Source organism: Nocardia sp. IFM 10818, assembly GCF_054655275.1.
In genome coordinates, this window is the sequence record NZ_BAAHJH010000001.1 from 5,553,903 (window position 1) to 5,781,065 (window position 227,163).

The 227,163-nt window shown below is 68.8% G+C and carries 222 protein-coding genes and 4 pseudogenes (2 of these 226 running past the window's edge); 92 read left to right on the top strand and 134 right to left on the bottom strand.

The window, feature by feature from the left end; all coding sequences use genetic code 11:
- The 11 genes from pyk to ACYQ5L_RS25875 form a co-directional block, all read right to left on the bottom strand.
- Positions 1-189 carry the 5' portion of a pyruvate kinase gene (gene pyk, locus ACYQ5L_RS25825; protein ID WP_459960871.1) on the bottom strand. 1,233 nt of this gene lie to the left of the window's left edge, so only the first 189 of its 1,422 coding nucleotides appear in the window; its start codon is at positions 187-189; the stop codon falls past the left edge of the window.
- An 89-nt stretch (positions 190-278) separates the two neighbouring features.
- Entirely contained in the window at positions 279-947 is a 669-nt protein-coding gene (locus ACYQ5L_RS25830; protein ID WP_459960872.1) for an amino acid ABC transporter permease, read from the bottom strand.
- Positions 948-967: 20 nt separating this feature from the next.
- The gene (locus tag ACYQ5L_RS25835; protein WP_459960873.1) at positions 968-1,723 is read right to left on the bottom strand and encodes an amino acid ABC transporter substrate-binding protein; all 756 of its coding nucleotides are present in this window, start codon (positions 1,721-1,723) and stop codon (positions 968-970) included.
- A 194-nt stretch (positions 1,724-1,917) separates the two neighbouring features.
- On the bottom strand, positions 1,918-2,361 hold the full coding sequence (locus tag ACYQ5L_RS25840; protein ID WP_459960874.1) for a TM2 domain-containing protein: 444 nt from the start codon (positions 2,359-2,361) through the stop codon (positions 1,918-1,920).
- A 94-nt stretch (positions 2,362-2,455) separates the two neighbouring features.
- Positions 2,456-3,598, bottom strand: coding sequence for a prolipoprotein diacylglyceryl transferase (gene lgt, locus ACYQ5L_RS25845; RefSeq protein ID WP_459960875.1), 1,143 nt, complete (start codon positions 3,596-3,598; stop codon positions 2,456-2,458).
- Positions 3,599-3,688: 90 nt separating this feature from the next.
- Entirely contained in the window at positions 3,689-5,056 is a 1,368-nt protein-coding gene (gene glpT, locus ACYQ5L_RS25850; protein WP_459960876.1) for a glycerol-3-phosphate transporter, read from the bottom strand.
- A 411-nt stretch (positions 5,057-5,467) separates the two neighbouring features.
- On the bottom strand, positions 5,468-6,268 hold the full coding sequence (gene trpA / locus ACYQ5L_RS25855) for a tryptophan synthase subunit alpha (RefSeq protein ID WP_459960877.1): 801 nt from the start codon (positions 6,266-6,268) through the stop codon (positions 5,468-5,470).
- Entirely contained in the window at positions 6,265-7,563 is a 1,299-nt protein-coding gene (gene trpB, locus ACYQ5L_RS25860; protein ID WP_459960878.1) for a tryptophan synthase subunit beta, read from the bottom strand. The genes trpA and trpB overlap by 4 nt, the downstream gene beginning before the upstream one ends.
- A gap of 8 nt (positions 7,564-7,571) precedes the next feature.
- Positions 7,572-8,390, bottom strand: a complete 819-nt coding sequence (trpC, locus tag ACYQ5L_RS25865) for an indole-3-glycerol phosphate synthase TrpC (protein WP_459960879.1) — start codon at positions 8,388-8,390, stop codon at positions 7,572-7,574.
- Positions 8,391-8,539: 149 nt separating this feature from the next.
- Positions 8,540-9,484 (bottom strand): TIGR02234 family membrane protein, encoded by a 945-nt coding sequence (locus ACYQ5L_RS25870; RefSeq protein ID WP_459960880.1) that lies wholly within the window; start codon positions 9,482-9,484, stop codon positions 8,540-8,542.
- 62 nt (positions 9,485-9,546) lie between these two features.
- Positions 9,547-11,091 (bottom strand): anthranilate synthase component I, encoded by a 1,545-nt coding sequence (locus tag ACYQ5L_RS25875; protein ID WP_459960881.1) that lies wholly within the window; start codon positions 11,089-11,091, stop codon positions 9,547-9,549.
- 268 nt (positions 11,092-11,359) lie between these two features.
- Here ACYQ5L_RS25875 and ACYQ5L_RS25880 point away from each other — a divergent pair, with 268 nt between their 5' ends.
- From ACYQ5L_RS25880 to ACYQ5L_RS25895, 4 genes are all read left to right on the top strand, one after another.
- Positions 11,360-11,572: a hypothetical protein gene (locus ACYQ5L_RS25880; RefSeq protein WP_459960882.1), complete on the top strand. Its 213-nt coding sequence runs from the start codon at positions 11,360-11,362 to the stop codon at positions 11,570-11,572.
- Between the two features lie 255 nt (positions 11,573-11,827).
- A complete protein-coding gene (locus ACYQ5L_RS25885) occupies positions 11,828-12,286 on the top strand; it encodes a peroxiredoxin (RefSeq protein WP_459960883.1) in 459 nt (152 codons plus the stop codon).
- 51 nt (positions 12,287-12,337) lie between these two features.
- On the top strand, positions 12,338-12,952 hold the full coding sequence (locus tag ACYQ5L_RS25890) for a permease (protein WP_459963540.1): 615 nt from the start codon (positions 12,338-12,340) through the stop codon (positions 12,950-12,952).
- 226 nt (positions 12,953-13,178) lie between these two features.
- The gene (locus ACYQ5L_RS25895) at positions 13,179-13,634 is read left to right on the top strand and encodes a MarR family winged helix-turn-helix transcriptional regulator (RefSeq protein WP_459963541.1); all 456 of its coding nucleotides are present in this window, start codon (positions 13,179-13,181) and stop codon (positions 13,632-13,634) included.
- Between the two features lie 27 nt (positions 13,635-13,661).
- Here the strand turns inward: ACYQ5L_RS25895 and hisI are convergent, their stop codons facing one another.
- Genes hisI through priA form a run of 4 tightly spaced genes read right to left on the bottom strand, consistent with a single transcriptional unit; the run spans position 13,662 to position 16,352 of the window.
- Complete coding sequence (gene hisI / locus ACYQ5L_RS25900; RefSeq protein ID WP_459960884.1) at positions 13,662-14,030, bottom strand: phosphoribosyl-AMP cyclohydrolase; 369 nt, start codon at positions 14,028-14,030, stop codon at positions 13,662-13,664.
- Positions 14,027-14,800 carry an imidazole glycerol phosphate synthase subunit HisF gene (hisF, locus tag ACYQ5L_RS25905; protein ID WP_459960885.1) on the bottom strand — a complete coding sequence of 258 codons (774 nt, stop codon included), beginning with the start codon at positions 14,798-14,800 and terminating at the stop codon, positions 14,027-14,029. The genes hisI and hisF overlap by 4 nt, the downstream gene beginning before the upstream one ends.
- Positions 14,797-15,615, bottom strand: a complete 819-nt coding sequence (locus ACYQ5L_RS25910; RefSeq protein ID WP_459960886.1) for an inositol monophosphatase family protein — start codon at positions 15,613-15,615, stop codon at positions 14,797-14,799. The genes hisF and ACYQ5L_RS25910 overlap by 4 nt, the downstream gene beginning before the upstream one ends.
- 5 nt (positions 15,616-15,620) lie before the next feature.
- Positions 15,621-16,352 (bottom strand): bifunctional 1-(5-phosphoribosyl)-5-((5-phosphoribosylamino)methylideneamino)imidazole-4-carboxamide isomerase/phosphoribosylanthranilate isomerase PriA, encoded by a 732-nt coding sequence (gene priA / locus ACYQ5L_RS25915; RefSeq protein ID WP_459960887.1) that lies wholly within the window; start codon positions 16,350-16,352, stop codon positions 15,621-15,623.
- A gap of 190 nt (positions 16,353-16,542) precedes the next feature.
- On the opposite strand from priA, the gene ACYQ5L_RS25920 reads away from it, so the two are divergent.
- From ACYQ5L_RS25920 to ACYQ5L_RS25930, 3 genes are all read left to right on the top strand, one after another.
- Entirely contained in the window at positions 16,543-16,914 is a 372-nt protein-coding gene (locus ACYQ5L_RS25920) for a hypothetical protein (protein ID WP_459960888.1), read from the top strand.
- 115 nt (positions 16,915-17,029) lie between these two features.
- Positions 17,030-17,809 carry a DsbA family protein gene (locus ACYQ5L_RS25925; RefSeq protein WP_459960889.1) on the top strand — a complete coding sequence of 260 codons (780 nt, stop codon included), beginning with the start codon at positions 17,030-17,032 and terminating at the stop codon, positions 17,807-17,809.
- A complete protein-coding gene (locus ACYQ5L_RS25930) occupies positions 17,809-18,711 on the top strand; it encodes a cytochrome c biogenesis CcdA family protein (protein ID WP_459960890.1) in 903 nt (300 codons plus the stop codon). Before ACYQ5L_RS25925 ends, ACYQ5L_RS25930 begins: the two co-directional genes overlap by 1 nt.
- Here the strand turns inward: ACYQ5L_RS25930 and ACYQ5L_RS25935 are convergent.
- Positions 18,631-19,080 (bottom strand): MarR family winged helix-turn-helix transcriptional regulator, encoded by a 450-nt coding sequence (locus tag ACYQ5L_RS25935; RefSeq protein WP_459960891.1) that lies wholly within the window; start codon positions 19,078-19,080, stop codon positions 18,631-18,633. The genes ACYQ5L_RS25930 and ACYQ5L_RS25935 overlap by 81 nt on opposite strands.
- 68 nt (positions 19,081-19,148) lie before the next feature.
- Between ACYQ5L_RS25935 and ACYQ5L_RS25940 the strand changes: the two genes are divergently transcribed.
- Positions 19,149-19,364: a hypothetical protein gene (locus ACYQ5L_RS25940; protein ID WP_459960892.1), complete on the top strand. Its 216-nt coding sequence runs from the start codon at positions 19,149-19,151 to the stop codon at positions 19,362-19,364.
- Positions 19,357-19,671, top strand: a complete 315-nt coding sequence (locus tag ACYQ5L_RS25945) for a hypothetical protein (RefSeq protein WP_379205150.1) — start codon at positions 19,357-19,359, stop codon at positions 19,669-19,671. The genes ACYQ5L_RS25940 and ACYQ5L_RS25945 overlap by 8 nt, the downstream gene beginning before the upstream one ends.
- Positions 19,672-19,688: 17 nt before the next feature.
- On the opposite strand, the gene hisH is transcribed toward ACYQ5L_RS25945, so the two are convergent.
- The 5 genes from hisH to ACYQ5L_RS25970 form a co-directional block, all read right to left on the bottom strand.
- Positions 19,689-20,330: an imidazole glycerol phosphate synthase subunit HisH gene (gene hisH / locus ACYQ5L_RS25950; protein ID WP_459960893.1), complete on the bottom strand. Its 642-nt coding sequence runs from the start codon at positions 20,328-20,330 to the stop codon at positions 19,689-19,691.
- Positions 20,327-20,959: an imidazoleglycerol-phosphate dehydratase HisB gene (gene hisB / locus ACYQ5L_RS25955; protein ID WP_459960894.1), complete on the bottom strand. Its 633-nt coding sequence runs from the start codon at positions 20,957-20,959 to the stop codon at positions 20,327-20,329. Before hisB ends, hisH begins: the two co-directional genes overlap by 4 nt.
- Positions 20,956-22,077, bottom strand: coding sequence for a histidinol-phosphate transaminase (locus ACYQ5L_RS25960; RefSeq protein ID WP_459960895.1), 1,122 nt, complete (start codon positions 22,075-22,077; stop codon positions 20,956-20,958). Before ACYQ5L_RS25960 ends, hisB begins: the two co-directional genes overlap by 4 nt.
- Positions 22,078-22,082: 5 nt before the next feature.
- Positions 22,083-23,420, bottom strand: a complete 1,338-nt coding sequence (hisD, locus tag ACYQ5L_RS25965) for a histidinol dehydrogenase (protein ID WP_459960896.1) — start codon at positions 23,418-23,420, stop codon at positions 22,083-22,085.
- Positions 23,421-23,559: 139 nt separating this feature from the next.
- Complete coding sequence (locus ACYQ5L_RS25970; protein WP_459960897.1) at positions 23,560-24,282, bottom strand: DsbA family protein; 723 nt, start codon at positions 24,280-24,282, stop codon at positions 23,560-23,562.
- 257 nt (positions 24,283-24,539) lie between these two features.
- On the opposite strand from ACYQ5L_RS25970, the gene ACYQ5L_RS25975 reads away from it, so the two are divergent.
- From ACYQ5L_RS25975 to ACYQ5L_RS26000, 6 genes and pseudogenes are all read left to right on the top strand, one after another.
- Positions 24,540-24,806, top strand: coding sequence for a hypothetical protein (locus ACYQ5L_RS25975; RefSeq protein WP_459960898.1), 267 nt, complete (start codon positions 24,540-24,542; stop codon positions 24,804-24,806).
- A 34-nt stretch (positions 24,807-24,840) separates the two neighbouring features.
- Positions 24,841-28,842 (top strand): MnhB domain-containing protein, encoded by a 4,002-nt coding sequence (locus ACYQ5L_RS25980; protein ID WP_459960899.1) that lies wholly within the window; start codon positions 24,841-24,843, stop codon positions 28,840-28,842.
- Between the two features lie 47 nt (positions 28,843-28,889).
- Complete coding sequence (locus ACYQ5L_RS25985; protein WP_459960900.1) at positions 28,890-29,432, top strand: hypothetical protein; 543 nt, start codon at positions 28,890-28,892, stop codon at positions 29,430-29,432.
- A 28-nt stretch (positions 29,433-29,460) separates the two neighbouring features.
- Entirely contained in the window at positions 29,461-29,730 is a 270-nt protein-coding gene (locus ACYQ5L_RS25990) for a hypothetical protein (protein WP_459960901.1), read from the top strand.
- Positions 29,720-30,277: a hypothetical protein gene (locus ACYQ5L_RS25995; RefSeq protein WP_459960902.1), complete on the top strand. Its 558-nt coding sequence runs from the start codon at positions 29,720-29,722 to the stop codon at positions 30,275-30,277. The genes ACYQ5L_RS25990 and ACYQ5L_RS25995 overlap by 11 nt, the downstream gene beginning before the upstream one ends.
- 279 nt (positions 30,278-30,556) lie before the next feature.
- Positions 30,557-31,750 (top strand): annotated as a pseudogene (locus ACYQ5L_RS26000) (ATP-binding protein); the annotation flags it as partial.
- A gap of 279 nt (positions 31,751-32,029) precedes the next feature.
- Here the strand turns inward: ACYQ5L_RS26000 and yidC are convergent.
- The 4 genes from yidC to ACYQ5L_RS26020 form a co-directional block, all read right to left on the bottom strand.
- Positions 32,030-32,803: a membrane protein insertase YidC gene (gene yidC, locus ACYQ5L_RS26005; RefSeq protein ID WP_459960903.1), complete on the bottom strand. Its 774-nt coding sequence runs from the start codon at positions 32,801-32,803 to the stop codon at positions 32,030-32,032.
- Between the two features lie 95 nt (positions 32,804-32,898).
- Positions 32,899-33,195: a DUF6412 domain-containing protein gene (locus ACYQ5L_RS26010; RefSeq protein ID WP_459960904.1), complete on the bottom strand. Its 297-nt coding sequence runs from the start codon at positions 33,193-33,195 to the stop codon at positions 32,899-32,901.
- Between the two features lie 73 nt (positions 33,196-33,268).
- The gene (locus ACYQ5L_RS26015) at positions 33,269-33,556 is read right to left on the bottom strand and encodes a putative quinol monooxygenase (RefSeq protein WP_459960905.1); all 288 of its coding nucleotides are present in this window, start codon (positions 33,554-33,556) and stop codon (positions 33,269-33,271) included.
- A gap of 49 nt (positions 33,557-33,605) precedes the next feature.
- Complete coding sequence (locus ACYQ5L_RS26020; RefSeq protein WP_459960906.1) at positions 33,606-34,637, bottom strand: aldo/keto reductase; 1,032 nt, start codon at positions 34,635-34,637, stop codon at positions 33,606-33,608.
- Between the two features lie 167 nt (positions 34,638-34,804).
- Here ACYQ5L_RS26020 and ACYQ5L_RS26025 point away from each other — a divergent pair, with 167 nt between their 5' ends.
- Positions 34,805-35,659, top strand: a complete 855-nt coding sequence (locus ACYQ5L_RS26025) for a helix-turn-helix transcriptional regulator (RefSeq protein ID WP_459960907.1) — start codon at positions 34,805-34,807, stop codon at positions 35,657-35,659.
- Here ACYQ5L_RS26025 and ACYQ5L_RS26030 read toward each other — a convergent pair.
- Positions 35,646-35,852: a DUF397 domain-containing protein gene (locus tag ACYQ5L_RS26030; RefSeq protein ID WP_459960908.1), complete on the bottom strand. Its 207-nt coding sequence runs from the start codon at positions 35,850-35,852 to the stop codon at positions 35,646-35,648. The two genes, ACYQ5L_RS26025 and ACYQ5L_RS26030, sit on opposite strands and share 14 nt — an antisense overlap.
- Positions 35,849-36,877, bottom strand: coding sequence for a helix-turn-helix domain-containing protein (locus ACYQ5L_RS26035; protein ID WP_459960909.1), 1,029 nt, complete (start codon positions 36,875-36,877; stop codon positions 35,849-35,851). The genes ACYQ5L_RS26030 and ACYQ5L_RS26035 overlap by 4 nt, the downstream gene beginning before the upstream one ends.
- 53 nt (positions 36,878-36,930) lie before the next feature.
- On the opposite strand from ACYQ5L_RS26035, the gene ACYQ5L_RS26040 reads away from it, so the two are divergent.
- On the top strand, positions 36,931-37,260 hold the full coding sequence (locus ACYQ5L_RS26040; RefSeq protein WP_459960910.1) for a hypothetical protein: 330 nt from the start codon (positions 36,931-36,933) through the stop codon (positions 37,258-37,260).
- Between the two features lie 136 nt (positions 37,261-37,396).
- Here ACYQ5L_RS26040 and ACYQ5L_RS26045 read toward each other — a convergent pair whose 3' ends face one another.
- The 6 genes from ACYQ5L_RS26045 to ACYQ5L_RS26070 form a co-directional block, all read right to left on the bottom strand.
- Complete coding sequence (locus ACYQ5L_RS26045) at positions 37,397-38,002, bottom strand: maleylpyruvate isomerase family mycothiol-dependent enzyme (RefSeq protein WP_459960911.1); 606 nt, start codon at positions 38,000-38,002, stop codon at positions 37,397-37,399.
- Positions 38,003-38,041: 39 nt separating this feature from the next.
- A complete protein-coding gene (locus ACYQ5L_RS26050) occupies positions 38,042-38,332 on the bottom strand; it encodes a DMT family protein (protein ID WP_459960912.1) in 291 nt (96 codons plus the stop codon).
- 136 nt (positions 38,333-38,468) lie between these two features.
- A complete protein-coding gene (locus tag ACYQ5L_RS26055; RefSeq protein WP_459960913.1) occupies positions 38,469-38,879 on the bottom strand; it encodes a PIN domain-containing protein in 411 nt (136 codons plus the stop codon).
- Positions 38,876-39,094 carry a type II toxin-antitoxin system VapB family antitoxin gene (locus ACYQ5L_RS26060; protein WP_459960914.1) on the bottom strand — a complete coding sequence of 73 codons (219 nt, stop codon included), beginning with the start codon at positions 39,092-39,094 and terminating at the stop codon, positions 38,876-38,878. The genes ACYQ5L_RS26055 and ACYQ5L_RS26060 overlap by 4 nt, the downstream gene beginning before the upstream one ends.
- 195 nt (positions 39,095-39,289) lie before the next feature.
- Positions 39,290-40,876, bottom strand: a complete 1,587-nt coding sequence (locus tag ACYQ5L_RS26065) for a serine/threonine-protein kinase (RefSeq protein WP_459960915.1) — start codon at positions 40,874-40,876, stop codon at positions 39,290-39,292.
- Positions 40,877-41,072: 196 nt separating this feature from the next.
- Complete coding sequence (locus ACYQ5L_RS26070; RefSeq protein ID WP_459960916.1) at positions 41,073-41,939, bottom strand: arylamine N-acetyltransferase family protein; 867 nt, start codon at positions 41,937-41,939, stop codon at positions 41,073-41,075.
- A 142-nt stretch (positions 41,940-42,081) separates the two neighbouring features.
- Between ACYQ5L_RS26070 and ACYQ5L_RS26075 the strand changes: the two genes are divergently transcribed.
- From ACYQ5L_RS26075 to ACYQ5L_RS26085, 3 genes are all read left to right on the top strand, one after another.
- Positions 42,082-42,387, top strand: coding sequence for a type II toxin-antitoxin system Phd/YefM family antitoxin (locus ACYQ5L_RS26075; RefSeq protein WP_459960917.1), 306 nt, complete (start codon positions 42,082-42,084; stop codon positions 42,385-42,387).
- Positions 42,384-42,806, top strand: coding sequence for a type II toxin-antitoxin system VapC family toxin (locus ACYQ5L_RS26080; RefSeq protein ID WP_459960918.1), 423 nt, complete (start codon positions 42,384-42,386; stop codon positions 42,804-42,806). Before ACYQ5L_RS26075 ends, ACYQ5L_RS26080 begins: the two co-directional genes overlap by 4 nt.
- A 75-nt stretch (positions 42,807-42,881) precedes the next feature.
- Positions 42,882-45,371: an ABC transporter permease gene (locus ACYQ5L_RS26085; protein ID WP_459960919.1), complete on the top strand. Its 2,490-nt coding sequence runs from the start codon at positions 42,882-42,884 to the stop codon at positions 45,369-45,371.
- 8 nt (positions 45,372-45,379) lie between these two features.
- On the opposite strand, the gene ACYQ5L_RS26090 is transcribed toward ACYQ5L_RS26085, so the two are convergent.
- Positions 45,380-46,459 carry an alpha/beta hydrolase family protein gene (locus ACYQ5L_RS26090; RefSeq protein ID WP_459963542.1) on the bottom strand — a complete coding sequence of 360 codons (1,080 nt, stop codon included), beginning with the start codon at positions 46,457-46,459 and terminating at the stop codon, positions 45,380-45,382.
- Positions 46,460-46,796: 337 nt separating this feature from the next.
- On the opposite strand from ACYQ5L_RS26090, the gene ACYQ5L_RS26095 reads away from it, so the two are divergent.
- The 3 genes from ACYQ5L_RS26095 (at position 46,797) to ACYQ5L_RS26105 (ending at position 48,864) form a co-directional block, all read left to right on the top strand.
- A complete protein-coding gene (locus tag ACYQ5L_RS26095) occupies positions 46,797-47,975 on the top strand; it encodes a winged helix DNA-binding domain-containing protein (RefSeq protein ID WP_459960920.1) in 1,179 nt (392 codons plus the stop codon).
- Between the two features lie 128 nt (positions 47,976-48,103).
- A complete protein-coding gene (locus ACYQ5L_RS26100; RefSeq protein WP_459960921.1) occupies positions 48,104-48,589 on the top strand; it encodes a tellurite resistance TerB family protein in 486 nt (161 codons plus the stop codon).
- Between the two features lie 95 nt (positions 48,590-48,684).
- Entirely contained in the window at positions 48,685-48,864 is a 180-nt protein-coding gene (locus tag ACYQ5L_RS26105) for a hypothetical protein (protein ID WP_379204910.1), read from the top strand.
- Positions 48,865-48,894: 30 nt separating this feature from the next.
- Here ACYQ5L_RS26105 and nadC read toward each other — a convergent pair whose 3' ends face one another.
- Positions 48,895-49,755, bottom strand: a complete 861-nt coding sequence (nadC, locus tag ACYQ5L_RS26110) for a carboxylating nicotinate-nucleotide diphosphorylase (RefSeq protein ID WP_459960922.1) — start codon at positions 49,753-49,755, stop codon at positions 48,895-48,897.
- Positions 49,755-51,344, bottom strand: a complete 1,590-nt coding sequence (locus ACYQ5L_RS26115) for an L-aspartate oxidase (RefSeq protein ID WP_459960923.1) — start codon at positions 51,342-51,344, stop codon at positions 49,755-49,757. The genes nadC and ACYQ5L_RS26115 overlap by 1 nt, the downstream gene beginning before the upstream one ends.
- A gap of 185 nt (positions 51,345-51,529) precedes the next feature.
- On the opposite strand from ACYQ5L_RS26115, the gene ACYQ5L_RS26120 reads away from it, so the two are divergent.
- Positions 51,530-51,748 carry a cold-shock protein gene (locus ACYQ5L_RS26120; protein ID WP_459960924.1) on the top strand — a complete coding sequence of 73 codons (219 nt, stop codon included), beginning with the start codon at positions 51,530-51,532 and terminating at the stop codon, positions 51,746-51,748.
- A 56-nt stretch (positions 51,749-51,804) separates the two neighbouring features.
- On the opposite strand, the gene nadA is transcribed toward ACYQ5L_RS26120, so the two are convergent.
- Positions 51,805-52,842, bottom strand: a complete 1,038-nt coding sequence (nadA, locus tag ACYQ5L_RS26125; RefSeq protein WP_067545801.1) for a quinolinate synthase NadA — start codon at positions 52,840-52,842, stop codon at positions 51,805-51,807.
- 77 nt (positions 52,843-52,919) lie between these two features.
- Here nadA and ACYQ5L_RS26130 point away from each other — a divergent pair, with 77 nt between their 5' ends.
- Positions 52,920-53,669 carry an NUDIX hydrolase gene (locus ACYQ5L_RS26130; protein WP_459960925.1) on the top strand — a complete coding sequence of 250 codons (750 nt, stop codon included), beginning with the start codon at positions 52,920-52,922 and terminating at the stop codon, positions 53,667-53,669.
- Between the two features lie 12 nt (positions 53,670-53,681).
- Here ACYQ5L_RS26130 and ACYQ5L_RS26135 read toward each other — a convergent pair whose 3' ends face one another.
- The 6 genes from ACYQ5L_RS26135 to bioB form a co-directional block, all read right to left on the bottom strand.
- Positions 53,682-54,221 carry a DUF1353 domain-containing protein gene (locus ACYQ5L_RS26135; RefSeq protein WP_459960926.1) on the bottom strand — a complete coding sequence of 180 codons (540 nt, stop codon included), beginning with the start codon at positions 54,219-54,221 and terminating at the stop codon, positions 53,682-53,684.
- Between the two features lie 124 nt (positions 54,222-54,345).
- Positions 54,346-54,528, bottom strand: coding sequence for a hypothetical protein (locus ACYQ5L_RS26140; RefSeq protein ID WP_459960927.1), 183 nt, complete (start codon positions 54,526-54,528; stop codon positions 54,346-54,348).
- 100 nt (positions 54,529-54,628) lie between these two features.
- Positions 54,629-55,345 carry a DUF2567 domain-containing protein gene (locus ACYQ5L_RS26145; protein WP_459960928.1) on the bottom strand — a complete coding sequence of 239 codons (717 nt, stop codon included), beginning with the start codon at positions 55,343-55,345 and terminating at the stop codon, positions 54,629-54,631.
- On the bottom strand, positions 55,345-55,617 hold the full coding sequence (gene bsaP / locus ACYQ5L_RS26150; RefSeq protein WP_459960929.1) for a biotin synthase auxiliary protein BsaP: 273 nt from the start codon (positions 55,615-55,617) through the stop codon (positions 55,345-55,347). Before bsaP ends, ACYQ5L_RS26145 begins: the two co-directional genes overlap by 1 nt.
- Positions 55,605-56,816, bottom strand: coding sequence for an RNA-guided endonuclease InsQ/TnpB family protein (locus ACYQ5L_RS26155; protein ID WP_459960930.1), 1,212 nt, complete (start codon positions 56,814-56,816; stop codon positions 55,605-55,607). Before ACYQ5L_RS26155 ends, bsaP begins: the two co-directional genes overlap by 13 nt.
- A gap of 104 nt (positions 56,817-56,920) precedes the next feature.
- Positions 56,921-57,958: a biotin synthase BioB gene (gene bioB / locus ACYQ5L_RS26160; RefSeq protein ID WP_379204892.1), complete on the bottom strand. Its 1,038-nt coding sequence runs from the start codon at positions 57,956-57,958 to the stop codon at positions 56,921-56,923.
- A 108-nt stretch (positions 57,959-58,066) separates the two neighbouring features.
- Here bioB and ACYQ5L_RS26165 point away from each other — a divergent pair, with 108 nt between their 5' ends.
- The 4 genes from ACYQ5L_RS26165 (at position 58,067) to ACYQ5L_RS26180 (ending at position 61,688) form a co-directional block, all read left to right on the top strand.
- Positions 58,067-58,651: a TetR/AcrR family transcriptional regulator C-terminal domain-containing protein gene (locus ACYQ5L_RS26165; RefSeq protein WP_459960931.1), complete on the top strand. Its 585-nt coding sequence runs from the start codon at positions 58,067-58,069 to the stop codon at positions 58,649-58,651.
- A gap of 195 nt (positions 58,652-58,846) precedes the next feature.
- On the top strand, positions 58,847-59,878 hold the full coding sequence (locus ACYQ5L_RS26170) for a FecCD family ABC transporter permease (RefSeq protein WP_459960932.1): 1,032 nt from the start codon (positions 58,847-58,849) through the stop codon (positions 59,876-59,878).
- Complete coding sequence (locus tag ACYQ5L_RS26175; protein ID WP_459960933.1) at positions 59,875-60,666, top strand: ABC transporter ATP-binding protein; 792 nt, start codon at positions 59,875-59,877, stop codon at positions 60,664-60,666. The genes ACYQ5L_RS26170 and ACYQ5L_RS26175 overlap by 4 nt, the downstream gene beginning before the upstream one ends.
- Before the next feature lie 2 nt (positions 60,667-60,668).
- Positions 60,669-61,688, top strand: coding sequence for an ABC transporter substrate-binding protein (locus tag ACYQ5L_RS26180; RefSeq protein WP_459960934.1), 1,020 nt, complete (start codon positions 60,669-60,671; stop codon positions 61,686-61,688).
- On the opposite strand, the gene ACYQ5L_RS26185 is transcribed toward ACYQ5L_RS26180, so the two are convergent.
- From ACYQ5L_RS26185 to ACYQ5L_RS26220, 8 genes are all read right to left on the bottom strand, one after another.
- A complete protein-coding gene (locus tag ACYQ5L_RS26185) occupies positions 61,689-62,837 on the bottom strand; it encodes an alpha/beta fold hydrolase (protein ID WP_459960935.1) in 1,149 nt (382 codons plus the stop codon).
- A 48-nt stretch (positions 62,838-62,885) separates the two neighbouring features.
- A complete protein-coding gene (locus ACYQ5L_RS26190) occupies positions 62,886-63,365 on the bottom strand; it encodes an SRPBCC domain-containing protein (RefSeq protein ID WP_459960936.1) in 480 nt (159 codons plus the stop codon).
- A 62-nt stretch (positions 63,366-63,427) separates the two neighbouring features.
- Positions 63,428-64,672 (bottom strand): sensor histidine kinase, encoded by a 1,245-nt coding sequence (locus tag ACYQ5L_RS26195; RefSeq protein WP_459960937.1) that lies wholly within the window; start codon positions 64,670-64,672, stop codon positions 63,428-63,430.
- Entirely contained in the window at positions 64,669-65,358 is a 690-nt protein-coding gene (locus tag ACYQ5L_RS26200; RefSeq protein ID WP_459960938.1) for a response regulator transcription factor, read from the bottom strand. The genes ACYQ5L_RS26195 and ACYQ5L_RS26200 overlap by 4 nt, the downstream gene beginning before the upstream one ends.
- Positions 65,355-66,608: a DUF1501 domain-containing protein gene (locus ACYQ5L_RS26205; protein ID WP_459960939.1), complete on the bottom strand. Its 1,254-nt coding sequence runs from the start codon at positions 66,606-66,608 to the stop codon at positions 65,355-65,357. Before ACYQ5L_RS26205 ends, ACYQ5L_RS26200 begins: the two co-directional genes overlap by 4 nt.
- 55 nt (positions 66,609-66,663) lie before the next feature.
- Complete coding sequence (locus tag ACYQ5L_RS26210; protein WP_459960940.1) at positions 66,664-67,881, bottom strand: DUF1800 domain-containing protein; 1,218 nt, start codon at positions 67,879-67,881, stop codon at positions 66,664-66,666.
- A gap of 442 nt (positions 67,882-68,323) precedes the next feature.
- Positions 68,324-69,013: a dethiobiotin synthase gene (gene bioD / locus ACYQ5L_RS26215; RefSeq protein ID WP_459960941.1), complete on the bottom strand. Its 690-nt coding sequence runs from the start codon at positions 69,011-69,013 to the stop codon at positions 68,324-68,326.
- Entirely contained in the window at positions 69,010-70,164 is a 1,155-nt protein-coding gene (locus ACYQ5L_RS26220; protein ID WP_459960942.1) for an 8-amino-7-oxononanoate synthase, read from the bottom strand. Before ACYQ5L_RS26220 ends, bioD begins: the two co-directional genes overlap by 4 nt.
- A gap of 74 nt (positions 70,165-70,238) precedes the next feature.
- Here ACYQ5L_RS26220 and ACYQ5L_RS26225 point away from each other — a divergent pair, with 74 nt between their 5' ends.
- On the top strand, positions 70,239-70,550 hold the full coding sequence (locus ACYQ5L_RS26225) for a hypothetical protein (RefSeq protein WP_459960943.1): 312 nt from the start codon (positions 70,239-70,241) through the stop codon (positions 70,548-70,550).
- Positions 70,551-70,561: 11 nt separating this feature from the next.
- Here the strand turns inward: ACYQ5L_RS26225 and ACYQ5L_RS26230 are convergent, their stop codons facing one another.
- The gene (locus ACYQ5L_RS26230; RefSeq protein WP_459960944.1) at positions 70,562-71,830 is read right to left on the bottom strand and encodes an adenosylmethionine--8-amino-7-oxononanoate transaminase; all 1,269 of its coding nucleotides are present in this window, start codon (positions 71,828-71,830) and stop codon (positions 70,562-70,564) included.
- 213 nt (positions 71,831-72,043) lie between these two features.
- Here ACYQ5L_RS26230 and ACYQ5L_RS26235 point away from each other — a divergent pair, with 213 nt between their 5' ends.
- The 3 genes from ACYQ5L_RS26235 to treY are packed head-to-tail and all read left to right on the top strand — an operon-like array spanning position 72,044 to position 77,694.
- On the top strand, positions 72,044-73,147 hold the full coding sequence (locus ACYQ5L_RS26235; protein ID WP_459960945.1) for a bifunctional helix-turn-helix transcriptional regulator/GNAT family N-acetyltransferase: 1,104 nt from the start codon (positions 72,044-72,046) through the stop codon (positions 73,145-73,147).
- A 9-nt stretch (positions 73,148-73,156) separates the two neighbouring features.
- On the top strand, positions 73,157-75,274 hold the full coding sequence (gene glgX / locus ACYQ5L_RS26240) for a glycogen debranching protein GlgX (RefSeq protein WP_459960946.1): 2,118 nt from the start codon (positions 73,157-73,159) through the stop codon (positions 75,272-75,274).
- Between the two features lie 11 nt (positions 75,275-75,285).
- Positions 75,286-77,694 carry a malto-oligosyltrehalose synthase gene (gene treY, locus ACYQ5L_RS26245; protein ID WP_459960947.1) on the top strand — a complete coding sequence of 803 codons (2,409 nt, stop codon included), beginning with the start codon at positions 75,286-75,288 and terminating at the stop codon, positions 77,692-77,694.
- Positions 77,695-77,710: 16 nt separating this feature from the next.
- Here the strand turns inward: treY and ACYQ5L_RS26250 are convergent, their stop codons facing one another.
- A complete protein-coding gene (locus ACYQ5L_RS26250; RefSeq protein WP_459960948.1) occupies positions 77,711-78,094 on the bottom strand; it encodes a peptidoglycan-binding domain-containing protein in 384 nt (127 codons plus the stop codon).
- Between the two features lie 59 nt (positions 78,095-78,153).
- Positions 78,154-79,374 carry a DUF2235 domain-containing protein gene (locus ACYQ5L_RS26255; RefSeq protein WP_459960949.1) on the bottom strand — a complete coding sequence of 407 codons (1,221 nt, stop codon included), beginning with the start codon at positions 79,372-79,374 and terminating at the stop codon, positions 78,154-78,156.
- A gap of 183 nt (positions 79,375-79,557) precedes the next feature.
- On the opposite strand from ACYQ5L_RS26255, the gene ACYQ5L_RS26260 reads away from it, so the two are divergent.
- Complete coding sequence (locus ACYQ5L_RS26260) at positions 79,558-80,235, top strand: response regulator transcription factor (protein WP_459960950.1); 678 nt, start codon at positions 79,558-79,560, stop codon at positions 80,233-80,235.
- 91 nt (positions 80,236-80,326) lie between these two features.
- Here ACYQ5L_RS26260 and ilvA read toward each other — a convergent pair whose 3' ends face one another.
- Positions 80,327-81,652, bottom strand: coding sequence for a threonine ammonia-lyase IlvA (gene ilvA, locus ACYQ5L_RS26265; RefSeq protein WP_459963543.1), 1,326 nt, complete (start codon positions 81,650-81,652; stop codon positions 80,327-80,329).
- A 308-nt stretch (positions 81,653-81,960) separates the two neighbouring features.
- Here ilvA and ACYQ5L_RS26270 point away from each other — a divergent pair, with 308 nt between their 5' ends.
- On the top strand, positions 81,961-82,323 hold the full coding sequence (locus ACYQ5L_RS26270; protein WP_459960951.1) for a hypothetical protein: 363 nt from the start codon (positions 81,961-81,963) through the stop codon (positions 82,321-82,323).
- A 119-nt stretch (positions 82,324-82,442) separates the two neighbouring features.
- Here the strand turns inward: ACYQ5L_RS26270 and ACYQ5L_RS26275 are convergent, their stop codons facing one another.
- The gene (locus ACYQ5L_RS26275) at positions 82,443-82,880 is read right to left on the bottom strand and encodes a nitroreductase family deazaflavin-dependent oxidoreductase (protein ID WP_459960952.1); all 438 of its coding nucleotides are present in this window, start codon (positions 82,878-82,880) and stop codon (positions 82,443-82,445) included.
- Positions 82,881-82,966: 86 nt separating this feature from the next.
- On the opposite strand from ACYQ5L_RS26275, the gene ACYQ5L_RS26280 reads away from it, so the two are divergent.
- From ACYQ5L_RS26280 to ACYQ5L_RS26290, 3 genes are all read left to right on the top strand, one after another.
- Entirely contained in the window at positions 82,967-83,200 is a 234-nt protein-coding gene (locus ACYQ5L_RS26280) for a hypothetical protein (RefSeq protein WP_459960953.1), read from the top strand.
- A gap of 121 nt (positions 83,201-83,321) precedes the next feature.
- Positions 83,322-83,906, top strand: coding sequence for an MspA family porin (locus ACYQ5L_RS26285; protein WP_459960954.1), 585 nt, complete (start codon positions 83,322-83,324; stop codon positions 83,904-83,906).
- 317 nt (positions 83,907-84,223) lie between these two features.
- A complete protein-coding gene (locus tag ACYQ5L_RS26290) occupies positions 84,224-84,661 on the top strand; it encodes a hypothetical protein (protein WP_459960955.1) in 438 nt (145 codons plus the stop codon).
- A gap of 77 nt (positions 84,662-84,738) precedes the next feature.
- On the opposite strand, the gene dnaE is transcribed toward ACYQ5L_RS26290, so the two are convergent.
- Entirely contained in the window at positions 84,739-88,290 is a 3,552-nt protein-coding gene (dnaE, locus tag ACYQ5L_RS26295) for a DNA polymerase III subunit alpha (RefSeq protein WP_459960956.1), read from the bottom strand.
- Between the two features lie 203 nt (positions 88,291-88,493).
- Between dnaE and ACYQ5L_RS26300 the strand changes: the two genes are divergently transcribed.
- The gene (locus tag ACYQ5L_RS26300; RefSeq protein ID WP_459960957.1) at positions 88,494-89,684 is read left to right on the top strand and encodes a sensor histidine kinase; all 1,191 of its coding nucleotides are present in this window, start codon (positions 88,494-88,496) and stop codon (positions 89,682-89,684) included.
- Between the two features lie 13 nt (positions 89,685-89,697).
- Here the strand turns inward: ACYQ5L_RS26300 and ACYQ5L_RS26305 are convergent, their stop codons facing one another.
- Positions 89,698-91,098, bottom strand: coding sequence for an MFS transporter (locus ACYQ5L_RS26305; RefSeq protein ID WP_459960958.1), 1,401 nt, complete (start codon positions 91,096-91,098; stop codon positions 89,698-89,700).
- Positions 91,099-91,185: 87 nt separating this feature from the next.
- Between ACYQ5L_RS26305 and ACYQ5L_RS26310 the strand changes: the two genes are divergently transcribed.
- The 12 genes from ACYQ5L_RS26310 (at position 91,186) to ACYQ5L_RS26365 (ending at position 103,412) form a co-directional block, all read left to right on the top strand.
- Positions 91,186-91,980: a helix-turn-helix domain-containing protein gene (locus tag ACYQ5L_RS26310; RefSeq protein WP_459960959.1), complete on the top strand. Its 795-nt coding sequence runs from the start codon at positions 91,186-91,188 to the stop codon at positions 91,978-91,980.
- 458 nt (positions 91,981-92,438) lie between these two features.
- Entirely contained in the window at positions 92,439-93,305 is an 867-nt protein-coding gene (locus ACYQ5L_RS26315; RefSeq protein ID WP_459960960.1) for a MinD/ParA family ATP-binding protein, read from the top strand.
- A gap of 70 nt (positions 93,306-93,375) precedes the next feature.
- Positions 93,376-94,167: a LytR/AlgR family response regulator transcription factor gene (locus ACYQ5L_RS26320; RefSeq protein WP_459960961.1), complete on the top strand. Its 792-nt coding sequence runs from the start codon at positions 93,376-93,378 to the stop codon at positions 94,165-94,167.
- A gap of 59 nt (positions 94,168-94,226) precedes the next feature.
- Positions 94,227-94,526 (top strand): hypothetical protein, encoded by a 300-nt coding sequence (locus tag ACYQ5L_RS26325; RefSeq protein WP_459963544.1) that lies wholly within the window; start codon positions 94,227-94,229, stop codon positions 94,524-94,526.
- 16 nt (positions 94,527-94,542) lie between these two features.
- Positions 94,543-96,132: a sodium/solute symporter gene (locus ACYQ5L_RS26330; protein ID WP_459963545.1), complete on the top strand. Its 1,590-nt coding sequence runs from the start codon at positions 94,543-94,545 to the stop codon at positions 96,130-96,132.
- A gap of 82 nt (positions 96,133-96,214) precedes the next feature.
- Complete coding sequence (locus ACYQ5L_RS26335) at positions 96,215-96,568, top strand: DUF485 domain-containing protein (protein ID WP_459960962.1); 354 nt, start codon at positions 96,215-96,217, stop codon at positions 96,566-96,568.
- A complete protein-coding gene (locus ACYQ5L_RS26340) occupies positions 96,565-98,196 on the top strand; it encodes a solute symporter family protein (RefSeq protein ID WP_459960963.1) in 1,632 nt (543 codons plus the stop codon). The genes ACYQ5L_RS26335 and ACYQ5L_RS26340 overlap by 4 nt, the downstream gene beginning before the upstream one ends.
- Positions 98,197-98,242: 46 nt before the next feature.
- A complete protein-coding gene (acs, locus tag ACYQ5L_RS26345; RefSeq protein WP_459960964.1) occupies positions 98,243-100,210 on the top strand; it encodes an acetate--CoA ligase in 1,968 nt (655 codons plus the stop codon).
- A 173-nt stretch (positions 100,211-100,383) separates the two neighbouring features.
- Entirely contained in the window at positions 100,384-101,547 is a 1,164-nt protein-coding gene (locus tag ACYQ5L_RS26350) for a serine hydrolase domain-containing protein (RefSeq protein WP_459960965.1), read from the top strand.
- 12 nt (positions 101,548-101,559) lie between these two features.
- The gene (locus tag ACYQ5L_RS26355; RefSeq protein ID WP_459960966.1) at positions 101,560-102,045 is read left to right on the top strand and encodes a carboxymuconolactone decarboxylase family protein; all 486 of its coding nucleotides are present in this window, start codon (positions 101,560-101,562) and stop codon (positions 102,043-102,045) included.
- On the top strand, positions 102,042-102,407 hold the full coding sequence (locus tag ACYQ5L_RS26360; RefSeq protein WP_459960967.1) for a DoxX family protein: 366 nt from the start codon (positions 102,042-102,044) through the stop codon (positions 102,405-102,407). The genes ACYQ5L_RS26355 and ACYQ5L_RS26360 overlap by 4 nt, the downstream gene beginning before the upstream one ends.
- 108 nt (positions 102,408-102,515) lie before the next feature.
- Positions 102,516-103,412 carry a sigma-70 family RNA polymerase sigma factor gene (locus ACYQ5L_RS26365; RefSeq protein WP_379202454.1) on the top strand — a complete coding sequence of 299 codons (897 nt, stop codon included), beginning with the start codon at positions 102,516-102,518 and terminating at the stop codon, positions 103,410-103,412.
- A gap of 34 nt (positions 103,413-103,446) precedes the next feature.
- Here the strand turns inward: ACYQ5L_RS26365 and ACYQ5L_RS26370 are convergent, their stop codons facing one another.
- A complete protein-coding gene (locus ACYQ5L_RS26370) occupies positions 103,447-104,010 on the bottom strand; it encodes a TetR/AcrR family transcriptional regulator (RefSeq protein ID WP_459960968.1) in 564 nt (187 codons plus the stop codon).
- A gap of 110 nt (positions 104,011-104,120) precedes the next feature.
- Here ACYQ5L_RS26370 and ACYQ5L_RS26375 point away from each other — a divergent pair, with 110 nt between their 5' ends.
- Positions 104,121-105,563, top strand: coding sequence for an FAD-dependent monooxygenase (locus ACYQ5L_RS26375; protein WP_459960969.1), 1,443 nt, complete (start codon positions 104,121-104,123; stop codon positions 105,561-105,563).
- Positions 105,564-105,584: 21 nt separating this feature from the next.
- Here the strand turns inward: ACYQ5L_RS26375 and ACYQ5L_RS26380 are convergent, their stop codons facing one another.
- The 4 genes from ACYQ5L_RS26380 to ACYQ5L_RS26395 form a co-directional block, all read right to left on the bottom strand.
- Positions 105,585-105,818 carry a hypothetical protein gene (locus ACYQ5L_RS26380; RefSeq protein ID WP_459960970.1) on the bottom strand — a complete coding sequence of 78 codons (234 nt, stop codon included), beginning with the start codon at positions 105,816-105,818 and terminating at the stop codon, positions 105,585-105,587.
- 61 nt (positions 105,819-105,879) lie between these two features.
- Entirely contained in the window at positions 105,880-106,170 is a 291-nt protein-coding gene (locus ACYQ5L_RS26385) for a hypothetical protein (RefSeq protein ID WP_459960971.1), read from the bottom strand.
- A 38-nt stretch (positions 106,171-106,208) separates the two neighbouring features.
- Positions 106,209-106,418: a hypothetical protein gene (locus tag ACYQ5L_RS26390; protein ID WP_459960972.1), complete on the bottom strand. Its 210-nt coding sequence runs from the start codon at positions 106,416-106,418 to the stop codon at positions 106,209-106,211.
- A gap of 78 nt (positions 106,419-106,496) precedes the next feature.
- Positions 106,497-107,747: a serine hydrolase domain-containing protein gene (locus tag ACYQ5L_RS26395; protein WP_459960973.1), complete on the bottom strand. Its 1,251-nt coding sequence runs from the start codon at positions 107,745-107,747 to the stop codon at positions 106,497-106,499.
- Positions 107,748-107,956: 209 nt separating this feature from the next.
- Between ACYQ5L_RS26395 and ACYQ5L_RS26400 the strand changes: the two genes are divergently transcribed.
- Entirely contained in the window at positions 107,957-109,339 is a 1,383-nt protein-coding gene (locus ACYQ5L_RS26400; protein WP_459960974.1) for an alpha/beta hydrolase family protein, read from the top strand.
- A gap of 39 nt (positions 109,340-109,378) precedes the next feature.
- Positions 109,379-109,990, top strand: a complete 612-nt coding sequence (locus ACYQ5L_RS26405) for a class I SAM-dependent methyltransferase (protein ID WP_459960975.1) — start codon at positions 109,379-109,381, stop codon at positions 109,988-109,990.
- 52 nt (positions 109,991-110,042) lie between these two features.
- On the opposite strand, the gene ACYQ5L_RS26410 is transcribed toward ACYQ5L_RS26405, so the two are convergent.
- The 3 genes from ACYQ5L_RS26410 to ACYQ5L_RS26420 all read right to left on the bottom strand — a co-directional run bounded on the left by ACYQ5L_RS26410 (position 110,043) and on the right by ACYQ5L_RS26420 (position 112,956).
- Positions 110,043-110,441 (bottom strand): VOC family protein, encoded by a 399-nt coding sequence (locus ACYQ5L_RS26410; RefSeq protein ID WP_459963546.1) that lies wholly within the window; start codon positions 110,439-110,441, stop codon positions 110,043-110,045.
- Between the two features lie 149 nt (positions 110,442-110,590).
- On the bottom strand, positions 110,591-111,271 hold the full coding sequence (locus ACYQ5L_RS26415) for a response regulator (RefSeq protein ID WP_459960976.1): 681 nt from the start codon (positions 111,269-111,271) through the stop codon (positions 110,591-110,593).
- Positions 111,253-112,956, bottom strand: a complete 1,704-nt coding sequence (locus ACYQ5L_RS26420; RefSeq protein WP_459960977.1) for an ATP-binding protein — start codon at positions 112,954-112,956, stop codon at positions 111,253-111,255. Before ACYQ5L_RS26420 ends, ACYQ5L_RS26415 begins: the two co-directional genes overlap by 19 nt.
- 159 nt (positions 112,957-113,115) lie before the next feature.
- On the opposite strand from ACYQ5L_RS26420, the gene ACYQ5L_RS26425 reads away from it, so the two are divergent.
- The 3 genes from ACYQ5L_RS26425 to ACYQ5L_RS26435 are packed head-to-tail and all read left to right on the top strand — an operon-like array spanning position 113,116 to position 115,858.
- Positions 113,116-113,922 carry an ABC transporter ATP-binding protein gene (locus tag ACYQ5L_RS26425; RefSeq protein ID WP_459960978.1) on the top strand — a complete coding sequence of 269 codons (807 nt, stop codon included), beginning with the start codon at positions 113,116-113,118 and terminating at the stop codon, positions 113,920-113,922.
- Positions 113,912-114,799 (top strand): ABC transporter permease, encoded by an 888-nt coding sequence (locus ACYQ5L_RS26430; protein WP_459960979.1) that lies wholly within the window; start codon positions 113,912-113,914, stop codon positions 114,797-114,799. Before ACYQ5L_RS26425 ends, ACYQ5L_RS26430 begins: the two co-directional genes overlap by 11 nt.
- A 6-nt stretch (positions 114,800-114,805) precedes the next feature.
- Positions 114,806-115,858 carry an ABC transporter substrate-binding protein gene (locus ACYQ5L_RS26435; protein WP_459960980.1) on the top strand — a complete coding sequence of 351 codons (1,053 nt, stop codon included), beginning with the start codon at positions 114,806-114,808 and terminating at the stop codon, positions 115,856-115,858.
- 64 nt (positions 115,859-115,922) lie between these two features.
- Here ACYQ5L_RS26435 and rarD read toward each other — a convergent pair whose 3' ends face one another.
- Entirely contained in the window at positions 115,923-116,831 is a 909-nt protein-coding gene (gene rarD / locus ACYQ5L_RS26440; RefSeq protein WP_459963547.1) for an EamA family transporter RarD, read from the bottom strand.
- A gap of 166 nt (positions 116,832-116,997) precedes the next feature.
- Here rarD and ACYQ5L_RS26445 point away from each other — a divergent pair, with 166 nt between their 5' ends.
- Positions 116,998-119,538 carry a cation-translocating P-type ATPase gene (locus ACYQ5L_RS26445; RefSeq protein WP_459960981.1) on the top strand — a complete coding sequence of 847 codons (2,541 nt, stop codon included), beginning with the start codon at positions 116,998-117,000 and terminating at the stop codon, positions 119,536-119,538.
- A gap of 144 nt (positions 119,539-119,682) precedes the next feature.
- Positions 119,683-120,519, top strand: a complete 837-nt coding sequence (locus tag ACYQ5L_RS26450) for a PhzF family phenazine biosynthesis protein (protein ID WP_459960982.1) — start codon at positions 119,683-119,685, stop codon at positions 120,517-120,519.
- Between the two features lie 12 nt (positions 120,520-120,531).
- Here ACYQ5L_RS26450 and ACYQ5L_RS26455 read toward each other — a convergent pair whose 3' ends face one another.
- Positions 120,532-121,446 carry an ADP-ribosylglycohydrolase family protein gene (locus ACYQ5L_RS26455; RefSeq protein ID WP_459960983.1) on the bottom strand — a complete coding sequence of 305 codons (915 nt, stop codon included), beginning with the start codon at positions 121,444-121,446 and terminating at the stop codon, positions 120,532-120,534.
- Positions 121,447-121,679: 233 nt separating this feature from the next.
- Here ACYQ5L_RS26455 and ACYQ5L_RS26460 point away from each other — a divergent pair, with 233 nt between their 5' ends.
- Positions 121,680-122,483: an acyl-[acyl-carrier-protein] thioesterase gene (locus ACYQ5L_RS26460; RefSeq protein ID WP_459960984.1), complete on the top strand. Its 804-nt coding sequence runs from the start codon at positions 121,680-121,682 to the stop codon at positions 122,481-122,483.
- A gap of 18 nt (positions 122,484-122,501) precedes the next feature.
- Here ACYQ5L_RS26460 and bla read toward each other — a convergent pair whose 3' ends face one another.
- Positions 122,502-123,386, bottom strand: coding sequence for a class A beta-lactamase (gene bla / locus ACYQ5L_RS26465; protein ID WP_459963548.1), 885 nt, complete (start codon positions 123,384-123,386; stop codon positions 122,502-122,504).
- A gap of 385 nt (positions 123,387-123,771) precedes the next feature.
- On the opposite strand from bla, the pseudogene ACYQ5L_RS26470 reads away from it, so the two are divergent.
- From ACYQ5L_RS26470 to ACYQ5L_RS26485, 4 genes and pseudogenes are all read left to right on the top strand, one after another.
- A pseudogene (locus ACYQ5L_RS26470) lies at positions 123,772-124,149 on the top strand (LysR family transcriptional regulator); the annotation flags it as partial.
- A gap of 363 nt (positions 124,150-124,512) precedes the next feature.
- Positions 124,513-125,013, top strand: a pseudogene (locus ACYQ5L_RS26475) (LysR substrate-binding domain-containing protein); the annotation flags it as partial.
- Between the two features lie 5 nt (positions 125,014-125,018).
- Complete coding sequence (locus tag ACYQ5L_RS26480; protein ID WP_459963549.1) at positions 125,019-125,954, top strand: serine hydrolase; 936 nt, start codon at positions 125,019-125,021, stop codon at positions 125,952-125,954.
- Between the two features lie 54 nt (positions 125,955-126,008).
- A complete protein-coding gene (locus ACYQ5L_RS26485; RefSeq protein WP_459960985.1) occupies positions 126,009-126,578 on the top strand; it encodes an NADPH-dependent FMN reductase in 570 nt (189 codons plus the stop codon).
- Positions 126,579-126,580: 2 nt separating this feature from the next.
- Here the strand turns inward: ACYQ5L_RS26485 and ACYQ5L_RS26490 are convergent, their stop codons facing one another.
- The 3 genes from ACYQ5L_RS26490 to lspA are packed head-to-tail and all read right to left on the bottom strand — an operon-like array spanning position 126,581 to position 128,858.
- Positions 126,581-127,255 (bottom strand): hypothetical protein, encoded by a 675-nt coding sequence (locus ACYQ5L_RS26490; protein ID WP_459960986.1) that lies wholly within the window; start codon positions 127,253-127,255, stop codon positions 126,581-126,583.
- Positions 127,256-127,257: 2 nt separating this feature from the next.
- Complete coding sequence (locus ACYQ5L_RS26495) at positions 127,258-128,184, bottom strand: RluA family pseudouridine synthase (protein ID WP_379202414.1); 927 nt, start codon at positions 128,182-128,184, stop codon at positions 127,258-127,260.
- Positions 128,181-128,858, bottom strand: a complete 678-nt coding sequence (gene lspA / locus ACYQ5L_RS26500) for a signal peptidase II (protein ID WP_459960987.1) — start codon at positions 128,856-128,858, stop codon at positions 128,181-128,183. The genes ACYQ5L_RS26495 and lspA overlap by 4 nt, the downstream gene beginning before the upstream one ends.
- A 114-nt stretch (positions 128,859-128,972) precedes the next feature.
- On the opposite strand from lspA, the gene ACYQ5L_RS26505 reads away from it, so the two are divergent.
- The 3 genes from ACYQ5L_RS26505 (at position 128,973) to ACYQ5L_RS26515 (ending at position 131,375) form a co-directional block, all read left to right on the top strand.
- The gene (locus tag ACYQ5L_RS26505) at positions 128,973-129,971 is read left to right on the top strand and encodes a hypothetical protein (protein ID WP_459960988.1); all 999 of its coding nucleotides are present in this window, start codon (positions 128,973-128,975) and stop codon (positions 129,969-129,971) included.
- Complete coding sequence (locus ACYQ5L_RS26510; RefSeq protein ID WP_459960989.1) at positions 129,959-130,753, top strand: hypothetical protein; 795 nt, start codon at positions 129,959-129,961, stop codon at positions 130,751-130,753. The genes ACYQ5L_RS26505 and ACYQ5L_RS26510 overlap by 13 nt, the downstream gene beginning before the upstream one ends.
- A gap of 157 nt (positions 130,754-130,910) precedes the next feature.
- Complete coding sequence (locus ACYQ5L_RS26515; RefSeq protein ID WP_459960990.1) at positions 130,911-131,375, top strand: VOC family protein; 465 nt, start codon at positions 130,911-130,913, stop codon at positions 131,373-131,375.
- Positions 131,376-131,436: 61 nt separating this feature from the next.
- Here the strand turns inward: ACYQ5L_RS26515 and ACYQ5L_RS26520 are convergent, their stop codons facing one another.
- The 5 genes from ACYQ5L_RS26520 to ACYQ5L_RS26540 form a co-directional block, all read right to left on the bottom strand.
- Positions 131,437-134,724 (bottom strand): arabinosyltransferase domain-containing protein, encoded by a 3,288-nt coding sequence (locus ACYQ5L_RS26520; protein ID WP_459963550.1) that lies wholly within the window; start codon positions 134,722-134,724, stop codon positions 131,437-131,439.
- Between the two features lie 271 nt (positions 134,725-134,995).
- Positions 134,996-138,277, bottom strand: coding sequence for a WXG100-like domain-containing protein (locus tag ACYQ5L_RS26525; protein ID WP_459960991.1), 3,282 nt, complete (start codon positions 138,275-138,277; stop codon positions 134,996-134,998).
- Between the two features lie 6 nt (positions 138,278-138,283).
- The gene (locus tag ACYQ5L_RS26530; protein WP_459960992.1) at positions 138,284-138,601 is read right to left on the bottom strand and encodes a WXG100 family type VII secretion target; all 318 of its coding nucleotides are present in this window, start codon (positions 138,599-138,601) and stop codon (positions 138,284-138,286) included.
- A gap of 203 nt (positions 138,602-138,804) precedes the next feature.
- A complete protein-coding gene (locus tag ACYQ5L_RS26535; protein ID WP_459960993.1) occupies positions 138,805-139,302 on the bottom strand; it encodes a WKL family lipoprotein in 498 nt (165 codons plus the stop codon).
- 201 nt (positions 139,303-139,503) lie between these two features.
- Positions 139,504-140,826 carry a DNA polymerase IV gene (locus tag ACYQ5L_RS26540; RefSeq protein WP_459963551.1) on the bottom strand — a complete coding sequence of 441 codons (1,323 nt, stop codon included), beginning with the start codon at positions 140,824-140,826 and terminating at the stop codon, positions 139,504-139,506.
- A gap of 257 nt (positions 140,827-141,083) precedes the next feature.
- Here ACYQ5L_RS26540 and ACYQ5L_RS26545 point away from each other — a divergent pair, with 257 nt between their 5' ends.
- Complete coding sequence (locus ACYQ5L_RS26545; protein WP_459960994.1) at positions 141,084-141,959, top strand: UTP--glucose-1-phosphate uridylyltransferase; 876 nt, start codon at positions 141,084-141,086, stop codon at positions 141,957-141,959.
- A 13-nt stretch (positions 141,960-141,972) separates the two neighbouring features.
- Here the strand turns inward: ACYQ5L_RS26545 and ACYQ5L_RS26550 are convergent, their stop codons facing one another.
- From ACYQ5L_RS26550 to ACYQ5L_RS26560, 3 genes are all read right to left on the bottom strand, one after another.
- Complete coding sequence (locus tag ACYQ5L_RS26550; RefSeq protein ID WP_459960995.1) at positions 141,973-142,920, bottom strand: SMP-30/gluconolactonase/LRE family protein; 948 nt, start codon at positions 142,918-142,920, stop codon at positions 141,973-141,975.
- 139 nt (positions 142,921-143,059) lie between these two features.
- Positions 143,060-144,043 (bottom strand): hypothetical protein, encoded by a 984-nt coding sequence (locus ACYQ5L_RS26555; protein WP_459960996.1) that lies wholly within the window; start codon positions 144,041-144,043, stop codon positions 143,060-143,062.
- A 167-nt stretch (positions 144,044-144,210) separates the two neighbouring features.
- The gene (locus ACYQ5L_RS26560) at positions 144,211-144,678 is read right to left on the bottom strand and encodes a MarR family winged helix-turn-helix transcriptional regulator (RefSeq protein ID WP_459960997.1); all 468 of its coding nucleotides are present in this window, start codon (positions 144,676-144,678) and stop codon (positions 144,211-144,213) included.
- A 56-nt stretch (positions 144,679-144,734) separates the two neighbouring features.
- Here ACYQ5L_RS26560 and ACYQ5L_RS26565 point away from each other — a divergent pair, with 56 nt between their 5' ends.
- The gene (locus tag ACYQ5L_RS26565) at positions 144,735-145,784 is read left to right on the top strand and encodes a hypothetical protein (RefSeq protein ID WP_459960998.1); all 1,050 of its coding nucleotides are present in this window, start codon (positions 144,735-144,737) and stop codon (positions 145,782-145,784) included.
- Positions 145,785-145,788: 4 nt separating this feature from the next.
- Here ACYQ5L_RS26565 and ACYQ5L_RS26570 read toward each other — a convergent pair whose 3' ends face one another.
- Positions 145,789-146,331: a TetR/AcrR family transcriptional regulator gene (locus ACYQ5L_RS26570; protein WP_459960999.1), complete on the bottom strand. Its 543-nt coding sequence runs from the start codon at positions 146,329-146,331 to the stop codon at positions 145,789-145,791.
- A 103-nt stretch (positions 146,332-146,434) separates the two neighbouring features.
- On the opposite strand from ACYQ5L_RS26570, the gene ACYQ5L_RS26575 reads away from it, so the two are divergent.
- Positions 146,435-146,848, top strand: coding sequence for an organic hydroperoxide resistance protein (locus ACYQ5L_RS26575; RefSeq protein WP_459961000.1), 414 nt, complete (start codon positions 146,435-146,437; stop codon positions 146,846-146,848).
- 6 nt (positions 146,849-146,854) lie between these two features.
- Here the strand turns inward: ACYQ5L_RS26575 and ACYQ5L_RS26580 are convergent, their stop codons facing one another.
- The 23 genes from ACYQ5L_RS26580 to ACYQ5L_RS26690 form a co-directional block, all read right to left on the bottom strand.
- Positions 146,855-147,340: an NlpC/P60 family protein gene (locus ACYQ5L_RS26580; protein WP_459961001.1), complete on the bottom strand. Its 486-nt coding sequence runs from the start codon at positions 147,338-147,340 to the stop codon at positions 146,855-146,857.
- Positions 147,341-147,547: 207 nt separating this feature from the next.
- Positions 147,548-148,822, bottom strand: coding sequence for an MFS transporter (locus tag ACYQ5L_RS26585; RefSeq protein ID WP_459963552.1), 1,275 nt, complete (start codon positions 148,820-148,822; stop codon positions 147,548-147,550).
- Positions 148,823-149,159: 337 nt separating this feature from the next.
- A complete protein-coding gene (gene ileS / locus ACYQ5L_RS26590; RefSeq protein ID WP_459961002.1) occupies positions 149,160-152,342 on the bottom strand; it encodes an isoleucine--tRNA ligase in 3,183 nt (1,060 codons plus the stop codon).
- 316 nt (positions 152,343-152,658) lie between these two features.
- A complete protein-coding gene (locus ACYQ5L_RS26595) occupies positions 152,659-152,862 on the bottom strand; it encodes a hypothetical protein (RefSeq protein WP_379202378.1) in 204 nt (67 codons plus the stop codon).
- A gap of 106 nt (positions 152,863-152,968) precedes the next feature.
- Complete coding sequence (wag31, locus tag ACYQ5L_RS26600) at positions 152,969-153,793, bottom strand: DivIVA-like cell division protein Wag31 (RefSeq protein ID WP_379202376.1); 825 nt, start codon at positions 153,791-153,793, stop codon at positions 152,969-152,971.
- An 83-nt stretch (positions 153,794-153,876) separates the two neighbouring features.
- The gene (locus ACYQ5L_RS26605) at positions 153,877-154,167 is read right to left on the bottom strand and encodes a YggT family protein (protein WP_067547402.1); all 291 of its coding nucleotides are present in this window, start codon (positions 154,165-154,167) and stop codon (positions 153,877-153,879) included.
- A 307-nt stretch (positions 154,168-154,474) separates the two neighbouring features.
- On the bottom strand, positions 154,475-155,254 hold the full coding sequence (locus ACYQ5L_RS26610) for a cell division protein SepF (protein WP_459961003.1): 780 nt from the start codon (positions 155,252-155,254) through the stop codon (positions 154,475-154,477).
- Positions 155,255-155,358: 104 nt separating this feature from the next.
- The gene (locus ACYQ5L_RS26615; protein WP_459961004.1) at positions 155,359-156,165 is read right to left on the bottom strand and encodes a YggS family pyridoxal phosphate-dependent enzyme; all 807 of its coding nucleotides are present in this window, start codon (positions 156,163-156,165) and stop codon (positions 155,359-155,361) included.
- Positions 156,162-156,902 (bottom strand): peptidoglycan editing factor PgeF, encoded by a 741-nt coding sequence (pgeF, locus tag ACYQ5L_RS26620; RefSeq protein WP_459961005.1) that lies wholly within the window; start codon positions 156,900-156,902, stop codon positions 156,162-156,164. The genes ACYQ5L_RS26615 and pgeF overlap by 4 nt, the downstream gene beginning before the upstream one ends.
- Positions 156,903-157,545: 643 nt before the next feature.
- Entirely contained in the window at positions 157,546-158,805 is a 1,260-nt protein-coding gene (ftsZ, locus tag ACYQ5L_RS26625) for a cell division protein FtsZ (RefSeq protein ID WP_459961006.1), read from the bottom strand.
- A 319-nt stretch (positions 158,806-159,124) separates the two neighbouring features.
- Entirely contained in the window at positions 159,125-159,949 is an 825-nt protein-coding gene (locus tag ACYQ5L_RS26630; RefSeq protein WP_459961007.1) for a cell division protein FtsQ/DivIB, read from the bottom strand.
- Positions 159,950-159,955: 6 nt separating this feature from the next.
- Positions 159,956-161,401: a UDP-N-acetylmuramate--L-alanine ligase gene (murC, locus tag ACYQ5L_RS26635; RefSeq protein WP_459963553.1), complete on the bottom strand. Its 1,446-nt coding sequence runs from the start codon at positions 161,399-161,401 to the stop codon at positions 159,956-159,958.
- 195 nt (positions 161,402-161,596) lie between these two features.
- Positions 161,597-163,138, bottom strand: coding sequence for a putative lipid II flippase FtsW (gene ftsW / locus ACYQ5L_RS26640; protein WP_459961008.1), 1,542 nt, complete (start codon positions 163,136-163,138; stop codon positions 161,597-161,599).
- Positions 163,135-164,577: a UDP-N-acetylmuramoyl-L-alanine--D-glutamate ligase gene (gene murD, locus ACYQ5L_RS26645; RefSeq protein WP_459963554.1), complete on the bottom strand. Its 1,443-nt coding sequence runs from the start codon at positions 164,575-164,577 to the stop codon at positions 163,135-163,137. Before murD ends, ftsW begins: the two co-directional genes overlap by 4 nt.
- Before the next feature lie 52 nt (positions 164,578-164,629).
- A complete protein-coding gene (gene mraY / locus ACYQ5L_RS26650) occupies positions 164,630-165,706 on the bottom strand; it encodes a phospho-N-acetylmuramoyl-pentapeptide-transferase (protein ID WP_379203763.1) in 1,077 nt (358 codons plus the stop codon).
- Positions 165,703-167,175 carry a UDP-N-acetylmuramoyl-tripeptide--D-alanyl-D-alanine ligase gene (locus ACYQ5L_RS26655; protein WP_459961009.1) on the bottom strand — a complete coding sequence of 491 codons (1,473 nt, stop codon included), beginning with the start codon at positions 167,173-167,175 and terminating at the stop codon, positions 165,703-165,705. The genes mraY and ACYQ5L_RS26655 overlap by 4 nt, the downstream gene beginning before the upstream one ends.
- Positions 167,172-168,878, bottom strand: coding sequence for a UDP-N-acetylmuramoyl-L-alanyl-D-glutamate--2,6-diaminopimelate ligase (locus ACYQ5L_RS26660; RefSeq protein ID WP_459961010.1), 1,707 nt, complete (start codon positions 168,876-168,878; stop codon positions 167,172-167,174). Before ACYQ5L_RS26660 ends, ACYQ5L_RS26655 begins: the two co-directional genes overlap by 4 nt.
- 138 nt (positions 168,879-169,016) lie before the next feature.
- A complete protein-coding gene (locus tag ACYQ5L_RS26665) occupies positions 169,017-170,816 on the bottom strand; it encodes a peptidoglycan D,D-transpeptidase FtsI family protein (RefSeq protein WP_459961011.1) in 1,800 nt (599 codons plus the stop codon).
- Positions 170,817-170,959: 143 nt separating this feature from the next.
- Positions 170,960-171,712 carry a cell division protein FtsL gene (gene ftsL, locus ACYQ5L_RS26670; RefSeq protein WP_459961012.1) on the bottom strand — a complete coding sequence of 251 codons (753 nt, stop codon included), beginning with the start codon at positions 171,710-171,712 and terminating at the stop codon, positions 170,960-170,962.
- A gap of 46 nt (positions 171,713-171,758) precedes the next feature.
- Positions 171,759-172,742 (bottom strand): 16S rRNA (cytosine(1402)-N(4))-methyltransferase RsmH, encoded by a 984-nt coding sequence (gene rsmH, locus ACYQ5L_RS26675; RefSeq protein WP_459961013.1) that lies wholly within the window; start codon positions 172,740-172,742, stop codon positions 171,759-171,761.
- Positions 172,743-172,936: 194 nt separating this feature from the next.
- The gene (gene mraZ, locus ACYQ5L_RS26680) at positions 172,937-173,368 is read right to left on the bottom strand and encodes a division/cell wall cluster transcriptional repressor MraZ (RefSeq protein WP_067547369.1); all 432 of its coding nucleotides are present in this window, start codon (positions 173,366-173,368) and stop codon (positions 172,937-172,939) included.
- Positions 173,369-173,817: 449 nt separating this feature from the next.
- Complete coding sequence (locus ACYQ5L_RS26685; protein ID WP_459961014.1) at positions 173,818-174,240, bottom strand: DUF3040 domain-containing protein; 423 nt, start codon at positions 174,238-174,240, stop codon at positions 173,818-173,820.
- A 125-nt stretch (positions 174,241-174,365) separates the two neighbouring features.
- On the bottom strand, positions 174,366-174,806 hold the full coding sequence (locus ACYQ5L_RS26690; protein WP_379203749.1) for an SAV_6107 family HEPN domain-containing protein: 441 nt from the start codon (positions 174,804-174,806) through the stop codon (positions 174,366-174,368).
- A 185-nt stretch (positions 174,807-174,991) separates the two neighbouring features.
- Here ACYQ5L_RS26690 and ACYQ5L_RS26695 point away from each other — a divergent pair, with 185 nt between their 5' ends.
- The 6 genes from ACYQ5L_RS26695 to ACYQ5L_RS26720 are packed head-to-tail and all read left to right on the top strand — an operon-like array spanning position 174,992 to position 180,557.
- Complete coding sequence (locus ACYQ5L_RS26695) at positions 174,992-175,603, top strand: GNAT family N-acetyltransferase (protein WP_379203774.1); 612 nt, start codon at positions 174,992-174,994, stop codon at positions 175,601-175,603.
- 20 nt (positions 175,604-175,623) lie between these two features.
- Complete coding sequence (locus ACYQ5L_RS26700; RefSeq protein ID WP_459961015.1) at positions 175,624-177,192, top strand: phytoene desaturase family protein; 1,569 nt, start codon at positions 175,624-175,626, stop codon at positions 177,190-177,192.
- The gene (locus tag ACYQ5L_RS26705) at positions 177,189-177,662 is read left to right on the top strand and encodes a hypothetical protein (protein ID WP_459961016.1); all 474 of its coding nucleotides are present in this window, start codon (positions 177,189-177,191) and stop codon (positions 177,660-177,662) included. Before ACYQ5L_RS26700 ends, ACYQ5L_RS26705 begins: the two co-directional genes overlap by 4 nt.
- Positions 177,663-177,696: 34 nt before the next feature.
- On the top strand, positions 177,697-178,500 hold the full coding sequence (locus ACYQ5L_RS26710; protein WP_459963555.1) for a carotenoid biosynthesis protein: 804 nt from the start codon (positions 177,697-177,699) through the stop codon (positions 178,498-178,500).
- Between the two features lie 3 nt (positions 178,501-178,503).
- Positions 178,504-179,268, top strand: a complete 765-nt coding sequence (locus tag ACYQ5L_RS26715; RefSeq protein ID WP_459961017.1) for an LppM family (lipo)protein — start codon at positions 178,504-178,506, stop codon at positions 179,266-179,268.
- The gene (locus tag ACYQ5L_RS26720; RefSeq protein ID WP_459961018.1) at positions 179,265-180,557 is read left to right on the top strand and encodes a glycosyltransferase family 2 protein; all 1,293 of its coding nucleotides are present in this window, start codon (positions 179,265-179,267) and stop codon (positions 180,555-180,557) included. The genes ACYQ5L_RS26715 and ACYQ5L_RS26720 overlap by 4 nt, the downstream gene beginning before the upstream one ends.
- A gap of 18 nt (positions 180,558-180,575) precedes the next feature.
- Here the strand turns inward: ACYQ5L_RS26720 and ACYQ5L_RS26725 are convergent, their stop codons facing one another.
- Positions 180,576-181,325, bottom strand: a complete 750-nt coding sequence (locus ACYQ5L_RS26725; RefSeq protein ID WP_459961019.1) for a hypothetical protein — start codon at positions 181,323-181,325, stop codon at positions 180,576-180,578.
- Positions 181,326-181,431: 106 nt separating this feature from the next.
- Positions 181,432-182,430, bottom strand: a complete 999-nt coding sequence (locus tag ACYQ5L_RS26730; protein ID WP_459961020.1) for a methylenetetrahydrofolate reductase — start codon at positions 182,428-182,430, stop codon at positions 181,432-181,434.
- 225 nt (positions 182,431-182,655) lie between these two features.
- Between ACYQ5L_RS26730 and ACYQ5L_RS26735 the strand changes: the two genes are divergently transcribed.
- The 4 genes from ACYQ5L_RS26735 (at position 182,656) to ACYQ5L_RS26750 (ending at position 188,006) form a co-directional block, all read left to right on the top strand.
- Positions 182,656-183,765, top strand: a complete 1,110-nt coding sequence (locus tag ACYQ5L_RS26735) for a polyprenyl synthetase family protein (RefSeq protein ID WP_459963556.1) — start codon at positions 182,656-182,658, stop codon at positions 183,763-183,765.
- Positions 183,766-183,802: 37 nt separating this feature from the next.
- Positions 183,803-185,377: a phytoene desaturase family protein gene (gene crtI, locus ACYQ5L_RS26740; protein ID WP_459961021.1), complete on the top strand. Its 1,575-nt coding sequence runs from the start codon at positions 183,803-183,805 to the stop codon at positions 185,375-185,377.
- Positions 185,378-185,532: 155 nt separating this feature from the next.
- Positions 185,533-187,053, top strand: coding sequence for an alpha-(1->6)-mannopyranosyltransferase A (locus ACYQ5L_RS26745; RefSeq protein WP_459963557.1), 1,521 nt, complete (start codon positions 185,533-185,535; stop codon positions 187,051-187,053).
- Positions 187,050-188,006: a phytoene/squalene synthase family protein gene (locus tag ACYQ5L_RS26750; RefSeq protein ID WP_459961022.1), complete on the top strand. Its 957-nt coding sequence runs from the start codon at positions 187,050-187,052 to the stop codon at positions 188,004-188,006. Before ACYQ5L_RS26745 ends, ACYQ5L_RS26750 begins: the two co-directional genes overlap by 4 nt.
- Positions 188,007-188,814: 808 nt before the next feature.
- Here ACYQ5L_RS26750 and ACYQ5L_RS26755 read toward each other — a convergent pair.
- Positions 188,815-189,183 (bottom strand): Rv2175c family DNA-binding protein, encoded by a 369-nt coding sequence (locus ACYQ5L_RS26755; protein ID WP_459961023.1) that lies wholly within the window; start codon positions 189,181-189,183, stop codon positions 188,815-188,817.
- 108 nt (positions 189,184-189,291) lie between these two features.
- On the opposite strand from ACYQ5L_RS26755, the pseudogene pknB reads away from it, so the two are divergent.
- Positions 189,292-191,283 (top strand): annotated as a pseudogene (gene pknB, locus ACYQ5L_RS26760) (Stk1 family PASTA domain-containing Ser/Thr kinase); the annotation flags it as partial.
- 253 nt (positions 191,284-191,536) lie between these two features.
- On the opposite strand, the gene ACYQ5L_RS26765 reads toward pknB, so the two are convergent.
- Positions 191,537-192,925 (bottom strand): class II 3-deoxy-7-phosphoheptulonate synthase, encoded by a 1,389-nt coding sequence (locus tag ACYQ5L_RS26765; protein ID WP_459961024.1) that lies wholly within the window; start codon positions 192,923-192,925, stop codon positions 191,537-191,539.
- Between the two features lie 251 nt (positions 192,926-193,176).
- Between ACYQ5L_RS26765 and ACYQ5L_RS26770 the strand changes: the two genes are divergently transcribed.
- Together ACYQ5L_RS26770 and ACYQ5L_RS26775 are read left to right on the top strand one after the other, a co-directional pair.
- Positions 193,177-193,674: a polyadenylate-specific 3'-exoribonuclease AS gene (locus ACYQ5L_RS26770; RefSeq protein WP_459963558.1), complete on the top strand. Its 498-nt coding sequence runs from the start codon at positions 193,177-193,179 to the stop codon at positions 193,672-193,674.
- Between the two features lie 9 nt (positions 193,675-193,683).
- On the top strand, positions 193,684-194,052 hold the full coding sequence (locus ACYQ5L_RS26775) for a DUF5655 domain-containing protein (protein WP_459961025.1): 369 nt from the start codon (positions 193,684-193,686) through the stop codon (positions 194,050-194,052).
- On the opposite strand, the gene ACYQ5L_RS26780 is transcribed toward ACYQ5L_RS26775, so the two are convergent.
- The 7 genes from ACYQ5L_RS26780 to ACYQ5L_RS26810 form a co-directional block, all read right to left on the bottom strand.
- A complete protein-coding gene (locus ACYQ5L_RS26780; protein WP_459961026.1) occupies positions 194,049-194,774 on the bottom strand; it encodes a lysophospholipid acyltransferase family protein in 726 nt (241 codons plus the stop codon). The genes ACYQ5L_RS26775 and ACYQ5L_RS26780 overlap by 4 nt on opposite strands.
- Before the next feature lie 115 nt (positions 194,775-194,889).
- Positions 194,890-195,894: an ROK family glucokinase gene (locus ACYQ5L_RS26785; RefSeq protein ID WP_459961027.1), complete on the bottom strand. Its 1,005-nt coding sequence runs from the start codon at positions 195,892-195,894 to the stop codon at positions 194,890-194,892.
- Entirely contained in the window at positions 195,891-196,877 is a 987-nt protein-coding gene (locus tag ACYQ5L_RS26790) for a hypothetical protein (protein ID WP_459961028.1), read from the bottom strand. Before ACYQ5L_RS26790 ends, ACYQ5L_RS26785 begins: the two co-directional genes overlap by 4 nt.
- Complete coding sequence (locus ACYQ5L_RS26795) at positions 196,874-198,514, bottom strand: ArsA family ATPase (protein WP_459961029.1); 1,641 nt, start codon at positions 198,512-198,514, stop codon at positions 196,874-196,876. Before ACYQ5L_RS26795 ends, ACYQ5L_RS26790 begins: the two co-directional genes overlap by 4 nt.
- 41 nt (positions 198,515-198,555) lie before the next feature.
- Positions 198,556-198,993, bottom strand: a complete 438-nt coding sequence (locus ACYQ5L_RS26800; RefSeq protein ID WP_459961030.1) for an SRPBCC family protein — start codon at positions 198,991-198,993, stop codon at positions 198,556-198,558.
- A 58-nt stretch (positions 198,994-199,051) separates the two neighbouring features.
- Complete coding sequence (locus tag ACYQ5L_RS26805; protein WP_459961031.1) at positions 199,052-199,438, bottom strand: polyketide cyclase / dehydrase and lipid transport; 387 nt, start codon at positions 199,436-199,438, stop codon at positions 199,052-199,054.
- 15 nt (positions 199,439-199,453) lie between these two features.
- On the bottom strand, positions 199,454-200,611 hold the full coding sequence (locus ACYQ5L_RS26810; RefSeq protein ID WP_459961032.1) for a glycosyltransferase family 4 protein: 1,158 nt from the start codon (positions 200,609-200,611) through the stop codon (positions 199,454-199,456).
- A 254-nt stretch (positions 200,612-200,865) separates the two neighbouring features.
- Here ACYQ5L_RS26810 and ACYQ5L_RS26815 point away from each other — a divergent pair, with 254 nt between their 5' ends.
- On the top strand, positions 200,866-201,096 hold the full coding sequence (locus ACYQ5L_RS26815; protein WP_459961033.1) for an SRPBCC family protein: 231 nt from the start codon (positions 200,866-200,868) through the stop codon (positions 201,094-201,096).
- On the opposite strand, the gene ACYQ5L_RS26820 is transcribed toward ACYQ5L_RS26815, so the two are convergent.
- The 3 genes from ACYQ5L_RS26820 to ACYQ5L_RS26830 all read right to left on the bottom strand — a co-directional run bounded on the left by ACYQ5L_RS26820 (position 201,033) and on the right by ACYQ5L_RS26830 (position 204,132).
- Positions 201,033-202,043 (bottom strand): hypothetical protein, encoded by a 1,011-nt coding sequence (locus ACYQ5L_RS26820; RefSeq protein WP_459961034.1) that lies wholly within the window; start codon positions 202,041-202,043, stop codon positions 201,033-201,035. The genes ACYQ5L_RS26815 and ACYQ5L_RS26820 overlap by 64 nt on opposite strands.
- Before the next feature lie 258 nt (positions 202,044-202,301).
- Positions 202,302-203,363: an NlpC/P60 family protein gene (locus ACYQ5L_RS26825; RefSeq protein WP_459961035.1), complete on the bottom strand. Its 1,062-nt coding sequence runs from the start codon at positions 203,361-203,363 to the stop codon at positions 202,302-202,304.
- A 145-nt stretch (positions 203,364-203,508) separates the two neighbouring features.
- Positions 203,509-204,132, bottom strand: a complete 624-nt coding sequence (locus tag ACYQ5L_RS26830; RefSeq protein WP_459961036.1) for a C40 family peptidase — start codon at positions 204,130-204,132, stop codon at positions 203,509-203,511.
- Positions 204,133-204,776: 644 nt separating this feature from the next.
- Here ACYQ5L_RS26830 and ACYQ5L_RS26835 point away from each other — a divergent pair.
- A complete protein-coding gene (locus tag ACYQ5L_RS26835; RefSeq protein WP_459961037.1) occupies positions 204,777-206,510 on the top strand; it encodes a DEDD exonuclease domain-containing protein in 1,734 nt (577 codons plus the stop codon).
- Between the two features lie 29 nt (positions 206,511-206,539).
- On the opposite strand, the gene ACYQ5L_RS26840 is transcribed toward ACYQ5L_RS26835, so the two are convergent.
- The 6 genes from ACYQ5L_RS26840 to ctaE form a co-directional block, all read right to left on the bottom strand.
- The gene (locus tag ACYQ5L_RS26840) at positions 206,540-206,800 is read right to left on the bottom strand and encodes a helix-turn-helix domain-containing protein (RefSeq protein WP_459961038.1); all 261 of its coding nucleotides are present in this window, start codon (positions 206,798-206,800) and stop codon (positions 206,540-206,542) included.
- Between the two features lie 300 nt (positions 206,801-207,100).
- Positions 207,101-207,700: a Uma2 family endonuclease gene (locus tag ACYQ5L_RS26845; RefSeq protein WP_459961039.1), complete on the bottom strand. Its 600-nt coding sequence runs from the start codon at positions 207,698-207,700 to the stop codon at positions 207,101-207,103.
- A gap of 126 nt (positions 207,701-207,826) precedes the next feature.
- Positions 207,827-209,446 carry a cytochrome bc1 complex cytochrome b subunit gene (gene qcrB / locus ACYQ5L_RS26850; protein ID WP_459961040.1) on the bottom strand — a complete coding sequence of 540 codons (1,620 nt, stop codon included), beginning with the start codon at positions 209,444-209,446 and terminating at the stop codon, positions 207,827-207,829.
- On the bottom strand, positions 209,443-210,597 hold the full coding sequence (gene qcrA, locus ACYQ5L_RS26855) for a cytochrome bc1 complex Rieske iron-sulfur subunit (RefSeq protein WP_379203691.1): 1,155 nt from the start codon (positions 210,595-210,597) through the stop codon (positions 209,443-209,445). Before qcrA ends, qcrB begins: the two co-directional genes overlap by 4 nt.
- A complete protein-coding gene (gene qcrC / locus ACYQ5L_RS26860) occupies positions 210,594-211,454 on the bottom strand; it encodes a cytochrome bc1 complex diheme cytochrome c subunit (RefSeq protein ID WP_459961041.1) in 861 nt (286 codons plus the stop codon). The genes qcrA and qcrC overlap by 4 nt, the downstream gene beginning before the upstream one ends.
- Positions 211,455-211,534: 80 nt before the next feature.
- Complete coding sequence (ctaE, locus tag ACYQ5L_RS26865) at positions 211,535-212,146, bottom strand: aa3-type cytochrome oxidase subunit III (RefSeq protein ID WP_459961042.1); 612 nt, start codon at positions 212,144-212,146, stop codon at positions 211,535-211,537.
- A gap of 168 nt (positions 212,147-212,314) precedes the next feature.
- Here ctaE and ACYQ5L_RS26870 point away from each other — a divergent pair, with 168 nt between their 5' ends.
- The 3 genes from ACYQ5L_RS26870 (at position 212,315) to ACYQ5L_RS26880 (ending at position 214,320) form a co-directional block, all read left to right on the top strand.
- Entirely contained in the window at positions 212,315-212,722 is a 408-nt protein-coding gene (locus tag ACYQ5L_RS26870; RefSeq protein WP_459961043.1) for a hypothetical protein, read from the top strand.
- 136 nt (positions 212,723-212,858) lie between these two features.
- Positions 212,859-213,914 carry an anthranilate phosphoribosyltransferase gene (trpD, locus tag ACYQ5L_RS26875; RefSeq protein ID WP_459961044.1) on the top strand — a complete coding sequence of 352 codons (1,056 nt, stop codon included), beginning with the start codon at positions 212,859-212,861 and terminating at the stop codon, positions 213,912-213,914.
- 121 nt (positions 213,915-214,035) lie between these two features.
- The gene (locus ACYQ5L_RS26880; protein WP_459961045.1) at positions 214,036-214,320 is read left to right on the top strand and encodes a hypothetical protein; all 285 of its coding nucleotides are present in this window, start codon (positions 214,036-214,038) and stop codon (positions 214,318-214,320) included.
- A gap of 15 nt (positions 214,321-214,335) precedes the next feature.
- Here ACYQ5L_RS26880 and ACYQ5L_RS26885 read toward each other — a convergent pair whose 3' ends face one another.
- A complete protein-coding gene (locus ACYQ5L_RS26885; RefSeq protein WP_379203680.1) occupies positions 214,336-214,611 on the bottom strand; it encodes an Lrp/AsnC family transcriptional regulator in 276 nt (91 codons plus the stop codon).
- A 210-nt stretch (positions 214,612-214,821) separates the two neighbouring features.
- Here ACYQ5L_RS26885 and ACYQ5L_RS26890 point away from each other — a divergent pair, with 210 nt between their 5' ends.
- Complete coding sequence (locus ACYQ5L_RS26890; protein ID WP_459961046.1) at positions 214,822-215,490, top strand: YdcF family protein; 669 nt, start codon at positions 214,822-214,824, stop codon at positions 215,488-215,490.
- A 106-nt stretch (positions 215,491-215,596) separates the two neighbouring features.
- Here the strand turns inward: ACYQ5L_RS26890 and ACYQ5L_RS26895 are convergent, their stop codons facing one another.
- From ACYQ5L_RS26895 to ACYQ5L_RS26905, 3 genes are read right to left on the bottom strand one after another with little or no spacing between them, the layout of a single operon-like run.
- A complete protein-coding gene (locus ACYQ5L_RS26895; RefSeq protein ID WP_459961047.1) occupies positions 215,597-216,055 on the bottom strand; it encodes a MaoC family dehydratase in 459 nt (152 codons plus the stop codon).
- A 13-nt stretch (positions 216,056-216,068) separates the two neighbouring features.
- Positions 216,069-216,818 (bottom strand): 3-oxoacyl-ACP reductase FabG, encoded by a 750-nt coding sequence (gene fabG, locus ACYQ5L_RS26900; protein ID WP_459961048.1) that lies wholly within the window; start codon positions 216,816-216,818, stop codon positions 216,069-216,071.
- 13 nt (positions 216,819-216,831) lie between these two features.
- Positions 216,832-217,983 (bottom strand): acyl-CoA dehydrogenase family protein, encoded by a 1,152-nt coding sequence (locus tag ACYQ5L_RS26905; protein ID WP_459961049.1) that lies wholly within the window; start codon positions 217,981-217,983, stop codon positions 216,832-216,834.
- Positions 217,984-218,072: 89 nt separating this feature from the next.
- On the opposite strand from ACYQ5L_RS26905, the gene ACYQ5L_RS26910 reads away from it, so the two are divergent.
- On the top strand, positions 218,073-218,711 hold the full coding sequence (locus ACYQ5L_RS26910) for a TetR/AcrR family transcriptional regulator (protein ID WP_459961050.1): 639 nt from the start codon (positions 218,073-218,075) through the stop codon (positions 218,709-218,711).
- Between the two features lie 7 nt (positions 218,712-218,718).
- On the opposite strand, the gene ACYQ5L_RS26915 is transcribed toward ACYQ5L_RS26910, so the two are convergent.
- The 5 genes from ACYQ5L_RS26915 to cysD form a co-directional block, all read right to left on the bottom strand.
- A complete protein-coding gene (locus tag ACYQ5L_RS26915) occupies positions 218,719-219,855 on the bottom strand; it encodes a sulfotransferase family protein (protein WP_459961051.1) in 1,137 nt (378 codons plus the stop codon).
- A gap of 82 nt (positions 219,856-219,937) precedes the next feature.
- Positions 219,938-220,888: an SDR family oxidoreductase gene (locus ACYQ5L_RS26920; protein WP_459961052.1), complete on the bottom strand. Its 951-nt coding sequence runs from the start codon at positions 220,886-220,888 to the stop codon at positions 219,938-219,940.
- Positions 220,885-222,087, bottom strand: a complete 1,203-nt coding sequence (locus tag ACYQ5L_RS26925) for a hypothetical protein (protein WP_459961053.1) — start codon at positions 222,085-222,087, stop codon at positions 220,885-220,887. The genes ACYQ5L_RS26920 and ACYQ5L_RS26925 overlap by 4 nt, the downstream gene beginning before the upstream one ends.
- Positions 222,087-223,973: an adenylyl-sulfate kinase gene (gene cysC, locus ACYQ5L_RS26930; RefSeq protein ID WP_459961054.1), complete on the bottom strand. Its 1,887-nt coding sequence runs from the start codon at positions 223,971-223,973 to the stop codon at positions 222,087-222,089. Before cysC ends, ACYQ5L_RS26925 begins: the two co-directional genes overlap by 1 nt.
- Positions 223,973-224,878, bottom strand: coding sequence for a sulfate adenylyltransferase subunit CysD (cysD, locus tag ACYQ5L_RS26935; protein WP_459961055.1), 906 nt, complete (start codon positions 224,876-224,878; stop codon positions 223,973-223,975). Before cysD ends, cysC begins: the two co-directional genes overlap by 1 nt.
- A 319-nt stretch (positions 224,879-225,197) precedes the next feature.
- On the opposite strand from cysD, the gene ACYQ5L_RS26940 reads away from it, so the two are divergent.
- Together ACYQ5L_RS26940 and ACYQ5L_RS26945 are read left to right on the top strand one after the other, a co-directional pair.
- Complete coding sequence (locus tag ACYQ5L_RS26940) at positions 225,198-226,004, top strand: helix-turn-helix domain-containing protein (protein WP_459961056.1); 807 nt, start codon at positions 225,198-225,200, stop codon at positions 226,002-226,004.
- Positions 226,005-226,430: 426 nt separating this feature from the next.
- Positions 226,431-226,970 carry an NUDIX domain-containing protein gene (locus ACYQ5L_RS26945; RefSeq protein ID WP_459961057.1) on the top strand — a complete coding sequence of 180 codons (540 nt, stop codon included), beginning with the start codon at positions 226,431-226,433 and terminating at the stop codon, positions 226,968-226,970.
- 126 nt (positions 226,971-227,096) lie between these two features.
- Here ACYQ5L_RS26945 and ACYQ5L_RS26950 read toward each other — a convergent pair whose 3' ends face one another.
- On the bottom strand, positions 227,097-227,163 hold the 3' portion of the coding sequence (locus tag ACYQ5L_RS26950; protein WP_459961058.1) for an NADAR family protein. It continues 488 nt past the right edge of the window; only the last 67 of its 555 coding nucleotides appear in the window; its start codon lies off the right edge, out of view — the gene reads right to left on this strand; the stop codon is at positions 227,097-227,099.

Sequence of the window (227,163 nt, forward strand, 5' to 3'; positions counted from 1 at the left end):
GCCGACGGCGCGGCCAGAATTGTCACTGGCCTGACGCACCTTCTTGTAGTTCTCGGCGTGGTCGGAGTGCTCGCCATGGCTGAAATTCAGCCGCGCCACATCCATACCGCTCTCGACGAGTTCACGAATACGGTCCTCGGAGGACACTGCCGGCCCGAGGGTGCACACAATCTTCGTTCGTCGCATCACATGCTCAACCCTAGACCTGCCGGATTCGTCCCGCTGACCGGGCACGGTCTGTTCGCAAGATATATGTTTCGCCGTCAGCTAATCCCTGGTCAACGCGCTACGTGCCGAGCGAGCCTGGTCTCCAATCGGGTCTGGCCGAAGCTCAAGATCAGGCAAATTACCCAGTAGTAGATAGCCGCGACACCGTAGAGGGTGAAGAACTCGAAGGTCGGCGCGGCCGCGTTCTGGGCGGTACGCAACAACTCGGTCACCAGGATGGTGGAGGCCAGCGAGGTGTCCTTCACCAACGAGATCAGGGTGTTGGACAACGGCGGCACGGCGATGCGGGAAGCCTGCGGCAGGATGATCATTCGCATGGTCTGCGAGTAGGTCATGCCGACCGCGTAGGAGGCCTCCCACTGGCCGTGCGCCACCGAAAGGATCGAGGCGCGAACGACTTCCGCGGCATACCCGCCCACATTGAGGCTGAAGGCGATGATGGCGGCCGGGAAGGGATCGAAGGAGATCCCCAGCTGCGGCAGGCCGTAGAAGATGATGAACAGCTGCACCAGCAGCGGCGTACCGCGAATGATCGAGATGTAGAAGCGGGCCGCCGCGGACAGCGGCCACACCTTCGACATGCGGGCCAGCGCCACGAACAGCGCTATGGCCAGGCCGATCACGAAGCTGATCGCGGTCAGCGGCAGCGTCTTGGTGACGGTGGCCTCCAACATGGGCCACAGGTTCTGCCGGATGAGAGCCCAGGTAGAGGCATCCATTGTCAGATGTCGCGCCCGGCTTACTTGCTGACGTCGGTGCCGAAGTACTTCTCGGAGATCTTCGCCAGGGTGCCGTCGGCGCGCAGTTCGGCCAGGGCGGTGTCGACCTGGTTGATCAGGTCCTGATCGTCCTTGCGGGCGGCGAAGGCCTGCTGACTGGTCTCACCGGTCTTGCCGGCGACCTTGACCGAGGAGTCGTTCTTGGTCTTGGTGTACTCCGCGAAGGCCAGGCTGTCATTGACGGTGGCCTCGACGCGGCCCTGCTTCAGCAGGGTGATGGCCTCCACGAAACCGGGCACGCCCTCGACATTGCAGCCCGCGGAACCGGCGACCTTGGACCAGTTGCTGGTGGTCGACTGCGCGCAGGTCTTGCCGCTCAGGTCGGCGAGATCGTTGATGCCGTTGGTGTCGGTCTTGGTGATGATGACGCCCTCGGAGACCGTGTACGGCTGCGACAGCGAGTACTTGCCCTGGCGTTCGGGATTCACCGTCACCTGGTTGGCGACCAGATCGAAGCGCTTGGCCTCCAGGCCCGCGAAGATGGCGTCCCAGGGGGTCTGCACGAACTCGACCTTCTTGCCGAGCTTCTCGCCGATCGCCTTGATGACGTCGACGTCGTAGCCGGTGAGCGAGCCGTTCTGCTCGTAGGAGAACGGGGAGTAGGTGCCCTCGGTGCCGACCTTCAGCACATTGGGGTCGTCATTGTCACTGCTGCAGGCGGTGAGCCCCGCAGCGGCCACGACAGCGAGCACGGCGGCGAACAGCTTACGACGCACGGGCGGATACCTCTCCTCGAGCGCGGACGCACCCGCGCGACACACAAACAACCGACAAAGGGTACGCCGGAAACCGACCGGACCGCACAACAACGATCCTGTTGCCTGCAAACCTTGTGTGGATCCGACGGTGATGATAGCGGCGGGCGGGCACCGCCCTGCCCAGTGGTGCCCGCCGGAATCGGTGTGTCGAATCAGTCCTTGAGCGGACGCCCCTGCGGATCCGGCACCTTGCCGGTGAGGATGAGAATGCCGTCGATGAGGGCCCAGATGCCGAAGCCGCCACAGGTGATCAGCTGCAGCACGCCGATGGTGGTGTAGCCCAGGTAGAAACGGCCGATGCCCAGCGTGCCGATGAGCAGCTGCAGCAGACCGGCGGTCAGCTTGGACTTGTCCGAGTACGGGACGCCGTAGGGGTCCCGGCCCCACGGGGCCTCCGGATCCGCGCCGTAGGGCATGGGCTGGCCGTAGGGCGCCGGCTGCGGCTGACCGTAGCCCGGCTGCGCGCCGTAGGGCTGCTGGCCGAAGCCGGGCTGCGGCTGGCCGTACCCCGGCTGGGGCTGACCGTATTGCGGGCCCGTCCCCGGGGCGCCGTATTGCGGCCCGGGCTCGGGCTGCTTACCGAATGGATCGGTCACTCGAATCCTCCTGAACTCGCGGGCCCCCGGCCGAGGCAGCCGGGGCATCCCCCATCACTGTCGAACCCGCCGTGCAGGTTTCACCACCCGTGGGTCAGGAGTCATTCTTGCCGAGGTCGGCCGATTTCGTCGCCTCAGCTTTCGAGGTCTCCGTCTCCCCCGGTGCGGAACCTTCGGATTCTGAGGAGTTATCGCCGTCCGTCGCGGAATCGTTGCCATCGGGCGAGGATTCGGCCGGGGATTCGGACTCTTCGGTCGCCTTCTCCTCGGCCACTTTCTCCTCGGCGGACTTCTCCACGGTCAGCGCCGCACCCGCCGCCCCGTAGGCGCGCAGCGCGGCGAGCTGCCACGGCCAGGGCCGTTCCACGCCCGCGCGAATCTGCTCGGCCGTCTCCCGCCCCCTGGTCGCGAGCAGGAAATACGCCACGGCACAGGCGAAGACGATGGCGGAGGTGAAGGAGTTGATGCGGATGCCCGCGATATGGGTGGCCTCGTCATCGCGCAGCAGCTCGACCCAGAACCGGCCGAAGCAGTAGATCGCGACATACAGCGCGAACAGCCGCCCGTGCCCGATGCGGAACTTGCGGTCGATGTAGAGCAGCGCCGCCACCCCGAGCAGATTCCAGATCATCTCGTACAGGAAGGTCGGCTGCACGACCTTGATGACCACGCCGGAGGAGACGCCATTCATCATGTCCGGCTTGATGCCGTCGAACCGCTCGTAGATCTCCAGGCCCCACGGCATGGTCGTCTCGCGGCCGTAGAGCTCCTGATTGAAGTAGTTGCCGAGCCGGCCGATGGCCTGCGCCGCCAGAATGCCCGGCGCGATGGCGTCGCCGAAGGCGGGCAGCGGCACCTTGTAGATGCGGCAGCCGATCCAGGCGCCCACCGCGCCGAGCGCCACCGCGCCCCAAATGCCAAGGCCGCCTTGCCAGATCTTCCACCAGTCACCCGGATTGCCGCCCGGGCCGAAGTACTTGTCCCAGTCGGTGGCCACGTGATAGAGCCGCCCGCCGATCAATCCGAACGGCACCGCGAACATGGCCACATCGAGGACCATTCCGGCCTGGCCGCCGCGTTCCTTCCAGCGCTTCTCACCCAGCCAGATGGCGAAGACGATGCCGAGAATGATGCACACCGCGTAGGCGCGCAGCGGGAACGGGCCGATATCCCATACGCCGCGGGGCGGACTGGGAATGTATGCCAGCACATTCACGGTCGGGACACTCTCGGCCATGGCTCGTATGGTCACGCGCCCCACCGTAGCGGAAATACGGCGCCGCCCCGGGCGCGACCTCGCCCGGGGCAGCAGCTGTTCAGCGCGTCGTCACTTCGCGTCGACGAGTTCCAGTTCCTGCTTGTGCTTCTTCTCGCTGATCATGGTGAGAATCAGCAGCAGCACCGCGGCGACGCCGCCGCCGATGAGAATGGTGAACCCGCCGTTCCAGCCGAAGTGGTCGACGGTGAAGCCGACCACGGCGCTGGCCGCGACCGAACCGCCGAGGTAGCCGAACAGGCCGGTGAATCCGGCCGCGGAACCGGCGGCCTTCTTCGACACGAGCTCCAGCGCGTGCAGGCCGATGAGCATGACCGGGCCGTAGATGAGGAAGCCGATGACGATCATGCAGGCCATGCTGACGCCGGGCTTGTCGGCGGGAGCCATCCAGAAGATGGCGGTCGCGACGGTCACCAGGCCCATGAAGAAGACGCCGGTGGCGCCGCGGTTGCCGCGGAAGACCTTGTCCGACATCCAGCCCGCGAGCAGCGTGCCCGGAATGCCGGCGTACTCGTAGAGGAAGTACGCCCACGAGGACTTGTCCAGGGTGAAGTGCTTGACCTCTTTGAGGTAGGTCGGCGACCAGTCCAGCACGCCGTAGCGCAGCAGGTACACGAAGACATTGGCGAAGGCGATGTACCAGAGCAGCTTGTTCGGCAGGATGTACTTGTTGAAGATCTCCTTGGCCGTGAGCTCCTGCTCGTCCTTGGCGGAGTAGTCCGGCGGGTAGTCGTTCTTGTACTCCTCGATGGGCGGCAGGCCCACCGACTGCGGGGTGTCGCGCATCAGGATGTAGGCGATGACGGCGACCACGACGGCCAGGAAGGCCGGCATGTAGAACGCCGAGCGCCAGTCGTGGAACCAGGCCATGCCGAGCAGGAACAGCAGCGGCGGCAGGCCGCCGCCGACATTGTGCGCGGTGTTCCAGACCGAGACGATGCGGCCGCGTTCCTTCTGCGACCACCAGTGCACCATGGTGCGGCCCGACGGCGGCCAGCCCATGCCCTGGAACCAGCCGCAGATGAACAGCAGCACGAACATGACCAGCACGCTGGAGGTGGACCAGTCCACGAAGCCCATGAAGATCATGACCGAGGCGGACAGGATCAGGCCCAGCGGCAGGAAGACGCGCGGATTGGAGCGGTCGGAGATCAGGCCGCTGACGAACTTGGAGACGCCGTAGGCGAGGGAGATGGCCGAAAGCACCAGGCCCATCTGGCCTTTGGAATAGTCGTAGCCGTGCTCGCCGTCGGTCAGGTACGGGATGGCGAGAGCGAAGTTCTTGCGGACCAGATAGTAGGCGGCGTAGCCGAAGAAGATGCCGATGAAGATCTGCCATCGGAGCCGCTTGTACAGGGGGTCGATCTCGTTCTCGGGCAGCCGCGCCTTATGGGCAGCGGGCGCGAGGATGCTCAGCATTGAGGCCTCCGGGCAGATGATTGGTTGCCCTGCGGATCGGTCACGAGGGCCGAAACTGAACGTTAGCTGAGCGCTGATTTCTAGAGCAAATCAGGTCACGCACGGAGGCTTTTCAAGCGAATTGAGCGGCGTGAATCACTTACTCTCGTGAGCTAGCCGCCGCGTAGCTATTGCATTGGTAATGCCGAGAACGCCGAGCGAGGCGAGAATGAGGATCGGAATTTTGATCGGCTCGTCCCAGAGCGAGGGCGCGACGGCCCTGCCGAAGACGAAGATCGCGACGACCAGCAACCACCCCGAGATACGCATTCCCGGGGATACGGACCGGACGCGCACCGAGTTCGACGCGCATGCCGGCTCGACCTCCACCCGCCTTGGACTCGGGCTCTCAAATGTGTTGCGGGGGAAGTCCTATGGAGAGACGGCTGCGGAGCGCACGCCCCGCGCCAATTCCTCGGTCAGCGCCGCGACCGCGCCCAGGCCCTCGGCGGCGGCGGTCACCAGAGCCGAGCCGACAATGACACCGTCTGCGTAGGAAGCGATTTCGGCCGCCTGCGCGCCATTGCGCACACCCAGCCCGACGCCGATCGGGATATCGGAGTGGGCGCGAATGCGGGCGCACAGCGCGGGCGCCATGGACGACACCGCGTCACGCGCGCCGGTCACGCCCATGGTGGAGGACGCGTAGACGAAGCCGCGGCTGGCCTCGAGGGTCTTCACCAGGCGCTCCTCGGTGGAGGACGGCGCGACCAGGAAGATGCGGTCCAGATTGTGCGTGGACGAGGCCACGAACCAGTCGTCGGCCTCCTCCGGGATCAGGTTCGGGGTGATGAGCCCGAGCCCGCCCGCGGCCGCCAGATCGCGGGAGAAGGTGTCGACGCCGTACTTCAGCACCGGATTCCAGTAGGTCATGACGACGGCCTTGCCGCCGGCCTGGGAGATGGCCTCCACAACCTTGAACACATCGCGCACCCGGACGCCGCCGGCAAGCGCCTGTTCGGCGGCATGCTGGATGGTGGGGCCGTCCATCACCGGATCGGAGTAGGCCACGCCGACTTCGATGACGTCGCAACCGGATTCGACCATGGTGCGGCAGACGTCGATGGAGCCCTGCAGATCCGGGTAGCCGGCCGGCAGGTAGCCGATGAGCGCGGCACGGTTCTCCTCGCGGCAGGCCGCGAAGGTATTGGCGAGACGCGACTGCTGGCTCACTGGCGGTCCTCCGGTTCTTTGTCGAACAGCCCGAACCAGCGGGCGGCGGTGTCCATGTCCTTGTCGCCGCGACCGGACAGGTTCACCAGAATGATTGCGCCCTCGCCCAATTCCTTGCCGAGCTTGATGGCGCCCGCCACCGCGTGCGCGGACTCGATGGCCGGGATGATGCCCTCGGTGCGGCTCAGCAGCATGAGCGCGTCCATCGCCTCGGTGTCGGTGATGGGGTAGTACTCGGCGCGGCCAGTGTCCTTCAGGTAGGCGTGCTCCGGGCCGACGCCCGGATAGTCCAGACCCGCGGAGATGGAATGGGATTCGATGGTCTGGCCGTCCTCGTCCTGCAGCAGGTACGAGTACGCGCCCTGAAAGGCGCCCGGGGTGCCGCCGGTGAAAGTGGCGGCGTGACGGCCGGTTTCGACGCCGTCGCCCGCGGCCTCGTAGCCGATCAGGCGCACGCCCGGATCGTCGATGAAGGCGTGGAAGATGCCGATGGCATTGGAACCGCCACCCACGCAGGCGGTTACGGCGGCGGGCAGCTGCCCGGTCAGCGCCTGCACCTGCTTGCGCGCCTCCAGGCCCACGATGCGCTGGAAGTCGCGCACCATGAGCGGGAACGGATGCGGGCCCGCGGCGGTGCCGAAGCAGTAGTAGGTGCGATCGGCATTGGTGACCCAATCGCGCAGCGCCTCGTTGATGGCGTCCTTGAGCGTCTGCGAACCCGTTGTCACACTGACGACCTCGGCGCCGAGCAGCCGCATGCGGGCCACGTTCAGCGCCTGCCGGGCGGTGTCGACGGCACCCATGTAGATGATGCATTCCAGGCCGAGCAGCGCGCACGCGGTGGCCGTGGCGACGCCGTGCTGGCCCGCGCCGGTCTCCGCGATGACGCGGGTCTTGCCCATGCGCTTGGCCAGCAGGGCCTGGCCGAGCACATTGTTGATTTTGTGAGAACCGGTGTGGTTCAGGTCTTCCCGCTTGAGCAGGATGCGCGCGCCGCCGGCGTGCTTCGCAAGATTCGCGCATTCGAACACCGGCGACGGGCGGCCGGTGTAGTCGCGCTGCAACCGGTCCAGCTCGTTGAGGAAGTTCGGGTCCAGCCGGCACTTCTCGTATTCGGCGGTGACCTCTTCGATCACGGCCATGAGCGCCTCGGGGACGTGCCGTCCGCCGTAGACGCCGAAGTGACCACCCAGGTCGGGCTCGTGCGCGCTCTTGTGCGCGACGCCGTCGCTGGCCTTCGGCAGGCCGAGGACGTCCTTAATGGGCCCAGTTTTCAGGTTCTCGGTCTGAGTCATCGCTTCTTTCACCGGCCCCGGCGGACCGGCTTCGGGCAGGACGGATGGGTTCCGGCGGTCACCAGCTCGGCCACCGCGGCGCGCGGGTCGCCGCTGGTCACCAGGCCCTCGCCGACGAGCACGGCGTCCGCGCCCGCACCGGCGTAGGCCAGCAGATCAGCGGTGCCGCGAATGCCGGATTCGGCCACGCGGATCACTTCGCTGGGCAGACCGGGGGCGATCCGGGAGAACACATCCCGATCCACCTCGAGGGTCTTGAGATTGCGGGCGTTCACGCCGATCACGGTGGCGCCGGCCTCGAGGGCGCGGTCGGCCTCCTCCTCGGTGTGCACCTCGACCAGGGCGGTCATGCCGAGCGATTCGGTGCGGTCGATGAGCGCGGACAGCTGGTCCTGCTCCAGGGCCGCCACGATCAGCAGGATGACATCCGCGCCGTGGGCGCGGGCCTCGTGGATCTGGTACGGGCCGACAATGAAGTCCTTGCGCAGGATCGGGATGTCCACGACCTTGCGGACCGCGTCCAGGTCGGCCAGCGAACCCTTGAAGCGGCGCTCCTCGGTCAGCACGCTGATGATGCGTGCGCCGCCGTCCTCGTACGCGCGGGCCAGTACGGCCGGGTCCGGGATGTCGGCCAGGGAGCCCTTCGACGGGCTGGCGCGCTTCACCTCGGCGATGACGCCGATACCGTCCGAGTGCAACGCGGCCTTGGCGTCACGCGGGGATGGCGCCGCTGCGGCAGCCTTCTTCACGGCCTGGAAATCCAGGAGGGCTTCCCGAGCGGCCACATCCGCGCGGACCCCGTCGAGAATCGAGTCGAGTACCGTCATCTGGCTCGAATCCTTTCTGGGGAGACGGACTTGCTGCCTGAGAATCCCCCCAGGCGCTGTCTCACCGATGCTGATAAAGAGTAAATGGCTATGTTCCCGCTCTTGACGGCGGGGTTGAAAGATGCACCCACTGCGGTCTCACCCCCTGTTCAGCGGGTTGTGCGGCCCGCTTCCCCGCTATCTGGATCATCGTGCGCGGCAGGGGTATTGGTTTCATCGTCGGTGGGATCCGCACCGGCATCGAGGGCATCCCAGAGCACACGGCCGGACAGGGGCTCTCGTGGCGCGTCCTGTGACCCGGCTTCCGCGGCCCGTTTCACCGCGTGATGTTCGGCAACCTGTTCGGCCGCCTCGGACTTCCGGAAGACCGGATTGTCGTACTTTCCGGACATCTGGGCGGTCTCCGCGGGCATGCGCGTCAGCAACACGCCGGCGGTGAAGGCGGCTACCGCACCGAGCAACGTCAGCACGGCGGGGAGTGTCGAGGTGTCAACCTCCCCGGCATGCTCCCAGGTGCGCAATTCGGCCAGCCGCGCGGCTCGTTCACCCGCCTTCCCGGCCCCCTGCACAAGGGCGTACGCAGGCACAGCGGCGACAGCGGCCAGCACCGCCACCACCACGCCGAGCATCCGTCGTAGCCAGCCACGAGCGGCGAAGACGGCCGCAATGGTGGCGAGCAGCGCGAGCGCCAGCGGCGTCAGCGCCCCGAACCACGTGCCGCCGTCCAGATCGACGGTGCGCGGCGACCCGAGCTCACTGGCGACCTCGAGACTCACCCACGTCATGCGCGACGACGCCCACAACAACCCGGCCGCGATCGCCAGCAGCACCACCGCGCCGATCGGCCTACCCCGCGCCTTCGCCGCCTCCGACGCGGCTGGGCGCGCGGCAGCGGCTTCCGCCCGGTCGGCCTCCGCCGCGCCGGCTGCTGCCGCGGTATCGGCACTCGCGGGATCGGCTGCCGCGTCGGGCCGGCCGGGTCCCGGATCAGCACTCGGCTCGAGACCCGAATCCGGTTGTGCGGTAGCCGCCTCGCCGGAATGGTCGGGCCCGGCGGACGTCTCCGTTGCCCGCGCGGCCCGTGGCGGCTTCACGCCCCCATCCGAATCACTGTCGGCGGCAGACTTTTCCGAGACCGGCTCGATATCCGGGTCGCTCATTGGCCATTGCCGCCCGGGCGGTAGGCGCGCACCGTTTCGGCGGCGGCGATCGCTTTGAGTACCGCCATGGCCTTGTTGCGCGATTCGACGTCCTCGTAGTCGGGATCGGAGTCGGCGACCACTCCCGCGCCCGCTTGCACGTAGGCGGTGCCGTCCTTGAGCAGGGCGGTGCGGATGCAGATGGCGGTGTCGGCGTCGCCGGCGAAATCGAGGTAGCCGACCACGCCGCCGTAGATGCCGCGGCGGGTGGGCTCGAGTTCCTCGATGAGTTCCATGGCGCGGACCTTGGGGGCGCCGGAGAGGGTGCCCGCCGGGAAGCAGGCGTTCACCGCGTCGAGGGCGACCTTGCCGGGGGCCAGGCGGCCGGAGACGGTGGAGACCAGGTGCATGACGTGGGAGTAGCGCTCGATGTGGCGGTACTCGGTGACGCGCACCGTGCCGGGTTCGCAGACGCGGCCCAGATCATTGCGGCCGAGGTCGACGAGCATGAGGTGCTCGGCGTTCTCCTTCTCGTCGGCGAGGAGGCCCTTCTCGAGCAGCAGGTCGTCCTCCTCGGTGGCGCCGCGCCAGCGGGTGCCCGCGATGGGGTGCGTGGTGGCCACGCCGTCCTTCACCGTGACCAGTGATTCCGGGCTGGAGCCGACGATCGAGAACGCGGTGCCGCCCTCGCCGTCCGGAATGTGCATGAGGTACATGTACGGGCTCGGGTTGGAGGCGCGCAGCATGCGGTAGAGGTCGATCGGGGTGCCGCCGTACTCCATTTCGAAGCGCTGCGAGAGCACCACCTGGAAGGCCTCGCCCGCCTCGATCTCCTTGACCAGGCGGCGCACGCCCGCGCCGAATTCATCGGAGGTGCGCTGGCGGCGGAAGTCGGGTTCGGGGCGGTCGAAGACCGAGACGGTGGATTCGGCGGGGGCGGCGAGGGCCTCGGTCATACGGTCGAGGCGGGCCACGGCGTCGTCGTAGGCCTCGTCGACGCGCTCGTCGGTGCCGTTCCAGTTCACCGCATTGGCGATGAGGGTGATGGCGCCCTCGTGGTGGTCGAAGGCGGCCAGGTCGGTGGCCAGCAGCAGGACCATCTCCGGCAGCTGCAGGTCGTCGGCGGCGAGGGCGGGCAGGCGCTCCATGCGGCGCACCGCGTCATAGCCGAGGTAGCCGACCATGCCGCCGGTCAGCGGGGGCAGGCCGGGCAGCCGCTCGGTCCGCAGCAGCTGCAGGGTTTCCCGCAGCGCGCCCAGCGGATCGCCGCCGGAGGGGGCGTCGGCCGGGGTCTGGCCGAGCCAGGCCGCTTCGCCGTCGACCACGCTCAGCGCGGTCGGGCTGCCGGCGCCGATGAACGACCAGCGCGACCACGACCGCCCGTTCTCCGCGGACTCCAGCAGGAAGGTTCCCGCCCGGTCCGCGCCGAGTTTGCGGTAGGCCGACAGCGGAGTCTCCGAGTCCGCCAACACCTTTCGAATCACCGGGACAACCCGGTGGTCGGCCGCGAGTTCCCGGAACTGGTCACGGGAGGTGGTGGTGTCGTTCGAGGCGCCGTGCATTCACCCATCATTCCAGGCCCGGCAACCGGGATCTAAATCGCTCCTGGCCCCAGCCGCGGACCGACCGGCCGCGAATACCCGATGCGGTCATCACTACACTCGCGGCAATCTGCTCCGGCAGAAAAGGAGAGGTCGCACGCGGTTCCCCCCATACGAGAGGAGTTCAACACAGATGTACCCCTCGCAACCGGTCGCACCGGAGGGCCCACGGCACGCAGCTCCGCAGGTCGGCCAGGGCTTGCCCGGTCAGCCGCCGCGGATGATGAACATGAACCAGCAGCAGAGCGGCAAGCACAGTGCTATCGCCTCGTTCGTCACCTATGTGAAGGCCCTCGAGGCGCTCGACCCGCGCAACTTCCCGGACGAGTACGCCGAGCACACCGACCGCATCAAGGAACTCAAGCCGTTCCTGCGCGCGCACGGCATCCTCGACGTCATGGAGATCAAGAATCCGGAGGTCGCCGCCCTCATCGGAGTCTGAGGGCGGGTTTTCCCCCGAGGGGTTCGGGGGCGCTGCCCCCGGACCCCCGAATGAATTGGGTTTGGGGGCTAAGCCCCCAAACCCCCTTAGGCTCCGCCGGATGGGCCCCCGACCCGTCGGCTCCGCCCCGCCCCATCGGCTCCGCTCGCCCGCCTGGGTCCGCTCGCCCGTCCGGGTTCGCTTACCCGCCTAGCTCCCTCACCGCCTGGCTCCGCCCGCACGGCCCGTCGGCTCGCATACCGTAGGGTGCGTTTCATGAAGGTAGGCCAGCTCGCTCCCAACTTCGAGCTTTCCGATCAGTCCGGCACCACGCGCTCGCTGGAGTCTCTCCTGGCCGGTGGGCCTGTGGTGCTGTTCTTCTATCCGGCGGCGAATACGCCGGTGTGTACTGCCGAGGCGTGTCATTTTCGGGATCTGGCAGGTGAATTCAAGGCGGCCGGGGCGAGCTGTGTGGGGATCAGCACCGATTCGGTCGAGGTGCAGGCCGGGTTCGCGGAGAAGCAGGGGCTGGGGTATCCGGTGTTGGCGGATGTGGGTGGGAAGGTCGCTGCCGAGTTCGGGGTGAAGCGCGGGCTGCTGGCGGCGATTGCGCCGGTCAAGCGGACGACCTTCGTCATCGACCCGGATCGGACCATTGCGAAGGTGATCAACAGCGAGTTGCGGGCCGCTGTGCATGCCGATGAGGCGCTGGAGTTCTTGCGCTCGCGCGGGTAGTCCGGAGTGGCGTTGCCCGGCGCGCTGGAGGTGCGGGCATACGCTGAGGCTATGACTACGCCTGGCTCGGAGACTGTGCCCAGCGGGGATGCGCCGGGGCGCTCGCGTTCGTCGTTCGTCACGTGGCGGAATCGGATCATCGCGCTGGTGGTGCTGGCGGTGGTGGTGTGGGTGGCGTATCTGATCCTCGCGGCGTTCATTCCGCGATGGTGGGCGCAGCGGATTGCCGAGATGGTGAGCGGGAGTTTCTCCAAGGGCATTTGGTACGGGTTGATCATCGGCATTGTTTGTACGGCGGTGCCACTTTTCTTGTTGTTGATCGCGGGGCTCAGTTGGCGAAAACGGGGCGGTCCGTTTATTGCGGGAGCGGCGGCGGTGCTCGCCATCATTACGGCCGTTCCGAATTTGATGACACTGGCCATCGTGGCGGGCAACTCCAATGCCGCACACGCCGGTGAGCGCATTCTCGATGTCGACGCGCCCGCCTTCCGCGGCGCCACCCTGGTGGGCGTCATCGTGGCCGCGGCGGTGTTCATGTTGGTGGCATTTCTCTTGGTACGCAGGCGGATTCGCCGACATCGTGCCGACAAGCAGCGGGCGCAGCAGGAAAAGCAGCGCGTGTCGCCGGAAACCCCCGCCGAGCCGCCCGGCACCCGGGAGCACTGATACGCGCACGCGACACGCGTGATCGATGTCACGTCATTCCAGAACGCCGTGACGGACGAGCGAAATCGTGGCAAACTTTGACGTGCAAGTGACTTTTCGTTGATGCTCCGCTAGCTGCCGGTCTGGCCGGCACAACTCGTCACTTGGCTGCTACGAGAGGGCTGGCACGGTGACCAAGTGGTTGAATCCCATCGAACAGCGAGCTTGGCGTACCGTCATAGCGCTGATGACCCGCTTGCCCGCTGCCCTGGACACCCAGCTGCAACGCGAGTCCGGGATTACCCATTTCGAATACTTCGTCATGACTCTGCTGTCCGAAGAACCGGGTCATCGGTTGCAACTGAGTGAGCTTGCGCAAAAGGCAAATGCATCGCTATCGCGCCTGTCGCACGTCGTTTCCAAGCTGGAACGCCTCGGCTGGGCCGAGCGCGTATCCATTTCCGGTCGCCGCGGCGCTCAGGCCGTCCTCACCGACGCCGGATTCCGCAAGGTCACCGAGGCCTCCCCCGGCTATTTGGAATGCGTGCACGGCTTGGTATTCGACGGCCTGGACAAGGAGCAAACCAAACAATTGCTCGAGCTCGGCGAAATCCTGGTGGCGCAGTTGGAAAAAGGCATGGGCCGTGGCCTGGGCCGCTCCGGGCGGCCCGTCACCCACCTCGAGGTCGACAACGGCGGCTGACCGCGCCGCCGCGAAAGGCCTTGCCGCTCAGTCCTCTTCGCCGAGCAGCCGATCACCCCGCGCCAGCAGCACATCGGTGTCGAAGCAGGTGTGCGTCCCCGTATGGCAGGCCGCCCCTTCCTGATCCACGATGAGCAGCACGGTGTCACCGTCACAGTCCAGGCGCACCTCGTGCACGTACTGCGTGTGCCCGGAGGTCTCCCCCTTCACCCAGTACTGCTGCCGCGACCGCGAATAGTAGGTGCCCTTGCGGGTTTCCAGCGTGCGGGCCAGCGCCTCGTCGTCCATCCACGCCATCATGAGCACATCACCGGTCGCCCGTTCCTGCGCGATGGCGGCGAACAGTCCGTCGGAGTTGCGCTTGAGGCGGGCGGCAATGGCGGGATCGAGACTCACCGGACCACGATACCTTCGTCGCGCATGGCGTCCTTGACCTGCGGGATGGTGAGGTCGCCGAAGTGGAAGACGCTGGCGGCGAGGACGGCGTCGGCGCCCGCCTGCACGGCCGGGGCGAAATCGCCGACCTTGCCCGCGCCGCCGGAGGCGATGACGGGGACGGAGACGGCGGCCCGGACGGCGCGGATCATGGGCAGGTCGAAGCCGGCCTTGGTGCCGTCGGCGTCCATGGAGTTGAGCAGGATCTCGCCGACGCCCAGTTCCGCGCCGCGCACGGCCCATTCGACGGCGTCGATGCCGGTGCCGCGCTTGCCGCCGTGCGTGGTGACCTCCCAGCCCGAGGGGGTGGGGGCGGAGCCTTCCGGAACGGTGCGGGCGTCCACCGACAGCACGATGCACTGCGAGCCGAAGCGCTCCGACATGGCGCGCAGGATCTCCGGATCGGCGATGGCGGCGGTATTGACCGAGACCTTGTCCGCGCCCGCGCGCAGCAGGCGGTCCACATCCTCGACGGTGCGGACGCCGCCGCCGACGGTCAGCGGGATGAAGATCTGCTCGGCGGTCCGGGTGACCACGTCGATCATGGTGCCGCGGTCGCCGGTGGAGGCGGTGACGTCGAGGAAGGTGAGCTCGTCGGCGCCCTGGGCGTCGTAGGCGGCGGCCAGTTCCACGGGATCGCCCGCATCGCGCAGGTTCTCGAAGTTGACACCCTTGACCACGCGGCCAGCGTCGACGTCCAGACAGGGGATCACGCGCACTGCCAATGTCATTGCTCTACCTCTCCTCGGACGTGATCGGCGGTCTCGCTGATCAGGTCCAGTAGTTCCTCGTGCACGCCGGGGGCGGCGGCCAGCACCGAACCGGATTCGATGGTCCAGTCCCGGCCCAGCAGATCGGTGACGACGCCGCCGGCGGCGCGCACCAGGGCCACGCCCGCGGCATTGTCCCAGGGGTGGTGGCCGAACACCACCGCGCCGCCCAGGACACCGGATGCGGTGAACGCCAGGTCGATTCCGGTGGAGCCGTGCATGCGAACCCGGCCGGACAGGCGGCTGAGCGCACCCAGCAGGTTGAAGCGGAAGATGCCCGGAATGCGGCCGGCGCCATCGATATTGAACGAGCCGAAGCCGATCATGGAGTCCGACAGCTTGCCGCGCTCCAGCGGGCGCATCTGCTGCCCGTTCAGATACAGCGGGCCGTCGGCGACGGCGGCGTAGCGCTGGTTCAGTCCCGGCAGCCAGGTCAGGCCGAGCACCGGCACGCCGTCCCGGACCAGCGCCAGCAGCATTCCCGAAAGCAGATGTCCCGCAGAGTAATTGAAGGTTCCGTCGATGGGATCCAGCACCCAGGCGGTGCCGGTGGCGAGCTGGGGCCCGCCGAACTCCTCACCGTGCACCGGGAATCCGGTGCGCTCGTGCAGCCGCGCCGACAGGGTGCGCTCGAGTTCCAGGTCCAGTTCGGTGGCGAAGTCGTTGCGCCCCTTCTGAACCGCGCTCGGCGCACCGATGCCCTCCACGAATCGTGGCGCGGCGTCGTCGAGCAGACCGCTGGCGATACCGAGCAGCTCGGCGAGTTCGGCGGCCATCGGCGCTATCGCACCGCTGCGAGAGCTTCGGGCAGGGTGAACCGGCCCGCGTACAGGGCCTTCCCGACGATCGCGCCCTCCACGCCCTCCGGGACCAGCGTCGCGATGGCGCGCAGATCGTCGAGGGTGGAGACGCCGCCGGAGGCGATCACCGGCGCGTCGGTGGCATTGGCGACCTCGGTCAGCAGATCCAGATTGGGCCCGCTCAGCGTGCCGTCCTTGGTGACGTCGGTGACCACGTAGCGCGAGCACCCGTCCCGCTCCAGCCGTTCCAGGGTCTCCCACAGATCACCGCCGTCGGTGACCCAGCCCCGCCCCCGCAGCCGCCACTCCCCGTCGATGAGCTTCACATCCATGCCCACGGCAATCCGATCCCCGTATTCGCCGATCGCGCGGCGGCACCACTCCGGATCCTCGATGGCCGCGGTCCCGAGATTCACCCGCGCACACCCCGTGGCCAGCGCCGCCTTCAACGACTCGTCATCGCGAATCCCGCCGGACAACTCCACCTTCACATCGAGTTCCCCGATGACCTGCGCCAGCAGATCGCGATTGGACCCCTTCCCGAACGCGGCATCGAGATCCACCAGATGCACCCACTCGGCCCCATCGTTCTGCCAAGCCAGCGCCGCATCCCGCGGCGACCCGTAGCTGGTCTCACTGCCGGCCTCTCCCTGAACGAGGCGAACAGCCTCACCATTGGCGACATCGACGGCAGGTAGCAGCACAAGACTCACGCAAGCATCGTAGTGGTTGCCGACCGATGCCCAGTCAGCGGCCTGGGCGAATCCCGCGGCTCGCCATGCCGCGGTTCAGCGGGCGGGATGGGAGTGGAGGTCCCGTACACTCGGCGGCGTGAATTTCCGATCCGGGTCGCGCCGACGGCCGTCCTCGCAGCGCCGCGGGGTGCTGTTCGGGGGCGCTGTGGTGGCGATCATCGGGTTGGTTGTGGGGCTGGTCGCGGTGTGCACGCTGGCGGATCGGGTGGGGATTTCGGCCGGTGCGCGGGGGCCGGAGGTGGTGGCGGCGGATGCCGCGCCCGTTGTCGCGGTGTCCGGTGGCGCTGAGCACGTTGCTTTTCTTGGGCAGGCGCCGGCTTGCCGGAAGATGCCCGAGCAGCCGGCGGCGCCGGTGCAGGCGGCAGCGCCGCATCGGGAGGATATTCGGCTGCCGCTGGCGATTCCCGATGCGCCGGTGTCGGTGATCGGCGAATGCCGGGAGTCCGGGGCGTTCGTGCCGATCGACGCGAGTGGGCCGCCGGTTTCGCCGTTGGATCTGACTACGGTCTTGCGGATTTAGACGACCCACGCGGTACCGCCTTGCCCGGTGGCGGGTGGATCGCGTTCGGCATGTCGTTTATTCGCAGGTCGCGCGTCCGCGGAGTGGGCGCGTGTAGTCAGGAGCACTCATTTTCATGTCTGATCGTTCGAAGCGTCGTACCCGGAAGCCGTCTGCCGCACCGGTTCCCACCGGGTTGCCCCTCCGCAAGATCGGGGGCGGGCTGGCGGTTTTCGCGGCCGTCGTGCTGCTCGTGCTGGCCATTTCGCAGATGGCGGGCAAGAAGGACGAGGACGGCGCGCAGGCCGGCAAGGAGACCTCACAGTCCGGGGATAGCGCGATGTTCCAGCAACTGGCCGCGCTGGCGCGCCGGGATGCCAAGGATCCGATGGCGCGGGGTGCGGTGAACGCGCCGGTGGTGATGATCGAGTTCTCGGATTTCCAGTGCCCGTACTGCAAGCAGTTCGCGCAGCACACCGAGCCGCAGTTGGTGCAGAAGTATCTCGACAGCGGGCAGCTGCGGATCGAGTGGCGGAATGCGGCGTTCTTCGGGGCGGAATCGGAGCTGGCGGCGCGGGCCGCGTGGGCGGCCGGGCAGCAGGGGAAGTTCTGGGAGATGCACGATCTGCTGTTCGCCAATTCGCCCGCCAAGAAGAACACCGGGGCCTACACCGATGACAGCGTGACCGAGTGGGCGGGGCAGGCGGGCGTGGCCGATCTGGCCAAGTTCCGGGCGGATCTGAATTCCGATGCGGCCAAGGCGGCGCTGAGCGCCGATGTCAACGAGGCGATCGGCATCGGGGTCAATTCCACGCCGGCGTTCCTGATCAATGGGCGGCCGGTGCTGGGGGCGCGGCCGGTCGAGCAGATGATGGCTGTTATCGAGGCGGGGTTGCAGGACAAGGCGGGCCAGTAATGACCTCCGGAATCGGATATGTGGCAGCGTTTCTCGGCGGTGTGCTCGCACTGCTCAGCCCGTGCAGCGCACTGTTGCTGCCGAGCTTCTTCGCCTATTCCTTCGGCTCCACCGGGAAGCTGATCTCCCGCACCGGAGCGTTCTATCTCGGCCTGTGCACCACCCTGGTCCCGCTCGGCGCGGCCGGATCGCTGCTCGGCGGCGTGCTGACCCGGCATCGGGAACTGGTGATCGCCATCGGCGGCTGGACCATCATCGCGCTCGGCGTGCTCCAGATCCTCGGCCGCGGTTTCGCTTTCGGCTTCGCGCAGCGCGGCATGGCCAAGCACAGCGGGTCCGAGAAATCCGGGGCCGTCTACCTGCTGGGCATGGTGTACGGCCTGTCCGGCTTCTGCGTCGGCCCGATCCTGGGCTCGATTCTCACCGTGGCGGCGCTGAGTTCCTCACCCGTGCACGGCGGTTCGCTGCTCGCGGTCTATGCCCTGGGCATGGCCATGCCGCTGTTCGTCATGGCGATCCTGTGGGACCGTTTCGATCTGGGCCGCCGCCGCTGGCTGCGCGGCCGCTCCTTCACGGTCGGCCGCCTGCACCTGCACACCACCTCGCTGATCTCCGGCGTGTTCTTCATTGCCGTCGGCGCCCTGTTCCTGCTCTCCGACGGCGGCAATGCCATTGCCGGAACCGTCAGCGCCGAAACCGGATTCGATATGGAAACCCAGGTCATGCGCCTGGGCGACGCCATCTCCGATACGACGGTGCTGCTCCTGCTCGGCGTGGCGGCCCTGCTGGTCGTGGCCTGGCGGCTGCTCCGCTCCGACCGCTCAGCGACTGTGCCGCTCCAAGATTCGGTTGAGCATGAGGATGAAGTTGGCGCGCTCAGCGGCGGAAAAGCCGACCAGTAGCTCATCCTGCGCGACGGCCAGCCGGTCGTCGAGCTCCCGCAGGTGATCGGCGCCGGAACGCGTGAGGCTCACGATATTCCGGCGTCGATCACCCGGATCGGGACTGCGCGTCACGAACCCGCGATCGGTCAGATCGTTGACCGCCGCGACCATATCGCTGCGGTCGATACCGGTGCGCCGCCCCAGCTCCGCCTGGCTGTCCGGCCCGAACTCATCGAGCGTCGCGAGCAGCGCATAGTGATACCGCCGCGACCCGGTCTCCGCCAGGGCCCGCTCGGTCGCCCGATTGGCGAGCAGGGCGACCTGATTGACCAGCCGCGTCGGCAGGGCCCGCAGCCGGCCGGATGCTCCCTCGTGCACGATGTCCACGACAAGCACTCTAAACCGACTCTCCGGACCAATTGAGAGGCAGTGGCTATGGCCGTACGATCGTACGCATGGCCACGAAGGTGACCGTACTGCTGCCGGATGAGATCGCAGTGCGGCTGAAGAAGGTTGCCGGAGAAGGTAAGCAGAGCGAATACATTGCCCGGGCGGTGCGGCAGCGAATGCTCGAGGACGATCTGCGCAAACTCGCCGCCTTCGAGGCGGAGCGGGGCGGGGCCGATATGACCTTCGCCGCGGAGGGGGCGCTGTTCCGGTCCGATGACTGATCCCGGTGCGCAAGGCGAGATCTGGCGGATTCGCACCGTGGCCGGAATGCAGTTCTCGGTGGTCATCGTGGACTCCGACGCAGTGGCCCGGTTACGGCCGTCGATCCTGTGCGCCCGGGTGCGCGAGGCGCGGGAGGTGCCGCCCTCGCTGGAACTGCTCACCGTGCGGCTGCCGGGCGACTATGTCATCGCGGTGCACGACATAGCCGCCCTGCCGAAGGATTACTTCATTACCCGGCAGGCCCGGCTGACCGAGGCCTCGCTCGAGGAGTTGAAGGTCGCGCTGCGGGCGCGGTTCGACCTCTGAATCCCGCTCGAATCCGATCAGATCGATTCGACCCAGTTGCGCAGCAGCTGCGCGCCGGCGTCGCCGGACTTCTCCGGGTGGAACTGGGTGGCCGACAGCGGGCCGTTCTCGACCGCCGCCAGGAAAGGCACGCCGTGTTCGGCCCAGGTCAGCTTGGGCAGGGCGATATGGCTGGCGGTCTCGTCGTTCCAGGCCCAGTGCTGGGCGGCATAGGAATGGACGAAGTAGAAGCGGGTGTCGGCGTCCATACCGGCGAACAGCACGCTGTCCTCCGGAGCCTTGACCGTATTCCAGCCCATGTGCGGCAGCACCGGCGCGTCCAGACGCTCGACGACGCCGGGCCACTCGGCGCAGCCCTCGGTTTCGACGCCGAATTCGACGCCGCGCTCGAAGAGGATCTGCATGCCCACACAGATGCCGAGGACGGGACGGCCGCCGGCGAGACGCTTGCCGATAATGCGATCGCCCCGCACGCCGAGCAGACCCGACATGCAGGCGGCGAACGCGCCCACGCCCGGCACCACGAGACCGTCCGCGTTCAAAGCGATTTCGGGGTCGGCGGTGACCGTCACCTCGGCGCCGGTACGCGCCAAGGCCCGTTCTGCCGAGTGCAGGTTGCCGGAGCCGTAGTCGAGAAGTGCGATCTTCTTGATGCTCATAGGGTTCCCTTGGTGGAGGGGATGCCGGTCACGCGCGGGTCGTATTCCACGGCGGCGCGCAAAGCCCGTGCGACAGCTTTGAATTCGGCTTCGGTGATGTGGTGCTGGTCGCGGCCGTAGAGGACCCGCACGTGCAGCGCGATACGGGCATTGAGCGCGATGGACTCGAACACGTGCCGGTTGATCACGGTCGAGTACGACGCGCCCCCGCCCACGCTGGGAATCACGGTGTGCAGCATGTGTTCCGGTTCACCGGTGTGCACGCAGTACGGCCGCCCCGAGACATCGACAATGGCCTGGGCGAGGGTTTCGTCCATGGGGATGAAGGAATCGCCGAAGCGGCGAATGCCCTTCTTGTCGCCGAGCGCCTGAGCGAGGGCCTGACCGAGGACGATGGCGGTGTCCTCGACCGTGTGGTGCGCCTCGATCTCGATATCGCCCTTGGCCGCGACGGTCAGATCGAAGCTGCCGTGCTGGCCGAACGCGGTGAGCATATGGTCGTAGAACGGGACGCCGGTGGAGATATCGGTCTTACCGGTGCCGTCCAGGTTGAGTTCCACCACGATGCTGGATTCGCGAGTGGTGCGTTCGACGCGGGCGATTCGGTCCATATTCGCTTCCGTTGTCATGAGGCGGCCAGTTCGGTCGCGACCAGTTTCGCGCTGACACGCAGGAATTCGTCGTTCTCGGCGGCCAGGCCGATGGTGGCGCGCAGATATCCCGGGATGCCGACGTCGCGAATGAGCACGCCGTCGTCGAGGTAGCGCTTCCAGCTGGCGGGCGCGTCGGCGAAGCGGCCGAAGAGCACGAAGTTGGCGTCGGAGGGGATGACCTCGTAGCCCATCTCCCGCAGCGCCGCCATGACGCGATCACGCTGCGCCGCCAATTCGGCCACGCTGCCGAGGGTTTCGTCGGCGTGCCGCAGGGCCGCCCGCGCGGCGGCCTGGGTGACCACCGACAGGTGGTACGGCAGCCGCACCAGCAGCAGGGCGTCGATGACGGCGGGCGCGGCCGCCAGATAACCGAGCCGCCCGCCGGCGAAGGCGAACGCCTTGCTCATGGTGCGGGTGACCACCAGCTTGGCCGGGTACCGGTCGATCAAAGCCAGAGCGCTGGGGGCACTGGAGAATTCGCCGTACGCCTCGTCCACCACCACGATGCCGGGAGCGGCCTCGAGGATCCGGACCAGGTCCTCCTGCGGAATGCTGTGGCCCGTCGGGTTATTGGGGCTGGTCACGAACACCACATCGGGGCGGCGTTCGCCGATGGCCGCGACGGCGTAATCGATATCGAGGGAGAAGTCGCCATTGCGCTTGGCCTCGATCCATTCGGTGTCGATGCCCTCGGAGATGATCGGGTGCATCGAGTACGACGGCACGAAACCCAGTGCGCTGCGGCCGGGTCCGCCGAAGGCCTGCAGCAGCTGTTGCAGGATCTCATTGGAGCCGTTGGCCGCCCATACATTCGACACCTGCACCGCGACGCCGGTCTGGCGGGTCAGGTAGGCGGCCAGATCGGTGCGCAGCCCCACCGCATCGCGGTCCGGGTACCGGTGCAGATCGGCGGCCGCCGCGCGCACGGATTCGGCCACGTCGTCGACCAGCGCCTTACTCGGCGGGTGCGGGTTCTCATTGGTATTGAGCTGCACCGGCACCGTCAGCTGCGGTGCGCCGTACGGGCTCTTGCCGCGCAGATTGTCCCGCAGCGGCAGATCGTCGAGGGAGATCTCGGATCCGGGAGCAGTCACAGCTTTCACCGCAGCTCTCCGAATCGCACCTGCACGGCCTGGCCGTGCGCGGGCAGGTCCTCGGCATTGGCCAGCGCCACCACGTGCCCGGCCACATCCTTCAGCGCGTCCTCGGAGTACTCGACGACGTGGATGCCGCGCAGGAAGGTCTGCACGCTCAAACCCGAAGAGTGCCGGGCGCATCCGGCGGTGGGCAGCACGTGATTGGAGCCGGCGCAGTAATCGCCGAGGCTCACCGGCGACCAGGCGCCCACGAAAACCGCTCCGGCACTGCGCACCCGGGCGGCGACGGCGGCCGCGTCCGCGGTCTGGATCTCCAGGTGCTCGGCGGCGTAGGCGTTCACCACGCGCAGGCCCTGCGCGATATCGTCCACGAGCACGGTGCCGGACTGCTTGCCGGACAAGGCTTCCGCGACCCGGTCGTGATGCTTGACCACGGCCATCTGCGCGGTCAGCGCGGCATCGACCGCGTCGGCCAGCGCCACGCTGTCGGTGACGAGCACGCTCGCGGCCAGCACGTCGTGCTCGGCTTGCGAAATGAGGTCGGCGGCAACGTGTCCCGGATCGGCGGTGGCATCGGCCAGAATCGCGATCTCGGTGGGCCCGGCCTCGGCGTCGATGCCGACCAGACCGCGGCACAGCCGCTTGGCTGCGGTCACATAGATATTGCCCGGCCCGGTGATCATGTCGACCGGTTCCAGTCGCGCGCCGTCGGTGTCGATGCCGCCGTAGGACAGCAGCGCGACCGCCTGCGCACCGCCGACCGCCCACACCTCCTCGACGCCCAGCAGCCGCGCGGCCGCCAGGATGGTCGGGTGCGGCAGTCCGCCGAACTGCGCCTGCGGCGGCGAGGCCACCACCAGCGAATCCACGCCGGCGGCCTGGGCCGGAACCACATTCATGACCACGCTGGACGGGTAGACGGCATTGCCGCCCGGCACGTACAGCCCGACCCGCTCGACCGGAACCCACCGCTCGGTGACGGTGCCGCCGGGCACCACCTGGGTGGTCTTGTCGGTGCGCCGCTGATCGTCGTGCACCGTGCGGGTGCGCTCGATGGCGACCTCGAGGGCGGTCCGCACCTGCGGATCGAGTTCGGCGAGGGCCTTCTCCAGTTCCGCCGCGGGCACCCGCACCGATACCGGCCGCACACCGTCGAACTTCTCGCTGAATTCGATGGCCGCCGCGACGCCCCGATCGCGGATGGCCTCCACGACCGGCCGCACATGATGCAGCACCGAGTCCACGTCGACGCCCCCGCGCGGCAGTGCCGCGCGCAGTTCGGCAGTCGTGGGCGTCCGTCCGCGCAGATCCACGCGGGCGAGCTCGATGCGGCTGGTCATAGCGCTGTGCAGTCCTTGTCTGTGCTGAATCGAAGCGGTCGCGCGCGCAGTCGAAACTGCTTGCGACCAGCTATCAGACTATCGGGTCGGCGCCAGCGCTTATCGCTCGGCGCGGGCTAGCGCCGCCGCCGGGCGCGGGCTAGCGCTCTTGCCGGGCGCGGTCGAGGGCCGCGCGCAGACCGTCGGGGGTGAGGTTTTCGACGTTCTGCCCGTCCACCCGCACCACCGGGACATGGGTCAGACCGGCGGCAATCGCGTCGCGACCGTGGGCTTCGACGAATCCGGCATACCGGTCCGAGGTGATGCAGGCCGCCACGTCCGGGCCGCTCGCGCCCGCCTCGGCCGCGAGCGCGGTCAGCCGGTCGTCGGTGAGACCGGGCCCGCCCTCGGCGGGTTGTGCCGCGAATACCCGCTGTTCGAAGCCGGGCCAGGCGTCCTTGTTCGCGACGGCCACGCAGACGCCGGCATTGGCGGCCCGGGAGGAGTAGCGGTCGGTGGAGGCGCGGTCGAGCACGGCTACGGTGTCGTAGTCGACGGCGGCCTCACCGGAGCGCACCAGGTCGGTGAGCATGGGGCCGGTGGTGGCGGTGAACTCGCGGCACACCGGGCATTGGAAGTCGGTGATGACCGTGACGGTCGTCGGCGCATCGCCGAAACGGAGCCTGCCGTCACCGGTGAAGACCGCGGGCGGGGCCACCGCGGCCGCGGCCTGCTCCTTGTCGCGATGCTCGGCGAGGAAGCTTGCCGCGATCACCACGATGAGGGCGATCAGCAGCACGGCGGCGGCCACCGTGAAGGGAGTGAAGTATCGGCGCGGGTGCGCCGCTCGCGCGACCGTGCGCCCGCTGCGGTTCTTGCTCACGGCGATCACGCTTCCTTTCGGTGAACTTATTTGATAGCTAGCAAATTGCTGGACCATTGATCAGGAAACTCAGAGAGATAATCCGTCAAGGCGTCCCGCCATAAAAATGCCGTAACTCTTATCCGCAGCGGACATCTCATTCGAGGGCTTTGACCTGGACATACTAACCGTTTGTAGCCCCGGTCACATTGACCGCCTCCGGCCCGTCTTCGGACCATCGGCTGATGACCTGTATCGGCAAACTCACGGCATTAGCTGTGTTAGTCGTATCCGCCTTTGCGGGCGCGGTACTCGAAACGCCGGTCGAGGCTGCGGCCGAACCGGCCACCGGGTGCGTCACCGACGATTCGGTGCCCAATCAGATGACCCTCACCTGCCCGCCGGGCGCGGGCGCCGGACAGCACGCCTTCATCCGGTGCCGCGATCTCGGCGGACTGCCGCACACCCGGATCGGCCCCACCCTGGGCACCGAGGGTGGCGTATCGCGAGCGAATTGTGCGGCCGGGGAAACCGGCCCGGCCTGAGTGCTGTTTCCTCCCGATCGAAAGGTTCCGTCCCATGTCCGCATCCCTCGTACGCACCCGGACGACCAAACGCGCCGCCCGGCAGCAGAAGGAGTGCAAGCGCAACCGCCGCGGTCTCTACGCGGCCGCGGCCTTCGCCTCCCTGGCCACCGTCATGGTGTCGACCGGTGAGGCCACGGCCCAGGCGCCCGCGCCGCTGGTTCCGCCCATCTCCCCCGGCGATCTGGCCCGGCCCGCCATCGGCGCGCCCGGGCAGCCGCAGGTCGGCATTCCGGATCTCGGCGTGCCGATTCCGGATCTGGGCGCTCCCCTGCCCGAACTCGGCACGGCCATCGGCAATGCCGTCCCGGATCTCGGCACGGTGCTCGGTCCGGACCTGGGATCCGCCGCGCAGGGGGTGCTCGATCAGGCCATGGGTGCGCTGAACGATGCGACCGCCGGAACCCCGGTGGCGCCGTTGATTCCCAAGGCCCCGCAGATTCCGGGTTCGGCCCCGTCGGGTCCGGCGACCACCCCCGCGGTCGGCACGGTCCCGGCCGGTGCGCCCCAGCTGTCCGGACTGCTCGGTCCGGTCGCCGCGCCCATTACCGAGATCGCGGCCGCCGCGGCCGAGGTGGCCGGTTCCGGACTGGATCTGCGGCAGCTGGCCGGTTGGGCCGACACCACCTTCCCGTCCGGTCCGCTGCGGCAGCCGGTGCAGGATCTGCTGAACTTCGTCACCCGCGCCATCGAGGCCGCCGGCGCCCGCCGCGATCCCGACAGCGCCCGGGACCCGATCACCGAACTCATCGATCGCGGCCGCGGACTGTTCAACTTCCCGGTCGACGCCGCGGGCGCGGGCGCGCTGCGGGAGGCGCTCGAGCCGTTGCTGGGCAATACGATCGGCGCGGGTGATCCGCTCCAGCAGCTCGCCGAGACCGTGCGCCGGCTGACCGCGAATCCGGCCGCCGGGCTGGAGGCGCTCGGCGCGGCCGTACTCGGTTTCGCCGCACCGGCTTTCAGCGGCATCGCCCCGCTGCTCGGCTTCCTGAGCCCGGTGCTCGGCTTCGTAGCCGATCCCGCGGCCGCGTTCGCACCGCTGCTGCGGGATCTGCGCGGCCTGCTGGACACCAGCGGTGTCCGGCGCAATGCGGCGCTGCCGGCGCTGGCGCTGCCGATCGTGGGGCTGTTCGCCATCGCGCCGCTGCTGTTCGCCGGCGCCCTGGCCATCGGCGCGATCGGCATAGGCGCGGTCGTCGTCCTCGGTGCGATCCTGCTCGCACCGCTGGTGATCGGCGCCCTGGTGGTGGGCGGCATCGTGCTCGCGGTGCTGGCCCTGCCGGTGCTGGCGGTGCTGGCGCTCATCGCGATTCCGGTGCTGATCATTGCCGCGCCGGTGGCGTTCATCGCCTTCCAGGTGCTGGCCCCGATCATCCTGGTCGCCGGTCTGGCCGCCTTCGCGACCATTGTGGTCGGCGGTATCGCGCTGGCCGGAGCGTTCCTGGCCATCGGCGGCGTGGGCTTGGCGGCCGCGTTCGTGGGCCTGCTCGCGGCGGGCCTGGTGACGAGCATCTTCGTGCCGTTCCTGGGCCTGTTCATCGCGCCGTTCGTGTTCTCGGTGCTGGCACTGGGTGGTTTGATCGTCGGTTCCATCGGCTTGGCGGCCATCGTATTCGGCACCCTCGCAACGGCTTTCGTGGCCGCCGCGGTGCTGGGCGGCGCACTGGCGGTGGCCTCGCTGTTCACCCCGTTCGGCCTGATCACGCTGCCCGCGCTGGCGGTGCTGGCGGTGGCCGCGCTCATTCTGTTCGCGGCGGCGGCCCTCATTGCGGGCACCGCGATCGGCGCGCTGTTCGTCACCGGTCTGGCCGCGCTGTCGGTGGTCGGCTCGGCGGCCGTGATCGCGCTGCTGGCACTGTCTCTGGTGGCGACGGCAGTGCACCTGGCCACCGCCGTGGTGCTCTGGTTCGGCGCGGCCGCGGCCACGCTCATCCTGGCCGCGGGCGGCGCCATCGCTTCCGGCGTCGCGGTCATCGCCGGCCTGATCGCCACCGCCGCACTGGTTTTCGCGCTGCCGGTGGTGGGTCCGCTGCTGGCCCCGCTGTTCCTGCTGGTGCTGGTCGGCATTCCGGCGGCGCTGGGCCTGCTGTTCCTGTTCGGCGCCGCGGGCGCCTCGGGTCTGCTGGTGGCGCTGTGCACCACGCTGATCCTGGTGGCGGCGGTGACCTGGGCGTCCGGCACGGTGATCGCGGGCGGACTGCTGATGTTGCTGATGCCGTACACGATTCCGTTCGTGCTGCCCGCGCTCATCGCCTTCGCGGCCATCGTGTCGGCGGCGGCGATGGGCCTGGTCGCGCTGAACTTCGTCTTCACCCTGGGCGGGTTCATCGCGCTGACCGGTCTCATGATCGCGTGGGCGCTGGCGGCGGTGGCGGTCACGGCGGTGGGCGGCCTGGCCATCAATGTGCTGTCCTTCGCCATGCTGACGCTGGCGCTGGGCGCGCTGATCGTCATCAATCCGCCGATCGCCTTGCTGGCCCTGCCGTTCCTGCTGGGCGCGCAACTGCTGACGGTGCTGGCCGGTATCGGCGGCACGGCGATCGTGACCGGCCTGCTCATGGGCCTGGTCGGCGTGCTGACCGTGGCCGGCGGCATTCCGCTGGCGCTGACCGCGCTGCTGATCATCACCTCGTTCGTCTACGCGGCCAGCTTGTTCCCGCCGTTCCTGCTGGTCGCCATTCCGGTGGCGATCGCCGCCACGGTGGTGGCCGGTGCGGTCATCAGCGCGGTGCTGGCGGCCGGATTGGCCATTCTCGGTGCGGAATTCGTGGCGGGCGCGGTCCTCGCGCTGGGCGTGGCCCTGGCCGCGGTGATCGCCATGCTGCCGGTCGGCGTCGCCGCGCTGGTGGCGGCCGCGGTGCTCACGCTGCCGTTCCTCATCGTGGGCCCGTTCGCGCCGATCCTGTCCACCGCGTTGTCCCCGGTGATCGCCCTCGCCGTGGGCGCGGTCTGGCTGCCGTTCCTGGTGGCCGGGCTGACCGTGGCGGGCGCGGCGCTGGGCATCAGCGCGCTGGGCCTGTTCGGCGTGCCGCTGCTGGCGCTCATCCTGGCCGGTGGATTGTGGTTCGCCGTCAAGGGATTCGCGCTGGCCGCCTGGCTGGTGTCCATGGCCGTCGACTTCTCCGCACCCGTCATCCTGGGCGTGCTGGCGGTGCTGGCCCTGGCGCCGATCGCGGCCGCGCTGGCGGCGCTGGTCGCGGCGGCCCTGCCGATCCTGGCCCTGGCGGCGCTCGGCGCGGTCGCGGCCGCAGCGGCTCCGGTGGTGGCCCTCGGCCTCGCGGCGGTCGCGGTGATCGGCATTCCGCTGCTGGCGGTCGGCGTGCCGCTGGCGCTGGTCGGCCTGATCACCCTCGCCCTGCTGCCGCTGCTGCTGCTCGCGATTCCGGTGGGCGCCTTCGCCATTGCGCTGGCGCTGCCGGTCCTGGCGGTCATCGCCGCCGGTGCCGGTGCGGCAGGATTGGGCGTCGCTGCGCTCGCCGCGCTCGCGGTGGTGGCCATTCCGGCACTGGCCGTGCTGGCGGCGATCGCCGTTCCGGCGCTGGCGCTGCTGGCCGCGGTGGCGATTCCGGCCCTCGCGATCGCGGCGGTCGCCGCTCCTGTGCTGGCCGGTGCGCTGGCCCTGGGGCTGCCGCTGCTGGCGGGTGGGCTGGCTCTCGGTGCACCGCTGGCCCTGGCGGCACTGGTGGCACTCGTGCTGCTGCCGCTGCTGTTGCTGCTGGATCCGGCGTTCCGGTCGTATGTCATCTCCGCTGTTCGCGCGGCCCTCGATGCGCAGGGCAGTGGCGGTGCGGCGGAGACCGGTAGCCAGTTCCTCGACAGCATTACCGATACCGCGAGCTTGGACCAGGTCATCGCGGGATTGCAGGCGCTGCTGGCGCCCGCGGCCCGTCCGGCCGCCGCTCCCGTCGCCCACGCCGAGATTCCCCTGGTCGGCGCGGATGCGGCGGACGGCTTGCAGGACAACGCCACCCGGCGCCTGGTCTCGGTCGGTGTGTGAGCGTCATCGAAATCCCTTCCCATCCATCGGAAATGAAGGAGTTCGTCATGAACGTCGAAACCAATGAGAACACCGCGGGATTCGATCCGGCCGATCCGGCGCTGCACCTGGAATACCTGTACGGCCCGCAGTGGCGGGCGGTGGTGCGGATCGTGGAGCGCGCCGCCCAGCTCACCGCCGAGGAGCGGGAACGGCTCAATGCCGAGGCGGGCAAGCAGATGCAGGCCGGAATGGCCGCCCTCACCGGGGGCGGCGCCGGCGGCCTGGCCGGGCTGCTGTCCGGCCTCGGGCAGCCGTCGGAGGATCCGCAGCCATTGCAGATCGCGAGCGAGACGGCCAAGGAGTTCGGCCGCTCCCGCAATGTGCAGATCGCGGGACTCGTTGCCGGCCAGTCCGTCTCGTCCGGCCCGGCCGCGGCCACCGGCGGCGATATCGCCGGGCTGCTGCAATCGCTGGGCTCCATCGGCACGCTCTCCGTGGTCAGCCAGGCCGTCACCGCGGCCGTGCTGGGCGACCTGGTCGGCCGCGGCCGGTTCACCCGGGACGTGTACGACGCGCTGCTGCGGCCGTGGACCGACACCATCTCCTGATCCGTCCCCGACGTTCGAGGAGTACGCCATGCTGGAGTTCCGATCCACCGGTACGAGTACCGTCGATCCGCTCGGCGGGCTGATCGACACTCGTTCCGCGCCAGTCGCTTACGGATACTACGAAGAGAATGTGGGCGAGGCGCCGCCGCTGCCCCGCCACCGCCGCCGCGGACCGGTGGGCTGGTGGAACCGGCACCGGCGGATCCGGCTCGGCCTGGGAATGGCCCTGGTGGCGAATCTGGGCTTTCTGCCCGCCGTGCAGAACGCCGTGCTCTCGGGGCTCGCGCATGTCGCCTGAATGGGCGCGCCGGGCGGCGATCGTCATCGTGGCGGCCACGATGACGATCGCCGCGCTGGCCGGCTGCTCGCGTGAGCCGGCCGCCGCCGGCGCGGCCCCGGATCCCGATACCGCCGACTGCACCGTCGGCAGCCGCAGCGTCGGCCGCCTGCAGAACACCTTCCGATCGCTGTCCGAGCAGCTCAATGGGATCGGACCGGCCTCCGAACGCGGTGACGTGGCCGAGGTCGGCCGCCGGGTGCGGGAGGCGGCGCGCCTGTCGGCCGCCATCGACGCCGAGTTCGACGCGGCGACCGATACCATGGATTCGCCCTTGTCGCGGCGGGCTTTCACAGCCGTCGCCGACGCCGGCTCCGCATTGCACGACGCCCTGACCCGGCTCGGTCAGGCCATCGACGGTGCCAGTCCCGCACCGGACACCGTCGACTCGGTACAGCAAGCACTGCACTCGCTCGATACGTCGGTGGAGGGTATGCGGTTGTCCTGTTCCTCGGTGCTCGCCGAATCCACGATCGCTCCGCAGCCCGGCCCGGGCGTGCGGCGGTAGGGGGCGCCCTTGATCGATCCGGGCGCGACTCGGCCTCCCCGCCAACCGGATTCGACCGGCGGGGCGGATCCGGGCGGCTGCGACGGCCGCGCCGCGTTCGCCGTGCGGCTCTCGGCGCTGTTCGCCGCCGCCGGCTCGCCGACGGTGAAATCGGTGATCCGCGCCGCCAACACCCGGATTCGCCCCGGCTGCACCCCGATCACCGCGCAGCGCATCAGCGATTGGCGCAATGGCCACCGCATCCCCGCCACCTTCGAATCGGTGCTGCCCGTGCTGGAAGTGCTGATCCAGCAGACCCGCGCCCGCCCGCCCGATCGGCGGCTCGATACGGCCCTGCTGGATCTGCCGCGCTGGCATGCGGAGTGGCAGAGCTCCCGCGCGGCGCAGGAGCCGCGGGCCGATACCGGCCGGGCGCCCTATCGCGGGCTGTCGGCCTACCGCCCGGAGGACGCCGATCTGTTCTTCGGGCGCGGTGCGGCGCTGGCGCGGCTACGGGATCTGGTCGAGGCAGCCGAATCCGGGCCCGGGCCGGCGCTGGTGCTGCTGCTCGGCGGGCGCGGCGTCGGCAAGTCCTCGCTGCTGGCGGCCGGATTGCAGGCCGATCCGGGACCGCGGACGGCCGTGGCGGTGGTGCCCGGCGACGATCTCGACGCGGCCCTGGACGCCGCCGGGCCCGGGCCCCGGCTGCTGCTGGTGGATCGCGGCGAGTTCCTCTTCGCCCGCTGCGCGGCCGAGGTCGCGGAGGGGTTCCTGGCTCGGCTGGTGGAGCTGTCGACGCCGGGGGCCGAACCGCGCACGACGGTCGTCTTGGCTTGTGACAGCGCCTATCTCACCGATCTGGCGAATCATCCGGCGCTGGAACCGCTGCGGAATCCGTCGCTGCTGCTGGAGCCGATGTCGGAAGCGGAGATGCGGGAGGCGATCACCCGGGCCGCGGCCGTGACGGGGCTCAAGATCGAGGACAGCCTGATCGAGGTGCTGCTGCGGGATCTGGCCGAGTTCGATCCGCACAATCCCATCCGCCTGCCCATGCTGTCCTATGTTCTCGCCACGACCTGGGAGAACCGGCGCGGGAACACCTTGTCGCTGGAGGCGTATCGCGAGTCCGGCGGTGTGGCCGGGGCGGTCGGCAAGGGCTGCGAGACGCTCTGGTCGGCAATGAGCGACCGCGATCGGGTGGCGGCGCGGAATGTACTGGTGAATCTGGTCTTTCTGGGACCGACCGCCGCCCAGCGCAATCGATTGTCACCCGAAACGCTGATTCTCGAGGCCGAGGATCCGGAGGCGACGGCGGCGGTCATCGCATGGCTGACCAAGGTGCGCATCGTGGTGCGGCACCGCGACGATATCGAGCTGGTGCACGACGGGCTGCTCACCGCCTGGCCCCGGATGACCGAATGGCTGGCCGAGGAACGGGAATTCGCGGCGGTGCGCCCCCGCATCGAGGCCGACGCCCGGGAGTGGGCGCGCCAGGGCCGGCCGCCGCGCCTGCTCTACCGCCGCACCCGGCTCGAGGATGCGATCGACTGGCTGCACCGCACCGGCACCTCGAACCGGCTGGCGCGAGAATTCCTGTCCGAGTCCATGATTCGGCAGCGCCGCCGCACTCTGCGCACACGGCTGTTCCAGGCCGCGATCGCGGCGCTCATCGCGGTCGTCGTACTGCTGGCCATCGCGGTGCTGACCGGATGGGTCCATGTGGCCCACGAGCGCGGTGGTACCGGGACGAGCGAGTTCATCGCCGCGGCGGAATCAGGGCACGGGCTCGGCTTCGCGCGCGTCCAGATGGCGGTAGACCAGATGCTGCTGCACGTAGGTCCAGGCGTTCTGGGTGACGAAGTAGAGCAGGATCGCCACCGGGAGCACCGCGCCGGCGACCAGGACACCGGCCGGGAAGACCCACAGCGATAGCTTGTTCATCAGGTTCACCTGGGGGTTCGGCGCGACGGCCGTCTCCTGCTGGCGGGCGATGGAGAAGCGCGCGGTGAAGTGGGTCGCGATGGCCGCGATGACCATGAGCGGAATGGCCACGGCGGCAACGGAACCGAAGGCGTCACCGGCGGTGCCCAGGGTTTCGGCCAGCGGCGCGCCGAACAGTTTCGCCTGTAGGAAGGACTGCACCTGGTCCGGGGAGAACACGTAGTTGGCGGTGTCGGCGTTCTGGAACGAGCGCAGGACATGGAACAGGCCGATGAAGACGAGCGATTGGGCGACTATCGGCAGACAGCCGAGCAGCACATTGACGCCGTGCTCCTTCTGCAGCTTCGCGATCTCGGCGGCTTGGCGCTCCCGATCGCCCTTGTACTTGCGCTGAATCTCCTGAACGTGCGGCTGCATCTTAACCAGACCGCGCTGAAAACGCACCTGGGCGAGGAACGGCCGCAACAGGAGTGCGCGCAGGGTCATGACCAGGAAGATGATGGCCAGCACCCAGGCCAGGCCACTGGCAGCGCCGAATATCGACGCGAACGCCGTATGCCACAGCCAGAGCACGCCGGACACGGGGTAATAAATGAAATCGAGCATGGAAACGGGACCTCACTGCGAGGCACCCGCGACAGCGCGCGGGTGAAGCGAATCGGGGCGGACGTCTGCCCGACCGTGCCGTTATCCGGGCAGGGTCAGGCCGGAACGGCCCCGGGAGCTCGTGGGCGCGGACGCCCCGCAGTGTCGGGATTGCTTTGCCGCAGGAACGCGCCGCGCAGCCGGCGACCCGCCGATTCGGGCGGCCCGGAATTCGCCGTGACCAGTACCAACGGCCCGCGGGTCGCGAGCAGGGCGGCGGTCAGCGCGACAATGGCGGCCGCACCGAGCACGATCAGCGAATTGGGCTCGGCGGCCGCCATGAAGAGCACGGTCCATGCGGACACGACGAGCGCGAACACCAGCAGCGCCGTCGATTCAATCCGCGAGATCACGGATTCGAGAGTACAGAATCGCGGGCCGCCCGCGCCCACCCCATCGACCAGGGTGGGCATGGCGCCCGCGTTCTCACTCCGCGACGAGCCGCCGGATGGTCATGGGCTCGGCGAGGATGCCGGCCAGCACGCCGACCACGTGATGGAAATGCGGGGTGAGGAGGTGCTCGTCGAGCGCGGCCGCGCCGGTCCACTCCTCGACCAGCACCATGTGCGACGGATCATTGGGGTTGGTGAAGGGCTGGTAGACGCGACAGCCCGGCTCGGCCAGCGAGGGCTCGATCATGGCCTCGAGTGCGGTGCGCAGCCTGTCCTCCTGACCGGCGTGGGCCCGGAATTCGGCGACGACGTGCAACGACATGGGTGAATCTCCTTGGAGCGGAACAGAACCGACGCTTTTCACGGAACCGTCACGGGCGGGCGGGGCCGGTGCCCGCGCCGGTGGCCATGATGGCGGCGGCGATCGATTCCAGGTCGGCGGGGGTCAGGGTCAGGTCGGCGGCGGAGGCCCAGCCGTCGATCTGTGCCGGGGTGCGGGCGCCGACAATGGCGCCGGTGATTCCGGGCCACGAGTTCACCCACGCCAGCGCCACTTCGGCGACCGTGACGCCGTGCCGGGCCGCGATCGGGCGCAGGGCGTCGACCAGTGCCAGGTTGGCGGGCAGACCGGTGGTGAAATCCGGGCTGGCCGCACGCCAATCGTCGGCGGCGAGCACGCGGTCGGCGGTGAAGGCGCCGGTGAGCAGGCCCGACTGCAGCGGCGAGTAGGCGATGACGCCGGTGCTGTGCGCGTGCGCCCAGGCGATCTCGGGGGCGGCGGAGCGGTTGATGGCGGAGAAGGGCGGCTGGATGGCGTCGACATGGGCGACGGCTTCGGCCCGATCCAGTTCGGCGGCACTGTGATTGGACAGCCCGATGGCGCGGACCTTGCCTTCCTTCTTCAGGTCGGCCATGACCTGCCAGTACTCCTCCAGCGGGGTCGGGGTGGCGACGCCTTCGCCCGCACCGCCGTAGACGAAGACCGCGCCGGTGTCGGGCCAGTGCACCTGGTACAGGTCGATCTGGTCGACGCGCAGGCGGCGCAGCGAGTCCTCCAGTTCGCGGCGGACCGCATCGGGACGCATGATGCGGCGCGGCGGACCGGAACGGTCGTCGCCCTCTTCCCAGATCAAGCCGGTCTTGGTGAACAGGTACGGCCGTTCCGATTCGGGGATGTCGGCGAGGGCCCGGCCGACCAGGGTCTCCGCATGGCCGAGGCCGTAGGCGGGGGCGGTGTCGAGCCAGTTGATGCCGCGGCCGATGGCGTGCCGGATGGCCGCGATGGAGTCGGCGTCCTCGGTGGCTCCCCACGAGTACTCCCAGCCGGAGCCGGCGATCACCCAGGTGCCGAAGCCGAGCGGGGTGATGTCCATGCCGGTGTCGCCGAAGGGACGAGTAGTCATTCGAAATCTCCCGTGTACGGAAATCGTGCGCGGCCCGAACCGCGCCGCCGGATCGGTTCCGGCTGTGACCACTACTTTCGTTATCCGCAAGCGGGGTAAACAGTGCCGCGCGAGCCTGGGCACGGCATGACCAGGCTCCGGTTTCCGCGCCCCTGGATACTGGTCGCATGACCTTGGACCGTCGTGCCGAACTCGGCGAATTCCTGCGCTCCCGCCGCGCCCGGCTGCGTCCCGAGGAGGTCGGCCTGGTGGATCACACCGCGCGCCGCCGGGTGCCCGGACTGCGCCGCGAGGAACTGGCGCTGCTGGCCGGGGTCAGCGTGGATCACTATGTGCGCCTGGAACAGGGACGCACCCTGCACTTCTCGGAGTCGGTCCTGGATGCGGTGGCGCGGGCGCTGCGGCTGAATCAGGTGGAACGCGATCACCTGTATCGGCTGGCGCGGCCCTGGGACGGTGAGGAGCCGCCCGCGAAGCAGCAGGTGCGGCCGGGCTTGCGGCGGCTACTGGACTCGGCCGCCGACGTTCCCGCCTACATTGTCGGCCGCGGCACCAACGTGCTGGCGTGGAATCGCTTGGCGGCCGCCCTCATCACCGATTTCGGCGCGCTGCCGCCGCGGGAGCGCAATCTGGCGCGGCTGGTCTTCCTCGACGAGGGCATGCGCGAGCTGTACGAGGATTGGCCCGCCAAGGCCTCCGATGTGGTGGCCTATCTGCGGCTCGATGCGACCCGCAATCCCGGCGATCCGGATATCGCCGCCCTCATCGAGGATCTGTCCGAGTCCGCGGAATTCCGCGCGCTGTGGGAGCGGCACGAACTCAAGGACAAGACCCACGGCCGCTATGTGTACCTGCATCCGGTAGTCGGCCGGCTCGATCTCGGCTTCGAAACCCTGCGGCTCCCCGACGATCCCGATCAAGGACTGGTCGCCCACACGGTGGAACCTGACTCCCCCAGCGCCGCCGCATTGCACCTGCTGGCCACGCTGGCCGCCGATACCACGGCAACTACAGGCGCTTGAACTCGTCGGCTTGTATCCCGGCGGTGAAGGAGTCCCACTCACCGGGCGTGAACACCAACGCCGGGCCATCGGGATTCTTCGAATCGCGAACCCCGACGTGACCGCGTGCGAGCCATGCGATTTCGACACAGTCGTTCTGAGCGCCGCTGTGCGACGACTTGAACCAGCATGCGCCGGTTAGGTCGATGGTCACGATTCGTATCTCCTTGCTATCTTCCTGATTCGATCTCTGGATTCCGATTCCGCCAATGAGGCGCTTCGGAGGATGTCATGCAGTGCGCGTACACGTTTCACGTCGTCTTGATCCTCGAACACCATCGAGCCTATTGCGGCTTCTGTGTAGACGACCGAAGGCTCGGTATCCGGGAAGTCGAGGATGTTGTGGGGCGGTATTACTGTCCCGGTCGGGAGTCCAGCCGTAAACGGAAGAATGCGAACAATCACGTTGTCGCGGGTGCTCAGGTCGGCTATGTGCCGCAGCTGAGTACGCATGATCGGAGGTGAACCGACGAGCGTATACAGAGCATTCTCGTGTAGCAGGAACTCGGCGTGGACAGGCATGTACGGGCGGGTGAGTATTTTCGCCCGCTGCATTCGGAGTTTCACGCGCGTTTCGATGTCATCCGCAGCACCGCCCGACGGGTGGAGGCGCTCCAATGTTCTGGAATAGTCGGGAGTTTGGAGCAGTCCATGGATCACGATCGGCTGATAGAACCAGAATTCGGATGCGAATGATTCCAGCTCGAGGTAGGTGCCGAATCCCGGAGCTATCAGGTGTCGATAGTCCTGGTACCAGATGGCCGTGCTATTAGCTTGGCCGACGAGCGATTTCAGGTACTGGATTCGGTCGTCGGGCAGGAGGTAATACCGGCACAGGTAGTCCACCTCCATGTCTCGGACCTTCTCGTACTGCCCTAACTCGATGCGGCTCAGCGTAGCTCGGCTGATGCGGGTTGCCGTCGCCACCTGATCAAGTGTCAAGCCGCGCCCCTGGCGAGCATCGCGGAGCGCACGGCCCAGTTGTCGGCGCGGAAGAGTCGTACCTGTCAGATCTGCCTTTCTCGGCATCGTGTGCCCCCTGTTTCTCAACCGGCGCACCTGTTGTTTCTCACCCAGAGAACCAGCGTAGGTGGCGCTCAAGAATCGTGCTGGGCGTTCGAGCCTCTTCGGTGAACCTCTCCGCTCGAGACTCCAGAGCCCTGTGACACAGGCCACCATATCGCGTGGACGAGTCAGTCGACATGGAACACCAACCAGAACGGAGGCACACGATGAAGTTTCGACCGACCGCGATCGGCTACGTCCGATCGGACGTCAGTGGTGTGAGGCAAGCGTGGGACGAAGCCGAGGTTCGTGGCACGGCAGCGTTGCGGGGCTTCGACTTCGCGAAGATGATCGTCATCGACGGGCGGACCGGAAAGCCGCTGCTCGCAGGGCTGAAGGCCACGATCACGCGCATCAATGCCGCAGCCGTATTCGTGCCGAGCGCAACACATTTCGAGGGCGGCACCGTACCCGGGGATCTCCGGCAGGTGGTGGACGTGTTCACCGTGAGCCCTGAAAACGTCTATTCGCGAACTGGTTCCGATGGACATCGCTGACGCGCTCGCGCTGATCGGCGAAGAACAGCCTGCCGGGTGGGTTCAGTACCACGACGGGTCATGGGCTCCCGTCTGGCGGAACGGGCAACTGGGTCCGTCGTTCACCATCTCCGAGCTGACCCAGCTGCCCACGAATTCAGCGTTTGCAGCGTTCCCGGACGAGTGCGACGCCGTCACCTTCGAGATCGTCCACGGCGACGCCGCGGCCGACCATGGCGAGGGCTAAGGCTTCTCCGGGCCCGCGCACGGCGGGACCGGTCCCCTTGGCCCAGTCGACATCCGTGGCCTCCCAGCGCAGACCCTTCATATAGCGGCCGGGCGCGGCGAACGGGTCGGGATTGCCGAGCACGTGGACCAGGCGTTCGCCGGGCACTTTGCGTTCCAGACCCAGCGGCCGCCGAATGTCCTGCTGGTGCACGAACGCATCCGATAGCGCCAGGCCCGGGGACAACTTGGAGAACCAGCCGAACCGACCGTCCAGGCGCTTCACCAGTTCCTCGGTAGGAACTTGACGGAATCGCTCGACAAGTGCGTCATTGATGCGGTTCACGGAGAACCGGTTGCGCAGGCCGAGCAGACCGTAGCTGGTCAGTGAGACGGTGTCGGTCTGCAAGTGGCACACCACATCCCGGACCGTCCAGCCCGTGCACAGCGATGGCGTCTCCCATTGTTCCGGGGACAGCGAACGAAGCAGTTCGACCAGCTCCCCGCGCTCGTCTCCGAGCATCTGGCGTACGTTCATAACGAAAGGCTAACCACCACAAGTGCATTGCGATAGAGGTCACACTTCGGCCTGCACCCGGGACAAGCGGACCGTGGCGGCGCACCTCACGATCACGGTCAGCCCCACCACGACCAGCCTGAAACCTCCTGTGCGCAGCCGTTCCTCGAGCACCGTCAGCCCGATGAAGGCAGCGGCGAGGGGTTCGGCAATGGCGACGGCGGGCAGTGAGGCCGCGAGCCCGTACAGCGCGCCGCCCGCGGCGCCGAACAGCAGGGCCCGGCGGGCCGGATCTCCGGTCGCACCCCCGGCCGCCACCGCCGCGCCGACCAGCCCGAGCAGAGCTGCCAAGGGGACTATCCAATCCGTGAGGGGCGCAGTGGAATTCCCCTCGGTTGGATTGCCGATGATCAGGAAGCACGCCAGCGCCGCGACCAACACCGCCCCCAAAGCGAGCGCGGCGGCCGGGGTAGAGCAGGCAGGGTCTTCAGGCGATGTCGTGAATGTTGTGCTGCCGCAACTCGGGTGCGTGGCGTGCCACGGTCGCGAAGTCGTTGTCGTCGTGCAGCACGGTCAATCCGTGGTGCGCGGCAGTCGCGGCGATGATGAGATCGATCGCTGAGGCGCTGCGGTGTTCGCCCGCGCGCGACACCCGATACTGCGTCGCCGCAACCCATCGATCGGCATGCTTGGGAACTGTGACGTCTGGGTACAGGTCGGAGAACATCTCAGTGATTTCGTCGTATTCGGTGCGATCTCGAGCGCTGTACAGGAACTCCGCACGCTGCGGAAAACATGAGCCGATGGCTTCGGCATCGATTGCGTCGAACCACGTATGCTGCAACTTCTCATTCGACAGCAATCGGACCAGGGCCGAGGTGTCGAGCAGGTAGATCACCGGGCCTTTTCCTCCTCGTGCCGACGAGCAGCTTCGTCGATCGCTCCCCAATGCCGCGCTCGCTCGAAGTGCTGGGCGATACGAGCGGCACGCTCCTGCTTCTCCGCGTAGAACCGCAGAGCCAGGTTCACCGCGTCCTTCTTGGTTTTCGCTTTCGATAGAGCCATCACGCGCTGTAGAGCATCGTCGTCGAGGTCGATCTGCGTGACTGTCATGACAAGCCTCCGCCTTATGTTGGTGATGTACAAATAACTGTACATCACCAACATAGATCTATCCGACATGTTCCCCGGCGACTGCGACTGCGGCTACGACGCAGCGAGACCGTCGACGGCCCGGAAATGCCACTGCGCCGCACCGGATTCCGGTGCGGCGCAGTGTTGTTGCCCGATAGTCGCGGGAGGCGACTGCTATTTGGTGTCGCTGTCGATCAGGATGCCGCTGCCGGTGTCGACCACGCGCAGTTCCACCGACTTGTTCTTGCTGCCGTAGGTCACGCTGGCCACCGCCATGTCCACCGAACCGTCGGAGTTCTGGCTGTCGTTGCCGCGCGCACCGCTGATCTCGGAGTACCGGGTGACCCGGTTCGAGGTCCAGTAGCTGGTGAAGGCCTGCTGGTTTCCGTACACCTGCTGGGCGGCGGGCGTCAGTTGCGACCAGGCCTCGGAGAAGTTCAGGTAGACGAGTCCGTCATAGAACTTCTGAATCACATCGGCGGCTTCCATAACGCCGATCTGGCCGGCGCTCTTGGTTTGCCCCAGTGCTGCGGAGCCCGCCTTGGTGGTCGAGGAGGTGGATTCGCGGGTGGCCGAGACGCTGCCCGAATCCGTGCCCGTATTGTCCGAGCCGCCGGAGCTCAGCACGCCGAAGACGACCGCTCCCGCCACGACGATGGCCGCGACCAGCGCCGCCACCAGGATCTTCTTCTTCGACTTGGGCTCTTCGTGATACGGCCCGGGCGTGGCCTGGGTCGGCGGCCCGGCCGAGATCGGCGGCTGCGGCGGCGGGGTCGCCAGCAGCGCGGCCTGGCTCATGGCGCCGGTGGGCAGGTCCACATTCGCGGCGCGCCGGTCCATTTGCCGGGTGACCGGGCGCGGCGCCTGCCGCGGCGGGCGCGGGGTGACCGGTTCGGCGGGCCGCTCCTGCACTCCGCCACGCCGGGAGGCCAGCACGCGGGTGGCGGCGGCATCCGGCCCGACCTCGGCGAATTCCGCCATGATGTCGCGCACCTCGAGCATGCTCGGCCGGTCCTCCGGCTCGAAGCTGAGCAGGCTCAGCAGCAGCTCGCCGAGCGGTCCGGCATTGCGCGGCTCACCGATCTGACCATTGGCCGCGGCGTACAGCAGCGCCAGCGGATTCGGGTTGGTGCCGTAGGGCGGTTCGCCTTCGAGCGCGTGGAACAGCGTCGCGCCGAGGGAGAAGACGTCCGCGGCCGGTGACGGCTCCGCGCCGCGGGCCACCTCGGGGGCGAGGTAGGCGGCGGTGCCGGAGATCAATCCGGTGGCGGTGAGGGTCACATCGCCCTTGGCCTTGGAGATGCCGAAGTCGGTGATCTTCACGGCGCCGTTGTCGCCGAGCAGGATATTGCCCGGCTTCACATCGCGGTGCACGATGCCGGCGCGGTGCGCGGCGATGAGCGCCGACGCGACCTGCTCACCGATGCGCGCGACCTGCGGCAGCGGCAGCGTGCCCTGCGAGGACAGCACCACGGCGAGGCTCTGCGACGGCAGATACTCCATGACCAGGCACGGGTCGCCCTCGTGCTCGGTGATGTCGAAGACGACGATGGCATTGGGATGCTGGAAGCGCGCGGCATTGCGCGCTTCGCGCGCGGCGCGCTGCCGCACGATGTCCTTGTCGGCAGGCGACAGGCTCGGCTGGGTGATGATCTGCTTGATCGCCACGGAGCGTTCCAGCCGTTCGTCGACGGCCCGCCAGACGACACCTGTGCCGCCGCTACCAATCCGTTCGACCAGGCGGTAATGCCCTGCGATCACTTGGCCGGTTTCGATGGCACTACTCCGAAGTTCTCCGAGACGACTGTGACGAGGCGGTTGCCCGCTTGTTTCCCCGCACGAGTGTAGCGGGCGTTGCGCGCCGCGCCGACGTCAGCGTGAGATATGAGCGAGATCTCGGTGAGATCTTCGCCGCATTCACGTGACGTCGGCGTGACAGTATTCAGATATCCGCAGGTCAGCGCGTCGAGGCCCACTCGGCCCGAGTGAGGATCGCCGCATCGGCGGCGTCGAGTTCGATGTCGAACACTTCCTCGAGGACCTTCGGCAGTTCGGCCGGTTCCAGCTCCCGGGTCTCGACGGCGCCGTCCGGGCGCACGGTGGTCCAGGTAGCGCCGTCGATGGTGTGGTGCGCGTCCGGGTGGAAACGCTGCACGAACGGGCGCGCGGTGAACGGCGACCGCGGTGAGGTGGAGACGAAGTGGTTGCCCACCGCGAAATCGATCCGGTACTGCGGGTTCATGGTGAAGGTGTGCCGGGAGATCCAGCCCTCCGGACCGAACTGGTGCAGGGTCCACAGTTCGCTGTCCAGCGCACCGGTGCCGCGTTCCAGGCGGTAACGCCATGCGCCGAGGGCGAATTCGCCGCGATCGGGGGTGAGTTCGACGGGTCCGAGCGGACCCGAGCCGAAGCCGACGTCGGCCAGCCAGTCGCGGTCGTCGTCGGCCGGGCTGACGCGCAGCAGGGCGTGGGTGGCGGGGCGCAGGGCGGTGGCGCCCATGGTGACGCGACCGGACAGGGCGGTGAACTCGAAGCCGAGCCGTTCGAGGGCGGCGGCGAACAGGCCGACGTTCTCGTAGCAGTAGCCGCCGCGGCGGCGCCGGATCATCTTGTCCTGCAAGGTCTCGAGGTCAAGGGGGATGCCGCGGCCGAAGATGATCTCCAGGTTCTCGAACGGCATGCTGGTGGTGTGCGCGTGGACGAGACCGCGCAGGGTTTCCAGGGTCGGCGTGCGCTCGCCGGTGTAGCCGATGCGCGCCAGGTACGCGTCCAGATCCAGTTCCGCGCCGTTCCACGTGTAGGTCGGATCCACCGGCGTGTTCATCGCTGCCTCCCTGTCCTGCGGGCTCGGCGTCGAGCCCCGACTCCCTCGAGCAACCGTAATACTCCTCGACGTGTTCCCGGCCCGCATATTTGGCGTAGCGCATCCGTAGCGGACCTGTAGTCACAGCCGATAGGATTGCGGGATGGGCATACCCGCCGAACTGCCTGAGATCCCGCAGCGTGAACTTCGCAACGAGGCCAGTCGAATCCTGCGCGAAGTGCGGGCCGGGCGGTCCTACACGGTCACGGTCGACGGCACCGCAGTCGCCGATCTGGTGCCGCACCGCCACGCTCGACGGCGTACGGCGGTGCCTCGTGACGAGGTAATCGCCGCATTCACGGGGCTTTCGGGCGGTGCCGAAGACAATGACTTCGTCGACGACTCGTTGTACGACCCGTACGACCGCGCCTATCGCCGTGGCGAGTTCGCGCCGGGCAGCGACTCGTGACCGCCGTCCATGAGCGCGGCCTGGTCGATACCAATGTGTTGATTCTCATCGATGCCGTCGATCCGGATGAGCTGCCTGCCGAGATCCTCACCAGTTCGATAACGATGGCCGAACTCGCCGCGGGACCGCACTTCACGACCGATCCTGCGGAGCGGGCCCGGCGCATCGAACGCATCCAAAACGCAGAGGCGCTTTTCGAGCCGGTCCCGTTCGATGCTCGCGCAGCACGACGGTACGGCCATATCGTCGCAGCAGTTCTCGCCGCTGGACGAAATCCGAAGCCGCGCAGGATCGATCTCATGATCGCGGCGATAGCCTCTGTGCACGGGCTGCCGCTCTTTACCGTCAACCCCGCCGACTTCGCCGGTATCGAGCAGGTGGTGACACTCTGCCCGGTCACTCGTCCCAACGCACGCTGATTGCGCGGTCACCAGCGGCCGCCCGATCGCACCGGGTCGTGGACAGGGCTGTCTGGGTCGGATTACGGTCGATCCATGATCGCGCTGCTGGATCGGCTGCGGCTGTTGAGTATTCGGGAATTCACGACGCACTGGGGGCGGACCGCGGCGTCGGTGTTCGTGATGGCGGTGTCGGCGGCATTCCTGGTGGCGGTGGTCGGGATCTCCGGATCGCTGACCGGGTCGGTCGAGCGGCTCGCCTCCGGGCTCGCGGGCGCGGCGGCGCTGGAGGTCTCCGGGGTCACCGATGCCGGGTTCCCGCAGGAGGTGCGGGCCGATGTGGCGCGGGTGCCGGGCGTCACGGCGGCGGTGCCGATGCTGCGAGCGACGGTGGGCCAGGACGCGAATCGGCTGCTGGTGCTGGGGGTGGACGCGTCCAGTGCGGCGCTGGACAGCGATCTGCGGGGCGCGGTGCAGGGCGAACAGCTGGCGGCGCTGCTGAGCACGCCCAATGGCGTGCTCGCCGGTCCGGCGGCGGGTTACGCGAAAGACGAGTCGCTGCAAGTGGGTTCGAGCCGGGTCACCGTCGCGGCCGTGCTCGCGGGTGAGGAGTTGGCGCGGCTCAATGGCGGCCACTATCTCGTGGCTCCGCTGCCCTTGGCGCAGAAGATCACCGGGCGGCTCGGGCAGCTCGACTCCGTGCTGGTCATGACCGCTCCGAATACCGATGCGGCGCAGGTGAGTTCGGCCGTCACCGCGGCCGTGGCCGGGCGGGCGCTGGTGGGCGCGCCGACCATGCGGGCGGCGCAGACCGGCAATGGCATTGTCATGCTGCGGTTCATGGCCGCGCAGGGTGCGGCCATCGCCTTCGTGGTGGCGGCCTTCCTCATCTACAACACCATGAGCATGGCCCTGGCCGGGCGGCGGCCGGTGATCTCCATGCTGCGCGCCATCGGCGGGCGCAGGCAGACGATCGTGCGCGATGTGCTGGCCGAGGCGGCGGTGCTCGGCGTGGTCGGCGGGCTGCTGGGCGCACCGCTGGGCGTGCTGGCCGGGAGGTATGCGATCAGCCTGCTGCCCGGGGCGTTCACGCAGGTGCTCGAGGCGCGCATGGAATACCTGTTGCCCTGGTACGCGATTCCGGCGGCGGTGGCGGCTGCCGTGCTGACCAGTCTCGCGGCCTCGGCGGTGGCGGCCCGGCAGGTGTATCGGGTGGCTCCGGTGGAGGCGCTGGCTCCGGTCGGGGGCTCGCAGGCCGATGCGCTGCCGCGCCGGTTGCTGATCATCGCGGGCGTGCTCGGGGTGCTGCTCGCGGGGCTGGCGGTGCTGGTCACGCGGGCGAATCTCGGGCTGTTCGCCTCGGCCGCACTGGGTGTCGCGTTCGCCGCGGAGATCGCGCTGGCCTTCGCGCTGACCGGTCCGATCGTGCGGTCGGCCGGATCGCTGGCGCGGCGGCTGGGGCCCGCGGGCGTGCTCGCCGGGGTGAATATCGATCGGGCGCCGCGCCGGGTGTGGGCGACGCTGATCACCGTGACCATCGCGGTCGCCATGACGGCGACCATTACCGGGGCCAATGCCGACGCGGTGCGTTCGGCGCGTGACACTTTCGCCTCCATCGGCGACAACGACGTCTGGGTGAGCGTCACTCCCGAGGACGCGGTGCCGACGCCGCTGCTCCCGGAGGGCTTGGCGGACAAGGTCGCAGCCGTGCCCGGCGTGGGCCGGGTGGTCCAGGGACAGCTGGCGTTCGCCTCGTTCGGCGGCACGAAAGCCCTTGTCTACGGGGTCGAACCGGACAGCAACTATGCGATGTCGCACGGGCTCGATACGCAGACACAGCGGCGGCTGCTGGCGGGCGAGGGTGTGGTGCTGTCTCGCGATCTGGCGCGCACACTGGGAGTTTCGGCCGGGGACGAGCTCGCGGTGCAGACGCCCAGCGGCGAGCAGCGCACCCGGGTGCTGGATACGGTGTCCTACTTCTCCGCGCTCACCGGCACCGCGTCGATCAGCCTGACGCTCATGCGGGATTGGTTCGACCGGCCCGGTGCCACCACCTTGCAGGTCGATGCCGCACCGGGCACCGAACCGAGCGAATTGCTCGCGGCCGTACGGGAAGTCGTGCCGCCGGAGATCCACGTGTACTCCGGGCCGGCCGCGCTCGACGGCGTCGGCAAGGCCATGCAGCAGGGCCTGGTGCTGTCCCGCATCATGCTGGTGATCGTGGCCCTCATCGCCGCCATGGCGCTGCTCAACACGCTGATGCTGGCGCTGCTGGAACGCCGTCGCGAGCTGGGCATTCTGCGCGCGGTCGGCTCGAGCCGCCGATTCGCGCTGCGCATGGTCCTGGCCGAGGCCGCCGCCATCGGCGTGGTCGGAGCAGGGCTCGGCGTCGCGTTCGGGCTCACCAATCAGTTCCTGTATTCACTGCTCGCCACCGACCTGATGGGCATCGACGTCACCTTCCGCCCGGGGCCGCTGCTGGCCGTATTCAGCGCCGGCGCATTGGCTTTGAGCTTGCTGGGCGCGATTCCACCGGCGTTGCGGGCGGCGCGATTGAATATCGTGGACGCGGTCAGCGCGGAATAGATTCGGAATCAGCCCGCGCACACGGCATTCGGCGGGGCCGGAGGCGCGGTGTCGACGCCGCGCGCCAGATCGATCAGATAGTCGTGGTCACCGCCGGTCACCGGTTCCGTGCCGAGCAGCAATCGTTCGACGACACAACCGGATTCGAAGAACGCCGGGCTCGGCCCATGAAACCCCGGCACCACGCGGCCGTCCGGATCACGGCCGGAGACAACGGTGTACACCGACACCGGACTACCGGAGAGTGCGAGTGCGGTCCGCATCTCCAGAGTCGTCGGATACGGCACCACCGCGTCATCCGTGCCGTGCACGAGCAGCGTGCGCCGCACGTTGATGCGCCCCGCCAGCAGCGCCGGTGAGCGGTCGGCATACGCCTGCGGGCACAGTACCGGCGAGCACCCGCCCGCATCCCGCTCGATCTGCGCTCGCATGTTCCCGTTCAGCAGTGCGGCTTTCAACCACGCGGTGAAACTGTCCGCATGCCCGAAGGTGTCGACCCAATAGTCATAGGTCCCCGGCGGCGCATAAGCCGCCGCTAGCCCGCTGGTGATACCGCCCTGACTCCACCCCCACAGCACGGTCCGCCCGATCCCCGGATTCTCCCCGCGATACCAGTGCGTGGCCGCCACCGTATCCCGCCACCCGGCCCACACATTCCACTCTCCGGTGCGCCAGCCACTCACGGCGGACCGCTGATCCATCGACAACACCGGCGTCCCCGTACGCCGCGCGAGCGCCATGAGGTGATCGCCGAAATCCTCGGACCCCCTGCCGTGCCCGTGCACCGCGACAATCAGATCCCGCACCGGCCCGCCCGGCTCGTACACCCGTCCCGTGGCCTCCTCACCGTCCACGATCAGCGTCACCGGCCGCACACCCACCCCGGAACCATCCGGCTCGGCCGACACCGCGGGCATCGCCACCACCATCGCGGCAACCGAGGTCAGCACCGCTCCGAAGATCGCCGAGAACCGCGACCGCACCCGCATGGCGTGATCATCGCACGCCCGCCACACCGAGCCCGGCCACCGCGCCGCAGCCGCCGGGCGCTCGATCGATCTCCTGCGTATCGACGCGCCCTCACCCATCCAGCCCACACGCCCCTCGTCATTCCGGCGCACACGCCCTCGTCATTCCGGCGCGCTTTTGGCCGGAATCTCACCCGTCGTGGGAGATCCCGCCCAAAAGCATGCCGGGATGACGAATAGGGGGTTCCGTCCCGCGGCGGGGAGTTCCTTGCCATGTGACGGGAGTTCCCGCCATGCGACAGGAGTTCCCGCCATGCGACAGGAGTTCCCGCCATGCGGCAGGAGTTCCCGCCATGCGACGGGCGTTCCTGTCGTACGTGGCAGGAGTTCCAGTCGTGCGCGGTGGCCGGGTCGGCGTAGCGCGGCCGTTGTCGGCGCCGGCGGCTACGATTCGCGCATGCGTTCGATGGATGCCGCGGAGCGGCGGGCTCGGCTGGCGGTTCGGCACAGGCTGGCGCCCGGCACGCGTACGGATGATGTCGATGAGATCGTGCGGTCCATGGTGGTGCTGCATGCCACCGATCCGGCGACGGTCTATCTGTCGGTCGCGGCGCGCTCACGGTCCATCGAGCCGGGGCATGTGGAGAAGGCGCTGTACGAGGATCGGACGTTGCTGCGCCTGCTGGCCATGCGGCGCACCATGTTCGTCGCGCCGATCGAGTTGCTGCCCGCGTTGCAGGCGTCGTGCGCGGACGCGCTGGCGCACAAGCAGCGCAAGACCTACAGCCGTTACCTCGAACAAGCCGGAGCGGTGGACGGCGATATCGCCGCCTGGTGGGCCGAGGTCGAGGCGGAAACCCATCGGGCCCTGCTCACCCGGGGTAGCGCCACCGGCGCCCAGTTGAGCAAGGATGTTCCCCGCCTGCGCACCCAGGTCGACACCGCCCCGGGCAAGCCGTATTCGAAGCCGACCAATATCACCACCTGGGTCCTGGTGACACTGGGCGCGGAAGGCCGCATTGTCCGCGGCCGCCCGAACGGCAGCTGGTCCAGCAGTCAGTACACCTGGGCGCCCATCGAATCCTGGCTCCCCGCGGGCATTCCGGAGATGTCCGCCGAGGAGGCCCGGGCCGAGTTGGTGCGAAAGTGGTTGTACGCCTTCGGTCCCGCGCCCGTGAGCGATATCAAGTGGTGGACCGGGTGGACTCTCGGTGAGGTCCGGAAGGCCCTCGCTCATGTGAAGACGGCCGAGGTGGATCTGGACGGCGGCACCGGGCTGGTGCTCGCCGACGATCTCGATCCGGAGCTCGCGCCCGAACCGTGGGCGGCACTGCTGCCGGCGCTGGATCCGACGCCCATGGGCTGGCAGGCCCGCGACTGGTATCTCGGCGCGCACGCGCCGGCGCTGTTCGATCGCAATGGCAATGTCGGCCCGACCATTTGGTGGGACGGCCGGATCGTCGGCGGCTGGGCGCAGCGGTCCGACGGCGAAATCGTCTGGCGCCTCCTGGAAGACGTCGGGGCGGACGCCAAAGCCCTGATCGAGTCGGAGGCCGCTCGTATGACCGCGTGGTACGGCGAGGTGCGGCCGATCCCCCGCTTTCGCACTCCGCTGGAGCGCGAACTCACCGCCTGAGAGTCCGTTTCGCGGTTACTCGAAAGTAGGTCCGCGGACCGATTGTCGGCGAATAAATTCGCAGGTACCTACCGGGCGGCAGACTGTTAGGGTGCGGTTGGTATATCAGCGCGTATTCGGAGTGTGTCATGGCCTTCCTGCACCGTCTCGTCTCCAATGCCCACTCGATCAGCCGGTTGCTGGAGAGCGCGCCGAAGTGGCGTGAGCAGTTGCTCACCAAGCGGAACGAGTTGCGGGGCGGGTCTTTCCGGGACGCGACCATGGGGATTTGCGCGCTCGTCGCGGCGGCGGACGGCAGTATCGATCCGGAGGAGCGGATGCGGGTGGCGCAGTTGATCGGCGCGGACCCGGTATTGCAGCACTTTCCGACCGATGAATTGCGAAATCTGTTCGAGGACAATTGCAATCGGATCACCATGGATCCGGCCTTCGGGCGCGCCTATGTGATGCAGCAGATCGCCAAGGCCACCGGGAAGGCCACCGAGGCGCGCGCGGTCGTGCAGATCGGCATCATGATCGGCAATGCCGACGGCAGCTTCGACGCCCATGAGGTGGCGGCGGTGCAGGAAGCCTGTCAGGTGCTGCATCTGGATCCGCGGGAATTCGGTTTGTAAAGACCGCTTACCGGCTGGTTGCTCCGTTTTCGGGACAGATCCCGCGGCAGGTCCCAAGATGTTTGGGAATCCCACTAGCCGCGAGGTGTATCAGCATGGCGTTTCGTGCGTTATTCCTGAATGTGGTCCTCGACAATGTCGCCCCCGAGCGAGGCTGGCGGTACTGCGGCTTCTGCGGCGGGGGCGGAAAACTGTTCGGCGATGACGGTTCGTACAGCTGGTGCCCGGATTGCGGCGGTTGCGGGACGATCAACGAACCCAGCTACCGCCGCTGAGGCGGAATCACATATCGACGCCCGGATCCGTCACATATCCAGGCCGAGATCCAGGACGCGCACCGAGTGGGTGAGCGCGCCGACGGCGAGGTAATCGACGCCCGTGCGGGCGTAATCGGCCGCGTCCGCCAGCGTGAGGCCGCCGGAGGATTCCAGTTTCGTCCGCGGTGAGCGGGTGTTGCGGCGCTGCACGGCGGCCTGGGTGGCCCACAGCGGGAAGTTGTCCAGCAGCACCAGTTCCACGTCCTCGGCGAGGACGGCGTCGAGCTGGTCGAGGCTGTCGACCTCCACCTCGCACTCGATGTCCGGATTCAGGTCGCGGACCGCGCGCAGGGCATTGACCACGGAACCGGCGGCGACGACGTGGTTGTCCTTGATGAGCGCGGCATCGCCGAGGCCCATGCGGTGGTTGACGCCGCCGCCGACCCGGACGGCGTACTTCTGCAAACCTCGCAAACCGGGCAAAGTCTTGCGGCTGTCACGGATTCGGCAATTCGTGCCCTCCACCGCGTCGACCCAGGCCGAGGTCGCGGTGGCGATACCGGACAAATGGCACACGAGGTTGAGCATGGTGCGCTCGGCGGTGAGCAGGCCGCGGGTCGGGGCCACCAGGCGCAGCACCGTGTCACCCGGCTGCACACGGGTGCCGTCGGCCACCCGCTCGGTGATCTCGTAGTTGCCCGCGCCGAGCACCTCGTCGAGCACCAGCAGGCCGGCATCGAGGCCGGCGATGGTGCCCGGCTGCCGGGACGCCATGGCCGCCTTGGCCACCGCATCGGCGGGAACCGTTGCGAGCGTGGTGATATCGGGCCCGTACCGCAGATCCTCGTCGAGGGCCGTGCGAATGAGCGCGAGCACCTCGTCGCGATCGAGTCCGGCATCGAGGGCCATTACTGCACTCCTTCTTCGATAACTCGCTGCGGTCGGCCGTCGGCGCCGAGCCGCACCGCAATGGACCGCCGCAGCTCGTCCCTGGCTTCCGGATAGTCGGAACGGGTATGGCAGCCACGGCTTTCGGTGCGCGCGGACGCCGCCAGCAGCAGCGCCCGGGCGGTCAGCGTGAGCGCCGCGTCCTCCAGATCGCGAATGACGGCGGCCGGATTCGCGTGCACCACCTCGCCGTTCGCGCTGTTGTCGGCGATCAGCCCCATGAGCCGCAGCACCGCACCGCGCAGGCCGTCGCCATCGCGGACCACGGCCGCATGCTGGGTCATCAGCTCCTGCAACAGCTTCCGATCCGCGCGCGGGTGGGCCTGCACGGTGACATCACCGACCCGCTCGGCCGCGCCGAGTCGCTCGGCCGCCGCGGTACCGGCGCGACCACCCACCACCAGACCTTCGAGGAGGCTGTTGGAGGCGAGCCGGTTGGCCCCGTGCAGCCCGGTGCGCGCCACCTCGCCGGCGGCGTACAGGCCGGGAACCGTGGTGCGGCCGTGGGTGTCGGTCACCACGCCACCGCACTGATAGTGAGCGGCGGGAGCGACGGGGATGAGATCGGCGCGCGGCTCGATCCCCGCGGCCCGGCACGACGCCGTGATCGTCGGGAAGCGCTGCTCGAATCCGTCCAGTGCGCGGGCATCCAGATACACGTGATCGGCGCCGAGGTCGCGCATGCGCGCCGCAATGGCCTTCGAGACGATATCGCGCGGAGCCAGATCCCCCCGCGGATGCACCCCGGCCATCACCGACTCCCCCAGGGAATCAACGAGAATCGCGCCTTCCCCGCGCACCGCCTCACTGATCAGCGGCCGCCGCCCCACCCCGCCCGGCGTGAACAGCACGGTGGGATGGAACTGCAGGAACTCCAGGTCCGACACCACCGCCCCGGCCCGCAGGGCCAGCGCGATCCCATCGGTCGTCGCCCCCGCCGGATTGGTGCTGCACGCATACAGCTGCCCCAGCCCGCCGGTCGCGAGCAGGACGGCGGGCGCATGCACGACGCCGAACCCCTTGTCCGACACCGCGACCACGCCCCGCACTCCTTCGGGCCCGGTCACCACATCCGCGACGGCGGCCCCGAACATGACCGGCAGCCCGGCCGCGTTCAACGCCCGCTGCACCTCCGCCCCGGTGGCATCCCCGCCGGCGTGGATGATCCGCCGCGTGCTGTGCCCGCCCTCGCGGGTCCGCGACACCTCACCGTCCCGGCCGTGGTCGAACACCGCCCCGAGCGCGGTCAGCGCCGCGACGGCCTCCACCCCGCCCTCGACGATCGACCGCACCGCCGCGACATCGCACAGCCCCGCCCCGGCGACCACGGTGTCCTCGACATGCGATTCCACCGAATCCCCGTGCGGCGCAACGACGGCGATCCCGCCCTGCGCATACTGCGTGGACGTGTCGGTCGGCCCGCCCTTACTGAGCACGAGCACCCGCAAGCCGCGCAGCGCGGCGGTCCGGGCGGCCGTCAGCCCCGCGACCCCGCCGCCCACCACGACCAGATCGGCCTCGGCTTCCCACTCCATCGAGTTGGACATCATCGCTCATTCCTCCGCCGTGAGGCGGAATCCCGTACCGCGCACCACCGCGCGACGCACCGTGCCGCCGGACGCAGCGCATCGCTCCCGTCGGGTGCGAGGGCCGCGGAGTCGTCGTCCCGCGGACCAACCGTGTGACCGGGATCCAGCGCGCCGCGGGAACGGCCGTGGGATGCCATGATCGAGGTATGGCCGACGGGATCGTGAAGTTCTTTCATGCCGACAAGGGCTGGGGTGCGATCAGTTCCGCGCAACTGCCGCCCGGATGCGATGCCTGGGTGCACTTCAGCGCGATCGACGACACTGGCTTCCGGGCGCTGGAAGCCGGTGAGCGGGTCAGCTTCGAGTACGAGGCCGCCCAGCAGGACAGCTTCCGGTATCGAGCGACCGTCGTCCGCAGGCGCTGAGGCTCCCGCCCGGTTCCCGGCGGGCTCGTCTGCCGCCGGGGGTCGGGGCGACATGGCTATTCCCCGCCGCCCGGATTGCCGATCTCGATCATGCGCTGGACCGAATTGCGAGCCAGGGCGGCGGTTTCGAGGTCGACGTGCACTTCGTCGCGGTTCTCCACCAGGCAGCGCAGCAGCGCGGCCGGGGTGATCATCTTCATGTACTTGCAGGAGGCGCGGTCGTTGACGGCTTGGAAGTCGATGCCGGGGGCGGCCTTGCGCAGCTGGTGCAACATGCCGACCTCGGTGGCCACCAGGACCTGGGAGGACTTCGCCGCCTTGGCGGCGTCGATCATGCCGCCGGTGGACAGGATGTGGACGCGATCGGCGGGGAATTCGCCGGCGCCCGCGAGGTAGAGGGCCGAGGTGGCGCAACCGCATTCGGGGTGCACGAACAACTCGGCGTCCGGGTGGGTGCGGGCCTGCTCGTTGAGCTCGTCGCCGTTGATGCCGGCGTGCACGTGGCATTCGCCCATCCAGATGTGCATGTTCTCGCGGCCGGTGACGCGCTTGACGTGCGCGCCGAGGAACTGATCGGGCAGGAACAGCACCTCGCGGTCGGGATCGATGGAGGCGACCACATCGACGGCATTGGAGGAGGTGCAGCAGATATCGGTCAGCGCCTTCACCGCGGCGGTGGTGTTCACATACGAGACCACCAGCGCGCCCGGGTGCTCGTCCTTCCAGGCGCGTAGCTCGTCGGCGGTGATGGAGTCGGCCAGCGAGCAGCCCGCCCGCTGATCCGGGATGAGCACCGTCTTCTCGGGGCTGAGGATCTTGGCGGTCTCGGCCATGAAGTGCACGCCGCAGAACACGATGGTGTCCTCGGGCGCCTCGGCGGCGATCCGGGACAGGGCGAGGGAGTCACCCACGTGGTCGGCGACGTCCTGGATCTCGGGCAGCTGGTAGTTGTGCGCCAGGATGGTGGCATTGCGCTCGCGCGCCAGTCGCTTGATCTCCTGCGCCCACTCGGGAGTGGCTTCGATGCCCGTGAATCCCGACGGCCCGTCCGCGATGCGCTCCGCGAGCGTCATCGTCGCACCTAGTGCAGCCATGGCATGGCTCCTTCTCTCATGCGCTCGGCCACTTCGCCGATTCGCATACAACCGGTTTTCGACTTAGAATCGAAAACGTGGCCCATCGTAGCACCATCCACGAAACGCTCACCGCGGTGTTCCAGGTTCGCCGCTTCCCCGAGAGCATCACCGCAGGTGAGAGCGTTTCCGTACCCGCAGGCACCCGCTGCCCGGCCGGTTTTCGAACCGAACTGGCGGTTCTGCTGTGGGAGCGCGCGCTGGATCCGGCCAAGGGCACCTGGTCGCTCCCGGGCGGTCGCCTGCGCGACGACGAGGACCTCGACACCTCGGCCGCGCGGCAGCTCGCCGAGAAGGTGGATGTGCGCGAACTCAATCACCTGGAACAGATTTCGGTCTTCAGCAATCCGGACCGGGTGCCCGGCGATCGCCGGATCGCCTCGGCCTACCTGGGTTTGGTGCCGTTGACCGCCGACCCGCAGCTGCCGCCGGACACGCGCTGGCATCCGGTGTCGGCGCTGCCGGACATGTCCTTCGACCACGCGATCCTGGCCCAGCACGCCCGCACCCGCCTGGCGGCGAAACTGTCCTACACCAATATCGCCTTCGCCCTCGCGCCGAAGCATTTCACCATGTCCACCCTGCGTGAAATCTACTGCGCGGCATTGGGCTACGACGTGGACACCACGAACCTGCAACGAGTCCTGTCCCGCCGCAAGGTGATCACCCCGACCGGCGACACGGCCTCCCCCGGCCGCGCGGGCGGCCGCCCCGCCGCCGTCTACCGCTTCACCGACTCCGGCATCCGCGTCACCGACGAATTCGCCGCCCTGCGCCCGCCGACCTGAGCCGCGAAACCCTCAGTCCGCCTTCAGTTCCGGTCCCGGTGCGGGGGCCTGGGTGCGCCGCGCCAGACGCGAGCAGGCCCAGAAGGCCAGCTCCACCATCCAGAATACGAACAGCGCGATGTGGATCACCGCTATCGGAATCGCGAGGAACGACAACGACAGCACGGCGATCAGCACCAGCAGCGCGAACTCCCCCGGTGCGATCCCCTCCAGCCGGGAGGCGAAACGCACCGCCGCCCACATCATCCAGCGCCGGGGCACCGAAACTCCGGCTTCCCGCAGCGCCCGCCGGAACAACCCGTCCGCATCGGCCTTCGACACCACCGCGGAGCGGATGAGGTAGTCGTGCAGGATCGCGGCTCGGGTGTAGACGCCGTAGCGCGGGATCAGCCATACCAGGGCGCGCGGCACCGACGCGAAATCGGTCTCGAACCCGAAAGGGACCGCGAACTCCTGCACCTCGGCCCGGTAGACCAGGGGTTCCCGCAGCAACCAGTATTTGCCATCGATTTCCTCGACCACCGGCCCTCCGCCGACGAAGCCCATGATCATTGCCCCTTCCGCACGCGGCCGCCCGCCGCACGCTTTCAGGCTACGACCCGAATGTGCAGCTCACAGCACATCTTGGGCCACCGTCGGGCGAATAGACCGTCACGGAGCGATCACCGGCGCGGCGTCACCACTCGCGATTGCGGTGTTTGCGGCCGCGGATGTAGCGGCGACCACTCGGAATCGGTTGCGCGGCATTGGATCGGCGCACCTCGTGGCGGCGCCGCCAGGCCGCGAGATCGGCCCGCTCGGTGGCGGCGGGCGCATCATCCGCAGGCGCCGAGCTATCAGCGTGACGGACGGCAGCCATGGCCGATCCCCCCTTCCGGATTCCGGTGAACAAGTCGCGGCAACGGTAGCCGGACCGTGCTCGCGGGGCCACCGAATTTCGGCGGCCCGGAGGGTCGACGTCAGCGGGAAGGGTCGGATTCCCGGACCTGGTCCGGCTTCTCGAACGGCACCACCGGATCACGCGGGCCGAATGGCTGCGGGCTCCCCGGATACGGGCCGTAGCTGATGGCGGAGCCGTACTGTCCGGGGGCGGCGATCATCGGCTCCGGGCGCTGACCGCCGAAGGGCAGGAACTGGCCGCTGCCCAGATCGTCGGAGGTGCTCAGCGAGGCCAGTACCAGCACCACGAACGCGGCGAGCAGCGGCTGCACGATGAGCGCCGGCCAGCCTTCGACCGTGGGCGCGAATTCGACGATGGTGTGCACCGCCGGATGCGCGGGCCGGCTGTGCAGCTGCTCGGCGACCGCCTCCCCGACGATGCGCATCAGCCACGCCCCGATCAGCGCACCCGCGAACACGCCCCCCAGCAGCACCGGCCCGCGCATGCTGCGCCAGCGCCAGGCCGCCGCGGTGCCGAGCACCGCGATCACCGCGCCGATGAGGATGAACAGGGCGACCGCGTCGAAGCGGTGCATGCTCTCCCCCGTCAGCGCCGCCCCGCGATCGGGTTCGACCACCAGCAGCTGTTCGGCCGGTGCGAGGAAGGCCCACACCACGCCGCCCGCCATGCTGGCCGCGCAGCCGGCGGCGAACACCGCCGCGGCCGCGCGGCCTTCCCGACGCAATACCCCGGCGCGGGAACCGGACTGCTCCCCCGCGGTGAATGCCGTTGCCACTAGCGGTGTTCCAGGCTCTTGGAGTCGAGCTCCCCGTGCCGGGAGCACTTGGCCCACCAGCCGTCGGGGCTGACCTGGACGATCATCCGCCGCCCGCAGTGCGCACAGAACCGCGGCGGCTCCAAACCCAGTGCGGCCGCGGCCGGCACCGGATCGTCCAGACCCGGAACCACCCGCTTGCCCGTGAAGGGGTTGTAGCGCTCCTCTATGTCCACGACCACCTCTTTGACTTCCTCCTGGCCCTGCAGGGCCAGGTTTCCTACGCGGAGCATGGTTCCTCCGTTCGGTGGGTTCCTGCTTCATCCCCGATTGCTCCGGCAATCCGAAGTCTCACATTAGGTCCACAGGCGTTTTGTCTCTCCGCCAGCCCGGCGGCGAGGAGATTCATGGCCGCGTTGATGTCTCGGTCATGGATCGCACCGCATTCGCACACCCACTGCCGAACATGCAACGGTTTCCGGTCACCGACCAAACCACACGCCGAACAGGTGCGCGTCGACGGGAACCAGCGGTCGATCCTTACAACCTCACGGCCCGACTGGGCCGCTTTCTCCGCCAACAACCGGGTCAAAGTCGCCCACCCGGCGTCGTGGACGGACTTCGCCAACCTGGTACGTGCCAAACCCGATACCGCGAGATCCTCAACGGCCACCACTTGGTTGTCGTGGATGAGCCGCCGAGCGAGTTTGTGGTGATGGTCGAGCCTGGTTTCCCGCACCTTCCGGTTCAGTCGTGCGACCCGTACCCGCGCCTTGTCTCGGTTATGTGAACCCTTTTCCTTCCGAGACAACGCCTTTTGTGCTCGCGCGAGACGACGTTCAGCGCGCCGCAAGTGACGTGGATTGGCGACTTTCTCCGAGCTGCCGTCCGAGTGCGCGATCACCGCAAGATCGTTGAGTCCCAAGTCCACACCGATCGCTGTCTCAGCAGGAGGCAGCGGCGCTTCGTCACGTTCAACCACGAACGAGACGTAGTAACGACCGTCGGCTTCCCTGATCAGGGTGACCGAGGAAGGAGCCGAGGGCAACTCCCTCGACCAGACGAGCTCCACATCCCCGATCTTCGCCAAGCGCACACCGCGTTCAGTAACGGTAAAACCGTTGCGGGTGAAGCGGATCGACTGCCGACTGTCCTTGCGGGACCGGAAACGAGGTGCGCCGACAGCACGGCCCTTCCGTTTCCCCACAACCGAGTCGTAGAAATTGCGGTAGGCGCGGCGCGCGTCCTGACACGCCTGCACCAAGACAACAGCCGACACCTCGGCCAGCCACGACCGCTCCGGCGTGGACTTCGCTTGGGTGACGACGAGTTTCTGAACATCGGTATCGCTGATGCGTTGACCATTGGCGCGGGCATCCTCCCGAGCACGGATCGCATCGTTGTACACCACGCGAGCGCACCCGAACGCCTTTGCGAGCATGCCCTTTTGCCCACCCGTCGGGTAGGCGCGGTAGCGGTATCGGACGAGCACACAGGCACAATAGCCGTGACCTATGACACTCGACGACGAACTCGAACCCGGCAGGATTCCGCTCACCGGCACGGATGGGACCCCTTCTCCACAACCCGCTGCTGTCAGAGGGTTTCGTTCAGCGCCTTGATCGGCATCTTCAGCTCACCCAGCAGATCCAGATCCGCCTCGGCCGGGCGGCCCAGGGTGGTCAGGTAGTTGCCGACGATGACGGCGTTGATACCACCCAGGATGCCCTGTTTGGCGCCGAGATCGCCGAGGGTGATCTCGCGGCCGCCGGCGAACCGCAGAATGGTGCGCGGCAGCGCGAGGCGGAAGGCGGCCACGGCGCGCAGGGCGTCCGCGGCGGGCAGCACCTCGAGGTCGCCGAAGGGGGTGCCCGGACGCGGGTTGAGGAAGTTCAGCGGCACCTCGTCGGGTTCCAGGGTGGCCAGCTGCGCGGCGAATTCGGCGCGCTGCTCCAGCGATTCGCCCATGCCGAGGATGCCGCCGCAGCACACCTCCATACCGGCCTCGCGCACCATGCGCAGGGTGTCCCAGCGCTCCTCCCAGGTGTGGGTGGTGACCACGTTCGGGAAGTGCGACTTGGCGGTCTCGAGATTGTGGTTGTAGCGGTGCACGCCCATGGCGGCCAGCTGGTCGACCTGCTCCTGGGTGAGCATGCCCAGCGAGCACGCCACCTGGATGTCGACCTCGTTGCGAATGGCCTCGACGCCCGCGGCGACCTGCGCCATGAGCCGCGCGTCCGGACCGCGCACGGCGGCCACGATGCAGAATTCGGTCGCGCCGGTCTTGGCGGTCTGCTTGGCCGCCTCGACCAGGCTCGGAATATCCAGCCAGGCCGCGCGTACCGGCGACTGGAAAAGGCCCGACTGCGAGCAGAAGTGGCAGTCCTCCGGGCAGCCGCCGGTCTTGAGGGAGATGATCCCCTCGACCTCGACCTCCGGTCCGCACCACTTCATGCGCACGTCGTGGGCCAGCCCGAGCAGTTCCTCGAGCCGGTCGTCACCCAGCCGCAGCACCTCGAGGGTCTGCTCCTGGGACAGGCCGACGCCCCGCTCGAGCACCTGCTCGCGGGCGATCGCCAGAATGTCTTCGCTTGCCGCACTGTCGGCTTCGGTCCTGACGGCTGCCTGGGTCATGTGCACGAATCCCTTCGTCCGGCCGGATGCGGCCGAGCAACTTGAACGGTGTTCAGGGTAGGCTAGCAGTCCGGAAAGTGAGCCGAAACACGAAGGGCCAGGTTTTCAGTGCAACTGCACCGCACGGACGTCGTCGACGGAGCCATCGCCATCCTGGATCAGTACGGCCTGGCCGATCTGACCATGCGCCGCCTGGCGAGCTCGCTCCACGTCCAGCCCGGTGCGCTGTACTGGCACTTCCCCAATAAACAAGCCCTGCTCGGCGCGGTCGCCGACCGCATCCTCGCCCCCATGGACGAGCCGGTGGAAGCCACCGAATGGTCCACCCAGCTGACCGAACTCGCCCACCGCTTGCGTACCTGCCTGCTCGCCTACCGCGACGGCGCCGAACTCGTCTCGGCCACCTACGCCTCGCGGCTCACCACCAGCAAGGGCCGGGAACGCATGGCGGGCACGGCGATTCGCGCGGGCATGACCCGCGAGGAAGCCGAACTGGCGGCCTACACGCTGCTCTACTACGTGCTCGGCCAGACCGTCGACGAGCAGTCGCGCATCCAGATGGATTCGGCCGGCGCGCTGACCGAGGAGAATTCACCGCTGCACGACACCGTCGACGCGACCGCCCGCTTCGATTTCGGGCTGCAGTTGTTCGTCAGCGGCGTGCGGCATCTGCTGGGAACACGCATCCGCTGATCGCCCCGGCGGCGAACCTGGACCAGACCGCACGGTAGAGTTCGGCGCGTTATCCCTGGCGGGTGCGGGAATCCGGTGTGAATCCGGAACGGTCGCGCCACTGTGATCGAGCGGTCCAGCACCGCCCGAGAGTCAGACCTCCCCCGCCGTGCAGTTGCTCTGGAGAGGCCGCGATTTGCCCGAAGAGGTTCGCTGATGAGCCGTGCCCGCACGTCGATCGTGCTGCCCGCGCTCGGATTGCTCTTGTTCTGCGCGATGGTGATCGCGACCGGATTCGGCGCCGAGAACATTCCCGTCCGGGACGTCGTGGAAGTCCTCACCCACCGGATCACCGGAACGCGCTCCGACATGGGCCTCGACACCATCGTGTGGCAGTTGCGAGTGCCACGGACCGTGCTCGCCGCAATCGTCGGAGCCGGTCTGGCCGTCGCGGGCGCTGCCATGCAGACGCTGGTGCGAAACCCGTTGGCCGATCCCTATCTCTTGGGAGTCTCGTCGGGCGCCAGCACCGGAGCGGCGGCCGTCATCACCTCGGGCGTGTTCGCGGGCGCGGGCCTGTGGGCGCTGTCGGCGGGTGCACTGACCGGAGCCCTGGTCGCCGCCGCGGCGGTGTTCGTGATCGCCCTCGCCCAAGGCGGCCTCACGCCACTGCGTCTGGTCTTGACAGGAACAGTGCTGGCATCGGCCTTCGCGGCATTGAGCAGCTACCTGATCTTCCGCAGCAGCGATCCGGCCGCCGCGCAATCGGTGCTCTTCTGGCTGCTGGGCAGCCTGTCCGGCGCTGACTGGACCCGAATCCTGTTGCCCGCCAGCGTGGTCGCGGTGGCGCTGGCCACGCTGATGCTGGGCGCGAATTGGCTGGACGCGCTCAATATGGGCGCGGATACCGCTGCCTCGGTGGGCATTCCGGTACGAGAACTGCGGATCGCACTGTTCGTGCTGCTGGCCGTCCTGGTCGGGGTGCTCGTCGCGGTATCGGGCTGTATCGGATTCGTCGGACTGGTGGTGCCACACGCCGCGCGCCTGATGGTCGGCCCGCGCCACCGTGCCCTGCTCCCGGCCGCGGCGCTGTGCGGGGCACTGTTCCTGGTGGTCGCCGATGCCGCCACACGAGTGCTCGTGCGTCCGACCGAGATTCCGGTCGGCGTGCTCACAGGGTTGATCGGCGCGCCCGCTTTCCTCCTGCTGATGGGCCGCCGCCGCTACCGTTTCGGAGCGACGGCATGAGCGGCGAGCCCGGTGCGGGTGCGCTCGAGGTGCAAGGGCTGGCGTGCGCCGCGGGGCGGCGGACCGTGGTCGAGGGCGTGAATTTCGTTGTGCGGCCGGGTGAGACCGTGGGGATTGTCGGGCCGAATGGCAGTGGGAAGACGACGCTGTTGCGGACGCTGGCCGGGCTGGTTCGGCCGGTGTCCGGGGAGGTGCTGATCGATGGGCTTGCGCTGCATCGGTTTTCGGGGCGGGAGCGGGCGCGGCGGGTGGCGTTGGTGGCGCAGGACGAGCAGCCGGGGGCGGATCTGCTGGCGGGGGAAGTGGTGGCGTTGGGGCGGACGCCGTATTTGCCGCCGTGGGGCGGGGGTGGGACGGAGGAGCGGCGGGTTGTCGAAGATGCCTTGCGCAGTGTGGATTTGGCGGGGTTCGCGGGGCGGCAGGTGAATCGGTTGTCGGGTGGGGAACGGCAGCGGGTGTTGCTGGCGCGGGCGCTGGTGCAGCGGACGCCGCTGTTGCTGTTGGACGAGCCGACCAATCATCTCGATATCACTCATCAGCTGGAGTTGCTGGCGCTGGCGCGAGGGCTGGGGCGGACCGTGGTCATGAGTCTGCACGATCTGGCGTTGGCGGATCGGTATTGCGATCGGGTGCTCGTCGTCCACGCGGGACGGACGCAGCCGCTCGAACCGCCCGAGATCGCTTTGCGGCCAGAGGTTCTCGACACCGTGTTCGGGGTGCACGCCATTCGCGTGCCGCATCCCGAGACCGGGCTCTCTCATTTGCTCATCACCGCTCGAAAGGCATGATCATGCGAAATCTGACCAGAGTTCTCACCGCCGCCGCAGTGGCGGCCGGCGTGGCGGGGTGTGGCGCGTCCGAGGAGCCGAAGGGCAATCTGACCCTCGCCAATTGTGGCGTCGACACGCAATTCCCGGCGCCCGCCCAGCGACTGTTCGTCAATGACGGCAACCTGATCTCCATGGTGCTGGCGTTGCGAGCGCAGGATCAGATCGCGGCGGTGTCGAGCATCCAGCGCGATGCCGACACCCTGCGCAGGCATTACGGCGATGCCGTGGACAGACTTAATTCCGTTGCACCCGAATACCCGTCGCGCGAGACGGTACTGGCGCAGCGGCCGGATGTGATGGTCGCGGGCTGGAACTACGGCTATTCGGAGGCCACCAACCTCACCCCGGACTCGCTGCGCGCCGCCGGTGTCGCCCCCTACATCCTGACCGAGAGCTGCCGCCAGACCGATGGCCAGCGCGGCATCGTCGACGCGTGGACGGCCCTGGACACCGACCTCACCAATCTGGGTGAGATCACCGGCCATCAGGACCGCGCCGCCGAACTCACCGGCGATATCGACCGCCGACTCGCCGCCCTGCGGGCCGCACCGCAGCCGGAGCGCCGCCCCACGGTGTTCCTGTTCGACAGCGCCTCCGACACCATCTTCACCAGTGGCAAATTCGGTGCGCCGCAGGCGATTCTGGATGCTGCGGGCGCACGCAACGCGCTCGAGGACGTCGAGGACACCTGGACCGCGGTGTCCTGGGAGCGTCTCGCGGCCGCCGATCCGGATGCCATTGTCTTCGTCGACTACCCGCCGCAGACCTTCCAGCAGAAGGTGGATCTGCTGCGCGGCAAGCCGGGCATCCAGAATCTGCGGGCCGTCACCGAGGGCCGGTTCCTCAATCTTCCCTATGCGCTGTGGACCAGCGGTCCGCTGAACATCGATGCGGCCGAGCAGGTTCGGGCGCAGCTGGAGCGGTGGAATCTGGTTCCGGCCTCGGGGATCCGCCCAGCCGCCGACGACACCGTGCGCTGATCAGCGGCCGGTGATGGTGTTCAGCGCGGATTCGCGCTGCACCAGGCGGATGAACGGCACCACCTGCTGTTCGATGGCGGTGTTGTATTCCTCGGGGCGCTGAATCGGGTTGGCGTGGCCGGTGCTTCGCGTGGTGACCACCAGCAGGGTGCCGTTCACGCCGCCGACTCGTTCGATGAGCGCCCGGTGCGAGTAGTCGACGTCCACGATCGGGTCGCGGGCCGAATTGTGCGGCCGGATGAAGACGATGGCGGGCCGGGGTTTGCCGTGGGCGGGGGCGGCGAGGGCGTCCAGGTCGCCCGCCGCGCCGCCGGCCACGATCGCCTTGAACTGCGCCGCGATCAAACCGTTGCTGGCGACATCGGTGCTGAGTATCTTGTCGCGCAGGACTTCCTGGAGCACTTCCTCGAGCCGTTCGCGGCGTATCCCCCAGTGCCCGCCGAGGAAGCGTTCGTGCCGGGCATAGATTTCCACGGCCAGCCGCAGCAGCCGGCTCTCGCGGGCGCCGGGCACCCAGCCCGCCCAGCGCAGCATCTCCTCGCCTTGGTCGCGGCTTTCCGCGCGGACGGCGTGCAGGTCGACCGGCGTGCAATCCAGGATGACCGCCAGCACCTTGCGCGGACTGCCCAGGTGCAGGTGCTTGGCGATCTCCAGGGCGATGACCCCGCCCATACTGTGGCCCGACAGCACGACATTGGGCACCTTCGCCGCCTCGGTGACCTTGACGATGAGGTCGGCGATCACCTTGGTGTCGATACCGTTGTTGTCGTAGCGCACCGCCCATACCGATCCCAGCCGGCTCAGCGCCGGGAGCGCGCGGGCCGTGTCGGTGGCGTCCAGGACGCCGAGTCCCACCAGATCGAAGACCACGGTATCGACCGCCCGCAGCTCCGCGGGCGCCCGGATCGGCACCACCGCCGGTTCGGTGCGCGCCAGCCGCGCGCGCTCGGGAGCCACGTCCCATTCCCAGTACTGCCCGAACAGCCCCAGCGCGATGAGCGGAATCAGCCCGGCGCGCAGCAGCATCCGCCGCGTGCGCCCCCACCGTCGCCACTGGTGGCCGAGCCGCGTCTCGCGCAGGCGCGAGCGCCGCCGCTCATCGTCGTACTCGGCGGGCATGGACGGATACGGGTAATCCGGCAACGCCATACCAAACCAGCGTAGGCACGAAGCGTCGCCGTTTCAGCCGCGCCGGGCTCAGCTCTGCGGGGTCTCCGGCGCCGAGCGCTCCGCCAGCTCGGCGAGTTTCGCCAGCGACATGCGGAAACCGACTTCATTCTCCGTGGCGGACAATCCGGGCGGCAGATTGTCGTGCCGGGCCATGACGCGGGTGCCGCCCGGCTCGTCGATCAGGGTGTAGGTAATGGTCATCTCGCCCTGTAGCCGCGGGTCGTCGGTTTCGAACTCGACGACCTGGACGACTTCGGTATCGGGTACCAAGCGGGTGAAGGTGCCGTGGAAGGTGTCGGTGCGCGCGGCGGTCTGCCCGGTCCCGGTGGGAACGTCGTAGGTCAGCGATATCCGGAATCGCCCGCCCACATACGGATTGAATTCATGAATCCGGCTGGTCATGCCGTCCGGAACCAGCCAGGTCCGCACCGACCGCGCATCCAGCAGCGCCCGAAAGACATTCGGTCGCAGTGCACTCACGAACCGCTCGACATGCGTGGAGGTCACATGCGTCACCATACGCCGGACCGAACCGCCGCCCGGGCAGGTTCGGAGTACTCGTGCGCTGGTCAGGCGCCCGGCACCGGCGGCAGGGTGAAGGTGGCGAGGGTCCCGCCGCCGGTGGCGGATCCGATTGTCACGGAACCGGAATGCACCTGCGCCACCCAGCGCACGATGGACAGTCCGATGCCGTGCCGCCCGTCCGCGCCGGTCACGCCGCGCTGGAACGGATCCGGCAGCGCGGGGTCCACGCCCGGACCGTGGTCGCGCACGGTCACCCGGCCCGCGCGCACGCCCACCTCGATCGGCAGCGCGCCGTGCACCAGCGCATTGTCGATGAGGTTGCGGACGGCCAGGGCCAGCAGATCCGGATCGGCGAGGACCTGCGTCGGTTCGGTCTCCACCCGGATGCCGTCGTTGCCGCATTCGGCGACCACGCCCTCGACCAGCTGATCCAGCCGCAGCCGCTGCGGATCGAGTTCGCCGAGCCCGGTTTCGGTGCGGGTGCGGGCGAGCAGTCCGGTGACGAACCGGCCCATCCGGTCGGTGAGCGCGCGGGCATCGGTGACCGCGCGCCGGGTGTCGTCCGGATCGCGCAGCGCGGCATCGAGATACAGGCGCAGGGTGGCCAGCGGGGTGCGCAGTTCGTGCGCGGCGTCGGAGAGGAAGCGTTCCTGTTCGTCGAGCATGCGGACCGCCGGGCGCATGCTCGCCCCGGACAGCAGATGCCCGGCGCCGGCGGCCAGCGCGATGAGCGCGAGCCCGCCGAATTCGAGGGCCAGCACCAGGCGGCGGTGATCGCGTTCCTCTGGTCCCGGATCGGTGGCGGCGAAAACCACCGCGCCGACGGTGTATTCGTCGTACCAGACCGGGGTGGCCGCCACCCGGGTCCGGTTCCCGGATCGGTCGGTGCGGGTGCTCAGCACCGTCTCCTCCGCGTCGGCCGCCTCCTCCGCCGCGCCGAGCAAATCGTCGGGCAGCGCCGGGCGCTGATGCGCGAACCGCTCCTGCCACGGCCCATCGGGTGTGCGCGCCACCACCGCGACGGCGATCTCGCCCTGGGACAGGTCGTCGTAGCGCACCGACTCGAGATCGACGCTGTCGTCCTCGTTCCAATACACCACGCGCGCCAGCCCGGTGACGACCCGATCGACGCTGTCGTCGAGGGCGCGGTTACGGGAGCGCTCGTCGATGCCGGCCGCCACGACGCCCAGCACGATCAGGCAGATGGCGGTGATCGCGGTGAACAATGCCGTCAGCAGCAGCCGGGTGCGCCGCAGCCGGCCCGGCGTGGTCGGCCGCCCGGCGCTCATGACGCGATCGTGAAACCGGCGCCGCGCACGGTTTCGATGAGCGGCGGTTCCCCGAGTTTGCGCCGCAGCTGGGCGATCACCACATCGACCACATTGGAGGCGGGTTCGGCCATTTCGTCCCAGCAGCATTCGATGAGCTCGGCCCGGCTGACCACGGTGCCCGCGCGTACGGCCAGCAGTTCCAGGACGCCGAACTCCTTGGGCGTCAAGGTGAGCAGCACGCCCGCGCGATGCACCCGGCGGCGCGGGCGGTCCACCACGAGGTCGCCGACCACGGTGCGGGTCGGGGCGGGCAGTTCCCGGCGCCGGCACAGCGCGCCCACCCGGGCGGCGAGCTCGTCCATGGCGAAGGGTTTGACGACATAGTCGTCCGCGCCGTGCGCGAAGCCGTCGAGGCGATCGGCCAGGGCGTCGCGGGAGGTGAGGATGAGCACCGGTGTGCGCTGCCCGGACTCGCGCTGGGCGCGCACCAGGTCCAGGCCGTCGCCATCGGGCAGGCCGCGGTCGATGACCAGGCAGTCGTAGGAGTTGACCGCGATCTTCAGGTCGGCGTCGGCGTAGTCGCGGGCCAGATCGGTGGCGAACCCGGCGGCGCGCAGCCCCGCGGCGACCTCGTCGCCGAGCTCTCGATCGTCTTCGCACACCAGTACCCGCACCTGCGCCATTACAGCACTGCCCGGATTCACGCGGCCACCACGCCCGGCAGGGGCCGCGGCGCACCCGGCAGGACGTCACCGGCGGGCACCCCGAACCAGCTCTCGGCGATGGTGGCGTAGAACTCGGTCATGTTGACGGTGGCGCGCAGATTGTCCTCGGCGTCGAGGGTCCGCAGGGAGGGCTGCTCACCGAAGACGCCCGCATTCGCAGGGCCGAGCAGCAAGGCGGTTCCGGCCGCCCCGTGGTCGAGACCGTCCGAACCGTTGTCCGGGACGCGGCGGCCGAATTCGCTGTAGGCGGCGATGAGCACCCGATCGGCGATACCGCGCGCGGCGAGATCCGCGCGCAACGCCGCCAGCGAGGCGTCCAGATCGCTCATGAGTTCCGCGTATCGCGCCGGATGGTCGGTGTGCGTGTCGAAGTCCGCGCCCATGGGCACGTGCACGATGCGCAGGCCGTGGTTGTCATCGGCGAGTAGCCTTGCGGCCAAACGCAATTGGATTCCCAGATCACTGTCCGGATAACCGTCGGCAGCCGGAGACAGTGTGGCGGCCACATCCGAGAACCGCAGCGCCGCAGCGCTTCCAGCACGCGCGGCGGCGAACAGCGGTGCATCGGCACGATCGGGGTGAGCCATGGCCCGCTGCGCCGCCAGCCAGGCGGCGCGCACGTTCTCATCCTCGAAAACCGGGAACAGCCCGTCGTTTCCGGCATCCACCGAGAGCGTGGTGACGCGTTCACACGCCAGCGCCTGCGTCGCCCCGATACCGAGCGCCACGCCGACCGCGGGCGCGCTCGGGTCGCCGAGGTGATCGCACAAGCGGCCCAGGAATCCGGTCCCCGGCCGCACGGTGCCCTCCGGGTCGCCGGTCTGCCAGCGGTGCAGCATTTCGAAGTGCGAGAGATCGGGTTTCGCGATCCCGACACCGGGCACCACCGCGACTCCGGAGGCCGCGAGCTTGGACAGCTCCGGGTGCAGGCCGAGCGTGGCATCGAGGGGGTGGACCCGTTCGGCGGATATCGCCGTCGCGCGCCGCAGGTCACGGTAGCGGGAATCGTTGTAGGGCACGGTCATCGACAGCCCGTCGCTCCCGCCGGCCATCTCGATCACCAGCAGGCGGCGGTGTTCGAGCGCCGCCGCGCGCACGGGTGGCGGCGGAGTCCACGCCGAGGGCGCCTCCCGCCCGAGCAGCCCGTGCGCGGCGAGCCCGCCCGCCACACCGGCCATTCCGACGCCGAGACCCGCGCGCAGCACGGTCCGGCGATCCACGGCGATCATGCGAATTCCTTTCCATGACAAGGCGGTCGGCAGGGCGGGATCCGGGGGCAGGGCATCACGCGAGCACGAATTCCGGTGCCGTGAGCACGAGGGCGAGCAATGCGGTCGCGGCCTGCTCCGGCTCGCGCCGCAGCTCGAAGACCAGGTCCCGGGCCGCCACCGCGGTCGCGGGCGTCGGATCGTAGATTCCGGCCCGCGCGAAGGCGACGGCCACCGGGTCCGAGGCTCCGGCGATCTCCTCGACGGCGGGTGCGTTCACCGCCAGCGCGGCCCGCGCGACCGCCGCGCCCGGAACCAGCCAGCGGACCGACGGCCAGCCCGCCACATTCGGCGGATAGAACGGCGACTGCCCGAGCGCGGTCATGGTGTCGAAAGCCGCTGCTGGATCGTCGATTCCGCACATGGCGAAGGCGGCGGTCACCCATTCCACCGGATAGCGCGGCCGAGCCCGGACCGCCGACAGGAAGGACGCATCGCGCAGAATCGCCTCCACCAGAGGCCGAATCCCCAACCGCGCCTGCACGAATACCGTGGCCAGCTCCCCTACCCGCTGATCCGACGGCGACTGCCCGACCAGGAACTCGTACAGTTTCCCCGCCACGAACCGAGCGCACTCGGGCCGATCACACAGTGCGTCGACCACATCGTGCACGTCGATGACCGACCGGCCCAGTAGTGGCACCGCCCTCGAATTCCCGCCGTCCGGATCGAATATCACCTGACCATCGGAGTCCACATCCCACCCGGACATCGCCGTTGCCGCGCCCCGCACGTCCTCCTGCGAGTAGTTCCCCCGCCCCAGCGTGAACAACTCCAGGAGTTCCCGAGCATGGTTCTCGTTCGGCCCCGACGCCACCGACCCGGCCCCGTCCAGCCACTGCAACATGGCCCCGTCCACCGTGATCGCCTGCGCCAGCTCCCGGAAGTTCCCCAGCGCATGCCGCCGCAACAGCACATGCTGCCGCCACATCAGCTCCCACGTCTCGACCTTGTCGTGACTGGAAGTGAAGTGCCCGTGCCAGAACCACACCAGCTTCTCGTGCACCCCCGCCGCCGGATCGGCCATCGACCGCAGCCAGCGAAACACCGGCCCGTCCTCCCCCGTGTCGGCCTCCTCGTCGAACACCGGATCCGAGGGCAGCAACGGCGGCGCCGACAACACTTCCGCGATCGCCGCCTCCGCCCCGCGCCCGGCCAGCTTCTCGGTCTGCCCCGGAAACGGCCCGAAAGTAGTGCGTCGCAAGATATGCGCCACGGCCGCCAGCTCATCCACGCTCTCACCGTGGCAGACGGCTCATTAGGAAATCATGAGCCCGTTCGCGGCCGCGACTCCTGAGCGCCGCCGCGCCTAGAGCACTGCCGCACCCTAGAGGCACCGCCGCGCCCTAGAGGCACCGCCGCGCCCTAGAGGCACCGCCGCGCGCCCTCCGAGCACCGCCGGGCTCCTGAACGCCGCCGCGGCTCCTGAGCACAGCACAGGTTCCCGGCGCCGCAGATGCTCCGCACGGTAGCGGCTGCCGATCCCCCGGGGCCCGACGGCCCCGGTCATTCCGGGATGACGGGAGCGGGAGGACAAGAGGCGGAGGCAGTCGGCGAGGCGGACAGTCGGCGGACAGTCGGCGGGCGGACGGCGGGCGGACGGACGGTGGGCGGACGGCGGGCGGACGGACGGACGGCGGGCACACATCGGGTGGGTGAGCTGCCGGGTTACGCGCTCAGTTGCCGGGATTCAAGTGCCGGGCGGTCCAGGCGGGGTCGAACCAGTTGGGGGCCACGGTGGTGAACAGTGGTGTGGGCCAGGTGCCCGCGCCTTCGGGCAGGGTGCCGACGATGTCGAAGCCGGTGACGGCGGGGAGGTCGGTGCGGTTGCATTCGGCGGCGAGGTCCGGATGGGTGGGCCAGGAGCCGATGATCAGGCCCGCGCAGTGCACGCCTGCGGATTGGAGGGCGCGGGTGGTCAATTCGGTGTGGTTGAGGGTACCGAGACCGGCGGCGGAAACGACTACGACCGGGGCGTCGAGCTTTTGGGCGAGGTCGAGCAGGGTGAACTCGCCCATGCGGACGAGCAGGCCGCCCGCGCCCTCCACCAGGGTGAGGTCGGCGTCACCGCACGCTTCGATGGCGGCCGCCGTTTCGGAGAGCGTCAGCAGGGGTTCGCCGCAACGGCGAGCGGCGGTGTCGGGGGCGAGCGGGTCCGGATAGCGGGCCAGCTCGACGGTGCGGGTGACGCCGGACAGGCGGGTGATCACCTCGAGGTCCCCGGGTTCGCCCGGGGTCACGCCGGTTTGGGCCGGTTTGCAGACGGCGACCTCGGCGCCCGCCGCGCGGGCGGTGGCGGCCAGGGCGGCGGTGACGATGGTCTTGCCGACATCGGTGGATGTGCCGGTGATCAGGAGAATGCTCACGCTGGGACTGCCCTCCGGTTGCGTGCGTCGGCGAGGACCTTACCGAGAATCGTTGCGATGGTGGCCAGTTCCGCCTCGGTCAGATTGGCGCGGGCGGTCAGGCGCAGGCGGGAGGTGCCCTCGGGGACCGACGGGGGCCGGAAGCAGCCGACGCTGAGTCCTTCGGCGCGGCAGGCCCGGGCGGCGTCGTAGGCGACCTGGGCGTCACCCAGCACGACCGGGACGACGGCCGAATCCGGTTGGGGCACACCGGCGATACGGGCCAGTTCGGCGGCGTGGTCGAGCACGCGGGTGGCCAGGTCAGGGTCGCGGCGCAGAACCGCGAGCGCCGCGCGCGCCGCGCCGACGGCGGCGGGGGCCAATCCGGTGTCGAAGATGAAAGTGCGCGCGGAGTCGATCAGATGGGCGCGCACGCGTTCACTGGCGAGCACTGCGCCGCCCTGCGCGGCGAAGGACTTGGACAGCGTCGCGGTAACGACCAGATCGGGTTCGCCGGCGAGACCGGCTTCGTGGACCAGGCCACGACCGCCGGCACCGCGCACACCGAGCCCGTGCGCTTCGTCGACGAGCAGGACCGCGCCGTTCGCCCGAGTCACACGGTGCAGCTCCGCCAGCGGAGCGAGATCGCCGTCAGCGCTGAACACCGAATCCGTCAGCACCAGAGCGCGTTCCTCGCGGCGCTCGGCCAGCAACCGGTCGACCGCGGCCGTATCGCAGTGCGGGGCGATCTCCACGCGGGCGCGCGAGAGCCGGCAGGCGTCCACCAGGGAGGCGTGGCTGCCCGCGTCCGAGACCACCAGCGCGCCGCGCCCGGCCAGTGCGGTGACCGCGCCCAGGTTCGCGGCATAGCCGGTGGAGAAGACCAATCCGGCTTCCGCACCCACGAATTCGGCCAATTCGGACTCAAGCTGTTCGTGCTCGGTGGTGGTGCCGGTGACGAGGCGGGATCCGGTGGCCCCGGCGCCCCAGCGGCGCACGGCCGCAATGGCCCCTTCGATCACCTCCGGGTGGTGCACCAGCCCGAGGTAATCGTTGGAGGCCAGGTCGATTGCCGCCGATTCCGGTGCGCGGGCGCGCAGCTCGCGGCGCAATCCGGCGTCGACGCGTGCGGCGGCGCGTTCGTCCAACCAGTTCAAAGGATCGGCACTCACAGCTCGGAAGCATACTTGAACGGCGTTCAGGACGGGAGCCCGGACTATGCTGGAAGGCATAAGGAGGCTGCGCGATGCCACGATGGGCAATAGTGGTCGAGCAGACGACCGGCTTCGGTGACAGCAAGAGTTGGTCACCGAAGGTTCTCACCGAGGTTGTGGGCACCCGCGAACAAGCCCTCGCGAAAGTGCCCGATCTCGTCAAGAAATTCATTCCCGATCATCCGAAGATGATCAGCCGCCGCACCCTCCTGCGCGACGGCGACACCTTCATGCTGATCGCCCGGGGTTGGTCCGATGACTACCACTGCGTATTCCGGGTATGGGAAGTGCTGTCGGACAGCGAGAATCCCGACCGAGTCAAGGAGAAACGCGTCAACCGCTGAGCGCGAGCGGGTCACACGGCAGCAGCCGCGAGCATGGCCGTGGTGATCCGACCGATGTCTTCGGTGGAGCTGATGAACGGCGGCATGCTGTAGATCAGGTTGCGAAAGGGCCGCAACCACGCACCGGACTCGACCGCGGCATGAGTCGCCTTGCGCATGTCCACCGGATGATCGAGTTCGAGCACGCCGATCGCGCCGCACACCCGCGCCTCCACGACGCCGGGCAGTTCCCGTGCGGGCGCGAGGCCTGCGAGCAGTTCGGATTCGATGCGGCGCACCTCGCCCCGCCAATCCCGCGACAGCAGTAGCTCGATGGACGCCACCGCGACCGCGCAGGCGAGGGGGTTGCCCATGAAGGTCGGGCCGTGCATGAGACCGCCGTGCCCGCGGCTGATGGTCTCGGCGATCTCGGTGGTGCACAGGGCGGCGGCCAGGGTCAGGTAGCCGCCGGTGAGGGATTTGCCGACGCACATGACGTCGGGCCGCACACCGGCCTGCTCGGCGGCGAAAAGCGTTCCGGTGCGGCCGAATCCGGTGGCGATCTCGTCGAAGACCAGCAGCACGTCGTGCTCGTCGCAGAGCCGGCGCAGGTCGGCGAGATAGCCGGGGTGATGGAAACGCATACCGCCCGCGCCCTGCACCACGGGTTCCACGATGACCGCGGCCAATTCGTGCGCGTGCGCGGCGATCACCCGCTCCAGCTCGGAGACGTACTGCGGCTCATAGTCTTTCGGCGGCATGGGCGCGAAGACCTGCGGGGCGAGCACATCGGTCCACAGCGAGTGCATGCCGCCGTCGGGATCGCACACGCTCATCGGGGTGAAGGTGTCGCCGTGATAGCCGCCGCGCCAGGTGAGCAGCCGCTGTTTCCGGGGGCGGCCCAGCGCGCGCTGATATTGCAGGCACATCTTCACCGCGACCTCCACCGACACCGAACCGGAGTCGCAGAGGAAGACCTTCTCCAGGCCCTCGGGGGTGAGCTGCACCAGCAGCTGCGACAGCCGCGCGGCCGGTTCGTGGGTGAGCCCGCCGAACATCACGTGACTCATGCGCCGCGACTGCTCGAGGAGTGCGGCGTCCAGCACCGGATGCCGGTACCCGTGGATGGCGGCCCACCACGAACTCATGCCGTCGACGAGCTCGCGGCCGTCGCCGAGGGTGAGCCGCGTTCCGGAGGCGGAGGCGACCACCAGCGGTTCGGTCGTCGCGGGAAATCCGCCATAGGGATGCCACACGTGCGCGGCGTCGATGGCGGTGATCTCGTCGGTACTCAGTGCCACGGGCAGTCCTTCGTCGGCAACCAACCTTGAACGCCGTTCAAGTTACCACCAACCGGGTCCGTTGCGTCCAGACCGAGGTATTCTTTGACAAAGTCAAACGATTGGAGCGTCATGCAGAACTCCAACTCTCCGGTGCCTCTCAGGGGCTTCGCCCCCGAACCCCCCACGGCGGCCCGCGCGGCCGGCGCCCCCGAACCTCCCACAACCGCCCATGTGGCCGACGCCCCCGCCACCGCCCACGCGGGCGAAGCACCAACCACCGCCCATGCGGGCGAGGCGGCAACCACAGCCCACGCGGGCGAGGCGGCAACCACAGCCCACGCGGGCAAGGACCCAATCACAGCCCGGGCGGGCGGGGCGCCGGCGACCGCCCGTGCGGTCGACACCTACGAGATCGCCGCCGTTCGCGACTTCAACCGGCGGTACACGCGAGTCATCGGCGTGCTGCGGGAGGGGCTCGTCGATACACCGTTCTCGCTCACCGAGGCGCGAATCCTGTTCGAGCTGGCCAGTTCCGGGCCGTGGGAAGTGGTGACGCTGCGGCAGACGCTCGGGCTGGATCCGGGATATCTCAGCCGGATCCTGGCGCGGTTCGAGAACGACGGGCTGATCGAGCGGCGGCGGGCCGAGCGGGATCGCCGGGTGCAGGAGGTGCAGCTCAGTGAACGCGGGTGGGATGTGTTCGCCGAGCTGGACGAACGGTCCAGCCGGGATGCGGCGAACCTGCTGGAGGCGCATGCGCCGACCGACCGGGATCGGCTCATCGGGGCGATGCGGACCATCGAGCGCATCCTGGAACCGGAGACCGACGCTGCGGACGTCACGCTGCGCGAACCGCTGCCGGGGGATCACGGGTGGGTGATCCAGCGCAATGCGGCGCTGTACGCGGCGGAGTACGGGTGGGACGGCGAGTACGAGGCGCTGGTCGCGCGCATCGTCGCCGACTTCCTGAATTCCCGTGACCCGCAACGGGAACGGATGTGGGTCGCCGAACTCGACGGCGAACCGGTCGGCGCGGTGTACTGCATGAAGGAGTCCGACACCACCGCCCGGCTGCGGCTGCTGCTGGTGGAGCCGTCGGCGCGCGGGCACGGCGTGGGCAGCGCGCTGGTGGACGAATGCCTGCGTTTCGCCGCCGCGGCCGGTTACGCCGAGATCGTGCTGTGGACCAATGACGTGCTCACCGCCGCCCGCCGCATCTACGAGCGCGCCGGATTCGAACTGGTCGAGGCGAATCCGCACCACAGCTTCGGCGCCGATCTGGTGGGCCAGACCTGGCGCAGGGGGCTCGAACCGGAGGCCCGGCCGGACCGATAGTGTCTGGGCATGGCTCCCGCGACTCCCAGCACGGCACCGCTCGGCGTGTGGCCGGGGACCGCGTACCCGCTGGGCGCCACCTACGACGGGGCGGGCACCAACTTCTCGCTGTTCTCCGAGGCGGCCAAGCGGGTGGAGCTGTGCCTGATCGGGGAGGACAACCGGGAGACGCGGATAACCCTGGACGAGGTGGACGGTTTCGTCTGGCACGCCTATCTGCCGGGGATCGCGCCGGGTCAGCGGTACGGGTTCCGCGTGCACGGGCCCTACGATCCGGCTCGGGGGCTGCGCTGCGATCCCAGCAAACTGCTGCTCGATCCCTACGGCAAGGCCTTCGGCGGCGATTTCGGGGCCGATGCCGCACCGTACAACCACGGGCAGAACACCCTCGGCCACACCATGACCGGGGTGGTGATCAACCCGTATTTCGACTGGGCCGACGACCGCTCGCCCAAGCGGCCGTATCACGAGACGGTCATCTACGAGGCGCACGTGAAGGGCATGACCCGCACCCATCCCGAGGTGCCGCCGGAGCTGCGCGGGACCTTCGCGGGCATGGCGCATCCGGCGATCATCGAGCACCTGAAGAGCCTGGGCGTCACCGCCGTCGAGCTCATGCCGGTGCACCAGTTCCTGCACGATCGCGTGCTGCTCGATCGCGGGCTGCGAAACTATTGGGGCTACAACAGTTTCGGCTACTTCGCCCCGCATCGGGAGTATGCCGCCAACGGCTCGCCCGGCGCGGCGGTCACCGAGTTCAAGGCCATGGTGCGCGCGCTGCACGCCGCCGATATCGAGGTCATTCTCGATGTGGTCTACAACCACACCGCCGAGGGCAACGAGTTCGGACCCACCATCAGCTTCCGCGGTATCGACAATGCCGCGTATTACCGTCTGGTGGACGACGATCCGCAGCACTACATGGATTACACCGGCACCGGCAACAGCCTCAATGTGCGCCACCCGCACACCTTGCAGCTGATCATGGATTCGCTGCGCTACTGGATCCTCGACATGCACGTGGACGGCTTCCGCTTCGATCTGGCCGCCACCCTCGCGCGGGAGCTGCACGATGTGGACCGGTTGGCCACCTTCTTCGATCTGGTGCACCAGGATCCGGTGGTGAGCCAGGTGAAACTCATCGCAGAACCCTGGGATGTCGGCGAGGGCGGCTATCAGGTCGGCAATTTCCCGGCACACTGGACGGAGTGGAACGGGAAATACCGTGACACCGTGCGTGATTACTGGCGCGGGCAGCCGGCCACGCTGGGCGAGTTCGCCTCCCGGCTCACCGGCTCCTCGGACCTGTACGAGGCCACCGGCCGCCGCCCCGGCGCCAGTATCAACTTCGTCACCGCGCACGACGGGTTCACCCTCGCGGATCTGGTGTCCTACAACGAGAAACACAATGCCGCCAATGGCGAGGGCAATCGTGACGGCGAGACCTACAACCGCTCCTGGAACTGCGGCGCGGAGGGGCCCACCGACGATCCGGAGATCCTCGCCCTGCGCGCCCGGCAGGTCCGCAATCTGCTCGCCACGCTGCTGGTGTCGCAGGGCACGCCCATGCTGCTGCACGGTGACGAGCTGGGCCGCACCCAGCGGGGCAACAACAATGCCTACTGTCAGGACTCAGCACTGTCGTGGATGGACTGGTCGCTCATGGAAACCAATGCCGAGCTGCTCGAATTCACCCGGCGCGCAGTCGCTTTGCGCACCGCGCACCCGGTGTTCCGGCGCCGCCGGTTCTTCGACGGCCGGCCCGCGCCCGATCACGACCATCCCGATGACATCGCCTGGTTCACCCCGGCCGGCGCCGAGATGACCGATGCCGACTGGGAGACCGGATTCGGCCGCTCGCTCACCGTCTTCCTCAATGGCGACGGCATTCGCGAGCCCGGGCCGCGCGGTGAGCACATTACCGACGACTCGTTCCTGCTGTGCTTCAACGCCCACGACGCCGCCCTCGGCTTCACCCTGCCCGATGCCGATCACGGGGCCGGGTGGACGGTGGCGCTGGACTGCTCCACCCCCACAGGCGAACCATCAGCAAACACAACGCACCCGGCGGCGTCCACCGTCGAAGTCCCCGCACGCTGCCTGCTCGTCCTCCGCCGTACGGCATGATTCATAGCGCCATGACCAGCACGCCCGAACACCACACCGACCCCATCGCCCGGCAGACCCCGGTGCGCAGCACCTACCGGCTGCAACTGCGCCCGGACGGCCTGACCTTCGCCGATGCCCGCGCCATCGCCGAATACCTGCAGCAGCTGGGCATCTCGCACCTGTACCTGTCGCCGGTGATGACCGCCGTGCGCGGCTCCACGCACGGGTACGACGTCACCGATCCCACCTCGGTCGCGGCCGGGCTGGGCGGGCCCGCCGGATTCAAGGCGCTCGCCGACGAGGTACGCGGCCGCGGCATGGGACTGATCGTGGATCTGGTGCCCAACCATGTGGGCGTGGCCGATCCGCGGCAGAATCCGTGGTGGTGGGATGTGCTGACGCACGGCAAGGATTCCAAGTACGCGCACTACTTCGATATCGACTGGAGCCCGGCCAATGGCGCGGGCGGGCGCATCGCGCTGCCGGTGCTGGCCAATGAGAACGATCCGGCGGCGCTGACGGTCGACCGCAGCGGGCTCGAACCCATGCTGGCGCTGCACGATATGCGCTTCCCCATCGCGCCCGGCACCGATGGCGAGAATGCGCTGCGCATTCACGACAAGCAGCACTACCGGCTGGTCAACTGGAAATCCGGGCTGTGCGGATACCGGCGCTACTTCACCGTGGGCTCCCTCGCGGCCATCCGGCAGGAGGATCCGGCGGTCTTCGAGGCCACCCATCGGGAGCTGGCCGCCTGGTGCGAACACGATCTCATCGACGGCGTGCGGGTGGACCATCCCGACGGGCTGGCCCGGCCCGCGGCCTATCTGAAGCAGTTGCGCAAGCTCATCGGACCGCATCGGCTGCTGCTGGTGGAGAAGGTGCTCTCGCACAGCGAACCGCTCGACGCCACCCTGCCCATCGACGGCACCACCGGGTACGACGCCCTCGCCGATATCGGGGCCGTGCTCATCGATCCCGACGGCGCCAAGCAGATGACCGAGCTGTCCCGCCAGTTCGCCGGGCACGGCAGCGACCGGTCCTGGTTCGCGGAGAACGAGCACCGCATCAAGCGCGCCGTCGCCGAGACCATGCTGGTGCCGGAGGTGCGCCGGCTGGTCGCGGCCATCAAACGCGATGCGCGCACCGAGGCCTGCGACACCATGGCGCTCACCAATGCCACCATCGAGGTGCTGTCGTTCATGCCGGTGTACCGCACCGATTACGCGCCGCTGGCCGGGACGGTGTCCGCCGTGGTGGCCGAGGTGGCGCGGCGCAATGGCGAGCTCATGCCACCGCTGCAGGTGCTGACGACGGCGCTGGCGGTGAACGGCGAGGCCGCCGTCCGCTTTCACCAGGTGGGCGGGGCGATCACCGCCAAGGCGGTCGAGGACACCATGTTCTACCGCGCCGCGCGGCTGGTGTCGCTGCAGGAGATGGGCGCGAATCCGGCCCGATTCGGTTGCACCCCGGTGGAATTCCATCTCGCCAATGCCGAGCGCGCCACCCGCTGGCCCGCCACCATGACCACGCTGTCCACCCACGACACCAAGCGCGGCGAGGATGTGCGCGCCCGCATCGGCCTGCTCTCGCAGGTGGCCGATATCTGGGCGCGGGCGGTCTCGGCGTGGAACGACATCGCGCCCGGGCCCGACGGCGCGACCACGATCTTCCTGTTGCAGAACATGTTCGGCATCTGGCCCGCCGATGGCCGGCCCGCCGCGGCCGTGCCCGGATTCCGGGATCGGGTGCATCAGTTCGCGGAGAAGGCGGTTCGCGAGGCCGGCACCCAGTCCTCCTGGGAGGAACCGGATGTCGAGTTCGAATCCGCGGTGCACCGCTGGATCGACACCGTCATCGATGGACCGGTCGGCGCCGAACTCGGGGAACTGGTCGCCGATTACGCGCCGTTCGCCTGGTCGGAGGCGCTGGCGCAGAAGCTGCTGCAACTGTGCGGCCCCGGCATCCCCGATGTCTACCAGGGCGCCGAGCTGTGGGAGGACTCCCTCGTCGACCCCGACAACCGCCGCCCCGTCGACTTCACCCACCGCTCCCTGCTGCTGCAATCGCTCACCGGCACACCGGATCTGGATCCCTCCGGCGCGGTCAAGATGTGGATCGTGGCCTACGCCCTGTGGTTGCGCCGGGAACGCCCGGAATGCTTCGTCGGCGGCACCTACACTCCCCTCTTCGCCAACGGTGATCAAGCCGGCCACTTCCTCTCCTACGCGCGCGGCCGCACAGGCGAGATGCCCGAGGTGATCGTGGCCGTCACCCGCCACACCATCCGCCTCGACGAGGCCGGCGGCTGGGGCGACACGGTCCTCGACCTCCCGCAAGGACATTGGACCGACCGCCTCACCGGACACACCTTCTCCGGCCGCTCCCGCCTGGAAAAACTCTTCGCCCGCCTCCCGGTCGCCCTACTTGTGCGCTAACCACGACTCCTGCTGATCATCCCGGCACTCCGGGTGTGACGAGGAGTGTTGCGGGACGGAGGCGTTCGGGGACAGGACGCTCACAAGGGCCGGTCCGGACGCAGGCGACGTGTTCGCCGGTGTTGTCGTATACCGGCCATTTCATGGCGGCGGCGGTCCTGGGTCCGTAGACGCCGTCCTGTTTCTCGCCGACCACGTCCTGGACATAGCGGACGTCGGTCTTGGTTGCCGGGCCGTAAATGCCGGTGCCATCGGCGGTCTCGTGGCCGTAGCACAGCCGAAGCGCCTCGTGCAGGGCGGTGACACCGGCCAGCGGCGCGGCGGGGGCGCTGCCGCGCGACTGGGATTCGACGACGGACGGGATGCAGCGGCGGTTCCCGTCCTCGGTGCTGGGCAGCACCCTATGCCTGCCCGCCTCGACTGGAACCGTAGTCGTGAAGTGGCAGCGTTCGCTCCGCGCTAGGCGGCGGATTCACCACCGGTGCTGTTGTCCGTCGCCATCAAGGTGGCGAGCCCGCCGCCGCGTCCCGGGCCCGGCTGCTGGGCCGGGTCCGGGGCGATCGGCGGGTAATCGGTGTACTCGATGTACCGGGACGGGATGTCGCCGCCCATTTCCTCCAGCCGCCGGCGCAGATTGGCCGGACGGTAGTTGCCGACCGAGGAGGCCAGATAGCTGTTCTGGTCACCGGGCTCGAGCAGGCGCCGCCAGGAATCCCAGTAGAACCGCCCCCGGCGCGGACTCCGAATCATGCGGAACGTGTTGAGGATCCGGTACGCGGGGCCGAGCGAATTGTGCCGCTCGCAGTGCTCCGCCGCGGACTCCGGGCAGTGCGCCAGCAGCTGCGCCAGGCGGGGATGGTCGAAGGCCAGGCCCTCCTTCTCCGCCTCGTCGATCATCCAGCGCAGGGTGATGTCGGACAGCGCGCATTCCGGATAGCCGCCGCCGATATCGCTGTGCACGCCCTCGAACCAGACCTGCTTGACGCGATCGCTGCGCCGGTACTTCTCCCCCAGCTCGACCGGGACCTCCCACAGGCAGGGCTCGAAGGCGCGCCGCCGCTCGTCGAGGGCCAGCGCCTGCCGTGCGCAGTACACGGTGCGCGAGAGCCGCACATCGTGGAAGCGGTGCCGCCACGAGGTGATGCCCGGAATGCCCATGGCGCCGACGGTGTCGAAGACGCCCAGGAAGTTGATCTTCACCGGGTCCGGGTAGCAGTACTCGGCCCGGAAATCGATCCATTCCTGCGGATCCGGCGCGTCCGGATCCTTGCGGGTCTGATAGATCTTCAGCGCGTCGGGATACTTGCCCTTGATCATGCCTTCGTAGTTGAGGATGCCGAGGCGGTTGATCATCCCGGCCAGGCTGCGGGCGGTGTACGCGCCGCGGCTGAATCCGAAGATGAAGATCTCGTCGCCCGGCTCCCAGTTGGAGGCCAGCTGCCAGTACGCCGAGGAGAGGTTCGCTTCGAGGCCGAGACCGAATGCTCCGCCGAGCAGCCGATCGGAGACGAAACCGCGGGCGCCGGGCCCGGAGATGTAGAAGACGCGCTGCCCGATCTGGGTGCCGTCGGGGCCCTTACCCGACAGCCGGACCGTCTGCGCGATCTTGATGATGTTCGACACCGTGCTGCTCGACTCGGCCTTCCACGTGCCGTCGCAACACACCACCAGCCTTTTCATGAACAAAGCCTCCCGCCCAGACTGTTCGGTTTCACGCGTAGTGGACTACTCGATTGATCGCATGAAGTGCGTGAATCCGTTAACCCAGATCTTGGTGGAGCTCACTTGCAGAGTTGTTAACGCTCGCTTATCACCGCGCGATCGCTCATGAATCGTTCACGATCGATATGGCACCGTGTGCCCATGCCCGACGAAGGAACGAGCCCCCGCAAGGTGTGGGTGCTGGTGTGCGAGGACGACGACGATCTGGGGGAACGCGTTGCGAGCGGATTGCGTGATGCCGGATTCATCGTCGATCTGACGCGCAATCTCGACGAGGCGGGCCGGCGGATCGGCGCACAGCTCTACGACTGCCTGGTGGTCGATCGCGGGCTGCCCGACGGCGACGGGCTGGATCTGGTTCGGCGGCAACGGAAATCGGGGCGCACCACCCCGGCGCTCATCATGACCGCGCGCGACAGTCCGGCCGACCGCCGCGACGGCTTCGCCAGCGGTGCGAACGACTGGCTGCCCAAACCGTTCTCCCTCGCCGAGCTGTCGGCCCGGGTGCGAGCGCTGTGCGTGCGGCGTCCCATCCCGCCCTCGCCCGTGCTCACCATCGGCGATCTGGTGGTGGATCGGCTGCGGCGGCGGGTGCAGCGGGCCGGGGTGCTGCTGACGGTCACCTCGCGGGAGTTCTGCGCGCTGGAATTGCTCGCGGCGCGCGCGGGCCGCCCGGTCACCCATTACGAACTCGCCGAATACTGCACCGAACCGCCGGCCGAGATCGGCATCGACGATGTGGTGCACCGGCTGGATCGCAAGCTGGGGGCGCCGCAGCTCATCCACGCCACCGAGACCGGGTATCTGCTGCGCGCCTGAGCGGCTCGGACCCGCGATCCCACGTGGGGGTGGATCGCGTTCGGCCGTCCCGGGCAGGGTTCCTTCCCCGCCCTGCCCGGGAACGCGTCGATCAGGTCAGATAGCGGTAGGCCGGGGAACCCGGATCCAGGCGCTCGCCCTGGATCGGCGATTCGTCCATGCGCTTGAGCAGGGCCTCCAGGCCGTCCGGCGAACCCAGTTCGATGCCGACCAGCGCCGCACCGGTCTCCCGGTTGTTGCGCTTGACGTATTCGAACAGCGTGATGTCGTCATCGGGACCGAGGACCTCGTCCAGGAAGCGGCGCAGCGCGCCCGGCTCCTGCGGGAAGTCCACCAGGAAGTAGTGCTTGAGCCCCTGATGCACCAGCGACCGCTCGATGACCTCGCCGTAGCGGGAGACATCGTTGTTGCCGCCGGAGAGCAGGCACACCACCGTGGTGCCCGGTTCGATATCGAGCTCGCGCAGGGCCGCGACCGAGAGCGCGCCCGCCGGCTCGGCGACGATGCCCTCGTTCTGGTACAGCTCCAGCATGGTGGTGCAGATCGCGCCCTCGTCCACGTGCATCATGCGGAAAGAGCCTGCGCCACGGTCGGATTCGGTCGTGGTCAGTAAAGGCAGCGAGGCGTGCGAGCGCACCCGGCCGCCGAAGCGCGAGACCGCGGTGAACGGCACCGCGCCGATGCGGCGCACGGCCGCGCCGTCCACGAACGGATCGATCTCGGGCAGCGTCACCGGACCGCCCGCCACCAGCGCGGCGGTCATGGACGCGGCCCCCGAGGGCTCCACGCCGAGAATGGCCGTCTCCGGCGCCCGCTCCCGCAGATAGGTGCCGATACCGGCGAGGCAGCCACCGCCGCCCACCGGCACCACCACCAGATCCGGTGCGTGGCCGAGCTGTTCGAGGACTTCCGCGGCAATGGTGCCCTGCCCGGCCGCGGTGCGCGGATCGTCGAACGGATGCACGATGGTCGCCCCGGTGCGCTCCGCATCGGCGAGGGCGGCCGCCGCGGCGGCGTCATAGGTGTCGCCGATGGCGATCAACTCCACGAATTCCCCGCCGTGCACGCGGATTCGATCGCGCTTCTGCTTGGGCGTGGTGGTCGGAACGTAGATGCGCCCCTTGATCCCCATCGCCTTGCACGCGAACGCCACACCCTGCGCATGATTTCCGGCGCTGGCCGCGACCACGCCCGCGGCGCGCTCCGCGGCGGTCAGCTGAACGATGAGGTTGTACGCGCCGCGCAACTTGTACGAGCGGACAGCGGTGAGATCCTCCCGTTTCAGGAAGACCTCGGCCCCGGTAGCCGCCGACAGCCGCGCATTCCTGACCAGCGGCGTCGGCTCGATAATGTCGGAAATTCGCTTGGCGGCGGCATCGATCTCGTCCGCGGTCAATTCAGGCAGCGGACCGGACACTTTCTCTGCTACGGCAAGCGGATCAGACACCCGCAACATGCTAGCCGGGACCGGCCGACGACCTGCGGGCGGAGCCGCCAAACGGGGCGATTCGCCCGGATCCGTGCGCGCGTGGGCCGTGGCGTGTTTCACAGCAGGCCGCCGAACTGGTCATTTGACTGTCAAGCACCCGGGGAGGCCGCACCTCCGCTTTGCCCGGTCAGCAAATGCGCAGCTAGCTTCGGTGGCGGTGTCGTCGCCCGCTACCCCTCATAGCGGGTGGCGGCGCCGCTTCTCGTCTACGCAATCCAGAAAGCCGACAACGCCTGATGAATCTCCGTAAGCCCATTGCCATTTCGCTCATCGCCGCGGCCCTCACCGCCGGTGTCGCCGCCGGCACCGCCGCCGCCGAGCCGCTCACCCTGGAGCCGGTCGCCACCAACCCGGACGCACAGAACCATGATCCGGTCGCCAATGGCGCGGCCGCGGGCGCGGGCATCGGCGCCGGCATCGGCGCGGGCAGCGCGGCGCTGTCCGCGGTGCCGCTGGCCATCCTGGTCCCGGGCCTCGGCTCCGCCGTCGGCGCGGCCAATGTCGGCCTGGCCGCCCTCATCTACGGCGGCATCGGCGGCGGCCTGGGCGCGGCCACCGGCGCGATCGCCCCGGATGTCGTGCCGCAGGTCCTGCCCTGAGGCGAGCCCGCATCGAGCGATGACCCCGAACAAAGAAAATGCCCCGGCCGCTGAGGTGGCCGGGGCATTTTCCATCGGCGCCGGATCCCGGGTGCGCGGGATGAGCGGCCGATCGCCGATCAGTCTCGGGGCGTGAGGACGAAGACGGGGATCACGCGGGTGGTCTTCTTGGTGTAGTTGTCGTAGTCCGGCCAGACCTCGGCCGCGCGCTTCCACCACAGATCCCGCTCGTCACCGGTGACCTCGCGGGCGTCGTAGTCCTTCACGACCGCGCCGTCACGGAGCTCGACGTGCGGGTCGGCCTTCAGGTTCCAGTACCAGACGGGATGCTTCGGGGCGCCGCCGAGCGAGGCGACGACGGCGTACTCGCCGTTGTGCTCCACGCGCATGAGCGCGGTCTTGCGCAGCTTCCCGGACTTCGCGCCGCGCGAGGTCATCAGGATGATCGGCTTGCCCTGCATGGTGTTGTGGGTGGCTCCATTGGATGCCTCGTAGCCCTCGGCCTGCTCGCGGGCCCAATCCAGCGTGCTGGGTTCGTACTCTCCGATTAGTGGCATGAATCGGCCAACAGCATGGGGTGTTGTTATGTTCCCGACAGAAAGTTCGGTGGACCGAACTTTCGGGGGTCGGGTAGCCTGACGTCATGGCAGTGGTTCACCCAACCCAGGCGCAGCGGGCGCGCGCGGCGACCGTGGATATCGCCGGCACCGCGTGGCCGGTGTACAAGCTCGAGGCCCTCGCCGCCGGGCTGGTGACCGCACTGCTGCTCGCGCTCATCACCGGATCCGTGCAGACCGCCGTCCTGGCGGCGGCGACCGTGGCGGCCCTGCGCTGGATCGCGGGCGCACTGCCGTCGGCGACCCGCCCGCGCCTCTGACTGTTCCGGTTCCGCGAATTTTCCTCGAATAGCGGCCCGTCAGCCCGTGTGTCATGCGGGTTGGTCATGCATGTTCTCTATTACCTTTATCGATATGCGGTTGTTCAGGCGGTTCAGACCGTTGTCACTAACCCTCCTATCGATCGGCGCCACGTCGATTTGCCTCCCGCAAGGCCACGCGGACGTCATCACGCTGCCGGCGCACGAGCAGACCTACCAATCGACATTCGGAAGCTTCACCGTCGGGCATGCCCCGGAGTACATCAACCGCATCCCGCCCCTGAACCAAATGGGCACCACCCGCGAGGCCCTCGTCACCACCGCCGCCTACGGCCGCATCAACGGCATGGCCGGCGGGACATTGAAGGTCGGCTATCACGTCGGCTGCGCGGTCACCATCGGCGCGGGCACCCTGGGCGCCACCCCCGACATCCCCGTCGGCTTCACCCCCAGTGGTCCGGACGCCCACTTCAACCCCAACCCGGTCGCCACCCTCAACCTCAATGCCGGTGAGGTGAAAGAGGTTTCACTGGCAGAGAAGGAAGTCCCCCCGGGCATCACGGCGACCACCATCATCCGCGACTTCCACATAGTGGTGAACCAGTGCACCGGCCCGGTCACCATCCGCCAATACGTCTATCTGTACGCCAAGTCCGCGGAGGTCGACGACAGCGGCGCCGTATTCGGCGACCCAACGTGGTTGTAGTCCTCCGTTCATAGAGGCCCCCTCCAAGGCGCCGAGGGGGCCTCGCCCAATTTCCGGCAAGCCGAAATACACAAATCTATTTGGACGAGATCCCAAAACACAGTGGGGGCTTTCCCAACGAAATCCAGCAACACTGAAGTCTCTCTACAAGTCCGATGACTTGCCTTGGCGCATAATGGATTTCACGCAAATCACTTCTTCGTTTCGGGTGCCCCGGGCGCTGTCCGGTCGTATGGTGAATGGGCAGCTGCACTCGTAATGTCCTCGAAAGTTCCGCGCTCCGTGCGTAATTCATGCGCGGCGAAAGGTGGTTTGCGATGGCACCGTTACCGAACGGCGTTTACGGAATCGGCCGCCCGGTCAATCAACTCTGCACACTGCTCGGCTCGGAGCCGGGCGCTCCCGCACTACTGCTCCCACCGACCGGCAATCCGGGCGAACAGGACTGGGAGCTGGAAGTACTCGCCAATGGCAATGTCACTCTCCGCAATGTCAAGGCCCAGCTCTATCTTGGCGTGGACGGCGATCTCATTCCCGGTCTGGCGGTCACCGGGACGCTCAAGGCCTGCGAATGGGCGCTCTATCAGAGCGCCGTCTCGTTCGCATTCCACATTGTGGTCCCGGGCGGGCCGATCGGCGGCGTCGAACTCGCCCTCGATCTCAACCTGTTGCAGATCACCCCGCCCCGCATAGGATTACGCGCCCTCGATGTGAACGACCAGTGGCAGGCCTGGCGCTTCTTCCTGCGCGAATGAGGTGAGATCGGCGCTCTGAATTCCTGTGCGTCGGCCGGGCCGCCGGCCGACGCACGGGGGTGCCGGACACTCGACGGCTAGCCCGCCAGGCAGCCCGGGCCGAGCAGGGCCTTGAGGTCGCCCATGAGGGCCGAGGACGGCGAAACCCGGAGGTTGTCGGCGACTTTCAGCACGGTGGTGCGTTCGCGGGAGCCGACGTGGCGGATGTGCACATTGGCGGTGCCGGGGTGGCTGCTCAGGACGCGCTTGAGAGCGCCGATCTTGTCGGGGGTGCACAGGCGGGTCGGGATGACCACCGACAGCGGCTTGTCCACGCCGATGGAGGAAAGATCCGGCACCACAAGGTCGTTGGCGATGAGCGAGACGCGGTCGTCGCGGGCGGAGACGCGCGCCTTCACCAGGACGATGGCGTCCTCGGTGACGTCCATGCCGTAGACCGAGTAGGACTGCGGGAAGAACAGGACCTCGATGCCGCCGGAGAGGTCCTCCAACTGCGCCGACGCCCAGGGCAGGCCGTTCTTGTTCACGCGGCGGGTGACATTGGCGAAGATGCCGCCAATGGTGACCTGCGCGCCGTCCTTCACCTCGCCTTCGAGAATGGCCGGGATCTGGGTGTCGGACTGCGCCGCCAGCACATGCTCGACGCCATTGAGCGGATGCCCGGACACGTAGAGGCCCAGCATCTCCCGCTCCAGGGCGAGCTTGTGCTTGGTCTCCCATTCCTCGTCGGGGACCTTCACATTGAAGACGCTGGCAATCGAATCGTCACCGTCGTCGAGGCCGCCGAAGAGGTCGAACTGGCCGATGGCCTCGGCCTTCTTGGTGGACATGACCGCGTCGATGGCATCGGAGTGCACCAGCATCAGGCCCTTGCGCGGATGCCCGAGCGAGTCGAAAGCCCCTGCCTTGATGAGGGATTCGGTGACCTTCTTGGTGCAGGCCACGGCATCGATCTTGTTCAGATAGTCGGAGAAGTCGGTGAACTTCGACTTCTCCTTGCGCGCCGCGATAATCGACGACACCACATTGGCGCCGACATTGCGGACCGCGCCCATGCCGAAGCGAATGTCATTGCCCACGGAGGCGAATTCGATCTCGGACTCGTTGACGTCGGGCGGCAGCACCTGGATGCCCAGGCGGCGGCAGTCGGCCAGATAGACGGCGGCCTTGTCCTTGTCGTCACCGACGGAGGTGAGCAGACCGGCCATGTACTCGGCCGGATAGTTGGCCTTGAGGTAGGCGGTCCAGAACGACACCAGACCGTAGCCGGCGGCGTGCGATTTGTTGAACGCGTAACCGGCGAACGGGAGAATCGTGTCCCACAGCGCCTTGATGGCGGGCTTGGAGAAACCGTTCTCCAGCATGCCCTTCTCGAAGCCCTCGAATTCGGCCTCGAGCACCTCGGCCTTCTTCTTACCCATGGCGCGGCGCAGAATATCCGCTCGGCCGAGGGAGTAGCCGGCGACCTTCTGCGCGATCTGCATGATCTGCTCCTGATACACGATCAGGCCGTAGGTATCGCGCAGGATGTCCTTCAGGGGCTCCTCGAGCTCCGGGTGGATGGGTTTGACCTCTTGCCGCCCGTTCTTGCGGTCGGCGTAGTCGTTGTGCGCGTTCATGCCCATGGGACCGGGGCGGTACAGCGCGAGCACGGCCACGATGTCCTCGAAGCCGGTGGGGATCATGCGGCGCAGCAGATCGCGCATGGCGCCGCCGTCGAGCTGGAACACGCCGAGAGTGTCACCGCGGGCGAGCAATTCGTAGGTGGCGGGATCTTCCAGCGGCAGGGTGTCGAGGTCGAGTTCGATACCGCGGTTGTTCTTGATATTGACCAGCGCGTCACCGATGACGGTGAGGTTGCGCAGGCCCAGGAAGTCCATCTTCAGCAGGCCGATGGCCTCACAGGACGGGTAGTCCCAGCCGGTGATGATGGCCCCGTCCTGGGGCCGCTTCCACACCGGGATGGCGTCGGTGAGCGGCTCGCTCGACATGATGACCGCGCAGGCGTGCACGCCGGCATTGCGGATCAGGCCCTCGAGGCCGCGGGCGGTCTCGTAGATCTTGTTGACATCCGGGTTGGTATTGATGAGCTCCCGGACCTCGGCGGCCTCCTTGTACCGCTCGTGCTCGGGATCCATGATGCCCGAGAGCGGAATGTCCTTGGCCATGATCGGCGGCGGCAGCGCCTTCGAAATCTGGTCGGCGATGGCGAAACCGGGCTGGCCGAACTGGACGCGGGCCGAGTCCTTCAGCGCCGCCTTGGTTTTAATGGTGCCGAAGGTGATCACCTGGGCGACCCGGTCGCTGCCCCACTTCTCGGTGGCGTAGCGGACCATCTCACCGCGGCGGCGATCGTCGAAGTCGATATCGATATCGGGCATGGAGACGCGTTCCGGATTGAGGAAGCGCTCGAACAGCAGCCCGTGCGGGATGGGGTCGATATTGGTGATGCCCATGGCGTAGGCGACCAGCGAACCGGCCGCCGAACCACGGCCCGGGCCGACATTGATGCCGACCGAGCGGGCGTAGGTGATGAGGTCGGCGACGATGAGGAAGTAGGCCGGGAAGCCCATCTCGTTGATGACGCCGATTTCGTAGTCGGCCCGGGTGAGGTATTCCTCCGGAACCCCGGTGGGGAACCGGCGATCCAGGCCCTTCAAGACCTCGTGGCGCAACCAGCTGGCCTGGGTCTCGCCCTCGGGGACCGGGAAGATGGGCATGCGGTCGCGGTGGTTCCAGACCTCGTCGTAGGACTGCACGCGCTCGCCGATGAGGACGGTGTTGTCGCAGGCGCCGGGGACTTCGGCGTCCCAGATGGCGCGCATCTCCTCGGCGGACTTGAGGTAGTAGCCGGAGCCGTCGAACTTGAAGCGGGTCGGATCGGAGAGGGTCTTGCCGGTCTGCACGCACAGCAGCGCCTCGTGGTTGGCGGCGTCGTGCTCGTGGACGTAGTGGCAGTCATTGGTAGCCAGGGGCGGAATGCCCAGTTTCTTGCCGACCTCGAGCAGGCCCTCGCGCACCCGGCGTTCGATGGACAGGCCGTGGTCCATGATCTCGAGGAAGAAGTTCTCCGGGCCGAAGATCTCCTGCCACTTGGCGGCGGCCTCCAGCGCCTCGCGTTCCTGGCCCAGGCGCAGGCGGGTCTGCACCTCGCCGGAGGGGCAGCCGGTGGTGGCGATGATTCCGGCGGCGTGCTCGGCGATGATCTCGGCGTCCATGCGCGCCCACTTGCCGAGCTGGCCTTCGATGGAGGCGAGCGAGGACAGCTTGAACAGGTTCCGCAGACCCTGCGCGTTCTCGGCGACCATGGTCATGTGGGTGTAGGCGCCGGAACCGGAGACGTCGTCGCTCTTCTGCGAGGGATCGCCCCACTGCACGCGCTTGGTGTTGAACCGCGAGTCCGGCGCGATGTAGGCCTCGATGCCGATGATCGGCTTGATGCCCTGCTTCTTGGCGGAGTTGTAGAACTCCGACGCGCCGTACATATTGCCGTGGTCGGTCATGCCCACCGCGGTCATCCCCAGGCGATTCGCCTCTTTGAACAGGGGCGTGATCTTCGCCGCGCCGTCGAGCATGGAGTACTCGGTGTGGTTGTGGAGATGAACGAATGATCCCGACGAGGCTGACACGCAGACATACTAAGCGCCCTCACCGACTGCTTCGGACGGGCGCGCGGAGGAGATCGGGAACGACGAGGTGGCCGGTCTGCGACAACGGCGTGCCGCCCCCGCGTGTCGTGGCGAATGTCACTGCGGCAACGGGCAGGTGATAATCCGGGGATGATCTGGTTGCCGCGCGGCGCCGCCGCCCGCACCGCCCGGACGGCGGCGCCGTGACCGCGACCGCCGCCGCCATTCTCGTCACCGGGGTGCTCATCGCGGGCGCGCTGCTGGCCTGGCCGCGCACCCGCCGCACCGTGACCACGCCCGCCGAACGGGCCGTGCACACCGCCTTGCAGACGGCCTCGCAGGCGGCGCGGCCGCTGCGGCGCGGGCTCACCGCGGACTCGGCGCAGGAGGCGGCGCCGCATCTGCGCGCGCTCACCGGGACGCTCGCCGTGGGCATCACCAATCCGGAGGGCGACATGCTGGCTTGGGACGGACCGCATCCCGAGCTGACGGCGCTGCTCGCCGACACCGCGCGGCGGGCCATGGCCAGCGGGCGGCCGGTGCTGGTGTCCGGGCCGGGCAGCGATGGATACACGCTGCTCGCGCAGCCGCTGGCCACCGAGTACAGCGGCATGATCGGGGCACTGGGCGTGGTCACCGCGGATCAGCCGGGGCCGGGCATGCTCGGGGCCGTGGCGGAGGTGGCGCGATATGCCTGCGGGCAAATCGAATTGGCGGAGCTGGACGCCTCGCGGGCGCGGCTGGATCGCGCGGAGGTGCTGGCGTTGCGGGCGCAGATCAGCCCGCATTTCATCTACAACGCGTTGAACACCATCGCGTCGTTCGTGCGGACCGATCCGGCGCGGGCGCGGGAGCTGATCCTCGATTTCGCCGACTTCACCCGGTATTCCTTCCGCGCCGCGGGGGAATTCACCGTGCTCGCGGACGAATTGAAGAACATCGACCGGTATCTGGCGCTGGAACGCGCGCGCTTCGGGGACTCGCTGCAGGTGCGGTTGCGGATCGCGCCCGAGGTGCTCGGGGTGGTGCTGCCGTTCCTGGCGCTGCAACCGCTGGTGGAGAACGCGGTGCGGCACGGGCTGGCCGCCAAGCCGAAGGGCGGGACGCTGACCATCGTGGCGGCCGACGAGGGCACCGACTGCGTCATCACGGTCGAGGACGACGGTGTCGGCATGGATCCCGAACTGCTGCGCTCCGGAGCGCTGGATTCCATTCAAACCGGCACCGGCCCGGCCACTTCCGGGGAATCGGCGCATGTGGGGCTGGCCAATGTGGACGACCGGTTGCGCGCGGCGTTCGGCGACGACTACGGGCTGGTGGTCGACACTGCGCCCGGCGCGGGCACCAAGGTGAGCATGCGAATCCCCAAGTTCCGCGCCGGAATTCACGCCTGATATCGCGAGGGCCTCACTGCCGCTGCCGTTTTCCCGGGGAGCGAGGGCCGGCGAGGGCCGCGCAGACCGCCGTCACCACGAGCAGGCCGGTGACCGCGACGGTGACCCGGAGCAGGCCGTCGGCGGAGGACGGCGCGGCGAAGTAGACGCTGCCCAGTCCGGCGACGGTCGTCGCCGCGGTGAGCATCGGGCCGGTGGAGTCGAGTGCCGACAGCGCCGAAGCGTGCTGCGGCTGCACCAGTGTCGTGAGGTGCGCGATCAGCGGGCTGTAGCCGGCGGCGTGCCCGGCGCCCGCGATCAGCAGCAGCGGGGCGGCGAGCACAGGGTTCCAGTGGCCGTGAACGAGTATGAGCACCAGCGTGATCGAGCCCGCGGCGAACAGGATCGGCCCTACCGTCGGCAACGCACGCTGCACGCGCTGCGGGTACCGATTCCAGCTCAGGCTGAGCGCGCCGAACCCAACGGCGAACGGCGCGAACGCCGATCCCGCCTGCAGCGGCGAGAACCCCAGGGCCGATTGCAGGTGCAGCGTCAGGGTCAGCAGAAACCCGCTGTAGCAGCCCATGATCAGGCAACAGGCGAGGAGTCCCGGCTTCACGCCCGGCGGCCGCAGTACCGCCGGATCCAGCACCGGATGCGGCGAATTCGTTTCGTAGCGAACGAATACCGCCAGCAGGAAACCACCGGCCGCGAGCGAGATCCATGCCCAGACGGGCCAGCCGAATTCCCGGCCGAAGATGAGCGGGAGGGTGAACGCGGTCATGGCCACCGTCAGCAATGCCACACCCGCCGGATCGAGGCGAACCCGCCCGTCCACCCGCGCGGCCGGCAGCATGCGCGCGCCCACGACCAGCGCGAGCACGCCGATCGGAAGATTCAGCAGAAAGGCCGGCCGCCAACCGAGTCCGAACAGATCGGCGCCGACCACCAGCCCTCCGGCCACCTGCCCCAATACGACCCCCAGCGCCAGCACCATGCTGTAGATCCCGATCACGCGCCGTCGCGCCGCCCCGTCCCAGTACAGCTGAATGAGCGAAAAGACCTGCGGCATGAGCAAAGCCGCGCCCACGGCCTGGGCGATCCGCGCGAGCACCAGCACGGTCGCGTTCGGCGCCACCCCGCACAGCAGTGAGGCGGCGGTGAACCATCCCAGGCCGATCAGGAACACTCGCCGCTGCCCGACGATGTCCCCGAGCCGCGCACAGGTCACCAGCAGCACTCCGGTGGTCAGCAGATATCCGGACACGATCAGCTGAATGGCCGCACCGCTCGCGCCCAGCTCTTCCCGAATGGTCTGCGCCGCCACCGATACGATCGCGCCGTCCATGGTCGCCATCAACTGCCCGATGAGCAGCACGGTGAGAATCCACCCCCGGCGCGTAGCCGAGTCCGTCGACGAAGCGAGTGCGATCATGCCCCCGAGCATCGACCGCCCGCCCCCGCCCGGTCTTGAACAAATATGCGCATCGAACCTGTCGGTCCCCACCCTTAAACTCACCTGGTGCTCCACGCGCGAACGGTGATCACCACCCCCCACTTCGTGATCCGCGCTGTCGACTGCACCGACGACCACACTCGCTGGTCGGCCGCCGAGGCCCCGCCCGGCCCGCAAATCGTCCTGGTCCGCCGCGGCCACTTCCGCCTCGATTCCCGAGGCCGCCACTTCACCGCCGACCCCACCGCCGGTTACCTGCACCGCCCCGGTGAAGAACTCCGCTTCGCCCACCCCGCCGGCGGCGACGCCTGCACCTCCATCACCTTCACCGACCACGCCCTCACCGAAGGCATGGAGTCCGCCCCCTCCCCCTCGATCCGCGTGGACCCCCGCCTGGAGCTGGCTCACCGAATCCTCCTCCGCACCACCCGAGACCCCGACTTCGCCACCACCGAAGCCGTAATCCACCTGCTGACCCTGGCCCTCCGCGCACAACCCACCGCCGCCCCCGCCCCCGGCCGAGCCGATCTAGCGGACCGGGCCCGCCGAGCAATCCTCACCGGCGCCCCCGCCGGCGCCACCCTCCTCACCCTGGCCCGCCACCTGAACACCTCCCCCGCCCACCTGAGCCGAACCTTCCATCACCACATCGGCCTCCCGATCTCCCGTTACCGCAACCGAATCCGAATAAGCGAAGCCCTGTCCCGCCTCGACCGAGGCGAATCCAACCTGGCCGCCCTGGCCGCCGACCTCGGCTTCAGCGACCAGTCCCACCTCACCCGAGTCCTGCGCCGCGAACTCGGCCACCCGCCCACCCGAATCCGCGCCCGCTTGAGTGATACGCCACCGACCGGGAACTGATGGCGGGACCTACTCGCGAAATGCCGCCACCGGTTCCCGGTCGACGCCGTTTCCGATTACTGGTGCGATGCGCGTCGGGCGGGTGGTTGTGGCGAAAGTGATTGGTGTGGCGGAAATCTACGGTGGCGAGAGGCGCTGGGGAGGGTGAGCGGATGACAAGATCGATCCATGTGGGGGGCGGGTTCGGTGTAGTATTTGGCGCAATTGAAAGACATTGCAGTGCATGTTTTTTGAGGTCTTGATCGAGACGCGGCTGTAGGGGGTACGCGGGCTGGAACTGAAGAACTCATCGAAGATGTCGTGGCGCAGGGGAATCTCGTCTACGCGGTGAGGGTGTGGACGGGGCGCGGGTCGATCGATGCTGAACTGCTTTGTATTGCGGAGTGCGCAGGTTGGGTCGGTCGGGAGGCGCTGCGGAATCTGTTGGACCGAATGCCGCTCACACAAAGGGATCTCGAGTGTTCGACAATTACCCCGATCACCCCGCCGAGCTTTCCGCCACTCCCACGGATCTATCACTGCTACTACGCCAGCCTCCGCCCGGCGCGCCCACCGATGTCGTGCGCCTGCACGACACCGACGGATTCCTGCTGTGGGCGGAGGTGCCGCCCATCCTGGTGATGGGCAGTTCCGGCGGGGCGGGCACCACCACCACGGCCCTGGGCGTGGCCGCCGCCGTCGCATCCGATTACGAGGAGCGGTCGCCGATCGTCGTCGATGCCAGCGCCACCGGCGGCGACCTGGCGCGGCGGGGGTGCGACAAGATCGACCCGGCGGGCACCGTGCAGACCTGGCTCAATATGGGGCCGCGGGGGCTGGCGCCCTCGGTATTGGACAGCTGCGGTGAGAACAGTTCCAGCTTCGGCGTGCTGCCGCGCGGCCCGGAGGCGCTGCCGCGGCGCGAGAGCTACTCCTCGGTGCATCGCGACCTCTCCGCCGCGGGCTGCCTGCCCATCTACGACGGCGGCTCCCCCGTCACCAATCGCATGGTCACCCCCCTCCTCTCGGACCCCCGCATCGCACTGGTGATCACGCTCGCCGCCCGCCCGGACGCGGTGAACCGGCTCAAGCCCGCGCTCATCTGGCTCGACGACAATTTCGGCGAACACCACTTGGCGGACGCCCTCATCGTGGTCACCCGCCAGCATCCGACCGACGGCCCCGGCGTCGCCCAGCACGCGCGCACCTACCTGGGCAAGTATGTGCGGGCCGTGACCGAGATTCCCTACGACACCCATTTGGCCGAAGGCGGCCCCATCACCTGGACCCAGCTGTCGCCGCCCACCCGCCTCGCCTACCGCAAGATCATCAACCTGCTGCGCTGAACCGTTCGGGTCCCGCCGCGCGCGAGGGCCGAGGTCGACCGTCTGGTTTGCACCGTACGATGGATCAGTTGTGACTCAGACCACCGACAGGGAGCCGGGCGTGCTGCGCGTGTTGGCCGTGGATGACGAGAAGCCGGCCTTGGATGAGCTGGTCTATTTGCTGCGGGCGCAGAGTGAGGTCGGGCAGATATACGCGGCGGGGGATGCCACGGCGGCCCTGCGGGAGTTGCGGGCGCACCCGGTGGATGCCGTGTTCTTGGATATCAATATGCCGGGACTGGACGGGATGGAGCTGGCGGGGATCCTCTCGGAGTTCGCGAATCCGCCCGCGGTCGTATTCGTGACGGCGCATGACGACAAAGCGGTGGCCGCATTCGATCTCGGCGCCGTGGACTATCTGCTGAAGCCGCTGCGGGAAGCACGATTGGCGGAAGCGGTGCGGCGCATTGCCGTCGGCCGGAATGCGCCCCCGCCCGGGGCGGTCCGGACCGATCCGCACGAGGTCATTCCGGTGGAACTCGGCGGGGTGACCACACTGGTGGATCGCGCCGAAGTCAGCTGGGTCGAGGCCGACGGGGATTACGCGCGACTGCACACCGGATCCGGATCGCATTTGGTGCGGATTCCCTTGTCGGAACTGGAGAACCGGTGGCGGGAGGCCGGTTTCGTGCGCGTGCACCGCTCCTATCTGGTCGCCCTGCGGCAGGTGACCGGATTGCGCACGGTGGGCACCGGGACGGTGGTGTGCCTACGCGCCGAAGGGGATTCGCCGGCGGTGGAGCTGCCGGTGGCGCGCCGGCAGGTGCGCGAACTCAAACAGCGGCTGGTCCCCAACCCGCCGCGGAACCGGACGCAGCGGTGAGCGCGGAGCGGCCCCGCCCCCGGGAGCGGGTCGTCCTCGCGGAACGGCGCGGCGCGCGCATGGTGCGCACCCGGGTGGAGGTGGCCGAACAGACCGAGGTCGGAGCCGTGCTGATCGGCGGCCTGATCCGCGCCCAGTTCGGGCTGGCGGTGCGGCTCGCGGTGGTGACGGTCATCGTGCTGGGAGCGCTGCCCCTGCTGTTCTCGACCGGCCTGGGGTCCGCCGAGGTGGCGGGCGTGCGGGTGCCGTGGGTGCTGCTGGGGGTCGCGGCCTATCCCCTGCTGTTCGGTATCGGCCGGATCTATGTCCGCCTTTCTGATCGCAATGAACATGATTTCGGCGAATTGACCGGTGACTGAGGTGGATTCGCCGACCATGCCGGGAATCACCTTGGCGGCGCTGCTGCTGGCGGCGATCGCCAGCGTGGGCATCGCCGTCTACGGCGTGCGGCTGGCCCGGACCACCTCGGATTTCCTGGTGGCCTCGCGCAGTGTGGGCGCGGGCTGGAATGCCGCGGCCATATCGGGGGAATACCTTTCGGCGGCTTCGTTTCTCGGTGTCGCCGGGCTGATCGCCAAGTACGGCGCGGATGCGCTCTGGTATCCGGTGGGCTTCACCGCGGGATATCTCGGACTGCTGTTGTTCGTGGCCGCGCCATTGCGCCGCTCGGGCGCCTACACCGTTCCCGACTTCGCCGAATTCCGGCTCGGCTCACTGCGTTTGCGGCGATTGTCGGCGCTCACCGTGGTGCTCATCTGCGCGGTGTATTTGATTCCGCAGTTCCAGGGCGCGGGCCTGACGCTGCGGATTCTGCTCGGCGTTCCGGGCTGGGTGGGCGCGGTCGCGGTGGCCGCCATTGTGATCGGCACCGTCGCCAGCGGCGGCATGCGCTCGATCACCTTCGTGCAGGCCTTCCAGTACTGGCTGAAATTGACCGCCGTCGCACTACCCGCACTGGTGTTGGCCGCGCATTTCCTGCGCGGTGACCGCGTCTTCGATACCACCGAACTCTCCGCGGCGGGCGCCGATTGGCTGACCCCGGGCGGCGGACTGGGCGGGCCGCATCCGATGTTCCAGGTGTATTCGCTGATTGCCGCGACCTTCCTGGGGACCATGGGGTTACCGCATGTGCTGGTGCGGTTCTACACGAATCCCGATGGGCGCGCGGCCCGTTCGACCGCGGTCACGGTGATCGGCCTGGTCGGCCTGTTCTACCTGTTCCCCACCCTGCTGGGCGTGTTCGCGCGACTCTACGTCCCGGGCCTGGTGAGCGCGGACAAGTCCGATGCCGCGGTCCTGCTGCTGCCGGGCTCGGTCCTCGACGGTCTGCCGGGCGAGCTGCTGGGCGCGCTGGTCGCCGCCGGCGCCATCGCGGCCTTCCTGTCGACCTCCTCCGGCCTGCTGGTCAGCATTGCCGGCGTTGTCAGTACCGATATCCTGCGCGGCCGCATCCGTGATTTCCGGGTGGCCGCGCTGGTGTCCGGCGCTGTGCCGCTGGGACTCTCGTTCGCGGTGGCCTCCCTGGACCTGTCCCGCACGGTCGGCCTGGCCTTCGCCGTCGCCGCCTCGACCCTGTGCCCGCTGCTGGTGCTGGGCATCTGGTGGCGGGGTCTCACGGCGCGGGGCGCGGCGGCCGGCTTGCTGGCGGGCGGGCTCACCGCGGGCACCGCCACCGTGGTCTCGGTCTCCGGCGGCGTCCCCGCGCATCTGGCGGGCGGCTGGCTCGCGGCGGTGCTCGGCTATCCGGCGGCGGTCAGCGTGCCGCTGGCCTTCCTGACGATGATCGTGGTCAGCAAGCTGAGCCCGGGCCAGTCCGCGCGCGAGGTCGGCCGCATCTTCGTGCGCATGCACGCCCCCGAGGGCCTGGGCCTGGGCGCGGACCGTGAACCCGGCTCACGCCAGGCCGGACCGCTCATCGCGCCGAAGCGACCGTTCACCGCACAGCCGGGCACCTTCGCCGAGTGACCCGCGCCACATCATGTTTCCGTCACACGGTCCTCGCTAACGTCCGGGGTACGTAAGCCACGTCACACGCTAGGACCCCTCGATGAGCAGCACCGATCTCGGCAAGAACCCGCCGAGTCCGCCCACGGCAGCGGAATTCACCGCCGTACAGGCCAGCCCGGAGTTCCAGGAACTGCGACACCGGTTGCGCCGCTTCGTCTTCCCCATGACCGCCCTGTTCCTGGCCTGGTATCTGGTGTACGTGCTGCTGGGCGCCTACGCGCACGACTTCATGGCGACCAAGGTGGTCGGGAACATCAATGCCGGGCTGCTGCTGGGCCTGGCCCAGTTCGTCTCGACCTTCGTCATCACCGGCCTGTACGTGCGATTCGCCAATCGTGAACTCGACCCGCGCGCCGCCGCCATTCGCGAGCACATGGAGGGCAAGCACGCATGAGCACCGGCTATCTCGCCGCCGCGGCCGTCGGCAATCCGGCCGCCAATATCGGCATCTTCGCGCTGTTCGTGGCCGTGACCATGGTCATCGTCATCCGCGCCAGCCGCAGCAATGCCACCGCCGCCGACTTCTTCACCGGTGGCCGCGGCTTCTCCGGACCGCAGAACGGCGTCGCCATCGCGGGCGACTATCTGTCCGCGGCAAGCTTTCTCGGCATTGCCGGCGCCATCGCGGTGTACGGCTACGACGGGTTCCTGTACTCCATCGGATTCCTCGTCGCCTGGCTGGTAGCGCTGCTGCTGGTGGCCGAAATGCTCCGCAACACCGGCAAATTCACCATGGCCGATGTGCTGAGCTTCCGGCTCAAGCAGGGGCCGGTGCGCGCGGCCGCCGCGCTCACCACGCTCACCGTGTGCCTGTTCTATCTGCTGGCGCAGATGGCGGGCGCGGGCGGTCTGGTCGCCTTGCTGCTGAATGTCAGCGACAAGACCGGGCAGGCGGTCGTGATCGCCGTGGTCGGCGTCCTCATGATTCTGTACGTGCTGGTCGGCGGCATGAAGGGCACCACCTGGGTGCAGATCATCAAGGCCGTGCTGCTGATCGCCGGCGCGGGCATCATGACCGTCATGGTGCTGGCCAAGTACGGCTTCAACCTGTCCGACATCCTGGGTTCGGCACAGCAATTCGTGTCGGAGTCGACGAACAAGACTGTCGCACAGCGTGATGTGCTGGCCCCGGGCGCACAGTACGGCGGCAGCTCCATGTCGAAGCTGAACTTCCTGTCGCTGGGCCTGGCCCTGGTGCTCGGAACCGCCGGCCTGCCGCACGTGCTCATGCGCTTCTACACCGTGCCGACCGCCAAGGAAGCCCGCCGCTCGGTGGTGTGGGCCATCGGCCTGATCGGCGCCTTCTACCTGTTCACCCTGGTGCTCGGCTACGGCGCCGCCGCCATCGTCGGCCCGGACCGCATTCTGGCCGCGGCGGGCGGGCAGAACTCCGCGGCCCCGCTGCTGGCCTTCGAACTCGGCGGCGTGGTGCTGCTGGGCGTCATCTCCGCGGTCGCGTTCGCGACCATCCTCGCGGTGGTGGCGGGCCTGACCATCACGGCCTCGACCTCCTTCGCGCACGACATCTACGCCGGAGTCGTCAAGCGCGGCAAGGCCGGTGAGAACGAGCAGGTGCGGGTGTCCCGCATCACCGCCATCGTGATCGGCATTCTCGCCATCGGCTTGGGCATCCTGGCCAATGGCCAGAACATCGCCTTCCTGGTGGCGCTGGCCTTTGCGGTCGCGGCGGCGGCGAATCTGCCGACCATCCTGTACTCGCTGTTCTGGAAGCGCTTCAACACCACCGGCGCGCTGTGGAGCATGTACGGCGGCCTGATCTCGACCATTGTCCTGATCGTCTTCTCCCCCGCCGTGTCCGGTTCCAAGACGGCCATGCTGTCCAGCATGGACTTCGACTGGTTCCCGCTGTCCAACCCGGGCATCGTGTCCATCCCGCTGGCCTTCGTGCTCGGCATTGTCGGCACCTTCCTCGGCAAGAACGACGAGGACCCGGCCAAGGCCGCCGAGATGGAGGTTCGCTCCCTCACCGGTGTCGGCGCCGAAAAGGCTGTCGCGCACTGATTCCGCGCCCCGGAACGCCCCCCGATTCGATTAGGAGATTTTCGCAGTGACCACCACGACCCGGCCCGACGAGACCACGACCGCGGAGCGCGTGCCCGTGGCCTACCCGCCGAGCGAGCAGTTCGTGGCGCAAGCGAATGCCGGATCGCCGCTGTACGACGCGGCGGCTTCGGATCGGGAGGCGTTCTGGGCCGAACAGGCCCGGCGGCTGCACTGGCATCGGCCCTTCACCGAGGTGCTGGACTGGTCCGGCGCTCCCGTGGCCCGCTGGTTCGGCGACGGCACGCTCAATGTGGCCTACAACTGCGTGGACCGCCACGTCCTCGACGGGCACGGCGATCAGGTGGCCATCCACTGGGAGGGTGAACCGGGCGATTCGCGGACCATCACCTACGGCGATCTGCTGGCCGAGGTGTCAAGGGCCGCAAATCAGTTCACATCGCTGGGGTTGACGGCGGGCGATCGCGTCGCCATCTACATGCCGATGATTCCCGAGGCGATCGTCTCCATGCTGGCGTGCGCACGCCTCGGGCTCGTGCACTCGGTCGTCTTCGCCGGTTTCTCGGCGAGCGCGCTGCGCCAGCGGGTGGACGACGCCGAGGCGCGGCTGGTCATCACCACCGATGGCCAGTGGCGGCGCGGCAAGCCCGCGCCCTTGAAGGAGGCCGTCGACGAAGCCCTTGCCGCCGAGGGTGATTCGACCGTCGAGCACGTGCTCGTGGTGCGCCGCACCGGCATCGACACCCCCATGACCGAGGGCCGCGACCTGTGGTGGCACGACACCGTCGCCAATGCCTCCGATCAGCATGAGGCGCAGGCGTTCGACGCCGAGCATCCGCTGTTCATCCTCTACACCTCCGGCACGACCGGGAAGCCGAAGGGCATCCTGCACAGCTCGGGTGGCTATCTGACCCAGGCGTCGTACACCCACCACTACGTCTTCGACCACAAGCCGGGGCAGGACGTGTACTGGTGCACCGCTGATATCGGCTGGGTGACCGGGCACTCCTACATCGTGTACGGCCCGCTCTCGAATCGCGCGACGCAGGTCGTCTACGAGGGCACCCCGAATTTCCCCGATGAGCACCGGCACTGGCAGATCATCGAAAAGTACGGCGTCAGCATCTATTACACCGCCCCGACGCTGGTGCGCACATTCATGAAGTGGGGTCGCGAGATCCCGGACTCCCACGATCTGTCGTCGCTGCGCCTGCTGGGCTCGGTGGGCGAGCCGATCAACCCGGAGGCCTGGCGCTGGTACCGGGATGTGGTGGGCGGCAACAAGACCCCCATCGTGGACACCTGGTGGCAGACCGAGACCGGCGCCATCATGATCTCCCCGCTGCCCGGCGTCACCGCGACCAAGCCCGGCGCGGCCATGACCCCGCTGCCCGGCATCTCCGCCCGCATCGTCGACGAGGACGGCAATGACCTGGGCGACCGCAATGCCGACGGACTGCTCGTCCTCGACCAGCCGTGGCCGTCCATGGCCCGCGGCATCTGGGGTGATCCCGACCGCTTCCGCGAAACCTATTGGGCGCGATTCGCCGCCACCGGCTGGTATTTCGCCGGTGATGGCGCGCGCCTCGACGCCGAGGGCGATCTCTGGGTCATGGGCCGCGTGGACGATGTCATGAATGTGTCGGGCCACCGCATTTCCACCGCCGAGGTGGAGTCGGCGCTGGTCGGTCACTCCGGGGTCGCCGAGGCCGCCGTGGTCGGCGCCTCCGACGACACCACCGGTCAGGGCATTGTCGCCTTCGTCATCCTGACCGCAGAGGCAGAGAACACCGGCGAAGCGCTGATCGCCGACCTGAAGGCCGAGGTCTCCCGCGAGATCAGTCCCATCGCCCGGCCCCGCGAGATCCATATCGTCCCCGAGCTCCCCAAGACCCGCTCCGGCAAGATCATGCGCCGCCTGCTGCGCGACGTCGCCGAGGGCCGCGAACTCGGCGACACCTCGACCCTGGTCGACCCCAACGTCTTCGAGGCCATCCGCGCCGACAAGAAGTAGTACCCGCACCCGCAGTAAGTAGGACCACGCCGCAGGCAAAGACCACGACGCCGAAGGCGAGGCGGACCCGGCCGCAATGAGGGGGCCGGGTCCGAATACTCCCGCGGTCACCTTTTCGCTCCGCCCTCCGTCAATGAATCAGAACACCGATTCAGACGGAAGGAGCGAGCACAATGAGCAAGATCGAAGTACACGGCACCGTCGCGGACGGATTCGAGTCCGTCCGTGCGGAATTCGCGGCCGTGGTGGCCGAGGAGGACGGCGAGTCCGGCGCCCAGCTGGCCGCGTTCGTGCGCGGACGGCAAGTCGTCGATCTCTGGGCCGGACCGGAGATCACCGGTGACACGCTGACGGGCCTGCACTCGTCGACCAAGGGCGCGTCCGCTCTGGTGGTGGCGCTGCTGATCCAGGAGGGCGTCCTCGATATCGACCGCCCCGTCGCCGACTTCTGGCCGGCGTTCGCCGCGGCGGGCAAGGCCGGCATCACCGTGCGGGACGTGCTGGTGCACCGGTCGGGACTCATCGGCGCCGACGGCGGATTCAGCCGCGCCGAGTTCGCCGACGACCGGGTCATCGCGGCACGGGTGGCGGGCCAGCGGCCCTATTTCGCGCCCCGCACCGTGCACGGCTACGGCGGCTTCGTCACCTACGCCATTGTCGGCGAGGTGATCCACCGGATCACCGGCTCGACCATCCAGGAGATCTTCGAGGAGCGCATTCGCGCGCCGTACAACCTGGACGTGTACCTGGGCCTGCCGGAGGAGCTGGATCACCGCTACCTGGAGATCCTGCCGTGGCGGGCGACGCCGGAGATGGAGGCGGCGTTCGCGGCGAATTCGCCCAACCCGCACAGCATTCCGGGCATCTCCTACAACCTCAACTACCGCGGGTTCACCCCCGCCGATGTGATGGCCGTGCCGAACAATCCGGCGGTGCGCCGGCTCGGCCAGGCCTCGGGCGGCGGTGTCGGCAGCGCCAATGGCCTGGCCACCATGTACGCCGCGGCCATCTCCGGCATCGACGGCGGCGAGCCGCTGTTGAAGCTGGACACCATTGTCGAGGTGGCCATGATCCATTCCGGCGGAAAGGATCTGGTGCGCGGCGAGGACGCGCCCTATTGCGTGGGCTTCGAGGCGAAGGGCCTGATGTACCCGTTCCTGGGGGTGCACGCCTTCGGCCACACCGGTTCCGCCGGGTCGGACGGCTTCGCCGATCCGCACAGCGGCCTCACCTACGGCTACACCCGCCGCCGGGCCGCCTTCGCCTTCCATGCCCCGGAGAACAAGCGGCTGGCCGCCGTGCTGCATCGCGCGGCCACCGAAATCAACGCTCACTGAGGAGAATTCATCATGACCCTGCGCATGACCAACCCGTTCTATCTGCTGCCCGAAGCGGGCACGGCGATTCCGAGGGCCCTCGAGCAGGCCGTCTTCAGCGCCGACATTCCCAAGTCGACCCTGGCCATAGCCGCCATGCGGGCCAGCCAGATCAATGGCGGCACCGCCTGCCTGTGGGCCGAGGTGCAGCTGGCGAAGAAGGAGGGCATCACCGACGACCAGATCGCCACCGTGGCCGCCTGGCGCAACGCCCCGTACTTCACCGACGCCGAACGCGCCGCGCTGGCCTTCGCCGAGGCCATCACCGGCATGGCGCACAGCGGCGGCGCCATGGTCTCCGACGAGCTGTGGGACGAGCTCTCGCGTCATTACGACGAGAAGCAGCGGGCGGCGCTGACGCTCTGGCTCGCCGGCGGCACCATGTTCAATATCGTCAACAATGTGGTCCGCGAGCCCGCCGGGCAGATCTGGGACAACAGCGAAGCGGGCGACTCGTGAGCGCCCGGTCGCGGGCGCTCACGGCGGCCCGGTGGATTCCGGGCACGGTGCTGCTGGCCGAGACCGCGGTGGGGTCGTACTGGGATTTCTCGCGGATCTCCTATGTGCGGGATGTGTTCGACCGCCTGGGATATCCGATGTACTTCGCCACCATCCTGGGTGCGGCCAAGGCGGCGGCCATCGCCGCGCTGGTCACGCCGGGACATCCCCGCACCAAGGAATGGGCCTACGCCGGACTGGTTTTCGTCTACGGCGGCGCGGCCGTCTCGCATATCGCGGTGGGCGACAAGCCCGACAAGTGGGCCACGCCACTGGTTTTCGTAGCCAGCGCGCTGGCCGCCCGGCAGCTGCAGAAACCCTGACCGCCGGATGCGAGCAGTGATCGCGGGGGTGGCGATGAGGACCGCCCCCGCGGTCTGCCGCATCCGGCACCATTCATGATCGACAGAAGACATCCGAGAGGGAAACACGTGAACGAGCTCGAGTTCCTGGCCGACCGGTTCGAGGACCACCGCGATCATCTGAGCGCCGTGGCGTACCGGATGCTCGGCTCGCTCACCGAGGCCGAGGACGCGGTGCAGGAGGCGTGGCTGCGGCTGGCCGGGACCGACGCGGATGCCATCGACAATCTGGGCGGCTGGCTCACCACCGTCGTCAGCCGGGTCTGCCTGGATGTGCTGCGCTCGCGCCGCTCTCATCCGGAGGAATCACTGGAGGCGCAGCAGCTGCCCGATCCGGTCATCACCCGCGACAGCGAGGCGAATCCGGAACAGCAAGCGCTGCTGGCCGATTCGGTCGGCATGGCGCTGCTGGTGGTGCTCGAATCGCTGAGCCCGGCGCAGCGCCTGGCCTTCGTGCTGCACGATATGTTCGCCCTGCCCTTCGATCAGATCGCCCCGATCGTCGATCGCACGCCGCAGACCGCGAAGAAGCTGGCCAGCCAGGCGCGCCGCCGCGTCCAGGGCGAGGTGCCGGTGCCCGATACCGACCGGGCCCGGCAGCGCCGGGTCGTAGACGCCTTCCTGGCCGCGGCGCGCGACGGCGATTTCCATGCCCTGGTCTCGATTCTCGATCCGGAAGTGGTGCTGCGCGCCGACGCCGGCGCCGCCCTGCCGGGTGGTCTGCAGGTGCTGCGCGGCGCGGCCACGGTGGCCGGGCAGGCCGAGACCTTCCAGCGCATGGCGCTGCTCTGCACCACCCACCCGGTGCTGGTCAACGGCCTCTCCGGTCTGGTCAACACCGCCGCGGACGGCGCGGTGGTCTCGATCATGAGCTTCACCGTCGCCGGCGACCGGATCGCCGCCATCGACCTGCTCGCCGACTCGGACCGCCTCGCCCGCCTCGATCTCGCCGCGATCCTGGACTGACGGCGAGAACGCCTGCGCCCCACGGCCGGACCGGCTAGCGGCCTCCGGTGAGATAGCGCTGGACCGTGGGGCCCAGCCAATCGATGAGTTCCCCGGTGGTCATGGCGACCACCGGCGGGACGCGCAAGACGAAGCGGCACAGCGCCACTCCGAGCAGCTGGGTGCCGACCAGGCCCGCCCGCGTCGCCGCCTCCGCCGGATCGATGCCGCGCGCCTGGATCATCGGCACCACCTGGCCCGCGAAGATGGCGCGCATCTTCTCCGCCGCACCCTCATTGGTGACCGCCGCGCGCAGCAGCGCGGCGAGGGTCTCATCGGATTCCCAGCGCTGGATCGCGAAGCTCACCAGGGCGTGTCCGAGCCCGTCCTCGGGAACATCGGCGAAATCCGGTAGCGCCAGGTCGAATTCGGCGGCCAGGGCGAAGAGCTTGTCCTTGGAGCCGTAGTAGCGCATGACCATGGCCGGGTCGATGCCGGCGTCGGCGGCAATGGCCCGGATGGTGGCGCGGTCGTAGCCGTCGCGGGCGAAGCGTTCGCGGGCGGCGGTCAGGATCGCGGCGCGGGTCGCATCGGACCTTCTGGTTCGTTCCGCAGTCATGTCAACGAGTGTAGGCCAACATGTGTTGACCAAACAGGACGGGGCGCTTACAGTTGTCAACAAGCGTTGGCCAACACAAGTTGACCTGATCGAAAAGCTTGGAGCACATTATGATTCCGGAAAAGACCGATGTCCTGGTTATCGGTGGCGGACCTACCGGACTCCTGCTCGCCGGGGATCTCGCCCGCGCCGGAGTGGCCGTCACCCTCGTGGAGAAGCACGCCCACGGCTCCGACCTCACCCGCGCCTTCGGCGTGCACGCCCGCACCCTGGAACAGCTGGACGCGCGCGGCATCGCCGAGGAGGTGCTCGCGGGCGGCGCCACCATCGACAAGCTGCGGCTGTTCGACCACGCCGAGGTCGATCTGGGCAAGCTCCTCGACAGCCGCTTCCCCTACCTGCTCATCACCCCGCAGACCCATGTGGAGGACGTACTCCGCAAGCGCGCACTGGAATTGGGCGCCAATCTGGTGACCGCGGCCGAGTTGATCACCTTCACCGACACCGGCGACGGCGTGGACGCGCAAGTGCGGCACGCGGATTCGGTGCACACCGTGCGGGCGCAGTACCTGGTCGGCGCGGACGGCTACCACAGCCGCGTGCGCGAGACTCTGGGCCTGGAGTTCCCCGGCAAGTCGGTGCTGAAGTCCATCATGCTGGCCGATGTGCGGCTGAGCGAACCGCCCACCGATGTCCTCGCGGTCAATGGCGTCGGCGACGCCTTCGCCTTCGTGGCCCCCTTCGGCGACGGCTGGTTCCGCATCTTCGCCTGGAACCGCCGCAACCAGCTGCCCGATACCGAGCCGGTCACCCTCGAGGAGCTGCGCGAGGTCGTACAACGCGCCCTCGGCACCGATTTCGGCATGCACGACCCGCGCTGGCTCTCGCGCTTCCACAGCGACGAACGCCAGGTCGAGCACTACCGGGTGGGCCGAGTCTTCCTGGCCGGCGATGCGGCGCACGTACACTCCCCCGCCGGCGGCCAGGGCATGAACACCGGCCTGCAGGACGCCGCCAACCTCGGCTGGAAACTCGCCGCCGCCGTACAGGGCTGGGCCCCCGACGGCCTGCTCGACACCTACCACGCCGAACGCCACCCGGTGGGCCAGGAGGTGCTGCGCAGCAGCGGCGCCATCATCCGCGGCGCCATGCTGGAATCCAAGATCGGCCAGCTGGTGCGCAATACCCTCGCCGGCGGCGCACTCTCGCTGCCGCCGATCGCCCACAAGATCGCCGGATCCATCTCGGGCATCGGCTTCACCTACCCGCACCCGCACGGCGCGAACCACCTGGTCGGCACCCGCGCCACCGACATCCCCCTCACCGGCGACACCGGCCGCCTCTACGAGGCCCTGCGCGCAGGCGCCTTCGTCCTGGTGACCCCCACCCCGGTGGCGGTGAACGGCCAGGGCGAGCGCGTCCGGGTCGCCCTCGCCGCCGACCCGGACCAGCGCCCCATGCTGATCCGGCCGGACGGCTACATCGCCTGGGTCGGCGCTCGCGGCCAGGCCGATCTCGATGCGGCCCTGGCGGATTGGGTCCACTCGGCCTAGGCCGCGCGGGGAGCCCATCGCTCACACCGCTGCCGGGGGCAGGCCGCCGCGGATCTGGCGAATCAGTTCCGCGGCGGCCCCGGACGTGTGCAGCCAGGCGCGGAAGTCCATCAGATCCGGGTGGGCGGCGCACAGGGCGGAGATGTCGTCGGTGGAGATGAGGTTCACCGGGACATCCGCTCGGACAGCGAGATTCACCAGCAACTGGCCGTCGGGGGTGACCATGGGGCGGTTGAAGGCGGCGAAGTTCTCCATGAAGAACACCGGGCCGCCGTTTCCCCCCTCGATCCGCGGTAGCGGCCCAAGCACCGCACCATCAATCGTTCAGATCGAAATACGCTTTGAGCGCCGCCCGCAGGTGGATCATCGATGCCTCGTCGAGAACGCCGTGTCGCTGCGTAAACCAGGAACACGGGAACGCGGCGATGTCGTACACCGCACCTACCGCTGCCCGGCCGGGGATGGGCACCGACAACAGGTTTCGTGCCGACGGCACGGTCTCGGTGTCGCGCACCCGCGCGATCGCTACCGCGTGGTCGGCGTGAATCGAATCGGTGCCGGTGATGACGACGCCGAGATATTCACGAGTGAGGTTGGCCGCCTTCACGGTGACCGTCCAGATTTCACCTTGTGCGGGCAATCCGCTCACTCGGCTGCCCACATGTCGGCGGCGGCGACAGCGGCATCGGTGGTGAACTGCTCGTCGTCGGTGGTGCGTGACGCGGCAGCGGCGGCAATTTCCCGGCGGATCATGTCGCGGCGAATGAGCGCATTGATGTACGCCGAGGCGTTGTCGAGATCTTTGATGTAGGCGGCGGTGTCATCGGCGAAGCTGACCGAGCGTTTCAGCGTCATGACACCCACGGTAACACCGCCGGTACGATCGCGCGGTCGGATCATAGACTTCCGTCTTCGGTGACAGCGAGGCCTCGATCAGGCCGCGCGGCGCTCGGTGCGTGTGGTGGTGCGGCGCGCGGCGCGTGCGCCCCGCACCACCAGCGGCAGCACCCACGCTGACGCCAGCTGATCGGATCCGATCGAACCGATGCCCAGTCGGTTGTGCACGAATCCCACGGAGATGCCGGTTCCGGGATCGGCCCAGCCGAAGGAACCGCCCATGCCGATATGGCCGAAGCCAGTGCGGGCGCCCGGCATGGGGAGCGAGTGGTAGCCCATGTGCCAGAGCATCGGGATGTAGAACAGGGCGTGGTCGAGGCGGTAGGACTCGATTCTGCGCATGGCCTTGACGGTGCGCGGGGAGAGGAAGCGGCGGCCGGCGATCATGCCCTCGTTGGCCAGCGGGCTGTAGAGGGTGGCCAGGCCGGTGGCGGTGCAGACGCCATTGCCGGCGGGCAGTTCGGTGGCGAGGATGGGCGGGGTGTCGCCCTCCAGGAAGGCGTCCAGGCCGGGCAGGAACAGGGCGCGCGCGGCCGCACCGGGAGCGCCGGGGAAACCGTAGGCGCGGCCCAGCACCAGCGAGACATAGGTGGTGCCGACCGGGGCGAGACGGTTGCCGAGCAGGATGGCGGCGGTGGTCGTGCTGCCGACCGGCGGGGCGCCCAGGTGAATGCCATCCGTGCCGAGGGGTTCGGCGATCTCGGTGCGGAACAGTTCGCCCATGCCGCGACCGGTGACGGCGCGGGCGAGGCCGGCCAGCAGCCAGCCGAAGGTCAGTGCGTGATAGGTCGGAATGCCCAGCAGGTGATCGGGTTTCGCGGCCGCGAGGCGCTCCTCCATGAGGCGGTGATCGAGCACGTCGTCGAGGCCGCGGGCAATGGGCGGCAGCCCGGACAGGCCCGCGCGGTGCGAGAGCAGCTGCCGCACCGTGATCCGCTCCTTGCCATGGGCGGCGAATTCCGGCCAGTAGGCGGCGACGGGCGCGTCGTAGTCGAGCAATCCGCGATCCGCGAGCCGGTGGATCACCGTGGCGGCAATGCCCTTGGTGGCCGAGAAGACGATGGATCCGGTGTCGGGTCCCCACTCCCGGCCGGGCGCGCTGTCGCCGACCCGGATCTCGACGAGCGGTTCGCCGTGCCGGAGCACCGTGAGCGCTCCCCCGCCTCCGGGATGACCGCCGACCAGGCGCGCGAAAGTTCGTACCAGCGGACCGAATCCGTCGACCGCGTACCCGCCCACACCGGTGGGTAGGTCCGAGAGTCCCGGGGAGGAAGCGACATTGCTCACCCTCACCACGGTACGAGCGGATACCAAGGCTGGGCAATGACTGGATCAGACAGTTATTCCCTTTGCCTCAGAGGTTATTTCGAGTGTCCGAAGGGTAATGGACATGTGACCTCGACCAGCGAGGTCGTGATCACGGCGGCCTGATCGGGCCCGCCGCGGACCCGCGCGGATCGAGTCCGGACCGCCGGGTCGGTGCGTACCCTGGGATCATGCGCGCGCTGCGGTCGCTGCTGCCGGCCCTGCTGGTCGTCATCGCCTTCGTGCCGGGCTGTTCGCAGACCCGGCCCGAGCCGGCGCCACGTGTCACCGGGGACTGGCACGGCACCATCGAGATGCCGGACAACCGGCTGGCGGTGGGCGTCAACTTCACCAATGACCGCCGCGCCACCATCGACATTCCGGTGCAGAATGTCATGACCCTGCCGCTCACCGAGGTGCAGACCGATCGGAACCTGGTGGCCTGGGCGATCCCCGAGGTCCCCGGGGACCCGTCCTTCCAGGGCAGCTACGACGAGGGCGCGAACCGCATCACGGGCGAGTTCACCCAATTCGGGAAGCAGGCGCCGCTCACGCTGATCCCCGGGCGGGTGCCGACCCCGCCGCGGCCGCAGGAACCGCAGCCGCCCTTCCCGTACCGGTCCGAGGACGTCGGCTATCGCAGCGGCGAGATCACCGTCGCGGGCACGCTGACCCTGCCGCAGACGCCCGGCCCGCATCCGGCCGTCGTGCTGGTCACCGGCAGCGGGCCGCAGGATCGCGATGAGAATCTACTGGGCCACAAGCCGTTCCTGCTGCTCGCGGACGTGTTCACCCGCGCCGGGTATGCCGTGCTGCGCACCGACGATCGCGGGGTGGGCGGCACCGGGGGCACTCTCGACCACTCCACCTATCAGGACCTGACCGACGATATCGCCGCCGGGGTGAGCTTCCTGCGCGGCCGCTCGGAGATCGACGGCAAACGCATCGGTTTGCTCGGCCACAGCGAGGGCGGCTACCTCGCGCCACTGGCGGCCACGCGACCCGACAGCGGAATCGCCTTCGTGATCCTGCTGGCCGGGCCCGCGGTGACGGGCTCGGAGGTGCTGCTCGAGCAGACCGAGCTCATGCTGGCCGCGGAGGGCGCGACACCGAAGGAGGTGTCCAGCGAGATCGGCTTCCTGTCCGGGCTGTCCAATATCTTCCGCATCGGCGATATGGAGGAGGCCCGCCGGTTCGCGCATCGCCACAATGAGAACCTGCCCGCCGAGCAGCGCGCGCCCAAGGAGGCGGTAGACGCCTTGGTGACCCAGTACATGGCGTCCCTGGTCGTCTACGATCCGGCGCCGGCGCTGTCGGCGCTGCGGATTCCGGTGCTCGCGGTGTTCGGCGGCAAGGACATTCAGGTGCCGGTCGCCCAGAACGAGGGCCCCATGCGCGCCCTGCTGGCCGCCGGCCCCGATGCCACCGTGCACGTCTTCGACGGCCTCAACCACCTGTTCCAGGCCGCGGACACCGGGCTGCCCGCCGAATACGCCACCATCGACACCACCATCGACCCGCAGGTTCTCGACTACCTCACAGCCTGGCTGACCCGCGTCGCTCCGCCGCGCTAGATCGTGGCGCGCACCGGCTTCCGCTGGGACAGTGGTGTGGTGGGAATTTACGAAGACCGGGTGCTACCCCGGTTCGTCGATCTGACGTGCGGCTCGAAGTTTCTCGACCCGATCCGGAAGCAGACCTGCGCCGGGCTGCACGGTCGCGTGGTCGAAATCGGATTCGGGTCCGGGCGCAATGTGCCGTTCTATCCGGAGGGGGTGAAGTCCGTCAGCGCGGTCGAGCCCGCCGATCTGGGCTGGCGGATGGCCGCGAAGCGGCTCGCGGCCGCCCCGGTCCCGGTCGAACGGGCCGGTCTGGACGGGCAGTCGCTGCCATTCGAGGACGACAGCTTCGACTCGGCGCTGTCCACCTGGACGCTGTGCACCATCCCTGATGTGAAAGCGGCGCTTTCGGAGGTGCGGCGGGTGCTGGTGCCCGGCGGCACTTTCCACTTCGTCGAACACGGACTCGCGCCGGACCGGAAGGTGCAGGTCTGGCAGCACCGGCTCAATCCCATCCAGAAGGCCTACGCCGGCGGCTGTCACCTCAATCGCGATATTCGCGGACTGGTCGAGGGCGCGGGTTTCGAGATTCGCGAGATCGATCAGTTCTACCAGTGGCCGAAGACCATGGCTTCCCTGACCCGGGGCGTAGCCGTCTCCGCCTGAACGACGCAGCGCCCGCCGCGTCGAATACGCGGCGGGCGCTTGCTTTCGGATGCTAGTTCGGCCAGCCGCCGTACGGGACGGTGATCAGCTCCAGGTAGTGGCCACTGGGATCCTCGAAGTAGATTCCGCGACCACCGTCATTGTGGTTGATCTCGTTGACGCCCTGCTTGCGCGGGTCCGCCCAATAGGTGAGCCCACGCTCCCGGATCTTCGCGTAGGCCGAATCGAATTCGTCCTCCGAGACCAGGAATGCGTAATGCTGCGGCTGAATGCCACCCGGCAGATCCGGGGGCACCGTAGCGAGATCGAAGGTGACGCCGTTGCCTACCGCGATCGGAATGAACGGCCCCCATTGATCTCCCACTTCCAATCCGAGAACGTCGCCCCAGAATTCGGCGGATTCCCGGTTGTCCTTGCATCCGACAATGGTGTGGTTGAACTGAATAGTGATTGGATTTCTCCTGTGCTCGTGGCGGTCCCGACCCTGGACCGGTACAAGTCGGCCGACAGGAGCACCGCCACGCATTCGAAGTTAGCCAAATCCCCTCGGCTTCGCCAAGTCCCCTGTGGCAGAGGCCACATCGGCGCCGAACCGCCCGGTCAGCGGGGTGCGGAGTACTCCTGTTCCGGGCGGCCGGTGGACCCGTAGCGCAGCTGCATGCGCAGGCCGCCGGTGGCGACGAGGGCGGCCAGATAGCGCTGGGCGGTGGCGCGGGAGATGCCGATGGCCGCCGACACCTGGGCGGCGGACATGGGCACGGCCGAGCTGCGGACGGCTTGCAGGACAAGATCTTTCGTCGGGGACAGGGCGGCCGCGGCGGCAGGGGCGGACGAACCGCCGGAGGGGGCGGCGGGGCGCAGCGCCGCCAGGGCGGACTCGACCTCGGCGGCGGAGACCTCGGGGGCCGACAGGATGCGGCGGTAGCGGGCGTAACCCGCCAGACGCGCGGCGAGGGTGGCGTGGTCGAAGGGTTTGACCAGATAGGCGAGGGCGCCGGCGGACACGGCCGCACGGACGGTCTCGGATTCGGTTGCGGCGGTGAGCATCATGGCGTCGCAGCGGAGCTCGCGGACCAGGTCGACCCCGGAGCCGTCGGGGAGGTAGACGTCGACCAGGGCCAGGTCGAAGGCGTCGGCGGCAATTGCCTCGCGGGCCGCCGCCAGGGTGTTCGCGGTCGCGCCGATGGCGAATCCCGGCAGCGCCGAGACGATTCCGGCATGCAGGTTCGCCACCCGGAAATCGTCGTCGACGACCAGGACGTTCAGATCTCCTCGGCCCACGCCGATTCACCTTCCTTCAACACACACGGCAGGCGGGCAATGAATTCCGCGCCCTTCAATGCGAACTCGGGACCGCGCGCGGGATCTGCCAGCCGGACATCGCCGCCCAGTGCGCGCGCCACCTGACGTGACAATGCCAGGCCGACGCCGCGACCGCCCGGCACGCCGCTGTCGGGCCGGGTGGACATGCCCTCGGTGAATACCGAATCCACCAATTCCGGCGGCACTCCGGCACCGCTGTCGGCCACGGCGATGTGCAGCGTATCGCCCTCCTCGACCAGCTCCACTTCCACGATTCGCTGCGCGGCGGCCTCATCGGCGCGGGCGGCGTCGATCGCATTGTCCAGCAGGTTGCCCAGTACGGTCGTGACGTCCACCGGGGCAACGAGATTCGCGTCGACCCAGGTATTCGGCCCGAGGCGCAGCTGCACGCCGTTCTCGCGAGCATGGGCGGCCTTGGCCGCCAGGAACGCCTGCAGGTACGGGTCGCGGATGGCGTCCACGCCCGGCATGGCCGCCCCCAGCGGTCCGGAGCCGAGCAGGCCGTCGAGATAGCGGGCCGCCTCCTCGGGGCGGCCGGTGTGCAGCAGGCCGCTGAGCAGATGCAGCCGGTTGGCGAACTCGTGCCGCTGGGCGCGCAGCACCGTGCTCATGGAGCGGACCGCATCCAGCTGGCGGGTCAGGGATTCCACATCGGTGCGGTCGCGCACGCTGAGCACCGCGCCGAGCGGGCGGCCCTCGCGCGTCACGGTGCGGGCGGTGAGGACCACGATGCGGTCGCCGACCGCGGCCTGCACGGGCAGGCCGTCCGCGGTCCGGAAGGCCTCCAATACCCGTGGGGTGAGGCCGATTCCGTCCACGGCATCACCATTGCCCGGGTCGATGCCGAGCAGCCGGCGGGCCTCGTCGTTGACGACGGTGACGCGCCAGCGGGTGTCGACGGCGACCACGCCCTCGCCGATACCGTGCAGCACGGCGTCCTGTTCCCGCACGAGCTCCGCCAATTCGGACGGTTCGAGGCCGAGCGTCAGGCCGTGCCAGCGACGAGCCAGCAATACCGAGGCGGCAACGCCCGCCAGCAGTGCGCCGCCGACGAACAGGCCCGCCTTGCGCAGATCGCCGAGCAGTTGCTCCCGCACGGCCGTGGTGGAGATGCCGACGCTCACCTCACCGACCACGCGGCCGGTATCGCCGGTATCCGGTGCGAGCACCGGCACTTTGGCGCGCACCGATTCGCCGAGCGTGCCGTGCTCGCGGATCACCACCTCCGCGCCCGCCAGCACGCGCGAGGGATCGGTGCTGACCATCTCGCCCAGGCGCTCCGGATCCGGATGCGCGAGGCGCAGGCCCGCATCGTCGGTGATGACCACGAACAACGCGCCGGTCCGCAGGCGCGCCTCGTCGGCGATGCGCTGTAGCGATCCGTCCGTGAGCTCGCGCTCCCAGTCCGGTCCCGATCGCGGGGGCGTCGCCGCATGCCGCGCGACCTCCTCCCGGACTTCCGGGTCCGAGGCCACGGTGCGGGCGATGGCCAGGGCCCGCTGACCGTATTCGTCGGAGAGCCGCTGATTGCTGACGTAGGCGAATATCCCGAAGGCCAGGCCGAGGGTCAGGCCCACCACGCCGATCTGCAACAGCACGATCTGGGTCCGGAGCCGGACGGAGCGGGGGCCTAGCGAGAACACGGCCGTCAGTCTAGACAACGCCTCGCAACTCCGAGCAGAACGCGCAAAACGTCCGAATTGCCTCTTGTGCGGGTAGCGCACACAACCCGGTCCGGTGTGACCCGGGCCACCTACATTCGCTTCCACGCCGCACGTGCGGCAGGACACAGGAGCTAGAAAATGACCAATCCGCTCATCGAACTGCGAGGCGCCACCAAGCGCTTCCCGGGGACCAATGGCGGCGTGCACACCGCGGTGCGCGACCTGAACTTCACGGTCGCGCCCGGCGAGTTCGTCGCCGTCGTCGGCCCCACCGGCTGCGGCAAGTCCACCACGCTGTCGCTCGTCTCCGGGCTCGAGCCCGCCTCGGCCGGACGCACCCTGGTGCGCGGTGCCGATGTGCGCGGCATCCCGGATGGCATCGGCTACATGTTCCAGCAGGATGCCGTGCTGCCGTGGAAGACCGTGCTCGACAATGTCGCGCTGGGACCGGCCTTCACCGGCGTCGCCAGGAAGCAGGCCCGCGAGCGCGCGGCGGCCTGGGTGGCCAAGGTCGGATTGGCCGGGTTCGAGGGCTACTACCCGCATCAGCTCTCCGGCGGCATGCGCAAGCGCGTGGCGCTGGCGCAGACCCTGGTGAACGAGCCGGAGATCCTGCTCATGGACGAGCCGTTCAGCGCGCTGGACGTGCAGACCCGCCAGCTCATGCAGGACGAGCTGCTGCGGGTGTGGTCGGGCACCGGGTCGGCGGTCATCTTCGTGACCCACGATCTGGAGGAGGCCATCGCGCTGGCCGACCGGGTGGTCGTCATGACCGCGAGCCCGGCCACCGTGTGCGGCGATTTCCGGGTCACCCTGGACCGGCCGCGCAATGTCGAGGAGGTAAGGCTCACCGAGGAATTCCGCGACCTTTACAAGGAAATCTGGGAAACGCTGCGCGATCAGGTCGAGGCGGCTCGTATGAAGGGAGCGGCCCGTGTCGCTTGATGTCATGCCCAGGATCGCCGAGACGGCACCAGAATTCGTGGCCGAGACCGAGGAGCGGATCCTGGCGCGGGTGCGCACCTCCGCCCGCCGCGCCAAGGCCCGCACCTGGGGGCTGCGCGCCCTGCTGGTGGCGCTGTGGCTGGGCTCCTGGGAGCTCACCGCCAGCCTGTGGATCGACCCGTTCTTCTACTCCAAGCCCTCGCTGATCTGGGATCGGCTGGTCGAATGGTTCACCGAGGGAACGCAATTCGGTTCCATCTGGCTGCAGCTGTACACCACCGTGCAGGAGGCCGTGCTCGGCTTCGCCATCGGCACGGTGGCCGGTGTGGTGCTGGGCGTGCTGCTGGGCCGCAGCCGCTACTGGGCCGATGTGCTGGCGCCGTTCATCAAGGCGCTCAACGCGGTCCCGCGCATCGTGCTGGCCTCGCTGTTCATCATCTGGTTCGGCCTGGGGCTGAGTTCCAAGGTGGCGACGGTGGTGGTGCTGGTGTTCTTCGCGGTGTTCTTCAATGCCTTCACCGGCGCCCGCGAGGTGGACGGCAATGTCATCAACAATGCCCGCATCCTGGGCGCGAGCCGCCGGCAGGTGCTGACCTCCATCGTGCTGCCCTCGGCCACCACCTGGATCCTGTCCAGCCTGCACACCGCCTTCGGCTTCGCGCTCATCGGCGCGGTGGTCGGTGAATACGCCGGCGCCAGCAAGGGTTTGGGCCTGCTCATCTCGAATTCGCAGGGCACCTTCGACGCGGCCGGCATCTACGCGGGCATGATCATCATCACCGCGGTGGCGCTGATCGCCGAGTGGATCATCGGCATGGCCGAGAACCGGCTGCTGAAGTGGCGGCCCTCGCAGGCCTCCGCCGGGCACGGGATGTGAGGCGCGATGAGGTATCGCAAGTCTCTCGCCGTCATTCTGCTCGCGGTCTCCGCGCTGCTGCTGGTGACGGGTTGCCGTGATTCCCGGCGCATTCCGATGGAGAACGGGCGACCGCAGATCACCATCATGGTCGGCGGCCTGGAGAAGGTCATCTACCTGCCCGCCATGCTCACCCAGCAGCTGGGCAACTTCGAGCGCAATGACATCGATGTGAAGCTGCTCGGCGAGCAGTCCGGCGCGAATGCCGAAACCGCGCTGCTCACCGGCGATGTGCAGGGCGTGGTCGGCTTCTACGACCACACCATCGATCTGCAGGCCAAGGATCAGTGCATCCGGACCGTGGTGCAATTCGCCGATGTGCCGGGCGAAGTCGAGCTGGTGTCCACCGAGGACGCGGCAACCATCAAGTCGCCCAGGGATTTCGCGGGCAAGAATCTGGGCGTCACCTCGCTCGGGTCGTCCACCGACTTCCTCACCCAGGGCCTGGCCGGTCAGGCGGGGCTGAGCACCGAGGACTACACGCGGGTGAAAGTCGGTGCGGGACAGACCTTCATCGCGGGCATGAACCACAATGGCATCGACGCGGGCATGACCACCGACCCGACCGTGGCCAAGATGGTCAGCTCCGGTGAGGCGCAGATCCTCATCGATATGCGCAATGAGGAAGGCACTCGCGCCGCTCTGGGCGGGCTGTATCCCGCTGCCTCGCTGTACATGCGCTGCGAAACCGTCGAGGCGCATCCCGATATCGTCCAGAAGCTGGCCAATGCCTTCGTGCAGACGCTGCGGTGGATCGAAACGCACTCCCCCGAGGAGATCGCGGCCAAGATGCCCCCGCAGTACGCGGGCGGCGATCCGGAGCTGTACGCCAAGTCGGTGCGCGATTCCATCGTCATGTTCAACGGCGACGGGCTCATGAAACGCGAAGGGGCGGAGAACGTCCTGCGCATCCTGGGCGAGTACTCCCGCAATGTGAAGCCGGTCCGCGACCGCATCGACCTCGACAAGACGTATACCAACGCCTTCGTCGAAAGGGCTCTGCAGGCGACAGCGCCCTAGCCGGAGGCCCGCCACACCCCCCGGTGAGAACCGCACACCTCTTTCACGAGGTGTGCGGTTCTACTCATTCCGGGATCATGACCGGCGTACGGCGGGAACGCCGCAGCGCGTCACCGGTGAAGATGGCCAGCGCCAGCCAGATGAGCGCGAACCCGGCCCACCGCGACGGCGGCATCGCCTCGTGCACCACCAGCACTCCCCAGGCCATCTGCAGGGCCGGAGTCAGATATTGCAGCAATCCCATGGTGGACAACGGCACTCGCGGCGCGGCCAGCGCGAACAGGATCAGCGGCACCAGCGTGACCGGCCCGGTGACCATGAGCAGCGCCGAATGCGACCAGCTCGACCCGAAACTCGCATTCCCGGTCACCGCCAGCGCGACCATGATGGCCACCGCGAACGGCGCCGCCACGATCCCCTCGGCCGCCAGCCCCGGCAGCGCCTCCAGCCGGATCACCTTCTTCACCAGCCCGTACGTCGCGAACGTACACGCCAGCACCAGCGCGATCCACGGCGGCCGTCCATAGTCGACCGTCAGCACGATGACCGCCGCCGCGCCCAAACCCAGTGCCACCCACTGCATCCGCCGCAACTTCTCCCGGAAGATGATGACCCCGAACGCCACCGTCACCAGCGGATTGATGAAGTATCCCAGCGCCGCCTCCACCACCTGCTCGGACATGATGGCGTAGACGTACACCCCCCAGTTGAGCGAGATGGCGAGCGAGGCCACCGCCGCCAGCCGCCAGGTCCGCCCGCCGGCCCGCCACAACTCCCGCATCCGCCCCGCAACCAGCAGCGCCAGCATCGACACCACCAGCGTCCACAAGATCCGAGACGCCAGTACCTCGACCGGACTCGCGAACGTCAGCAACCCGAAGAACGCCGGAAAAGCCCCCCAGAGGAAATAGGCCCCGGCCCCGAACGCCACCCCCACATCCCGGCCCGCACTCCCCCGGTGATTCTCGGACACTGCGGCGGCCCCGGTCTCCGGGGCGGAGGATCGTTCTGGCACCTCTCAACGTTAGCGTAAGCAACGATTCAGCGACATCGAATAATCATCCGATCATCATTGGATTACCGGCCGCGCCCGGCGGCACTTCAGGGCATTTTCAGGCGAGCGCTCTAGGCTGTCGGTCATGTCGATCACCGCGACACACGAGAGCTTGCCCGCGACGGGGCTGACTTCGGCCGAGGTCGAGCAGCGGCGGCGGGACGGGCTGACCAATGATGTTCCCGAGCGGGCTTCGCGCTCGGTGCGCGACATCGTGCGGGCGAATGTGTTCACCCGTATCAATGCCATTCTGGGTGTGCTGTTCATTCTCGTCATGGCCACCGGATCGGTCATCGACGGGATGTTCGGGCTGCTGATCATCGCCAACAGCGCGATCGGCATCATTCAGGAGGTTCGTGCCAAGAAGACCCTCGATCAGCTGGCCATTGTCGGGCAGGCCAAACCGGTGGTGCGCCGGGACGGGCGGGCTGCCGAGGTCGCGCCGCAGGAGGTGGTGCTGGACGACATCATCGAGCTGGGACCCGGCGATCAGATCGTCGTGGACGGCGAGGTGGTGGAGGCCGAGCTGCTCGAGGTCGACGAGTCACTGCTCACCGGTGAGGCCGATGCCATTGACAAAACCGTTGGGGCGCAGGTCATGTCGGGTTCGTACGTGGTGTCCGGCAGTGGGTCGTACCGGGCCACCAAGGTCGGCAGGGATGCGTACGCGGCCAAGCTGGCGGACGAGGCCAGCAAGTTCACCCTCGTCAATTCCGAACTGCGCAATGGCATCAACACGATCCTGAAGGTCATTACCTACCTGCTGATTCCGGCGGGTCTGCTGTCGATCTACAACCAGCTGGTCTCCAGCAAGGAGCCGTGGCGGGAGGCCGTCAACGGCATGGTGGCCGCGCTGGTTCCGATGGTGCCCGAGGGCCTGGTGCTGATGACCTCCATCGCCTTCGCGGTCGGCGTGGTGCGGCTCGGGCGGCGCAAGTGCCTGGTGCAGGAGCTGCCCGCCATCGAGGGCCTGGCGCGGGTGGACGTGGTGTGCGCGGACAAGACGGGCACGCTCACCGAGAACGGTATGCGGCTGTCGGAGATTCGGACGGTCGGCGCGGACGGCGCACCCGTGCGGTCGACGAACGGCGACTCCGCCGATGTCGAATCCCCGGCCGCCGAATCCAATGGCGCCGGATCGAACAGCGCCGGATCGAATCGCGAATCCCTCGGCGGCACCGAGGAGTTGCGGCAGGTGCTCGCGGCGATGGCCGCCAATGATCCGCGGCCGAACGCCAGTGTCGCGGCCATTGCCGAGGCGCTGCCGGATTCGCCGGGCTGGCGGGTCAGCGGGGTCGCGCCGTTCTCCTCGGCGAAGAAGTGGAGCGGGTTCTCCTTCGGCGAGCACGGCAACTGGCTGCTCGGCGCGCCCGACGTGCTGCTGGATCCGGACTCCGAAACCGCCGCTGTCGCACAGGAAATCGGAGCCAAGGGTCTGCGGGTACTGCTGCTGGCGCGCAGCGACCGGCCGGTCGACGCGGCGGATGCGCCCGGGCAGGTGGCGCCCGCCGCACTGGTGGTGCTGGAGCAGCGGATCCGCCCGGACGCCAAGGGCACCCTCGAGTACTTCGCCTCGCAGAATGTGAACACCAAGGTCATCTCCGGCGACAATGCCGTCTCCGTCGGCGCGGTGGCCGCCTCGCTCGGACTGCCCGGCGGTGACGATCCGGTCGACGCACGCACCTTGCCGACCGACCAGAACGAACTCGCGGATGTGCTGGACCACAAGACCGTGTTCGGTCGCGTCCGCCCGGATCAGAAGCGGGCCATGGTCGGCGCGCTGCAATCGCGCGGGCACACCGTCGCCATGACCGGCGACGGCGTCAATGACGTGCTGGCGCTCAAGGATGCCGATATCGGCGTCGCCATGGGCGCGGGCTCGCCGGCGACCCGCGCGGTGGCGCAGATCGTGCTGCTGGACAACAAGTTCGCGACGCTACCCTATGTGGTCGGCGAGGGCCGCCGGGTCATCGGCAATATCGAGCGGGTCTCCAACCTGTTCCTCACCAAGACCGTGTACTCGGTGGTGCTGGCCTTCCTCATCGGCATTGCCGGCGTGGGCTCGCAGATCTTCCATTACAAGGCCATCGGCTACCCGTTCCTGCCGCGGCACGTGACGATCGCGGCCTGGTTCACCATCGGCATCCCGGCCTTCATCCTGTCGCTCGCGCCCAATAACGAGCGCGCCCGCACCGGATTCGTGCGCCGCGTCATGCGATTGGCGATTCCCTCCGGCATCGTCATCGGCGTCATGACCTTCATCGCCTACCTCATCGCCTACCAGGGCCCCGAGGCCAGCGAGACGCAGAAGGTGCAGGCGGGCACCACCGCGCTCATCACCCTGCTGATCATCGCGGTCTGGGTGCTGGCCATCGTGGCGCGACCGTGGAACTGGTGGAAGATCCTGCTGGTCGCGGGTTCCGTTGCCGGATACCTGATCCTGTTCTCGCTGCCGTTCACCCGCGAGTTCTTCAAGCTGGACCCCTCCAATATCGCGCTGACGACCTCCGCGTTCATCTGCGGCGCCATCGGCATCGTGCTGGTGGAGGCGGCCTGGTGGATCAGCGCCCGGCTGCAGGGCGAGGCGCCGCACCTGCTGCCGGCCTCGCCCGGCGAAAAGCCCTGACCCCGGCAACATTCGGGCGAAAGCCACGGGCGGCGCACCCCTCGGGTGCGCCGCCCGTTTCCGTCCCAACTGGTCGCATGCTTTGGCTCGCCGTCAACGCCTTTGTCCCGTTCGGTCATTGAAAATCCAGGTACCTTCAGCAGCATGGAGGTCCTGCTGCACCAGATCGACGCGTTCGCCGACGCACCGTTCTCGGGCAATCCCGCCGCCGTCATGCCGCTGCTGTCCTGGCTGCCGGACGAGTTGATGCAAAAGCTCGCCGAGGAGAACAACCTCGCCGAGACGGCCTTCTACACCTCCGCGCTACCCGTGGACGCCGGTGCGCCACCGGACAACTCACCGGCGTTTCACTTGCGCTGGTTCACCCCGACCGTCGAAGTGGACATGTGCGGGCACGCCACGCTCGCGGCCGCGAAGCAGATCCTCGACGATATGCATCCCGGCGCGGATCGCGTCCACTTCTACACGCGCAGCGGGTGGTTGCGCGTCGACCGGGATCGCGATGATCTCGTCCTCGACCTGCCGGTGGTGTCCTCGGTGGAAATCGATGTGCACGACGATGTTCCGCGCGCCGTCGCCAAGGCGCTGGGCGTGCGGCCGCTGCGCGCCTTCGACGGGACCGATGTGGTGCTCATGCTCACCGCCGAACACGAGGTGCGCGACGCCCGCCCGAACTTCTCGGTCTTCCCGCAGCTCAACCGGGCGGCCATCATTACCGCCTCCGGCGACAGCTCCGATTTCGTGTCCCGGCTCTTCGCGCCCGGGCAGGGCATTCCGGAGGATCCGGTCACCGGATCCTCGCACGCGCAACTCACCCCGCTGTGGAGCCGGGAGCTCGGACGCACCACGCTGTCGGCGCGTCAGCTCTCCCAGCGCGGCGGCGCCATGCGGTGCACCCTGACCGGCGAGCGGGTCCGCTTGGCCGGCCGCTGCCGCCGCTATCTCGACGGCGTGGTCCGCATCCCCGACCGGCCGGACTAGACCGCCGCGAGATCAGTTGTGCGCGAGGATCTTCCGGGTCAGATCGTCGAGGTCGTCCGCGCGCAGCCCGGGGTAGCCGTGCAGCATCGCCCGCCAGTCCTGCGAGACGGCCGAGGCGCCCCACCGCGCGCCGAGCAGGCCACCGGCAATGGCGGCCGTGGTGTCGGTGTCACCACCGGCGCGGACCGCGAGTTCCAGTGCGCCGGGCAGGGAATCGGAGTGCGTGATCGCCCACCACGCCGTCTGCAGCGCGTGCACCACCCAGCCGTTCTTCGGGAAGTCCGCGGGCGCGCCGTTCTCTGCGGTATCCAGCAGCGGCCCCCAGAATCCGCCGTCGACCCACGAAAGCGCTTCCCGCACACCGTCGAAGGTCCCGTGCAGCACCGCGTGCCGGATGGCGATGGACCAGAGCGTGCACGCCTGCATGGCCTGCGGGTCGTAATGGGTCAGCGAGCTGATCAGGGCGGCCGCCTTGGCGCAGTGCTCGATATCGCCGAGGTAGAGCAGTGCCACCGGCGCGGTCCGCATGAGCGATCCATTGCCGGCCTTCAGCCCGCCGAGCTCGTGCGCGCGGATCTGCATCTCCCGCCCGGTCCCGCTGCGCCACTGCAGGACCTCGCTGGTCTGGAACCCCACGTCCTTGGGCTGGGAATCCCACCACGCCACGAACTCCGCCGCGACCGCGTCCAATCCGCTCGGCTCGTGCAGGTTTCCGGCCGCCGCGGCCCCGCGCGCCACGGCGATCGCCATGGACGTGTCGTCGGTCCACTCGCCGGGCTCCCACTGGAACGACCCCCCGCCCTTCATGAAGATCTCGACCTCCGGCCCGGGATGGGTGAATTCGTATCCGGCGCCCAGCGCATCACCCGCCGCCGTCCCCAGCAGCACCCCCGCCGCCCGGTCGGCCTGCTCCGCGCTCAGTTCCATCCGTTCCCCCGTCCGTATCGATGATCGAGTGCCGCAAGTATGAGACCACGGTACGACAGCCCCGGCCGGACCGGCGGCGACCGCTGCCGCGGCCGCGATCGGCGAGGCGCGCCGGTCACCGCACCCGGAGCCGGGCCCGCGCCTGCACTACGCTCGTGATCACTCCGGCCCACCGCCGAAGTTGTGCAGCACTCCGCTCCCCCACGCAGATGGAAGATTTCGGAGGTCGGCCGATGATGGACCAACTCACCCAGCCCGCGATCCCCGCGGACCCCGCGCACCCGATGCTGCGGCCGCTCGCCCCCGTGCCCTCGTCCGGGCACATCTTCGATATCCGCAAGCGGCTGGGCACCGTGGACATGGACGAGGACCAGAACCTGCGCATCGACGGCATCGCCCGGCACATCCAGGAGGCCGGGGTCGATCATCTGCGGCACACCGGGGCGCTGGAATCGCATCCGCACTGGATCGTGCGGCGCACGGTCATCGACGTGCTGCGGCCCATTGCCTGGCCGGCGCAATTGCGGCTGCGGCGCTGGTGTTCGGGCATCTCACCGCGCTGGTGCACCATGCGCTGCCGGATCGATTCGGACAATGGCGGACTGGTGGAGACCGAGGGATTCTGGATCCACATGAACAAGGAGACGATGAGCCCGTCCCGGGTCTCCGACGAATTCTTCGACATGATGACCACGACCACCAGCGAACAGCGGCTGCGCTGGCAGCAGTGGATCGATGCGCCGCTGCCCGCCGCGGGCGGCGCCCGGTTTCCCTTGCGGCGCACCGACTTGGATCACTTCCAGCACGTCAACAACACCGCCTACTGGCATGCCGTTCACGAATTCGCCTCGGAGTCGGCCGATCTCACCAAGGGCCCGCACCGGTTCGTGCTCGAATACAACAAGCCCATCCGTTACGGCGAGAACCTCGACATCCACACCGAGCGCGGCGCGGACGGTCTCGGCATATGGTTCGCCGTCGACGGTGACGTGCGGGCGGTGGCGCGGCTGAGCGCTACCCCCGCGCGGTGGGAATAGCGCTCTGCCGGAACGGATCTACTCGGCGCGCGGCGTATAGCCGAACGACTCGAGCGCGACCCGGGCGGCATCGGCGACCAGACCGTTGTCGGCCTGCGCGTCCTGCTCCGGTTTGGTGGTCAGCACCGCGATGACGATGGGCGCGCTATTGGGCGGCCAGGCGATCGCCACATCGAGCGCGGAACCATAGGCGGGCGACCCGGTCTTGTCGCCCACCGCCCAGCCGTCCGGCACGGCGGCCCGGATCCGCTTGTCGCCGGTCGTATTCGCGATGAGCCAGTCCTGCAACCGCGTGCGCTCGGCCTCCCCGAGCATGTCGCCGAGCACCAGCTTGCGATAGTCCGAGACCAGCGCGGCCGCCGTGGTCGTATCGCGCTCGTCGCCCGGGATGGCGGTATTCAGCTCGGTCTCCCACCGATCCAGCCGCGAGACGTCATCGCCCATGCCGCGCAGGAACGCGGTGAACCCGGCGGGCCCGCCCAGCAGCTTCAGCAACTGATTGCCCGCCGTGTTGTCGGACAGCGTGATCGCCGCATCGCAGAGCGCACTGACGGTCATCCCGTCCTCGACGTGCTTCTCCGTGGCCGGCGAGTACTCCACCAATTCCGATGCCGGATACCGGATCACCTGATCGAAATACCCGCTCGACAGCGGATGCTCCCGCAACAGCGCCCCGCACGCGAGCCCCTTGAACGTCGACGCCATCGGGAACCGCTCGCCGTCCCGATAGGCCACGGTGTGCCCGCTGCCGGTGTCGACCGCGTAAACCCCCAGCCGCGCACCGGCTTTCGTCTCCAGATTCGAGAAGGTCAGGGCGGCGGCGGCCGACGCGGAGGAACTCGGCGTGCCCGAACCCGGTGCGCCGGTATCCGCATCCGATCCGGAATCGCACGCGGCACTCACCGACAGCGCGGACACGGCCAGCGCGGCGGCGAGGAACTTCCGGCCACGCGCGCCGATCCGGCGACCAGGCGCGGTTCCGCCGTCGCCCGGCAAAACCCGGTCGGCAATCGGGACCGCCCCGGCGTGCGGCGCGGTGCGGAGCCCGGCCCGCTCGGAGCCGGTGAACAGGAATCCCCGGCGGCGAGCCGGGCGAAGGTGGTCGAACGCTGCGAAAGTCACCGCCGCAGCAGACCACCGCCCGCCGCGTCCCGGCCAATAGCGCAACCCCGCCCCCACGAGTCGTAGCCACTATCGACGCAGGTCAGGCACACGCGATTGGCGCATTTACCGAGCCTCGCCGCACCGCTCACCCGGTCCCGCCGCACTCGGCTGGTTGAATTGCCGCATGGATCTCGTCCGCCACCTCCGCTTCTTCGTCGCCGTCGCCGACGAGGGACATTTCGGCCGGGCGGCGGCAGCGCTGGACATGACCCAGCCCCCACTCTCCCAGGGCCTGCGCCGCCTCGAGCAACATCTCGGCGTCGACCTCATCCACCGCACCCGCCAGGGCGCGGTCCTCACCTCCGCGGGCATCCAGCTCCTCCCCCGCGCCCGCCTCCTCGTCGACGACGCCGACCGCCTGCACGCCGAATCCCAGCGCATCGCCAACTCCCGCGGCGCCATCCACTGGGGCGCGACCGCGGCCCTCCCCGATGCCATCGTCACCGCCTGTGTCACAGCATTGCGGGCGCGGACCTCCAGTGTCACCACCGCAACCGGCAGCGGCGGGCGAGCAGCCGCCGAGGGACGCACCGCCCGGGCCGATCAGCAGGGCGGCACAGCCGGGACGAGCCGGCGCGATGCCGCAGCGACGGCAGATCCGTCGGCAATCTCCCCCGCGAGCGATGCCACCGACGGGCAGCACGTGACAGCGAGCGGAGGCGCGGGAGCGACCGGCGGAACCAGCTCCGGCCCACGGGGCAGAGCCCCTGCGGGAAGCGGCGGTCCGGCTTCCAGAAGCGGAAATGCCTTGGCCGGCACGGCAACCGGCGGCGCCGGAGCAACGGCCGACGCCGGCAGCGCGGCAGGCGGCGCCGGTGCGGCGGGCTTCGGCGCCGGGTGTGATTCGGGGGCAACGATTTCGACGACGATCGGCACGACTGTCGAACTGGTGAACGAGGTGCGGGCGGGAGTGTGCGATTTCGCGGTGGTGGAGCATCCGGCGCTGGTGGACGGGGTGGAGGCCGGGCCGGTGGTGAAACTGCCGCGCTGGGTGGTGGTTCCGGGTGATCATCGCAGCGCCGGCGCTGAGCGGCCGACGTTTCCGATGTTGGCGGGGCTGGCGTTCGCCGGGCCGCCGCGGGCGGCCAATCCACCGGCCTTCGATACCGTCGTGGATCTGTTGCGGGAGCGGGGGCTGGATGTGCCGGTCGAGGTGGCGCGGGATGATCGGACGTTGTTCGCGGCGGTGGCGGCGGGGACGAGTTTCGGACTGACCGCGACGCCGCCGTCCGGTACTCCGGGGGTGGCGTGGCTGCGGTTGGCTCCGCAGGCGATTGCCTTGCGGCTGCGGGTGATTCGTCGGCCGGAGGCCGCGGCGCACGCTGACGTCATCGATCGGGTGCTCTACCGGGAGCGGTTGCGATGAATGGAATGTCGCGCAGCGAGGCGCGGGCCGGCGGCGGGGTAGCGGAGCGCGCCGTTGTGGATCGCATTCGCGCGGTGTTCGCCGATGCGGGATGTACAGGGTGGTTGCATGCCCGGCGCTGTGACGACTCGGCCGCCGAGATCTCCGTCGGTGGTGACGAACGGGTGGTGACCGCGTCGGTGTACAAGCTGCCGTTGTTCATCGCCTTCTGCCGGGCGGTCGATGCGGGGCGGATCGATCCCGCGGCCCGGATCACGGTCACGCCGTCCGAATGCACCCCGGGGCCGACGGGAATCGCTGTCCTGCGGGATCCGATCACCATCAGCAGGCGCGACCTGGCCACGTCCATGATGACGGTGTCCGACAATGCCGCCGCCGATGTGCTGCTCGGGGAGATCGGGCTGGCCGCCATCGACGAGTTGCTGGGCGAGCTCGGGATGACCGAGACCCGCATTCTGGGCGGCACCGCCGATATGCACGAGAGCCTGGTGCGCGATACCGACACGCATACGACGGCCGAGGCTTTCGCGGCCCTGGCCGACAATGACGAAGCCTGGTCGGTGTCCGCATACGACCCCTCCTACGCCAGTGCGACCACACCGGCCGAGATGACCGGATTCCTGAACGCGCTGTGGTCGGGCGCGATTCTCTCGCCCGCGCAGACCGAGTTCGCGTGCACGGTGCTGCGCAGTCAGGTCTGGTCGCACCGGATCGCCTCGGCGTTCCCGCATCGCGATATCGCCGTCGCGGGCAAGACGGGCACGATCGGCATCATCCGCAACGAGGTCGCGGTGATCGAGTTCCCGGGGGAGATTCCGGTCGCCGTAGCGGTTTTCACGCGCGCCGCGCGCCCGGATCCGGTGTTGCCCGCGGTCGACGCCGCCATTGCCGAAGCCGCCCGCATTGCCGTCACCGACCTGCGGCGACCGCTGCCGGAGTAGTCCGCCGCCGCACGATTTGACCTCGAGGTTTATTGAGGTTTTAGCGTGGGCGGCATGACATCAGACCAGTTCCAGGTTGCCCTGATCTGCGGCAGCGTCCGCGAGGGACGCTTCGGCCCCACCGTCACCTCCTGGATGGGATCTCATATCGACGACCATCCCGAGATGAAGCTGGACACCATCGATCTCGCCGACTTCCCCATCGCCCTGGACCACTCCGCATCCCCCGCTCTCGACGCCCTGTCGGCACGCCTCGAATCCGCCGACGCCTTCGTGATCGTCACCCCCGAGTACAACCACAGCTATCCCGCATCGCTCAAGCTGGCCATCGACTCCACCGGCCCCGAATGGCGCGCCAAGCCAATCGGTTTCGTCAGCTACGGCGCCATCTCCGGCGGCCTGCGCGCCGTGGAGCACCTGCGTCCGGTCCTCGCCGAGCTGCGCGCGGTCACCATCCGGGAAACCGTCAGCCTGCCGCAGTACTGGCAGTCCGTGACCGCCGAGAACACCCTGGACCTCGCCCCGTCGGTCGATGACGCCGCGCGAGCCATGCTCGATGAGCTCTCCTGGTGGTCGAAAGCCCTGCGCCACCCGCGCAACACCACTCCCTACCCCAACGCCTGAGGTCAATTCTCGGGAACGGGAGCGTCGTCGGAGCCCGGTTTCGCGAAATCCTGGTATTCGGGCAGCAGGGGTGAGACCGCGAAAACCCCTGCGGGCGCGTCTGCCGGGAGGGCTTCGACGGCGCGAACTCCGGGAAGAGCGGCCAGATTTCGGAGTTGGTCGAGGGTGCCGTGCAGGACCAACCCGACCAGGCAGGCGCAGTTCGCGCCGAGCCGGGTGGCGGTCAGCCGGTTGGCGCGGGCCGTGCGGTCATCGTAGGCGCGCACGGCTCCGGCTTGGGCGGCAGCGGATTTCACGGAGGCGACCGCGACCTCCGCACCGGCCGGCAGCGTGACGGCGATGATCGGCATGGCCACACCGGGGACGGCAACGTGGTAGATCGCCTGGGAGATGCGCAGGCCCGCACTGTATTCGGGGATTCGATCGGCGGTGATGCCGTCGGTGAACGAGATCAGTGCCCAATGCTCGTCGGCATCGGCGCCCTGCAAGGAATCTCGTGCACGGCTCAGGTAGTCCGGGATGGCCTCACTGTTCTCGGGCCCCAGGCGATCGGTGGAGATGACCGCCGGGCGTGGCGGAATGGCCACGCCCAGCGAGACGATCAGCATCGCGAAGGCCACCGCCAGGACGACGGCTCCGATACGGCGAGCGCGGGGCTCACCCACAATGCGCGGCACCGTTACACAGTACGGAGAACGTCGAGGGCGTGTTCGAGATCGGCGGGGTATTCACTGGTGATCTCGACCCAGCGACCGTCGGCCGGGTGGTTGAAACCCAGCTGCCGGGCATGCAGCCATTGCCGTTCCAGGCCCAGCCGTTCCGCCAGCCGCGGGTCGGCGCCATAGGTGAGATCACCGCAGCACGGATGCCGCACGGCCGAGAAGTGCACGCGAATCTGGTGGGTGCGACCGGTTTCCAGGTGGATGTCGAGCAGGCTCGCCGACTGGAACGCCTCGATGGTGTCGTAGTGGGTGACCGACGGGCGGCCGTCCGCGGTGACCGCGAACTTCCAGTCATTGCCGCGCGCCCGGCCGATCGGCGCGTCGATGGTGCCGCTGGACGGATCCGGATGCCCCTGCACGAGAGCGTGATAGCGCTTGTCCACGGTCCGGTATTTGAAGGCCCGCTTGAGCTGGGTGTACGCGTGCTCGGACTGCGCCACCACCATCACCCCCGAGGTGCCGACGTCCAGGCGGTGCACGATGCCCTGGCGTTCGTGCGCGCCGGAGGTGGAGATGCGGTAGCCCATGGCGGCCAGTCCGCCGACCACGGTGGGCCCCGACCAGCCGACCCCGGTGTGCGCGGCCACGCCGACCGGCTTGTCGACGGCGACGATATCGTCATCGGCGTAGAGGATCTTCATGCCCTCCACGGGCGTGGCCTCGACGGTGAGTTCGCGCTTGGGCTCCGGGAATTCGACCTCCAGCCAGGCGCCGCCGGTGAGCCGGTCGGACTTGCCGGCGGCGACGCCGTCCAGCTGCACCGAGCCCTCCTCGGCCAGCGCCGCGACCGCGGTGCGCGACAGACCGAGCAGCCGGGACAGGCCCGCGTCGACACGCATGCCGTCCAGTCCGTCCGGCACCGGCATACTGCGGGTTTCCCTCATACCGTCTTCTCCTCCGCGTTCTCGTCCTCCTCGTGCCCGTGCCCGGCGCGGGTGCCATCGGGTTCGAAACCGAACACCGTCAACGCCACCAGCAGGATCGCCCCGCAGACAATGGCGGAATCGGCGACATTGAACACCGGCCACCAGCCGACCGCCACGAAGTCCACCACGTGACCCTGCAACGGTCCCGGCGCGCGGAACAGGCGGTCGACGAGATTACCGAGCGCACCGCCCAGCACCATGCCCAGGCCGATGGCCCACGGCAGCGAGCGCAGCGTGCGGCCGATCCGGACCACGCCGATCACCACGGCGGTGGCCACCAGGGTCAGCAGCCAGGTCATGCCGGTGGCCATGGAGAAGGCCGCGCCCGGGTTGCGCACCAGCGTCAGGCGCACCGCATCACCGATCAGATAGATCGGCTTACCGGGCTCGATGGTCGCCACCACCAGGCATTTGGTGAGCAGATCCAGCGCGAAGATCACCACGGCGACGATCAGCAGATTCCGCAGCCGCAGCGGCCGCCGGGCGGCCACCGCCTCGCCATCACCGGCCTCCGCCTCACCATTTCCGGCCGCAGCGGACGCCTCGCTCTCGCAGTTCTCCGCGGGTGCGCTGCCACCGGGCGAGGAGTCGGGTTCGTCTGCGTCGGTTTCGCGCGGGCGGTCGGTACTCACGGTGGACATCATTCCCTATGGAATTTCGCCGCCGCCGATCAGCGTGGCGCTCCTCAGGAACGACCCCGCTCCCATCCCAGCTGATTATCAGGAACGGGCCGTAACCTGTCTGACGTGACGGTGTTGTCTTCCTCCCCCAGCTCGGCCAACGCCACCGCACGCTGCCCGGGTTCGCCCGGCCGATCCGGCTCCCCGCGCCACGCCCGCTCCGGGCTCCTACTCATGGTGCTGGCGGTCGCCCTCTCGGCCCTGGGCACCGGATGCAGCGCCCGGTCGGAGACCACGGCCGAGGCCGAGGGCACCGAACCCGTCGGAATCGGCAAAGAGGTCACCATGCCCATCCCGGCGGTGACCACCACGGTCGTCGACGCCGGTGACGAACCGCGCGCCGCGCTGCGGCCGGTGGTGACGCCGGGCACCGCGCAGCAGGTGACGCTGCGGACCGACCACCACATCGAGCAGCAGATCAACGAGCAGGCGGTGCGGGACTTCTCGCCGCCCTCGGTGACCATTCCGCTGACCGCGCAATCCGATGCCGACGGGGTCGACCTGACCCTCGGCAATGTGACGTCCCCCGATCCGGCGCTGGCCAAGGCGCTGCTGCCGGCCGACGGCTCGCAGGTCGGGTTCGACATCAACGAGCTGGGCGCCATTACCGCGCTGCGGCTGGAGCCCAAGCCCGCCACCTCCGATGCCGCGCGCGCGGCGCTGGAACAGGCCTTCTATCAAGCGGTGTACCAGTCCATCGCCTTCCCGGACGCGCCAGTCGGGGAAGGCGCGGTGTGGACGGTGCGCCAGCAGGTGTCCGGCAGTGTGCCGCTCGAGCAGGTCACCACCGCGACGCTCACCCATCGCGAGGGCAATCTGCTCACCATCCATCTGAATGTGGTGCAGACGCCGAAATCCACGGTGTGGCATCTGCCCAATGAGGCGGGGCAGCTGGAGATCGTGGACTACCTCATGCACGGCGCCGGCGATATCACCGTCGATCTCGGCCTGCCGCTACCGGTTTCCGGCGCGGTGGAGGTCGGCGGCAATCAGACCTACCGGGATCCGCGCAGCGCGGTGACGCTGCGCCAGACCCTGCGCACCCAGGTGCAGTGGGGAGCCTGACGGCGGGCGGCCCGCGCACCGGGCAGAATGTGGCGGTGACCGTATCCCCGTCGATCCGAGGACCGCGCACCGCCGGGTCCGCGCGCGTAATGGCCGTGCTCGCGAGCGCGGTGGCCGTGACCGTCTCGGCGTGCGGTTCCGGGGAATCGGCCGCGCCGCTGCCGAGTTTCGGGCCGGTGGTGCAGCCGCCGCCGCATGCGACGGCCGCGCCCATCACCGATTCGGTGGCGCTGCGCAACGAGTTGCTGGATGTCGGGCAGCTACCCAACGGCTATGCGGCGCTGAACGATCCGCCGCCGGGCGCCGGCGGCGGCGCGGGCGCGCGGACCGATCCGGCGCAGTGCGCGAAGGTGCTGGCGCCGGTGTCCGAGCAGGCGCCGGGCGCGGCGGCGGAGGCCGTCGCGCAGTTCAGCGGACCGGACTTCGCCAGTGTGGACATCGATGCCGCCTCGTATGCGAATGACGGAGCGGCGCAGGTATTTTCCGCCATGCAAACGCTATTGCGGGAATGCACAACATATTCCGGCAAGGATGCCGACGATACCGCCGTGGAATTCCGGGTGGGCGGTTTGGATCAGCCCGGAGAAGGTGATGCGTCCACCGCTTTTCGGGTGAACACCACCAGCAGCGGACTCACCCTGTATTCCGCGGTGAGCCTCGCGGTGGTCGGCTCGACCGTCGTGCAGATCGCCATGTCCGGTGCCACGGAACCGGATCCGCAGCAGCTCAGCGCCCTGACCGCGGCGCAGGTGCGCAAGCTGCGGGGCGTGGCGGGGCCCTAGGCCGTCAATCCCCCTGAATTAACTCTCCACGACATATCGTGGAATTTTTCCGGCGCACAATGCATTTCGCTTGATCAAGACGACAATCGCGTATTTCTTGTCGGTGCACCGGCCTAGGCTCTGATCCGTCCGATAACAATTCGATCGGAGGATTCCGATGCCCGCTGTCAATCCGATTCCCGAGGGCTACCCGGTCGTCAGCCCCGCGCTCGCCGTGAACGGCGCAGCGCACGCCATCGACTTCTACAAGCGCGTGTTCGGCGCCGCGGAGCGCTTCCGCATGCCCGGGCCGAACAACACCATCGCGCACTGCGAGCTGCAGTTCGGCGAATCACTGGTCATGCTCGGCGATCCGGCGCCCGATATGGGGTTCCTCGACCCCAAGACCGTCGGCGGCACCCCCGTCAACCTCTACACCTACGTCGAGGACGTGGATGCCACGCACGCCGCCGCGCTGGGCGCCGGCGCCCAGGAAACCCAGGCGCCCGCCACCCAGTTCTACGGCGACCGCACCGCCGCGTTCGAAGATCCCTTCGGCCACAAGTGGACCATTGCCACCCATGTCGAAGACGTCACCCCGGAGGAGATGGAAAAGCGGATGGCCGAGATGATGCAGGGCTGACCGCACAACCGCCTCCGCACCCGCTTCAGTGTCGAAACGGGTGCGGATCGCCGTCAGCGGGTCAACGCCAGCCGAGCACGTTGATCGGGCCCGGAGTCCACAGTCCGGAACGGGTTTCCGGGGTGATCACCGGCCGCGCCGTCACCGCATTCGGGTCGATGCGGCTGAACTTCTGCAACTCGCCCCAGTCGATGCGCCACGCCTCGTTCAGATAGGTGGCGATGGTCTGCGGGCGCAGCAGCATGGAACTCCAGCCGAGCGGGCCGCCGCTGTCGTGGCTCTCCCAGCGGTTCGTATCCTTGGCGCCGCCGCGGTCGGGCAGGATGCGCCACTCCGGGGTCTCGGCAATGCCGTTGTGGTGCTCATAGGGCCGCTGACACGGAACCTGCAGGCCCACAGCCCAGTCCAGCAGCACGGGGGCGTCGGAGCCGACGACCTCCTGCAAGGTGCGGGTCTGCGGGACGCGCGGCGGGGTCAGCGCCACCCACTGCTTCCAGTTCTGATCGCGATCGGAGGCGACCAGGCGGATCACCGTGGCCTCGGCCGGGATATCGGTGAACGGGACCCGCAGATTGCGCCAGGTCGGGGCCGGACCGATATCGATGGGCGCGACCCGGCCCAGCTCCTGCACGGCGCCCGCCGAATCGGCGATGCCGTACTCGATTTCGACCGACTGGCCGGGGGTGACCACGCCGTGCGGATCGACCGAGCGGACCCGGCCGGCGGCCGACACCGCGATGATGCCGCTGCGATCGCTCGCCGCGGGCAGGCGATACCAGCCGGTGGTGAGGCTCGCGGCCGATTCCGCGGTGCCATTGCTGCCCAGCACCGGGGTGGTGGCCGGGTTCAGCCCGAACGGCAGTGCGGCCGTGGTGGTTCCGGACGACTCGTCCTTCTCGGTGCTGTTCAGCGCGGTGGTGATGGCGCTGGTGTCGACCTCGTCGTCGGCCTTCAGATCCGTTGCCACACCGCCGGGGGTGAAGCCGACCGCATCGGCGGCGAAGGTGCTGAAGGCATCACCGCTGAGCGGTGCGAGCATGCCCGCGTTCGGGTCCATCTCCACCAGGACCTCATTGGCGATGCCGCACGGCTTGCCCAGTACCGCATTGATATTCGATTTGGCGAGGGAGAAGCCCGGGTACTGCGTGACCGCGCCCTTGGCGAGCGAGCCCACCTCGAACAGCACCATGAACGCGGCCACTACGGTCAGCGGCGGCAGGGCCACCAGGCGCCAGACCGGGCGGGAAATGCGGTGCGGGGTACCGGGTTCCGGGGCGCGCACATGGAACCACCCGGCCACCGCCAGCAGCAGCAGAGCCAGCAGCAGGAACAGTTTGTTCACGCCGATGCCCGCCAGGACGACGGTCTTGTCGTTCCACGGGATGCCCCAGTTCGACACATACCACCAGCCGTTCATGGTGGAGAACGTGATCGCCAGCACGAAGGCCACGATCGCCGCGAAGAGTGCGCGGTTGCGCGGCGAACGCATCACCCGCGGCCCCACGGCCACCGCGGTGACCACGGCCACCGAGCCGGCGAGCCCGGCGTAGATGCCGTTGTGGTGCGTCCACTTGGTGGGCGTGGTGCTCATCAGCAGGATGACGCCGACGCAGGTGCCGAGCAGGCGGCGCACCGGGCCCGAGGCGGTGAACGGAATCCGGCCACCCTTGCGCAGCAATACGAATGCGCAGACGGCCATGCCCAGCCACAGCATGAACATGCCGAAGCGGCGGGCCACCGAACCGTCGATGGTGGGCATGAACAGGTACTGGTAGCGCAGATACTCGTCGTACCACTTCACATTCGGGCCGACGATCTCGTGCACGTGCTGCATCTCGAACATGGCGGCCAGGGTCTGATCGGCGAAAGCGACGCTCAGCACCACGGTTCCGGCCGCGGCCAGCGGCGCGACCAGGGCCAGGTACGAGCCGAAGCGGGTGCGCAGCACCGTCCAGAAACCGGCATCCGGGGCGACCGGCTTGCTCAGGGACCGTGCACGATCATCGAGAATGCGCCACAGCGGGCGGATTCCGGCCAGCAACGGGGCGACGCAGATGATGCCCGACGGTCCGGCGGTACAGGCGAAGGCGCCGATCACAGCCGCGATGGCGTACGGCAGCAGCCGGCGCGTCGCAATGGCGCGCTCCACCGAGACCCAGGTGAGCAGCACCGAAATGGCCACGGCCGCTTCGGGTCGCAGGCCATTGTTGTACGGCAGCCAGACAGCCAGGAAGCCCAGCGCGCCGGTCCACACCGCGATCCGGTTGCGCGGAATGCGCGCTCCCAGACGGGGGATGACCTCGCGGCTGATGACGAGCCAGGAGATGATGCCGAAGAGCAGGGCGGGCAGGCGCACCCACGGGCTGGCGGGAGAGATCAACGCCAGGTAGCCGAACAAAGAGTGGTAGGTGCCGACCGGGTTCTCCGGAACGCCGAAGTAGGCGAAGTAGTTGGCCATATAGCCCGACGGGATGGAGGCGCGGCCCATACCGAACAGGTAGCCGTCATCGGCGGTCGTGGCGCCGATGAAATGCCACAGCACCAGGGTGCCCAGCACCACCGCGTCGACCGGCTGGAACGTCCACCACCGCTGCGGCAGGAAGCGCCGCCTGCTGCGCCCGTCCCGGCGATCCAGGCGGTACAGCGCGAACAGGGCCAGCAGCGTCCCCAGCACCGCGGTCCAGATGGCGATCCGCTTGAGCACCGTCGGCGACGAGGAGAACCGACTGTCGACCTGCGCGGTGACCTTCGTCCCATCGGCGGCCGGGAGATCGCTGAAGATCCCGACCAGCTGCGGCCGGTAATCACCGTCGAGCGTGACCGGCGCGACCGTCGTGCCCGTGAGCGTCGCGGTGGCCTGCGTCATCCCCGCGTGCACCACGAACGAGCAATCCGCCCCCAGTTCGTCCACGGGCACGCTCACCAGCGACTGATCCCGCAGCACCGCCTGCAGTTTGGCCGGCGTGGTGGTCCCGTCCTCGGCCGTGCTCCCCGCGCTGACCCACGCGATGAACCCGTACCGCCACATATCCGGCGCGCCGTTCGGCGCCGTGGCCACCAGCGTCCCGCCCTGCGAAGCGAGCTGCGCCACAACCGAACACGGAATCGTCGCATCGAACGTCACCGGCGCATAGGAGACCAGCGGCGCCTCCACACTCCGCGCCGAACCTCCCTGCGGCCACTCCAGCGTCGCCGCCTCCACCCGCACCGGCAATAGCGGCACCGCCACCGCCGCCAGCACGGCGACCAGCCCCGCGATCAACGCGACCGCCCGTTCCCATCCCCCGCGAGCCCGCCCCGCGGGCTCGCTCCCAGCTCTCCCGGCGGACTCTTGCCCCGCCCTCTCCATCACGTCGGTCACGACCGCCGATCCTAAGCGGCATTCCACGCATTCCGCCGCCCGGTCACCGCCCATTCCCCGGAAACCGCCTCCCCCGCCGCCCCACGTTCTCCCTCCCGTCCCGCACGAACACCCCGCTACCCCCTTCCGCAACCCTGTCCCGATCCCACACCCCCACCACCGCCCCATCCCCATAACCACGCCAAACCCCATAAACCCACCCACCCGACCCCCTCCACCCGCACCCCGGTGCACCCGAACGCACGGCGCGGCTCCCGGTTCAGGCCCGATCCGACGGCCCAGGGTACGCCGGAACCTCCGGCTCCACCGGCAGCTCAGGCCGCGGTGGTTCAGGACAAGTAGGCGGCGCCGGGTCCGTCGGCGGCCCAGGGTCCGTCGGCAGCTCCGGCTCGGGTTCTGGTTCCGGCTCCGGCTCCGGCTCCGGCTCCGGCTCCGGCTCCGGCTCCGGCTCAGGTTCTGGCTCGGGGTCAGGTTCCGGCTCGGGTTCTGGTTCCGGCTCGGGCTCGGGCTCGGGCTCAGGTTCCGGCTCAGGCTCAGGTTCCGGCTCGGGGTCAGGTTCCGGCTCGGGCTCAGGCTCGGGCTCAGGCTCGGGCTCAGGTTCCGGCTCGGGCTCAGGTTCCGGCTCGGGCTCGGGCTCAGGTTCCGGCTCCGGCTCCGGCTCGGGTTCTGGTTCCGGTTCAGGCTCGGGCTCAGGCTCAGGCTCCGGCTCAGGTTCCGGCTCGGGCTCCGGCTCCGGCTCGGGCTCCGGCTCAGGTTCCGGCTCGGGCTCCGGCTCCGGCTCCGGCTCCGGCTCCGGCTCGGGCTCCGGCTCCGGCTCGGGTACCGGCTTCTGCTTTGGCTTCCAGACACTCTCGTCCGGGGCGGCCGGTGCCTCATACGGAGGCGCGGCTGGAACTACGTCGGGAGGGGTGTACCGCGGGGTGTACGGAATCTGCGAGGTCGTGCTCGGCACCCACTGATTCGGGTTGCGGGCGGGCGTCTGCTCCCCGTCGGCATCCGGCAGCGCCGCACCCTCCGGTGTCTGCTCACCGCCCGGGTCGGGCGTGTGCGCGGGCTCGGGCGTCGATTCGCCTTCCGAAGTCTGCTCGCTGGTGGTGGAGCGGGCCGGGGCGGAGGGTTCCGGGGCGGTCGTATCGAGGCCGGGTTGGTGCTCGGGCACACCGGCGCGCGGTTGGGGCGCACGGGATTCCGGGATGGACGGGCGAGGAGTGCTGCCGTCCGCGCCCTTGGGCGGGGACGACTGCTGGCGGCCGTCGCCGGAGGTCGAGCGATGTTCGGACACACCGGAAACCGGGCCGCGATTCTCCGACCCGGTCGCCGGACGGGAGCCGGATTCGCCGGCAGCCGACCCGGCCGGGGCGAACGGCTGTCCGGCCGGCACCGCGGCCGGGGCCGTGGCTCCCGCCGGAGCGGTCGGCGAATTCCGTTCGGCCACACCGGAATCACTGTCGGCACCGGCGCGCGGCCGTTCGGCCGAACCGTCAGAATTGCCAACGGAAGGCCGCTCTGCCAAACCGTCGGAACTGCCGACGGAAGGCCGCTCTGCCAGGCCGTCAGGATCGCCGACAGAAGGCCGCTCTGCCAACCCATCCGGCTTGATGGCAGACGGTTGCTCGGCAATGCCGTCCGGCTTCCCCGTGCTGGGCTGCTCGGTCACACCACCGGGCCGACCGGCATTCGACTGCTCTCCGGCGGGCCGACCGACATTCTCCTGTGGACCATCCGGACGGCCTGCATTCTCCGGCGGACCATCCGGACGGCTCGCGTTATCGGACACGGGCTCGGCTCGACTCGAATTCTCGGGTGCGCCTTCAGGTTTCGGCGAGATATCCGGCTCGCCGTCCGGACGGATCGCGTTCTCCGAGGCAGGCTGCGACTGTTCCAGAGCGGACTGTGGGTTCTCCTGGGTGGTTTCCGTTCCGGCCGAGGGCTGTTCGGGCGTTGCGCTCTTGTCGCCGGGGGAATCCGGCTGCTGCGCCGACGGCGGCTCGCCGGATTCCGGGGCGGACTCGCGCGGTGCGGCCGGGGTCGATTCGTCGCCCTGGTTTCCCGTGGATGGGGCCTCGGATTCCTTGGGACCTGCGGAGATATGGGGGCCCCGGTCCTCCCGAGTCGGGGACGAACCGGCATCGCCGCCTTCGGGAGCGCCAGCGCGCGGCTGCTCACCCGAATCGGCTTGGTTGGCACCGTTGTTGGCGGATTCGCCTGCGCGCGACTGGCCGCCGGTTCCGTTCTGGCCACCAGCATTTGACTGGCCACCCGCACTCGACTGGCCACCTGTGCTCGACTGCCCACCGCCGTTCGACTGCCCGCCAGCGTTCAACTGCCCGCCGGTACTCGACTGGCCGCCAGAATGCGACTGGCCACCGGCGTTAGGTTGCCCGCTGGTGTTCGGGTCGCCGCCGGTGGTCCGATTGCCGGGGGCGTTGTGGCCGTTTGCGCCGTTCTGGCCGCCGGTGGCGGTCTGGCCGCCCGTATTCGGCTGGGCGCCAAGGTTGTTCGCGGTGGAGGCGGGAGTTCGGGTTTCGCCGCCGGTGGTGGGTCTGGCGGGGCTGCTGCCGTCCGGGTCGCCGAAGCCTGCGGCGCCGGGGCCGTGGTAGCCGGGGATGCCGGGGCCCGAGCCGGGGTGGGGGCGGGTGCGGCCGCCTTTGGCGCCGCCGGAGAGGGCGCCCATGGCGGCGCCGCTGGTGAGGACGCGCGGGTCCCAGGTGCTGGGGTCCATGGTCATGCCGTTGAAGAGGCCGCCGCCCACGTAGGAGGCTACGGCGCCGACCATGCCCGCGCCCGCGCCGACGGCCGCGCCGCGGAGGGCCTTGTCCCATGGGGACATTGCGGGGTTGATCTTGGCTAGCTTGCCCAGTTTGTCGCCGGCGGGGCCGCCCGCCGCACCGGCGATGGCGGCGGTGTAGGCGGTGGTGCCGATGCGCTGCCAGTCGACGTTCTTGCGGTGGCCGACGGCCTGTTGATAGAGCTGTATGCCGAGGTCTTGGCCGACGCCGAGCACGGTGCTGATCATGACGTGTTTGGCGAGGAACTTCGCCAGGGCGGCGGGGGCCATTTTGGCCACGTGGACGAGGGCGCGTTTGAGGCCCAGCTGCGCGAGCTGGCGAATGCCTATGCGGGTGGCCGCGATTGCGGCGGCTTCGACGGCGGGGGCGGTGGGCGGGAAGATCCAGGCCAGGGCGATCTCGGCGGCCAGCATGATCAGGGAGGTGACGATGAGGATCTTGGTGTACTCGATCTCGGTGGCCAGGCCATCGGCGCCGTCGGCCACCAGGTCGAGGACGCGGGCGAATTCCTCGACCGATTGCGGGCCGTCGACCAGTTTGTCGAGGGCTTCGACGATCTTCTCGACGCCTTCACCCCAGGGGTAGGCGTCGACCGTGGCCGACTTGGCATCCTCGATCTCGTCCAGGAGATCACGCAATTCGGTTGCGGCCGTGCGCCAGTCACTTGCCAGCGCCCACATCCGGTCTTCGTCGCCCTCGGGCCAGTCGGAACCGGCGACCCAGCCGAGAACGTCGGGCAGATCGACACTCAACGCGATTCAGTTCCGCCCGAAGCCCTGACCGTTACGCTTGTCCATCCCGGCCAATAAGGTGGCCGCGTCCCTCTGGCCGTCGGCGTAGGACTTGAATGTCGTTGCGAGCTTGCCGAATCCGTCCTTCAGATTCTCGTGCGCGGTCAGATAGCCCTGGTCGCCGTCGGCGAAGCTCGCGCCGTAACTGTCATTGCCCCACGGCTGCCCCTTGCCCGCCAGCGCGCCCTCCAGCTTGCTGAAGATGCCGTTCACCCGATCATGCAGCGCCTGCATCTTCCCTGCGGCGGAACGCAACCGCTCCGGTGTGGCACCGACCTTCGACACGACCCGTCACCCTCCTGACACGAAACAAGAGCATGACGATCACATGACGCGAACCCGGCCGGTAAGAGACGCGAACCCGATTTAACGGGAATCTGATATGCCCTGCGGCGCACAGCTTCTCGCCTTGACGGGTTGTTTACGCCGCGAAAACGCGAACGGGCCCGTCACTCCCACGCGGGGAGTGCGGGCCCGTAGCGAGCGAACTACGCGCAGGCCGGGGAGGTCTGGTTGGCCAGCGACAGGGTGTTGCAGATCCATTCCTTCTGGACCTTCCACTTGCCGTCCTCGGCCACGAACGGAACCACGACCTGGTTCGGCGCGCCGCCGTTGATGGAGACCGTGCCGTCGGCGGTGATGGTGCCGTTGCCCAGGTCGGTCACACCGGTGACCGTGATGGCGGCGCCGTTCTGCTTGTACGCCTCGGCCAGGCGGGAGGGCAGGCTCGGGTCGGCCGACACGCCCTGCATCATGTCCAGCTTCTCCGCGTCCGGAACGTTCGGATCCAGCGCCTTCTGCAGTTCAGCATTGAGATCCGCCACCGTCGGGGCCGGCGGGTACTGGGCGTTGGCGGTGGTCTTCGCGGTGGTGGTCTTGGACGGCTTGGTTTCCGTCTTGTCACCACTGCCACACGCGGACAGCCCGAGTGCGGTGGCCACAGCCAGGGTGGCGACCGCGATTCGTCCAGTCTTCTGAAGCTTCAACTGCTCGTCCTTTGCGTTCGAGTAGGTCCGTCGGACAACGATGGGTCAGGCTACCAACGAGGGTGCCAGTCAGCCGACTCCGTAGGGGCTGGCGCGCCACTTTCAGGCCGAATCCTCATAATTGGCGCATCCGCGCCTTAAAAGAGGGGGACTTCTCAGGGGCAAGCCCCCGAAACCCCAAGTGGGAAGAGGGTGGGGTGCTCAGCGAAGGCTGCCGAGCGGGTCCGCTTTGCGCAGTTCCGGGTCGTCGGCGGCGAAGGTTCGAGCCGGTCCCGGGCCGGTGGATCGGGTTTCGAATCTGACGGTCACCACGCCGTGACCTGCGCCTTGCACCCATCCGTGGCCGTATTCCGGATGCTCGACATCGAGTCCGGGATACCAGTTTTGGGTGGTATAGGAACGGGTCGCGGGCGGCACCTCCGGCTCCGGGCCGAGGGCCAGGCCCAGGGTGGGTTCTTCGGAGACGGATTCGGTGTCGACGGTTTGGTCGAGTTCGGGGAACAGCGATTCCTGGCGAATCTCGGACAAACCAGCAAAACCCACGCCTACCAGGCGAATCGGACCCAGCTCGGCCGGATCGAGGGCCGAGCGCTGGGCGGCGGCGGTGAGCGTGGCCAGATCCTCGGTGGCGTAAGGGAGGGTGGACGAGCGGGTCACGATGCTCATATCCGCCTTCTTGAGTTTGAGCACCACGGTGCGCGCGGCGCGGCCGTCCTCGATGAGCCGCCGGTGCGCGGAGACCGCCATGGCGTCGATGGCGGGGCGCAATTGCGGGAGCGTGACGATATCGGTCTCGTAGGTGGTTTCGGCGCTGATCTGTTTGGCCTCGGTGCGTTCGGCCACCGGATTGTCGTCGATGCCGCGGGCCAGGCGGTGCAGGCTGACGCCGATGGCCCCGCCCAGAATGGACACCACTTCCGATTCCGGCAGCGCGGCCAGCGCCCCCACGGTCTCGATACCCAGAGTGCGCAAACGGCTTTCGGTCACCGGTCCGACTCCCCACAGCTTGCGCACCGGCAGCGCCGCCAGGAACTCCTGCTGCTCATCGGGCGAGATCACCCGCACCCCATCGGGTTTCGCCATGCCGGAGGCGATCTTGGCGAGCTGTTTGCCGCTGCCCGCCCCCACCGAGGACACCAACCCGGTGCGCTCCCGCACCACCGCCCGCAGTTCCTCACAGAATTCCAGCACCCGATCCGCGGTGGCCCCGGCCAATTCCGCCGGCTCCCCGAACGCCTCGTCGAACGACAGCGTCTCCAGCACCGGTATCCGCTCCCGCAGCGTGTCGAACACCTGCCCGCTGAGCTCGGCGTACACCGCCCCGCGCGGCGGCACGATCACGCCCTTCACCCCGACCAGCCGCCGCGCCTGATGCATGGGCATGGCCGAGCGCGCCCCGTACACCCGCGCCTCGTAGCTGGCCCCCGCCACCACGCCGCGCCCACCCATGCCGCCCACCAGCACCGGCCGCCCCCGCAGGGTCGGCCTGGTCAGCTGCTCGACGGAGGCGAAGAACGCGTCCATATCGATGTGCAGCACCCACCGCCGCCCGGCCCGGCCGCCCCCTGGGAACGCACCGCCCGGGGCTGGGAGCCGACTTCCGATCCACTGTGAATCCAATACCGCGCCACCCCGCTGAACAGCCCCCGCGCCGGCCCCCGAATGCGCGCTCCGACCAGGCGATATGCGCTCCTCGGCAGGGTGGGCAGGGGTGTTCACAGTGCCGAATCTACGCGCGACTACCGACAGGTTGGTCCTCCCAGGTGTGTGATGATCGGGTTATGACGATTCGCAAGGCCGTGATCCCCGCCGCCGGTATCGGCTCCCGTCTGCTCCCGCTGACCAAGGCGATCCCCAAGGAAATGCTCCCGGTCGGCGACAAACCGGTCATCGAGCACACGGTTCGCGAACTGGTCGCCTCCGGCATCACCGATATCACCATTGTCGTCAGCGGCGGAAAGTCCTTGATCGAGGACCATTTCCGCCCCAATCCCGCCCTGGTCGCCCAGTTGCGCTCCGACGGCAAGGACGCCTACGCCGACGCCGTGCAAGAGGTCAGTGATCTGGGCCGCCTCGGTCACATCACCTACCTCGACCAGCACGGCCCGTACGGCAATGGCACCCCCGTCCTCAATGCCGCCCGCAACCTGGGCGACGAACCCATGCTGGTGCTCTGGCCCGACGACGTCTTCGTCGCCGACGTGCCGCGCGCCCAGCAGCTCATCGACGCCTACGAGAAGACCGGCGCGCCCGTACTGGCCCTGCTGCCCATGGATCCGTCGGAATCCCAGCGCTACGGCGTGCCCGTGGTGGAGGAGACGGTCACCGAGGGCCTCATGCGCATCAGCGGCCTGAAGGAGAAGCCCAAGCCGGCCGACGCCCCCTCGGCGTTCGCGGCCATCGGCGGTTATGTGGTCACCCCGGGCATCATCGAGGAGCTGCGCCGCCAGGTCGACAACTGGTACACCCACCGCACCGGCGAGGTGTACCTGACCGATGCCATCAATATCTTCGCCGCCGACAATCCGGTGTACGGCCAGGTGATTCGCGGCCGCTGGTACGACACCGGCAATCCGGCCGACTATCTGGTGGCCCAATTCGCCTCCGCGCTGGCGCATCCCGAGTACGGCCCGCTGCTGCGCCAGCTCTGCCTCTGAGATTTCCCGGCGGTCAGGGCACGGCCAGGATGAACACCTGATCGTCGGGAATCGAGGCCACCCACAGCGCCTTGTCGCCGGGCGCCAACTGGATGTCCGCCGGACCACGCAGGCCGGCGGGCACCGGAATCCGCTGCACCTCGGTACCGTCAGGTTTGTAGATGGTGATGACACCGGCGCTGTCGTCGGCCGAAACCCAGTCGGACACCACGAGATTCCCGTCCCGCAGGATCTGCACGCCGTCGAGGATGCCGTGCACGGTCCCGACCTTGCGCATCACCACCGGCGCGGGGCCGAGTTCGACGGCCCACAGCTCGCCGCCCTGGTTCTGCGCACCCGCCGCGGCCACGTAGGCGAGCCCGCCGGAGTTGTCGATCGCGATCCCGTTCGCGCCCGGTATCCCGTCGGCGAGGGTCTCGAACTTCCGGTTGGCCAGATCGAGGGTGTGCACCTCCCCGCGCGCGGAATCGGTGACCAGCAGCGTGCCCGGATCGCGCACCGCGATGTCATTGAGCAGGCTCGGCGCGTCACCCTCCACGGTGGCCTCGAAGACCTGCGCGAAGGTGTCGAGATCGAAGCCCACCACCCGATCGATATCGGCCACGAAGACGGTGTGGTCGATCGACGCCATCCCCTTGGGCGCGTTCAAGGGCGGATCCCCGGGCCGCGGCACCACCTTGCTGTTCAGCGCGGACCCATCGGATTTCAGTTCGGAGACGAACCCGTTCCCGTCCTTCGCCAGCGGATCCGGCGCACCCATATTCGAGACGAACCACCGATCCCCCACCGGCAGCGAGCTTTCCGGCGACACGAACCCCGCCAGTACTGTGGCCTCGGCCGAGCCCATGGTGGCGGGCACCGTCTTCTCGACGCCCGCCCCATTGCACCCGAGCACCGCGCCGGCCAGCACCAGCACGCCGCAGCCGGCGACGGTCCGCCGGAGGGAACCCTGGACGTCCATTCGATCCTCGCTCTCACTCGAACCGATCACCGCCCAGTGCGGCGTAGCCACCCTATGCAGCGCGCGGACACCGCCGTCGGACCGACACACCCGGCCGAACGGCACGTCCGTCCCGGCCGAGGACTCGGAACGCCGCAGCTCAGGGCAGCGGGACGATGACGACCCGGTTGTCGGGCATAGCTGGAATCCACGCGTTCCGCGCCGTCGCATCGAGCGCGAAATCGGCGGGCCCGTGCGTGTTCTCGGGCAACTGCACCGCCGCCACCAGCGCGCCGTCCGGCCCGTACACGGTCATCGCGCCGGGCGTCTCGCCCGCCGAGACCCAGTCCGAGACGACCAGATTCCCATTGGCCAGCACCGCGATTCCGTCGAGCACCCCGTGCACCGCGCCGACCCGCTGCGGCGCGGCCGGGCGCTGGGCGAGGTCGAGCCGCCACACGTCGCCGCCGCGGAAATCGGCGCCCGTCCCGGCCACGTAGGCCGCCGCCCCCGCCGCGTCCACGGCGAGCCCGTTCGCGCCCGGGATGCCGGTGGCGAGCGGTTCGAACAGGCGGGTCTCGGTGTCGAGCAGGTACACGATCCCGCGCAGCGAATCGCTGACCAGCAGCGTGTGCGGATTCAGCAGCGCCAGATCGTTGAGCAGCGCGGGCTCCTCGCCGGTCACGACCGCCTCGAACACCTGCCCGTGGGTGTCCATGTCATAGCCCACCACCCGGTCGATATCGGCCACGAACACCCGATTGTCGGTGTAGGTCATGCCTTTGGGCGCGTGCAGCGGCGGATCGCCGGGTCGCGGCATGGCGCGGCGCGCGGTCACCGTCCCGGCCGAGTTGAGTTCGGTGAGGAAGCCGTCGCCGTCCTCGGCCACCGGCTCGGCCTGCGGGCCGATATTGGAGATGAACCACCGGTCGCCCGCGAACAGCACGCTTTCCGGTGTCGAGAAGCCCTCGAGCGCACCGGCCTTGGACACCGTCCCCGGACCGGCATTGGCCGTCGGGGCCTCGTCCGCGGCCTTGCCGCATCCCGCCACGGCCGCGAGCAGCACCAGCGCGCCGAACCCGGCCGCCATCCGCCCGCGTGTTCTCCAACCAGCTCCGGCACGAACGTCCGATCGATCGGACATGACGTCAACCTTCCAGCGGAGGGTACTGCCCACCTCTCGGGGCTCTCGGGGGCCGCGCCCCGAACCCCGCCTCACCCCGACCGGCGAGACGGCATCAGTCTAACCAGACCGGTACTACGAACCGACCGAAATTCATTGAACTACAACTAGTTTCGTACACATATCAACTATTCGTCGGCGGCGTTGTAGCGCATCAGATAACCCGCGAAGCGAGCTATGTCCGCATCATCCCAATCCTGGAGCCGATCGGCGAAGGCGTCGGCCCGGCTGCGCGCCGCGGCGCGGGCGATCCGGCGGCCCTCCGGGGTGGCGCGCAGCACATGATTGCGGCGATTGGCCGGATCGATCTCCCTGATCAGGTAGCCCTCCTGTTCGAGCGCCGCCACCTGCCGGCTCACCGTGGACTTGTCCAGGTGATAGTGCCCGGCCAGATCCGCCGCCAGGCAGCCGTCCCGCTCGATCACGAGATCGAGAATGCTCGACGCCACCAGCGACAGCTCCGGATGCAGTTCGGTGGCCCGCCCGCGAGCGCGCCGGGCGAAGGCGGTGAGCTCGCGCTGAATGGCTTGAATGGCCTGGTCCCGTCCGGCCGGCGCGGCCTCGGCCCGGCCCGGGAATACCGCGTCCGTCTCCATAGTTGTAGACTACAACCCTTACATGGTTGCATTTACCAACTATTCGGAGTGAATCTATGGCCTCGCATCAGATCCGGCATGTCGCCACCCATCTGCTGACCCCGCTGCTCATGTGCCTGGGCATGGGCCTGGCATATCTCGGCGCCTTCCATCAGCCCGAGCCCAATCAACTGGCGATCGCGGTGGTCGGCGAGGCGCCGCAGGATCTGGTGCTGGCGCAGACACTGAAGGACGAGGGCGGCAAGGCGCTCGACGTCATCACCGTGCCCAGCCGCGACGCGGCCGTCGCCCAGCTGCGCGACCGCGATCTGGCTGGCGCGTTCGTCCCCGACGCACAGCGTCCCGAACTGCTGATCGCCTCGGCCGGATCCGATACCACCGCCATGGCCGTGGAAACCTTGTTCCACAGGGTCACCGCCCAGCAGGGCGTGCCGCTGACCGTCACCGACATCGTCACCCCGAGCCCCGGCGATCCGACGGCGCAGGGCATCTTCTTCCTCCTGGTGGCCCTGAGCATCGGCTCCTACGGCAGCGTGGCCGCCATCGGCGCCGCGGGCGCCTGCCTGCCCATGTGGATCCGCGCCCTGTTCGGCCTGGCCACCTCGCTCATCGTGAGCCTCATCGGCCTGGCCGTGGCGGGCCCGGTCTTCCATGTGGTCGACCATGATCTCGGCGCCGTCTGGGCCATGTCCTGGCTCTACTCCGCGGGCATCCTGGCCATCGGCATCGGCCTGCACACCTTCCTGAAGCGCTGGACCACCCTGGCCATGATGGCGCTGTTCGTCATGCTGAACTTCACCACCTCCGGCGGCGTCTACAGCCCGATGCTGCAGAACGACTTCTTCGGTGCGCTGCACGGCTTCTGGACCGGCGCGGGCTTCGTCGAGGGCGCGCGCAGCCTGCTCTACTTCGACGGCGTCGGCCTAGGCTCGCGCCTGGCGAGCCTGTTCCTGTGGCTGGCAGCGGGTCTGGTGCTCATCGTCGCCGCCCACTTCACCGAAAAGCGCCGGGCCGCAAGCGACTCCACTCCGGCCGAGCCGAAGCACGCGGCCCCGGAGGCCGAGGAGGCGGCCGAAGAGGAAATGGAAGAGGCGGTCGGCGTCTAGGGATTCAGCGCCGGATATTCAACTGCGACAAGGCCGTCCGCACACCCGCGCGGACGGTCTCGCCGTCCCCCACGGCGCCGCTGATCGTCACGCCGTCGCGCGTCAGCAGCAGCGCGCGGGCGGCGTCCTCGGCGTCCTCGTGCCCGGCGGCGCGCAAGCGTTCCGCCATGAGATCGCGGAACCAGGCGCGATATTCGTCGACCACCTGCCGCACCGCATGGTCGGGCCTGGGGAATTCGACCGCCGCGTTGAGGAACGGGCACCCGCGGAATCCGGGACCGCGGCTGAGCTCGCTGAGCGTCTCGAAGATGGCGATGATTCCGTCCACGCCCTGCTCCGGCACCGCCTCCAAATTGCCGCGCTGCCGCGCGTATTCGCGCGTCAGATAGGCGACGACCAGGTCTTCCTTGGTCTTGAAGTGCCGGTAGAAGGTGGCCTTGGCGATCCCGGCCTCGGCAATGATCCGGTCGATGCCCACGGTGTGGATGCCCTCGGCGTAGAACAGCCGCGTCGCGGTGTCCAGCAGCCGGTCGCGTGCCTCGCTCATGCGCGCTCCTCTCCGGATCGAATCGCGCTATTGACGATAGCAGACAGGTCTGTCTACCCTGAGCTCCGGACGTGAACAGACAAGTCTGTCTAGGAGGAACGCAATGACCACTCTCTTCACCTCTTCCGCCACCTCGGTCGGCCGCGAGGGCCGCTCGGTCAGCTCCGACGGGTACCTCGATCTGAAGCTGGCCCAGCCGAAGTCGGTCGGGGGCAGTGGCGACGGCACCAACCCGGAGCAGCTGTTCGCGGTCGGCTACTCGGCCTGCTTCGCCGGCGCGCTGCAGGCCGTCGCCAAGAACCAGGGCGTCGACCCGGGCGACACCTCCGTCACCGCGGATGTCAGCCTGCACAAGTCGGAGGAGACCGGCTTCTCCATCTCCGTCGTGCTGCACGTCGAGCTGCCGGAGGAGCTGAAGAACGACAAGGGCCGGGCCCTCGTCGAGGCCGCCCACCAGGTGTGCCCGTACTCCAAGGCCACCCGGGGCAATATCCCCGTGGAACTCGTTGTGGAGTAAGCGAACTCAGTAGAAGCGGCGAATATCGTAGATCTCGAACTGCGCCAGCGGGGTCAGTCCCACCGGGACTCCCCAGGTCGGCGCATTGAGCACCTGCCCGCCTCCCGCGTAGATGCCGACGTGGGAGGCGTCGCCATTGAGGATCACCACATCACCGGGCTGCAGCGCGCCGAGCGGGACCTCGAGTCCGGCCCGGGCCTGCTGCCAGGTGGTCCGGGGCATATCGATGCCGACGCTGCGATAGGCCCACTGCACCAGCCCGGAGCAGTCCCAGGCGTCCGGGCCGACGCCGCCCCATTCGTACCTCTTCCCGGTCTGCGTGGCCGCCACGCCCAGCGCCGCCATGGCGCGCGGGCTGGCCAAGGGCAATTGCGCTGAGCCGCTGGCGCTTCCGGACGCCGAACCGCTGGCGCTGCCGGAGGCGGACCCGCTGCCCGAACCCGTCCCGGAGCCGGTGTCGGCGTGGGACGCGCCCGCCCACAGGGCGGTCACGAGAGTCAGTGCCGCGGTGGTCGTCGCCAATGATGCGCAGCGATGAAGCAGTCTTCGTGCCATGTACTCGCCCCTCGGGTCTACGACCGGAACTAGCGATACAACTCGGAACTGCCGTGACAGAAGTTAGCTATGCGATAGCTGTTCTATCGCAGTTCCGATATTCGGCACAAGAAGACTCGGACTGGCGTGTCCGCCGGACCTACCTCACGCGCGCACCGCGCTCCCCGCGACCACGGGCAGCTCACCGGTGCTGGGCACACCGGTCCCGCGCAGCGACGCACCGACCGTCTCCCGCAGGAATGCCAAGGCCACGAGCCCGACCAGACAGCCGCCGACCATGTACACCGCGGGGAACAGCGTCCACCCGGTGCCGTCGATGACGGCCTCGTTCACCAGCGGCGCGGTACCGCCGAACACGGCCGTGGACACGTTGTAGCCGAGCGCGAAACCGGCGTAGCGGACGTGTGTCGGGAAGATGGCCGGGAAGGTCGCGGTAATGGTGGCCAGCTGCGGGATGTAGAGCAGGCCCAGCACCACGAATCCGAGCACCGCCCACGCGGCGCCCTGCCCCATGAGCGCGTACATCGGGATGGCCAGCACGGCCAGGCCCACCAGCGAGGCGAACCACAGCGGCCGCCGCCCGGTGCTGTCGGAGAGCCGGCCGAAGAACGGCAGCGCCAGCATCATGACCACCTGGCCGATGAGCATCATGGTGGTCGTGGTGGATTCGTCCACGCCGATGGTCTTCTGCAGGTACGTCGGCTGATAGGTGAGCAGCGTGTAGTTCACGATATTGAGCGCCACCACCAGGCCGGCCAGGGTGAGCAGCTCCCGCCGGTATTCGGTGACCAGCACCCGCAGCCCGGTGCGCGGCCGCACCTGCTGCTCCTGCACCTCGGTGAACACCGGCGATTCCGCCAGCCGGTTGCGCAGATACCACCCGATCAGGCCGAGCGGCACGGCCAGCAGGAACGGAATCCGCCAGCCCCACTCGTACATGGCGTCCTTGCCGAGGGCGAGCTGGCAGGCCAGCACCACCGCCGAACCGCCGACGAAACCGCCGAGGGTGCCGAATTCCAGGAAGCTGCCCAGGAAGCCGCGCCGCTTGTCATGGCAGCTCTCCGCGAGGTACGTGGCCGCGCCGCCGTATTCGCCGCCGGTGGAGAAGCCCTGCACCACGCGCAGCGCGATCAGCAGGATGGGCGCGAACACGCCCGCGGTGGCGTGGCTGGGCAGCAGGCCGATGGCGCCGGTGGCCGCGGCCATGAGCAGGATCGTGATGGCGAGCACCGCCTTGCGCCCGATGCGGTCCCCGAGGGGTCCCCACACCATGCCGCCCAGCGGCCGCAGCACGAACGACACCGCGAACCCGAGCATGGTGCCCAGGGTCCCCAGCTCGCCCGGGAAGAACGCGGCCGTGATGTAGGTGGCCGTGGCGGCGTACACGCCGTAGTCGAACCATTCGGTCGCATTGCCCATGGCGGCGGCGGCCACCGAGCGCCTCTGTTGTACGGATTTCGGGTCGCGGGTCGTCACGACGCTCCTCTGCCCTACTAGCGGATAGCGGTGCTCACCGTGGGGCGCACGGCTCACACAGACCCTTCGGTTACCCGCCGGCGTACCCAGCAAACAGCAGCGACCGCGAAGCAACCCCGAAACGGCGCGTTCTACCTGGGGTGTCAAGGGGAATGTGACGTGCACCGCAAAGTCTCAAACGAGACAGGCAAACTCCTGCGACATCGCGACAACGCGGAAGGGGCGAGACCGAATTCGGTCTCGCCCCTTGCGCGGCCTCCGGCGGATGCCGGAATGCGGTTTACGCCTTGGTGACGGATGCCTTTACGCCGCCCACGATCTCGGCCGCCGCCGCGCCCGCGTCACCGAAAGTGAGGCTGGTGGCGAGGATTTCACCGGCGATCAGCTCGCGGTGGGTTTCCGCCCACGCCGCGCGCTCGGCGGGAACCTCCAGGACCACGCTGATGCGGTCCGAGACGTCCAGCCCGAGCGACTTGCGGGTCTCCTGCAGATCGCGGATCAGGTCGCGCGCCCAGCCCTCGGCCTCCAGTTCCTCGGTGACCACCGAATCCAGCACCACCAGACCGGTATTGCCGGGCAGGGCGGCGGTGGACTCCGGTTCGGCGGCCACCAGGCGCTGGGTGTACTCCTCCGGCAGCAGCGCGATGCCGGCGGCGGTGACGGTGCCGTCGGCGGCCTCGCTCCACTGTCCGGCCTTGACCGCCTTGATGACCGTCTGCACGTCCTTGCCGAGGCGCGGACCGGCGGCACGGGCATTGACCACCAGTTCGAAGCGGCCGTGGCTGGCCACATCGGTGGTGAGGTCGACCTTCTTCACATTGACCTCGTCGGCGATCAGATCCACGAAGGGCTGCAAGCGTTCCGCGTCGCCGGCGGCCACGGTCACCTCCGACAGCGGCAGCCGCACCCGCAGGTTCTGCGCCTTGCGCAGGCTCAGCACCGTCGAGCAGACCGTGCGCACCTCGTCCATGGCCGAGACCAGCTCCGGATCCTGCGGCAGCTCGGTGGCGGCGGGCCAGTCGGCCAGATGCACCGAGCGGCCGCCGGTGAGGCCGCGCCAGATCACCTCGGTGATCAGCGGCAGCAGCGGCGCCGCGAGCCGGGTCGTCACCTCGAGCACGGTGTGCAGGGTGTCGATGGCGTCGCGGTCCTCCTCCCAGAAGCGCGAACGCGACCGGCGCACATACCAATTGGTGAGGGCGTCGGCGAAGGAGCGCAGCTCGTCGCAGGCGCCGGCGATATCGTTGACCTCCAGGGCGGCGGTGATGACATCGCGGGTCTGCGCCAGCTTGGCCAGGATGTAGCGGTCCAGCACATGCGTGGAATCCGTGCGCCAGGCACCCGGCTTCGAGGCGTAGAGCTGCAGGAAGGTCCAGGCATTCCACAGCGGCCGCAGCGCATGGCTGACGCCCTCGCGGATACCGCGCTCGGTGACGATGAGGTTGCCGCCGCGCAGGATCGGCGAGGCCATCAGGAACCAGCGCATGGCATCGGAGCCGTCGCGGTCGAAGACCTCGTTCACATCCGGGTAATTGCCCTTGGACTTGGACATCTTCAGCCCGTCGTCGCCCAGCACGATGCCGTGCGCGGCAACGGTTTTGAAGGCCGGCCGGTCGAACAGCGCGGTGGCCAGCACGTGCAGGGTGTAGAACCAGCCGCGGGTCTGGCCGTTGTACTCGACGATGAAGTCGCCCGGATTGTGGCCCGGTTTCGGGTCGCCGCCGGAGTCGCCGTGGCCCCCGTCGAACCACTCCTTGTTCTCGAACGGGTAGTGCACCTGCGCGAACGGCATGGAGCCGGATTCGAACCAGCAGTCGAGCACCTCGGGGGTGCGCCGCATCATCGACTTCCCGGTCGGGTCATCGGGATTCGGGCGCACCAGCTCGTCGATCATGGGCCGGTGCAGATCGGCCGGGCGCACGCCGAAGTCGCGCTCCAGCTCGTCGAGCGAGCCGTACACGTCCACGCGCGGGTAGGCCGGATCGTCGGAAACCCACACGGGGATGGGCGATCCCCAGTACCGGTTGCGGCTGATGTTCCAGTCACGCGCGCCTTCGAGCCACTTGCCGAACTGGCCGTCGCGGATGTGCTCGGGCACCCAGGTGATCTGCTGGTTGAGCTCCACCATGCGGTCGCGGAACTTGGTGACCGCCACGAACCAGGACGGCACCGCCATGTAGATCAGCGGCTGGCCGGAGCGCCAGCTGTGCGGGTAGGAGTGCTCGATGGTCTCGTGCCGCAACAGCTTTCCGGCGGCCTTGAGGTCCTTGATGATGACCGGGTTGGCGTCGAAGACCATGAGGCCCTCGTACGGCGGCACCATGGAGGTGAACTTGCCGCCCGCGTCGAGCGGCTGCACCAGCTCGATGCCGTTGGCGGAGGCCACATCCATGTCCTCCTCACCGAAGGCCGGCGCAAGATGCACGATGCCGGTGCCGGAGTCGGTGGTCACGTAGTCGGCGGTGAGCACGCGGTGCGCGTTCGGGTGGCCGAGGAAGAAGTCGAACGGCGGCCGGTAGCTCAGCCCCGCCAGCGCGGCGCCGGCGTACTCGTGCAGCACCTGGAAGCCGTCGGCCTCCTCGCCCAGTTCCCGGGCGTAGTGCGAGACCCGTTCGGCAGCAAGCAGGTAGCGCTTGCCGTCCTTGCCCCGCACGTGGGCGTAGGTGACGTCGGGATGCACGGCGATGGCCAGGTTGGACGGCAGCGTCCACGGCGTGGTGGTCCAGATGACGGCGTTCGTGCCGTCGAGGGCGGCGAGGGGATGCTCGGCCGGGACCGACAGCACCATGTCCACGGTGACCGCCGGATCCTGGCGCATCTTGTACGCGTCGTCCAGGCGCGTCTCCTGATTGGACAGCGGGGTCTGCTCGTACCAGCTGTAGGGCAGCACCCGGAAGCCCTGATAGATCAAACCCTTGTCGTACAACGACTTGAACGCCCACATGACCGACTCCATGAAGTCGAGGTCGAGGGTTTTGTAGTCGTTGTCGAAGTCCACCCAGCGCGCTTGACGAGTCACATAGTCGCGCCACTCACCGGTGTAGCGGAGTACCGAGGATTTACACGCGGCATTGAATTCCGCCAGCCCCATGGCATCGATCTGTGATTTGTCCGTGATACCGAGCTGCTTCTCCGCTTCGATTTCCGCGGGCAAACCGTGGCAGTCCCAGCCGAATCGGCGTTCGACCTTCTTGCCGCGCATCGTCTGAAATCGTGGGATCAAATCCTTGACATATCCGGTCAGCAGATGACCGTAATGCGGCAAACCATTGGCGAACGGCGGGCCGTCGTAGAAGACGAATTCCTCTGCATCGGAACGGTTCTCGATGCTGGCACGGAAGGTGTCGTCGGCGGCCCAGTAGGCGAGCACGCGCTGTTCGAGCTCGGGGAAGTTCACCTGCCCGCTGGAAGCGCCCAGGTCGGCGCGCGGGTAGGCATTGGGGGTCGGGGTCTCGCCGGCCACGGCGTCGGTCTCCTCGTGCCAGTAGTGGGCACGGGGACGATCTCGGCGCCGGTGCGCCGGTACCGCGGTACCACCCCGCTTGCCCGATCAGGAACGACCGGGCCTCTCATTGCGAGCTGTGACGGGCTCACCCGTTCGGTTCTACTGAGCGCTCGCGCGCCGTTCTTCCGAAGACTCCCCGGTGATAGCCGGATCAACGCCGAAACTTCACCCGACTCTCAGGACTCTCAGGGGCTTCGCCCCCGACCCCCCGGAGCGGGATGGGTTGTCTCGATTCTAGCGGGGCGAGTCCAGCGGATATTCCCGCCCCCGCCGGCTAGTGCTTCGCGTGTCGCCCGCCCGGGCGGGTCTGGGAGTCCTCATCGTTCTCCCGCATGGACAGCGCGCTCACCAGCAGCAGCACCGCGCCGATCACGCAGACGACGATGCACCCCCACGCCCAGATCACCGATCCGGTGGTCAGCGCGGTGACCAGCAGTCCGAAACCGATGGCCGCGAGGACCAGTGTGACAACGAGCATGAGGACCACCCCCTCGTGCGGTGTCGTGGGCCGGCCGGACGGTGGCGGCGCCGCGCTGATCCCCGAGGGGGTTCACAACGCGGCACCAATGGCCGTAGATACGACTTTACTTGCCGCCCTTGAGGAGTGCGCCGTTGCCCGAGGCGCCCTCGCCGAATTCGCCGCCGTCGACCGGGACCGCGGACCCGCGGTTCTCCAGCTCCTCCAGCTGCGACTCCAGGTAGGACTTCAGGCGCACCCGGTACTCGCGCTCGAAGGTCTTGAGCTGCTCGATGCGGCTCTCCAGCACGCTGCGCTGCTGGGTGATGGTGGCCATGATCTCGGTGTGCTTGCGCTCGGCGTCGGCCTGCAGGGCGTCGGCCTTCTCCTTGGCCTGGCGCAGCTGGGAGTCGCTGCGGGTCTGCGCATCCGACAGCATGGCCTCGGCCTTCTGGCGGGCGTCGGCGATCATGGCGTCGGAGCGGGTGCGGGCATCGCCGACCAGACGCTCCGAGTTCGCTCTCGCATTGGCGAGCAGCTGCTCGGCCTCGGTCTTGGCATCGGAGGTGAGGCGGTCTGCCATCTCCTGCGCCAGCGAGAGCACCTTGGCGGCCTGCAGATTCGCATCCGCGCTGGGGGCCTCGGCCTTGACCGGGACCGGCGCGGGAGCGGGCATCGGGGGCGGCGGCGGGGCCACGGCGGCCTTCACCGGCTCCGGCGCGGGCGGCTGCTTCACCGCATTGACCGGGCCCCGATTCTTCTTGGCGTCAGCGAGTTCCGCATCCAGCTCGGCAACCCGCTGGCGAAGATCTGCATTCTCCTCGATGAGGCGTGAGAGCTCCTGCTCGACCAGGTCGAGGAAGGCGTCGACTTCATCCTCGTTGTAGCCGCGCTTCCCGATCGGTGGTTTGCTGAACGCGACGTTGTGAACATCGGCAGGGGTCAGCGGCATGGAACGATCCCTTCACGCTTCGTATGGAGATCTAGCGGTAGATCTGGGCAAGCTTTCTTTCCGGCCATTCTGTCACATCTCAGCTACGCGGCACCCTGGCTGCCCGTGATGGACATCAGGAAGAACACAACGAAAAGCAGGACCATAATCGACAGATCGAGCCGAATTCCCCCAAGATTCACTGGCGGTATCAAACGCCTCAGTAGTTTCACCGGAGGGTCGGTGATCGTGAAGACGATCTCCAGGATCACCACGACGAAGCCGGTCGGCCGCCAGTCGCGCGCGAAGCTGCGAATGAACTCGACGATGACTCGGCTGATCAGCAGCAGCCAGAAGAGGAACAGCAGTAGGTTCAACACCTGGAACAGGGCCACAGCGTTCACTCTGCCTCAGAAACACTGCCTTGCAAAATGAAACGCGGATTGTCGCCGCTCACAGTACGGTTCCGAAGGTATCGGCCGTAGTCAAAGGCATACGGGCGCTACGACTGTGAGTCCGGACGATCCCGGCATCTGAGACTAACCGAACGGCTCGCTGCTCGCTCTCGATCGGGTGCAACCGGCCCGAATCCGGGCCGGGCCATCCGATAGGCGTCACAAACGCGCCACTAACCCCCGTTGACGGCTGCCAGGTGTTTGCAGCCCTTCACGCCCGGCCCTCGCGCCGGTCGTGGCGGTGCTCTTACTTCTGGTTGTAGAAGCCGTTTTCGGCGATCCGGCGACGCTCCTCGGCGGAGACGTCCACATCGGCCGGCGACAGCAGGAAGACCTTGGTCGCGACCTTGTCGAAGGATCCGCGCAGCGCGAAGGCCAGGCCCGCGGCGAAGTCCACCAGGCGACGGGCGTCGGAGTTGCTCATCTCCACCAGATCCATGATCACCGGGGTGCCGTCGCGGAAGCGCTCGCCGATGATGGCGGCCTCGGCATAGGTGCGCGGGCGCAGCGTGGTGATCTTGGACAAGGGCCCTCCGTCCTCGAAGATCTGGGAACGGCGGGGCGCGGGCGGCTCGACCCGGCGCTCCTCCATCCGCAGCTCTTCCATGCGACGCTCGGCGTCGGTGTCCACCGCGAGCGCACCCCGGGTGGCGCCGCGCATCGCCGGCGCGCTGCCGCCCATGGAGCGGGTGCGGCTGGACGGGGCGGTGTCGATACGGGTGGGACGGCGCGGCGCGTCGTAACGGTCGTCCGGGTACTCGTCGGCGTAGTCGTCCCGGCGCGACACGCTGTACCCCGGCTTGTACGGGGCCTTGTACGGCGGCGGCTCGGAGTAGGCGGGCTCGTCGTCGTAGCGATCGTCGGCGTAACGGTCGTATTCACGCTCGGCGTAGGACCGGGACGAACGACGCGCACCACCGCGTTCCTCGGCGCCGCCTCGGGGTCCGCGGTCGTCGACGTAGTCGTCTTCGTAATCCTCGAGCGGAACCATCCCGAAGTACGCCTTGAACTTGTGCAGCGTGCTCATCTGGTCGACCTTCCTTCGGCCCCGGTTGGCCTGGGGTGTTGTCCTGCTCAGTCCTCGTCTGTCACCAAGCATATGTTTCAAATGTGACTGATGAGGTTTCTTTGCTACGCCGAGGTTATCGGTCGAGCGCCCATCAAAGCGGTACCGACACGCACGCACGTCGATCCATGGCGGATCGCGGCCTCCAAATCGTTTGACATGCCCGCCGACAGCTCCGTGGCCTGGGGATGTTCGGTCAGCAGAGCGGCGTGCAGGCGCGCCAGGCGGGCGAAGGCGACGTCCGGTTCGAGGTCCAGCGGCGGAATCGCCATCAGGCCGCCGAGCTGCAACGATGCAGACCGTGCAACGCGGTCGGCGAGGGCGAGCAACTCGGTCTCCTCGACGCCGCCGCGGGCCGGATCGGCATCCAGGCTGACTTGCAGCAGTACGCGCAAGGGGGTGGCGCGCTGCCCCGCCTCGAGGGCCGCGGCGGCCCCGGCGTCCAGGGCCGTCGCCAACCGGTCGGAGTCGACCGAATAGACGGTATTCGCCCAGCGTGCAACGCTTTTCGCCTTGTTGCGCTGCAACCGCCCGATGAATTCCCAGCGCACATGCGACAGATGGCGCAACTGCGCCACCTTGTCGGAAGCCTCCTGCTCACGCGATTCGCCGAACTCGCGCAGGCCCAGTCCATAGAGGATCTCGATATCCGAGGCCGGATGGAACTTGGTCACCGGCAGCAGCCGCACGGTGGCGCGATCGCGCCCGGCGGCCGCGCACGCTGCGTCGATACGCGCCTCGAGGGCGGTCAGCGCCGCCGACAGCTGCGCGATGCGTTCCGGCGATCCAGTGATGCGCGCCTCGCCGCCCGCATCGGCCCGCGCCGCAGCGCCCGGACCGGAACCGGTTGCGACGTCGTGAATCTCGGTCATTCTGCGTTCCCCTCCGATGACATCCAAATCACACCGGCGAGTCTGCCTGTCGGCGCGCCGCGCCGGTGACTGAACAGGGTCTTGTCCTCGATGGTGCACCGCGGATCCACCGCGACCGCGCCCACACCCGCCGCTTCCAGCTGCCGCCGGATCCCCGCCCGCAGATCCAGCCCCGGTGTGCCCTTGGCGGTCGTGGTCGCACTCCCCGGCAGATGCGCCTCCACATCGGCGCGCATGGCGGCGGGCACCTCGTACTGGCGACCACTGGCCGCCGGTCCCAGGAACGCGCCGATCCGCTCCGCCTTCGCCCCCACCGACACCATGGCCTCCAGCACCCGCGGCACGATCCCGATCCGCGCCCCGATCCGCCCCGCGTGCACCGCCGCGATCACCCCCGCCTCGTCATCGGACAGCAGAATCGGCACGCAATCCGCGGTGAGCACCACCAGCGCCACCTCCCGCTGCGTCGTCACCAGCGCATCCGTGGCAGGCACCGGCTCACTCCGCGGCCCGTCCACGATCTCCACATTCCGCCCGTGAATCTGTTCCATCCAGACCAGTCGCCCCGGATCCAGCCCGATACTCTCCGCAAGCCGAACCCGATTGCGCCGCACCGCCTCCGGATCATCCCCGACATGGTCCCCAAGATTGAACGAGTCATAGGGCGCAACAGAGAAGCCCCCCGCCCGCGTCGTCACTACCCGCCGAGTCCGATAAACCGGTGCCGCAGAAGTCATGCCCCCGAGCGTAGTAGCCACCACCGGGCAATCCCCCACTCGCCAACCACACCCCAGCGCAACCGCCCACCCGCGACCGACACTCCAGCGCAACCGCCGCCCGCCCGCGATCCGCACCCCAGCGCAACCGCCTCCCCGCCATCCGTACTCCGGCGCAGCCGCCCTCCCGCGATCCGTACTCCGGCGCAGCCGCCCTCCCCGCGATCCGTGCTCCGGCGCAGCCGCCCTCCCGCGATCCGTACTCCGGCGCAGCCGCCTCCCCGCCATCCGCGCTCCGGCGCAGCCGCCTCCCCGCCATCCGTACTCCGGCGCAGCCGCCTCCCCGCCATCCGCGCTCCGGCGCAGCCGCCCTCCCCGCCATCCGTACTCCGGCGCAGCGGCCCTCCCGCGATCCGCCCGACAGTCTTCGGGGTCAAGGGGCGGAGCCCCTTGTGGGGGTGCGGGGGCTAGCCCCTGCGGGGGTGCGGGGGTGTCCCCCGCCGGGGGCCGTGGGGGTGTCCCCCACAAATCAAACACAGCCAAAACCGTATTCAGCACAGAACAGCGAACGCGCCCGCTCATCTGCGGGCGCGTCGTATCAACAGTGGCGGTACCGCGCTCTCTCCGGTTCCGGAGCGCGGCTCACCACAGCCATTCTCTCTATCTACCGCCGCATGAACGACGGCACGTCCACATCATCGTCGTCCGCGTCGGGCGGCTGGATGTGGTTGCGGGAGTTGTGAGCCACCGTGGGATCCACCGCAGGCCGTGGCGATTCGTAGGACGGCGCCGGGCCCCGGCCGGCAGACGGCGGCGTCTGGCTGATCGGCGGCGCAGGCTCCGGCCGCGACTGGACCGGATCCGGCGTGCGGGCGGTGGTGAATTCGGCACGGCTGCTGACTTCTCCGGCACTCGCGCGAGCCGTGCCGAAAGAACTCCCGGTACGACCGACCGTGGGCTCGATGCGACGGGCGGGAGTGCCACCGTCAAAACCCGCGGCGATCACCGTGACCCGCACCTCGTCGCCGAGGGAATCGTCGATGACCGTACCGAAGATGATGTTGGCTTCGATATGGGCGGCCTCCTGCACCAGCGAGGCCGCCTCGTTGATCTCGAACAGGCCGAGATCCGAGCCGCCGGCGATCGACAGCAGCACGCCGTGCGCACCGTCCATCGACGCCTCCAGCAGCGGCGAATTGATGGCCGCCTCGGCGGCTTTCACCGACCGGCCCTCACCGCGGGCCGAGCCGATGCCCATGAGCGCGCTGCCCGCGCCGGACATGACCGACTTGACGTCCGCGAAGTCGACATTGATCAGGCCCGGGGTGGTGATCAGGTCGGTGATGCCCTGCACACCGTTGAGGAGCACCTCGTCGGCGGAGCGGAAGGCGTCCATGAGGCTGACCGCGGCGTCGCCGAGCTGCAGCAGGCGGTCGTTGGGGATGACGATCAGCGTGTCGCAGGACTCGCGCAGCGCCTGGATGCCGGCCTCGGCCTGATTGCTGCGGCGCTTGCCCTCGAACGAGAACGGCCGCGTGACGACACCGATGGTGAGCGCGCCCAGCTTGCGGGCGATGCTGGCCACGACGGGCGCGCCGCCGGTGCCGGTGCCACCGCCTTCACCGGCGGTCACGAAGACCATGTCGGCGCCCTTGAGCACCTCTTCGATCTCGTCCTTGTGATCCTCGGCGGCCTTGCGGCCCACCTCCGGATCGGCGCCGGCGCCCAGTCCGCGGGTGAGTTCGCGGCCGACATCGAGCTTGACGTCGGCATCGGACATCAGCAGCGCCTGCGCGTCGGTATTGACCGCGATGAACTCGACTCCCTTGAGTCCCTGTTCGATCATTCGGTTGACGGCGTTCACGCCGCCGCCGCCGATACCGACGACCTTGATCACAGCAAGGTAGTTGTGCGGGGGCGTCATGGGCGTTCGCCTTCCTTCGATCTGAAACAGCTGTCGTCTTCGAATACCTGACCGACGCTGAATCTTTGGTCTCGGTCCGATAAAGCCTCAACCATAGGTTTAGCGTTATGTCAAGTATCCGACTGGTGCGGAACGGTATTAGCCACCACCGCGTTACGGGCGCAGGCGCGCCGAAACGAGTGTCAGAATCTTGTGTGATTCACCTCGTCCGACCCCACCTGGCATCGTATCGTGGACGGTTGCTCTCCGGTGCCGGATAGTCGCCGACGGTGACATTCCGGCAAGCCGCCGAATATTTCGGCGGCCCAACGGGTATCGCTCACTTTACCGTGACCAGATTCGGACTCGAAATGTCGAACACCGTGCCGGGCTGGGTGAGCAGCGGCCCGACCACGGCGGCCTTGCGCGCCGAATCGCTCTCGCCGCCCCACAGCACGGTCCGGCCGTCGCGCAACTCGAGGGCAATATCCGAAACCGAACGGGCCGCAATCTCTCCCACTTGCAGGCGTAGGTCCGGCGGCGCGGCGGCGAGCACGGCGACCGCGGCCCGGGTGGCCGGATCCGCGCCGCCCGGATGCGGGGTGACCAGTCTGGGAATGCCGGGCGGCGGCGGCTCGATCGCGAATTCCACGCTGTCCCAATCGACCAGGTGCGGCCCCTCCGGGCTGTCGAACCAGAGCACGGCGGTGCGCTCCTCGACGGTCACCTTGACGCTGGACGGGAACACCCGCTGCACCCGCACCGATCGCACCTTGGGCAGGGCGGCAACGCGTTCGGCCATGGCGGTGGTGTCGATGCGCAGCATCGACAGTCCCCGTGGGACTTCCAGCGCATCGAGAACCTGTTGCTCCCCCACGGCGGCGAGGCCGTCCACGCGCACCGTGCGCACCGACAGCACCGGCGTGAAGTAGGCGACCGCGCCGAGGGCGATCAGCAGCACGACACCGACCGCCGTGCCGATGCGCACCCGCGGTGACCGCCAGGCCCTGGACAGCCGGGAGTCCGGGCGCCCGCGCCGCAGCCGGGCCCGCCGGGCCGCGGCGGCCGCGGCCCGATCCGGGCCCGGTCCGGGCGCCTCGTCCTCGTCCCAGTCGTCCGCGGCGTCGGCCGCTCTGCCGTCGTCCGCTCCCCCACCCGAACGCATGGGCGCTTACCGCCCGTGCGCCGGCCGCGCCCGCAGCCCGTCGAGGATCTGGCTGCCGAGCATGGTGACATCGCCCGCGCCCATGGTGATCACGACATCGCCGGGGCGGGCCAGGGCGGCCACCTGCCGGCCCACGCGCGACATATCCGGCTGGTAGTGCACGGGTTTGGTGACGGCATTGGCCACCAGCGCGCCGTTCACGCCGGGCAGCGGTTCCTCGCGCGCGCCGTAGACGTCGAGCACGACGACCTCGTCGGCGAGGGACAGGGCCGCGCCGAATTCGGTCGCGAAGGTGGCGGTGCGGCTGTAGAGGTGCGGTTGGAAGACCACGATGACCCGGCCCGGCCGCGAGCGCGCGCCGTCGCGGGCCTCCTGGGCGACCAGTTCCGCGGCGGCGGAGAGCACCGCGCGCACCTCGGTCGGATGGTGGGCGTAGTCGTCGAAGACGCGGACGCCGTTCTCCCGCCCGGTCAGCTGGAAGCGCCGGTGCACACCGCCGAAACCCTCCAGGCCCTGGATGATTTCGCCGAGATCGGCGCCGCCCGCGCGGGCGGCCAGCAGTGCGCCGAGGGCATTGAGGGCCATGTGGCGGCCGGGCACCGACAGCCGCAGCGTGCGCGGGGCGGATTCGTCGGAGAGCTGGAACACCGCCACCCCGCCGACATCGCGCGGTTCCCAGGATTCGAGCCGGGCCCCGAGCGGCACGGAGGAATCGGCGAGTTCGCCCGAACCGTACCCGATCACCTCGATACCGCGCGGGTCGCCGGCGAGCCGGGCCACCGTGCGCTGCGCCAGCCCCAGCGAGCCCGGATCGTCCACGCAGACGACCAGCCGACCGCCGGGCTGCAGCCGGTCCACGAAATCGTCGAAGACCTGGACGTACGCCTCATCGGAGCCGAAGTAGTCCAGATGGTCGGATTCGATATTGGTGACCACCGCGACGTCCGGCGCGTACTGCAGCAGCGAGCCGTCGCTCTCGTCGGCCTCGGCCACGAAGATGCCGCCGGTGCCGTGGTGGGCATTGGTGCCCGCCTCGTTGAGTTCGCCGCCGACCGCGAAGGACGGGTCGAAACCGCAGTGCTGCAGGGCGACCACCAGCATGGACGTGGTCGAGGTCTTGCCGTGCGTGCCCGAGACCAGCAGCGTCTTGTGGCCCTGCATGAGCGAGGCCAGCACGGTGGGCCGCAGCAGCACGGGCACGCCGCGCTTGTGTGCTTCCACCAGTTCGGGATTGGTCTTGGGGATGGCGGCATAGGTGGTGACCACGGCGGTCGGGCCATCGGGCAGCAGGTCCAGCGCGTCGGCCGCGTGACCGATGCGCACCTGCGCGCCACGGGCCCGCAGCGCCAGCACGCCCCGGCTCTCCTTGGCGTCCGATCCGGACACCATGCCGCCCCGCGACAATAGAATCCGGGCGATTCCGGACATACCCGCGCCGCCGATGCCGATCATGTGCACCCGCTGCAACTCTTCCGGCAGGTCGGTTTCCCGCACCACCGTCTCGGCCCCCGTCTGTTCGGTATCCGGTGCTTCAGTCACGACCTGCCACCTCCAGAACGATTCGCGTCCGCCACGATACTGCCGCCGGGGCGACAACCGGGCGCGCGTCGAGTTCCGGCACGATCTCCGAGCGCGGCCGCTCCACTGTCACCTCTTACCTCGTTCGTCTCTCGCGTGTCTCATTGGATAGCTGGGCTCCCAGGCGCGGGTGCTGCGCCACGATTCGGTGGAGCGGCTGGTGCGCCGGGCCGAGTCCGAATCTATCGACCGGCGCGGGACCGGATCGGAGCCGCCCCGGCCGCGGCCGCCGGGCGGTAGCGCCCGGCGCGGGGGCGCGCCTTTGATCTTGGCCTCCTTGCCCGGCTTGGGTTTGGCTTTCGGCCGCGATCGCGCGGCCTGCGCCCGTGCGGGCGAATACATCTCGGGTTTGGGCAGGCGCAGCAGTCGGCTCACCCGGCCGTCCTGCCCGGCGTGCAGCGCCGCCACCGCCTCCGGCTCGTGCCGGGCGGCATTGGCGATGATGCCGAACATGAACAGGGTGATGGCCAGCGAGGAACCGCCGGCCGAGACCAGCGGCAGCTGCAGACCGGTCACCGGCAGCAACCCCACCACATAGCCGACATTGATGAGCGCCTGACCGGTGATCCAGGTGGTGGCCGAGGCGGTCAGCAGCCGCAGGAACGGGTCGATCGAGCGGGTCGAGATGCGCAGGCCGGTATAGACGAACAGCGCGAAAAGCCCGAGTACCAGCGCACATCCGAGAAATCCGAGCTCCTCGCCGATAATGGCGAAGATGAAATCGTTGTGCGCGTTGGGCAGATAGCTCCACTTGGCCCGGGACTGCCCCAGCCCGCGGCCCCAGATGCCGCCGTCGGCAAGCGAATACAGCGCCTGGCGGGCCTGATAGCCGATGCCCTGCGGATCGTCACCCGGATTGAAGAACGCGCGCATACGGTCGGAGCGGTAGCCGGCCGACAGCGCCAGGATCGCCGCCGCCACACCGCCGGAGACCGCGATGGTGACGAACATGCGCAGCGGCAGTCCGCCGAACCACAGCAGCGAGGCCAGCACGATGCCCAGCGCGATGGTGGTGGACAGGTTGGGTTCCAGCACGACCAGGAAGCACACGATCAGGCCGGCCGGCACCAAGGGCATGAGAATGTCCTTGTACCCGGCCTTCTCGCTCATGCGCGAGGCCAGCAGGTGCGAACCCCACACCACCAGGGTCACCTTGGCGATCTCGGAGGGCTGCACGGAGACGAAGCCGAGGTCGAACCAGCGCCGCGAGCCCTGCACCTCGGTGCCGATGCCGGGAATGAGCACCAGCACCAGCAGGATCACCGACAGCACGAACACCGGGAACGACAGCTGCCGCATGAGCCGCATGGGAATCCGCAGCGCGATATAGAACAGCACCGCGCCGAAGGCCGCCAGCACCGCCTGCTGGATGAACAGCGAATACGCGGACTTGCCACCGGCATAGGACTCCACGCTGGAGGCGGAGAGCACCATCACCAGGCCGAGCACGGTGAGCAGCACCGCGATGGCCACCACGAGATGGAACGACGCCAGCGGGCGGGACAGCCAGACCGCGAACCAGCCCGCGGCGGGCCGCCGGGCCGCGGTCTTGGCCGCCGGTCGCGACGCGGGGGCCGCCGACCGGGCGGCCCGCCGCGGCGCGGCGCTCACTGCGGGCTCCCGATGTCCTTCTCGTCCAGGGCCTGCACCGCCGCGGCGAAACTGCGGCCGCGATGCGTGTAGTCGGCGAACATGTCCAGCGAGGCCGCGGCCGGGGCCAGCAGCACGGTGTCGCCGCGGGTGGCGAATCCGGCGGCCACCCGGACCGCGCGGGCCATCACCGCTTCGGGCTCGATTTCGGTGAAGGGGTCACCCATTCCTCGATCGTCCCCCGAACCCAGCGTCACGACCGGGACATCGGGCGCGTGTCGCGCGAGTGCGGCCGCGATCACGGGCGCGTCGACGCCCACAAGCACGGCGGCGACGAGATGCTCGCGCACCTCCTCGACGAGGTCCTCCACATTCGCACCCTTGAGCTGACCGCCGGCCACCCAGATCACGTTCTGGTGGGCCAAGATCGACGAGCGCGCGGCGTGCGGGTTGGTGGCCTTGGAGTCGTCCACGAACTCGACGCCCGACAGCTCGCGCACGAAGGCGGCGCGGTGCGGGCCCACCTTGTGTTCCTGCAGGCCCTCTTTCACGAACTGCGGGGCCACATCGATGGACCGGGTGAGCGCGGCGGCGGCGAGGGCGTCGGCCACACCGGCCGGTCCCTGCGGGCTGATATCGCCGGTCTCGGCCAGGATGGCGGCCTTGGTGAAGGCGCGATCGAGCAGCTTGCCGTCCACCACGCCCAGTTCGCCGTCGGCGGGCACGCCGATGCGGAAGCCGACGGTGCGGCGCGCCTTGGACTTTCGGGCCAGCGCGGCCGCGACCTGATCGTCGAGGCCGACCACGCCGACCCGCCCGGTCAGCGCGCGCGCCTTGGCCGCGGCGTAGGCGTCCAGGCCGCCGTGCCAATCCAGGTGATCCTCGGCCACATTCAGCACCACACCCGCCTCCGGGCGGACCGAGGGGGCCCAATGCAGTTGGAACGAGGACAGTTCCACCGCGAGCACCTGCGGGCCCGGATTGCGGCGCAGCGCGTCCAGGATGGGCAGCCCGATATTGCCGCAGGCCACCGAGGGAATCCCGGCCGCGCGCAGGATGGAGTGCGTCATCTGGGTGGTGGTGGTCTTGCCATTGGTGCCGGTCACCACCAGCCACTTGCGGACCGGCCCGTAGATGCGGGCCTGATCCACCCACCACGCGAACTCGACGTCGCCCCAGACCGGAATGCCCTCGGTGACCGCCGAAGCCAGCACCGGCGAATCCGGCCGCCAGCCCGGGCTGGTGATGACCAGCGCGAACCGTTGCAGCGCACCGGGTTCGGCCAGTTCGGCGCAGGTGGCGGTGGCCAGCCCCAGTTCGGCGGCCTCGGCCAGGGCCTTCTCGCCATTGTCGGTGACGATCGGCCGGGCGCCGATATCGTGCAGCGGTTCGATCAGCGACCGGCCGGAGACGCCCCAGCCGGCGACGAGAACGTCACGCCCACGCAGGAATTCGAGCATGGGTCCCGGTGAACGCAGAACCCGCGGAGAATGTTCGACCATTGCTTCTCACTCACCCGACCGCGGAAAGGTAATCGCTGTAGAACAGGCCAAGACCGATTGCCGACGCCATGCCGGCCAGCAACCAGAATCGTATGATCACAGTCGTTTCGGCCCATCCGCTCAATTCGAAGTGATGATGGAACGGTGCCATCTTGAACAATCGGTTGCGCGTGGTGCGGAACACCGCCACCTGCAGGATCACCGAGAGCGCCTCCATCACGAACAGCGCGCCGATGACCACCATCAGCAGCTCGGTGCGGGTGGTGACGGACAGGCCCGCGAGCAGGCCGCCCAGCGCCAGCGAACCGGTATCGCCCATGAAGATCTTGGCGGGCGCGGCATTCCACCACAGGAAGCCGATGCAGGCCGCGCCGCCGGCGGCGCAGACCAGCGCCAGATCCAGCGGATCGCGCACGTTGTAGCAGCCCGCCTCCGGATGGGTCGAGCAGGCATTGCGCCACTGCCAGAAGGTGATGATCATGTACGCGCCCAGCACCAGTGACATGGAACCGGCCGCCAGACCGTCCAGGCCGTCGGTCAGGTTGACCGCATTGGACCAGGCCACGACCACCAGGCTGACGAACAACAGGAAGATGACCACGCCCATGGACACCGTCGTGATGTCCCGGGTGTAGGACAGGTGGCGGCTGGCGGGGGTCAATCCATTGGCGCCCTTGAACTGCAGCGCCAGCACGCCGAAGATGACCGCCGAGCCGAGCTGGCCGATGTACTTGCCGGCCGCGGTGAGACCCAGATTGCGCTGCTTGCGCAGCTTGATCAGGTCGTCGAGGAAGCCGACGCCGCCCAGCGCGGTGGCCAGGCCCATGACCAGCAGGCCCGAGGCCGACGGGCCGGGCTCGCCGTAGCTCATCGAGATCAGGTGCGAGCCCAGGTAACCGGCCCACATGCCGGCCAGGATGGCGACGCCGCCCATGGTGGGGGTGCCGCGCTTGGCCTTGTGCGATTCCGGGCCGTCGACCCGGATCTCCTGGCCGAAGCCCTGTTTGGCGAAATACCTGATCACCACGGGGGTGAGCAGGATGGACACGGCGAGCGCGATGGCCGCCGAGAGCAGAATCTGAGTCATCGGGCGGCCTCCACGAGATGCTCGGCCACGGCCCACAGGCCCACCGACTTCGACGCCTTCACCAGCACCACGTCACCCGGCCCGAGCTCGTCGTCCAGCAGTGCGATGGCGGATTCGATATCCGGCACGTGTATGGCTTCCTCACCCCAGGAACCTTCCTGCACGGCCCCCTGGAACATGGCGCGCACCGGACGGCCCGCGCCCACCACGACGAGCTGATCCACGTCCAGGCGCACCACCAGGCGGCCGATCTTGTCGTGTTCGAGAACGGATTCCTCGCCCAGCTCGCCCATTTCGCCGAGCACGGCCCAGCTGCGGCGCGGCTCGGCGCCCGACTTGGCCATGGTGACGAGCGCTTTCAGGGCAGCGCGCACGGAATCCGGGTTGGCGTTGTAGGAGTCGTTGACGACGGTGACGCCGTCGGCGCGGGTCCGCACATCCATGCGGCGTTCCGACACCGCGGTGGCCTCGCCCAGCGCCCGGGCGACCGTCGCCAGGTCCGCGCCCTGCTCCAGGGCCACGGCGGCGGCCGAGAGGGCATTGCCGACCTGGTGCTCACCGTGCACGGCGAGCCGCACCGGCACGCTCTCGCCCTTGTGGTGCAGGGTGAATCGCGCCCGCGCCTGCTCGTCGAGCACCACATCGGTGGCCCGCACGTCGGCGGTCGACGCCTGGCCGACGGTCACCACGCGCGCCCGGGTGCGCTCGGCCATCCGGGCAACGAGGTGGTCGTCGGCATTGAGCACGGCCAGGCCGGTCGGCGGAAGGGCTTCCACCAGTTCGCCTTTGGTCTGCGCGATCACTTCCCGGCTGCCGAACTCGCCCAGGTGCGCGGTGCCCACATTGAGCACGACGCCGACGCCCGGCGGGGCGACCTCGGTGAGCGCCTTGATGTGGCCCGGGCCGCGGGCCGACAGCTCCAGCACCAGGAAGCGGGTATCGGCATTGGCGCGCAAAGCCGTCCAGGGATGCCCGATCTCGTTGTTGAACGAGCCGGGCGGCGCCACCACCGGGCCCAGCGGGGCCAGGGCGGCGGCGATCAGATCCTTGGTGGAGGTCTTGCCCGAGGAGCCGGTCACGCCGACCACGGTCAGCCCGCCGGCCGCCACCAGGCGATCCACGCTGACGCGGGCCAGCTTGGCCAGGGCCTCCAGCACGGCCGCGCCGGAGCCGTCGGCGTCGTGCGCCAGCGCGATGGCCCGGCTCGCGTGCGGCTGCGGCGTCACCACGATGGCGGGCACGCCCACCGGCCGCGCGGCCAGCACCGCGACCGCGCCCTGCGCGCGGGCCTGGGCCGCGAAGTCGTGGCCGTCCACGTTCGCTCCCGGCAGCGCCAGGAACAGGTCACCGGAATCGATACGGCGCGAATCGAATTCGGCCGTCCCGGTGACCTTCGCGTCGGGATCCGGGACGTCGTGCAGCGTACCGCCCACGACGTCCGCGATCTCCCGCAAAGTCATCTCGATCATGAATGCGTCAGGTCCCTCGTCTTCCGCGACAGCGCTGCCGCGAGCACCTCGCGGTCGTCGAAGCGGTGCTTCACGCCTGAAATCTCCTGCCCTGTCTCATGTCCCTTGCCCGCGATCAGCACCACGTCACCGGGTCGCGCCCAGTCGACGGCGGCGGCGATCGCCGCGGCCCGGTCCCCCACCTCCCGGACCTCACCGCGTTCGCCCGGGGGAACCTGTTCGGCCCCGGCCCGGACCGCGGCGCGGATGGCCGCGGGATCCTCACCGCGTGGATTGTCGTCGGTAATGATGAGCAGATCGGCCCCGCGCGCCCCCGCCGCCCCCATCAACGGGCGCTTCCCGGCATCGCGGTCACCGCCCGCGCCGACCACCACCGCCAGCCGGCCCGCGCCCCGTTCGGCGAGCAGGGCGCGCAGCGTGGCCACCACCGATTCGATGGCGGCGGGCTTGTGCGCGTAATCGACCACCGCCAGGAAGTCCTGCCCCTCGTCCACGCGCTGCATGCGCCCGGGCACGTCGACCTCGCCCAGCGCCGCCGCGGCGGTCGCCGCCGGGACCCCGGCCGCCGCGCACACGGCCACGGCCAGCAGCCCGTTGGCGATGTTGTACGCACCCGGCAGCCGCAGCCGCACATCGACGTCTCCCCGCGGGCCCGCGGCGGTGAACTCCTGGATGCCGCCGACGCCGGCAGTCGCCGCGCTCGCAGTCCAGTCGGCCTGCACGCCGGGACGAGTCGCGACGGTCACCAGGCCGGGCCGTGCGGCAACGCCGGCCTCCCCGGTCATCCCGGCGTGCTCCCCGGGGTTCAGATCGTCGGCGATTTCACCGGCGAGGCGGCTGCCCCACTCGTCGTCCACGCATATGACCGACGTGCGCGCGGCCACCGAAGGGCGCGGCGAGGCAGCGGTGTTCGGTCCGTCCGGAATGAACAGGCGGCGCTTGGCGGCGAAGTAGTCCTCGAAATCGCTGTGGAAGTCGAGGTGGTCCTGGGACAGGTTGGTGAACGCGCCGACGGTGAAGCTGACGCCGTCCACGCGGCCCAGCGCCAGGGCGTGGCTGGAGACCTCCATGACCACGGCCTGCACGCCCTGTTCGACCATGAGCGCGAACATGGCGTGCAGCTGCGGGGCCTCGGGGGTGGTCAGGGCGCTCGGCACGCGCACGCCGCCGATGCGGGTCTCGATGGTGCCGATCAGCGCGGTGCGCAGCCCGGCGGCCGCGAGCCCGGCCTCCACCAGATACGAGGTGGTGGTTTTGCCGGACGTGCCGGTGATGCCCACGATGCGCAGTTTGCGAGACGGATCACCGTAAAGAGCCGAGGACAACTCGCCGAGCACCGCGCGCGGCGCGTCGTGCACCAGCACCGGCACCTCGATATCGCCGATGAGCTCCGCCCCCGCCGGATCGGTGAGAATCGCGACCGCGCCGCGCGCCACCGCGTCCCGGGCGAACCGGGCGCCGTGCGCCTTCGCCCCGGCCAGTCCGGCGAACAGATCGCCCGGCTGCACGGCGTTCGAGCGCTGCTCGATGCCGGTGATCCGCACGTCCTCGGGTATCGAGTCCTGCACCGGGCGCGCGCCCGTGCGTGTGGCCACCTCGCGCAGGGCGGTCACCGGCGGTGCGGTGGGCCGGAGCACCTGCGGGTTGGTCTGCGCGGGCACGAAGCTCCTCTCGGAATCTGGTCTGGTGTGAATCCGGGCCATACGTTTTCGGTCCACGGATTCGGATCGACGAGTCAGGTTACCTGTGTTGGATCGCCGTGCGATCGGCACGGCGCAGTTCCGTCACCCGCCGGTGCGCGCGCCGGGGGCGGTACACATCACGTCCATCCCTTACCTGCTCTAACTCGCCTGCAGAATCAGCGGTTTGGCCGGTGGCGACGGCGGCACCCGATCCCGCTGCAGGGCCCAGGACGCAATGCTGTGGAACAGCGGCGCGACCGATCCGCCGCCACTGCCGTCGGAGCTGCGCACCGGCGCGTCGAGCATCATGCCGATCACATAGCGCGGATTGTCGGCCGGCGCGATACCGGCGAAGGTGATCCAGTAGCGGTCGGTCGAATAGCAGCGGCACTTCGGATCGATCTGCTGCGCCGTCCCGGTCTTCCCGGCGATCTGATAGCCCTCGATGGAGGCCGGCGCGCCGGTGCCGGTCTGCACGCCGCGCGGATCGCGCTGCACCACCGACTGGAACATCTGCCGCAACGTCTGCGCGGTCCGCGGGCTCACCACGGTGACGCCCTCCGGCTGCTCCTCCTCGGTGCGGGAGCCGTCCGGGGCGATCTTGGCCTTCACGATGCGCGGCGGAATCCGCACGCCGTCATTGGCGATGGCCTGGTACATGGCGGTCATCTGCAGGGTCGTCATCGAAAGACCCTGGCCGATGGGCAGGTTGGCGAAGGTCGAGCCGGACCACTGATCGCGGGCGGGCAGCACGCCGGGACTCTCGCCCGGCAGGCCCACGCCGGTGCGCTGGCCCAGGCCGAATTTCCGCAGCATGTCGTAGTAGCGGTCCTCGCCGATGCGCTGCGCCAGCATGAGCGTGCCCACGTTGGAGGACTTGCCGAAGATGCCGGTGGTGGTGAACGGCGTGGTGCCGTGCTCCCAGGCATCGTGCACGGTGACGCCGCCGGTGAAGATCTCACCTGGAACCTGGTGCACCTCATCGGGATTGGTGAGCCCGTACTCGATGGCGGCGGCCGCGGTGACGATCTTGTTCACCGAGCCGGGCTCGAAGACCTCCTGCACCGACGGGTTGCCCAGATCGGAGGAGGACCAATGTTCGGGCCCCAGCGCGGGATTGAAGGTGTTGTCATTGGCCATGGCCAGCACCTGACCGGTGTGCGCGTCCAGCACCACCGCCGAGGCGGCCTGGGCGCCGGACAGCTCCCGGGCCTGCTGCACCTGTTGCTGCACGTAGTACTGCAGGTCCGAATCGAGCGTCAGCTCCACGCCGTGGCCGTTCACCGCGGGCTGCCGGTCGCGCCAGCTGCCCGGGATCACCGCGCCGTCGGAGCCGCGGTCATAGGTCATGGACCCGTCAGTACCCGCCAGGATGGCGTCCATGGCGGACTCCAGCCCGATCTGCCCGTGCCCGTCCCAGCCGGTCGCGCCGATCACATTGGCGGCCAGTGAGCCGCCGGGATACTCGCGCAGGTCCTGGCGTTCGACGCCCACCTCGGGAAACTTCAGGCTGATATCGGAGGCGATGCGCGGGTCCACGTTCTGCACCAGGTAGACGAACGGATCGTCACTGCGCAGCTTGGCCAGCACATCCTTCTCCGGCGCCGCCGCGCCCAGCTTCTCGTGAATGTATTTGGCAATGGCCTGTAGTCGAGCGTCCGGTTCCGGCGCCGAGGACCGCTTGGCGTGCGCGTCGGCGAGATCCTTGCGCACCTTCACCGGCTGGAAGCTGAGCTTCTTGGCGGCGATGGTGAAGGCCAGCGATTTGCCGTAGCGATCCAGGATCGGCCCGCGGGTGGCCGGGTCCGCGAGCGTCACGCTGCGCTGATCGGCCGCCTCCGCCGAGAGCTTCGGCGCGGAAATGCTTTGGATCCAGAGCAATTGGGCGGCGGTCACCAGCAGGGCCACCAGCATGACGATGCGACCCACTCCGAACCGGAACCGCGTGGAAGCGTCCATTCCCGGAGCGGGTCGCGGTCTGTGCTGACGGCCCGGCCCGGAACTCGCTCGGCCCGAGCCGGACCGGCCCCGGCCGGAGGCGGTACGCCCCCGGGCGGAATCGGAACGGCCCCGGCCGGAGTCGCGGCCGCGGACCGAAGGGCTCATCGAGCCGCCCCATCCGGCGCCGCCTGCAAGGATGGGGCCGACGGCGCGGGCGGCTGCGGGAGCTGATTCGGCGGCGCCGGATTCTGCTGCCCCGGCTGCTGCGGCGCATTCGCCAGCTGCTGCGGCGCCTGGGCCGGATTCGGGACGGTGGCCGGCGCATTCGGCGTCGGCGGCGCGGTGGTGGTCACCGGTATGATCTGCTCGCCCTGGGCCTGCACCAGTGCGGGCGGCAGCGCCGACGGCGCGGGCGGGGTGGTATTGAGCGGGGGGACGGGCGAACCGGAGGCGGGCTTGGGCTCCCCGACCACGATCACCTGGCCGTCCGGGCCCACCACCAGGCGGGCCGGATCCTTGGCCGGGATCATGCCCAGTTCGGCCGCGCGCGCGGCCAATTCGGGCGCGGAATCGGCGGCCTCGACCTCGCGCGCCAGGGCATCGCGTTCATCGGAGAGCTGCCGGTTGGTCTTGCGCGCATCGCTGAGCTGATAGCTGTCCTCGGTGGCGCGGGTGGTGAGCAGCAGGGTCAGCGCCAGGCCGCAGCCCAGCAGCGCGATGATGGTGGCCACGAACGACATCCGGCCGCGCGGCATGGGCGCCCCGGTGCGCTTGAGCATCGGCGGCAGTTCCACCCGGCCCTGTTCGCGGCTGCGCCGACGCGCGTAGGCCCGTTGCGCCGCACCGGATTTCACCCGTTCCGCGGCCTGCACCCGACGAGCCCCCCGGCCCGTCGCCTGCTTCTGCATCGTCATAGGGCGGCTCCGAACGAGCACACCCGTCGGCGTCGATTCCGGAACTTCATGACTGCTCCTCCCCTGCGATCCGTTCCGCCGCCCGCATGCGCACCGGAGTGGCCCGCGGGTTCTCGTCGATCTCCTGCTGTGTCGCCTTTTCCGCACCGCGGGTGAGGATCCGGAATTCCGGTCCCATCCCGGGCAGTTCGACGGGCAGGTCCAGCGGGGTGCGCGAGGCCGCACGCTTCGCGAATTCCGCCTTGACCACCCGGTCTTCGAGGGACTGATAGCTCATGACCACGATGCGGCCGCCCGGCGCGAGGGCATCGAGGGCGGCGGGCAGGGCGGCTTCCAGGGATTCGAGTTCCCGGTTGACCTCCACCCGCAGCGCCTGGAAGGTGCGCTTGGCCGGATGGCCGCCGGTGCGGCGGGAGGCCGCGGGAATGGCGTCGTAGAGCAGCTCCACCAGCTGGGCGCTGGTGGTGAAGGGGGTGCGCTGGCGGCGGCGCACGATCTCGGCGGCGATCTTGCCCGCGAATCGTTCCTCGCCATAGGTTTTCAGCACCCGGGCCAGCTCACCGTGGCTGTAGGTGTTGAGGATGTCGGCCGCGGTGGGGCCGGTGCTGGAGTCCATCCGCATATCCAGCGGCGCGTCGATGGAGTAGGCGAAGCCCCGGTCGGCCTCGTCCAGCTGCATGGAGGACACGCCCAGGTCCATGAGAATCGCCCGCACCGAACCCCGGGCCGGTAGCCCGGCCTCCTCGAGCGCGTCGGCGATGCCGTCATACCTGGTGTGCACCAAGGTGATCCGGTCGGCGAACGGCTGTAGTCGCTCACCGGCCAGCTTCAGCGCATTGGTATCGCGATCCAGCCCGACCAGGCGGATATTCGGATAGGTCCGCAAGAAGTGCTCGGCATGCCCGCCCAGCCCGAGCGTGCAGTCCAGGTAGACGGCGCCGTCGACGGATTCCAGTGCGGGACCGAGGATTTCGTCTGCGCGATGGAGGAGAACCGGAACATGGCGGGGGCCGTCACTGCTGCGGTCCATTGAGCCCTCCCGGATCCTGCCTCACGTTCGTTCGCACGGCCGCGCGGGTCGCTTGCGATTCGGACTTCACTGAATGTCTCAGTGGCGGTGGCCAATGCCCCGTGGTCTCTGACCGAAGCACCGCACCTGGCGTTGGGGAAGTACGTCAGGGTCGGTGTCGGGCAGAGGCCGCAGGGCACTCGCCTCGCTGCGGGCTAGAAAATCCCGCCCAGCGACTCGTCTCTGGCTTGCGAGTAATCCTCCTCGTGCTCGGCGAGGTACGAATCCCACGCCGCCTTGTCCCATATTTCGAGAAAGTCGACCGAGCCGATCACCACGCAGTCCTTCGTCAGGTTCGCGTAGCGGCGGTGTTCGGCCGACAACATGATCCGGCCCTGTGCGTCCGGCCGCTGTTCATCGGTGGAGGCCGCCAACGCCCGGACGAAAGCCCGTGCCTGCGGGTTGGACCGGGATGCGGCCGCGGCTCGCCGCGCCAGCGCGGTGAACTCGTCCTTCGGATAAACGGCAAGGCTGTGGTCCTGTCCTTTCGTGACCATCAACCCTCCCGCCAGCTCGTCCCGGAACTTCGCAGGCAACGTGAGTCGCCCTTTGTCGTCCAATCGGGGGGTATAGGTCCCGAGAAACAAGTCCCGACACCTCCTACCGGATCACCCCTCGACTGTTCGGCTCCCTGTAGTGCGCGCTCCACATTACCCCACTTTCCCCCACTTTCAATCGAAAGCGGCGGTGATCTCGGTCCCCGGTTGGCGAACTTCGCAGGTCACACCAGCTATCACGGGTGTGGGGAGATTTCCTCGCAGTTCCCCCGACACGCGCGACGCGCGCCGACGGGGACCCGACAACTACCAGCAAACCCGCAGATAGCGCGCATTTCCGGCACGCGTGGGGCGCGGTGGGGGATCTTCGTGGGGAGCTGTGGGGAGTCCCGGGGACGTCCGACACGCCGTACAAAGATGCACAAGAAACGCCGTGGCGCCACACCTCGAATCGGTGTGGCGCCACGGCGTGTCGCGCTCGTTTCAGTTAGCCGATCATGCTCGGCCCTCGCACGGGTGCGAGGCGCCCACTGCGGAGATCAGTTGTCCTGCTCGAACCTTCTGCGGAACCTGTCCTCCATACGGGAGGAGAACCCGCCCTGCTTGCGCTGTTTGCCCCGGCCGGCCGGACCGGCGCCGGGGGTGGGATTCGCATCGGTACCGCGGGTGCCCTGCGAATTCATTCGGGGGCCACCGATCAGCAACAGCACACCGGCGCCGAACATGACGATGAAGCCGATGAGCGAGATGATCGGGAAGTCGCCCAGCTTGATCGGCGCCGCGATACCCGCGACGAGTAGGAACAAGCCGATGGCGAAGAGCGCTGCTGCTTGAAGTCTGCGTCGTCCGGTGGCAGAACGTAGCCGTCCGCCCCGGACCGTCGAGGCGAACTTGGGATCCTCAGCATAGAGCGCGCTCTCGATCTGTTCGAGCATGCGCTGCTCGTGCTCGGAGAGTGGCACGGTACCTCCCCCGGCACTAGGTAGTGGCAGTCGCCTCCGGGATAGCGACAGATAGCCGACCTTGGCGGCTGTCTGCCACCAATAATACGAGTTCGATCAGAGTGCGACCACCTACTCGCCGATACTCACGCCAGCATTCCGGCGACCCACCCCGTCGAGGGCTTCAACCTGGCCGCCGAGGCCAGCAGATCTTCCACGTCGTGCAGGAATGCCCCTACCCGCGAAGAGAACTCGTCGGCGCGCTGATCATCCACGGGCCGCGGCAGGCCGGCCTCCAGGGCGGCGCGGGTCTCGGACTGGGCGCTGAAGTAATCCGCCCACATCACGAATTCCGGTGCGGCGTGTTGCATGAGCACCCAGGCATTGCGGGAGCGGGCCCGGGGAGCGCGGTCGGCGCCCGTGAGAGCCAGCACCGCGCCCGCGCCGCGCAGTGCCGCCAGGTAGGCGGTGCGGAAACGCTCCGCCGGCTCCTTCTCCCCCGCCGCCTGCATGAGCAGATTGTCGGCGCGCCGCAGTAGTTCACCGGCTCGGCCAGGGTGAGCCGGGCGCTGATTTCCACCGGTCATCGGGTACCTCCCCACTCGCATACCCCCGACAATCCCGGCACTCGGGCCTCTAGGAAGATCGAACAGGTATTCGAAGGATTCAATTGAGTTTGAATATAGAGAGACCCACCGACAAGTTCCGGTGCACGGCATCGGCGCTATCGTCGGACCCATTGTCCGCCGCCAACGAGAGCCGCGCCTGCCCGATGACCGCCGTAACCCCGAACACCACGCCCGCACCCGTCGTCGTCGATCTTTCGGCCGCGACCCTGCGCGCCCGGCTGTCCGATGCCCTGGCGGTCTACGTCGCGGCCATGGACTATCCGCGCGGCACCGAGCACCAGCGGGCGCCCATGTGGACCGAGCACACCACCCGGCCGGGCTGGCAGGCCGTGGCCGCGGTGCTGCCCGATGACGACGGCCGGCTGGACCTGCGCACCGCGCCGATCGTGGCCATTGCCTACGGGTATCACGGTGCGCCGCACCAGTGGTGGCATCAGCAGGTGTACAGCGGCATGCGGCGCACCGGGTGGCCCGAACACGCGGCGCGCGACCTGCTTTCGGACTACTTCGAGCTGACCGAACTGCATGTGCACCCCAGCGCGCAGGGACGCGGCATCGGGGAGACCTTGCTCACCCGGCTGCTGCAGAACCGGCCGGAACGGACCGTGCTGCTGTCCACGCCCGAGGTGGATCGGGAGGCGAATCGGGCCTGGAAGCTGTACCGGCGGGCCGGATTCGGTGACGTGGTGCGGCATTTCATCTTCTCCGGCGATACCCGGCGGTTCGCGGTGCTCGGGCGGCGGCTTCCCCTGTGAGTGCGCGAACCAGAGACGCTGTGCCAGTGGTGATCATCGGCTCCGGCCACAATGCGCTGGTCGCCGCCTGTTATCTCGCCCGCGACGGGCACCGGGTGGAGGTGCTCGAGCGGGATACCGTGCTGGGCGGGGCGGTGTCGACGGTGGAACGGTTCCCGGGCCATCAGGTGGATCGCGGCTCCTCGGCGCACATCATGATCCGGCACACCGGGATCATCGAGGAGCTGGGGCTGGAACGCTTCGGGCTCCGTTATATCGACTGCGACCCTTGGGCTTTCGCCCCCGCACCGCCCGGGACCGACCTGCCGCCGATCGTCTTCCACCAGGACCTCGACAAGACCTGCGCCGCCATCGCGGCGGCCTGCGGCGAGCGCGATGCCGCGGCGTACCGGCGGTTCGTGCGGGTGTGGGGACCGCGGACGGCGCGGGTCATGCGGTCGTTCTCCGGTGCGCCCACGCCGGGGCGACTGCTGCGGTCGTTCTGGGGGCTGGACGCGAAGAACGGCGGCAGCGCGCTGTCGCGGGAGTTCCTCCAGTCCGGGGATGCGCTGCTGGACAGCCTCTTCGACAGTGAGCGGCTGAAGGCGGCGCTGGCCTGGTGGGGTGCGCAATCCGGGCCGCCGATGTCCGAGCCCGGCTCCGCGCCCATGGTCGGGTTCGCGGCGCTCATGCACACGCTGCCGCCGGGTCGCGCGGTCGGCGGGAGCGGGGCGCTGAGCGCGGCGCTGGTGGCGCGTTTGCGCTCCGACGGCGGGATTGTGACAAGCGGGGACGCGGTCACCGCCCTGGCGCGGGCGGGCAAGGGCTGGCGGGTGCGGACCGCGGGCGGCCGAAACCTGTACGCGGACACCGTGATTTCGGGCACACATATTCTCACCACGCTGAATCTGCTGGAGCAGGGCGGATTCGACGCCGCGCCGCTGCGGGACTGGCGGCGGCGCATCCGAGTCGGCCCCGGCATCGGCATGGTCGTCCGGGCGGCGGCGAGCGAGCTGCCACGGTATCCGGGGGCGACCACCGGCGAATCCGCCCACGGACTCCAGCTGCTGGTGACCGACCGTCGTCAACTGCGGTTGGCGCACGGCGCGGCGCTGGCCGGCGAGCTGCCGCCACGGCCGGTGGTGCTGGCCATGAGCTTCTCCGCGCTGGATCCGAGCATCGCCCCGCCGGGCGAGCATCAGCTGTCGCTGTGGGCGCAATGGCATCCCTACGCGCTCGCCGACGGCAGCTCCTGGGCGGACCACGCCGAACGCGAGGCCGATCGCATCATTGCCGAGGTCGAGTCCTGCGCACCGGGTTTCGCGGGCGGCGTCCGGCAGCGATTCGTGCAGACACCCGCCGATATAGAACGCGAAATGGGCCTGCTGGGTGGCAATGTCATGCATGTCGAAATGTCACTGGATCAGATGTTCATGTGGCGGCCGATCCCCGAACTGTCCACCCACCGAGTCCCCGGCGCAGCCGGTCTTTATCTCACCGGCGCCTCCACCCACCCGGGTGGCGGTGTCTCCGGTGCCAGCGGCCGCAGCGTCGCACACCTTGTCCACCGCGACCTACGCCGAACCCGGATACCGCTACTGAATCGATGATCGAAGACTCTCTACCTCAGCCCGAACCGCAGCAGCCGCCCGCTGCGGCCCTTCCGAGACACGCTGCCGGAGGCGACGATTCGCGTCGCCACCGGCCCGCCGCCGCGCACGGCCTCGCGCAGTGGGATCCCACCACCTTCGAGGAGCGCCAGGACGAGGCGATCGCCGAGTTCTGGCCGCGCGGCGCGGGTCGGCTGCCCCGCCGCGAGCCGGGCGCGGAACTGCCGGACCGGCCCGATCCGGTGCCGGGCCTCGGGGCTCCGGCCGCCGAGGCCACGGTGGACATCGCCGTGGAGGCCATGAAATCCGCCGTGGATACCACCGTGGACGAGGCGCATCGCGGGCCGCGCGGCGTGCGCTCGAATCCGCGCAAGGCGGCCAGCTTCTTCCAGGCCCGCCCACATCAGGAGGAGGCGGCCACGCCCGGAGAGGCGGCCGGCGCGCGGCCGGATCCGGAATCCGAACAGTGACTCCGGAATCCGGGCAGTGAGCGAGCCGGTCGCGATCGGCTCGGACGACGGCACACGGCGGCTCGCCGCGGCGGCGCCCGCGGTGCTGCTGGTCGCGGTGCAGATCGCGTACCCGCTGACCCAAGGGGCCGGACGCGACCGGGTGACGGTCGCGGTCGTGGTGCTGTCGGCGCTCACCGCGCTGACGCACGCCGCCCTCACGCGCGGATTGCGCTGGGCGGCCGGGCTGCTGGTGATCCTGTCCGGAGCCGGCCTGGCGGCCGAGGTGGTGGGGACGGCCACCGGAATGCCGTTCGGGTGTTACGAGTACGCCAGCGGGCGGCTGGGGCCGGAGCTGGCGGGCGTGCCGCTGGTGGTGCCGCTGGCGTGGACGGGCGGGGTGTATCCGATCTGGATCGTGGCCGGGCTGCTGGGATCGGCTGCGCGAGCGCGGATTCCGCTGACCGCGCTGGGCGCGGTGGGCTGGGATCTGTTCCTGGATCCGCAGATGGTGGCCGATGGGCAGTGGACCTGGTGCTCGGGTGTGCCGGGACTGCCGGGGCTCGGCGATATTCCGGTCACCAACTATCTGGGCTGGTTCGCCGTGGGCTTGGTCATGGCCGCACTGCTGGAACTCTGGGATCGGACGGCGGCGGACAACCGGGCCGCGCTGGTCGTTCCGGTCGCGGTCTTCCTGTGGACATGGCTCGGCTCCGCGCTGGCGCACGCGGTGTTCCTGGGGCTGCCGGTGTCGGCGGCATACGGGTGCGCGGGGCTGGCGGTGCTGGGGATTCCGCTGGTTCGGGGGCTGAGGGCCCGTCGAATCACGCTGGGGCCGGTGGGCCATGGCACGATGTGAGCCGTGCAGCCGAGCCCGAACCCCGCCACAGCAGACGACACGCACGAGCCGGTGACCGCGGTGCGCAGACACCGCCGGTGGGTGCGGATATCGGCGGCCGTGCTGTTCGCGGCGCTGGCGATCATGCTGACCGGATGCCTGCGCGTGCAGGCCTCGATGGGCGTGTCCTCCAATGACCGGGTGTCCGGGCGGATCGTGGCCGCCACCATCCCGCAGAACGAGAACGACAAGGGGCCGCAGCTGAAGGCGCCCGACGCGCTCGCCGCCAAGGTGCGCGTGACCCCCTACACGCAGGACGGCTACGCCGGCAGCCAGGTGTACTTCGACGATCTCACCTTCGGTGAGGTGCAGCAGCTCGGGGCGCTGTCGGATCAGACCCAGGGCATGTTCCAGCTGACCTTCAGCCGCGTCGGCGATCTGGTCACCCTCAATGGCCGCATCGATTTGAAGAGCCTGCCCCCGCACGGCTCGGATGTGCAGTTCACCGTGGCCTTCCCGGCCCGGGTGGCCACCACCAACGGCACCCGCGAGGGCGATTCCGTGGTGAACTGGAAGCTGCCCGCCGGCGAGGTGTCCACCCTGAAAGCCGAAGTGGGCTACTCCGATCCGAACACCCGCTCCTTCGCCGGCTGGGCCGGCATCGTCGGCGGCATCACCCTCGCGGTCGCGGCGGTGGTGGCGGTCCTCGCCTATATGACTCGCAACCCCGACGCCCCGGCCTACGTGCGCGCCGCCCGCTGGGTGCGCCCGGACCGCGACCACCGGTGATCGGATCCCGCACCGGCGAGTTCGCGGTGCGGGCCGGAACCGCGGTGGCCGCGCTCGGCGCCGGTCTCGCCCTGCTCAACCGGATCACGCTGCGGCAGTTGCGCAATGGCGGACCGGCCGTGATCGAGCCGGTCACCGTCTGCGTGCCCGCCCGCGACGAGGCCGGGCGGCTCCCCGCCCTGATCGCGGATCTGCGGGCCCAGCAGGGGATCCCGCGCTTGCGCGTGCTGATCCTCGACGACACCTCCACCGACGACACCTACCGTGCCGCGCTCGACGCCGTCGCCGGCGATGAACGATTCACCGTGGTGCGCAACGAGTTCGAGCCGCCCAGCGGCTGGACCGGCAAGAATGCGGCCTGCACACGATTGGCCGCACTCGCCGGCGTCGGCACGACCGCTCCTCCTCCGCCGCCCGACGACTCCCTTCGTCATTCCGGCGCGCTTGTGGCCGGAATCGACCGGACCGGTGCGGATCCCGGCCGAGAACACGCCGGGATGACGGGCGGACGTTCTGCCCGCGCGGTCGGCGTGCTCGTCTTCCTCGACGCGGATGTGCGGTTGACGGAGTATGCGCTGGCGGCGGCGATCGGCGAACTGCGCCGGGCGCGCGCCGATCTGGTGTGCCCGTGGCCGCGGCAGCGGGCCGAATCGGTCGCCGAGCGGCTGGTGCAGCCGCTGCTGTGCTGGTCGTGGGCCGCCTCGCTGCCGGTGGTCGCGGCGAATCGGAGTCTGCGGCCGTCGACGGCGGTGGCGTGCGGGCAGTTCCTGGTCTTCGATGCCGCGGCCTACCGCGAGATCGGCGGGCACGCGGCGGTGGCGGATCGGGTGACCGAGGATCTGGCCCTGGCCCGCGCACTGCGCCGCGCCGGTCGGCGTACCGCGCTGGCCGCGGGCGGACGGCTGGCCGAGACCCGGATGTACCGGGGCGCAAGGGAACTCGATGAGGGCTATACCCGCTGGTTGTGGTCGGCGTACGGCGGCCGGGCCGGAAGTCTCGCCGTCGGCGCGGTGGCGGCGCTCGCGTTCTGGGCGCCGCCGCTGGCCGCGCTGTTCGGGCGGGGGCGGCTGCGCCGCGCGGGCGCGATCGGCTACGGCGCCGCGGTGGCGGGCCGCGTGCTGGCCCGCTCCACCGAGTCCGGCGGCCGGCTCACCGGCGCGGATGTGATTGCGGCGCTGGCGCATCCGCTATCGATAGCGGCCTACTTCCGCTTATCGGCAAGATCACATCGAGCTCAGGGCGGCGGCACGCTGACGTGGAAAGGCCGCTCGCTCAACGACAGCCGGTGACCGCACGCGATCCCGGGCTCAGGGCACCGGCGTGATCCCGACCGTCGGGAAGAAGAAGCAGGAGCTCTGGCCATTGCGGACCAGGCCGAACATGGCGGCGAGGACCGTGCCGGAGCCGGTGTCGACGGGTACCGCGCGGACGCCGCCCTGCGGCAGGGCGCCGGCGAAGTAGTCGTGGACCGCGCGCTCGACGACGGGGCGGAGCTCACCGGGGACCGCGGGCGGGATCATGCCGCTGAGAACCTGGTTGAGCGGGCCCATGGGGGTGAAACCGCTCTTGCCGTTGCTGAGGTTGAGCCAGGCCACCTGCATGCCGGCGGTGTCGGCGCCGTCCGGGTTCAGGCCGTAGGGGACGAAGGCGAACATGGCCTGGCCGGCTTTGACGGCCGAAAGGTCCAGTCCGGGAATGGAAACCGTGTATCTGGGCCAGGGGCCGGGGATGGTGCCCGCGACGGCGGGGGCGATGCCGAGCGTGGTGCTGCCCAGGCAGAAGGGGGCGGCGGTCGGGTAGAGGAACGGGTCGACGCCCAATGCCTGCAGGCCGCCCAGGGTTTCGCCGTAGGCGGTGAACCAGTCGGAGGGGGCCGCGGTCTCCCCCGCGCGGCCGAGGGCGGCGATGACCGGCGACGCATCGGTGGCATCGGCTGCCGCCGGGGCGGCGGATTCCTCGGCCGGGCCGCCCGGGGCGGCGGCCGCCGGGGCCGCGGTCAGCACCGCGCAGGCGCTCAGGGCGCCTGCGACACGGACGAAGTTCTGCAACACAGACATGCGGGGGCCACCTCTCAGCGCCTTGCTCCTCAACGTCGCGGTGAGGACGCACGCTACTCCGCTGACCAGCCCAATCCCGACATTTCGCCCGGCACGCCGGGTCGGTTCAGGCGTGCGCCGGGGCGGCGGTGACCGTGTAGCCGAGGTTCGCCAGCACCTCGCTGGTGGCCTTGGCGAAGTTCAGCGTAATGAAGTGCAGGCAGGGCGCGCCCTCGTCGATGAGGCGCTGCGCCATCTCGGTGGCGATCTCGATACCGGCGGCGCGCACCGCGGCGCGATTCTCCTCCGGGCCGTCGCCGGCGGCCTTGCGCAGGCGGGTCATGACCGCCTCGGGCAGTTCGCGGCCGGAGAGCTCGACCGCGCGCTCCACGGTGCGCAGCGAGGTGATGGGCATGAGCTCCGGGATGATCGGCTTGCCGCCCTCGACCGGATCGGCCTTCACCGCGCGATCACGCAGCCGCAGGTAGTGCTCGGCGTCGAAGAACATCTGGGTGATCGAATACTCCGCGCCCGCACGCAGTTTCGCGAGCAGGAACTCGGTGTCGGAGTCCAGGTCGGCCGAGCGCGGATGCCCCTGCGGGAACGAGGCCACGCCCACGTGGAAATCGCCGAGATCGCGCACCATGCGCACCAATTCCTCGGCGTACTCCACGCCTTCGGGATGCTTGACCCACTCGCCGAGCGGATCGCCCGGCGGATCGCCGCGCAGCACCAGCAGATTCCGGATACCCGAGTCCGCGTACGCGCCGACGATCGAACGCAGTTCGGCCACACTGTGATCCACCGCGGTGAGATGCGCCACCGTCAGCAGCGTGGTCTCGCGTGCCAGCTGGCCGGTCACCCGGATGGTGCGATCGCGGGTCGACCCGCCCGCACCGTAGGTCATGGACACGAAGGCCGGGTGCAGCCGCTCGAACTCCCGGGCCGCCCGCCACAACCGCGCCTCACCGGCCGCGTCGCGGGGCGGATTGAACTCGATCGAGAACGGGATGGACCCATCGGGCCGCGGGCCCAGCTGCTGCACCACCGAGGGAGTTCCGGACACTTGCGGTGTGCGGGAAACTCGGCCAGGGGTCGAATATCCCCGTACATTGTCGAAACTCACCGGGCCATTTTAAGGGGCGCACGCCGCCGGCTCGTATTCCCCCTGGATTCGGGGGAAATATCCGAGCACGTAGCGCGCCCGCGCGGGGCTCCGGCCCCGGCCACCCGACGGATTCGCGCGGTATGACCGGCTCGCTGCCGATCCGGGCTGCTCGGTACAGTCGGGGGCGTAACTCGCCCGCGGCCACCACGACTCGCAGCGCGGCTCTCACCCCAGGAGGTTCCCCTGTCCGCCGGACCCGGTACCCCGACCCGCCAACCGGTCGGCGCGGGATCGCTCGTCGCCGCCGTGGAGGACCGCCTCACCGGCTTCTTCCGGACCCGGCGGGAGATCGTCGAACCCCTCGGACCGGTTTTCGTGGCGGCCACCGAAGCCCTCGAATCCTTCGTGCTGCGCGGCGGCAAGCGCACCCGGCCCGCCTTCGCCTGGACCGGCTGGCTGGGCGCGGGCCGCGATCCGGAGGATCCGCAGGCCGATGCGGTGCTGACGGCCTGCTCGGCGCTGGAATTGGTGCAGGCGTGTGCGCTGATCCACGACGACATCATCGATTCCTCGCGCACCCGGCGCGGATTCCCGACGGTGCACGTGGATTACGAACAGCGGCACCTGGATCGGCGCTGGGCCGGGGATGCGGCGCAGTACGGGACCAGCGTGGCCATTCTCATCGGCGATCTGGCGCTGGCCTGGGCCGATGACATGACCCGCGATGCCGGGCTGGACGCCGGGGCGCAGGCGCGGTTCGCGCCGGTGTGGGCGGCCATGCGCACCGAGGTGCTGGGCGGGCAGCTGCTCGATATTCACGGCGAGGCCGGCGGGGACGAATCCGTCGAGGCCGCCATGCGCATCAATCGGTACAAGACCGCGGCGTACACCATCGAACGGCCGCTGCACATGGGCGCGGCGCTGGCGGGGGCGCATCCGGAGCTGGTCGCCGCCTATCGCGAGTTCGGGACCGATATCGGCATCGCCTTCCAGCTGCGCGACGATCTGCTCGGGGTGTTCGGGGATCCGGCCGTGACCGGGAAGCCGTCCGGGGACGATCTGCGCGAGGGCAAGCGGACCGTGCTCATCGCCGAGGCGCTGCAGCGCGCGGACGCGAAGGACCCGGCGGCCGCGGCGCTCATCCGGACCAGCCTGGGCACCGATGTCACACCGGAGCAGGTCGCCGAATTGCGCACGGTCCTCACCGAACTCGGCGCGGTGGACGCGGTGGAGATGCGCATCACCAGCCTCACCGAGCAGGCGCTGACCGCCCTGGACGCCAGCACCGCGACCGCGGACGCCAAGCGGCAGCTGCGGGCCATGGCGCTGGCCGCCACCGCGCGCGCCTACTGACCGGCGTGGCCGGGAACTCACGGAAGTCATGGGTGGGATGAAAACTGTTGCGGGACCTTCCGATCGGATCGTCGTGGTCGGGGCCGGGCTGTCCGGGCTGGCGGCCGCACTGCATCTGGCGGGGGCCGGGCGGCGGGTGACGGTGCTGGAGCGGGCCGATCAGGCCGGTGGGCGGGTCGGGCGGTATCGCGGGGCGGATTACGAGATCGACTCCGGGGCAACGATTCTGACGGTGCCGGAGTTGATCGACGAGGCGCTGGCGGCGGTCGGGCAGAACCGCGAGTCGGTGGGGCTGCGGATCCTTGAGATGGCTCCGGCCTATCGGGCGCGGTTCGCGGACGGCACGGTCGTCGGCGTCCACTCCGATCCCGAAGCCATGGCGGCCGAGATCGCGCGCGTGCGGGATGCCGGTGCGGCGCAACGGTATCGGCGGCTGCGGGAATGGCTGCGCGCCGTGTACGAGGCCGAGTTCGGGCACTTCATGGACACCAACTTCGACTCGCCCCTGGACATGGTGCGGCACCCGGCCAAGCGGGCGGCGCTGGCGAAACTGGTGGGGCTGGGCGCTTTCGGGCGGCTCGGGCCCAAGGTTTCGCGGATCATGGGTGACGAGCAGCTGGCGCGAGTGTTCAGCTTCCAGGCCCTGTTCGCGGGCATGGCGCCCAATCGGGCGCTGGGCGTGTACGGCGCGATTCCGTACATGGACACCTGCCTGGGCGTGTACTACCCCGAGGGCGGCATGCGGGCCATTGCCGACGCCCTGGTGCGGGCACTGGTCGCCGCGGGCGGCACGGTCGAATTCGGCGCGCAGGTCGTGGGGATCGACTACGCCGGCCGCCGGGCCACCGCCGTGCACACCGACGACGGGCGCCGCTGGCCCTGCGACGCCGTGGTGGTCACGGCGGATATCGGATCCATCGAGCGATTCGGGCTGCGCCGCCGCCGCTGGCTGCGCGCCTCGCCGTCCGCGGTCGTCGCGCACGGCACCATTCCCGCCGAGGTGGCGGCGCGCTGGCCGGTGCAGGCGCATCACACCATCGACTTCGGCCGCGCATGGGATCGCACCTTCACCGAGATCGCGGCCGGGCGCGGGCGGGGCAGGCTCATGAGCGATCCGTCGCTGCTGCTCACCCGCCCGGCGCTCACCGATCCGGGGCTCTATATCGACCGCGACGTCCGATATGAGCCACTGTCGCTGCTGGCCCCCTGCCCCAATCTCGACGCGGCGCCCCTGGACTGGGACAGGCTGGCGCCGCACTATCTGCGCGAGCTGCTGGAGACCCTGGAATCCCGCGGATACCAAGGCATTTCGCAGTACTTCCGGATCGACCACCTCGACACGCCGCGCACCTGGAAGAACAAGGGCATGCTCGCGGGCACCCCGTTCTCCGCCGCGCACCTGTTCCGGCAAACCGGCCCGTTCCGCACCCGGAACCTGGTGCCGGGCCGCGACAATGTCGTTCTCGCAGGTTCGGGGACCGTGCCCGGGGTGGGCGTGCCCACGGTGCTGCTGTCCGGAAAACTCGCCGCGACCCGAATCACGGGTGATCTACGACATGCCCGGGCCGGATCCGCCGACGCCGACGCGGTGGCCACGCCGCACAAGCACTAGACTGACCGGCGTCCTGAACCCACGCGGCTGCCGCCGCCGACTTTTCCTGGGGGGAATGCCCGCCAATGCCGACCCCCGATATGGACGCCGCCATCGCCACCACCGCCGCCCCCGCCGACCTCCTCACCACCGGCGCGGTCACGCACGGCAACTGGATGCGGCAATGCGCCGACTTCGCGCGCAGCCAGGAAGGGCATGCGGCCCTGCTCGGATTCTTCGGCGCGATCATGATCACCTTCGGCGGGTTCGGGGCGGGCAGCACCCGCCGGGCCGACCCGCTGCTGGAAGAGGCGCACCTGTCCTGGCTGCGGTTCGGGCACGGCTACATGCTCTCGACGGTGATCGTGTGGATCGGCGTGCTGGCCATGATCACCGCCTGGGTGCGGCTGGGCCGGGCCACCATCGGCACGGTGCCCGGAGCGAAGGTGACGCTCAACGAGCTGCGCGCCATTGTCGGCATCTGGGTTTTCCCGCTGCTGTTCGCGGTGCCCATGTTCAGCCGCGACGCCTATTCGTATCTGGCGCAGGGCGCGCTGCTGCGGGACGGATTCAATCCGTACGCGGTGGGCCCGAGCGTGAATCCCGGTGTGCTGCTGGATAATGTGAGCTCGGTCTGGACCAACACCACGGCTCCGTACGGGCCGATCTTCCTGTTGATGGCGCGCGGGATCACCTCCATCACCGGTGACAGCGTGGTGGCGGGGACCATTGCCCTGCGCCTGGTCATGCTGCCGGGTCTGGCGCTGATGATGTGGGCCATCCCGCATCTCACCAAGCATCTGGGCGGCAAGCCGACCACCGCGCTGTGGCTGGCGGTGCTCAACCCGCTGGTGCTCATCCATCTCATCGGCGGCGTGCACAACGAGATGCTCATGGTCGGTCTGATGGCGGCCGGTATCGCGCTGGTGCTGGAACACCATCATGTGGCCGGCATCGTGGTGGTGGCCATCGGCGTGGGTGTGAAGGCGACGGCGGGCATCGCGCTGCCGTTCCTGGTGTGGATCTGGATGATTCACGAACGCGAGCGGCGCGCCGAGCGGGGTGAGGGCGAGCTGCCGCATCCGGCCATGATGTTCGCCAAGATCGCCGGGCTCGGCGTGGCGGTGTTCGCGGTGGTGTTCGCGGCGGCCTCGGCGCTCGCGGGCGTCGGCATCGGCTGGCTGACCGCGCTGTCCGGGTCCAAGAAGATCATCAACTGGCTGTCGCTGCCGACCATCATGGCGCACATGGTCACCTGGGTGACCCCGTGGCGGCAGGAATCGGTGCTGTCGGTGACGCGCTCCATCTGCGCCATCGCGCTGGTGCTGATCCTGGTGTGGGCGTGGTGGCGGTTCCGGCACACCGAACGCGAGGCCGTCTTCGGCATTACCGTGGCCTTCGTGGCCATTGTGATCCTGTCCCCGGCCGCGCTGCCCTGGTACTACTCGTGGCCGCTGGCGCTGGCCGCCGGATTCGCCTTGTCGACACGGACATTACAGATTCTGGTCGGGCTCTGTACGTGGCTCATGCTCGTGTTCCAGCCCGACGGCAATCCGGGCCTCTACACCTTCTGGCATGTCGCCGCGGCGACCTTCGCCGCGATCGTGGCGGCGGTGGCGCTGAAGAAGGTCGACCCCCTCAAACTGCGCGCCCCCGCGCCCGCGAGCACCGAGCACAACCAGCCCAGCGCGGCATGACCGCGCTGGACCTCGCCTACCAGGACTGCCGCCGCATCGCCGCCCAGCACGGGCGCACCTACTTCCTCGCCACCCGGCTGCTCGGGCCGGAGCGCAGGCCCGCGGTGCACGCGCTCTACGCCTTCGCCCGCATGGTGGACGATATCGTCGACGACAGCGCCGCACCCGCGCGCGCGGAAGAGTCCGCGGCGCAACTGGATCGGATCGAATACGAGCTGCGCGGCCGCCTCGCCGACCCGTCGGCCTACCTCGACGGCACGGAATCCTGGCCCGGATCGCCACTCCAGGACCGCATCCTGCTGGCCGTCTCCGACACCATCCGCCGCTATGCCATTGCCCCCGAGCACTTCTGGGTCTTCCTGGAGTCCATGCGCATGGACATCCCGGGCAGCCCCCAATTCCGCGCCCACTACCCCACCATGGCTGCCCTGCGCACCTATATGCGCGGCTCCGCCGCCGCCATCGGCCTGCAACTGCTCCCGGTCCTGGGCACGGTCGTTCCGGTACCCGAGGCCGAGCCCGCCGCGGCCGCTCTCGGTGAAGCCTTCCAGCTCACCAATTTCCTCCGCGATATCGCCGAGGACCTCGACCGCGGCCGCGTCTACCTCCCCGCCGACGAGCTCGCCGCCTTCGGCGTGGACGGCAACCTGCTGATGCACTGCCGCACAACGGGCCGCACCGACCAGCGCGTCCGCCGCGCGCTGTCCCATCTGATCGCCGTCAACCGCGATATCTATCGCACCGCCACCCCCGGCATCGATCTGCTCACCCCGCGCGTGCGCCCCGGCATCCGCACCGCCGCCGTCCTCTACAGCGGCATCCTCGACCAGATCGAACGCACCGACTACGCCGTCTTCACCCGCCGCGCCGTCGTCCCCAGGCACCGCCGGCTCCGGGTCGCCGCCCGAGAACTCGCCGCGGCCCAACCTCTGCGCCGGACTTATGTCTCGTAGGGGCCGTGTTCATCGGCCAGCCTGATTCGGCCGCCTCGCTCTCCTGGTTGCCGCGAGTCGACAGCGTTGAGAGCGCGTCCAACCAGGGACGCTCGTGGCTGTGTTTGATTTGCCTCCGCTTCGCTCCGGCGGGGTTCGGGGCCTGACAGTCTCGATTTTTCCCTCCCTCCGCGCACGCCGGAGCTCCTCCGCTTCGCTCCCCCGCTCCGACGCACGCTCCACTCAGTCCAAAATCGAGACGGCCCCGAACCCACACAGTCGATGCACCAACTGTCATCCCTACAGTTCATCGACAGTTCGCCTGCGGCGGGCGAGATCAGATAGACCAACTGGCATCCCTGCCGTTCATCGACAGTTCGCCTGCGGCGGACAAACACACAGGCAGACGGGCTGATGACTCGACGGGCTCGTGTCCGCACCAGCTCGAGCACACACCAGCTGGAAATCGCACCAGCTCGCGATCCGACCGGCTGGTGATCGGACCGGCTGGAGAGTGGACGGGCTCGGATAGACCAGCCTGGTTATGGCGCTTCGGGGTTCGCCTTCGGCGGACGGGCTCGGATAGAGCAACTGGCAGCCCTGCCGTCGTTGGCAGTTCGCCTGCGGCGGACACTTACGGCCTGGCCCGCCATGAGGTTCGTGCGCTAGGCCTCATCACCAGCCGGGTCCGGCATCCGGCGTGAGCCCTGCCGAGAACTTTCGGCCTTAGCGGGGTGGACGGGGCGGGGTCCGGCAGCACCGGGCGCCTTCAACCCACTTTTCCTCCGCACCCGGTGCGTCAGCACCGGGTGCGAGAGAATCTCAGAGATCAGAAGGGGTCGGCGGCTGCGCGGCGGATGACCTCGCGGGCCAGGGGGCCGTGCAGGGCGTCGATGGGGCGGCCGGGGAGGCTGTCGTCCTCGGTGTAGATCCACTCGAGGATTTCCTCATTGGTGTACTTCGAGTCGCGCATGACCGTGATCAGTCCGGTGAGGTGTTTGGCGACCGCACCGGTGGAGTCGAAGAATTCCTTGGGAATTCCGGCGATGCCGTCGCGGCGGACCGCGATGAGCTGATGCTCGCGCAGCATCTGGTGTACACGGGTGACCACCATGCCCAGCTGCTCGGCTACATCGGGCAGCGGGATCAGGGTCACCGAATCCGGCAGGACGTCATCGCTGCATGGGAAGGCACTCACCCGGATAACGGTAGTCTCTCGCGCCGCCGCCGTCGCATCACACCCCGGCACGACTACCATCGGGTGAGCCGCACGGGGCGGCGCGGAAGTCGGAAGGGTATCAGTTCATTGATCGGCCAGATGCTGGAAGGGCGCTACCGCATCGACGCGCCGATCGCGCGTGGCGGTATGTCCATGGTGTTCCGGGGGGTGGACACTCGGCTCGACCGACCGGTCGCCATCAAGGTAATGGATCCGAAGTTCGCCGCCGATCGGCAATTCCTGACCCGCTTCGAACTCGAGGCGCGCGCGGTCGCCAAACTCAAGCACCCCTCCCTGGTCGCGGTATACGACCAGGGCATCGACGGCGACCATCCGTTCCTGATCATGGAATTGGTCGAGGGCGGGACGCTGCGCGAGCTGCTACGCGAACGCGGGCCCATGCCCCCGCACGCGGTGCGCGCCGTGGCCGAACCGGTGCTGGAGGCCGTCGGCGTTGCGCACGCGGCCGGGCTGGTGCACCGCGACATCAAGCCGGAGAACGTCCTCATCTCCGATTCCGGCGAGGTGAAGATCGCCGACTTCGGCCTGGTGCGCGCGGTCGCCTCCGCCAACATCACCTCCGACTCCGTCATTCTCGGCACCGCCGCCTACCTCTCCCCCGAGCAGGTCACCAGCGGCAATGCCGACGCCCGCAGTGATGTCTATTCCGCGGGTGTACTCATCTTCGAAATGCTCACCGGGCGCACGCCGTTCACCGGCGACACCTCCATCTCGGTGGCCCTGCAGCGCGTCGAGAAGGATGTGCCCGCCCCGAGCCGCTTCATCGCCGGGGTGCCGCCGGAGTTCGACGAGCTGGTCGCGCACGCCACCGCGCGCGAGCCCGCGCACCGCTTCGCCAATGCCACCGAGATGGCGGGCGAGCTGCGCCGCATCGCACGGGAACTGCAACTGCCCGGATACCGCGTGCCCGCGCCGCAGGATTCGGCCGAGCACCTCAGCGCCAGGTACCGGGTCGGGCCGACGCCCGCCCCGCAGCCCGCGCACGCCGCATTCGGCGCCACGGAGATGACCACCCGGATCCCCGCCGATCCGCCGACCGTGCAGGTGCCGCCGCAGCATCAGCACACCCGGGTGATGACCGCCGCGCGGGAGATGGCCCCGGACTACGCGCCCCGGGCGCCCGCCGATCCCCGTCAGGGACCGCCGAATTCGGGCTATCAGTCCGAGTTCATCGAGGATCGCGGCAAATCCCGCCGCACGGTGCTGGTCTGGCTCGGCATCGTGGTCACCCTGGCCCTGCTGCTCGGCATCGGCGGCTGGTGGCTCGGGGTGGGCAGATATGAGGCGGTGCCCTCGATCGCCGGGCTCGACACCCAGCGCGCGGTCGCCGCCTTGCAGGCCGCCGGATTCGAGACGGAGACCAAGAACAAGGCCTCCGACATCATTCCGGTCGGCAATGTGGTCGGCACCGATCCGCCGGCCGGTTCGAAGGTTGTGAAGGGCTCGACGGTCGCCGTGCTGGTCTCCAGCGGCAAGCCCAAGGTTCCCGAGATCACGGCCGGACAGGACGTGAGCGCCGCCAATGAGGCCATTCGCGATGCGGGCCTGACCCCGGTCGACTCCGGCGAGGTGGGCAGTTCCGCTCCCAAGGGCACGGTCGCCAAGGTGGAACCGGGTCCCGGCACCGTTCTTCCCGCGGGCGGCACCGTGAAGGTCTACCGCAGCAGCGGTTCCAAGCCGGTGAAGCTCCCCGATGTGCGCGGCAAGACCGAGGAGGAAGCCCGCGCCGCCCTGCAGAGCGCAGGCATCTCGGTCTCCTCCACCCGCACGCAATTCGACGCCAAGGTCAAGCCCGGCCAGATCGTCGGCACCGATCCCGCCGCCGGCACCACCGTCGACTCCGGCAATGGCGTGGTCCTGATCATCAACGACGCCGTCGAAATGCCGTCGCTGCTGGGCGACAGCGTGGGCGCCGCGCGCGCCGAACTCCAGGCCCTCGGTCTCCAGGTGCAGGTGCGCCAGCTGGCCTCCAATGACAGCTCCATCGTCATCTCGCAGAGCACCAGCCCCGGAGCCAGCGTGGAAGCGGGCTCGACCATCACCCTGGTCGCCCTCCCTTACGGCCCCCCGGAAACCCCCCCCCCCCCCCCCCCCGCCGTGCTCGAATTCGAGCGCGGCGGGTCTGCTTTCCCCCTCGCGCGAGTTGGTCGTGCGATCACCGGGAATCTGTGGCGGCATTTCGCGAGAAGGGTCCGCCACCAGTTCCCGGTCGATGATGTTTCAGTTTGGGGCTCGTCCGAGTCCTCGTCGATCGGAACGTCGAAGGGCCCGAACCAGCGGCTGGTTCGGGCCCTTCGCGTCGATCATCCTGTCAGCGGAGCATTTCCGCGACGAGGAAGGCCAGCTCCAGCGACTGCTGGGTATTGAGGCGGGGGTCGCAGGCGGTCTCGTAGCGGCCCTCGAGGTCGGCGTCGGAGATGTCCTGGGCGCCGCCCAGGCATTCGGTCACGTTCTCGCCGGTGAGCTCGATGTGCAGGCCGCCCGGGTGGGTGCCGAGGGCGTGGTGCACCTCGAAGAAGCCCTGCACCTCGTCGACGATGCGATCGAAGTGGCGGGTCTTGTAGCCGGTGGAGGCCTCGTGGGTATTGCCGTGCATGGGGTCGCACTGCCAGATCACCTGGTGGCCGGTGGCCTGCACCTTCTCGATGATGGCGGGCAGCACGTCGCGGACCTTGCCATTGCCCATGCGGGCGACCAGGGTGAGGCGGCCGGGCTCATTGTTGGGGTCGAGCCGCTCGACGTACTCCACGGCCATTTCGGGCGTGGTGGTCGGGCCGATCTTCAGGCCGATGGGGTTGGCCAGCAGTTCGGCGAAGGCGATGTGCGCGCCGTCGAGCTGGCGGGTGCGCTCGCCGATCCACAGGAAGTGCGCCGACAGGTCGTACAGCACCGGCTCGCCGGTGACCGGGGACTCGCTCAGCCGCAGCATGGCGCGCTCGTAGTCGAGCACGAGGGCCTCGTGGCTGGCGTAGAGGCGGGCGCTGGACAGGTTCGGGTCGTTCACGCGACAGGCGTTCATGAACGCCAGCGCGCGATCGATCTCGGCGGCCATGGCCTCGTAGCGGGCGCCGGCCGGGGACTGGGCGACGAACTCGCGGTTCCAGTCGTGCACCTTGTGCAGATCGGCCATGCCGGCGGAGGTCAGCGCGCGCACCAGGTTCATGGCGGCGGAGGCATTGGCGTAGGCGCGCACCAGGCGCGACGGATCGTGTTCGCGCACCGCGGCGTCCGCGACCAGCGAGTTGATCATGTCGCCGCGGTAGGACTTCAGGCCCAGCGAATCCACGTCGGCCGAACGCGGTTTCGCGTACTGGCCGGCAATGCGGGCGACCTTCACCACCGGCAGGCTCGCGCCGTAGGTGAGCACCACGGCCATCTGCAGCAGCGTGCGGATATTGCCGCGGATATGCGGTTCGGTGTTGTCGGCGAAGGTTTCCGCGCAGTCGCCGCCCTGCATGAGGAAGGCCTCACCGCGCGCCACCTCGGCCAGTCGCAGTTTCAGCTCCTCCACCTCGGCTGGCACGCAGATGGGCGGAACGCTCTCCAGCACGGTGCGCATGTTCGCGGCCTGCTCGGGGTCCCACGACGGCTGCTGCAGGGCGGGGCGGGCGAGCGCATCATCGAGGCGCCGACGCAGCTCCGCGGGCAACGGGGGGAGTTCCGGCAGGCGATCGATGGGTACGTCGACGGTCCAGTTCACCCGTTCAGGATACGGACCGACTCCGGTCATTCGGGACCACACCCAGGGCTGGGATTTCTCACACCGTGCCCGCTGAACCTGCGACCCGCGACCAGGCGTATTGCCGTCACCGGTCACTCCGGCCCGCCCGCGGGTCCCGGCCCGGCGGCCGGAACATAGGGTGGATGGGCGGATGATCTGCCCGGATCATCCCCATCCCCGGCGCCGGTGGGAGGTACCGGCCGCCGCGAACTGAGGAGAGACCCATCTCGCTGCGGTATTTTTACGATTCGGAATTCATCGAGGACGGGGTCGTCATCGACCTGGTCTCCATTGCGGTCGTATGCGAGGACGGCCGTGAATACTATGCGGTCTCCACCGAATTCGATGCGGAGAAGGCCGGTCCCTTCGTCCGCCGCAACGTGCTCCCCAAGCTGCCGCCGCCGTCCTCCCCGCTGTGGCGCAGCCGTGAACGCATTCGCGACGACCTGTACAAGTTCCTGGTCCCCCGCCCCGGGGTGGAACCGGAGCTGTGGGCCTGGGTCGGCGCCTACGACCACGTGGCGCTGTGCCAGCTGTGGGGATCCATGGTCGATCTGCCCACCGCGCTCCCCCGCTACACCAACGAACTGCGCCAGCACTGGGTGCAGCACGGGTGCCCGCCCTTGCCGCCGGTGCCGAAGGACGCGCACGACGCGCTGGCCGACGCACGGCACAATCTCGCCAAGTTCGAGGCGATCGAGGCGCATCGGCGGCGGCAGGCGTCCTAGGCTCGGGTCATGGCCGGCAGTGACGGGGTGTGCGAGTACTTCGCCGGGAAACCCCGTGCCTTCGAGATCTTCTCGGTGCTGCGCGCGCTGATCGAGGAGCAGGGCGAGGCCGCGATGAGCGTCGGCGCGCAGATCTCGTTCGGCGGGCGGCGCAAGTTCGCCTGGATCTGGCTGTACAACATCACCGGCGCGAATCCCGAAGGGACCGTGCAGATCATGCTCGCGCTGGGGGAACCGCACGAGGGGCCGCCGGTGTATCGGGTGACGCCGATCGGCAAGTCCCGGTGGAACCATCTGGTCGTGGTGCACACCCTGGCGGAGGCGCGGGATCCGCGGCTGGCCGCGCTCATCGGCGCGGCCTACCGGTACGGCAATTAGCCGGCCATGGTCTGCGGCATGCGGTCCGCGTCGGGGCGGCTGCCCGAGGGCACGCCCTTCTTGAGGCTGGCGGCGTAGACGTCGACGTATTCCTGACCGGACATGGTCATGAGCTCGTACATGATCTCGTCGGTGACGGCGCGCTCCACGAAGCGGTTGCCGCCCATGCCCTCGTAGCGGGAGAAGTCGATGGGCTTACCGAACTTGACGGTGACCTTCTTGCTCCGCCAACGGAACGGGCCGGGTGGGCACACCTCGTCGGTGCCGATCAGCGCGACCGGGATCACCGGAATGCCGGTCTCCAGGGCGAGGCGTGCCACACCGGTCTTGCCCTTGTAGAGGCGGCCGTCCGGCGAGCGCGTGCCCTCCGGGTAGAGGCCCACCAGCCGACCCTCCTCCAGCAGCGTGCGCGCGGTGTTGAGGGCGCTCTCGGCGGCGTCCGCACCGGACCGGTCGATCGGGTACTGGCCGGCGCCGGAGAAGAACCACTTCTGCAACCGGCCCTTGAGACCGGGAGTCGTGAAATATTCGGCCTTGGCCAGATAGGTGATGCGCCGCGGACTCATCAGCGGCGTGAAGAGCCAATCGGTGAACGACAGGTGATTGCCGGCCAGGATGGCTGCACCCTTCGCTGGGATGTTCTCGACGCCCTCGACGCGAGGTCGGTTGACGAGATGCATCCATGGACCCGGGAACACATACTTCAGCAGCCAGTAGAACATCGCGTCCTTTCCCCTGTTTTCGATACCCGGGACCGGCCTCGTTGCGGGCACCACACTCAGGTGCCGACTCTACCGCTGTGACGTTGCGGGAACCAACCGCTGGGGGTGTGGAATGTCACCGGCGCGCCGGTGCGACCGGCACGGCCTCGTGCTGGGCCACGAGCGCCGCCCGCGCGAGTTCGGCCGCGCCGATCATGCCCGCCGCCTCACCGAGCTGCGCGGTGCGAATGCGCGCCAGCCGCCGATGCCGCGCGCCGGTGATCGACGCCGCGTAGTGCTCGCGCGCGTCATCGAGAAACAGTGGGGCCGAAGTGCTCACACCGCCCGCGACGACGATCAGGTCCGGATCGAAGATATCGCTGACGAAGGCCAGCCCGAGCCCGAGCCAGCGCGCGAAATCGGCCAGCACGTCCAGGGCCACCAGATCGCCGTCCTGCGCCGCGCCCGCGACCCGCCGCCCGGTGAGCGAACCCGGATCGCGGCCGGCCTCGCGCGCCAGCACCGTCGACCGCTGCGGATCGGTGGCCAGCATCTCCAGCGCGGTGTCCACCAGAGCGGTTCCGCTGCAGTACCTTTCCCAGCAGCCGCGCTTCCCGCAGGCGCACGGCCGCCCCTGCGGCACCACCTGCAGATGCCCGAGTTCCGGCGCCACGCCGAAGCTGCCGCGATACAGCTGCCCATTGGCCAGTAAAGCCGCCCCGATGCCGGTGCCGATGGCCACCAGCACCACATTGCGCCCGCCGGCCGCGGCGCCGAACCGGTATTCGGCCCACATGGCGGCATTGGCGTCGTGCTCGAGGATCACCGGCAGCCCGAGCCGATCGGTGAGCCGCTGCGCCACCGGCGCGTCCTCCCACGGCAGATGCGGGGCGAACCGCACCGTGGCGCGGTCCTCGTCCACGAATCCGGCCACCGCCAGGCCGACCGCGCCGATGGCGTGCCGCCCGCACAGCTCCCGCACGGTGCGCGCCAGGCAGTCCTCCAGAGCGCGCGCCGACTGCGGCGTCGGCGCGGTCACGGTATCGAGCACCTCGCCCGACCCGTCGACCACGGACGCACGAATATTGGTGCCGCCCACATCGATTCCCACGGTCAGCGGCACCTGTCCACCGCCCCTCATGCCTTGATCGTCACAGTGATGGGGACGTACCCGGATCGCGCCCCCTGTCCGCCGGATCGCCCGCCGCGCCCGGGTGGCTGACTGCCGGGCCGCCGCGCCGTGCCCGGACCGCGCCCGAGCGGATCGGCCTCGCCGTCGTCGCGCACCCCGCCCGGAGGCGGCGTGTCGCCGGACGCCGATGTGCCGGGCGAACCGCCGTCGGCCACACCGCTGCCGGTCGCCGGCATGGCGCCCGACCCCGAAGCACCCCTGGTGGCCGGACCGCTGCCGGTAGCCGAGGGGCCGCCCGAGCCCGAAGCACCGCCGGTGGCGGACTCGCCACCCGAGGCCGGAGTATCGGCCGAGCCCGGTACGCCGCCCCGACCCGGCGCGTCATCGTGTGCGTGCGATTCGCCCCGCATGCCCGCGACGAATCGGGCGAACAAGCCGGCACCGCCTGCTCCCGCGCCGCCGCCGAGGCCCGCGCCGCGGCGGGAACCCGACGCGCCGCGGGACGCGGATTCGCCGGAATCCGCACCGCGCGAGTCCGATTCGTCGCCGGTTCGCGCATCGCCGGATCCGCCGCCCTGCCCTGCCGGATCATCGCCGAAGGCATCTTCACGCATTCCGGGCTCGTCCCCGAGGTGCGTCGAATAGTGTTGCCAGGCATGGTATTCCGGCGATTCGGGATCGAGATCCGGTGGTACGACCGGTTCGACCGGGACGCCAGCGAGGGCCTCGCGCAGCACCGTGACAATGGCGGTGCCGTGGTCGGCGATGGCGGCGACCACATCGTGGTGCTCCCCGCGCACCACCGCGGCCGCGGCGCAGACCGGGCACCAGCTGCAGCTGTCCCAGTTCACGCGGCCGTCGGCGGCGGTGCGGCGCAGCACCGGTTCGACGCGTTCGAGGACGGCCTCGGCGAGCAGCCGCAGCTCCTCGGCGAGCTCCTTGAGATTCTCGTCCGGATGCCCGGCGCGCGGCCGGTCGTGGGAGGTGGTCATTTCGGCCATACCTTCGGATCGGGCCGGAATCGGATCACCAGCTGGTCGCCGTCGAGTTCGGCGGCCTCGACCGTGCACCGCCGCAATACCGGCGCCAGCCGCAGCCGTCGCCGGACCCCGTCCGCTCCCACGATCAAATCGTCCTCCACTCGTCCCAGCTGCAGGGTCGACGGATCGACCACGGGTAGATGCATGCGCATGGCGAACACCGAATGCACGCCCGTCCCGGATTCGAGCCGCACCACCGGCTCCGCAATACCCGTTCCAGGAGTGGACAGCACACCGTCCGCATCTGAGCCAAGCATAGGTACAGGTCGCTGTCCCACCCAGTCACCACTCGCGTCGACCGCGTAACTCAGCGTCTCCAGCGCGCCGAGCCCCACCGGTTCGGGGCCGGTATGGCCGACGACCTGCACCGGCACATCGCTCATCCGCTTGCGCAGTTCCGCCACCACGGCCAGCTGCTCGGCACGCCGGTTGCAGTACCACTGCACCGCGGGATGCGGCGGCGCCACCGCGACGGTCGACGGCGCGAAAGGGTCCGGCGCATCCGAACCGAAGAGCGCAGCGGCGGGGTTCGACGCCGCGGGGCGTCGGGGTTCACGCGGCCCGTACGACGCCTGCGCAGTGCGCGGTGCGGCGGTCGCGGCTGGTCCCGATCCATAGGGCGCACCCGGGCCGCCGGGCGCCGCAGCCCCATAGTCCTGGCCAACGGCACGGACCGAGGCGGGATCTCGCGCGTCATCGGACAGACCGAACTCGGGCCGAGCCGGGGTTTCCTGACCCACCGGAGGCCCGAACGGGCCGCGGCCTCGCGCTTCTTCGGCGATGCCGTGCGGTGCGGCCGGATCGGGCGGCCGGGTGTCGTGTGGCGCTCCGGAATCTTTGGGTCCGGGCATTTCCGGAAGGACCTTGTTGACCAGTACCGCGTCCAAGCGCAGGCCCAGCAGGGCGGCGGCCGAGCGGACGCGGGCCGATTCGGCGATGGCGACGTGTTCGGGGGCGGTGACCAGGCGGGCGCCGGTGCGGGAGTGATCGGCGAGGAGGTCGCGGGCCTTCGAGATGGCGGCGACGATCTCCTGGACGGTGACCGCGAGGACGGCGCGGCGGAAGTCGAGGCCGCCGGCGGTCAGGGCGCGGGAGTGTTCGGGCCAGACGCGGTCCAGGTAACCCAGCACGGTGCCGGGGGCGGTGATGATGCGGAGCATATCGGCCGAGGGCGGGCAGTCCAGGACGATGACGTCCCACTGGCCGCCGTCGGCGAAGTCGGTGATCTCCAGCAGCGCCAGGATTTCCTGCACGCCGGGCAGGCCGGTCAGTTCGGCGGGATCCAGTGCGCCCAGGTCGAATCCGTGCTCGTGGCCGGAGCCGGAGAGCATGATCGCCAGCTGGCGGAAGCGGTTCTCCAGCAGCGCAAGGGAATCCACCTCGATCACATCGAGGAAGGGCTGCACCTTCGCCACGGCGGGCGCGGCGCCCGGCTCGTGGCGGAAGCGGAATCCCAGTGCGTCGCCGAGGGAATGGGCCTGGTCCAGGGAGGCGAGCAGCACCTTTTGCCCGGAGCGCGCGTAGGCCAGCGCCGTCGCGCAGGCCAGCGTCGTCTTGCCCACCCCGCCCTTGCCGACGAACAATTCCACGCGGGTGGTCGGCCGCGCCGGGCGACCGGTCGTGCTCGTGGTCAGCCTTCGACCCGTTTCTTGAGTTCCTTGAGGGCCGTATCGGTGATGACCTTCTCGGCCTTGCGTTTGAACATGCCGATCATGGGGATGTTCAGGTCCACCGTCAACTCGTAGACCACCTGGGTGGTGCCGTCGGACAGCGCGATGAGTTCGTAGGTGCCGTCCTGCGCCTTCTGCAGATCACCGCTGACCAGGGTCCAGCTGACGGCCTTGCCGTCGGGACGCCAGGTGTAGGCGAGCGTGTAGGTGTCCTTCACCACTCCGGCGTCGAGGACGAATCGCGCGGTGCGGGCGCGGCCGTCGGGATACTTGTCGACGACTTCGACCGAGCGGGCCGCGGCGACCCATTCCGGATACGACTCCAGGTCTGCGATGACGGCCATCACTCGATCCGAGGGGGCGTCGATCACGATCGACCGTTGAGTGCGATCGGCCATGGGTGCCAACGCTTCCTTTCCTAGGCGCAGAGGGTGCAGCCGATGACGGCGAATACGGCTACCGCGCGGCGGGTGCGACGCCGGCCTTGCGACCGGCCTCCAGACGGGCCTTCACCTCGAAGGACATCTTCTTGCCGGCGACGCGGCGGGCCCGGTTGGCGGCCATCAGGTCGCGCACCGACATGCGTTCCGGGCCCTGCGGTTCGGCGTGCATGAAGTAGTGCAGGATGACCCCGTCCAGCATGGGCTCCAGCCACACCTCCATGGTGCCGTTCACGGGTCCGCTGACGGTCCAGCGAATTCCCTTGTCGGCCCGGTCCTCCCGCACGCTGAGTTGCAGATCCGGCCACCAGGACTTCCAGCGGGCACGATCTGCCAGCAATTCGCCGACGGCCGAGCCGGGCGCGGCGACGAAGGTCTGGTCGGCAACCTGGATACTGCTCACGCGGCTGAGCCTAGCTCAGAGTGCGTCACGACTCGATCGCACGTTCGTATCCAGCAGTTCCCGCAGCCGCGCGCCCATCCGGTCCCAGCGCCACTGCTGCTGCACCCAGGCGCGGCCGGCTTCGCCCATGCGAGCGGCGGCATCGCGGTCGGCGAGGATGTCGGCGATGGCGTCGGTGATCTGCGCGACCGAGCGGCCGTTGACGACCCGGCCGGTCTCGCCTTCCTTGACCGTCTCGGGCGCGCCGCCCGAATTGCCCGCCACCACCGGCACACCGGAGGCGGAGGCCTCCAGATAGACGATGCCGAGACCCTCGACGTCCAAGCCGAAACCGCGGGTGCGGCAGGGCATGGCGAAGACATCGGCGAGGGTGTGGTGGGCGGCCAGCTCCTGCGACGGCACGCGCCCGGTGAAGACGACATCATCGGTGACGCCCAGGGCCTCGGCGAGCTGGTGCAGCTTCTGCTCGTACGGCCCGCCGCCCGCGATCACCAGCACCGCGCCGTCGACGCGTTTGCGAATCTCCGGCATGGCCATGATCAGCATGTCCTGCCCCTTGCGCGGCACCAGCCGCGATAGGCACAGAATCGTGGGCCGATCCCCCAGCCCGTACCGTTCTCGCAGCTCGGCCCGCGCCGCCGGATCCGGCTTGAACACCTCGGAATCCACGGCGGGCGGCAGGTATTCGAGCGCGGCCTGCGCCCCGAACGCCGCCGAGAACCGCCGCCGCGTGTACTTGCTGACGTAGGTGACCACATCGGTGTTGTCCCCGATCACCCGCAGGGCCTGCCGCGCGCCCGGCAGCATCGACCATCCCACCTCGTGCCCGTGCGTCGACGCCACGATGCGCTCGGCCCCCGCCTTGCGCAGCAGCGGTGACATCAGGGCCAGCGGCGCCGCCGCCCCGAACCACACCCGATCGCACTGTTCGTCCCGCAGCAGCTTCGCCGCCCGCCGCAGCACGAGCGGCGTGGGCAGCATCAATGTGGTCGGATGCCGCACCACCTGAAACGGCTGCTCGGCATCGAACTTCCAGTGCGAATCCCCCCGCCACCGCGGCGCGTAGACCACCAGCTCATCCGGCGGCAACTGCATGGCCAACGCATGCAGATAGGACTGGATACCTCCCGGTCGCGGCGGGAAATCATTGGTAACCAGCAGAGTTCGCCCCATGCCCCAAACCTACTGCACCCCGCCTCACGGGAACGGCACGGGCACATCCGGTAGCCGGCCGCCGTCGCGGCCGAGCAGGCCGGCGGATGCGCCCGCGCCGCGGTCTCGACCAGCCCGATCACCTCGGTGATCAACACCTCGTCCAGCGCGTCGCGGAACGTGCCGAGATCGAGTTCTATGGCAGCCAGCGCGAGGGCCGCACCTTGGCGAGCCGATGATCGAGATGTTCGCCGAGGAACGGATCGACCGGCCAGGTGTGGGCCCTGCTCGCCGACTACGGCAACGACCCGCGCTGGCGGCGCGGGGTGCGCACGATGGATCCCCGCCCCGCCGGCCTCGTCGCGGTCGGCGCGCGCACCGCCGAGGAACCCCGGTTCGCCGGGCGCGCGTATGACAACGACGGCGAGGTCGTCGAGGTTGCTCAGGCGCCCTCGGTGGTACGGCTGGTGATCCAGGCCCGCCAGTCGGTGAGCAACGTCCGGTAATCGGTGCCGAGAGTCTCCCGGAGCAGGGTGTCGGTGGCGGGCCGGTCCTTCGGGCCGGTGGCCAGCTGCCGGTAGAGGGTGACCAGTTTCGGTTCGCCGAAGCGGTCGGCGATGAAGGCGCAGGCCGACCACGCCTGTTCGTAGGCGGCGGCCGCTTCGCCGCTGGCGGGTTCGAAGAGCGCGTCGGCGGGCAGGTCTGCGGGAAGGTTGCCGGCGCGGGCCCGGGTGGTGAGGGCGGGGGCGATGTCGGCGATCGGGCGGTGGGCCCCGCGGTGCGCGGAGTACTCGGCGAAGCCCTCGAGCATCCACTGCGGCGAGCCGTCCACGGTGACCGCGCGGGCGGCAATGTGGGTGAGTTCGTGGCGGAGCACCGATTTCAACCCCTCCGCGCCGAGACGGCGACCCGCTTCGGGGCCGAAGACGACGCGCTGGCCGGTGGGCCGAGCGCCCGGGTGGAAGGCGTCGGACACCGTGGAGGCGGCGACCTCGGCCGGGACCAGATCGGTGGAGTTGGTGAGGGCGGCGAATTCGGCGGGGCCGGAGGCGACGACCACAACCGGGGCCTGCGACCAATCGGTCCCCCACAACGAGCTGACCGCCAGTGTCGCGGAGGCGAGTTCGCTCGAAAGGATGTCGATATCGTGCTGGCGGGCCGGATGTCCGAGGACGATGCCGACCTTTCCGGCGCCGGTCGCCACCGGCTCGGCGACCACCTTGCCGTAGGAGTCCATGACGTGGTGCAGCTTGGCGACCTGCGGATCCGAGGCGTTCAGGGCGCTGGTGTCGCTACCCGGAACCACCGCCCGAATCTTCGGCAGCACCGAATTGGGCACCATGAGCAGGGCGCCGCAGGCGGCGGTCAGAGCGGCCACCATGGCCACGGTGAGGCAGAACTGGAATCGGCGCTTGGCCGCCAGCCAGCCGCGCACCTGCCGCAGCGCGCTCATCGCGGGCTCGCCGGGTGCATCGGGGCTCGGTTCGGCACGAGTGCGAACCCTACGCGGTCGCACCGGCGGTCTTCGCGACCTCCCGGTCCGCCGGGACCGCCCGTGCACGAGAGCGGCGACGGCGGCGCTATTCGGTTACGCAAGACTGCCTCCTCCGTGCGCACCGCGTCGTGGCGGCTGGGGTCGTGCGAGCAGCGGCGGAGCGGGCGTGGTTCGCACGCTTCCCTCCTCCGGCCCTGGCCACTGACATCGGCCGGATCAGTACCGTCGCGCCGAGTGGAACGGGGTGGATCCCATCGGCGCGACCTGCACGGGAACGCCGAAGGTCGAGGCGTGCAACATCAGGCCGTTGCCGGCGTAGATGCCCACGTGCGACACCTCGGGATAGAAGAAGACGACATCGCCGGGCTGCAAATCGTTCTGCGAGACCGGGGTACCGAAATTCGACTGCTGCTGGCTGGTGCGCGGCACGCTCTTGCCGACCTGTTTGAACGCCCACTGCACGAGACCGGAGCAGTCGAACTGGTCGGGGCCGGTCGCGCCCCAGACATACGGGTCGCCGATGCGGGTGAGCCCGGCGGCCAGGGCGCTGGTGCCGCTGCCGGGGACGAGGCCGCGCAGCAGGGTCTCGCTGTCGAAGCCGGGCGGGAAGGCCGATCCGGCCAGGGCGGCCTTGTCGCCGGCCGATAGCTGGCCCCAGGCGGCGACCACGCCGGCAATGGAGCCCTGCAATTCGGCGCGCTTGTGTTCGAGGTCGGTGCGCAGCGCGTCGGCGGCCGCGCTGGCGGCCTGGGCCGCGTCCGCGGCGGTGCGGGCGGTGGCTTCGGCGGCGGCGGCCGCGTCACTGGCCTGTTTGTATTGGCTCAGTTGATCATTCGTGCGCGCGCCGACCAGGTCCACGATGGACATCTGATCCAGCAGCTGCTGCGGCGAACTGCTGACCAGCAGCGAGGTGAGGCGGTTGGTGCGGCCGGAGAGCAGGGCGGAGGTGGCGGCGCGGTCGATGGCCGGGCGGAAGCGGTCGATCTCGGCGCGGGCGGCGGTGAGCACGCCGGCGGCGTCCACGGCCACCTGGTGCGCGGCCTGCGCCGCGGCGATCTTGTTGTCCAGATCGATCTGGGCGTTGAGCGCCTGCTGGTTGAGCTGTTCGGAGGCCCGCGACAGGTCCATGAGTCGCTGCACCGCTTCCCCGGCTGTCGCCGGTGCGGCGACCGGGTCGGCGGTCGCGGGTCCGATGCCGTAGGAGCCGATCATGATGGCCCCTACCGCGAGTGCCCCACCCACCAGTCGTTTCGTGCGATACACCTGATGCGCTGCCACCGTTGGCTGTGTCCCGTTCTCTTGCCCCGAGCTGGAAAGGAAGGTCTCGAACAGATTACGAAACGGCGACCGCTGATGTCCAGTAGGACACGGAATCATTACGGTCGCCGCTTCACTCGCAGGTCAGCGACCTGCGGAGGTCGTATCAGACGCGCACGGCGCCCGCGAACGGCATCGAGGAGATCGGCGCGACCTGGACCGGCTGGCCGGAGGTGGACGCGTGCACGACCTCGCCGTTGCCGACGTACATGCCGGAGTGGCCGCCGCCGTAGAACGACACGATGTCGCCGGGCTGCAGCTGATCCATCGACACCGGGGTGCCGGAATTGAGCTGCTCGTAGCTGGTACGCGGAATGCTCACGCCCGCCTGGGCGTAGGACCACTGCATCAGGCCGGAGCAGTCGAAGGCGTTGGGGCCGGTGGCGCCGTAGACGTACGGCGAGCCGACGCGGCTCAGGGCGGCGTCGACGGCCTGCTGGTGGACATCCACCTGCGGGGCCGGCGCGGGAGCGCCCGGGGTCTCGACGCCCGGGATGGCCGGGATCTGCACCGGAAGCGATTCCGGGACACCGGGAATGCCGGCGGGGAGCTGGATCTGGTCCGGCACCTCGAAGGTGCCGACGCCGGGAATGGTCACCGGCTGCGCCGATGCGGGTGCGGCGGGCAGCAGCAGCGCGCTCAGCGTGGCAGCGCCGACGGCTCCGGCCGCGACGGCCCGCTGCGCACCGCGCTGCATGCCCCGGACCTGTCGCTTGACGGTGTTGCTCATGGTGAGGAACTTCCAATCTGCCCCGCGACGCCGCACCGGTTTGGTGGGTCGGACTCCGCGAGGTCTCAGGAAGATTACGAGCACATAACGGTGGCTTGTAAAGCCGCGACCAACGTTCGGCAGCTCGAAATTGTTAGCAGTCACCATTCCGGTGCGATAAAAGTCACAGCAATCACGAAACGATAACTGTGATCGTTTTTCCGGGAGCGTCCGAGCCGCTACCCACGGGTAGTGAAGGCGCCCGAAAAGCCCCTCCTTACAGGAGGGATACGGCATAACAGCAGGTCAGAGCCCGACGCCATGACCTGGGCGGACGCCACGCCGATGCGCGACGCGCCCGACCGCGTGATAGCGACGCAGCATCCCCGCCAAGCCGCCGCGGACCAACCGGCCCGTCGCCCGAAATTCATGCGCGAAATGAATTAGTGTGACCCTGGTCACAAAGGCGCATATTTGCGCAATTCGGGGATTTCATCTCGAGAAGCTCGAGGGGAAATTCAGACATTTCACCGGTTCGGAATTGTATTGGCACGCAGCTGATTCGGAGCATTTCGGGCCATATGCGCAGGTAGGGCGTCCAGGCCCCTAGCACGGGTAGCTGATCGCATCCTGAGTGTCGTACCCCCGGCCTACGCTTGGTGCCCGTGTCCGGACAGCTGGCCTTCGACGAACTCGAAACACCGCTCTACGACACGACGTTCGTGGTCGTCGACCTCGAAACCACTGGTACGAGCCCCGACGGCGACGCCATTACCGAGATCGGCGCGGTCAAGGTGCGCGGCGGCGAGGTGCTCGGCGAGTTCGCCACCCTGATCAATCCCGGCCGGTCGATCCCCCCGCAGGTCGTCCAGATCACCGGCATCACCACCGCCATGGTCTACGACGCCCCGCGCATCGAGCAGGTGCTGCCCGGATTCCTGGAGTTCGCCTCGGGCGCCGTCCTGGTCGCGCACAACGCCCGCTTCGATATGGGCTTCCTGCGCGCCGCCGCGACCCGTTGCGAGCTGCCCTGGCCCGCCTTCCAGGTGCTGTGCACCGTCCAGCTGGCCCGCCGCGTCCTCGGCAAGGACGAGGCGCCCTCGGCGCGGCTGTCCTTCCTGGCCGAACTCCTCGGCGCGGAAACCCGCCCCACCCACCGCGCCCTCGACGATGCCCGCGCCACCGTGGACGTCCTGCACGCCCTCATCGCCCGCGTGGGCAATCAGGGCGTGCACAGTCTCACCGAGCTCATGGACTACCTCCCCGAGGTCACCCGCCGCCAGCGCGCCAAACGCGTGATGGCCGCGGACCTCCCGTCCACCCCCGGCGTCTACCTCTTCCGCGGCCCCTCCGACGAGGTCCTCTACATCGGCACCGCGGTCAACCTCCGCCGCCGCGTCCGCACGTACTTCACCGGCTCCGACACCCGCCCGCGCATGCGCGAAATGGTCCAGCTGGCAACCCGCGTCGACCACGTCGAGTGCTCCCATGCCCTCGAGGCCGGCGTCCGCGAACTCCGCCTGCTCCTCGCGCACACCCCGCCCTACAACCGCCGCTCCAAATTCCCCCAGCGCGCCTGGTGGCTCACCCTCACCGACGAGCCCTTCCCCCGCTTCGCCGTCTCCCGCACCCCCACCCGCGATTGCCTGGGCCCCTTCGCCTCCCGCACCGACGCCCAGGAGATCGCCGCCACCATCGCCGATCACTCCGGCCTCCGCACCTGCACCACCCGTATCCCCAGAACCGGCCACCACGATTGCCGGCCCGCCATAGTCGGCGGTTGCCCCGCAGCCGCCCAAAACAGCCCCCTATATATAAAGGAATACGCACCGGCCCCCGAAGCGGTCCGCGCCTTGTTCTCCGGAAGCTCCGGCGCGATCCTCCACACCATGGTGGATCGAATCGAATCGCACTCCACCGCAGAACATTTCGAGGCCGCCGCCCGCCTCCGCGATCGCACCATCACCGTCGTCCGCGCCCTGCGCCGCACCCAACGCCTCACCGCTCTCGCCCGCATCCCCGAACTGATAGCTGCCCACCCCGACGGCGCCGGTGGCTGGCAGTTCGCGGTCATCCGCCACGCCCACCTCGCCGCCGCCGGCACCGCCCCCCGAGGCATCTCCCCCATGGCCGTCGTAGACCGCCTCGCCGCCTCCGCCGAAACCGTCATCCCACCCCGCCTCACCACCCCCACCCCGAACGACGAATCCCCCTATCCCCCACTACACGGCGCCCTCCCCGAAGAAGCCGGCCTCCTCGTCCGCTGGCTCGAACAGCCCGGCACCCGAATCGTCCGCACGACCGACGGCTATCACGAACCGCGGCTCGGAGCGGGCTCATGGCTGGCCTGGCTGGAGCGTGCCGAAGCCGCCGCAGCGGCGCAATCGGACCTCCGATAGCGGACGCACCGAGCGGATCGGAATCACGCCTACCTGTCGATGTCGTGGCGGCGCGTGGGCGGATGGCCGTGCCAGCGGTGGTGGGCGTGGGTGAGGGCGGCGGTGTCGGCGTAGCCGAGGCGGCGGGAGACGGCTTCGACCGTGAGGCCCAGGTCCAGGAGTTCGGCGGCGAGCTCCTGACGAATGCGGTCGACCAGAGCACGAAAGTTGGTGTGCTCCTCAGCTAGTCGGCGATGCAACGTGCGGCCGATCGAGTTGCCCCTCGCCACCGCCGAGGGCAGCCCGGACATCGCGGGTGACTACGAGGGATTGAGCGCCACCGATACCGCCTGGCCGAGCCGGCATTTCCTGGGTGATCCCGCCGAGACATGGGTCGGCGAGGGCGAGCTGATGGTGCTCGGCTGCAACTGCGGAGTCGGCGGATGCTGGCCACTGCTCGCACAGCTGGAACTGACCTCGGAAACCGTGGTGTGGCGCGATTTCCGCAATGGCCACCGGGATTGGGACTCTCGGCGCTCGGCTCCTTCGTGTTCGACCGCCCCCAGTACGAGGCCGCGCTCGCCCGCACGCAGCGGCGCTAACGGATTCAGCTATTCCTGTTCCAGGATGTCGAAAGGGATGGTCGCTTCGACAGGCTCATCGAGCAACAACACCCGCCGATGTACGGTGTGCGCGCGGTACCGGCGACCGGACCAGTCGAGGCGGTATTCCTCGATCTCCTCGATCCGTTCTTCCTTCTGATCCAACCGAACGATGAGGTAACGAGGAATCCCCGCCGTCGCGTACTGGATTCGCTTATCCGTGATGTCGGTATCGATCGTCGACTCGGAGGTCACCTCCACCACCAGCAGGATGTGATCTCGGACCGTGTTGACCTCGTACGGCTCGCAGTCTCGAATCCAGATGTCGGGGTAGCGGATGTTCAATCGCCGATCCGCTGCCGCGGACTCGGCATCGGCGAACCGCGCGGCGACATCGGAATCCACCACCATGCATGGCCCGCCTGAACGGCGCGCCGCCTCCAATAAGCCGGCCAGCCGCCTTACCACCCGGCTATGCAATCGGCTCTGGGCCATCAGCCGCACGACACGCCCGTCCACGATCTCGATATCGCCGAGTTCGGCTGCCGCACCGTCAGCGAATTCCTCGGCTGTCAGGTGCAGTTCGTCGTGCTCGTCGGGAGCGCTCATACCTCACATCATTGCAGGCCGGATAGCACACGACCACTGTGGCAACGGCCCCGATGCCGTTTGGCTGGAACGGGGAAGGCCCCGAGTCGTATTCGACTCGGGGCCTTCCCGTGTGACGGACCACTATCAGTGGCTGTGCTTGCCTGCTCCGCTGTCCTGGGCGGCTTCCAGGGCGGCGAGCATGTCGTGCTCTTCCTTGTGGGCGAGTTCGGCGTTCTGCTCGACCTCGGTGGGCGGGTCGGCCCGGAGGAATGAGCCGGAGCCGGGCTTGCCGGCCGAGCCCAGCTTGGACATCTTCTTGGGCACCGGGGCGCCCTGGTACTCCAGCGGGATCGGGTGGCCGTGCGAGTCGACCGGGCCGAGGGGCTGGTGCACCTCGATGTACTCACCGTGCGGCAGGCGCTTGATGACACCGGTCTCGACGCCGTGCTCGAGCACCGCGCGGTCGCTGCGCTGCAGGCCGATGCAGAAGCGGTAGGCCACGAAATACGCGAGCGGCGGGGCGACGAGCAGCGCGATGCGGAAGAACCAGGTCGTCGCGTTCAGCGAGATCGAGAACTTCAGCGCGATGATGTCGTTGACGCAGGCCAGGGTCAGCACCAGGTAGAAGGCGATCGACATGGCGCCGATGGCCGTCCGGACCGGCACGTCGCGCGGACGCTGCAGCAGGTTGTGCCGGGCGTCGTCGCCGGTGAGCTTCTTCTCGATCCACGGGTAGGCGATCAGGACGGTGAAGACCAGGCCCATGATGAGCGCCACCCAGAACACGGCCGGAACCGTGTAGCGGCCCAGGTAGAGCTCCCACGGCGGCATGAGGCGCGCCATGCCGTCGGTCCACATCATGTAGAAGTCCGGCTGCGAGCCCGCGGAGACCTGAGACGGGTTGTAGGGACCCAGGTTCCAGATCGGGTTGATCTGCAGCACGCCGCCCATCATGGCGATGACGCCGAGGGTGAAGGCGAAGAACGCACCCTGGTCGGCGGCGAACACCGGCACGATGCGGGCGCCCACCACATTGGTTTCCTTGCGGCCCGGACCGGGGAACTGGGTGTGCTTCTGGTACCAGACGATCGCCACATGCGCCGCGATGAGCGCCAGCATGATGCCCGGGAAGAGCAGCACGTGCGCGATGTACAGGCGCGGGATGATGATCGTGCCCGGGAAGTCACCGCCGAACATGAGCCAGTGAATCCAGGTGCCCACCACCGGAACACCGATGGTGATGCCCGAGAAGGCCGCGCGCAGACCGGTACCGGAGAGCAGGTCGTCCGGCAGCGAGTAACCGAAGAAGCCCTCGAACATGGCCAGGATGAGCAGCAGCGAGCCGATCACCCAGTTCGCCTCACGCGGCTTGCGGAACGCGCCGGTGAAGAAGATGCGGAACAGGTGGATGATGATCGACGCCGCGAACAGCAGCGCCGCCCAGTGGTGCACCTGGCGCACGAACAGGCCGCCGCGCACCTCGAAGGAGATGTTCAGCGCGGTCTCGTACGCCTTCGACATGGTCACGCCGCGCAGGGGCTGGTAGGCGCCCTGGTAGACGGTCTCCGACATGGAGGGGTCGAAGTACAGCGTCAGGTACACACCCGACAGCAGCAGGATGATGAAGCAGTACAGCGCGATCTCACCGAGCAGGAACGACCAGTGGGTCGGGAAGACCTTGTTGATCGACCGCTTCACGAACGCCGCGGCGTGGTACCGCTCGTCGATCTCGTTGGCCTGTGCGGCCGCTTTGCTAGGGCTCATGAACGACGCTCCCAGAAGGCCGGGCCGAGGGGCTCGATGAAGTCGTGTACGGCTACCAGGTAGCCCTCGGCGTTGACGGTGATCGGCAGCTGCGGCAGCGCGCGAGCGGCGGGACCGAAGACCGGCTTACCCCATTCGGTCGCGAGGAACTGCGACTGGTGGCAGGGGCAGAGGATCCGGTTGGTCTGCTGCTCGAACAGCGAGGTGGGGCAGCCCAGGTGGGTGCAGATCTTCGAGTAGGCGAAGTAGTCGCCGTAGTTGAAGCTCTCCTGGCCCTTGCGCTTGATGGCCTTCTCGGCATCCTCGGTCCGCAGGCGGATCAGCATGACCGCGTTGCGGATACCGCGCAGCGACTGGAAGGTCGCGTGCTCGTCGCCGCGCCACTCTTCCTTCCAGGGGAAGACGGTTTCCATCGCGCCGGCGTCGAGATCCTCCGGGCGCACCAGGACGATGTCCTCGGGGCGGCCGGTGTCGCGGCGCAGGTAGATGGTCTGGCCCGGGTAGTCCGGGGTCCAGCCGGAGACCCACAGCGGCGACTTGTCGCCCTTGGCCCACGGGTTCTTGACCATGCCGCCGACGAATACGAACAGCGCGCCGACGCCGAGCAGGCCGGCGCCCAGGCCCGCGGTGCGGGTGATCAGCTTGCGGCGGCCCAGCGTGGAGGTGTCCAGCGCGTCGGTCAGCTCGGCGACCAGGGTGCGGCGGTTGGTCTCGGAGGACTTGCCGTCGTGGCGGTCCTGGATGGAGATCTCGGCCGGGATGAACTTCTTGCGGATCAGCACCACGGCAATGCCGATGGCCAGCACCGAGATTCCCAGGGTGAGGCCGTACAGCGGGGTGGTCAGCGTGTAGGCGGCGTTGCCGTCCTCACCGCGGCCCTTGTACTCCCAGGGCCAGAACAGGAACACGCCGATGAGCGCGGCGGCCGCGAGCGCGGAGATGCCGAACCACATCGCCACCTGACGCTCGGCCCGCTTCTCGGCCCGGGTGCCCGGAATCGGCCAGCGCGGCGCGCGGTAGGCGACGTCCACGCCGTCGAGCTCGGTGCCGAGCTTGACGAGCTCGTCGCGCGACATGGCGTCGAGCTGCTCCTCGGTGAGGTTGTCCGGGTTGGGGCTGTCCCCCATCTTCTTAAGCTCCTGTTCGCTCATGACCGGGAACCGATCCACATGGCCGAACCGACCAGTGCCACGATGCCGACCAGCCAGACCGCGAGACCCTCGGTGGCGGGACCGAAACCACCCAGGCCCCAGCCGCCCTCGGACTTGGTCTCCATCCGGTCCTTGATGTAGGCGACGATGTCCTTCTTCTCCTCCGGCGTCAGCTGCCGGTCGGAGAACTTCGGCATGTTCTGCGGGCCGGTGAGCATGGCCAGGTAGATCTGCTGCTCGCTCGCCGGCTCCAGCGGCGGGGCGAACTTACCGGAGGACAGCGCGCCGCCCTTGCCGGTGAAGTTGTGGCAGGACGCGCAGTTCATGCGGAACAGCTCGCCGCCGCGGCCCAGATCTGCGCCCTCGATGAGGGACTCCTGCGCGATCTCGCCATTGGCGTCGCGCACCACGGTCGGACCGCCGCCCTGAGACTGGATGTAGGCGCCGAGGGCATCGGTCTGGTGGGCGTCGAACTTCGGGGGCTTGCGCATGATCTGCGCTTCGTTGCGGACGGCCGGCATACGACCCGAGGACACCTGGAAGTAGACCGCCGCCTCACCGACGCCGATCAGGCTGGGGCCGCGATCCTGGACGCCCTGCAGGTTGGCGCCGTGGCAGGTGACGCAGGAGGTGTCGTAGATCTGCTTGCCCTCGCGGATCAGCGCGGACTCGTCCTGGTTCGCCGTGGCGACCTGCGCCTGCGGAGTCAGGGCGGCGGCCGCGAAGCCGGCTCCGACGAGGCCCATCAGGAGAACCATTGCCCCGGCGAAACGCCGACGCAGGCGGCGCTGCTTGCGCGTCTTGGTGGCCTTGCCGATCCCTTCGGGATCGGGCACTGACGGGGGAGATGAACTCATCTGTGTCCCTTTGGAGTAGACGGAACCGACTTGTACAAGAGTTTGGGCGCCGGCGGCGGGCTGGGCCTCGGCGGTCCGGGCTAGCGGACGAAGTAGATCGTGGCGAAGAGCCCGATCCAGACGATGTCGACGAAGTGCCAGTAGTAGGAGACGACGATCGCCGCGGTGGCCTGGGCCGGGGTGAACTTGCTGAGCGTGGTGCGGATCAGCAGGAACACGAAGGCGATGAGACCGCCGATGACGTGCAGGCCGTGAAAGCCGGTGGTGATGTAGAACACCGAGCCGTACACGCTGGAGGAGATCGAGGTGCCCTCGTGCACGAGGTTGTAGTACTCGTAACCCTGGCCGAGCACGAAGAACGTGCCCATGAGCAGGGTGATGAAGTACCAGCGGCGCAGGCCGAAGACATCACCCTTCTCCGCGGCGAAGACGCCCATCTGGCAGGTGAAGGAGGATGCGACCAGCACGGCGGTCACCGGTACGGCGAGCTTCATGTTCAGCTCGGTCGGCTCCGGCGGCCAGTTGCCATGGGCCTGCGCGCGAGCGACGAAGTACATGGCGAACAGGCCGGCGAAGAACATCAGCTCGCTCGACAGCCAGATGATGGTACCGACGCTGACCATGTTGGGCCGGTTCAGCGAGTGCACACGCTGAGTAATGGCCGATCCTGGGGTCCCTACTGCGGTCGTCACGCCGGTAAGTATGACTTGTCGTAGTACGACAGGAGTAGCCGGGTACGAAACTTCGTCGTTCGTGTCGGAAACCGCAGGGCGAGCGGGCCTCTCGCCGGGGGCCCGGCGTGTCACGGAGCAGCCTAGATTGCCCAGGTAAGAGAATGCTGAGCCGCTGTGGAGGCGACTATGGAAGCGACATCGTGGTGGCGGCGGCTGCGGCGGCGCACCGCGCCAAGGGAACTGGATCCCGGGCGTGGCGATCTGGTGGTGGTGGCGTCGAGTTTCGATGACGCCGAAGCCTGTTCGGCCGCCTTGGCCAGGGCCGATGGGTGGATCGAGGGTGAGCCGGCGGTGCTGCGCCATCACCTGCGTGTACCTGCGGCGCAGGTGAATGCGGTGCAAATCATTGCCGCGCAGGATGGCTATCAGACCAGCTCAGTGGATGAATCCGACCCGGCCCTGCTGATCTTGCATCGAGTGCAACTGCTGGACGCCCTGCACTGTTCGCAGGAGCGCTCGCGCATGGCGGGCCTGGCCCAGCGGCACGACGGCGACGCGCTCGGCTGGGAGGCGCTGCAACCCGGGCCGCTATAACTAGGGGACAAGAAATCGTTGCTCCGCACTAGGCTTGTCCGATAACACCGGCGTAAGGACAATCACGAGTCCGCGGGGGTTCGGGGGCGAAGCCCCTGAGAGTCCCCGAGTTGGGCCGATACGAAAGAGAAGAATCATGGGCGCGCGCAGCTGGAGGGAAATCCTCGGCATCCTCACCGACGGCAAGGGACTGTCCGAGGACGAGGCCGCGTGGGCCATGAACGAGATCTTCACCGATAACGCCACGTCGGCGCAGATCGCGGCATTCGGCGTCGCCATGAAGATGAAGGGCCCGACCCCCACCGAGCTGGCGGGCCTGGCCTCCGGGATGCTCTCGCACGCCCGCCGGGTGCGCTACGACGGCGCGGCCGTGGATATCGTCGGCACCGGCGGTGACCGTTCCGGCACCGTGAACATCTCCACCATGTCCTCGATCGTGGTGGCCGCCACCGGGATTCCCGTGGTCAAGCACGGCAACCGCGCGGCCTCCTCCAAGAGCGGCGGCGCGGATGTGCTGGAGGCGCTGGGCGTGAAGATCGCCCTGGGCCCCGAATCGGTCGCCGAATGCGTGCGGCAGCTGGGCATCGGCTTCTGTTTCGCGCCGGTCTTCCACCCGTCGCTGCGTTTCGCCGGTCCCGCCCGCAGTGAGATCGGCATCCCGACGGTCTTCAATATCCTCGGCCCGCTGACCAATCCGGCCCAGCCCAAGGCGGGTCTCATCGGCTGCGCCTTCGCCGACCTGCTGCCGGTGATCGCGGGCGCGTTCACCGATCGCGGGGCCTCCGCCCTGATCGTGCGCGGCAATGACGGCCTGGACGAGATCACCACCGCCAGCACCACCGACGCCTGGGTGGTGTGTGGCGGGCAACGCTACGAAACCACCATCGACCCAACCAAACTCGGCATCGAGCGGGTCGAGCCCGCCGCCCTGCAGGGCGGCGACGCGGCCATGAACGCCGTGATCGCCCGCAATATGCTGGCCGGCGAGCCCGGCCCGGTCCGGGACGCGGTGCTGCTCAATTCCGCCGCCGCGGTCGTCGCCTTCGAACTGGTCCCCGAGCAGGTGGCCGGCGATATCCACGACAAGCTGGGCGCCGCCCTCGAACGCGTCGCCGCCGCCATCGACACCGGTGCGGCCGCCGACCTGCTCGACCGCTGGGCCGCCCTCACCAACGAGCTCGGCTCGGACTGACCGCTCGACCGGCCGCCGGGCATACCGGGCGGCCGGTTCACTCTCCCCGGGTGGGATACTGACCTCCGCGCCACAGTTTCGGCTCTGATCAGGCAGTTTCCCTCAACCTAGGGAGTACAGCGTGAAGCGATACGGACTGATCCTGCCCGGCCTGCTCACCCTGGCGATCACGCTGGCCGCGCCCGCGGCCGCCGCGCCCGGCACCATCACGGTCAACGGCATGGACTGGGTGGACCCCTCGGGCTGCGTCAATGTCGTTCCCCAGGGCATGAACCTGGAGATCCACAACGACACCTCCGGCGCGGTCACCGTCTACACCCACGCCGACTGCCAGGGTGACGCCACCGGCACGGTCGACCAGGGTTCGACGAACACCTTCTACGGCGCGTCGGTCATGGCGCCCTGACGACCGGCCGACCGGCTACTCGCCGATCGAGAAGCCGGCCTCGACATCCGCGCGCGAGTACGACTTGAACGCGATGTGCGTGTCGGTGCGCACCACGCCCTTGGTCTTGTTGATCCGCCCGGTCACCACCTTGGCGATCTCCTCGTGGTCGCGCACCTTCACGATGGCGATCAGATCCACGTCCCCCGCGCACGAATACACCTCGCCCACACCGTCGATATCGGCCAATTCCTGGGCGGTCTCAGGAATCCGGTCGGACTCGGCGTGGATCAGCACGATCGCGGTAATCATGCGCCCAACTCTAAGTGATCACCGTCCGCCGTACGCCGTCCCCGCCGATCCGACCTGGACAACAGCCCGATAGACCGAGTCCGCCACTCGATTCTCCGGCGGCGACATCTTTTCCGAATTCCTGTACCGGCCGGTAGGCCACGAGTGATCATGAGGGAGCAAGATTGTGAAACATCACGCCTTCAGTGCGTGATTGTCAGGGGGTTTCCAATGCCCGCTCCGTATCCGGCCGTTCCCGCCCTCCGCCACTTCACTCGAAACACCGCCCGATTCGCCGCGCGCACACTGCTGGTGGGCGCCACCGTCACCGTCCTGGCCCTCGGCGCCGCCCCCGCGCACGCCGAACCCGTGAGCCCGGTGGAGGGCATCACCACCGAGGTGATGTCGATGATCAACTCGGTCACCACCTTCCGGCTCCCCGGCCTGGACCTGCCCGCCCTCTTCAGCCCGAAAACCGCCATCGTGGTCCTCGGCTACGGCCTCGAAGACGATGGCGAGATGCGCCCCGAACTCGTCAACCGCCTCTACGCCGGGTACGTCTCGGCGCTGCTCTCCCCCGCCGCCCCGGTCATCGTGACCGGCGGCAATCCGGTCAATGGCATTACCGAAGCCCAGGCCATGGCCGACTGGCTGATCGAGCGCGGTATCGAGGCGCATCGCATCTTCACCGAGACGCAAGCGAATTCGACGGTCCAGAACGCCGCGTTCTCGGCACAGCTGATGGCGGCCATCGGCACGCACACGGCGATTCTCATTACCTCCGCCGATCACATCGCCCGCGCGCTGAGCAATTTCCACGCGGCCGGAATCTCGGTGGTGGCCACCATGACTCCCGATCACACGCCGCTGTCCGCAGAACCGTTCGGCCCCGGCGAGTAAGCGCGCAGACCGAAGTCCCACCCGTCATCCCGGCATGTTTTTGGCCGGGATCCACACCGTCCTGTGGATTCCGGCCAAAAGCACGCCGGAATGACGCGGAGAATCCTCAGGCCAAGTAGCGAGCGAGGCTCTCGGCGACACAGGCGATTCGGGCTTCGCCGTCGATCTCGACCTCGAGGGTGACCTTACGCTCGGCCTGCACGCCGCCGCGGACATCGGTCACCGCGGTCAGTTCGACCCGGGCACGCAGGCGACTGCCGACCGGGACCGGGTTGATGAAGCGAACCTTGTTGAGCCCGTAGTTGATTGCCATGCGCGCGCAGCTGACCGTCGCGACCTGCGCGGTCAGCGGCACCATCAGCGACAGGGTGAGGAACCCGTGCGCGATGGTGCGGCCGTAGGGCCCCGCCGCCGCCCGCTCCCGGTCGACATGGATCCACTGATGGTCGCCGGTGGCCTCGGCGAACCGGTCGATGCGGTCCTGGTCGATGGTGATCCAGTCGCTGACACCGATTTCGGTGCCGACGGCGGCGCGCAGGGCGTCGAAGTCGGTGAAGTCGATCATGGAACGCTCCCGGTCAGAGCCGGCGGCCGCCGTCGACGTAGATGGTCTGGCCGGTGACGAAGGAGGCGTCGGCGGAGACCAGGAAGGAGACCACGTTGGCGATGTCCTCGGGCTTGCCGACGCGGCGCAGCGGGGTGATCTCGGCGGCCTTGGTGCGGAATTCCTCCGGGCTGACGCCGACCCGGGCGGCGGTGGCATCGGTCATCTCGGTGACGATGAAGCCGGGGGCGACGGCATTGACATTGATGCCGTAGGGGCCGAGTTCGATGGCGAGGGTGCGGGTGAAGCCCTGAATGCCCATCTTGGCGGCGGAGTAGTTGGCCTGGCCGCGGCTGCCCAGCGCGGAGACGCTGGAGGTGTTCACGATCTTGCCGGACTTCTGCTTCACCATGTGCCGCTGGGCGGCGCGGCTGCACAGGAACGCGCCCTTGAGGTGCACGTTCATGACGATGTCCCAGTCGTCGGCGGACATCTTGAACAGCAGGTTGTCCCGCAGTACGCCGGCATTGTTGACCAGCACGTCGATCGAACCCAGTTCCGCGGCGACATTGTCGATGGCGGCGTCGACCTGGGCCTCGTCGGTGACATTGCAGCCCACCGCGATGGCCTTGCCGCCGGCGGCGACAATGGCGTCGACGGTGTCCTTGCAGGCGGCCTCGTCGAGATCGGCGACGGCGACGGTGAAGCCGTCGGCGGCCAGCCGGGCCGCGGTGGCGGCGCCGATGCCGCGGGCCGAACCGGTCACGAAGGCAACGTTGGACATGTGAATCTCCTTGTCAGAGGATGGCGTTCACGCCGGTGAGGGCGCGGCCGATGAGCAGTTTCTGGATCTGGCTGGTGCCCTCGTAGAGGGTGAGCACGCGGGCGTCGCGCAGGTATTTGGCGACCGGGTACTCGTCGATGTAGCCGTATCCGCCGAATACTTGGATGGCATTGTTGGCGGCCTGCACCGCGGCCTCGCTGGCGAACAGTTTGGCGACCGAGGCCTCGGTGCCGAACGGCTTGCCGCGCTCGATGAGATCGGCCACCCGCCAGGTGAGCAGGCGCGCGGCCTCCACCTCGACGGCGATATCGGCGAGGAGTTCCTGAACCAGCTGGTAGGAGGCGATGGGCTTGCCGAACTGCTCGCGTTCGGAAGCGTATTTCACCGCGGCCTCCAGGCAGCCGCGGGCGACGCCGACACACCCGGCGGCCACGCCCATGCGGCCCTTGTCGAGGGCGGCCATGGCGATCTTGAAGCCCTGGCCCTCGTCGCCGAGGCGCGCGGAATCGGGAACACGGACCCGATCGAGGACCAGTTCGGCGGTCGCCTGGCCGCGCAGGCCGAGCTTGCCCTTGATCTCGGTGCGCGTGAATCCCGGTGCGTCCGTGGGCACCAGGAAGGCGGTCACGCCCTTGGGGCCGGGACCGCCGGTGCGAGCGAAGACGAGCGCCACATCGGCCCAGGTGCCATTGGTGATGAACATCTTGGTGCCGGTCAGCAGCCAGTCGTCGCCCTCGCGCACGGCCTTGGTGAGGAGGCTCGCGGCATCGGATCCGGTCCCGGGTTCGGTGAGCCCGAAGCAGCCCAGCGCTTCCCCGGAACACAAGCGCGGCAACCATTCCCGCTGCTGCGCCGCGGTGCCGTAGGTCTTGATCGATTTGCCGACCAGCCCGAGCGAGACCGAGACGATGCCGCGCACCGAGCTGTCGCCGCGCCCGAGTTCCTCCAGCACGACGCAGTAGTCCAGGGCGGTGCCGCCGGATCCGCCGTACTCCTCGGGGATCTCGATGCCGAGGAATCCCATGGCGCCGAGTTTGCCCACGATGGCGGTGTCCACCGATTCCGCCCGGTCCCAGGCGGCGGCGTGCGGCACGACCTCTTTGTCCACCCAGTCCCGGGCGAGGTCACGCAGTTCCCGCTGTGCCTCGCCGAGTTCGAAGTCCACGAACGCTCCTAACCGAACGTTGTTAGGTTTATGCTCCGAAGGTAACCTAACGATGTTCGGTTTTTCAAGAGTCCGCAGGAGGTGAGCCGATGCCCAGGCCGAGGGTGCCGCTGCTGAGCCGTGACCGCATTCGCGACGCGGCGCTGGCGCTGATCGATCAGGGCGGGTTGTCGGCGCTGTCCATGCGCAAGCTGGCCGCGGACCTGGGGGTGCAGGCCGCCTCGCTGTACGGCCACTACCCGACCAAGGACGAGCTGCTCGACGACATCGCGCAGCACATCATGGCGCGCGTGGACGTCTCGGCGTTCGAGCGCGGGGATTGGCGGCAGGCGCTCATCGACTGGGCGCGGTCCTATCGGGACGCCCTGGTCGCGCATCCCAATTTCGTGCCGTATCTGTCCACCGGCCCGGGTAAGCGCGATGAGCATCTGCGCTTCGCGGACGCCGTGCACGGCGGGCTGGTGGGCGCGGGCTGGCCGCCGCGCGAGGCCACCATGATCGGCGCCGCCACCCGGTATCTGGTGATGGGCGCGACCATCGGTTCGTTCTCCCGGGGGTTCGTCGATGACGTGCAGGTCTATCGCGACCGCTACCCGCACCTGGATCAAGCGCATCTGCTGCGCGCCAAGGCCGATGAAATCGATTCCGAGAGTTTCGAATTGGCGTTGACCGCCTTCACCGACGGGCTGCGGCTGCGCTATGAGGCGCTGCCGCGGCGCCGCCGGTAGGGATGGCTCAGGAGAGCCCGAATTCCGATTTGACCCGGTCCTCGGTGAGGCCGTAGTCGGCGAGCGAATAGCGGTGCGCCGGTTTGCGATCGCCGCTCTTGCTCTCCTCGTCCAGCGCGAGCATGGCCGCGCGGGCGGGCTCGGTGAACTCGAGACCGAACCGGCCGTAGATCTTCTCGACGGTGCCCATGGGATCGGCGCGCAGATCCTCGAATTCGATGTCCAGGAACTGATTCGGGTTGTAGCGCGCCCGGGCCGTATTGAACTCGCGCAGGCCCCGCGACCACAGCTCCAGCTGGGTCTCGCCGATCCGCTCCCGGGTGAAGGTGGTCGACCAGCCGCGGGCGGCGTGCTCGGACAGGCTGCACGAGGAGCCGACGATGGTGACCGGGTCGCGGTGGGTCTGGATGATCAGCGCGTCCGGGTACACGCTCATGAGCGCGTCGAGGGCGAACAGGTGGCTGGGGTTCTTGAGCACCCAGCGGCGGCTGTCGCCGAGCCCGATGAGTTTCAGGTTCCGGCGGTGCCGCACATAGGCATTGGTCCAATCCTGTTTTCGCAGCCACTGCGAGTAGGTCGGCAGATAGGCCAGGGATTCATAGGAGATGGACTTGACGGTCTGCCGCAGCAGCTGCCAGCACTCCTCGACATCGGCCGCGCTCATGTAGTGCAGGCCCATGAATTCCGGATTCTCGACGCGATGCTGTGCGAATCCGGCGTCGATCTGCTGATAGACCGGGTGCTGCGCCCAGGTGTCGCGCGGCGGGCGCGGCTGCGGGAATTCGGCCAGCCACATCTCCAGGGCCTGATGCTGCGGGTCGGCGGCGAGCAGGCGGTGCAGGGCGGTGGTGCCGGTGCGCGGCAGCCCGGTCACGAAAATGGGCCGGTTGACCGGGGTTTCGGCGTGATCGGGATGGGCCTTCCAGGCGGCCTCGCTCAGCGCCCGCGCCACCAGCGCGCCGCGCAGGAAGTAGCGGCTCATCTTGGAGCCGAGTTCGGTGAGCCCGGCATCGCGCTGATAGGACTCCAGCAGGACGCCGAGCGCCTCGCGGTAGTCGTCCGGACCGAAGTCGTCCAGCCCGCTGACCTTGGTGGCCGAGGCGTGCAGATCCTCGACGGTGCCGACGTTTGTGCGTCCGCTCATGGGTAACTCCTTGTGGTGAGCGGGGATCCTGGCGACTTCGGCCTCCCGTTGGGCCGGCACCCCATGGATCCCCGCTCGATCGCTATACGTGGTACTCGCCGCAGTTCACGTCGAGGGTCTGGCCGGTAATGGCATTGGCCCAGGGCGAGGCGAGGAAGACGACGGCGCGGGCGATCTCGTCCGGCTCGGGCAGCCGCTTCAGATCGGATCTGGCGGCGGTCTGCTCGTAGACCTGCTCGGGGGTGATGTTGTACTTCTTGGCGATCTCGCCGAAGTACCACTTCAGCTGGTCGGTCCAGATGTAGCCGGGCGCGACGGTATTGACGCGAACACCCTTGGGCCCCAATTCCGTCGCCAGCGTCTGCGACATGGCCAGCAGCGCCGACTTCGCGACCTTGTAGCTGCCGTAGCGCGGTTCGGAGTGCCGCAGCACCGCCGAATTGATCATGACCACCGAGCCCTTGGTCTCGGTCAGCGCCTCCGTGAACGCCTGCGTCATCCGCAGACCGCCCAGTACGGTCAGATCGATGCTGTCACGAATCTGCTGATAGTCGGTGCGGGCCAGCGGCTTCATGGACGGCACCGCGAAGGCGTTGTTCACCAGCGCATCGACCCGCCCGAAGGTCTCCAGCGTGCGCGCCACCAGATTCCGCACAGCCTCGTCATCGGTGATATCGGTGGCAACACACAGGGTTTCACCACCCTCGGCCTCGATCTCGGCGGCAACCTCCTTCAACCGAGACTCGGTGCGCGCAGCCAGCACGACCTTCGCCCCGGCCGCGGCGGCCTCCAAGCAGATCGACCGCCCCAAGCCCGGCCCGACGCCGCTCACCACGACCACCTGATCGGCCAGCAGACCGGTCTTCAGCCGAGCCCCGATCACGTGGTCGCGGGCCGCCCGCCCCCCAACACTCTCCGGGGCGCCAGCAGCCTGCCCCCCAACACTCTCCGGGGCGCCAGCGGCCTGCCCCTCGGCGCCCTCCGGGGTTTCAGGGGCTTGCCCCTGAGAGCTACGAGAGTTGTCCTCACTCATCCGAGCATCCTTTCGCCGAATCCGCGCTGCCGGGCCGCGATGCGCTCGCGCCAGCCCGCGTCGTCGATTCGATTGTGGGTGTGGTGCGGCAGCCGCTCGGCCACCTTGTCGAAGGGCACGAGTTCGACGGCGGGACCGTCGGATTCGGTGATCGGACGCCCGACGCGCTGCCAGCGGAACTGGAGAATGCCCCGGGTGCGGCCGGTGGTCTCGATCCAGTTGGCGATGCCGGGATTGCGGTGCGAGACCACCATGCGGATCAGGCCGTCCGGATCCACCTGGGCCTGTTGATGATTCAGGCTGGTCTGGTGGTTGACGTAGTCGAGGGAGATGTACCAGCGGCTGCCCAGCTGGAAACCCTGGTACGGCGCATCGGATTTCGGGACCGTGATGATGAGCGCCTGATCGTCGGCCAGATCGTAGTGCCCCACCGAGGAGTACTGCGTGCTCAGACCGCCCGGGGTGAGCCGCGGCTCGGTCAGGGTGTTGACCGGCAGATCCAGGTAGAACCACTTGGGGAAGTTGAACCAGGTGTGCACGCGGGTCAGCAACATGCGCCCGGCAGCGCGGTAGCGCTTACGCAGTTGCGCCACACCGGGTTCGGCGGGCGCGGTGCCGACGGTGTCGACCCGCTCGATGCGAATGGAGCCCTTGCGCTCGGCATTCCAATCGCCGTAGACCTCCCGCACCGCGAGCATGGAGGCCCCCTCGCCGAGCTGGAAATACCCGGGTTCCGGATTCTCCTTCGGCGGCCCGAACCGCAGCTGATAGCTGCCGTCCTCGGCGATATCGAGCCGCCGGTCGTCGAAGGCGTCATCCCCATTGGGCACGTCGGTGGCGGTGTAATCGCCCTTGAGCACCTGGAAGCTGAGGTCGACGGTGCTGCCGCGCACGCCGGTGAGCAGGTATTCGCCCTGCGGATCGACATTCGCGTGGTAGTACAGCGTGTCGGGATTGTCGAGGCCCATCTTGGTATAGGGCCCGGTGGAGGTCACGAAGTACGGATGCGAGGTGCCGTGCGCCCGCGACAGCTGCAGCACGGCGGCGATACTGCCCTGCAGGTAGTCGTAGCCCTCGGCCAGATCGTGCTCGTCGCGAATGAATTCCGCGGTGGCGACGAGCTTCTCCGCCTCGGCGACCGCGGCCAGGAAGGGCTCGGTGAGCGGCAGTTCCGCCTGTTCGATATCGGATTGGTCCATCAGTTGTCCGTGATTCCTAGTTCTCGGCGAATGTTCCGGGCGATGTCGGCGGGGGTGCCGTCACCGGGCGTAATGGTCAGCTCGGCGTACTCGGGCCGCTCATAGGGTGAGTCGATGCCGGTGAACTCGCGCAGCTCCCCGGCGCGGGCGCGTTTGTACAGGCCCTTGGGGTCGCGCAGCTCGCACTCTTCGAGCGGGGTGTCGACGAAGATCTCGTAGAAGCGCAATCGCTTGTCGTCGTGCATCTTCCGGGCATCGCGGCGCTGATCGCGGAACGGGCTGATGAGCGAGACGATGGCCACCACCCCGGCATCGGCGAACAGCGCGGCCACCTCCGCGACGCGGCGGATGTTCTCCCTCCGGTCCGCGTCGGTGAAGCCGAGATTGCTGGTCAGGCCGTGCCGCAGGTTGTCGCCGTCGAGCAGGTACGCGGGCTGGCCGGAGGCGATCAGCTGGCGCTCCAATTCCACTGCGATGGTGGACTTTCCGGATCCGGACAGCCCGGTGAGCCAGATGGTCGCGCCGGTGGACAGCCGCTGGGTGCGATCGACCGCCGACTTGTGCCAGACCACGTCCTGGCGCGGCGGGCGCAGGCTGTGACCGGGGCGGCCGCTGGGGAGTTCGGCGGGTCCGGAGCTGCGGCCGGTGATCATGCCCGCCGCCACGGTCTGGTTCGTGGTCTCGTCGACGAGGATGAAGCTGCCGGTCGCGCGATTGTCCCGGTACGGGTCGAACATGATCGGCGACCGGCTGTGCACGGTCACCCGCCCGATATCGTTGAGCGCCAGCCGATCCGCGTCGGTGAGCCGGTGCAGGGTGTTCACGTCGAGCCGGTAGTCCAGCTCGCTCACCCGCACCTTCGAGGTCTGGGTGGCGGTGCGGATCACATAGTCGTTGCCGGCGCGCAGTTCGGTGGTCTCGGAGAACCAGCACACCATGGCGTCGAGATCGCGATCCAGATGCGGTTGATTGCCGGGCCGGGCGAGCATATCGCCGCGGCCGATATCGATATCGTCGTCGAGGGTGAGCGAGACCGCCATGCCGGTGTACGCCTCGTCGACCTTGCTGCCGCCCGGTCCCCAGATCTGCCCGACCCGGCTGGCGCGCCCGGAGGGCAGCACCACCACCTCGTCGCCGGGTTTGAAGATGCCGCCGGCGATGGTGCCCGCGTAGCTGCGCTGGTGGTCGCCGTGCGGGCGGATCACGTACTGCACCGGCAGGCGTGCGTCGATGAGATTGCGGTCGGAGGCGACGTGCACCTCCTCGAGATGCCGCAGCAGCGGCGGTCCCGGATACCAGGGGGTGCGGGCGGAGGCTTCGACGACATTGTCGCCGTGCAGTGCCGAGAGCGGCAGGAAACTGAGGTCGCCCACATCGAGCTTGGTGGCGAAATCCGCGAATTCCGCGCGGATCTCCTCGAACCGCTGCTCGGAGAAGTCGACGAGGTCCATCTTGTTCACGCACAGCACCAGGTGCCCGACGCCGAGCAGTGCGGACAGGAAGGCGTGCCGGCGCGTCTGCTCCGAGACGCCCTTGCGGGCGTCGACCAGGATGAGCGCGAGGTCGGCGGTGGAGGCGCCGGTCACCATATTGCGCGTGTACTGCACATGCCCGGGTGTATCCGCGATGACGAATTTCCTTCGGGGCGTGGCGAAGTAGCGGTAGGCGACATCGATGGTGATGCCCTGCTCCCGTTCGGCCCGCAGCCCGTCGGTGACCAGTGACAGGTCCGGGCCGCCATTACCGCGGGCGATGCTGGCGCGTTCGATGGCGTCGAGCTGATCGGTGAACAGCGCTTTGGAGTCGAAGAGCAGGCGCCCGATGAGGGTCGACTTGCCGTCGTCCACGCTGCCCGCGGTGGCCAGCCGTAATAGGTTGCGGCGCATCAGAAGTAGCCCTCTCGCTTGCGATCCTCCATGCCGGAGTCGGAGATTCGGTCGTCGGCGCGGGTGGCGCCGCGTTCGGTGAGCCGGGTGACGGCGGTCTCGGCGATGACCTCGGCCGGGGTGGCGGCCGTGCTCTCGATGCAGCCGGTGCAGGTGGCGTCGCCGACGGTGCGGAATCGCACGGTGGTCTCGAAGGCCCGCTCGCCCGGGCGCGGGGTCAGGAATCGGTTGTCCGCCAGCAGCATTCCGTCGCGCTCGCGGACGGTGCGCCGATGCGCGTAATAGAGCGGCGGCAGCTCCACCTCGGCCTGGTCGATGTACTCCCAGATATCCAGCTCGGTCCAGTTCGACAGCGGGAACACCCGGATGTGCTCGCCCTGCCGGTGCCGGCCGTTGTACAGATTCCACACCTCGGGCCGCTGCGCCCGCGGGTCCCAGGCTCCGTACTCGTCGCGGAAGCTGAACACCCGCTCCTTGGCGCGCGCCTTCTCCTCGTCCCGGCGCGCCCCGCCGAAGACCGCGTCGAAGCGGTATTCCCGGATGCTGCGCAGCAGGGTGGTGGTCTGCAATCGATTCCGCGTCTCGCCGGCGCGCTCGGTCACACGGCCCGCGTCGATGTCCGCCTGCACGCTGCCCACCAGCAGCTGCGCCCCGAGCCGGGCGGCCGTGCGGTCCCGGAAGTCGATGACCTCGTCGAAATTGTGCCCGGTGTCGATGTGCAGCAAGGGAAACGGCAGCGGGGCGGGCCAGAACGCCCGCCGCGCCAGCTCCAGCATGACCGCCGAGTCCTTGCCCCCGGAGAACAGCAATACCGGCCGCTCGAAGGTGGCCGCGACCTCTCGAATGATGTGCACCGATTCCGCCTCCAAGGCGGCCAGATGCCCCAACTCGTACCCCGTGCGCATAGTCACTCACTCGCCGCGCCATCCGCCAACTTGCGTTGTCGAATATTCGACGCTATTGTTCGATAATGTGACATCGACGATAGGGCGACAGCCCGCGCCGGGTCAATACCTCGCGCGGTTTTCACCCCTACGCCGACTATGACCGTCTCGACCCGCCGCCACCCCCGTAATCGCACTACGTCATCCGCATTCCGACTACGACCGCACCGAGGACGACTTGCCTGAAATCAGCACCGCCACAGCGCTATCCGCAGCTTCGGACGAGCCCGTAGCGGTCGCCGGTTCCCCCGAGCCTCCCGCCTCTCCGCCCACCCGGCGCGTGGTTCAGGCCATCGAATTGCTCTCCCGCCACCCCGCCGAGCACCTTTCGCTGGCGCGCATCATCCGCGGCACCGGCATGTCCCGCGCCACCGCGCACGCGGTCCTCAGCCAGCTCACCGCCGACGGCTGGACCGTTCGCGACGAGGACGGCAACTACGGCCTGGGCCTGGGCCTGCTGGCGGTGTCCCGCCGCGCCGAGGCCGCCTACCCGCTGCGCCGGGTGGCCCTCGACGCCATGCGCAAACTCTCGGCCCTGCACGACATTCCGGTCTTCCTGGCCGAACGCGACGCCGACTCGATCCTCATCACCGAAGTCCTGGGCACCCCCTCGGTCCCCTGGATCCGCATCGGCCGCCGCCTACCCCTCGCACCGCCGGTGGCCCGCGAATTCATCGCCTGGGCGCCGGATTCCGAACGCCGCGCCTGGCTCGACGCCGCCGATCCGGCCCAGCGCCCCCGCCTCGAATCGGTCCTCGAGGCCATCCGCACCCGCGGCTACACCGTCGAACGCCTGGCCGACGACTCCGCCCCCATGCTGGAGGCCCTCGCCGCCCTGCGCCACTCCCCCGTCACCGACCCCCTCCGCCACCGCCTCAACGCCCTCATCACCGACCTCATCACCATCGACTACCTCCCCGACGAACTAACCGACCACAACGCCGTCGTCTCGGTAGCCGCCCCCCTCTTCACCGCCAATCGCGTCACCGCCTCCATAGTCGCCTGCCCCGACACCAACCTCTCCGCCACCGACCTCGAAACCCTCGCCGCCGACACCATCGCCGCCACCCGCTCCATCCCCCGCTGAAATCGCCCGCGCCGCCAGCACCTCGATGGCGTGCACGCTCGCCCGCTCCCCGGGCGAGAGCTCACCGCCCAGCACTTCCCGGCACAGCTCCGCAACCAGGTCCGGACGCCCCACGCGCAGCTGATAAACCGCCATGACGCGCACCAACCGCGGTGTGCGCGACGCGTTCTCGGCCAGCCACCCGACTCGCCACCCAGCCCGCGCCAGCTCCTCACCGCCAACGGCCGGGCGACTCAGCCTCCAAGGCGCAACCCGATTGACCCTGCGGGTACTGGCCACGAACCCCATGGCGCGCCGCCTCTACGAGGACATGGGCTTCGAGGTCGAGGGGATTCTGCGCGGCGAGTTCATCATCGAGGGCGGGCCGTTGATGACATTTTCATGGCGTGCGCTGTGTGACGTGTGGTCGGCGGGCAGGATCGGGTCATGGAAACGCTTCGCTCGCGTGAGGTCTATTCGAATCAGTGGATCACGGTCCGCGAGGACGTCATTCGCCAGGCGGATGGCGCACCCGGGATTTACGCCGTGGTCGACAAGTCGGACTTCGCGGTAATCATTCCGCGGGACGGGGATCGGTTTCACCTGGTGGAGCAGTTCAGATATCCGCAGCGGAAGCGGTGCTGGGAGTTTCCGGGCGGGGCGGTGCACAATGGCGACGCGTTCGATGCGACCGCGACGGCCCATCAGGAACTGCGGGAGGAGACGGGGCTGCGCGCCGGGCGGATGACCTATCTCGGCCGGATTTCACCCGCGCCCGCGACCTGCAGTCATCATGGGCACATATTTCTGGCGACCGAGCTCGAAATCGGTGAGCCGGAACGGGAGCCGTCCGAGCAGGACATGCGGGCGGCCTGGTTCACGCGCGCCGAGCTGGAATCGATGATCGCGAGTGGGGAGATCACCGACGGCGACACGGTGGCGGGCTACATGCTGCTGCTGTTGCACGAACGGGCGAACCCGGCCTGATCTCGGCGAATCCCGGCGGGCCGGCAGCCACCGGTGCGGAGCCGACCCGCTGCCGGGGGCCGATCCGAGCCCGCGGCCGATCCGAGCCCGCCGCACCCGAAACAGGTGCGCACCAACGGAATCCGGCTACGGATGATGGGCGGGTGCGAGGGCGGTGCGGGCGTCCATGAGGGCGAAACCGAGGAGGTTGTCG

Bases quoted from the DNA above. Each gene is read 5' to 3' on its own strand.
- ACYQ5L_RS25830 (WP_459960872.1), bottom strand. From the start codon at position 947: ATGGATGCCTCTACCTGGGCTCTCATCCGGCAGAACCTGTGGCCCATG.
- lgt (WP_459960875.1), bottom strand. From the start codon at position 3,598: ATGGCCGAGAGTGTCCCGACCGTGAATGTGCTGGCATACATTCCCAGT.
- glpT (WP_459960876.1), bottom strand. From the start codon at position 5,056: ATGCTGAGCATCCTCGCGCCCGCTGCCCATAAGGCGCGGCTGCCCGAG.
- trpB (WP_459960878.1), bottom strand. From the start codon at position 7,563: ATGACTCAGACCGAGAACCTGAAAACTGGGCCCATTAAGGACGTCCTC.
- trpC (WP_459960879.1), bottom strand. From the start codon at position 8,390: ATGACGGTACTCGACTCGATTCTCGACGGGGTCCGCGCGGATGTGGCC.
- ACYQ5L_RS25875 (WP_459960881.1), bottom strand. From the start codon at position 11,091: ATGCACGGCGCCTCGAACGACACCACCACCTCCCGTGACCAGTTCCGG.
- ACYQ5L_RS25880 (WP_459960882.1), top strand. From the start codon at position 11,360: ATGAACCAGCAGCAGAGCGGCAAGCACAGTGCTATCGCCTCGTTCGTC.
- ACYQ5L_RS25885 (WP_459960883.1), top strand. From the start codon at position 11,828: ATGAAGGTAGGCCAGCTCGCTCCCAACTTCGAGCTTTCCGATCAGTCC.
- ACYQ5L_RS25890 (WP_459963540.1), top strand. From the start codon at position 12,338: ATGACTACGCCTGGCTCGGAGACTGTGCCCAGCGGGGATGCGCCGGGG.
- ACYQ5L_RS25895 (WP_459963541.1), top strand. From the start codon at position 13,179: ATGACCCGCTTGCCCGCTGCCCTGGACACCCAGCTGCAACGCGAGTCC.
- hisF (WP_459960885.1), bottom strand. From the start codon at position 14,800: ATGACATTGGCAGTGCGCGTGATCCCCTGTCTGGACGTCGACGCTGGC.
- ACYQ5L_RS25910 (WP_459960886.1), bottom strand. From the start codon at position 15,615: ATGGCCGCCGAACTCGCCGAGCTGCTCGGTATCGCCAGCGGTCTGCTC.
- ACYQ5L_RS25925 (WP_459960889.1), top strand. From the start codon at position 17,030: ATGTCTGATCGTTCGAAGCGTCGTACCCGGAAGCCGTCTGCCGCACCG.
- ACYQ5L_RS25930 (WP_459960890.1), top strand. From the start codon at position 17,809: ATGACCTCCGGAATCGGATATGTGGCAGCGTTTCTCGGCGGTGTGCTC.
- ACYQ5L_RS25940 (WP_459960892.1), top strand. From the start codon at position 19,149: ATGGCCACGAAGGTGACCGTACTGCTGCCGGATGAGATCGCAGTGCGG.
- ACYQ5L_RS25945 (WP_379205150.1), top strand. From the start codon at position 19,357: ATGACTGATCCCGGTGCGCAAGGCGAGATCTGGCGGATTCGCACCGTG.
- hisH (WP_459960893.1), bottom strand. From the start codon at position 20,330: ATGAGCATCAAGAAGATCGCACTTCTCGACTACGGCTCCGGCAACCTG.
- hisB (WP_459960894.1), bottom strand. From the start codon at position 20,959: ATGACAACGGAAGCGAATATGGACCGAATCGCCCGCGTCGAACGCACC.
- hisD (WP_459960896.1), bottom strand. From the start codon at position 23,420: ATGACCAGCCGCATCGAGCTCGCCCGCGTGGATCTGCGCGGACGGACG.
- ACYQ5L_RS25980 (WP_459960899.1), top strand. From the start codon at position 24,841: ATGTCCGCATCCCTCGTACGCACCCGGACGACCAAACGCGCCGCCCGG.
- ACYQ5L_RS25985 (WP_459960900.1), top strand. From the start codon at position 28,890: ATGAACGTCGAAACCAATGAGAACACCGCGGGATTCGATCCGGCCGAT.
- ACYQ5L_RS25990 (WP_459960901.1), top strand. From the start codon at position 29,461: ATGCTGGAGTTCCGATCCACCGGTACGAGTACCGTCGATCCGCTCGGC.
- ACYQ5L_RS25995 (WP_459960902.1), top strand. From the start codon at position 29,720: ATGTCGCCTGAATGGGCGCGCCGGGCGGCGATCGTCATCGTGGCGGCC.
- yidC (WP_459960903.1), bottom strand. From the start codon at position 32,803: ATGCTCGATTTCATTTATTACCCCGTGTCCGGCGTGCTCTGGCTGTGG.
- ACYQ5L_RS26015 (WP_459960905.1), bottom strand. From the start codon at position 33,556: ATGTCGTTGCACGTCGTCGCCGAATTCCGGGCCCACGCCGGTCAGGAG.
- ACYQ5L_RS26020 (WP_459960906.1), bottom strand. From the start codon at position 34,637: ATGACTACTCGTCCCTTCGGCGACACCGGCATGGACATCACCCCGCTC.
- ACYQ5L_RS26025 (WP_459960907.1), top strand. From the start codon at position 34,805: ATGACCTTGGACCGTCGTGCCGAACTCGGCGAATTCCTGCGCTCCCGC.
- ACYQ5L_RS26035 (WP_459960909.1), bottom strand. From the start codon at position 36,877: ATGGTGGCCTGTGTCACAGGGCTCTGGAGTCTCGAGCGGAGAGGTTCA.
- ACYQ5L_RS26040 (WP_459960910.1), top strand. From the start codon at position 36,931: ATGAAGTTTCGACCGACCGCGATCGGCTACGTCCGATCGGACGTCAGT.
- ACYQ5L_RS26045 (WP_459960911.1), bottom strand. From the start codon at position 38,002: ATGAACGTACGCCAGATGCTCGGAGACGAGCGCGGGGAGCTGGTCGAA.
- ACYQ5L_RS26060 (WP_459960914.1), bottom strand. From the start codon at position 39,094: ATGACAGTCACGCAGATCGACCTCGACGACGATGCTCTACAGCGCGTG.
- ACYQ5L_RS26070 (WP_459960916.1), bottom strand. From the start codon at position 41,939: ATGAACACGCCGGTGGATCCGACCTACACGTGGAACGGCGCGGAACTG.
- ACYQ5L_RS26075 (WP_459960917.1), top strand. From the start codon at position 42,082: ATGGGCATACCCGCCGAACTGCCTGAGATCCCGCAGCGTGAACTTCGC.
- ACYQ5L_RS26085 (WP_459960919.1), top strand. From the start codon at position 42,882: ATGATCGCGCTGCTGGATCGGCTGCGGCTGTTGAGTATTCGGGAATTC.
- ACYQ5L_RS26090 (WP_459963542.1), bottom strand. From the start codon at position 46,459: ATGGGTGAGGGCGCGTCGATACGCAGGAGATCGATCGAGCGCCCGGCG.
- ACYQ5L_RS26095 (WP_459960920.1), top strand. From the start codon at position 46,797: ATGCGTTCGATGGATGCCGCGGAGCGGCGGGCTCGGCTGGCGGTTCGG.
- ACYQ5L_RS26100 (WP_459960921.1), top strand. From the start codon at position 48,104: ATGGCCTTCCTGCACCGTCTCGTCTCCAATGCCCACTCGATCAGCCGG.
- ACYQ5L_RS26105 (WP_379204910.1), top strand. From the start codon at position 48,685: ATGGCGTTTCGTGCGTTATTCCTGAATGTGGTCCTCGACAATGTCGCC.
- nadC (WP_459960922.1), bottom strand. From the start codon at position 49,755: ATGGCCCTCGATGCCGGACTCGATCGCGACGAGGTGCTCGCGCTCATT.
- ACYQ5L_RS26115 (WP_459960923.1), bottom strand. From the start codon at position 51,344: ATGATGTCCAACTCGATGGAGTGGGAAGCCGAGGCCGATCTGGTCGTG.
- ACYQ5L_RS26120 (WP_459960924.1), top strand. From the start codon at position 51,530: ATGGCCGACGGGATCGTGAAGTTCTTTCATGCCGACAAGGGCTGGGGT.
- nadA (WP_067545801.1), bottom strand. From the start codon at position 52,842: ATGGCTGCACTAGGTGCGACGATGACGCTCGCGGAGCGCATCGCGGAC.
- ACYQ5L_RS26135 (WP_459960926.1), bottom strand. From the start codon at position 54,221: ATGATCATGGGCTTCGTCGGCGGAGGGCCGGTGGTCGAGGAAATCGAT.
- ACYQ5L_RS26140 (WP_459960927.1), bottom strand. From the start codon at position 54,528: ATGGCTGCCGTCCGTCACGCTGATAGCTCGGCGCCTGCGGATGATGCG.
- bsaP (WP_459960929.1), bottom strand. From the start codon at position 55,617: ATGCTCCGCGTAGGAAACCTGGCCCTGCAGGGCCAGGAGGAAGTCAAA.
- bioB (WP_379204892.1), bottom strand. From the start codon at position 57,958: ATGACCCAGGCAGCCGTCAGGACCGAAGCCGACAGTGCGGCAAGCGAA.
- ACYQ5L_RS26170 (WP_459960932.1), top strand. From the start codon at position 58,847: ATGAGCCGTGCCCGCACGTCGATCGTGCTGCCCGCGCTCGGATTGCTC.
- ACYQ5L_RS26175 (WP_459960933.1), top strand. From the start codon at position 59,875: ATGAGCGGCGAGCCCGGTGCGGGTGCGCTCGAGGTGCAAGGGCTGGCG.
- ACYQ5L_RS26180 (WP_459960934.1), top strand. From the start codon at position 60,669: ATGCGAAATCTGACCAGAGTTCTCACCGCCGCCGCAGTGGCGGCCGGC.
- ACYQ5L_RS26185 (WP_459960935.1), bottom strand. From the start codon at position 62,837: ATGGCGTTGCCGGATTACCCGTATCCGTCCATGCCCGCCGAGTACGAC.
- ACYQ5L_RS26195 (WP_459960937.1), bottom strand. From the start codon at position 64,672: ATGAGCGCCGGGCGGCCGACCACGCCGGGCCGGCTGCGGCGCACCCGG.
- ACYQ5L_RS26205 (WP_459960939.1), bottom strand. From the start codon at position 66,608: ATGATCGCCGTGGATCGCCGGACCGTGCTGCGCGCGGGTCTCGGCGTC.
- ACYQ5L_RS26225 (WP_459960943.1), top strand. From the start codon at position 70,239: ATGCCACGATGGGCAATAGTGGTCGAGCAGACGACCGGCTTCGGTGAC.
- glgX (WP_459960946.1), top strand. From the start codon at position 73,157: ATGGCTCCCGCGACTCCCAGCACGGCACCGCTCGGCGTGTGGCCGGGG.
- treY (WP_459960947.1), top strand. From the start codon at position 75,286: ATGACCAGCACGCCCGAACACCACACCGACCCCATCGCCCGGCAGACC.
- ACYQ5L_RS26255 (WP_459960949.1), bottom strand. From the start codon at position 79,374: ATGAAAAGGCTGGTGGTGTGTTGCGACGGCACGTGGAAGGCCGAGTCG.
- ACYQ5L_RS26260 (WP_459960950.1), top strand. From the start codon at position 79,558: ATGCCCGACGAAGGAACGAGCCCCCGCAAGGTGTGGGTGCTGGTGTGC.
- ACYQ5L_RS26270 (WP_459960951.1), top strand. From the start codon at position 81,961: ATGAATCTCCGTAAGCCCATTGCCATTTCGCTCATCGCCGCGGCCCTC.
- ACYQ5L_RS26275 (WP_459960952.1), bottom strand. From the start codon at position 82,880: ATGCCACTAATCGGAGAGTACGAACCCAGCACGCTGGATTGGGCCCGC.
- ACYQ5L_RS26280 (WP_459960953.1), top strand. From the start codon at position 82,967: ATGGCAGTGGTTCACCCAACCCAGGCGCAGCGGGCGCGCGCGGCGACC.
- ACYQ5L_RS26290 (WP_459960955.1), top strand. From the start codon at position 84,224: ATGGCACCGTTACCGAACGGCGTTTACGGAATCGGCCGCCCGGTCAAT.
- ACYQ5L_RS26305 (WP_459960958.1), bottom strand. From the start codon at position 91,098: ATGATCGCACTCGCTTCGTCGACGGACTCGGCTACGCGCCGGGGGTGG.
- ACYQ5L_RS26325 (WP_459963544.1), top strand. From the start codon at position 94,227: ATGGTGCGCACCCGGGTGGAGGTGGCCGAACAGACCGAGGTCGGAGCC.
- ACYQ5L_RS26330 (WP_459963545.1), top strand. From the start codon at position 94,543: ATGCCGGGAATCACCTTGGCGGCGCTGCTGCTGGCGGCGATCGCCAGC.
- ACYQ5L_RS26335 (WP_459960962.1), top strand. From the start codon at position 96,215: ATGAGCAGCACCGATCTCGGCAAGAACCCGCCGAGTCCGCCCACGGCA.
- ACYQ5L_RS26340 (WP_459960963.1), top strand. From the start codon at position 96,565: ATGAGCACCGGCTATCTCGCCGCCGCGGCCGTCGGCAATCCGGCCGCC.
- ACYQ5L_RS26350 (WP_459960965.1), top strand. From the start codon at position 100,384: ATGAGCAAGATCGAAGTACACGGCACCGTCGCGGACGGATTCGAGTCC.
- ACYQ5L_RS26355 (WP_459960966.1), top strand. From the start codon at position 101,560: ATGACCCTGCGCATGACCAACCCGTTCTATCTGCTGCCCGAAGCGGGC.
- ACYQ5L_RS26370 (WP_459960968.1), bottom strand. From the start codon at position 104,010: ATGACTGCGGAACGAACCAGAAGGTCCGATGCGACCCGCGCCGCGATC.
- ACYQ5L_RS26375 (WP_459960969.1), top strand. From the start codon at position 104,121: ATGATTCCGGAAAAGACCGATGTCCTGGTTATCGGTGGCGGACCTACC.
- ACYQ5L_RS26380 (WP_459960970.1), bottom strand. From the start codon at position 105,818: ATGGAGAACTTCGCCGCCTTCAACCGCCCCATGGTCACCCCCGACGGC.
- ACYQ5L_RS26390 (WP_459960972.1), bottom strand. From the start codon at position 106,418: ATGACGCTGAAACGCTCGGTCAGCTTCGCCGATGACACCGCCGCCTAC.
- ACYQ5L_RS26400 (WP_459960974.1), top strand. From the start codon at position 107,957: ATGCGCGCGCTGCGGTCGCTGCTGCCGGCCCTGCTGGTCGTCATCGCC.
- ACYQ5L_RS26425 (WP_459960978.1), top strand. From the start codon at position 113,116: ATGACCAATCCGCTCATCGAACTGCGAGGCGCCACCAAGCGCTTCCCG.
- ACYQ5L_RS26435 (WP_459960980.1), top strand. From the start codon at position 114,806: ATGAGGTATCGCAAGTCTCTCGCCGTCATTCTGCTCGCGGTCTCCGCG.
- ACYQ5L_RS26445 (WP_459960981.1), top strand. From the start codon at position 116,998: ATGTCGATCACCGCGACACACGAGAGCTTGCCCGCGACGGGGCTGACT.
- ACYQ5L_RS26450 (WP_459960982.1), top strand. From the start codon at position 119,683: ATGGAGGTCCTGCTGCACCAGATCGACGCGTTCGCCGACGCACCGTTC.
- ACYQ5L_RS26455 (WP_459960983.1), bottom strand. From the start codon at position 121,446: ATGGAACTGAGCGCGGAGCAGGCCGACCGGGCGGCGGGGGTGCTGCTG.
- ACYQ5L_RS26460 (WP_459960984.1), top strand. From the start codon at position 121,680: ATGATGGACCAACTCACCCAGCCCGCGATCCCCGCGGACCCCGCGCAC.
- ACYQ5L_RS26480 (WP_459963549.1), top strand. From the start codon at position 125,019: ATGTCGCGCAGCGAGGCGCGGGCCGGCGGCGGGGTAGCGGAGCGCGCC.
- ACYQ5L_RS26485 (WP_459960985.1), top strand. From the start codon at position 126,009: ATGACATCAGACCAGTTCCAGGTTGCCCTGATCTGCGGCAGCGTCCGC.
- ACYQ5L_RS26495 (WP_379202414.1), bottom strand. From the start codon at position 128,184: ATGAGGGAAACCCGCAGTATGCCGGTGCCGGACGGACTGGACGGCATG.
- ACYQ5L_RS26515 (WP_459960990.1), top strand. From the start codon at position 130,911: ATGCCCGCTGTCAATCCGATTCCCGAGGGCTACCCGGTCGTCAGCCCC.
- ACYQ5L_RS26520 (WP_459963550.1), bottom strand. From the start codon at position 134,724: ATGGAGAGGGCGGGGCAAGAGTCCGCCGGGAGAGCTGGGAGCGAGCCC.
- ACYQ5L_RS26540 (WP_459963551.1), bottom strand. From the start codon at position 140,826: ATGGACGCGTTCTTCGCCTCCGTCGAGCAGCTGACCAGGCCGACCCTG.
- ACYQ5L_RS26545 (WP_459960994.1), top strand. From the start codon at position 141,084: ATGACGATTCGCAAGGCCGTGATCCCCGCCGCCGGTATCGGCTCCCGT.
- ACYQ5L_RS26550 (WP_459960995.1), bottom strand. From the start codon at position 142,920: ATGGACGTCCAGGGTTCCCTCCGGCGGACCGTCGCCGGCTGCGGCGTG.
- ACYQ5L_RS26555 (WP_459960996.1), bottom strand. From the start codon at position 144,043: ATGTCCGATCGATCGGACGTTCGTGCCGGAGCTGGTTGGAGAACACGC.
- ACYQ5L_RS26560 (WP_459960997.1), bottom strand. From the start codon at position 144,678: ATGGAGACGGACGCGGTATTCCCGGGCCGGGCCGAGGCCGCGCCGGCC.
- ACYQ5L_RS26565 (WP_459960998.1), top strand. From the start codon at position 144,735: ATGGCCTCGCATCAGATCCGGCATGTCGCCACCCATCTGCTGACCCCG.
- ACYQ5L_RS26570 (WP_459960999.1), bottom strand. From the start codon at position 146,331: ATGAGCGAGGCACGCGACCGGCTGCTGGACACCGCGACGCGGCTGTTC.
- ACYQ5L_RS26575 (WP_459961000.1), top strand. From the start codon at position 146,435: ATGACCACTCTCTTCACCTCTTCCGCCACCTCGGTCGGCCGCGAGGGC.
- ACYQ5L_RS26585 (WP_459963552.1), bottom strand. From the start codon at position 148,822: ATGGGCAATGCGACCGAATGGTTCGACTACGGCGTGTACGCCGCCACG.
- ACYQ5L_RS26595 (WP_379202378.1), bottom strand. From the start codon at position 152,862: ATGCTCGTTGTCACACTGGTCCTCGCGGCCATCGGTTTCGGACTGCTG.
- wag31 (WP_379202376.1), bottom strand. From the start codon at position 153,793: ATGCCGCTGACCCCTGCCGATGTTCACAACGTCGCGTTCAGCAAACCA.
- ACYQ5L_RS26610 (WP_459961003.1), bottom strand. From the start codon at position 155,254: ATGAGCACGCTGCACAAGTTCAAGGCGTACTTCGGGATGGTTCCGCTC.
- ACYQ5L_RS26615 (WP_459961004.1), bottom strand. From the start codon at position 156,165: ATGACCGAGATTCACGACGTCGCAACCGGTTCCGGTCCGGGCGCTGCG.
- pgeF (WP_459961005.1), bottom strand. From the start codon at position 156,902: ATGACTTCTGCGGCACCGGTTTATCGGACTCGGCGGGTAGTGACGACG.
- ftsZ (WP_459961006.1), bottom strand. From the start codon at position 158,805: ATGACGCCCCCGCACAACTACCTTGCTGTGATCAAGGTCGTCGGTATC.
- ACYQ5L_RS26630 (WP_459961007.1), bottom strand. From the start codon at position 159,949: ATGCGTTCGGGTGGGGGAGCGGACGACGGCAGAGCGGCCGACGCCGCG.
- murC (WP_459963553.1), bottom strand. From the start codon at position 161,401: ATGATCGGCATCGGCGGCGCGGGTATGTCCGGAATCGCCCGGATTCTA.
- murD (WP_459963554.1), bottom strand. From the start codon at position 164,577: ATGCTCGAATTCCTGCGTGGGCGTGACGTTCTCGTCGCCGGCTGGGGC.
- mraY (WP_379203763.1), bottom strand. From the start codon at position 165,706: ATGACTCAGATTCTGCTCTCGGCGGCCATCGCGCTCGCCGTGTCCATC.
- ACYQ5L_RS26655 (WP_459961009.1), bottom strand. From the start codon at position 167,175: ATGATCGAGATGACTTTGCGGGAGATCGCGGACGTCGTGGGCGGTACG.
- ACYQ5L_RS26660 (WP_459961010.1), bottom strand. From the start codon at position 168,878: ATGGCCCGGATTCACACCAGACCAGATTCCGAGAGGAGCTTCGTGCCC.
- ACYQ5L_RS26665 (WP_459961011.1), bottom strand. From the start codon at position 170,816: ATGGACGCTTCCACGCGGTTCCGGTTCGGAGTGGGTCGCATCGTCATG.
- ftsL (WP_459961012.1), bottom strand. From the start codon at position 171,712: ATGACGATGCAGAAGCAGGCGACGGGCCGGGGGGCTCGTCGGGTGCAG.
- rsmH (WP_459961013.1), bottom strand. From the start codon at position 172,742: ATGGACCGCAGCAGTGACGGCCCCCGCCATGTTCCGGTTCTCCTCCAT.
- ACYQ5L_RS26690 (WP_379203749.1), bottom strand. From the start codon at position 174,806: ATGACCGGTGGAAATCAGCGCCCGGCTCACCCTGGCCGAGCCGGTGAA.
- ACYQ5L_RS26695 (WP_379203774.1), top strand. From the start codon at position 174,992: ATGACCGCCGTAACCCCGAACACCACGCCCGCACCCGTCGTCGTCGAT.
- ACYQ5L_RS26705 (WP_459961016.1), top strand. From the start codon at position 177,189: ATGATCGAAGACTCTCTACCTCAGCCCGAACCGCAGCAGCCGCCCGCT.
- ACYQ5L_RS26725 (WP_459961019.1), bottom strand. From the start codon at position 181,325: ATGTCTGTGTTGCAGAACTTCGTCCGTGTCGCAGGCGCCCTGAGCGCC.
- crtI (WP_459961021.1), top strand. From the start codon at position 183,803: ATGAAAACTGTTGCGGGACCTTCCGATCGGATCGTCGTGGTCGGGGCC.
- ACYQ5L_RS26745 (WP_459963557.1), top strand. From the start codon at position 185,533: ATGCGGCAATGCGCCGACTTCGCGCGCAGCCAGGAAGGGCATGCGGCC.
- ACYQ5L_RS26750 (WP_459961022.1), top strand. From the start codon at position 187,050: ATGACCGCGCTGGACCTCGCCTACCAGGACTGCCGCCGCATCGCCGCC.
- ACYQ5L_RS26775 (WP_459961025.1), top strand. From the start codon at position 193,684: ATGGCCGGCAGTGACGGGGTGTGCGAGTACTTCGCCGGGAAACCCCGT.
- ACYQ5L_RS26780 (WP_459961026.1), bottom strand. From the start codon at position 194,774: ATGTTCTACTGGCTGCTGAAGTATGTGTTCCCGGGTCCATGGATGCAT.
- ACYQ5L_RS26785 (WP_459961027.1), bottom strand. From the start codon at position 195,894: ATGAGGGGCGGTGGACAGGTGCCGCTGACCGTGGGAATCGATGTGGGC.
- ACYQ5L_RS26790 (WP_459961028.1), bottom strand. From the start codon at position 196,877: ATGACCACCTCCCACGACCGGCCGCGCGCCGGGCATCCGGACGAGAAT.
- ACYQ5L_RS26800 (WP_459961030.1), bottom strand. From the start codon at position 198,993: ATGGCCGATCGCACTCAACGGTCGATCGTGATCGACGCCCCCTCGGAT.
- ACYQ5L_RS26810 (WP_459961032.1), bottom strand. From the start codon at position 200,611: ATGGGGCGAACTCTGCTGGTTACCAATGATTTCCCGCCGCGACCGGGA.
- ACYQ5L_RS26820 (WP_459961034.1), bottom strand. From the start codon at position 202,043: ATGAGCGCGCTGCGGCAGGTGCGCGGCTGGCTGGCGGCCAAGCGCCGA.
- ACYQ5L_RS26830 (WP_459961036.1), bottom strand. From the start codon at position 204,132: ATGAGCAACACCGTCAAGCGACAGGTCCGGGGCATGCAGCGCGGTGCG.
- ACYQ5L_RS26840 (WP_459961038.1), bottom strand. From the start codon at position 206,800: ATGTCCGGGCTGCCCTCGGCGGTGGCGAGGGGCAACTCGATCGGCCGC.
- ACYQ5L_RS26845 (WP_459961039.1), bottom strand. From the start codon at position 207,700: ATGAGCGCTCCCGACGAGCACGACGAACTGCACCTGACAGCCGAGGAA.
- qcrB (WP_459961040.1), bottom strand. From the start codon at position 209,446: ATGAGCCCTAGCAAAGCGGCCGCACAGGCCAACGAGATCGACGAGCGG.
- qcrA (WP_379203691.1), bottom strand. From the start codon at position 210,597: ATGAGCGAACAGGAGCTTAAGAAGATGGGGGACAGCCCCAACCCGGAC.
- qcrC (WP_459961041.1), bottom strand. From the start codon at position 211,454: ATGAGTTCATCTCCCCCGTCAGTGCCCGATCCCGAAGGGATCGGCAAG.
- ACYQ5L_RS26870 (WP_459961043.1), top strand. From the start codon at position 212,315: ATGGAAGCGACATCGTGGTGGCGGCGGCTGCGGCGGCGCACCGCGCCA.
- trpD (WP_459961044.1), top strand. From the start codon at position 212,859: ATGGGCGCGCGCAGCTGGAGGGAAATCCTCGGCATCCTCACCGACGGC.
- ACYQ5L_RS26885 (WP_379203680.1), bottom strand. From the start codon at position 214,611: ATGATTACCGCGATCGTGCTGATCCACGCCGAGTCCGACCGGATTCCT.
- ACYQ5L_RS26890 (WP_459961046.1), top strand. From the start codon at position 214,822: ATGCCCGCTCCGTATCCGGCCGTTCCCGCCCTCCGCCACTTCACTCGA.
- ACYQ5L_RS26895 (WP_459961047.1), bottom strand. From the start codon at position 216,055: ATGATCGACTTCACCGACTTCGACGCCCTGCGCGCCGCCGTCGGCACC.
- fabG (WP_459961048.1), bottom strand. From the start codon at position 216,818: ATGTCCAACGTTGCCTTCGTGACCGGTTCGGCCCGCGGCATCGGCGCC.
- ACYQ5L_RS26910 (WP_459961050.1), top strand. From the start codon at position 218,073: ATGCCCAGGCCGAGGGTGCCGCTGCTGAGCCGTGACCGCATTCGCGAC.
- ACYQ5L_RS26915 (WP_459961051.1), bottom strand. From the start codon at position 219,855: ATGAGCGGACGCACAAACGTCGGCACCGTCGAGGATCTGCACGCCTCG.
- ACYQ5L_RS26920 (WP_459961052.1), bottom strand. From the start codon at position 220,888: ATGAGTGAGGACAACTCTCGTAGCTCTCAGGGGCAAGCCCCTGAAACC.
- ACYQ5L_RS26925 (WP_459961053.1), bottom strand. From the start codon at position 222,087: ATGGACCAATCCGATATCGAACAGGCGGAACTGCCGCTCACCGAGCCC.
- cysC (WP_459961054.1), bottom strand. From the start codon at position 223,973: ATGCGCCGCAACCTATTACGGCTGGCCACCGCGGGCAGCGTGGACGAC.
- cysD (WP_459961055.1), bottom strand. From the start codon at position 224,878: ATGCGCACGGGGTACGAGTTGGGGCATCTGGCCGCCTTGGAGGCGGAA.
- ACYQ5L_RS26945 (WP_459961057.1), top strand. From the start codon at position 226,431: ATGGAAACGCTTCGCTCGCGTGAGGTCTATTCGAATCAGTGGATCACG.